Raw genomic sequence first — 171,761 nt, forward strand, 5'->3', positions numbered from 1 at the left:
GTCCCGGACCCGATCCGGGACGACGGGAACTGGCTTCAGTGTGCCGCGCCCCAGCTCAGGCCGGAGCCGATCTCGACGCCCAGCGGCACGTCCAGCGACACCGATGGCTCGGCCGCGCCCGCCATGACCGCGCGGATCACCTCGGATGCGGCCGCCACGTCGGCTTCGGGCAGTTCGAACACGAGTTCGTCGTGTACCTGCAGCAACATGCGGACATGGCCGAGACCCGCCGCTTCGAGCGCCGGGTTCATGCGGACCATGGCGCGCTTGATGATGTCGGCGCTGGTGCCCTGGATCGGCGCGTTGATCGCCGCGCGCTCGCTGCCCTGACGCTCGGCGCCGTTCTTCGAGGTGATGCGCGGGAACCAGGTCTTGCGGCCGAACAGCGTCTCCGAATAGCCGCGCTCGCGCACCTGTTCGAGCGTGTGGACGATGTAGCGCTGGATGCCCGGGAAACGCTCGAAATAACGATCGATCATCGCCTGCGCCTCGTCGGCCTCGGTACCGAGACGCCCGGCGAGGCCCCAGCGCGAGATGCCGTAGAGAATTGCGAAGTTGATCGTCTTGGCGCGTCCGCGCGTATCTCGGTCCACCGTGCCGAACATCTCCATCGCCGTGCGCGAGTGGATATCCTCGCCCTGCGCGAAGGCTTCCTTCAGGCTCGGCACGTCGGCCATGTGCGCGGCAAGGCGCAGTTCGATCTGCGAATAGTCCGCGGCGAGCAGGACGTGGCCCGGCTCGGCCACGAAGCAGTCGCGGATCTGGCGGCCGATCTCGGTGCGGATCGGGATGTTCTGGAGGTTCGGATCGGTGGAAGACAGGCGCCCGGTCTGCGCGCCGACAAGGCTGTAGCTGGTGTGGACACGCCCGGTCTTCGGGTTGATCGCCGCCTGAAGCGCCTCGGTATAAGTGGAGCGCAGCTTGGACAGCTGGCGCCATTCCAGCACCTTGGTCGCCACTTCCGCGCCTTGCGAGGCGAGGCCTTCCAGCACCGACTGGTCGGTGGAATACTGGCCGCTCTTGCCCTTCTTGCCGCCCTTGTAGCCAAGCTTCTCGAACAGGATATCGCCCAGCTGCTTGGGGCTGCCGATGGTGAATTCCTGCCCGACCTTGCCATGGATCTCGCCTTCCAGCGCGCCGATGGCCTCGGCGAACTGGCTGGAGAGCCCGGCCAGCTTCTCCCGGTCCACCTTGATGCCGTGACGCTCCATCTGGGCCACCACGGGGATCAGCGGACGGTCCACGCGCTCGTAGATGCGCGTGCCGCCCTCATCGGACAGGCGCGGCTTGAGCAGCTTGTGCAGCCGCCAGGTGACGTCGGCATCCTCGGCCGCATAAGGCGTGGCCCGGTCGAGCGGGACTTCGCCGAAGGGGATCGCCTTCTTGCCGGTGCCGCAAACGTCCTTGAACGCCATCGTCTTGTGCGAAAGGTGGCGCTCGGACAGTTCGTCCATGCCGTGACCGCCGCCGATACCCTCGATCTGGCGGCCCGCGTCGAGACAGAAGCTGACGATCATGGTATCGTCCACCGGCGCCACGTCTATGCCGTGGCGAGCCAGGACGTTGAGGTCGTACTTGATGTTCTGGCCGACCTTGAGAACCGCATCGCTTTCCAGCAGCGGCTTGAGCAGCGCCAGCGCGGTCTGAAGCGGCACCTGCTGCGGCTTCTCGGCGAACATGTCGGTGCCGCCGTGGCCCAGCGGAATGTAGCAGGCATCGTTCGGCCCGAGCGCGAGGCTGATGCCGGCAAGGTCCGCCTTCATCGCATCCAGCATCGAGGTCTCGGTGTCGACCGCCACCACGTGGGCGGCGTGCGCCCGCGCCACCCAGCGCTCCAGCGCCTCGACCGTCTGCACGCATTCGTAGGCGGCATAGTCCACCGCCGGCCATTCCGGCAGCGGCTGACGCGCAGCGCCTTCGCCGGGACCGCTACCCGCGGTGACGGGCTTCGCCGGATGAAGCTGCGTTGCCCGTTCCGGGCTGCCATTGCCCGCGCCAAGGCGCTTGAGCAGGCTGGTGAAGCCGTGCTTGCCGAGGAAATCGGCGAGCGGCTGCGGCGGGATCGCGTCCAGCTTGAAATCCTCCAGCGCCATCGGCAGCGTGCAGTCTTCCTTCAGCGTGACCAGCACCTTGGACAGGCGCGCCTGCTCGGCCTGTTCGATCAGGCGTTCCTGCAGCTTGGACTTCTTCATCGACGGCGCGGCGGCGAGCGCGGATTCGAGATCCCCATAGTCCTGGATCAGCTTGGACGCGGTCTTGGGGCCGACGCCGAAAACGCCGGGCACGTTATCGACAGAGTCGCCCATCAGCGCCAGCACGTCGCCCACCTTCTCGGGCGGAACGCCGAACTTCTCGACCACTTCGGGAATGTCGATCCGCTGGTTCTTCATCGTGTCCAGCATGTCTACGCAGCCGCCGCCGATGCCGCATTTGCCGACGAGCTGCATCAGGTCCTTGTCCGAGGACACGATCGTCACGTCCCAGCCCTGCGCGGTGGCGGCGCGGGCGTAGGAGGCGATGAGGTCGTCCGCCTCGAAGCCCGCTTCCTCGATGCAGGGGAGCGAGAACGCGCGTGTCGCGTCGCGGATCAGCGGGAACTGCGGAACCAGGTCTTCCGGCGGCGGCGGCCGGTTGGCCTTGTAGTCCTCGTAGATGTCGTTGCGGAACGAATGGCTTCCGGCATCGAGGATCACCGCAAGGTGGGTCGGACCGTCGGCCTTGTTGAGGTCGTCCGCCAGCTTCCACAGCATCGTCGTGTAGCCGTAGACCGCGCCGACCGGCGTCCCTTCGGGGTTCGTCAGGGGCGGCAGGCGGTGATAGGCGCGGAAGATATAGGCCGAGCCGTCGACGAGATAGAGATGCTGCTTGGAATCCATGGCATGATCCGTAGCAGCGTGGGCACCAGCCGTCAGCAGCCCAGTGCGACGAGACGGGTGAAATCGCCGGGAACAAATTCGCTCCACCGCCGTTTGCCCGCGACTGCTTGAAACGCATTTGCGACCGGCTTAGTTTCGCTCCCCACGGGGCGAAGCCGCCCGCATCTGCGCGGATGGGCTCACGGGGTTTGTCTTTTCAGCAAACGAGGGAATACCGAAATTATGCGCAAGATCGTTATCGTCGCCACTGCCGCCGCCGCGGCCCTGTCGCTCGCCGCCTGCTCGGAAAAGACGCAGGACGCCGCCTCCGACACCGCAACCTCGGCCGCGAGCGACTTCTCGGAAGCCGCCGAAGACGTGGGTGACACCGTCAACGATCTCGGCGCCAAGGCCTCCGATGCCGCCGACGATACCAAGGACGCCGCCAAGGACGCCCTGAAGCAGGCCGAAAAGACCACGGACGATATCGCCGCAGACGCCGAAAAGGCCGCTGCCGACGTGACCGACGCCGAAGGCCAGCCGCACGACACCCCGCAGCACTGAGCCGCCGGGCAGACAACGAAAAAGGCGCGGGGACAGTGTCTCCGGCGCCTTTTTTTCATGCCCCCCGGTTTTTCATGCCCCCCGGTCAGCGCGCGGCGGTGCGATAACCCGGAGCTTCGGCCAGATAGCCGTTGTAGATGGTGCGGGCGATGCTGGCGATACGTGCTTCGCGGTTCGGGCGCGTGCCCTGCCCGGTAACGTAGATCGCCACGGCATAAGCGTGGCCGTCCGCCGTTTCTATGATGCCGATATCGCTGGACGTGTTGTTGAGCGAACCCGTCTTGTGCGAAACCGAGACTTCCGCCGGCAATCCGGCACGAATGCGGCGCTTGCCGGTCACGCAGCGGCTCATCGCGCCCAGCAGCACATCGCGGCCCTGCTGGCTCATCCACTTGCCCTGGTAGATTCCCGATAGCAGCTGGACCACGGCGATCGGGGTGGCACTGTCGCGCTTGTCCACCACCTTGGCCGGATCGATGGCGCCATCGTCACGCACCAGCGTCGCGATGTCGCGGTCGATGTGCCAGTCGTCGATACCCGTGCGGCGCACCCAGGCGTTTACCGCCGAAGGCCCGCCCACCACCTTGAGCAGGGCATCGGTGGCGTAGTTGTTGGAGCGGGTGATCATCAGCTCGATAAGCTGGCGCGCGCTCATGTAGGTTCCGGCCCGGACCGGCGCCACCGCGCTGGAAAACGGCGCGGAAGGCACCGGCACCATCAGCGGAAATTCGCTGGAAAGCGTCCACTTGCCCTTGTCCACGCCTTCGAGGAACGTCGCGGCGATGGCGATCTTGCTGGTGCTGGCCATCGGGAAACGCTGGTTCCCCAGCACGTCCACCATGCGGCCGCTGGAAAGGTCCATCGCGGCAACGCCGATACCCCCCTGCGAGCTTCCGCCACGGCGGCCAGTTGCTTGCCGAAATCGCTCGAATAGGTTCGCGGGGCACGCTGTTCGGTGCCGAAGACCGAATCGAACGAATCCTGCACATCGTTGATGGAGCCCGCATGGGCAGGCGCCAAGGAAAACGCGGCGAGCGCCACGGCGGCCGCGGCCTGAAGGAAGCGTCGCGGTGCATTGCCGCTCCGCGAGAGGAGTTTCTCTGCCCCGATCATGCAGATCCCACCCTGTTCTTGTACATGTTCCCGAGAGTTACGCCGAACGAGATAAAACGCCAGCCTCGCGCGACGAAATGCATGACCCATGCGGGCAATTGCTTGGAATCGTAAAATCCTGTCGCTGAGATGAACGAATCCATCCGTTTTGAATCGCAAAACGAAAAAGGGCCGGAAGGATCGCTCCTTCCGGCCCCAATTCGCGTCGGTGACGTGAGCGCTTTAGAAGCCGCCCATGCCGCCCATGCCGCCCATGTCGGGCATTGCCGGCATGGAGGCCTTGTCTTCCGGCTTGTCGCTGATCGCCGCTTCGGTGGTGATCAGCAGGCCGGCGACCGAAGCCGCATCCTGCAGCGCGGTGCGAACGACCTTGGTCGGGTCGATGACGCCGGCGGCCTTCAGGTTTTCGTAGACGTCGGTGGCGGCGTTGAAGCCGATGCCTTCGTCCGACTGGTCGAGCAGCTTGCCTGCGACGACGGCGCCGTCGCTGCCGGCGTTTTCAGCGATCTGCTTGACCGGAGCGCTGATCGCCTTGCGGACGATGTCCACGCCGCGGGTCTGGTCTTCGTTGGCGCCGGTCAGGCCGTCGAGAGCGCGCGTTGCGTAAAGCAGCGCGGTGCCGCCGCCGGGGACGATGCCTTCTTCAACCGCAGCGCGGGTCGCGTGGAGAGCGTCGTCGACGCGGTCCTTGCGTTCCTTCACTTCGACTTCGGTGGCGCCGCCGACCTTGATCACGGCCACGCCGCCAGCAAGCTTGGCCAGACGCTCCTGGAGCTTCTCGCGGTCGTAGTCGCTGGTGGTGACTTCGATCTGGGCGCGGATCTGCTCGACGCGGGCCTTGATTTCGTCATGCGAACCGGCGCCGTCGACGATGACGGTGTTGTCCTTGTCGATGGTGACCTTCTTGGCCTGGCCAAGCATGCCGAGCGTGACGCTCTCAAGCTTGATGCCGAGGTCTTCGGAGATCATTTCGCCGGCGGTCAGGGTCGAGATGTCGCCCAGCATGGCCTTGCGGCGATCGCCGAAGCCCGGTGCCTTGACGGCAGCGATCTTCAGGCCGCCACGCAGCTTGTTGACGACGAGCGTGGCCAGGGCCTCGCCCTCGATGTCTTCGGCGATGATGAGGAGCGGACGGCCCGACTGCACCACAGCTTCCAGGATCGGAAGCAGCGCCTGGAGCGACGACAGCTTCTTTTCGTGGATGAGGATGTACGGGTTTTCGAGCTCGACCGTCATCTTCTCGGGGTTGGTGACGAAGTAGGGCGACAGGTAGCCGCGGTCGAACTGCATGCCTTCGACGACATCGAGTTCGAATTCGAGACCCTTGGCCTCTTCAACGGTGATGACGCCTTCCTTGCCGACCTTTTCCATCGCTTCGGCAATCTTTTCGCCGACTTCGACGTCGCCGTTGGCCGAGATGATGCCGACCTGGGCGATTTCCGAAGAACCGGCAACCGCGGTCGAACGGCTCTTGAGGTTCTCGACGACCTTGAGGACGGCGAGGTCGATGCCGCGCTTCAGGTCCATCGGGTTGATGCCGGCGGCAACCGACTTCATGCCTTCGCGAACGATCGCCTGGGCGAGAACGGTCGCGGTGGTGGTGCCGTCACCGGCCTTGTCGTTGGCCTTCGAGGCCACTTCGCGCAGCATCTGCGCGCCCATGTTCTCGAACTTGTCCTTGAGTTCGATTTCCTTGGCGACCGAAACACCGTCCTTGGTGATGCGGGGAGCGCCGAAGCTCTTCTCGATCACGACGTTGCGGCCCTTGGGGCCCAGGGTCACCTTGACGGCGTTGGCGAGGGTGTCGACGCCGGCGAGAATGCGTTCACGCGCGTCGCGGCCGAACTTTACGTCCTTGGCTGCCATTTTGAATTCCTTATAGAAAATCTGTAAAAATGCAGAAAATCAGAATGCTCAGCCGATAACGCCGAGGATGTCCGATTCCTTCATGATCAGCAGGTCTTCACCGCCGACCTTGACTTCGGTGCCGGACCACTTGCCGAACAGCACGCGGTCGCCGACGGCGACGTCGAGCGGAGTGATGGTGCCGTTTTCGGCGCGGGCGCCGGTGCCGACGGCGACGATTTCGCCTTCAGCCGGCTTTTCCTTGGCGCTGTCGGGGATGATGATGCCACCGGCCGTCTTTTCTTCGGCCTCGACGCGGCGCACGAGAACACGGTCGTGCAGCGGGCGGAAAGTCATGGGATTCTCCCTACGAACTAAAAGGGCAAGAAACTGGATTGGCACTCAAGGTTGGAGAGTGCCAACGGGCGTGGATATGGTTCCCGCCGCAGGCGCCGTCAAGCAGGTCGCCTCCAAAAAATTCTCACCCGGTATGGGCGCGGGATGAGACGAGACGGTTACACCCGGTCGAGATGGAACTCGTCGCGCCAGTGCCAGCGCGCCAGCAGCAGGACCGCGGCCACCGTCAGCCCCACTGCGAGGCCGATCCACACACCCACGCCTTCCAGCCCGGTGTAGAGGCCCAGCACCGCCGAAGTGGCGAAGCCTGCCGCCCAGTATCCGAACAGGGCGATCGCCATCGGCACGCGGGTATCCTGGATGCCGCGCAGCGCGCCTGCCGCCACGGCCTGCAGGCCGTCGGTAAGCTGAAATATCGCCGCCACGAACAGGAAATCGAGCGCAAAGTGCACGAGTACGGCGTTCTGCGGCGCCGTCACGTCGACATAGGCCGAGAGGATGAATCGCGGCGCCAGCAGCATCGTCGAGGCGGAGATGACCATGAAGATCATCGCGACGGTGATCGCCGCCCAGCCCGCCCGGCCCACGCCGCCGCGATTGCCCGCGCCGTAGTGATAGCCGACCCGGATCGTCGCCGCCTGCCCTACGCCGAACGGCACCTGGAACGCGAAGGCGGCGATCTGAAGCGCCACGGTATGCGCGGCCAGTTGCGCCTCGCCGATGCGGCCCATCAGGAAGGCCGCGCCGCTGAACAGGCCGCCCTCGGCGATGAGGGTGGCCGCGATCGGCAGGCCGAGCGCGAGGATCTGGCGCAGTCGCTGCCATTCGGGCCGCCACAGCCGTCCCAGCACATGATAGCGCCGCAACCGCCGATCGGCGCGGATGGCGACGACATAGGCCAGCACCGTCGCGCAGGCGGTGGTGATGCTGGCGATCGCCGAGCCCGTCAGGCCCAGCGCGGGAAAGCCGAAATGGCCGAACACCAGCACGTAGTTCCCTGCTGCGTTCACGGCGATCGCAAGGGCCGTTATCATCGTCGCGAAGATCGGCCGCCCGAGCGCCGAAACGAAAGTGCGCAGGACGTTGGCGATCGTCATCGGCAATACCGCGAGCGACACGACCTTGAGGAACGCCGCCGACAGGACGGAGACTTCGGGGTCCTGCCCGGTCGCCGTCATCAGCAGTTCGCCGAGGTGCGAAAGGGCGATGGCGCCAAGGCTGAACATCGCCGCCACCCACAGCGCCATGCGTGCCGAGCGCCGCACTTCGCGCACGGCATGGCGGCGGCGGCCGATTTCGGCGGCGATCAGCGGCGCCACGGCGCTGGTCACGCCGTTGATCCCCATCATCATCAGCGCAACGATGGCGATGGCAAGGCTGGACGCCGCCAGCGATTGCTGGCCGAGACGGGCCACGAAGATCACGTCGGTGGCAAAGACCGCCATCTGCAGCAGGTTGGCGAGCGCCAGCGGCCCCGCAAGGCGCAGGGTAGCGGCCAGTTCGGCCCGGAAAGTCGAAGGAAGATGATGCGTCGCCATTGTCGGCCCGGCGATAGGCGCTGGAATTGTGGGACGAAAGCACTATTCGCTTCAAGTCTCGATGAATTGCTATAAAATAGAATATTCGAGACCCATGACCTTGAAAAGAAACCGTCCCACAGGAGAGAATGCATGAAGTTCAGGGCCCTCCCCCTTGCCCTTGCGCTGCCACTTGCGGTGCCGCTTGCCATGCTGGGCGGTTGCGGCGGTTCGGGCGGCGAACAGGGCAAGGCCGCGGAACCTGCCGAAGAAACTTCGCCGGCTGCTGCCGTCCCGGCTTCTACATCGGCCCCGGCTTCCGCCTCGGCGCCCACATCCCAGCCTCCTGCGGCCTTCGCGACCTGCCGTTCGTGCCATTCGGTGGAGCCGGGCAAGAACGGGGTCGGCCCCTCGCTGTTCGGCATCGTCGGGACCAGGGCGGGCGACGTTCCGGGCTACAACTTCAGCCCCGCCCTGAAGAACTCCGGCGTGACCTGGGATCGCCAGTCACTCGACACCTGGCTGCAGGGGCCGATGAAGATGGTGCCGGGCACGAAGATGGTGATCGGCGTGCCGAACCCTGAAAAGCGCAAGGAAGTCATCGACTACCTCGAAACCCTGAAGTGACGCCGGCGTCCGGCGTCCACCCGGTTACGATCCGCGACAATTTGCGACGGCGCTCCTGCACGACCCGCTGCTAGGAATGCCCATGGTGCGACATGGGTTTCCAGCAGAAGAAGAACGCATGGACAGACAGGAACGGGAAGGCCTCCACGCCGACCTGACGCGGATCGAGCGCATGAACATCGACCGCCGCCGAATGCTTTCGCTTGGCGCGATGGTCGGTATCGGAGGCGGGGTGGCCGCGCTTGCCGGATGCGCATCCCCGGCAGGCTGGGACGGCCCCGGCGGCCCTCCTCCGCCGGACGGACGGTTCGGACCGCCTCCGGGGGACTTGGGCAGCATGGGTCCGGGCAGCATGGGTCCGGGCAGCATCGGTCCGGGCGGCCATCCCGGCGGACCACCTCCACACATGGACAACGGCCCCGTCGTCACCGCCACCGCGCCGGACGGCAATCGCTGCGTGTCCTTCGCCCCCGAAACGCAGGGCCCCTATCCCGCCGACGGTTCGAACGGCGCGCGCGGGGCGATCTCCAACGTGCTCGGCCAGTCAGGCCTGCGACGGCAGGATATTCGCGGCGATATCGGTGGCGGCCACGACGTGGCGGGCGTTCCGCTCGAACTCACGCTGCGGTTGGTGGACGTCAACACGGGCTGCGCGCCGCTGGCGGGCTATGCCGTATACCTCTGGCACTGCGATCCTGCCGGGCAGTACTCGCTCTACGACCAGCCGGAACGGTCCTGGCTGCGCGGCCTCCAGGTCGCGGACGCCGATGGACTGGTGCGGTTCAGCACGATCGTTCCCGGCTGCTACATGGGCCGCTTCCCGCACATCCATTTCGAAGCCTTCGCAAGCCTGGACGTCGCCACCGCCGGCAAGTTCGCGCGGCTGACCTCCCAGCTCGCGGTGCCCGCCGACGCGTGCGATGCCGCTTACCGGCAGCCTGCCTATACGCGTTCGGTCCGACCCTGGGCGCAATCGCGAGACATCGCGCGCGACATGGTGTTCGGCGACAATGGCGCCGAGCGGCTCAAGGCGATGACGCTGGAAGTGACGGGCTCGGCGCGCGAGGGCTTCAAGGGCCGCGCGCTGATCGGGCTACCGGGATAAATGGAACGGCGCCGCAGGGGGGCGCGGCGCCGTTCCTTCATCCGGCCTTCGCAAAAAAGGGGGGTGCGCGAAGACCGGGAAACCGTTTCGTGTCAGACCTTTCTGCCCGGCAGATCCTGCTGCTGTTCCACCGGCTTCTCGGCCTTGGCGGGGATCGCGCGGTCGCCGGGGCGGGCAGCATCGCATCCGTCGGAGGCCGCCTGCGTCATCTGCGGAGCCGCGCCCGAACCGTCCGAGCTATAGGAAACCGAGCGCGTGCAGCCATTGCCGTCGGTAGACGAGGAGTAATACGTCACATGCATGCCCTGGGGGGTGTCCCCCGCCGTCAGGAGGCGCGGGGTGCCTTGGGCATTGCCGGTGGCGACCGCCTGCTGCTGCATCTGCACGGCATGTTGCTGCATGAGCGCGGCCTGCTGCATCATGGCGTTCATCCGCGCATCCATGATCGCGGAAATCTGCTCCATCTGCGAGAAAGGATCGACCATGGCAGGAATATCGCCGTCCTGCCGTGCGGAGGCTGCCCGGACATCAGCGGGAACGATCTCTACCCGCGGGGCGACATCGCCGGTGTAGCGGACGTGGACCACCGAGCCGTCCGGCGCATCCACCTTCATCGTATGGAGCCCGGCCGTGGCCGCCTCCGCTACTCCCGCCCCGAGGAGGGCAAGCGCAGCGGCACCGAAAAGATACTTCCTCGAAGGCATTCTCATCGTTCGCATGGGGGAATTACTCCTGTGACTCGACCCTTTCGCGAAGCCCGAAGCTGCCTTGGCCAAGCTGAACGCCAGATGACGGAACGGCTCAACCCATGTGTAGCATGGCCACGTCGCACCGCTCGTATCGGGCGCCGTATCGCGCCATGATCCCGGCATCGTGCCGGAAGCCAAGCTTTTCGTAGAGATGGATCGCAGCCTCGCAGCGCTTGTTGGTCAGCAGGTAAAGCGGCTCGGCGCCCATCTCCCGCGCGCGCGCGATCATCGCCGAGAGCAGGAACTCACCCGCCTTCAGGCCCCGCGCAGAGGCGCGAACGCCCATCTTGGTCAGTTCGAAGGCGCGATCCCCGGTCTTCTGCAAGGCGCAGGTTCCGACGATCCCGATTCCCTGTGCCTCCACGAAGAGGATCGTCCCGCCCTGTTCGACGATGCGGGCGCGCGGATTTTCCAGCACCTCGCGATCCGTCGGTTCCAGCGTGAACATCGCCTCGATCCACTCGGCGTTGATATCGTGGAAATCCCGCGCCAGATCATCGCTGAATTCACGGATACGCAGAACCTCCGGCTTCAGCCGTTCATAACGTTCCACCATCGAGGACTGGTCGAGCGCGGTCTCGATCCGGCCCACCAGTTCAAGCAATCGTCCGGTTTCACCCCCGCTCATCTCATCCACCGCAAGGCCAACCCCCGGCCAGACATGCATCTTCACGCGCGCCATCACCGCCCGGCCTTCCGGCGTCAGCGAGAGATGGCGCTGCCTGAGATCGCTGCCCTGCACCGCCTGCACCAGCCCGAGCGCCGCGAGCTGGCCGATCGCGCGCGTGACGCCCGGCTGGCTCGATCCCACGGCCTCGGCCAGTTGCCCCACGGTCAGTTCACGGCCGTCAAGCGCGGTAAGCAGGGGAATCTGCGCAGGCTGCACCGATAGGCCGGTGGCCTGGATGATCTGCGCGGCATCGCCCTGAAGCCGCTCCGCCAGCCGCTTCAGCCGGCTGCCCAGAAGAATCCCGCCCTTGTCGGCGATAGCGTCGATCACAATAAACTCCATATCACGTTATATACTATGTTATGGAGTCATTCGCACAGGTCAAGTGCCCGCGAAAAAAGGGGAGCCGAAGCTCCCCTTCTTCCGCATCCGCACGCCCTGCTCAAAAGCGATAGGATACGCCTGCGCTCAGCACCCACGGGTCGAGATCGTGGCGGGTCTTCAGCGCCAGGTCCCCGTCCTCGTAGAACGACGCGGTTGGCTTCACCCAGTATTTCTTGGCGTCAAGCGAGAGGCCGAGCCCCTTGTCGTTGATCGCGATATCCACGCCTCCCTGAAGCGCGAAACCGAGCTTGTTCGACATCTTCACCTTGTCGACCCCCAGCGCACGGGCCGTTTCTCCCGGCTTCTCGTCGAACACGAAGAACCATGCCGGACCCGCGCCGACATAGGGCTTGAACGGGGTGCCGGTGTCGAGATGCGCCTTGGCGGTTACCGTGGCCGGCAGGATCAGCACATGATCCACCAGCCCCGCTCCGGCAACGTCGCCCGTGCCGCTCACGTGATGCTGGGTGAAGCAGCAGATCGTCTCGACCGAGAAGTTGCGGTTGAAGAAATATTCAACAGCGAGTGTCGGCACCACATTGTCGTTCGCCCTGGTGCCCACCGTATCCAGCGCGGCAAGCGTGCCGCCCAGCGTGGTATCGGTGTCGATCGACTTGATCTTGTCGATCTTGCCATCGGGAAGCACTGCGGTGCCGAGCACCTTGACCTGCCACTTGCCGTCCGGGCTTCCGGCCATGGCCGGGGTGGCGATCGCGGTGGCGGCGGCGAAAGCAGTCGCCGCCAGCATGGTCAGTCTACGCATGATCGGTCTTTCCTGCGCCGCCGGGGCCGCACCGTGCGGGTCCCCCCTCTTGAGCGGCAGCAGCGACCGTTTGGCCGCATCCATCGCCAAGGGAATTGATCGCGCGCAAATTCGGCGAAATTCCGCGATTTTCCTCCGGTTGATCGATCGCAATGACAGCCGCTGCGCGCTGCGCGATCCTGCGTGCATGTGGACCTATCACCCCGATCTGCTCGCGATCCCCGTTCCCCGCTACACCAGCTTCCCGACGGCCGCCGAATTCGACGAGAGCGTCGGCACGCCCGAACTGGTGCAGGCGCTCGAAGGCGTGGACGGCGACGCCTCGCTCTACGTCCACATCCCCTTCTGCGAGAAGATCTGCTGGTACTGCGGGTGCAATACCAGCGCCGCCAACCGCACCGATCGGGTCTCGGGCTATCTCGATGCGCTTCACCGCGAGATCGGCCTCATGGCGGAGCGGCTGCCGGCAAGCGCGCGCATCACGCGCATCTCTTTCGGCGGCGGCAGCCCCAACGGCATCTCGCCAGTGGACTTCGTCCGGCTGGTCGATGCCCTGACCCTGCAGTTCTCCGCCTCGCGCCCGGTCATGTCGATCGAACTCGACCCGCGCACAATGACGGCGGACTGGGCCTCGGTGATCGGCGCGGTCGGCATCAGCCGCGCCAGCCTGGGCGTGCAGACTTTCGCGCCGCCCCTCCAGCAGGCGATCGGCCGTATCCAGCCGTCGTGGATGATCGAGGAGACGGTCGCCCTGCTGCGCCGGGCCGGTATCCTGTCGCTCAATTTCGACCTGATGTACGGATTGCCCGGCCAGACGATGGCACAGCTCGACGATTCGCTGGAGCGCACGGTGGCGCTCGGCGCGGAGCGAATCGCGCTGTTCGGCTACGCGCACGTCCCGCACCTGATCCCTCGCCAGCGGCGGATCGACGCAAGCGCCCTGCCTGACGCCGAGGCTCGGTTCACGATGGCCGCACGAGGCCATGTGAGACTGGTCGAGGCTGGCTACGTTCCCATCGGTTTCGATCACTTCGCCCTGACGGGAGACGCCATCGCGCAGGCCGCGCTTGCCGGGCAGCTGCGCCGCAACTTCCAGGGCTTCACCGAGGACCGCGCGCCGGTCCTGCTCGGCCTCGGCGCTTCGGCGATCAGCGGTTTTCCGGGACTCCTTGCCCAGAACGAGAAGAACACCGGTCGCTATCGCATGATGCTTTCCGAGGAGCAGCTCACAGCCAACCGCGGCATCCGCCGCACTGCCGAGGATCGCAGGCGCAGTGCCGTCATCGAATCGCTGCTGTGCCGGGGGCGGTCGCACATCGATGCGGACCTTCAGTGCGAGGCATGGCCGCGGCTGCTGCCCTATTTCGACGCCGGCCTGTGCGAGCCCGATGGCAATGACCTGGTGATCCTGCCCGGCGGCCTGCCCTACGCCCGCTCGATCGCCGCGCGGTTCGACCCCTATCGCAAGGATTCGCTGCGGCGCTTCAGTTCGGCGGTGTGACGGATTCGCGGGCGCGCGTGTCGAACTCGACGCCGAACAGGTTTCCGTCCGTCCAGCGCACCAGCCCCCACAGTTCCCGCCCGTCCTCCATCACCGCGCACACCACCTCGTTGCGCGGCGGCGGCGCGCCTGCAGCAGCGGCACTGAACCCGTGCGAGGATACGTCGCGCACGATGATATCGATCGCGCGCCCCGCCGAATCGGCCAGCGTGATGTGCGCGCATTGCCCGATCCGGCGTTCGCGGAAGATCGGCGTCGGCTTGAAGCGGCGGGAATCCATGCGGACGCTGAACGGCCGCCGCGAACTAAATTTAAGGGCAGGCTCCGCATTTGACGGCGATCAATGCGATTCGGCGCCGCAGAGGCGATGAAACCCCTGCCGGTCGCGCACCGCCACCCCACACCTTGCGGGCGGTGCGAACCGCTTCTCCCCGACTTCGGGCGGCCCTGCCTTGTTACGGGCCGCCCATTTTTCGTTTGAGCGCGAAAAAACCCGGCCGCACGGACGCTCCGTCGCTCGAAATGCACAACGGGCTCAGATTGTCGCGAAATTTCATCATGTTGATCGTCGGGCGATAGCAAAACCGATCAAGTCGTGCATTTAATCTTCCGCACCCTTTCGGATAAATTCGCACAACCGCGCCTGTAATAAACCCGCCAGATTCTTGCCACAATTTCCGCATTGCAGCGAAGTCCAAAGGGCTGTATTTCAAGAACTTCGCACGAACAGGCAGGGGTGCGCTGCGCTGCGTTGCAATTATGCAAACGCCACTTTTTCAGCATTCCCCCTATGTGAGTATTCACGATGCCCCCGCTGCTGCCGCAAGCCATCCTGTGCAAACTCAATCGCCATCGCCCCGCCCGTGACAAGGTTCACTGGGACGGCCAGCACTATACCGGAACGTGCGAGCACTGCGGAACCGAAGCCCGCCGCGCCAGCCGCGGCGTGTGGCGCAGGGAATGGATGAAATAGACGCTGCGCCGGGCCATCGGCACGATACCGCACAGGCATCGCGCGCAATCGCGCACCGGCCACCGGATCACCCGGCGGGCAGCAAAATCAGCGATTTAGGGAAAATTGGATGCCCCGCGAGGATTCGAACCTCGATAGACGGAATCAGAATCCGTAGTCTTACCATTAGACGACGGGGCAGCTGCCGCGCCCTCTAAGGTGAGGTTTTCTGCGGGTCAAGGCGAAAGTTTTCCACATGGTGCGACGATCAATCGTCGCACGGTGCGACGGCAAGGAAAACCGGGCGATTCGCGACCCATCTTCCAGCAAGAAAAAAGCGGGGCAGATGATCTCTGTCCCGCTTTTTTCTTCTCGGCACCGATGAAGGAAGGATCTCAAATTAGCGATCCTTCCAAACGTAACGTTGGCCATGTTGGGCCGCCGCGAACCCTTGGGCCATCGCGCACCTGTTTGTGCAGAACCACCCACCATTGTGATAGCTCTCGCCATCCCATTCGGTGAACCGGATGATAAAGCCGTCCGGCGATTTCAAGGCTGAGATCACGTAAGGCATGTTGGTGTGCCGGCGGCAATCAGCCAGCGTTTTCAAGTCTGCGTGAACGCGCGACCCGTAATGATGGTTGAAATCGCTCGATGGAGCAATCACCGGAACGTCGGTTGAGCGGCGCGGCACAGGCCTGCCGCATACGATGCAGGCTTTGCGAGGGGCCTTCACTTTACCTGCCTCCGTGCTTCGATGTCTTCAAGGGTGCGCAGGACTGCCGCGATGGCTGCGCAGGCGCGGGGGTGTCCGGCGGCATGTAGGTGTCCGCGATCGTGCGCTTGCCGAGGACGGCGTGGCCGCTGATCGCGAAGATGTTTGATTCGCGCGCGCCCATGTCCTTGAACCACGACATTCCTGAGCGGCGCATGTCGCGCAGCTGGTACTGCTCGAACCCGGCGGCGTCGAGGTGGACGCGGACGCGCGCTGGGCGGTGTGCTCCGGCATCGGCTTGGCCGCATCGTCGGGATGGTGGAACAGCCACTGGCTCTTTTCGAAGCGGGCGGCGATCTGCTCGTGGAGGAACGGCGGCATCGGGGCATCGACCCACTTGCCGGTGGTGCGCCTGGTCTTCTGCGGGAGGAGGCGGAAGCCGCGCACGTCCCCGGCGCGGTCAACCAGATACGGCCGGTCGCGCGGGTCGAGGCCTTCGAAGGTGCGCCATGCGAGGCGGTTCAGTTCGAGCAGGTCGCCGCGGCGCTGGACAGACCAGAACGCGATTTCGAGAAGGAAGGCGCTGTCTTCGTCTCCAGCTTCGCGCGCGATTGCGGCGACGGCCTGAACCTGTTCCCAGGTCATCTTCGTGGTGCGGCTCGGCGGCGTCGGGATGGGAACGCCGGCAGTGGGGTCGCCGGGGATCAGCTTTTGCCCGTCCGGCCCGGCCCAGCGCATCAGCAGGCGCAGGACGCGGAGCATGGCGGCGCACTTGTGCTTGCTGCCGGGATTGCCGCTGTCGTCCTCGCCCAGGAGCGCCTTCTTGAGGTCGCGCACCATGTCCTTGTCGATGTCGAGGATAGGCAGCTTGCCATCATCCGCCCAGAAACGCAGCTGGCGCAGCCGTGAGCGGTATTCCTTCTGGGTCTTGGGGGCCGTGCCCTTGAACTCGTCGCTTGCCTCGTAGGCGTCCACCAGATCGGAAAACAGCCACTTGCGAGGCAGCGCCCTGGTCGCATCAGGGAGGGCGGGCACGGCAATGGCGCCGACACCGCCAATCTTCCAGCCATCCACCTGTTCGTTGATCGCGATCGCGGCGGCGAGGATTTCCAGCGGCGGGTTTTTCCCCGCGCTCTCGCCCAGCTGCTGGTTCTTCCATCCGCCCTTGCGGAGCGCAGGCGAAGGCTTCCAGTTCCAGGCATAGCGCCCGTCCGCGAGCTTGCGGGAATGTAGGTATTTGATGTTAGCCACGGCGCGCCTCCGTGCGCTGGCGGCAGTCTTCCGCCCAGATGGAGAAAGCGGCGAACCAACGTCCCTCGATGCTGCCGGCGGTCACCGGGGTAAGCTGCTCGGCAATATCCATCGCCATGCCGGGGGGCACGTCGCGAGTGAGGCCGATGCGTTCGATAGTGCGGGGGTTGGCTTCCAGCTTGGCCGCCAAGGCATCCTTGCCGTCGCGGGCGAGCAGTTCGCGAAACGCGCGGCGGGCCTCGGCATCGGCACGATTGATGGGCTGGGAGAAGTCGGGTTTAGGCACGGTGTCGGCCTCCTGTTGCCGGGGGGATAAGGGCTTAGGCGTCGTTGGCTGTCAATGCGGACGGCGCTCCGACGAAATCCAGTTGGTTCTGCTCGCAATATCTGCGGAAGGCGGCCTCATGTAACTCGCCCGGATTCATGTCGATGCTGTGGCCTATTGTGCCACCTTTCCAAGATCCCTTGCGGCGACCGACCTCAGAGGAAAAGTGGAGATCCAGCGAGCGCTTGATCTTGTCCGGCCAGAAAAGAGAAAGCCATTTGAACTTGCCTTCACCGCGCTTCCAGTGGCGCTCCTCGATTCGCGTTGTCGCAGTGATCAACTCGCCGTCGTAGTCGCGGAACTCGAACGACGTGGTGGGGCAAGCATCTCGGAGGATCTGCTGAACCGTCCAGTGATTGCGCCATGCGCCTTCACCGATCCTCGCTTTTCGTCCACGCTCGGGAATTGTCGCAAAGTGATCACCGGCTAGGTCGAACACGCTGTGGCGAACGTGGCGCCACGACTTCCATGGCAGGAACCAAACCTTTGACTTGGTAGTGTCGCTGCTGTGGGTCTGAGCGCCGTAATGAAGATGAAGCGCACACTCTACGACAGAAAACCCATATTGGTTACGGTGCTCTTCCCAGTAACCGCCGTTTGGCGATTTTGACCATTCGTAGTGGGAGGTGTCGATCCACTCACGATAGGATTTGATGATCCCCGGCAACGCGACAATGATCGTGTGGCCGAGCGCGCGGAAGCGGATTGTGCTATCGGGGTGCTCTTCCTTCCCCGAAGTCAGCATGATCTCGAAAGGGCGGTAGTGTTTCCCATCCCGGCTATAGGTGAACGGGCCGAAATACTTGTCATTGTCGGACCACCGGGGGCGATAGCGGTGTTTGCCAGAAGGCATTTAACCCTCCTCGGATGATGCCGGGAGCCGCCCGGCGCGGATGTGGTTGCAGGGGTCCATCGCGAAGCCGGCGTAATCTTTGTATCCGGTGCCGTCGCACATGGTGCAGTCGGCCGCTGATGGTTCCGCACGTGCGGCGACGCAGCCGCGGCTCCAGTCTCGATCGAGAGTGGATGCGGGGGCGAGCTCGACGCTTGCGCAGGGGTCGAACTGGATTGCTTCCGCGCGCTTGGCGAGCGTGGCGGCCATCAGTCCAGCCCGAGTGAGCACTTGTAGGTGTCGAGCAGCATTTCCATTTCGCGGCGATCGTCCGGCTTCATTTTCCGGAGGCGCACGAGCTGGCGCATGATCTTCACGTCATAACCGACAGCCTTTGCCTCGTTGTAGACGTCGCGAATATCGTCGCTGATGCCCTTCTTTTCCTCTTCCAGGCGCTCGACGCGTTCGAGTAGCAGGCGCAGGCGATCGTCGGTGGTTTCAGCCATTGGGTTATTACCTCTGTGTCATGGAGCGGAAATTGAGGGAGTCGAAGGCGATGATCGTCACGCCGGGGACGATGCGGCCCGGGCGCTGAACGGTGAGGTGGACTTTGCCGTGCTGGAGAGGCTGAGTTTCGTCCCACTCGTCGACGTAGGCGTCAGCCGAACCGGTAAGGGATTTCGCGATTTGAGATGCGAAGCGGGTCTTGCCGCAGCCCCTCGGGCCATGGACAATGAAGATCTTGCGCATTCAGTAGCTTCCTTCTGCTGGAGGGGCGCCCGGCAGGCGGACGAAGTAATGGGTGATGCGCTTCTGGACCGGGAGGCCGGGGCCGTAGGCGAAGCCGCCCAGTTCACTGTCCCAGCTGGCGCAGTGCGGGGTGCCGTCGTCTGCCCGGAGCGAGAGGAAACGGCCATTGCGCGCACACTCATCTACAGGGACGTAGACACCGCGGGTCACAGCGGCGTCTCGCTCCACTCGATCCCTTCGAGCAGGCGGCCAGCGCAAGCCTTCCCGATCAATCGCGGCCGGGCCTGCCACGTCGCGCTGTCATAGCCTTGTTGAACGGCGAATTCGTAAGGCCGCCAGCAATCCCCGTCCTGGGAGTACAACCAGTCCCAATCACCCCACTGCTTGAAGAAGAAAGGGATTTTTGCTTCGCGGCACTGATCCCGCAGAGAGCGCGCCCAGTCGGGGTGCATGGGCCTTGCGCCTTTTCCGCTTTCGCCGCCGACGACGACCCAATCGAGCCGGACCCGGCCCCCGGTCCAGTAATGTAGGCGCGCGCATTTGGGGCATGGCAGTGCATCGCAGCTGTTGCCGCTGGGATCTTGGCAATAGCCCTTGCAGCCTCGCAGGGCGCGCGGGTGGTCGGTATGAAAACCGCAGGCCGGACAATGGGCCGTCGCCTGCGTCCAGCGGGAGAGGTCGATCGGGCCAAGCAAGGGCTCGCACGACAGCCAGCGCTTGGCAGCGGGGGTTTTCAGCAGATCACCAATACGCTCGTCCGCGCGAGCCTGATCCTCCACGGAAACTCCGAGCCACACGTTCGGCAACGCACGATCGCAGGTGTAAATGAGCTGGGCCTTATCGCTCCCAGTCACCTTGCGCATGGCATCATGCAGGCTGCGCCCGCGCAACATGCCGTTGACGTACTCCCGCATGCGGGCCGATCGTTTCGTGAGAACTTGAAAGGTATGTTGCCGAGCCAGCGCCATGACTGCAAACACGCGGTCAATCCACTCATCGGGCACGCTCTCGTGGAACAGGTCGCCGTGGGCGCAGACAAAGATCATGCGCGGGCGTTTCCAGCGCAATGGCAGGTCGAGCCACTGTTCGTTCAGGCGAACGTCGCCGTTCCAGACCGGTCCCGCCTTGGTGTCGATCGTCAGGCCCTTGCGGCTCGCATGATTCTTCATCCGCGTGCCAGCGAGCTTCATCGCATAGCAGTTGGTGCAGCCCGGCGAGGCGAGGGAGCACCCGGTGATGGGGTTCCACGTCGCTTCGGTCCATTCGATCTTACTGCCGTCAGCCATCGTCGCTCTCGCTGAATTCGTCCGCGAAGCTGGCAGCGTCGTCGGGCGCGGTTTCGTAGGTTTCGAGGTCCGGCAGATCGCCGTCGTCCTCGGGCGTTTCGTAGGTTTCGAGAAAGGCGGGGCGGGCGGCGCGTGGCGCGCTCACCCTTCCCGCTCCACGCGGCGCGCTTCGAGCGCGTCCAGTTCGGCCAGAATGAAGGCGGCGGCGCGAACAAGCAGCTTCGTGGCATTTTCGTGATGACCAAGCTGCGCATGATCGATCCCGCTGCGCAGCTTTTCCGCCGCGAGCCGTGCCAGATGGCCCGGCCGGAGGGACAGGTCCGCTTCGACGGTATGGCCATGTCCGAACTGCGCGTGCCGATCCGCCATCACGGCTTCGATCGAGGCGACAGGCACGCCGCCGAATGTGTGGCGCGCGCCGGCAGCCTTGGCTACCGCCGACGCGCGCTCGCCCTGGTGCGACCCGAGGGCTGGGGAACTGGTGGATGGCACGGCGGAACCGGAGGCTCCTTCCGCCGTGCCGCTCATCCCTGCCGGATTGAGATCTTCCTCGCGAGAGAGCCGTCCGGAAGCAGGGTGATTTTGAAAACTGTCAGTCATGGCCAAAGCACTCCGAGCATGCCGCCGAAGCCCGCGGAAAAAACGAGGGCCGCCGCGTATTTGAAGAGGAAGCGCGCCATTTCGGCGGGGCTTACGGGTGCAGGGCCTCGGTGCCGTGTGCGATCAGTTCCGCAGCCACCGGCACCACGAACAGGCAGAAGACCGCAGCGAGCAGCGAGCCAATGAGGCCGCCTTTCAGGCGGTCCAGCATGGCTTGAGCGTGATCGCCGCGATGCACCTGCATCAGCGGCCGCCTGCGGCAAGCAGCCGCGCCCGGTTCAACAGGTTCGTGCGGGTAGGTGCTGCTGCCGGCAGGGGGCGTTCGCCGACAGCAGCACCCTGCGACGGCGCAATGCCGACGCCGGGGGGTGGAGTGCGCTGGCCATCAAGCCAAGCGTCGAATTCAAGCGCGCACCAACGGCTTTTCGAACCGATCATCGACGGGCCAGCCTGGAGGTGGCCCCGATAACGGCGCGGGTTCTTGGGAAGCGGCATGCCGCACTGCTTGGCCAGATCGCGCAAATAACCGATCTGCGTGCGCGGCTCCCCTGCCAGCGACAGAAGGCGCGAGACTTCGCCGAAAGAATATTCGCGGCGCGCGTTGGCGATCGGCCGGAGCACGGCGCGCGGCGGCATGGCAGGCATCGGGATAATGTTGGCCGAAGCCAGTCTATCCGCGCTGGATGCAGGGAAAGGTACGATAGCGGCGGTCATAGGATTCGCCTCCTTGGCAAGCTGGTAGGCCTAAGGATTTATCCAAACAGACTAATCGCCGCAAGAGAGAATTTATCCATTCTGACTATGACGGATTTTGTTACCCAAAATTGCCCGCAGAAAAACGGCAGACAAAAGAAAACCCCGCAGCCCAGGCGGGCAGCGGGGTTCGCTAGTTAATACTGAATTTCCGGTCAGGCGCGCTTACGCTCCGATTCGGCTTCGATCATTGAAATCACTTCGCCCGAACCACGGAAAACCTGATGGCTATCGCGCAGGGCGTCGAAGGTTTTGCGAAGTGCCACCGGCAAATCCCGATAGGTATCGATAAGCGCCCGCTCTTCAGGGGTCAGCCCACCATCTTCCGGGTTGAGCAAGTCCGCCTTGGCGATGCCAAGCGCCTTGGACAGCTGCTCCATATGATGGTCTTTCATCTCGCGCTCGCCAGTTTCGATCTTGGCGAGGTTGGAGAAGTGAATGCCCGACAATTGGCCCAGCTTTTCCAGTGACAGCTCGGCCTGCTCGCGCAGTTCGCGGATGCGGTTGGGAAACCGCTCAATCTTGGATTTCCTTGCCATAGAGGGGAATATTATAACGGTGGCACTGGCACCGTTAGACGCTGTTTTGACCAAAATTCCCTCCGGGGGCTTGCGTTTAAATTAGTCAGATTGGATAAGTACCGAATGAACCTCGGTGCTCAAAAGGTCAAGGCATGGCGCAGCGCCAATGCCCCAAAGCCCGGCAGTCGGCGCTTTCCGCGCTCTTCGGCCTATCGACGATCACGTGGAGCCGCATTGAACGCGGCGAACGGCGACCACCGCTCGAACAGGCGGTGAAGCTGGAGAGGGCAGGCGTGTGCGAGGCGACCGACTGGTTCGAACCGCCTCAGGCCCTGCCCTTGACCACTGTAGAAACTAAATTGCGCGCGAAACCCGAACCACATGATGAAAACTTTTTAACCAGTGGTGGTTTCGCAAAGGTAACGATGTGAGCGGCCATCGTGAATTCTCCGGCCCCACCGCCGGAGATATTGCCAACCTGTTGCGGCCACACGCAGAAGCGCTGGGCCGGATGATCTTTCCGGCCTCTGTGATGGCGGCGGGGTTCCTGTGCATCGGATCGTTGCACGGCGAGCCCGGCGATTCGTTGAAAATCCAGACGCGCGGGCCAAAACGCGGCACTTGGGCGGATTATGCCACAAGCGACAGCGACCCGAACGGCAAGGGCGACATGCTCAAGCTGTTGCAGCTGACCATCGGCGGTGGGGACATGAAAAAGGCGATTGAGGAAGCCAAGCGCTATCTCAACCTCGACAGCATGGACCCGCGCGCCCTGGAGCGGATGCAACTGGCAGCACGCAAGGCGCAAGAGCGGCAAGAGCGGCAAAAAGCGTCCGAAGATGAAGGCAAGCGCCGGAATGCCGAGGGCCTATGGCACAGCGCGGCCCCGCTGACACCGGGGATGCCGCCCGTTCTTTACCTTGCCGGGCGCGGCATCCTGTTCGGCGCAGATAGCCCGCTGAAACGCCCGCCCGGATCGATCCGCTATCACCATGCGGTCACCCACAAGGAAAGCGGGCAAAAGCTGCCGGCAATGGCGACCTGCTTCATCGGCGCCGACAAGCAGATTAAAGGCGTTCACCTGACGTTTCTGGAATACACCGCAGGCGGTGGCTGGGTGAAGATCCCGGACATGGTGATCGAAGGGAAGCGCACCAAGGTCAGCAAGAAGATTTGGGGGCCGACCTATTGGGGCGCGCATCTGCCGCTCTGGAAGGGGGGACAGAACTGCCCGCTTGCCGACATTCGTGCTGGCACGGCGGTTGAAGGCTCCGAAGGGATCGAGGACGGCCTGTCCTATGCCATGGCAAACCCGCAGGCCCGCGTGATCGCGGGCGGGACGCTGGGCAACCTCGGCCAGATGATCCTGCCACCCCAAGCCGGTGACTTCAACTTTCTTGCGCAGAACGACACCGACCCGAAGCCGATCGAGGCTTTCGAAGCTGCCATGCTCAAGCAGCAGGCGCAGGCAAAGCATCAAAGATCGGATCGCCGGATCGGCGCAAGGCGACCTCCCCAACAATACAAGGACTGGAACGATTGGTTGCAGGGGAAATCCCGGTGATCCCGGACCTGAGCAAGGCCGAGCGAGACCGCTACGTGGCCGCCATGCGGGAACGCCCACGCCCGCAGGCCAGGCGAAACAACCAACCGACGGTGCAGGCTCCGTCGTCAGGCCCCTGCCCTTTCTGCGGCGTTCCCGGCTTCAAGGGTTGCGACCATTTCCTGCCGCTGGGGCCGCGCCCCGTGAACGAGTTTCGAGGAAAACGATAGACAATGACCGGGGGCAAACAATCGAGGCTCGACGAAATGCGGTCCGCGGAAGCGGAACCCGCGCCGGACTTCTTCGGCGCCGAGCAGATGCAGGATTGGGGGCGCAAGCCGCCCCGTCTACCGCAACCCAGCCCGGTGGTCCCGTTGGGAGTGCTGGGGAAATCGCTGATCTTTCTGGATTCCCTGCAACAGATCGTGGTCGAACCACCGCGCAGTTGCAGCAAGGGAGAATTGGCGCTGTGGTTCGGGGATGAATACCTGATCGAGCATTTCCCGTCCTATCCGAAAAACTACAAGGCGGGAGACCCGGTCGAAGACTTCAACCAGACCAAGGCGCAGATGGCGCTCATCAATGACTGCCGGGCGAAAAACATCTTTAATCCGCAAGGCAAAGTGCTGGGACGCGGAGCGCACCGCCCGAAAGCCGACGAAAGCCTCCTGGTTCTCCACCTGGGTCGTTCGGTCCTGATCTCTCGACCTAACGGGAACGTCGAGCGGCATCCGGCGGGCATGGTCCGGATCAGCGGGAAAGACGTGTTCTTCCCCGCAGCCGACAATCTGCCGCCACCTTCCGACCGCGCAGCGACGCGTAGCGAAGGCGAGGAAGTGTTGGAAATGCTCCACAGCTGGAACTGGATTTCCAAGGCGGCACCGCTGTTGATGCTGGGATGGATCGCGCAGGGCTATATTTGCGGTTGGCTGGACTGGCGCGCGCATATCTGGCTGGTAAGTCCTACCGCGTCCGGCAAATCGACCCTGCAGAAACGCATACGTGCGTTGCTGGACGACTGGTGCCTGTCTACCGCTGACGCTTCTGAAGCGGCAATCCGGCAAATCCTGGGCAATGACACGCTGGCCGTGTCGATCGACGAGGCCGAAGCCCACGATAACCCCGAAAAGCTGCAAGCGGTGATGAACCTGATGAAGAAGGGGTCCAGCGGCGACCGCATCCTTCGTGGCTCTCAGGATCATAAGGGCGTCGAATTCACCGCGCAGAGCGCCTTCCTGCTATCCTCCGTGCTTCACGCCCCGTTTCGCGGCGAAGACCGTAACCGTATCGCGCTGCTGGAAATGCGGCCACTGGCCGATGATGCCGAGCCGCTCGACCTTGAACTGGCGAAATGGCGCAGCCTGGGTCGGCGTCTGCATCGGCGCATGGTGGAACAGGCACCGAGATTTGAACGCACGTATACCGCTTACAAGCGGGCTATCAGCGCCCACCGCTACACCGGGCGTTGGCAGGATACGTATGGCACCCTTCTCGCCTGCGCCGACCTGCTGCTCTACGATCTTGCCCCCGATGCGGCTGACGACGCGATGCTGGAACCGGGCATGGTGCGGGTGCAGGAGGCGGTAACATCGATCCTGCCGCTGCTTGCTATGGGCCGATCCGAAGCTCGCACGGATACCGAACGCGTGGTGCAGCATCTTGTCAGCTATCCTTTGCCAGGATCGCACGGCCACGCGCCTGAGCCGGTCGGTGCATGGCTGGAACGCGCGATGCGGACCAAAATCACTCCCGGCCAGTTTGCCACCGAGCCCGCCGAGTACCACGGACCGGACGAAGCGGCACGAAAGCGGCTTATGGCCTACGGTCTGCGCGTGGTGGCCCGTGTGGACAAGGGCAAGGGCAAGTTCGGCATCGAGGACGCCTTGCTGGACGAACAGGGTTGGGAGAGCGGCTATGTTGCCGTGGCCTATGCCACGAACAAGGCGCTGGCCGGATTGTTCGTCGGCACCGAATGGGCAGGCGGTGGCTGGCTCCAGTCACTCAAGAAAATTGACGGTGCCATCGGGGGCCAAAAAGTCCGTTTCAACACCAGCATGCCGGATAACGCACTGCTTGTGCCGCTTTCCGCGTTCCGAGGAGACGAAGGATGAACATTGCAGAATTGGCGAAAGCCGCCGCCGACGCCACCGTTCCCGAGGACGGCGAAGGTTTCTCCCGCGAGAAGTGGTACATCGCCCGCGACTCCGTTCTGTTCGCTGGACAGTCCTTGCTGCCCACCCCGGCCGCCGATGAGGTGGAGGCGGTTGCGAAAGCGATCCACCGGGCGCGCTTCCCCGAGACGTACACCGCCCATGAGGATTACTGGCAGCAGTTGTCCGATAGTGGTCGCGAGAAGTGGTTCCACGTTGCCCGCGCCGCCATCGCCGCACTGCAAGCCCGGAGCGCCGAACCTGTGCAAGATCGGCACGAGTTGGACGCCACCATGCAGACGGCTGACAGGCTCGCTCGGCGCATGGGCGGGCGGTTCGTTCCGCATGCCGCCGAACCTGCGGGCGAGGAGCCGGTGGCATGCTGCAAAGAATGTGGCAGCACCGGGCTTACGTGGTTTGCGCACTCTCGGAACAAGTCGCAGGTCGTTGAGGGCCGGTTGAAGACGAGCGACGTAGAATGCCTGTTCGTCCTCGGATGCGAGGCGTGCTCGGAAACGCTGCGCGTCGCGACTACCGATGAGGTTGCGGCACTACTGAGCACCGGCCCCACCCCGAGCAATCCCCACAGGTTGGTGGAGGCGTTCGTCGCGTCTCTCACGAACAATGGACGCAACCGGGACACCATGCTTTCGATCAATCATGACGAACTGCGCGCTTTGGTGGCCAAGGCTTCCGCCGCGCAAGATCAGGGGGGCGAAAGTTGACCGCACGGAGACGCAACAGGCGGTTGATACCACCGCCAGGAGTTCAACCGCGGGTGCTGTGCCCACATATTGAAGTCCGAAAGTCCACGCCAGAGCAGAGGCAAGCTCAAAAATTCGACGAGCACGAAAGGAAATGGGGCCGCATGATATATCGCGGCATCCGGTCCATTTTCTCGAAACCATGAGCATCCTCGGCCAAGTTATGGGCACCCAGAAGGCGCGCAAACGGAACGACTTCTATCCCACCATCGATCCGCGCGCCGTGCAGGCACTTGCGCGTTTTCTACCGCCCGGCACCGTCTATGCGGAGCCTTGCGCGGGCGCAGGCGACCTTATCGGCTTGCTCGATGCGCTTGGCCTGACATGCGATTGGGCGTTGGAGCTGGAGCCGCAAAGCGAATGCCTGCGCAACCGATGGCCCATCGCACGGGGGAATGCCTTGACCCTTTCGGCCCGCGACGTGGGGGATGCGACGTGCTTCGTGACGAACCCGCCCTGGAACAGACCGATGCTGCATGCCCTGATCCGGCATCTAGCCGCTATCCTGCCGACATGGATGCTGTTCGATGCCAGCTGGAAGCATACCCAGCAAGCGGCGGCGCTTGGCCCGATCTGCACCGATATCGTCAGCGTGGGGCGGCTGAAATGGTTCGCCGGGTCCAAATACGACCCACCCGACGATTGCGCTTGGTATCTGTTTGACGCGCGCCCAGGGCGCGAGGCTGCGGCACCGCGCTTTCACTTTCGACAAGCGCCGGTAGGGGACCGCACGCAGTTGACGTTGATCTAGATGAGATCGCGGGGTTCGGTGCTGGCCGGTGTGCGCGCGACGGCAAGGGTGACGTCAAGCAGGGCCGCAATGTGTTCCGAACGAATTTCAGTCCCCAGCGGGAGACTTTCGAAAAGGGATTTCAGGGCCTCAAGCGCCGCGAGCGAGCGCGTGTGGTTGAGGTCTGCGTCAGGCGGACGCGGATCGGCCCGCACAAAACGGAAATCAGTCATTACCCAGGTCTTCCATTCGGCCCCACCTTGCGGGCTGGTGGCCGGACGTGACGGGTTGGAAGACCGCTAGAGCAACGGCAGGCATACGCCTCCCGACGCGCCCGACCATGGGCGACGTTGCTCTAGAATTCGGGCTTCCATTCCCGGCACCGCGACCCGCGATGCGGGCGCGCCTATGTCATCCTATACCCCGCGATGCAAGGATAACCGGGCACTTCCCGCGATTGCCCATCTGTGGCAGCCTGCCGCCATGCTGGCTGTATCAATAATTTTTGGAGCATTGCTCGGCCTGATCGTGCAGGCCGGGCGCTCGGGTTTCATCCCGGCGTGGGGAGAAGCAGAAGCGCCCGCATGGTTGCAACTTGTGGTAATCTGTCAGGCCCTTGCAATAGCTTACGGCTATGCCGGTTCCTCACGCGGTTTTCTGATTATCGGCCTTTGCGGGCTTGGCGCATATACTCTGGCACGGGCGGTTCTTGCCGCGCTGGTCGAAGTTGTGGCGGCAGTCCGCCATTAAAGCAACGCCGCCTGCGCGGGAGGAACTTCGTCAGGGAACAGGGCGAAAGGATCTATCCCGCGCAATTGCATCCATGCCAGCGCTTTGGCCTCCTGAGCGTCGTATTCAGGCATTTTGCGCGTCTGCCAGCAATCGCGGCCCTCCTCTTGTGCCGCCTCGCCTAGGCGGCGGTCCGTGCGGGCGCGAATCCATTGTTCCGCCTCCCACGGTATCCAGCGCTCCAGCTTGCCGCCCCGCCCTGCCCCGTCCTTGGTTGGCCCGTCGATATAGGCTTCGAGAACACCCCGCGCCCATTCCTCGGGTGTCGTCACCGCGATCGACGTGATGGGGCGGCTGCACGGTTGAAAACTGCGATAGCCGGTGCCGCTGAACGAAAGGTCGCCGGGGCGGTGCCGATCGGCATCGAGGCGCATCGACAGGCCGTTGGTGTCAGCCAGGACATGCATGCCTCTGCATTCGAAACGGAACCTGCTGGGAATGCCCCACATGGGCAAGCGGCTTTCGGCCCTGGCTCGAACGCGCAGGGCCTTCATCAGGCGCTTCGGGCCGCGATTGACCCTGACCCCGAACGAGGTGCCGTTATTTGCCTCGTTGTTCAACAAATCCAACTGCGCCCATAGCTGCGGATCGTATTCGTGATTGCCCGCGCGCTTGGCCTGGTCGTAAGCGTCGAGCAATTGCCAAGCCTCATCCGCGATTTCAGCAAGAGGGCGCGCGCGCGAAACCTTCCATTGGTAGGTGATATGGTCAGGGTCCAGCTTCGCGGACTTTGCGGCCTTCTGTTCCTTGGGTGTGTATCCGCCCTTACGCAGCGCCTCCAGCGACGCGCGCAGGCGATAGAGTGCCCGGAAACGGTGTGTATCGTCCCGCCATTCGAGCGCATCAAAGGTCGCGAGGGCATCCGGCGTCGCCTCGTCGGCCGTCAGCTCGGCTTGTGGCTGGTTAGTTCGGCGGTTTTCATTACAGTCCCAGCACACACCCCGCCCCGTGGGCAGGACAAAACGCCGCGTGTTCGCCATGCCGCGACTGTCCACAAACAGTGCGCGGCAATCGCTGCATTCCGGTTCTGTCACCGTCAGGCACGGATAGCAGATCGTGCCGCCTAGGCCGTCATGGTGCCATAGCGCCTCTGCCTTGCCCTTGGTATTGCAGCGGACGCAAAAGCACGGCGGCGGGGCCATGTAAGGAGGTACGACCGGCGCGAGGGCGGTTCGCATCGGCTGCGCGAATAGGTCGCCCTGGTGTTGCGCGAACAGGTCTAGCTGCGCGGCGCTGCGGCGGGTCATATCAGGGGGGATTTTCACAGGTTCGGCCTCCTATTGCCGTTCGCACCCGCACTTTGGCGGCACAGGAAGCGCGCGGGCCTGACGCCCGCGCGCTCTCCAGTGCCGTCAGTGGTAGGCGGTGAAGTGTTGGGCGGCATAAACAGCCTTGCCGCCGATCCGGGCAAGCGGCTGCTCGAACGTGGCAAGGCGAACGTTATCGATTCGCACGCGGCCGCCTTTAGCTGCGCGGCGCAGCGGCTCCCCAATGTATTTCCCTACGAGGGGCACCGTCTTGCCTTGCTGCCAGTCGGTTTCCTCGATCTCGCGCGCGATCTCGCGAACCTCGACCATCGTCTTGCCGATAAGTGCGGTCACCTCGAACCATTCGCGGTTGGTCTGTTCGTAGCCCCAACAGGTACTGAGCACGTCGCCTACAACAAGGCCACGCCCTTCCGCCTTGCGCTCGGCGGCCCGCTTCGCCTGCCGCTCGGCGTGAGCGGTGCAGGCAGCAAAGAACGATGTGACTTTGCATGCGCGTTCCTCAGCGCTGCGGAAGCGGTAGCGCCAAGCGGGCTTGAGTGCCCGCCCGGTGAAGACGGCGGCGCAGGGCGCGCCATCGGCCTGCTCGTAGATATAAGCCACGGCTGTGCTGTCTTTCGCGAAGACGCCGCGACATTTATGGAAAATCTGCTGGCGGCGCGCTTTGTCAAGCTGTTCGGGGCTCATTACTCAGGCTCCCCGCTTGAGAATGTCGGCGCATTCGAGAAGCTCGACCAACCTGCGCGCCCAGTCCTCGGCTTCGGACTGCTTGCCGCATTGCTTGTACGCGATGGCCTTTGCCAAAGCCTGAGCCACCTTAGAACGATCAACCATGTTTCGGCCTCCTATTGCCGTTTCAGTCGGCCATCCGCCAACTGTTATTTAGTCATATTGGCTAAATAAATGATTTGTCAATATGACTAAATAACATGCCCGGACAGCGCGCCGTCAGGCGCGCGGTGCGTCCGGGCTCACTCTCCCTGACCCTCGCTTTCCTGCCACTTTTCGCCCGCTTGCTCACCTGACATTCGCCTACCGCCCCGCTTACCCGGACCCGTTTTGTGCAAGCAGAGCATAGGCCAAGGGTGGATGCTCGGCATGGGTCCGGGGGCGTTCCGTATGTTCTGGCCCGTTCTGGGCATGGAACGGCAGAACATTAGGTTTTCAGCCGTTTATTGAGGCGTTCCAACTGTTCTATCGATGGGAGAGGTTTTGCGCATGTATGCGCCTATGCGCACACCATACACAGGCGCGAGATAGATAGAACAATCAGAACATGTTCTTTTTATCTTATATTTCAATATGATATCTGTTCCAATGTTCGTTCCGGTAAAGAACAATCGGAACGGACATGGGGAGCCCTTGCGTTCATTTAGTCCATTCGGATAATGACCTAGGCCATGCTCGATGCGCTAGCGCCACACTCGAATATTCTAAGGGTCGGATATCCGGCTCAATGGGTGTTCCGGGGGTGCGACTTCGGCGGGCTGGGGAAATTCGGGCCGCGCGTGGTAGCTGCGGCCGGGCGTCGGAACTGCGATCTTGGCAGGCATGCAGGCGTCGGCGTCCAGGCGGGGAGCGGCAGCGCCCTCCCCGCCTCGAATGTGCAAAATCAATCACTTAGCAGCATCGCCGTCGCGCCCGTCGCACCGATGCCGTCGCACCGCCTGACAGGATCGGCGGTTTTCTGCGCCCTTGATACCGCCCGTCGTCTAATCGCCAGTTTTCAGACAGCCTCGGCCATGGCGCGCATCGCGGCCCATCGGTCGGCCCCGCCGTCGTCGCCGGTCGGGGGGGGTGGCCCCCTTTCGGTTCGCGCGCGCGTCCCCATGGGGGTCGCGCAGGACAGACCCGGATTTTCAAAAAAACCGGCCTTTCGGCCCCCTCGATCACTGGATGCGGATGCACCGGCTTTCAGAGGGCGCGGAAACTTCGACCGTCAGACGTGGGGTCCGGGGTGGCGATGCCTTACGCATACGCGAAACAGCGCTGTGGGCCGCGTGAAGGTGCCAATTATGGAATCGGAGGGGTCCGGGGGCGCAAAGGCGCTCTCGGCTCGTACGATCTTGGCAGGGCTGCGACGCTAGGCGGGGGGCTCGGCTGATGTCAAGCAAGCCGTCTGCACTGATGCAGGTTATGCAGGGCGAAGCAGACGAGCGGGGCGGAAACGAGTTCTTCCCCGAAGCCAGCCAGCTTGACCTTCTGCGCGATGAACGCGGGAATTTGCCTGCGGATGCCTTGCGGCAAATCCGGGCGCAACAAGGACGTGGCAGACCGCGCGGTGCCCGCAACAAGCGCAGCGAGAAAATCGCGAAGTGGTTCATCGCTCAATATGGTGACCCGCTGGTGGCGCTTGGCGAGATCATGAACACCCCTATCGACGTGATCTACGAGCAGATGATCCTTGCTCAAGGCGGCGAGGCGAAGGGGAAGCGGGTGACGGGACGGGACGCCATGGAATTTCGTAAATCCGCTATTCTTGACGTGCTGCCATACATTCACGGCAAGCAGCCCATCGCAGTAGATTTCAACGGCAAAGCGGATGCGGTGATCTTTATTCCGGGCCTTAACGCGCCCGCCGGCTTCACGCGCGATCAGTTGACCGACGCGACAGAAAAGCTTGGCATTGAGGCCATTGAAGCGGCGGGCATTCGCTTGGACGACGGCACACTGTTGCCCGATCCCAGCAAGTGGGCACACGCCGACGACGACGATGATTGATTTTTCATCGATCGACGACCTTGACCGCACTGGCGAGGCCGAAGCGCTTACGATGGTTCCCGTGGGGCCGGTCGCGCACCGGTTCGTTCATGACCAATCCTACATGCGGACCATCATGGGGCCGTTCGGATCGGCTAAGACTACGACGACCTTCCAAGCGATTATCATGGCTGGGCTTTGGCAGCATACCGCGCCGGACGGGATGAAGTATTCGCGTGGCTGCATCACGCGACCGACCTACGGCCAGCTTCAAGATACTGTCATGAAGGACTGGTTCGCGTGGTTTCCCAAGACGCGAGACAACTGGAATGGCGATCGCCTGGAGCACACGGTTACGCTGGACATTCCCGGCATCGCCAAGCTGAACATACAGGTGTTGTTTCGGGCCTGTGAGGACCGGGTAAAAGCGGAACAGATTTTCAAGGGAATGCAGCTTACATGGCTGTGGCCCAACGAAATCGACACGCAAGATCCCAGCGTTCTGGAATTCGGCTTGCCCCGCCTCGGGCGATATCCACCTGCGGCAAAGGGCGGCTGTGCCTGGTACGGCATGTTCGCAGACATGAACGCGCCGGACGTAGACAATTACACTTACGACTTGCTCGTCAACAAGAACATGGGGCTACCGCAAGCGGTCGAAGACGCCCTGCGCGAAAAGCTTGGACCGAATTTCCGGATTGCATTCCACCGTCAGCCCGGAGGCCTGGACCCGGATGCCGAAAACCTCATGAACCTTCCTGAAGGTTATTATGAGCGTTTGATGGTGGGCAAGACGACCAATTGGATTCGTCGATTCGTTCACAACCAATTCGGCGCCGTGCGGAACGGACAGCCTGTTTACGAAGAATTCAACGACGAGATTCACACGGCGAAAGAGGACCTGAAGGCTCTGGACGGTGTGTCGGTTGGCCTGGCTGTGGACGGCGGTTCGACCCCTGCTGCGATGTTCGGCCAGAAGGATGACATGGGGCGCATCCGGTGGTTGGCCGAGGTCGTGGTTTTTGCGCCGGGGTCGGAGCATTCGCTGGAACAGATGGACGCCGAGTCCTTTGGCGAGCTTTGCGGTGAATTCTGGCTCGAAAACTACGGAAAGCATGACTTCGCAGGCGCTTGGGGCGATCCCGCGGCTTGGTACGGTGTTGAGGACAAGCACAGCTGGGTTACGCTGTTCTGGAGCGCGTTTAAGAAGAAAGTTGGCCGCGGGGCGGTGCGCTGGAAGTTGAAGCCCGCCCCGATGCAGCATGAGAACCGCTTGCCGGAAAGACTCAAGGCCGTGCGCGATCCGCTGAAAAAGATGATCGGCGGGCAACCTGCTTTCCAACTTTCGCCGACCTGCAAGGTGACACGCCGGGGTTTCAACAACGGCTACGTCATTACGCGTGTGCAATTGTCGAATGGCGGGGGACGCTGGGCTGACAAGCCGCTCAAGAACGACTTTTCGCACATTCACGATGCCGGTCAGTATCTGAACCTCGGTCTGACCAAGGTTGGAGCCGTCGATGATGACGGCCAGCCCAAATCGAAAGCCGCCAAGCGGCGGACGCCCGGCGGCGGCAAGGTCAATCATGGCGGCAGCGCGTTCGCGCCGAAACGTTGAAAATGGAGGTCACATAATGGGTGCGGTGGGGAAGATGCTGCTTTCGCCAATCGGGGCGATGGCCGGTCTGTTCAACAAACCGAAAATCGATGTGCCAGCAGCACAGCCGCAGGCGATCGACCGATCGAGTTCGGTCGTTCTGGAGGCGGTAGCGAGCCGGCGCGGTTCCCTTGCGAACAAGCGGACGGGATCGCTCGGGGCTGAGGCTTCCGGTGGCAAGAAGACTTCGCTGGGCGGCTGATCGCCCCGCGTTGCGAAGGAAGGAACGCAGCATGGATACAAAAATCAGCGACTTGCTGAAGGTGAACGTCGATGACGGCATTGCCGCTTTCAGCACCCTCAGCGATGACGAGCTTGCGGCTTTTGCTGCCGCTGAGGCGGCAGCGACAAATCGCAAGAGCCTGCTCAAGGCCATAGCGACCGAACAGGAAGCACGCGCCCACACGGCGAAGGAACAGAAAATCATTGCGCTGGCCGCCGATGCCGGTGTTCGCGTCTTTACCGATGCAGATGTTCGCGCGCTGATCGAAGAAACGAAGATGGAGCAGAACGAGCGCATCGCCGCGCTGGAAATCAAGCTGGCAGATGCCGAGGCCGGTACGACGGCGCAGGAGGTAGCGGCGCAGCCCCGCAAGCTGGCGGTAATCGGCAATGCGGAAGGCCCCTGCCTGCGTATCGCGTTCACCGGGAGCGACGATATGACCATTCAGGAGCTGCCCGAACTGGAATTCCAGAGAGGCGCGTTCAAGTTCGATCATTCGCGCCGGGTGGTATCGCTGGAGCAGCCGATCGTCTTCCCGATCGCGGTTCGCCGGACCGAAATCACGAAGGCATGGCTCGTGGGCAAGAACGGCGACGCTGCTGCGGTATGTGAATTCATCAGCCCGCTTGCGGTGGGCGGCGGTACGCGCGCGAAGATCAATGCCGGCCACCTGTCGTTCAGCGAACCGAAGGTCGACATGCTTGCCAGCGCCGCGAATGCGATCCTTGCCGTTACCGGCGGCGACACGATCGAAGACTGATCTAGGCGGGAAGGCCGGGCGGATGATTACTCCTGAAAGCGTGAAAGCAAATCAGGCGCGAATGGAAACGTTACGCGCCAATCATGACAGCAAATGGAGTGAGATCGCCCGCCTGGTCTACCCGGAAATGAACCGGTTCTATGGCGGGACGATGGCCGGTTGGGCGCAGATGGGCGGCCGGGTTGATGCTGAAATGCACAATCCCTATGCCGCTCAGGCGTTCGAGGATGGTGTTTCGCTGTTCGAGGGTTTCGTCATGCCGCGAGGCCAGCGGTGGCAGAAACTGGCGCTCGACGCCGAATTGATGAAGTCTGTCCGGGTCCAGCAGTGGGTCGAGAAGAAAGAATTGCGGCTGTTCCAGCTGCGAAACGACCCCGAAAGCGGCTTTGTAGGCGCGGTCCACGAAAGCGCCATGAGCCTTTATGCGTTCGCGGCGCAATCCATGTGGATCGACATTCGCCGTAGCCCGGTGACGGGCCGCAAGGTCGGGCTGAGCTACGAAAGCGAATTCGTGGGCGAACAGTTCGTGGAATGGGATGCCTCGGGCACGCCTTTCCGCCTGCACAGGAAGTTCGCCCTCACGGCAGAGCAAGCCTTCCTCAAATGGGGGCGCAATACGCCGGCCCCTGTGATGAAGGCGATGGGCCAGGACAAGAACAAGGATGGCGAGTTCGAGTTCATCCACGTGATCGAGCCGAACACGCAATATGATCCCGAACGCATCGATCATCATGGGAAGCCATGGGCGGCGGCCTATTACCTATGCGGCGGGAACCATGAGATATTCCTCCGCGGCGGGTATCATTCCAAGCCCCGAATCTTCTCCACGTTCACACGTGGACTTCGCAACAGTTGGGGTTTCAGCCCCACGATGCGCATACTGCCGCAAATCCGCCTGTTGCAGGAAATCACGCAGCACCGCGTATTCGGGGCGGAACTGCGGTTGCTCCCGCCCTTCCTTGCAACCGATGATGAGCTGGACGGCGCCATTCTGGAAATGCGGGCCCTGGGCGTAACGTTCGGCGGGCTTGACGATCGCGGCAACCCGAAGATGAAAACATTCTTCGATGCTTCGGATTCACGCGATGCCGAACTGCTGGCGCAGGAAGCTTGCGCGATCATCGACAAGGGTTACGGCCGCGACCTGTTGCAGATCACGCGCGAGCAGAAGACGCATATCACTGCGACCCGGACCGAAGAAGAAAAGGTCGAAAAAGGTGTGCTCCTAGCTCCGCTGGCCCGGCAAGAAGCCGAGTGGCTTGCGCCGATGACCGTGCGCGAACTTGCCCTGATGGGGGAGATGGGCGATTTCGACGATGCCCCCGGCGAAGTGATCGAATATTTCGAGGCCGAGGGCGAATTCAGCTGGCGCTACGATAACGAACTGACGCGCATGATGCAGGCGCAGGATACCACCGCCTATCTGTCTCTTGCCCAGCAGGTTGGGTTGCTGGCGCAGTTTGACAATACCGTAGTGGAGGATTTTCGCCGGGAATACCCAATGGCGAAGGTGCTGGACGTGCTGGGGCAAAACGCCGGCGTACCTGCGGCAATGCGCGCTACTGAAGAGGAAAAGCAGGCCTACGACACCCGCAAGGCGCAGGAGGCCCAACAGCAGGCGCTTCTGGCAGCGCTGCCCGCCGTAAGCGATACGATCAAGAATGTTTCGGGGGTAGCCAGCAATGGCGCTTGACCGGGAAATTGAAATGATCGCGGAGCGTCAAAAATCCGTCACCGCGCGCGCGCAGGCCATGGCCCGCATCATTTTGCGAGCGAAAACGGTGCGGGCCTATCGCAGGCTTTTCCTAAAAGATGGCCAGCTGTCCCCAGAGGCCGTCCTTGTTCTGGCCGATCTTTCCCGTGCGGCGGGGATGGGCAAAGCGGTAAGCGGTGCCAACGGGGAAGAACTGAATTTCCGCGAGGGACGGCGCACCATGATGCTGCACCTCTTCGCGCGCCTGGACGCGCAATCTCTTGAAAAACTGGCCCAACGCATAAGGGAGGCAAACGCCGATGACCACGCAGACGACTGAAGAAACCCCGACGCCGCCCCCTTCGCCCTCGGCTGCGCCGGAATGGATGGGTTCGCTGGGTGACGAAACGCTCCGCACCAGCGAAACGCTTTCCCGCTACAAGTCGGTGGACGATCTGGCGAAGGGCCATATCGAAACCATGTCCTGGGCGCGCGGACGCATCCCGATTCCAGCGGCCGACGATGCCAAGGGTCGCGAAGACTTCATCGGCAAGGTTCGTCCCGAGAAGTGGGAGAATTATGAGGTTGCCGTGCCGGAAGGTTCGAACACCGACCGGGCCGATGCCTTCAAGCAAAAGGCCCATCAGCTGGGCCTCCTTCCATGGCAGGCTAAGGAACTGTCCGACTGGAGCAATGGGTTCGAGGCCGATGCGGTTTCGAAAATGACGCAGACGGCACGAGATGAGCTGACGACGCGCGAAATCAACATCGGCCCGGCAGGTTACCAGCGAACGAACGAGGCGATCGCCAGCATGTTCAATCAGGTCGAAGGGCTTGAGGGGTTCGATTCCGATCAGGTAATGCGCGGCATGGAAAGTGCGTTCGGAGCCGGTCAGACGTGGGATTTCCTGCGCTGGGTGGCATCGAAGACCGGCGAACTCGACAAGGTTGACGGTGGCGCCATCGACCTTGCTCTTGGCAATCTGAAAGGCCCGGCGGCGCAGGCGGAAATCAATCGCCTGATGAAGGATAGCGAATTCATGGAGAAGGCGAAGCAGCCCGGTTCGCCTGAAAGCAAACGCTGGAAGGACCTCAATCTAGCTGCCTCCAAGGCTTGACAGATTTAGTCATTTAGGAGAAATATCACTGCATCCTCTGGACAGGATGCAGTGATGGCCGAGCGGGGGAACGGCCCAGTTTTTTCCCCCAACCTTCCGGCTTTCCCTGCGTGCAGGCCCCGGATGCTGTGAGCGAAAGTCGCTCCGTTTACCCGGTACGGCTACCGGCAGGCCGGCCCGCGATCTGGATCGCGCCTCCCCGTCCGAAGCAATCGAACCCGTTTGTTTTTGGACATGGAGGCTAAAGTGTCCGATACCGATGTAACGAAGCATCGCAATACCACCTTCAGCAACAACGTCACCTATACCCTGAGCGAAGAACCTGGCATTCATGCCGTCCTCTGCGGTTCCAGCGATGACTACGAAGGGAACGCGAAGGCCCGCATCACCAATCGTTTCGACGATATCGAGATGCAGGAAAAGGGGTCGCGGGGCGGCGATACCAACAATACCGAAATGGGCAGTGCGGTCCGCTACATCAAGCCGGGCCGCCTGAATACTGTCGCGCCGCTGGCCGATCTGGAAGACTTCCAGGAAACCATGGTCGACCTCGGGTCGCCATTGGTTAGGGGCGTAGCCAAGGCCGGCAAGAAATATCATGACGATATGTGCTTCCGCGGCTTCTTCGGCAACGGCTATGAGGGCGAAGGCGGCGACGATATCGTGCCGTTCAAGCCTTCGAACGTGATCGAATCGGGCGGCGTTGGCCTTGTTCTTCCGAAGCTGCTGGCCGCCCGCGAACTTGCCCGCAAGCGCCACGCGCCGTTCTCCACGGAGCCGCCGATCATCATCCTTCAGGCGGAAGACGAAACCGAACTCCTCAAGATCGAAGAGTACAAGAATTCGCGCTACAGCGGCAAAACACCGCTGGTCGGCGCGGAAATCGTTCCCTTCATGGGCTTCCGCTTCATTCCCTTCCAGGCAGACCGGAAAAGCCTTCCGACCTCCTATGCCAATTTCTTCGCCAACGGCGGGGCGAAGCGGCGTCTGCCGATGATCTTTCCGAGCGGTATGCACCGCGGCAGGTGGGTCGAGTTCATGGGCAAGATCAGCGAGCGTCCCGACAAGGATTACGCGATGCAGTATTGGGGCGCGGCGCGCTCTGCCTGCGTCCGCACTGACGAAGACCTCGCCTTTATCATCGAAACCGAATGACCGCTTGGGCGGGGGGCTTCGCCTCTCGCCCTTCGCCATGGCGAGCGTGGCACCTGACGCCCGCTACCAATCCGAGGAGTATCCAGAATGGCCGACATCTACGGCACTGCTCACAGCGGCACCGATCCGCTACACCGCCCCTCCGGCATCGTGGTGGACGCGGGGGTTCGCCGTTTCCGCAACACGATCAACCTTGCCACCGAAGGCGGTGCCACGACGAATTCGATCATCGCTGCCAAGGTTCGCGAGGGCTGCGCCATCCACGAAGTGCGCATGCACTCGACCGTGGCGCTGACCGCTGTGGACTTCACGATCGGCACCGATGACGATCCCGACAAATATGGCGCAGCGCAGGCCGGACCTGCTGCCGGTGCAAGCAAGACCTTCCAGGTTCCCGTGGCCCAGCTGGCCGCCGATGGCCTGACCGAACCCGATCTGGTGAAGTTCTTCCCCAGCGCGGCCCTTCCCGCTGCCGGCACGATCGTAACCGAAATCTTCGCCAGCAAGCGCTGAGGATGTCTCCGGGGGCGGCCGTACCGCCGCCCCCCGCCTTGCGGCGCGTCGGGGTCCAGAACGGATTGTTTCGACGGACAGGGATTGGAGAAACACCCGGCGCGCCGCCTCTTTCATGAAAGCCGATCATGCCCACGCAGTTGAGCCAAACCGGCATCGTCAACGCCGCCGCCGCGCTGCTGGGTTCAAGTGAGCGGATCACAAGCCTGGATGGTCGGAACAAGCTGGCGGTGTGCGCCGCTGCCCATTGGGGCGTCACGATCAGAACGTTGCTGGTGGACCATCCATGGAACTTCGGCATCAAGCGCGCGAAACTGAACGCAGGCCCGCCTCCCGCTTGGGGTTTTGAGCGCACATTTGCGCTACCGGCAGATTGCCTGCGCCTGCTTCCCTCCCGCCTCGTGGATGGTCGAGAGTTCTTCTATGACGGCGAAGTTGAAGACGGCAAAATTCTGACGAACGCTTCTGCCCCGCTGGCCGTTCGCTACATCGCTTCCGCCACGATCGACAACGTCCAGGCTTGGCTACCCACTTTCGCCAAGGCGGCCACTTATGCGCTGGCCGAGGATATGGCGGAAGATTTGACCGGTGCGTCTGGCCTGTCCGAGCAGCAATCGCAAAAGTTCGAATACTGGCTGAAACGAGCCCGCCGGGTTGATGGGCTGGAGAGCCAGCGCGGGAACAGCGCGCCTATCGCATCGCGCAGCCGTTGGCTGAGCAGCATGCGCACCCCCTTCAACCCCTACTCGGACTGAACCATATGTCTCGCGTCACGCCTGCGCAGGTGAGCTTCAACGGTGGGGAATTGTCCAAGCGGCTGCAAGCGCGAACCGATCAGGCCATCTACTCCATTGCCCTTGCCGAAATGGTTGGGTTTTCACCCATGGTCGAGGGTGTCTCCGAAGCGATGCCGGGGACGATCCATGTGGCACCGCTAGCCGGCCCGTTTCGTTTCGTGGAATTCGAGTTTTCAACCACGCAGGGCCATGTGCTCGCGTTTGCCGACGGCAAGGTTACGATCTTCACGAACGACGCGCTGCTGACTGAAATCGAAAGCCCATACACCTGGGCAGAGGTACAGGAGCTTTCGTTCTTTCCATCTTTCGATGTTCTGTACTGCTTTCGGCGGGGCTCGCGCCCGCGCATGCTATTTCGCGACGGGGCTGAAACCTTCGGGTTCGAGGAATACGTTTTCACAGACGGCCCCTTCGAGAAAACCAACAAGGACGAGAGCAAGACCGTTTCCGTGTCCGGGATCTCGGGCGCGATCACCATGGAGGCGTCCCACGATATTTTCGCTGCGACCGATGTGGGCGGGCTGTTCCGCATCGAGGCCGAGGACCTGGGCGATATCACCGCATGGGAACCATATACTACCGTTGTGATGGGCCAATATCTGAACGCCAACGACCGCGTTTATCGCGTCGTGGGTGGTAATCCCGACGACGACAACAAAATCCGCACCGGCACGCTCACCCCTGTTCATACTGAAGGCGTGGAGTGGGACGGCATTGCCAGCGGTGTTGACGTAAACGACAAGCCCGCGGGCGGCGTCCAGCTGGAATATATCCACGACAAATGGGGCGTCGTTCGCATTACCGCTTTCACGAACAGTATGTCGGTTAAAGCCGAAGTATTGCGAAGACTGCCCTTCTCGGCCGGGGCCAGCGGGGGAAGCTATTCGTACATTGGAGGCTATTGGAAAGCGACCTACTTCGATTACGAGCCGCCCACGATTTCGGCGAGCTATGCCTATGGCACCTACCGTTGGAGTTTCGGTTCGTTCAGCGATACGCGAGGCTGGCCCTCCTGCGGAACCATATGGGCCGAGCGCCTTTGCCTTGGCCTCGACTCCTCCATTTTCGGCGGTGTGTCCGGCGACCTCGACAGTTTTGCCGAACGCAACGAACTGGGGGAAGTGAGCGACGACATGGCGTTCGTTGCCATTGTGCAGGATGCGAATCCGGTTCGGCACATGGTAGCCGATGAGCAACTGCTGGCGATCACGGCGAAGGGCGTCCACGCGCTGACCCCTGCGAGCCAGGCCAAGGGCGTTGCGCCCGGAAACATTCAGTCGCGAAAGCAGAACGATGCAGGCATAGGTGATGCGGCAGCTGTCGAACTGAACTCGCGCACGATCTACATAGATCGATCGGGGTCGCGGATTTACGAAACCGATCTGGACCCTGCGCGTCAGGTCGAGCAGGAACTCGACCTGACGCGGTATGCTCGCCATTTCGGCGCGCCGGGCTTTATCGAGCTGGCATCACAGCAGCACCCGTTCAATCACTTGTGGGCCGTCATGGGTGATGGACGGTTGGCGGTGGCGGCCTATCTGCCTGAAGAACAGGTGCTGGGCTTTGCATGGCGGCCTCTTGCCGAGGGGATCGTGGCGAGGACCATCTGCGCCATTACAGATCCGGCGGGGAAGTTCGATCAGGTGTGGATCGGCGTAGAGTACGCTGGAAGCTGGCACGTGTTGCGCATGGCGCCGTGGCGCATGGCCGGTGAGAGTGAAGACACGCCGTGCATGGTCGATATGGCTGCGTTGTACGAAGGCGACCCGAAGGACGCATTCACCCATCCTGTAATCAGAAATGCCGGGCTGCACGTCGTTTCAGATGGCGCTTTCTATCCCGTTGACGCCAATGCGATCGGTGGTTTCACGCTGCCCGAGGCAGGCGCGAAAGTGTGGGCTGGCCTGTCCTACGACGCCTGGATGGAATCGCTCAACTTTGAGGCGGGCGGCGACAATGGCGCGGCACGCGGCCGCAAGGCCCGGTTCGGCAAAGGCTGGGTCGAAGTGCTTGACGCCCGCGGCCTGGCATTCGGTGTACCCGGCGATCTGGAGGCCTTGGAGGAACTGCGGGGCGATAGCGTGACCGACGAAGGTTATGCTGCCGTCTCCGGTTTCCGGCTGCGCGATGCCATGGGCGATCACACCCGCTACCCGCGCCTTCGCATCGAGCGTGTTGCGCCGTTTCAGGCCACCATTGCCGCTTGGGGCGGCGAACTCAACATGGAGAAGCTTTGATGGAAGCCCGGCTCTTTCAGCCAGAGGATTTGCTCCAGCTGAGACCGCAAAATTCCCAGCTACTCGATATTCCCGAAGACAAGCGACTGGAATACGGGTGGCAGCTGACGGAAGGCAGCGCTTTCACGATATGGGATGAAACGCCCGAAGGCGTGCGGCCGATTTTCTGCGGCGGCGCGCACCGCCGACACGCCCATTATGCGATGTTGTGGGGGCTGTTCTCGATCTATCGCCCCAAGGTGCCGGCGCATTTGACCCGATCGACCCGCAAGTTCGTATCCCGCCTTCGCGAAAGGCGGGTCGAGGCACAGGCTTCCGCCGACAATGCAGCAGCTTGCGGGTGGGTGAGGCTGATCGGCCTGACTGAGGAAGCCAGACTGCGAGGAGCGATGCCTGATGGCACCGACATGGTTATTTTCGTGAAAAAGGGGATGGATTGATGGGGGCGGCACTCCCGATCGCGGCCATTGCCATGACGGCGGCGAGTTCAGTGATGGGCGGCATCCAAGAGGGAAGCAGCCTCCGCGCCGAAGCAAGGTCCGACGCGGAAAATGGACGGCTTTCGTTGAAGGCCGGAGAGCAGGAGGCAATGGATACGCTCCGTCAGGCCCGGTTCGAGCAAGGTGGGGCAGCGGTACAGATGGCGAGTTCCGGACTGTTGTTCGGCGGATCGATCGGAACCGTGCTATCCGACAGTGCCCTCCAGGCAGAAATGGACATTGATCGTATCCGGGACCGGTCGCCGCCGAAGCGAACAATTATTACGCCAATGCCGCACAGAAGCGGAAAGCTGCCAGGGGCGCAGTGCTTGGCGGCCTTTTCAATGCTGTAACCAGTGCGGTTGGCGGCGCGGCCAACTTGCAGAGCAAGGGGCAACAATCCGCTCAGGCGACCAAGGAACGTACAACGACGTTGGGGGCGGCTCGCTGATGGCATCACAGGGATATCGTGCGCAGCTGCCGTCCAGCGTTGTCCGCCGTGTGGTTCAGCGACAGCCCGGCGTGGGCGAGGCCATCACCAAGGGCATCGGCCAGCTGGGCGCAACCCTTTCGGGCGTGGCCGATTTGCAGGCAGAGACGCAGGAGCGCATCGCCGCGAGCGAGCACCGGATAGCGCAGGTCGAACAGCAGAGGCGGCGTGGGCAGGCCGTGGCCGACGGCATGGGCCGGATGGCCGAAGTCGAACTGCAAATTGACGCACGGCTACAGGAAATGCGTGATAGCGCGCCTGCCGGTGCCCCCGGTTATGCGGCCCAGGCGGAGGAGCTTTATCGCCAAAGCTGGCAGGAATTCCGCGAGACATTGGGAAATGACCCGGAAGTCCAGCAGCATTTCGCGTCCATGGGCGCGCGCTGGATCGGAGGCGGCGTCCAGCAAGGTAGGGATTACGAGCGCCAGCAGCGCGTCAAGGCGGTAGGCGATCAGTTCGAAAAGTCACTCGACCTGCAATCGAGCAAACTGTTTTCGGAACCCACCGTCGACAACATGGAGGCCATGCTTTCGGATTACGACACCGCAATCAACATGCAGGTGATCGACGGCAACTCTAAGGACATTATGCGCCAGCAAGTACGGCAGAAGCTGGTGGGATCGCTTCTTGAGGGCACCCTTGCCAAGGGCAATTACGATGCGATTGACACGGCACTGAAAAGCGGCGCCTTCGATAGCTGGATTGGCGGGGGCGAGGCAAAAGCGCGCTGGACCGCACGCGTCGAAACCGCGCGCGATGTATCCGTTCGCGAAGCCAAGGTTGCGGCCAACGAGACGAAACGCGCCGCGATCGACGGGTTGGAGACAATCGAAGCACGTATCGAATCCGGCGAGACGGTGCCACAGGCCGAAATCGAAAAGGCATTGGGCGTTGCGAAGGCTGCGAAGGTCGAAGAGGCCCGCCTCATCAAATATGCGACTGCGGGGGAACGGTCGATGCGTGCACGCTTTGCCCGCAACCTTTCAACCCCCGAACTGGATAGGCAGATTGCCGGTCTAGCCAGCAAACGGGCGGCAGGTTCCGCGACCGACGTTGAAATCCAGACATTGAATGCTTTGGACCATGAAGCCGACGATCGCGCATCGAAAGGGGCGGACACCGTTTCCACCTTATGGAAGGGCTCCGATCCGGAGCGCCTGGCCGCTGTCCAGCAGCTTCATGCTATGCCGCCAAGCGAGCGTTGGCGGATCGCCGGAAAGGTCGGCGGGACCATCGGCGTGCTTGCGACCATGCAGCCAAAGAACGCGCAGACGGCCTTGCGTGGAGGGGCCATTCGAAAGGACAGGCCCGACGCATACATGCCGATGAAGGACGGCAAGGCGGACCCGAAGCAGGCCCGCGACGCGTTCAATCGCTTTGTCGGTGCCGGTATCATGAATGCCATGGGCGGTGATTACGATAAGGTTCTGAACACGGCTCTCGACCTGTTCGTAGGCAGTCAGGCCGATAGCGGGAATTCCGGAGCTTGGGGGGAAGGCGCTTTTCAGGAGGCCATCCGAGTTGTTTTTGGCCAGACCTTGCGGCGCGACGGTACCAAACAGGGCGGCATTGGCGCAATCAGAGGGCGAATGGTCGAATTGCCCGCCGGTTGGACTGCTGCCGAATTTGACCGCGGACTATCCAGAATGACCTTCCCGCGTGCGGTCTACGGTGACGGGTCGCCTGCCAACAAGGCGGACGTTCTCGCCAATTATCGTCTCGTCGTGGATAATGTGACCGATGACGGCCGGGTCCAGTACCGCTTCGAAGACGCGCGTGGCCGATCTCTCATGCGTGATGACGGCCAGAATTACCGCGTTGTCGTGAATCGCAGCCCTGCGGGAGAGAACTGATGCCCGCACCGGTTTCAAATAGCGCCCGAAGCGCCGGGCGCGTTGCGGTATCCGAAGCTGCCCCGCCGCCCGATCCCGGCTTCCTTGAAGGGTTTGGCGCGGCCTTTACCTCGGCCCGCAACGATCAGCCCGGCCGCATCCGCGACGCGCAGGTCGAGGCATACGCACCACTCATGATTGCCTTGGACAAGATGGGCGTGAACAGTTCGCAGTTCATTTTGCCGGTACGATCCGGACCGCAGCTGAATTTTGACGGCATATGGTCCCAAGTGGATGAAGTGCGCCGACGCGATCCTGCTGCTTTCAAAGATGTGCCGCGCACCCAAGCCGAGTTCGAAACGCAGTGGCGCAACAACTTTCGCGAGCGCGCGGAAAAGACGGAAGCGATTGCCGCACGCGCCGGCTTCGGAACGAGACTGGCGGGCGGGTTCGCTGCTTCTTTCACCGACCCCATCAATGTCGCCACGCTTCCTCTCGGCGGCGTTGGAAAGTCCATGCTGATGCGAGTGGCAACGGAGGCGCTGGTGAACGGCGCTATTGAAGCCGCCAGCCAGCCTTTCATCAATATCGAGCGCCAAGGCCAAGGCCGCCGAGAAATGACCGGCGAGCAAATGGCGATCAACGTCGCATCTGCCGCTGCATTTGGCGGTGCCGTGCGCGGGGGCATCGAGGGCGCTCCTGCTCTTGGCCGACAAATCGGCCGCGCAGCAGATGCCGGCCACGGGGCGCTTGGCCGCGTGATGGAAGCCAATCGCGACCGCGTGCCGCAGGCCCTCCGGGATCGTTGGGACGCGCATCTGTTGGCGAAGGCCAATCCGCTGGACGATCCTGTGCTTCTTTCCGATCTTTCAGAGGCACTTATCGGGCAGGCGAACCTTTCCGATCTGGAGCGTTCGGCGATTGTAGTTCTGCGCCGCGAGGGATCAGCCGATGCGGGTAACCCATTCATGCAGAACGGTGCAGGAACCGACCTGCACGATGCCCTCATGGACGAGGCCCTGAAATCGGCCTTCTCAGCGAACCCGATGGCGACGAGCCGGACTGCAATAGCAATGGCAGCCCGCAGCGCGGGGCAGACCCGGGAAGCTGGTTCGAGCTTCATGCGAAAGGTGCGCGGTGCGGAAAGCGATGGCGATGATGCAGCGGCAAACCCGCGATCGAGCGCACGGGGACGCTATCAGTTCACGAACGGAACATGGCTGCGATACTACACAAGGCGTTACGGTGACGGGGGGCTGAGCAAGTCAGAAATCCTTGCCAAGAAGGGTGACGGTAACCTTCAGGAAGTGCTCATGCGCGACCTGACCGCCGATAACGCCGCCATTCTGGCGCGCGCGGGCCACGCCGCCAACGACGGAAATCTATATCTTGCGCATTTCGCTGGACCCGAGGGCGCCACAAAGCTGCTCGATGCGGACGCCGATCTACCGGCATCCCGCGTGCTTGAGCCCAAGGCTATCAAGGCTAATCCCTTCCTTCGCGATATGAAAGTTCGGGACGTGATTGCATGGGCCCATCGCAAAATGGGCACGAGCGCGGGTGATGCCGGAGTTCGAGTGCGCTCCGATATCGCCAGCGACACGGAAACCGCCGCCCTGCAATCCTCTTTGGATGAGGCACTTGGCCGTGCCGCCAACCTAGCGGAAGAACACCGCCGCGCTGCACTGGGCGAAGACGATCCGCTGGCTTCCGCTCTCGATGCCAGTGCAGCACCGATCGAGCGCCTGGACATGCCGGAAAGCTCTGCCGCGCCGCTGGAGGCCCGCAGTCTGGACGCCGATGCTCCGCGCGCGGAAGTGCTTGCGGTGCTGCCGCAGCTGCGTGACGTGATCGCAGGCAGGCAAAGCCTGAACAAGGTAGAGGCGCTGGCTAAAGACCTTGGTGTTTCGGAACCCGACTTGCGCGCGGCGATGGGCGAGATGGTCCGGGAGGGCCGAGTTTCCATCAACCGGAAGACAGGCCACTTCATGCGCAAGCCTCGCGCGCCGGACGGGCCTGAGGACGTGCTAGAATTTATCGCCCGCAATGGCGGCATTCGGGATGACGAAGGCCATTCGCTTGGCCTGCGTGGCATTTCCGAGCGGGAACGGCGCGAACTGCATCCCGCCGCCATCAAGAATGTGAAGCGCAAGCGTGAAGGCGGCGGCAAACGGGACTGGCAGCGAATGACCCGCCGGAACGGTGTTTTGCTTCGGCATGAAGGCCGATCCGTCGATGCCATTGGTGAAATCCTTTGGGAGAGCGGATATCTTCGCGGGGCAGAAAGTGAGCGTCCGACAACACGCGAGGTGCTCGAATATCTCGATCAGCGTATCAATAGCGGAGAAGCTGCCTACCCGGTGGGCGAAATGCCAGCGCCGCGAACCGATGGGGCTGACGTGCCGGACCCGTGGACGATTTCCCACGTCGATCCCTTTGGGTTCGAACGCACGCCTGCCGAAATTCAGAGGCTCACGCTTGAACGCGATGACGCGCGCGCCGCGCTGATTGATCTCGGCTTCGCGGAAAACGCATTCGACCCGGTCGCCCTGGGCGACGTGCTGCACAATCTGTCCTTCACCGACGCCAAGCTGCCGATCGCAGACCGTCTTGTACACGCGGTCAACATGATGGCGGACGACGTGCAGGCGAACGCCTTTGCACACAGCCAGGATATGGATTATGATTGGATCGATTATGATTGGCCCTCTTCCCCACGATCCGACGCTGATGGCGAAAGCCGCGCAGCAGCGCCTGATTTCTCAGGACGAGAGCCTGTCGCCGGAGCTTCGACAGAAAGCGACGTTCGCGGCGAACTTCTTCGAGAAGGTGAAAGCACGGCAGGCGAGCAACTCGCCCGACTGACGCCCGCAGAGCGCACACCGTTTCTCGATCCTGACAGCCCGGCAACGCATGCCCAGGCTGACAGCCTTCTTCATGATGCCCGCGCGGCCGAGGAAGCCGCTTCCGCCTTCCGGGATATCTGGAAAGACAAGGGATTTCAGAAAGCCCTCAAAGACATCGGCGATGTGGCCCATCGCGAAAGCCCGGTGGCAGCTGACCACGTGGCCGGTTGGCGAGCTGCCGAAACCGGCGATATGACTCGCTTCCGCGCCCTCGTCGGAGAAATTTCCGCAAGCACCAGCTATATTCCGCATGGGTTCAACCCTCGGCAGAGCTACCTCGAATCCTTCTACGCGAGGGTAACAGGGAAGCCGACAGAAGTTCGCGCGATCGGGGGCGTTCGGGTCAACAAGGCTGGGAAGCGGGTTATCGACGCGAACCAGGCGCTTCGCGAACTTGAGGCGCTGGATGCTGACCATGCCGCGGCAAGGGGCATACCGGATGAGAGCGGGCAACTAGACTTTGCGGCTCCGACGCGGGCGCAGGCCCGTACTGCACTGGAAATGCAGGGGCAAGGACGCGCCAAGTCGCGATCGCCACAAAAGGCACCCGGCAGCGATGGCGGCCTTTTCGACGTGCATGCGCATGATGCCACGTTCCGCTTCACTGACGACGGCGAGGAGGCTTCCTTGCGCGAAATTCTGGATGGGTTCGATGCCGAATCCGCCGAACTCAAGAACATCAGGGATTGCTTGTAATGGCTTTGGGAACCTGTCTCACCGATCTGCATGCCAAGGGCGTCATCACCGACGCGCGCTATGAGCAGCTGCGCCCGGTCTACGACGAACTCGTGCTCCAGTTCGAAGGCCGATATGGCCGTGATGCCGCAGAGTCCATGGCCACGGAAAAAGCATTGGAATGGGCCGAGGCCGACGCCATGGATCGCAAGCGTCAGGTTCTTTTGCAGGCCAAGCAGCAAGCGGAATGGCTGGCCGATGTTCGGCGCCAGAGCGGCGATGGCCCCATTTCCCGGCGGGTGGCCGAAGACAAAATCGTCGACATGGATAACCACCGCCGCGCGATCCGTCAGCAGGCGTTGCAAATGATGAATGGTTTGCTTGCCAAGCATCGGCGCGATCTGACTGGCAGGGTGCGCAAGCCGGAAGAACTGGCGGATACCCTGTCGGAAGTTTTCGGTAAAGAAACAGGGAATCTCAACGCGCGTGAGATCGCGGATGCATGGCGGCAAACCACGGAATGGCTGCGCAGCCGATTCAACGCCGCGGGCGGCCGGATTGGTAAGCTTGATAGCTGGAACCTTCCGCAGAACCATGACATGCGCGCCATCCGCGATGCCGGTTTCGGGGCTTGGCGCGACTTTCTGTTGCGAGGCGGACCGGACGGGCGCGGGCTGCTTGATCGGGCGAACATGATCGACAGGGATACTGCCCTGCCATTCACCGATGCGAAGCTGGAAATCCTCCTGCGGGACATGTGGCAAGCCATCGCGACCGATGGCTGGAGCCGGAACAATCCGGGCGCGATCAATGTAGGCGCAACAGCCAACCGGCGTGCCGATCCGCGCTTCCTCCACTTTGACAGCGCGGAGTCTTGGACCTCCTATTCGCAACAGTTCGGCGGCGGTGGGTCGCCCTTCGACGCGATGCTCAGCCACATCGAGGGCATGTCCATGGACATCGCTGCCATGGAGAGGATGGGGCCGAATCCCAGCGCCACCTTGCGCTGGCAGCAAGGCTGGCTGATGAAGAGCACCGAAGAGACGTTAATTACGGGCAAGGCCGGGAAGAGGGCGACTGATAACGCGCGCGCCGGGGTAGAAACCCTGCAAAATCTCTATGACGAATACACCGGGGCCAACAATCGACCAGTGCGCCGTCGCTTGGCACTAGGCTTCTCGATATTCCGGGCACATCAGGTTGCGGCCAAGCTGGGCGGCGCGGCACTATCGATCGGCGGCGATTTCGGCACGATGTTCCATACCTCACGGTTCAATGGAATTCCCGCAACAAAGGTCATGTCGCGCTATGCCTCGATGCTCAACCCGGCGAACTCGTCTGATCGCGGTCAGGCAGCGCGGCATGTTCTCATGGCCGACCAATGGTCCGAGGGACACGCCGCGATGTGGCGAACCACGGGAGAGGAAATTGCGCATGAGAACATGCGCCGGTTATCGAGCGGCATCCTTCGGCTTTCCGGGCTTTCGGCACATACCGATATCGCGAGGCAGGCCTTCGGCATGGAGATGGTTGCCCATCTGACCCACATGCGAGAGCGCAGCTTTGGCAATTTGGACGAAAATTCCGGTCGATGTTGCAGCGCTACGGCGTAGGGGAAGCCCGCTGGGAGAAGCTGCGGGCCATACAGCCGGATAGTTACAAGGGTACCGACTGGCTGTATCCTGAAACCGTATCGAAAGCGGGCGATGGAGCGCTTGCCGACGACCTCATGCGAATGATCGTGACAGAGGCCGACTATGCCGTTCCGGTCCCGGATCTTCGAACGCGGGCAGCGATCGGTTCAACGATGCGTAAGGGCACATGGATTGGAGAAATCGGCCGCTCCGCATTTTTGTTCAAAGGCTTTCCGCTGACGATGCTGAACATGCACGGACGCCGCATGCTCGACCAGGGCGGCGGCGGCGCGGCAGGCCTTGCCGCAGCGGTCGCATGGCGCTTCGGGCTTTCATTGCTCGCAATGACGACGATCGGCGGCGCGCTGTCCTTGCAGGTCAAGGAAATTGCGAAGGGCCGCGACCCCTTGCCGATGAACTCGTTAAAGTTCTGGGGATCGGCACTTGCCCAAGGGGGCGGCCTGGGCATCATCGGTGACTTCCTCTATTCCATGCAAGATCGGTTCGGGGGAGGAGCCGCCAGAAGCCTTGTCGGTCCCGGTGGGCAATTCCTCGACAACACGGCAGGCGCTGTCGTGCGCAATACCAGCGCCGCCATGGATGACGATCCGGAAACCAAGACCCAGTGGAAAAAGGATGCAGCACGGGTTGCCCTGTCCGAAACGCCAGGGATTTCGCTTTGGTATGCCCGTCTGCTTCTGGATAGGAGTTTCGGTGATATGTTGACGGAGTGGTCATATGGCGAAGATGTCGACGATCATTATCGCCGCCTTGACCAATACGCCGAGGATCGCGGTACCCGGTATTTCGCCGCGCCGGGTGCCGGCATTGGCGGTATGCGCGCGCCAAACCTCGGAAATGCTTGGAGCAGTGCGGAGGAGTCTGTCGCGCCCCAATAGTTGACCGTATTATCCATATGGACTAATTGCTGCCTTAACGCTGGCTCCATCCCTGTCCGCCTGCGCCGCGCCTCCGTGCGCGCCGCAATTGGGTGTAGACATGGCAGTCGGCAGCGAAGTTACTGAACACACTTTCTCGCCTGGGTCGGCCATGGCACCGGAAGCTCTGACGGGATTGATCTTCTATGATCCCGTTGAGCTGGTCGTCGAGCACTGGCCCTACGGTGCCGAGGCAGGGACGGTCCTGTATCTCGACCAAGACTACACTATTTCCGGCGATTGGGCGTCAGGCACGGCCAGCATCACCCCCCGCGCCGTCTATCCGCTGGGTGCAGAATGGCGCATCCGCCGCGAAGGGCTGATCCGACAGCCCGAGGTTCTGCCTAAAATTTCGCCACTTTCGTCCAAGGATGTGGAGCGCGGACTAGATCGCCCCATCCTCCGTTTGCAGGAACACGCACGCGAAATCATGCGCACATGGCGATCGCCGCGCGGGGAGAATGGCCTCGACCTTCCGGGCGTCGGCAAGCGCGCACTCAAGGCCCTGTTTTTCGACAGTGAAGGCAATGCCGACCCTATTTCTATCGACGATTTCTCCGAACCTGCGCGCGCCGCCGCAGATAGGGCCGAGACGATCGCGAACGGGTTGCAGATTACAACGACGTTTAAGGATGCTCTCTTCGGCAGCAAAATAGCTCTGGCTGCTGTGACGACCCCGACACCCGGACAATCGGCAGTCGTCACCGATCCGGCCAAAGGCGGCAATTTCCGCTTCTCATCCATCGACCGTTCGGCCGAGGTTGCGCTTGATCCTGACGGCGGACTCTTCTTCCCCCCTTCGGGAGGGAACGGCTCTGCCGGTGCCTGGGAGCGATCGTTCGGCACTACCGTCATGGCGGAATGGTTTGGCTGCGTCGGCGACGGCTTGACCGACGATCAGCCCGCATTTCAACGGCTCGTAAACACCATGGCCGCCCTTTACCCTAAGGGTTTCACGGTTTCTGCCGCGCTGAACAAGCTGTTTCGTTTCGGTGCAGTCGTCCGCCTTCCCAGCGGCGCGCGAATCGAAAGTATCAATTTCACGAACGCCGGAACGAACAACTTCTTCGAAGTCGTCGGCGGACTGACGGCACCAACTGCTTTCACAGAATTCGTCACGGATATTGCAATCGCAGGCTGCAATTTCTTCTGCGATGTATCCAACACGTCGAACGTTCTGCGAGCAAGAAACTTCAAGCGGTTGCGGCTGCAAAATAACATCTTCCAGAATTGCAGCCTTTCCAGCTTCGGACATGCGGCCGAGGATCTCGGGCTATACAAGATTGCCAATGGCTCCGCGGATTCTTCGGGCCTCCCCGGCTCCGGTACAGACCCGGCGATTGTGGCTGGCTTCTCCACCGGGCCGGATTTCGACGATCTCAATTCCGACTGCACCATTTCTGGCAATGTGGGCAACAGCGGCCGGTACAACGGCAGTCTCGCCCGCCTCGAATTCATCAAAAATGTGACGATCACGAACAACATCGGCATCGGGTGTAAGATTTCTTGGTGGGGAGGCGGCGCAAGCGCAGCCGAAGGCGGCGAACTGTGGATGAAGCGCCGTGTCCGCAATGTGACGATCACGAACAATTATCTGAGCCGCGCCAATGGCTGCATCAATGGAAATAATTCGGACGGAATGACTATCGCAGACAATATCTGCGAGGATTCCATGGATACGTGCCTTGACCTTGAAGGGTGTTTTAATTGCTCTGTTACGGGCAATTTCGTTCGCGACGCGGGCAACTTCTGCACATCGATATTCTACGCGTCGATGAACAACGTCTTCGCAAACAACACGCTTCTACAGACGAAAAGAGCCAAAAACCTCGGATCGTTCCTGAATACGACGGGATACACAAGCGCAGGCACTTGCACGTCAAGCGCAGGAACCAACGGACGGGTTAGGCTGACCTTCGCCGCTTCGCATGGCTTTTCGGATGACCAGATGATCGCCCCTGGCACAAAGTCAGGCAACATGGGCGCCGCGCTCTCCGGTTGGTATCCGATCCTGATCTTGGATGCGACGACCTTAGAGCTGGTCGGAACCGAAGATATCGGGACCATGACCGGCGCCGTTTCGAATGTTCGTTACCAGCGCGGCAACATCATGTTTCAGTCGAACCTTGCGACGTTCGATGCTGCGGACGAGGCCGATCGTGTCCTCTGGCAAGGTAATACCTGCATCTACGAAGGCACCCATAACCTTGCGACCATCAACGGCGACACAGCGATGCGCACGATGATGGTGAGCGGAAATCACCTTCGCAACGTGCGCATCGTCGACGTGAGCCTCGACAGCAAATCGGTGATTCAGGGCAACTATCTGGAATTTGACAGTCAGCCGGTTTGGGCCACCGCAAACGTTGCACTGCTCCAATCGACCGGCCGCATAATCGACAACACCCTCAAGGTATTGCCGAAGTGCGTTCTGCCTGCCGGCACTGTCGGCATCGCGACCTATCAGGTCGTGTCCAGCGGAACATGGGGCGAGATGCGGGGCAATTCCGTAGAGGACTGGCCGAGCCAGCTGACGGCAGACATGGGCTATCAATACCGCGTCGATGCTTCGAACCCGTGCGGCCTCATGATTATCGATAACGTGTTTGACACGGTTCTCGACATGAATGCGTCGAAGGGCAGCATTCGCATCGTTTACGAAGGCAACCGCAGCAAGAACAAGTCCCTGCCGGTGGCCCGTCCCGCCGTCGCTTCGATCGGAACCCTTGGCGGCCTTGTGCGCGGTACGAAGATCGAAAGCGGCGTTGCGTTGTCCGCGGGCGGCGTTTTTGCACAAGTCGCTCTCAACGATGGCTGGGATACCAGCAATGCCTGGGTCGCCGGCATGAATGTGGCTGTGGGCGACATGCTATATAGCGGAAGCAGCGTCTATCGCGCCACCGCAGCCGGGGTTGCCGGGGCGACCGCGCCGACGGGTACCGGAACCGCAGTCTCAGACGGGACGCTGACATACCGGTATATCACCGCGAAAGTTGTGTGGGGTGCGCTTAGCCTGGCCGCCCCTTCCGCAGTGAGTAGCGCGGCGACCGGTGCAATCACCCCCGATATTTCGACGGCAGGCACCTTCGTTCGGACTGCGCTTAGCGGCGGGATCGCGATCAATGCTCCCACCGGGACGCCCTTCGACGGTCAGCCTATTCGCTTCCGACTCAAGGACAACGCAACCGCCAGAGCACTGGCATGGAATGCGATTTATCGAGCGATCGGGGTCGCCCTGCCCGGTACGACGACAGCCTCGAAAACGACCTACGTCGCGGGTTCCTACAACGCCGCCGATGCGCGTTGGGACATCACTTCCGTTCAGACCGAGGCGTGACGTCCACGCCAATCAACAGGGGGAAACACTATGCCCATACCCAAATATCAAAGTCTGGATGAACTCAGAGACGAGTTCGCGCAGGCCGCCGACGAAATCGGCACGACTTCCCTGTACGCCCGGCCAGCTTCGGAGGGAGAGCGCGAAATCGCGGACTATCCGGTTTACGCCGCCAATCGGGAATTCCGCTGGCTGCTTTCACAGCAGCAGGTCGAAGAAATCTTGGCCTCCAATGATCCGCCCGAGTTGGCGGCGCTGCTGACGGTGCTCTCATGATCCGCTTTCCGTTCAACGTACCCGAGGGGGTCAAGCAGCTGCTCGACGCTCTCTCAATCACCGCATTGCTTGGGAGTCTCATGAGTTTGCTGCCTGCCATCGCCTCCATTCTGACGATCCTTTGGACGGCTATCCGCATCTACGAGACGCCGACCATCCAGCGGCTCGTAAACCGGCGGGAGGAAGAACTTTGAGGGCGTTCGTCTCAGGCATTCGGAGCCGCCTTATCGAGGATTGGCGGCTTTGGTGGCGCTATTGGTCCGTCCGCCTCAACGCGATCGGACTGGCCATCCTAACGGGTTGCCAGCTCATTTCCGACGCGTGGAGCACGATGCCTCCAGACCTGCGCGCGGCACTGCCCTACGCCCGCGATGTATCCATCCTGCTTTTTGCAGCCGGGATCGTCGCGCGGCTTGTCCAGCAACCCAATCTGACGGAGAGAAAAAATGGACGCGGATAAGCGGCCCCCGCTGACGCTACCGAAAAAAGGATCTTTAGCCGCGGTGGTTGGCATATCCGCGGCTGCAATGCTGCTTCGTCTCGTGCCGGAAGAAGAAAGCGGCCGAACGGTTGCGGTACAGATTGAGCCAGATGGCAAGGCGCAAGTCATTCACATATCGGGCAGGCAATACCTGACCGCTTATCTGGATATTGCCGGCGTGGGTACCGCCTGCGATGGGATTACCTCCTTCCAGGGGATGCCCATCCGGAAGGGTCAAGTCTTCGACGAAACGCAATGCGCCGCCATGCTCGAACGGGAACTGGTGAAGCACGCCGAAGGTGTGATGCGCTGCACGCCGTTCAACACTGGGACGCAACCCTACCAAATCACGGCGGCAGTATCTTTCGCCTACAATGTGGGCGTTGGCAGCTGGTGCGGCAGCACAGCGGCGAAACGCTTCAAGGCAGGCGATATCACCGGTATGTGCGACTGGCTTCTTCCTTGGAATAAAGCCCGCGTCAAAGGGGTATTGCAACCTGTTACCGGGCTTTCGAAGCGCCGCAATCGGGAACGCCAATATTGCCTTACCGGTACCGGGCCCACTTTCACGCCCACAACGCTAAATGCTCGTTTACAGGCGTTTCGCTGATGCCGCGCGTCACCCTGTCCATCGCGCGGCTGTTGCGATCGAATCAGCAGTTGGCGATCGCCAACGCTGGCAAGGCTGCGGCTGAAACCGCAAAAGTTGCCGAAGAAACGCAAAGCCTGATTGATTTGACGCTGGGCCTGGACGTTGACGGGACGCGACAATCGATAGCCAGCATCGAGCGACGGCTAGATCAGCTGGAGGAACCATAACCATGGCTTGGTTGGTATCCGGTCTGATCCACGCAGGGCTTGCTCAGGCCCAAGCGAAGCGTTTTGCACCGTGGGTAGCGCTCGCCCTCTTCTTTGCCCTCCTAGGCCTCTCCGTGGTCATTTTCAGGCTGTGGGATTTTCAGGACGATAAGGAGGCCATCACGGTCGACAGAAACGCTGCCCGTGCAGAATTTCAGGAGCGTCAAATCAACGCCGAGCGTGCTGCCGGCGCTGCGAAGGTGGAGCGCGATCGCGCCGCTGCCGCGAAGCAAGACAAGTTGGAGGATAAAATCGATGATGCGCGGGCACATGGCGGCACTGCTGCTGACGACGTGTGGAATAACGGCTTGTGGGATTGAACCCAAACGCATCGAAACGGCCCAGACCGATCGTGCGACCCTCGACCAATGCCCCCGATCCGTCACATCACCCGGCGCCTTGCCGACAAGACAAACGATCTTGTTGGCGGATGGCCGTCAGGCAATCGAAGTCTCCGAAGCTGACGCCCGTGAGAACATGATTCTTTCCGGCGCGCTCGTGTTCAAGCGCGCGTGGACGGACTGCCGTAGCGTCGTGATCTATGTCGAAGAGAGAGATGCCAAGCTGGCAAAATGACCGGTGCGACGCTAGGGGCGAAATCAACCAAAGTCGCACAACATTTTCTATATAAGTTCTTGAAAATGCTGGATTGCCCGAAAACTTACCATTAGACGACGGGGCATCGGGAGGCGCCCCTCTAGTCGGGGTCGTGATTCGCGTCAAGCCACCTTTTTGCAGTCAGGGTTGCCCCTTTGCCCGGGGGGCGTTAGCATCGCGTCAGGTATCCGCCGCTGGCGGTAAGATTTTATTCGAACGAGATTACATATCATGGCGGAGCAAGATCCGCCGGCAGCAAGAGTCGATGTGTCGGGCCGCCCGGGAAGGCGGCGCAAGGCGAGGAAGGGCAAGTCACGCTCCTCCGGACCCGGCACGGCCAAGGCGCGCCCTCCGGGCAGCGCCGCCGAGGCAGGCGGAGCGCCGCGCGAAGAAACGAATTCCGACGCGCAGTCGTCACCCCGCCAGTCGCAATCGCGGCCGGGAAGTCCGCGTCAGAAAGGTTCGCGAAAATCCTCGTCTCGCCGGGGCAAGAGCGGGCGCGCGCCCGTTGCCCGCGCCAAGGCGGCCGGAACCGCGTCCAGCCCCGCACCGGAACTCCAGATCGAACCGGCCGCCGCCGCCGATCCGAAACCCGCCATCGCCCGTTTCTCCCCGGTCGCGCCGGGGCAATCGCTGCGGACGCCGTACCGGCAATCCTATGCGGCGATCGACCTCGGCACCAACAACTGCCGGCTGCTGATCGCGCGTCCTTCGGGCGAGAATTTCACGGTGATCGACGCGTTCAGCCGCGTCGTGCGGCTGGGTGAAGGCCTGGCCCAGTCCGGGCGACTGTCCGAAGCGGCGATGGACCGCACGCTGGCGGCATTGCGCGTCTGCGCCGACAAGTTGATGCGGCGCAACGTCTATCTCGCCCGTTCGGTGGCCACCGAAGCCTGCCGCCGTGCGGAGAACGGGCCGGAATTCATCGAACGCGTGCGGCAGGAAACCGGCATCGCGCTCGACATCATCAGCGCCCGCGAGGAAGCGCGGCTGGCCGTGCTCGGCTGCCACGTCCTGCTGGAGGAAGGTTTCGGCCCGGCGATGATTTTCGATATCGGCGGCGGTTCCACCGAACTCGTCCTGATCGAAAGCACCGGGACCGTGCCCCGCATCCTCGATTGGCAATCGGTGCCCTGGGGCGTGGTCTCGCTCACCGAAAGCTGCGGCCCTGAAGGCACCACGCTGGAAGAGCGCCTGGAACGCTACCGGATCATGCACGGCCTCGTGTCCGACAGTTTCGCCGACTTCGCCAAGCGCGTCTCCCCGGCGCGCGAAGGCGCTGCGCAGACCGGCCCGCTGCGCCTGCTCGGCACCAGCGGCACGGTAACCACGCTCGCCAGCCTGCACCTCGAACTGCCGCAGTATGACCGCCGCATGGTCGACGGGCTGATCGTTCCCGCCGAATCGATGCGCGAGATCAGCTCGCGGCTTTCCTCGATGTCGATCGAGGAACGGCGCGAGGTGAACTGCATCGGCCGGGAGCGCGCCGATCTCGTGGTCGCCGGCTGCGCGATCCTCGAATCGATTCTCGACCTCTGGCCCGCCGCCCGCCTCGGGGTGGCCGATCGCGGTATCCGCGAAGGCATCCTGCGCAGCCTCATCGCTTCGCATTCGGCCAGCAAGACCCTGGCTCCCGCCGGGCACTCACACCAATTGGAGAACCGGCCATGAGCCGTTCCGGACGCGACCCCAACGAGCGGCTTCGCACCGCCAAGAAGCGCACGACCAGCTCTGCGCGCTGGCTCACGCGCCAGATCAACGATCCTTACGTCAAGCAGGCCAAGGCCGACGGCTATCGCAGCCGTGCCGCGTACAAGCTGCTGGAGCTCGACGAGAAGTTCGACCTGTTCAAGGGCGTGACCCGCGCGGTCGACCTGGGCATCGCGCCGGGCGGATGGAGCCAGGTGCTGCGCCTGAAATGCCCCAAGGCCAAAGTCGTGGGCATCGACCTGCTGCCTACCGACCCGATCGAGGGCGTGACCATCTTCGAGATGGACTTCATGGCCGACGAAGCCCCCGCCGCGCTGGAAGGCGCGCTGGAAGGCGCGCCCGACCTCGTGCTTTCGGACATGGCCGCCAATACCGTGGGCCACAAGCAGACCGATCACTTGCGCACCATGGGCCTGGTCGAGACGGCCGCCGACTTCGCGATCCAGTATCTGGCGCCCGGCGGCACGTTCGTTGCCAAGGTCTTCGCGGGCGGCACCGATACCGAACTGCTCGGCATCCTGAAAAAGCGCTTCACCAGCGTGAAGCATGCCAAGCCGCCCGCCAGCCGCAAGGGTTCGTCCGAGTGGTACGTGATCGCCAAGGGCTTCAAGGGGCCTGCGGACACGCCTGAATGACGCGCTACGTGGTCCTGCCCGGCATCGGCGGTTCGGGCGCGGAGCACTGGCAGTCACACTGGGAGCGCGCAGACTCCCGAATGCACCGCTTTGCGCCGGAAAGCTGGGATGCGCCCCGCCTCGACCAGTGGATCGAAGCGCTCGACCACGCGGTGTCTCGCGCGGCGGAGCCTCCGGTACTGGTTGCGCACAGCCTCTCGTGCCTGCTGGTGGCGCACTGGAGCCGCCGGTCCAGCCTGACGGTGCGCGGCGCCTTCCTGGTGGCGCTGCCGGACCCGCAAGGCCCGTCGTTCCCCGCCGAGGCTGCCGGTTTCGCCGATCCGCCGGAAGCGCCCCTGCGTTTTCCCGGCCTGCTGATCGCCAGTTCCAACGATCCTTACGGCACGCTCGAACATGCCCGGCTGAGGGCGGGCCAATGGAGCTGTCCGCTGATGGAGGCAGGCGATCTCGGCCATATCAATGCCGCCAGCGCGCTTGGCGACTGGGCCTGGGGCCGCGCGGAACTCGATCGCTTCGAGGCGGGCCTCGCGAGATAACGAAAACGTCCGCAAGGCGACTCGGTGACGCCCGCGGACCGCTTTCTGCCGGCCTGAGCCGGAATGACTTACTGCGCGGGGGCTTCGCTTGCCTCGGCAGCCGGAGCCGCAGCACCTTCCGCGGGAGCGCGGCGGCATCGGCCGCCGGGGCCGCACCGGCAGCGGGCGCTGCGGGCAGCGGCAGGTTCGAACCCTGCGCGTTGAGATAGGCGATCACGTTGGCGCGGTCTTCACCCTTGGGCAGACCTGCAAACGTCATCTTGGTGCCGGGCGCGAAAGCCTTCGGGCTCTTCAGCCATTCGTTCAGCTTGTCGAAGTCCCACTTGCCGCCCACGCCCTTGAGCGCATCGGAGAAGGCGAACCCGGCCACGCCCTGACCGATGCCTTCACCGACCACGCCGTAAAGGTTGGGACCGATGCCGTTGGCACCGCCCTGGTTGATCGTGTGGCAGGAGGCGCACTTGGCAAAAGTGGCCTGTCCCTTGGCGGGATCGGCGCTGGCAAGGAGCGTTGCGATCGGGGCTTCGCCGCCGGCTTCGCTTTCCTGTTCCACACCTTCGATGGCATAACCCATCGTTTCGGGACGATGCGGCTTGTCCGCACGGAAGTAATGAGCGCTGACGCTGGTCAGACCGAGACCGACGATACCGGCGAACAAAGCCCAGCCGGCAATGGTGTTGAAACGATCATCCATTTGTTGTTTGCCCTTGCCCCACGGGTGGAGTTTTTTCTCATCCTCTTTGGCCTCAGGCTCTAGAGTTGCCAGCAGGTTAGTGCAAGAGCCATTGCGGACATCGCCTTTGCGGCTTAATCGCGCGGGCGCTATGCATTCCTATCCCGAACCCGCTCTCGACCTTGTCGCCCGCATGACCGAGGCCGCCGTGGCCGATCCCGCCCGCGCGGTAGCGCTTCAGGGAGCGCCCGGCTGCAACTCCCACCGCGCGGCGCTCGAACACGATCCGCAGTGCCTGCCGCTGCCGTGTTTTTCATTCGAGGACGCGCTCGATGCGGTGAAGGACGGGCGCGCGGACCGGGCGATCATCCCGATCGAGAACTCTCAGCACGGCCGCGTGGCGGACATTCACTTCCTGCTCCCCGAAAGCGGCCTGTCGATCGTCGGCGAGCATTTCATGAGAATCGAACATGCGCTGATGGCGCTGGGCGACGGACCGTTCTCGGCCGCCTACAGCCACCCGCAGGGCCTTGGCCAGTCGCGCCGTTACTTGCGTGAACGGGGCATCGTGCCGATGGCCTATGCCGATACCGCAGGGGCCGCCGCCTTCGTGCGCGAACAGGGCGACATGGCCGCCTGCGCCATCGCGCCCAAGCTCGCCGCCGAACTTTACGACCTCAAGATCGTCGAGGAAAACGTCGAGGACGCGGCGGACAACACCACGCGCTTCGTCGTGCTTGCCCGCGAACCGCTCGATCCCTTCGCGCTGAAGGGCGAGAAGGCGATGACCACTTTCATCTTCGAAGTGAAGAACATCGCCGCCGCGCTCTACAAGGCGCTCGGCGGATTCGCGACCAACGGCGTCAACATGACCAAGCTGGAGAGCTACCAGATCGGCGCCAGCTTCGCGGCGACGACGTTCTATGCCGATATCGAGGGCGCCCCCGGAGAGCCGCGCATCGACATGGCGCTCCAGGAACTGGCATTCCACTGCAAGTATGTCCGCCCGCTCGGCACTTACCGGCAGGCGCGTGCGCGGGGATAAGTCATCTAATTTCCACAACGGGTTGCACAGCTGATACCCCCATGCCAATCATCGCCGGGTATGGCTGGTGGGGGTCAGATGGCGGGTACGACCGCAAGCCGCGACGCGGCGAGCGACTGGGAAGCCGTGCGCAGCGTCGGCGATATCCAGTTCGCGCCGCTTGCCCGGGTCAAGCCTCCCGCAAACCCGCAAATTCCGGACTGGCTGCGCAAGCTGGGCGAAGTGCTCGAAAGCATCTTCGCACCGATCGGCAAGCTGCTGGGCATGTCGTGGCCGGTATTCGAGAAAGTGCTTATCGCCTTGGCGATCGTGCTCGTTCTCTTCGTGCTCTGGCGCATCTTCCACCCGCTGATCGAAACCTGGCTTAGCCGTCCCGCCGAAGCGCCCGAGGAAAGCTGGGCTCCCGCTGAAGCGGAGGCGCTGGCGCTGCTTGGCGATGCCGACCGCCTCGCCGCCGAGGGCCGCTTTGCCGCCGCGGTCCACTTGCTGCTGAAACGCAGCGTCGGCCAGATTCGCGACGCCCGGCCGGATTGGCTGCACCCGGCCACCACCGCCCGCGAAATATCCGCCTTGCCGATGCTCCCGCCAAACGGGCGCGAGACGTTCGCCACCATCGCCGCGCGCGTCGAACGCAGCCGCTTCGCCTTGCGCGATCTCGACCAGGATGACTGGAACGCCGCGCGCGAGGCCTATGCCCGTTTCGCCAAAGTGGAACTGCGCGCATGAGCGGGAAGAACGCCCCCGTAGCCGTAGGCGCCAACCCGTTCTCGCGCTGGGCGGTCCTGGGAATCGTTGTCGTGGGCGCCGCACTCTTCGTGGCCCTTCTGTGGATGATCGCCACCGGCGCGGGCTTCGAATCCGGCAACGACGGAAAGGCCCATGCCGAAGGACGCGGCCTCAACGGCTATGCCGCGCTGGCCGGCTATCTGGACAGACGCGGCTATGCCGTGACGCTCGGCAAGAGCCGTGGCGGTCTCGACAAGCCGGGCCTGCTGGTGCTCACCCCGCCCGCACAGGCCGACGGCAAGGAAATCAACCGGATCGTGGCAGCCCGGCGCTATGTCGGCCCCACTCTCGTCATCACGCCCAAATGGCTGGCCTTGCCGGCCGACAGCCGCCAGAAAGGCGCGAAGCGCGGTTGGGTGAACCTGCAGGGCATCGCGCCCCCGCGCTGGGAAGGTTTCCTCGACGAACTCTCGGCCCAGGTCTCGCCGATGACAGCGGCGGGCTGGCAGGGGGCAGGCCTTTCCGGCAAATTGCCGCGAACACGGTTCGTCATGTCCGGCGCTGGCACGGGCCTGGTGCGGCTGATCCATGCGGACGAAACACAGACGCTGGCCGGGTTCATGGATGACGGCGGAACCTACCCCCGCCTTGAGGCCATGGCCCAGGACCGCGTGCTCTATTCCGGTGAAGAGGAAGACCTCTATCCGCTGGTGATCGTGTTCGAGCCGGACCTGCTGGACAACTACGGCATGGCCCGCTTCGAAAATGCCCGGCTGGCCGAAGCCCTCGTCGGCGCGATGGAGGTGAAACCCGGCGATCCGATCACGTTCGACATGACGCTCAACGGCTTCGGCCGTTCACGGAACCTGCTCACGCTGGCCTTCACCCCGCCCTTCCTCGCCGCCACGCTCTGCCTGCTGATGGCCGCGCTGATCCTGGGCTGGCGTGCCTTCCTGCACTTCGGACCGCCGCTCGCCGCCGAACGGGCGATCGCCTTCGGCAAGCGCGCGCTGGTCGCCAATTCCGCAGGACTGGTGCGCCGCTCGCGCCGCCTGCACCTGATCGGCGCCCCTTACGCGGACCGCAGCCGTGAACGCCTGATGCGCGCCCTCGCCCTTCCCCGCTCGATGCCGGGCGAAGAAGCCGACGCCGCGATCGACCGCGCGCTGGCCTCTCGCAAGGCCGATGCCGAACCCTTTTCCGCGATTTCCGCCCGCCTCCGGCGCGCGCGGAAACCGCACGATCTCGTCAAGGCGGCGCGCGATCTCCACGCGCTCGAAAGGATGCTGACCCGATGACCGATGCCCCCAGTCTCGACCTCGCCGATGTCGCCGCGCTCGCCGGGGATATCCGCGAACAGATCGCCAAGGCGGTGGTCGGGCAGGCCGAAACCGTCGAACACCTGCTGATCGCTCTCCTCGCACGCGGGCACGTGCTGCTGGAAGGCCCTCCGGGAACCGCCAAGACCTTCCTCGCGCAGTGCTTCGCCGCCACGCTGGGGCTGGACTTCGGCCGCATCCAGTTCACCCCGGACCTGATGCCGGGCGATATCCTCGGCTCGAACCTGTTCAATTTCCAGACCAGCCAGTTCACCCTGACGCACGGGCCGATCTTCTGCGACCTGCTGCTCGCGGACGAGATCAACCGCACGCCGCCCAAGACGCAGGCCGCCCTGCTCGAAGCGATGCAGGAGCGCCGCGTCACGCTTGATGGCACCCCCCATGCCCTGCCCGCGCAGTTCATGGTCGTGGCCACGCAGAACCCGATCGAGAACCAGGGCGTCTATCCGCTGCCCGAAGCCCAGCTCGACCGCTTCCTGTTCAAGCTGAACGTGAGCTACCCCAGCTTCGAGGAAGAGCTGCGGATCGTCTCGCGCTTCGGCGAGAATCGCGGTGCGCCCAGTCCGGCCGAATGCGGCGTGGAAGCGGTGGCGAGCACGGCCATCCTCGAAGCCGCCTCGCGCACCGTCGCGGCGGTGACGCTGGCCGACAGCGTGACCGACTATGTCGTGCGGCTCGTTCGCGCCACTCGCGAAAGCCCGGACCTTGCCAGCGGCGCCAGCCCGCGTGCGGCCGTCCTGCTGGCCGGTGCGGCCCGTGCCCGTGCCGCGCTTGACGGGCGGGACTACGTGGTGCCGGACGATGTGAAGGCACTCGCCACCGCCGTGCTGCGCCACCGCCTCCTGCTCAGCCCCGCCGCCGAGATCGAAGGCAAGCAGGTCGAGGCGCTCGTCGCCCAGCTTGTCGAACAGACCGAGGCGCCGCGCTGAACCGATGAGCCTGCGCTCCGCCCCTCTCGTCCCGACCGCACGCGCCGCCGTGCTGCTGGCGCTCGCCGCGCCGGTGGCGCTGGTGATCGGCGCGACGCGGCCCGAGGCCTGGGTCGTGGCGCCGGCCTTCGGCCTCGCGGTGCTGGTGCTCATCCTGATCGACGGCCTGCTCGCCGGCGGGATGGAAGACCTGCGGGTCTCGGCCCCCGGCGATATCGAAGTGGGCAAGGACGCGCACTTCACCGCCGAGGCGGATCTTCCGCGCCGCGCCGCGCGGGCCGAACTCGCGCTCGAATGCGATCCCCGCCTCGCGCCGGGCGGCCGCGCCGCGTTTCCGCTGGAGCGGCCGGTTCCGGCCGGAAAGGCCCCCTGGAAAGGCACTTTCGCATTCCGCCCTTCGCGGCGCGGCACCGGCCGGATTTCCACGGCCTGGCTGCGCTGGACCGGGCCGCTCGGCCTTGGCGCACGGCAATTCCGGGGCGCGGTCGGCAAGGACGTGCGCGTCTGGCCCAACATCGAGGCCGTGCGCTCGCCCGCCTTGCAGACTTTCCTGAAGGACGCGCAGTTCGGCCTGATCGCCCGCCGCATCCGGGGCGAAGGCACGCAGTTCGAATCGCTGGCGGAATACCAGCCGGGCATGGACCGCCGCCGGATCGACTGGAAAAGCTCGGCCCGTCACGTCCATCTCTATGCCAAGGAGTACGAGACCGAGCGCAACAACCAGATCGTCTTCGCCTTCGATTGCGGCCAGGCGATGTGCGAGCCGATCCAGGGCATGCCCCGGCTCGACCGCGCGGTCTCGGCCGCGCTGGCCGCCGCTTATGTCGCACTGAAGGGCGGAGACCGCGTCTCGCTGTTCGGCTTTGCATCGCGCCCCGAAGTGGCGACGCCCTTCGTTGCCGCCTCGCGCGATTTCCACCGCCTCCAGCGGGCGGCCGCCGGCCTCGAATATCGGTCGGAAGAGCCCAACTTCACGCTCGCGCTGGCGACGCTGGCTTCACGGCTGCAACGTCGTTCGCTGATCGTGGTATTCTCCGAATTCGCAGATCCCACCAGCGCGCAGCTCATGATCGAATCGATTGGCCGCCTCGTCTCCCGCCATGTCGTGCTGTTCGTGACCATGGCCGATGACGAACTGGAAGCCATCTCCGATGCCCCGCCCGAGGATATGGAAGTGCTGTCGATGGCGGTCTCCGCCGATACCCTGCTGCGCCAGCGCGCGCTGGTCACGCGGCGGCTCCAGCAACTCGGCGTCGATGTGCTCGAGGCGCCCTGGCACACGATCGGCACGCGGCTGATCGACGCCTATCTGGAAATCAAGCGATCGGGAGCGATCGGATGAACGCCGCCACCCTTCTTCCCGACAACGCCATCTTCGCTCTCGAAAGCGCGGCGCTCCGGTCCGACCGCTTCCGGCTGGAGCGCGAGTCCGACTGGCAGCGGCTGGAGGCGATCGTCACCCGCATGGAAAAAGGCCGTTTGCGCCGCCTTTCCGACGAAGACCTGCTGGCGCTGCCCGGCCTTTACCGCACGGTGGCTTCAAGCCTTTCCATCGCGCGCGAAACCTCGCTCGATGCCGCCACGCTGGCTTACCTCGAAGCGCTGGTGCAGCGCGCGTGGTTCGTCGTCTACGGTCCGCGCAGTTCGCTATGGGATTGGCTGCGCGGCTTTCTCGGCGGCGGGTGGAGCGCCGCCGTGCGGGCGATCTGGATCGATGTGCTCGTGGCCCTGGCGGTCATGATCGCGGGCGCGGCCGTGGGCTGGCTGCTCGTCTCGCACGATGCCGACTGGTACCAGATCCTCGTGGGCGACATGGCGGGCAATCGCGTTCCCGGCGCCACGCCGGAAGCGCTCCGACAGACGATCTTCGGCGATACCGACCAGCCGGGGATGAGCGTGTTCGCCGCCCAGCTTTTCAGCAACAACGCACAAGTCTCGATCCTCGCCTTCGCGCTGGGCTTCGCCTTCGGCATACCCTCGCTGCTGCTGCTGGTGCAGAATCTGGCCTCGCTGGGAGCGATGCTGTGGCTCTACAACAGTGCGGGGCTGCTGGTCGACTTCGCCGGATGGCTGGCCATCCACGGCACCACCGAGCTTTTCGCGATCCTGCTGGCGGGCGCCGCGGGCCTGCACATCGGACGCGCCATCGCCTTTCCGGGCAATCGGCCGATCCTCCAGGCCACGGCCGAAGCGGGCCGCCGTGCCGCGCTGGTCATGACCGGCGTGGTGCTGATGCTGATCGTCGCCGCCCTGCTGGAAGGCTTCGCGCGCCAGCTCATCGACCAGACGTTCGGCCGCTTCGTCGTCGGCGGCTTCATGCTGGCGCTGTGGAGCGCCTATTTCTTCGCCTTCCGCGGCAATCGGGGCAAGGTCCGCGCGGCATGAACGCATCCGCGACCCGCACCCGTTTCACGCACCGGCGATCCTCCCGTGAACGCATGCTGGTGACGCCGGAAGGCATAACGGTGCCGGTCACCGTTGCCAGCCGGGGTTCGCGGGCCGGCGCGCTGATCCTCGATCTCGTCATCATCGCCGTACTGATCGCGGCCACGACGGCCGCGCTGATCTTCATTGCCGGCGGCATGACCGCGTTCGACCGCCAGCTCGAATCGAATAACGCGCTGGGCCATGCCCTGCAGTTCCTGGTGATCGTCTGGATCGTCATCATGTTCCTGTTCCGGAACGCCTATTTCCTGTTCTTCGAGCTGGGTCCGCGCGGGGCAACACCGGGCAAGCGCCTGGCCGGCATGAGGATCGCCGCGCGCGATGGCGGGCGGTTGACCGCGGAAATGGTGATCGCCCGTAACCTGCTGCGCGATATCGAACTGTTCCTGCCGGTGATCTTCATCATGCAGGCCGGGGTGGAAAGCAGCATGGGCTGGTTCGCCGCCGCCGGGTGGTTCGCCCTGTTCCTGCTGTTCCCCCTGTTCAACCGCGACGCACTGCGCGCCGGGGACGTGATCGCCGGCACCTGGGTCCTCGAACGGCCGCGCCGCAAGCTCGAGGCGGCGCTATCGGTCGGACTGGAGGCCGCGCCGAACCCTCCCATGGCCCGCGGCGACGAAGACTTTCCTGCCGTTGCCACGCGCCGCGCCTACCGCTTCGAGGACGCGGAACTGGCGGTTTACGGCGAATTCGAGCTTCAGGCACTCGAACGGGTGCTGCGCGAGAATCGCCAGCAGTCGATGGAAAGCGTGTACCAGACGATCGCGCAGAAAATCGGCCGGAACGATGGCTGGAACGATGAGCGCGCCTTCCTCGAAGCCTATTACACCCAGTTGCGCGCCCGACTGGAAGCGGGCATGCGCATGGGCCGCCGCAAGGCTGACAAGTTCTCCGGAGCGCCCGAATGACTCTCCATTTCACCATCGTCGAGGATGACCTGACCGGGCACGAGGTGCTCGGCCTGCTTCAGCTCCATCTCGATGAAATGCACCAGTGGTCGCCGCCCGAAAGCGTGCACGCCATGCCCGCCGAACGCCTGCGCCAGCCGGACGTGACGTTCTTCTCGGCATGGGACGGCGAGCGCCTGGCCGGATGCGGGGCGATCAAGCATCTCGGCGAGGGGCACGGCGAGCTGAAGTCGATGCGCGCCGCGCCCGATTATCGGGGCCGGGGCGCCGGCAAGGCGATCCTGCTGCGCCTTCTCGACGAAGCCCGGGCGCGCGGCTATGCGCGCGTCAGCCTGGAAACCGGGCGCCCCGAACCCTTCCACGCCGCGCACGGCCTCTACCGCGCCAACGGCTTCACCGAATGCGAACCTTTCGGAGGCTACCGCCCCGATCCGTTCTCGATCTGCATGACCAAGGAACTGTGATGAACCTGCGCCCCGCCACCGCCGAGGATGCCGCCGCACTCGCCGATCTCGGCAGGCGCAGCTTCGTGGTGAAGTTCGGGCACATGTACACGCCCGAGGATCTCGCCAATTTCCTGGAGGATTCGCACAGCGAGGCGAAAGTCGCCAAGGAGATCGCCGATCCCGGGATGCGTATCATGCTGGCGGTCGAGGAAGACCGGCTACTGGGCTATTGCAAGATGGTGCTGGACTGCGGCTGGCCCGAACATGCGCGCGGCGGCGCGGTCATCGAACTCAAGCAGCTCTATACCGATCCCGAGGCCACCGGGCGGGGCATCGGCGCCAGCCTGATGGACTGGGCGCTCGACCTCGCGCGGGAACGCGCCGCCGACGAAGTGCAGCTCTCCGTATGGAGCGGCAACGAGGGCGCGCAGAAGTTCTATGCCCGCTACGGCTTCGGCAAGGTTGCCGACATCCACTTCATGGTCGGCGAGCAGCGCGACGAGGAATTCCTGTTCGCCCGCATGATGTGAGGGCCGGCGCGCTTCAAAGCCACTTGAGCCGGCGCGCCACCATGATCTCCGCCGCAAAGATGCACAGGCACATCAGGACGATGATCCAGAACCCGTGAGAGCCCGGCGCGGCCAGCGGGATGTCACCCACGTTGATGCCCAGCAGCCCGGTGATGAAGCTGAGCGGCAGGAAGATTCCGGCCACGATCGTCAGCAGGTACTGCGTCTTCTGCGTATTGGCGGCGGCACGGGCGCGGATATCGTCCTGCAAGACCACGGCGCTTTCCTTGCTGATGTCGAGATCGTCGAGATGGCGGCGCAGCCGGGCGATGGTCTCGGCGATCTCGCGCCGGTCGTGCTCCTCGAACCAGGCAGGCGCGCTGTTGGCGATGCTGGTCAGTGCCTCGTGCTGGGGGGACATGTGCCGCTTGAGCGCCAGGCAGTTGCGGCGAACCGCCACGATCTTGTCCAGCATCTCCCCGGTATCGTTGCCGATCGTCTCGTCTTCCAGCTCGTCGATCATGTCGTTCATGTCGATGATCGAGTGGCTCATGCGGTCGATCATGTGCTCGGTCAGCGCGGTGACGAGCGCGCCGGCATCGTTCGGCCCCATCCCGCTGTCGATCTCGTTGCAGACGATGCGCGGGGTCTGGAGCGGCAGGCGGCGCAGGGTGACGACGCGGACGCCATCGCTCCAGAGCTGCATGGAGACCATGTCCTCCGGCTCCGCGCCCGGATTGAAGTTGATGCCGCGCAAGGTGGCGACCAGCGAATGGCCCTCGCGGAACGCACGCGGCCGGGTGGCGTCGCTGGTGAGCAGTTCGGCGGTCGGCTCGGTCAGTTCCAGCCAGTCTTCCAGCCATTCCTGCACGCCCAGGTGCGTGCGCAGCAGGTGAATCCACAGCACCGGTTCGGCGGCAGTGGGATGCCAGCGCTGCACTTCGTCCCAGTCGATCGGCCGGCCTCCGCCTTCGCCATCGAGCACGCGGCCGAACAGCAGGGGCAGGTGCGCGCCGCTGTCATCGTTCAGGACTTCTTCCTTCATGCCCGCCCTGATGCCCGAAATCCCTGGGCCGCAAAAGGCCCAGGCGATATCCGCCGCGAAACCGGTGGCAAGCCCATCTGCCCCCGGTCCTGCATCGAAAGCCGAAAGGCTTATCGCCGCCCGCGCAATCGTGCTTCAAACCACGCCCGCAAGCGCCTATAGGGGGCGCCATGTCTTCCATACGTCCCTGGCGCGATATCGAACGCCGCAAGAGCCGCCAGATCATGGTCGGCAATGTACCCGTCGGCGGCGATGCCCCGATCACGGTGCAGACCATGACCAACACCCTGACCTCCGACGCCGGGGCGACGATCGACCAGATCCGCCGCTGCGAGGATGCCGGGGCCGATCTCATCCGCGTCTCCTGCCCCGATGTGGAAAGCACGGCAGCGATGCGCGAAATCGTGCGAGCGTCCCGCGTTCCGCTGATCGCGGACATCCATTTCCACTACAAGCGCGCCCTTGAAGCGGCAGATGCCGGCGCCGCGTGCCTGCGCATCAACCCTGGCAACATCGGCTCGTCCGACCGCGTGGCCGAAGTGGTGCGTGCCGCCAAGGCCAACGGCTGCGCGATCCGCATCGGCGTGAATGCGGGCAGCCTCGAAAAGGACCTGCTGGAAAAATACGGCGAGCCCTGCCCCGAAGCGCTGGTCGAATCGGCGCTCGACCATATCAAGCTGCTTCAGGACCACGATTTCCACGAGTACAAGGTGGCGGTGAAGGCCAGCGACGTGTTCCTCGCCGTGGCCGCCTATCAAGGGCTTGCCGACGCGGTGGACTGCCCGCTGCACCTTGGCATCACCGAGGCGGGCGGGCTGATCGGCGGCACCGTGAAATCCTCGATCGGCATGGGCATGCTGCTCTGGTCCGGGATTGGCGACACCCTGCGCGTCTCGCTTTCGGCCGAGCCGGAAGAGGAAGTCCGCGTCGGCTTCGAGATGCTCAAGGCGCTGGGCCTGCGCACGCGCGGCGTGCGCGTCGTCTCCTGCCCGTCGTGCGCCCGCCAGGGGTTCGACGTGATCCGCACGGTGGAGGCGCTGGAAGACCGTCTCCAGCACATCAAGACGCCGATCTCGCTGTCCGTGCTCGGCTGCGTGGTGAACGGCCCGGGCGAAGCGCGCGAGACCGACATCGGCCTCACCGGCGGCGGCAACGGCAAGCACATGGTCTATCTCTCGGGCGTGACCGACCACGTCGTGCAGTCCGAGGAAATGCTCGACCACATCGTGAGGCTGGTGGAAGCCAAGGCTGCCGAGATCGAAGCTGCCAACGCGGCCGAGGCTCAGGCGGCGGAGTAAGCCCGCATTGTCGCGCTCCCAGGGGGCGCGACAACCTGCATCAACGGTGCCGGATCAGGCGCCCAGCCCCGAGAACCCGGACCAGACCACGAAAGTGGCCATGGCAATGATCGAGGCCATGACGGCCGGGACGAGTTTCGATTCGGGGCTGCTCATAACCTGTCCATGCCTTGCCAAAGTGCTTTGCCTGAGCGGGATGGCGCCTTTCTAGCGACGCCGGCGCGGCGGGGCCATGTCGCAGGTCGGACGGATTCCGCGCCCCGTCGAACACAGCGCCCCGCTCTGCGTCCGCGCGCGCCTTCTTGCGTCTTGCCGTATCCCCAGCCCCCGCGTTATCCAGTGGCCGCGACTACAAAAGGGGGAAATCTTGAAATCAAAGGCTTCGGCGGCCCTGCTGCTGGCGACCGCGCTCGTCTGCACGACGACCGCAACGGCTCAGACGGCGCTCGATGCGGGCAGCATCGCACCGCCGGCTCCGACGATCAACGACACCAGGGACAAGGGACCTGCCGATCCGCTGTCCGTCCTTCCCGAGGATGTGAAGAAATACGGCTCGCTCTATCTGCGGTGCGACGGCCAACCCAACAACATCACCGGCGCGGAAAGCTTTGCGCGGCTTCTGGGCGCGGTCACGCTACTGGCCCTGTTCGCCCCTCCGCCCGAGGCTGGCAATCCCTCGAAGCGGCTGCTTGCCGAACGCGGCGTGGCGGCCTGCAGCAAGCTGCTCGACGATCCCAAAGAGGAAACCAACGGCCTGCGCCGCCTGCCGCTGATCCTGGCCCGGGCAGTCCACCAGTTCGAAGCCAAGGACTACAAGGCGGCCCTTGCCGATGTCACCAAGGCGCGGGGAGAGGCGCAGGCGCTGGGGCTGATCGGCAATTCCTACTTCGACCGTTCGATGGGGCTTTCCTTCAACCTCCTCGAATCCCAGGCCCTGCTGCGCCTGGGTCAACCTGCCGAGGCCCGTCAGGTCAGCCTGCGCAACGCGCTGGCCATGCCTTACAGCTTCTACGCCGGCATTTCGACGCGGCCCTATAGCTCCTTCCAGCGCAGCATGAGCACCGAGGAAGAGCAGTACTACCGCAACATGAGCCGGATTTCCGCGTTTTCGGCGTGGCCCTGGCTGACCGTCTTGACGAAGTGGGACGCTTCTCCGAAGCTGCCGTGCTGCGCGACGAGACGATCGGCTTCCTCACGGAACTCGACGGCGATACACAGCGTTCCTGGCCACTCGCCAACGCCGCCATCTCCCATGCACTGGCCGGAAACTGGGCATTGGCGGCCGAACGGGCGAAGAAGGCCCGCGAAAACATGGACGCCCTGATAGCCAAGGGAAAACCGGAGGAGAACCAGTCGGCCATCGTCGAGCGTCTCGACCTCTACGATATCCTGCTGCTCGCCCATGACGGCAAGGTCGACGACGCCCGCCGCAATTTCGCAGCCCGCTCGCAATGGCTCTCGCCCAGCTTCGGCGCCCTTCTGGCCACCAATGCCATGCTCAGGAAGGATGCAAAGCCCGAACAGCTCTTCGGATCGCTGGCCCAGACTCCCGAGCAGATCTGGGCCTGCGAGAGAAGAACGAGATGGCCAAGCTGCTCGAAACGGACGGCAACAACCGGACGCTGTTCACCTACATCCTGCCTTACGCGCAGATCAAGGACTACGAGCGCCTCAGCAAGGACGTCTGGAACGCGCAGAAATCGAAACTGATCGCCAAGGAGCCGATCAGGAATTCGAAGTTCTACGTGGTCAATATCTGGTCCGATGCGATGACCCAGCCCGAAGCCTTGCTGCTCCACAGCGCGCTTCTGGCCAAGGCCAGGGGGTTCAGCGGCTTCATCTACCTCTCCCTGCCCAACCGTCCGCAAAGCGGCATCGTCCGCTTCGGCAATCCCGGCGATGCCGGGATGATGTCCGGCAGTTATCTCGATGCCGATGCCGTCATCGCCGACTTGCGCAAGGTCATTCCCTCGCCCGAGGAACTGGCGGCGCGGCGCAAGACCGCCTGACCCCGGACAGACCGACCAGCAAAAAGCCCCGCCGGAGCGATCCAGCGGGGGCTTTTAGTTTGCCTGTGTGGCGGGAGGGGAGAGGCTTACGCCTCGCCGCCCTCCTCGTCGCCCTTGATCAGGTAATCGCCGGCATCGGCATCCAGACCATGGGTTTCACCTTCGACCGCAGCGAGAGGATCGTTGCCGATCGCAGCTTCCGGGCCCTGGGCCAGTTCGGCTGCATGCTCTTCTTCCGCCGTGTTGGCGGCGATCAGGGCTTCCTGCATGCGACGGTAGGACGCACGCAGCGCGAGGTCGCGGCTGGTAGCCGCCACGCGGACGCGGTTCATGCCGGCACCGGTACCCGCCGGGATGAGGCGGCCGACGATGACGTTTTCCTTGAGGCCGATGAGCGAGTCCTTCTTGCCCTCGACAGCCGCCTGCGTGAGCACGCGGGTGGTCTCCTGGAACGACGCCGCCGAGATGAACGAGCGGGTCTGGAGCGACGCCTTGGTGATGCCGAGAAGCACCGGCTTGCCTTCCGCGGGCATCTTGCCCTCGGGAAGCTTGCTGTTGATCTCGAACATTTCCTCGTAGTCGACCTGTTCGCCCGGCAGCAGGGTGGTGTCGCCACCGGCCGTGATCTCGACCTTCTGCAGCATCTGACGAACGATCGTCTCGATGTGCTTGTCGTTGATCTTCACGCCCTGCAAGCGGTAGACTTCCTGGATTTCCGCAACGAGATATTCTGCCAGAGCCTCGACGCCGAGGACTTCCAGAATGTCGTGCGGATCGGGCGAACCGGAGATCAGGTTGTCGCCCTTCTTCACGAAGTCGCCTTCCTGAACGTCGATCACGCGGCTCTTCGGGATCAGGTACTCGATCGGTTCACCCTCTTCCGGGATGATCGCGATCTTGCGCTTGGCCTTGTAGTCACGCACGAACTCGATGCGGCCCGACACCTTGGCGATGATCGAGTTGTCCTTCGGCTTGCGGGCCTCGAACAGTTCGGCAACGCGCGGCAGACCGCCGGTGATGTCGCGGGTCTTGGCGGCTTCGCGCGAAGCACGGGCGATGATGTCGCCGGCTTCGACGGTCTGGCCATCCTCGACCGAGAGGGTGGTGCCCGGCGCCATCATGTAGCGCGCGGTTTCACCCGACGAATCGTCCAGAAGAGTGATGCGCGGACGCAGGTCTTCCTTCTTCTTCGCGGTGCGCGACGAACGGTCTTCGGTGACGACGCGGCTGGTCATACCGGTTGCATCGTCGACGTGCTCGGTCAGGGTGCGGGTATCCAGGAGGTCCTGATACTTCACCACGCCCGAGGTTTCGGTGATGATCGGCAGCGAGAACGGATCCCACTCTGCCAGGCGTTCGCCTTCCTTCACCGAAGCGCCGTTGGTGTGGAGCAGCACCGTACCGTAAGGCACGCGGTGCATGGCGCGCTCGCGGCCTTCGCTGTCATAGACCACGATTTCGCCGTTACGGGCGAGCGACAGGCGACGACCGCGCTTGTCGACGATCGTCGGGATATCGCGATACTCGACCTTACCGTCGCACATCGATTCCAGGTGGCTGGTTTCGTTGAGCTGGGCGCGCGCCGATGTGGAAGGTACGCATGGTGAGCTGCGTGCCCGGTTCACCGATCGACTGCGCGGCGATGACGCCGACAGCTTCACCGATGTTGACCGGAGTACCACGCGCCAGGTCACGGCCGTAGCACTTGCCGCAGACGCCCTGCTGGGCTTCGCAGACCAGCGGCGAACGGATGCGGGCAGCCTGCAGGCCGGTCGCCTCGATCGCAGCCACTGCGGCTTCGTCGAGGAGCTGGCCCTTGGCGGCAACGACATTGCCTTCCTTGTCGACGATGTCCTCGGCCAGGGTACGGCCCAGGATACGCTCGGCGAGCGAGGCGATGGTGGAACCGCCCTGCACGATCGAACGCATTTCCAGCGCGCGCTCGGTACCGCAATCCTCGATCACGACGACGCAGTCCTGCGACACGTCGACCAGACGGCGGGTCAGGTAACCCGAGTTCGCCGTCTTCAGTGCCGTGTCGGCCAGACCCTTACGGGCGCCGTGGGTCGAGTTGAAGTATTCAAGAACGGTCAGACCTTCCTTGAAGTTCGAGATGATCGGCGTTTCGATGATCTCGCCCGACGGCTTGGCCATGAGGCCGCGCATACCGCCAAGCTGCTTCATCTGCGCCGGGCTACCACGCGCACCGGAGTGGCTCATCATGTAGATCGAGTTGATCTGGGCCATGCGGCCCGTCTCGGGATCGATCGGCTGGGCCTTCAGCTCTTCCATCATGGCGTTCGCCACCTGGTCGCCGCAACGGCTCCAGGCGTCGATCACCTTGTTGTACTTTTCCTGCTGGGTGATGAGGCCGTCCTGGTACTGCTGCTCGTAATCGGCCACCAGTTCCTTGGTCTCGCCCACGAGCGCTTCCTTCGAATCCGGGATGATCATGTCATCCTTGCCGAAGGAGATGCCCGCCTTGAACGCGTTGCGGAAGCCGAGCGACATGATCGCGTCGGCAAACAGCACCGTGTCCTTCTGGCCGGTGTGACGGTAGACCTGATCGATGACGTCACCGATTTCCTTCTTGGTCAGAAGGCGGTTGACGACGTCGAAGGGCACCGTGTGCGACTTCGGCAGGCATTCGCCCAGCAGCATGCGGCCCGGAGTGGTCTCGAAGCGCTTCATGTACTGACCGCCGTTCTCGTCGGTCTGCGGCACGCGGGCCTCGATCTTCGAGTGCAGCGTCACGGCGCCGACGTGAAGTGCCTGGTGCACTTCGGCCATGTCCGCGAACTTCATGCCTTCGCCCGGCTCGCCGGTGCGGTCCATCGACAGGTAGTACAGGCCGAGAACCATGTCCTGCGAAGGAACGATGATCGGCTTGCCGTTCGCCGGCGACAGGATGTTGTTGGTGGACATCATCAGCACGCGCGCTTCAAGCTGGGCTTCCAGCGAGAGCGGCACGTGGACAGCCATCTGGTCACCGTCGAAGTCGGCGTTGAAGGCCGAGCAGACGAGCGGGTGCAGCTGGATCGCCTTGCCTTCGATCAGCACGGGCTCGAAGGCCTGAATGCCGAGACGGTGGAGCGTGGGCGCGCGGTTCAGCATGACCGGGTGCTCGCGAATGACTTCGTCGAGGATGTCCCAGACTTCCTTGCGCTCCTTCTCGACCCACTTCTTGGCCTGCTTCAGGGTCATCGAAAGACCCTTGGCGTCCAGACGGGCGTAGATGAACGGCTTGAACAGCTCGAGCGCCATCTTCTTGGGGAGACCGCACTGGTGCAGCTTGAGTTCCGGGCCGGTCACGATGACCGAACGGCCCGAATAGTCGACGCGCTTGCCGAGAAGGTTCTGACGGAAGCGGCCCTGCTTGCCCTTGAGCATGTCGGACAGCGACTTCAGCGGACGCTTGTTGGCGCCGGTGATGACGCGGCCGCGGCGGCCGTTGTCGAACAGGGCGTCAACGGCTTCCTGGAGCATGCGCTTTTCGTTGCGGACGATGATGTCCGGCGCGCGCAGCTCGATCAGGCGCTTCAGGCGGTTGTTGCGGTTGATGACGCGGCGATAGAGGTCGTTGAGGTCCGACGTCGCGAAGCGGCCGCCGTCCAGCGGCACCAGCGGACGCAGTTCCGGCGGGATGACCGGCACGACCTCAAGGATCATCCACTCGGGACGGTTGCCCGAATCGATGAACGATTCCACGACCTTGAGGCGCTTGATGATCTTCTTGGGCTTGAGTTCCGACTTGGTCGTCTCAAGTTCCTGGAGAAGGTCCGCACGCTCTTGCTCGAGGTCGAGATTGATGAGCATGTGCTTCACCGCCTCGGCGCCGATACCGGCCGAGAAGGCGTCTTCGCCATACTCGTCCTGCGCGTCGAGCATCTCGTCTTCGGTGAGGAGCTGGTACTTCTCGAGCGGGGTCAGGCCCGGCTCGATGACGATGTAGCTCTCGAAGTAGAGGACGCGCTCAAGCTGCTTGAGCTGCATGTCGAGCAGCAGGCCGATGCGCGACGGCAGCGACTTGAGGAACCAGATGTGCGCAACCGGCGCGGCCAGTTCGATGTGGCCCATGCGCTCGCGGCGCACCTTGGTCACGGTGACTTCGACGCCGCACTTTTCGCAGACGACGCCCTTGTACTTCATGCGCTTGTACTTGCCGCAAAGGCATTCGTAGTCCTTCACGGGACCGAAGATGCGGGCGCAGAAGAGGCCGTCACGCTCAGGCTTGAACGTACGGTAGTTGATGGTTTCCGGCTTCTTGATTTCGCCGAAGGACCAGGAGCGGATGCGCTCGGGGCTCGCCAGACCGATCTGGATCTGGTCGAACGTCTCGGGCTTCGCCATCTGGTTCGTGAACTTGGACAGGTCGTTCATAGTTTCAGTCCCTCTGGAGGGTAAATTCTCTGGGCGCGGGGCAGGCAGGGCGGAGCGCGAAGGCTCCGCCCGATCCCGTTATTCCGCCGCGATCGCCACGCCGTCGTCGTCGGTATCGATCGACGAGAGTTCGACGTTGAGACCCAGCGAGCGCATTTCCTTGACGAGCACGTTGAAGCTCTCGGGAATGCCGGCCTCGAAGGTGTCGTCGCCCTTGACGATCGCTTCGTAGACCTTGGTGCGGCCGACAACGTCGTCCGACTTAACCGTGAGCATTTCCTGCAGAGTGTACGCCGCGCCGTAGGCCTGGAGAGCCCAGACCTCCATTTCACCGAAGCGCTGGCCACCGAACTGCGCCTTACCGCCCAGCGGCTGCTGGGTGACGAGCGAGTAGGGGCCGATCGAACGCGCGTGGATCTTGTCGTCGACAAGGTGGTGCAGCTTGAGCACGTACTTGCAGCCGACAGTGACCTTGCGGTCGAAGCGGTCGCCGGTGCGGCCGTCGTACAGGTCCACCTGGCCCGACTCGTCGAGACCGGCGAGACGCAGCATGTCGGTGACATCCTTCTCGACCGCGCCGTCGAACACCGGCGAACCCATCGGCACGCCCAGACGGACGGCACCGGCGAACTCGACGATCTGCTCGTCAGTGCGCGCGTCGATCTCCGCGGTGTAGTTGTCGCCGTAGACTTCCTTGAGCAGCTCGCGAACCGCTTCGGGCGGCTGGCCGGCTTCCGGGTTCGGATTGGCTGCACGCCAATCGTCCAGAGCCGCGCCGATGCGCTTGCCGAGGCCGCGGGCGGCCCAGCCAAGGTGCGTCTCGAAGATCTGACCGACATTCATGCGCGAAGGCACGCCCAGCGGGTTCAGCACGAAGTCGACAGGCGTACCGTCCTCGAGGAAGGGCATGTCTTCCAGCGGCAGGATGCGGCTGATGATACCCTTGTTACCGTGACGGCCGGCCATCTTGTCGCCCGGCTGAAGCTTGCGCTTCACGGCCACGAAGACCTTGACCATCTTGAGCACGCCGGGCGCGAGTTCGTCACCGCGTTCCAGCTTCTCCTTGCGGTCCTCGAACTTCTCCTGGATCGCCTTGACGGTGAGGTCGTACTGGGTCTTCACCGCTTCGAGCTGCGACTGCATGTGATCGTCCGCAACCGCGAACTTCCACCATTCGTGACGCTCGACCTCGTCCAGCACCTCGTCGGTGATGTCCACGCCCTTCTTGATGCCCTTGGGCGCCGAAGCGGCGACCTGGCCGAGGAGCATGTCCTTCAGACGGTTGTAGGTGGCGCGGTTGAGGATCGCACGTTCGTCCTCGCGGTCCTTGGCGAGGCGTTCGATTTCCTCGTTCTGGATCGCGCGGGTACGGTCGTCGACCTCGATGCCGTGGCGGTTGAAGACGCGCACGTCGACGATCGTTCCCGAAACGCCCGGCGGCAGACGCAGCGAGGTGTCGCGGACGTCCGAAGCCTTTTCACCGAAGATGGCGCGCAGGAGCTTTTCTTCCGGCGTCATCGGGCTTTCGCCCTTCGGCGTGATCTTGCCGACCAGGATGTCACCCGGGTGCACTTCGGCGCCGATGTAGACGATGCCCGCTTCGTCGAGGTTGCGCAGGGCTTCCTCGCCGACGTTCGGGATGTCGCGGGTGATGTCTTCCGGACCCAGCTTGGTGTCGCGGGCCATAACCTCGAACTCGTCGATGTGGATCGAGGTGAAGACGTCTTCCTTCACGATCCGCTCGGAGATGAGGATGGAGTCTTCGTAGTTGTAGCCGTTCCAGGGCATGAACGCGACGAGCACGTTGCGGCCCAGCGCCAGTTCGCCGAACTCGGTCGACGGACCGTCGGCGATGGTATCGCCGGCCTGGACCACTTCGCCCACCTTCACCAGCGGACGCTGGTTGATGCAGGTCGACTGGTTCGAGCGTTCGAACTTCTGCAGGCGGTAGATGTCGACGCCCGACTTGCCGGGTTCGATATCGCCCGAGGCGCGGATGACGATACGGGTGGCATCGACCTGGTCGACGATACCGGCGCGCAGCGCCGAGATCGCGGCGCCCGAATCGCGCGCCACCGTCTCTTCCATGCCGGTGCCGACGAACGGAGCGTCCGCCTTCACGAGCGGCACGGCCTGACGCTGCATGTTCGAGCCCATGAGTGCGCGGTTGGCGTCGTCGTTTTCCAGGAACGGAATGAGCGAGGCGGCCACCGAGACGAGCTGCTTGGGCGAAACGTCCATCAGCGTGATCTGATCGCGCGGGCTCATCACGAATTCGCCGTTCTGGCGAGCCGAGACGAGTTCCTCGACGAAGGAGCCGTCCGCGTTCAGTCCGGCCGAAGCCTGCGCGACGGTGTGCTTCTGCTCTTCCATGGCCGAGAGGTAGACGACCTCGCCCGACACATGACCGTCCACCACGCGGCGATACGGCGTTTCGATGAAGCCGTACTTGTTGACGCGGGCGAAGGTCGAGAGCGAGTTGATCAGACCGATGTTCGGGCCTTCCGGCGTTTCAATCGGGCAGATACGGCCATAGTGGGTCGGGTGAACGTCGCGGACTTCGAAGCCGGCGCGCTCACGGGTAAGACCACCCGGGCCCAAGGCCGAAACGCGGCGCTTGTGGGTGACTTCCGACAGCGGGTTGGTCTGGTCCATGAACTGCGAGAGCTGCGAGGAACCGAAGAACTCGCGAACGGCGGCCACGGCGGGCTTGGCGTTGATGAGATCGTTCGGCATGACCGTCGACACGTCGACAGACGACATGCGCTCCTTCACGGCGCGCTCCATGCGGAGCAGGCCGACGCGGTACTGGTTTTCCAGCAGCTCGCCCACCGAACGCACGCGGCGGTTGCCGAGGTTGTCGATGTCGTCGATTTCGCCCTTGCCGTCCTTGAGGCCGACCAGTTCCTTTACGACCGCGAGAATGTCGTCGGTGCGCAGGGTGGTGACAGTATCCTCGACTTCGAGGCCGAGACGCATGTTCAGCTTGACGCGGCCCACGGCCGAGAGGTCGTAGCGATCGGCGTCGAAGAACAGGCCGGCGAAGAGAGCTTCGGCGGTTTCCTTCGTCGGCGGTTCGCCCGGACGCATGACCTTGTAGATCGCTTCCAGACCCATGTCGCGGTTTTCGGCCTTGTCGGCCTTCATCGTGTTGCGGATCCAGGGACCCGTGTTCACGTCGTCAATGTCGAGCAGGTCGATCTGGTCGATGCCCGCGCGGTCGAGCGCTTCGAGGTTCTCCGGCGACACTTCGTCACCGGCCTCGATGTAGATGCGGCCGGTCGACTCGTCGATCAGGTCCTTGGCCGAATAGCGGCCGAAGATTTCCTCGGTCGGGATGAGGAGTTCCTCAAGACCGTCCTTCTGCGCCTTGTTGGCGGCACGCGGGCTGATCTTCTGGCCGGCCGCGAACACGACTTCGCCCGACTTGGCGTCGACGATGTCGAAGGCGGGCTTGGCGCCGCGCCATGCTTCGGGCTGGTAAGGCAGCTGCCAGCCGCCCGAGCCACGCTTCCAGGTCACGGTCTGGTAGAAATAGTCGAGGATCTGCTCGCTATCGAGGCCGAGGCTGTAAAGCAGCGCGGTGACCGGCAGCTTGCGCTTGCGGTCGATACGCACGTTCACGATGTCCTTGGCGTCGAACTCGAAGTCGAGCCACGAACCACGGTAGGGGATCACGCGGGCAGCGAAGAGGAACTTGCCCGAGGAGTGGGTCTTGCCGCGGTCATGGTCGAACAGGACGCCCGGCGAACGGTGCATCTGCGAGACGATGACGCGCTCGGTGCCGTTGATGAAGAAGGTGCCGTTTTCCGTCATCAGGGGCATGTCGCCCATGTAGACGTCCTGCTCCTTGATATCGAGGACCGAGCGGGTCTCGGTCTCGGCGTCCACTTCGAACACGATGAGGCGCAGCGTGACCTTCATCGGGGCCGCATAAGTGATGCCGCGCTGGCGGCACTCGGTCACGTCGTACTTCGGCTCTTCCAGCTCGTAGTGGACGAAGTCGAGTTCGCTGGTGCCGGCGAAGTCGCGGATCGGGAAGACCGAACGCAGGGTCTTTTCGAGGCCCGAGACGTAGCCCGTCGCCGGGTTCGAGCGCAGGAACTGTTCGTAGCTCTCGCGCTGGACCTCGATGAGGTTCGGCATCTGGACGACTTCGTGGATGTCGCCAAAGATCTTGCGGATCCGCTTCTTGACGGAGCGGCGGTTATCGACGGGCTTGGTGGCCATGACCTGGTCTTTGCCTCTTCGCTTCTGAGGGCCGATTCGAAAGGACCGGCCCGAGTAATTTCGTCTTCGCGAGGACGTCTTGTCCGCTTATCCGAAACACCAAAAGGCCGCACGGCACGCGCGGAAACCCTGAGGTTTTACCGATGCGGCCAGCAGCCTTCTGCGTCAGATGAACTCGTTCCGCTTCCTTCCCGGGCATGTCCCCGCGCATGGACATGCCTTGCTCGAAGCGATCGAGCTAGGGCGTCATATAGGAGTGCGGGACCATGGTGTCAAACCCCGCCTCGCCCCGAAAACAGATGACGGGCCGACAAGGCCATTGCCGCAACCAATCAAGGCAGCGGCGACAGGTGCCAAAATCGTGAACGCCAAATGAACAACGCGTTTTCCTTTTGAAATGTTATTTATTAGGAAAAAATCATGCATGAGTATCAGCGCACACAACCCAGCAATTCGTCGTCCTATTTGCTTCGTTTCGCCGCGAATTCACAAGTTGTCGGGTAACTTCGTCGCATTTCCCGCATTGGACATGCATGGAAAAAGCTCACGCCCCCCGCTCGCATGTCGCGCTTACGGCGATTGCCGCCGTCCTCGCGTTCACTTCCGCCCCTGCCTTCGCGCAGGAAGCGGTATCACCGCCACTGCGACGCAGCCGCTCCGACAATTGCCGTGCCGGCGGAGCCAGCGCCCCCGCCGTCCGCCGTACCTTCGGCCGTGACGACGCTTGTCCTGCCGGATCTGGGCTCGGAACCGGCGGCAGACACCCCCGCTCCGCCGGCCGTAGAGGCGGCCACGCCAGTCCCTGTCGCCGCTGTTCCTGTCGCCGCCCCGGCTGAACAGGCGGCCCCGGCTCGCGAGCCGACAACCAGACAGGCCCGCACGACGAGCGCCGCCACCGCAGTCACCCGTTCGCCGCCCGAACCCACCCGCGTTCCCACCGCATCCGATGCCGGAACCGCGCGGGACGGCGCCCTGGCACAAGGGGACGCGGCGCCGGCTCCGGCCACGAGAGGCGATGTCCCGGCCACTCCTCCGCCCGCAGCCGCGCCGCAAGCCGCGAATGACAGCCCCGCCTCGGATCGCCTGCCGGTGGAAGGCATCGTCGGTCTGCTCGCCGCGCTCGGCGTGGCCGGCGCCGGGATCGCGCTCATGACCCTGCGCCGCAGGCAGGACCGGATCGAGCCGGACTACGCCAGCCCCGACTACACCAGCCCGGACTACGCCGACGAGATCGAGGCCTATCCCGCCACGGCAGTGCATCCGCGAGGCGCGGAGATTGCGCCGCCCGCCGCCACCGCCATCCCCGCCGCGCAAGGCCCGGTTCCGCTTGGCGAGGACCGTCAGGCCCTGCTCGAAACCATGGTGGCCGCGCCGCCCGACGCCGCAAACCCGTTCACCTCGCACAAGGCCCGGATGCGCCGCGCGCGGCTGATCCTGCAACACCGCGAGCACCTGCAGACCCAGGGCAAGCCTTTCGACTGGCGCACCTACAGGCCCACGACCAAGCCCTCCCCACCCTCCAGGGCCGAACAACAAGAACCGGTCGACGCCTGACGCCGACTCCGCCGTAACCCCTGCGCGGCGGACCGGTCCCAATGCGGGGCGATTCCCTCGGGAGTCGCCCCGCTTTTCCGTGTCTCCGCCAGCAGCGCCGCCCAGCCTTGCCCCGCAAGCGGTCGCGGAAGACGGATTTCTCGAAATACAATCAGTCACATATTGTTTTTCGATATTACCGATTGACGATAAGGCGAATCGCGCTTATTGAATATCGATATCAAGCATATCGGAGAACGAACATGACCCTCTCGAACACCTCATCGGCTTCACGCCCTCTCGCCGTTGTCTTGGCCGCGGTCCTCATGGCCGCCTTCTGGCTTCCCACCGTTTCCACGCCCGCCGAAGCCGCCGCCACCGCCGGAAACGACGTGATCGTGCTCGCGGCGCCGATCACCCCGGCGCTGATGTAATTTCGCGAACCACAGAACGAACAACCAGGGGGACCCGGACAATGCCTTCCACCATGAACTCGATCACCCGCGATCCGCTGCTCGCCATCGCCAAGGGCCTGCTGTGGTTCCTGATGGCCACGATGGCCATCGCCGTCGCCGCCTGCCTCGTGGCCATCCCGCTGCTGCTGTTCTTCCAGAACGACATCTCGGTCGAACTTGCGCGGGAGATGCCGCTCGTCACGCCGCAGTTCTTCTGGGCGGTCAGCGGTATCCTGGTCTTTGCCGCGATCCTGTGCGGCGTCCTGTTCCGGATCTTCCAGTTGCTCAAGCGCATCGTCGGCACCGTGGGCGAGGGCGACCCCTTCGTGCCGGACAATGCCCAGCGGCTCACGCAGATGGCATGGCTCAGCCTCGTGGTGCAGCTCATCGGCCTGCCGCTTTCCGGGCTCGGCGCGTGGGTCAACCGGATCGGCGAAGGCCATACCGATCTCGAGGGCATGGGCGGAATCTCGGGCAACGGCCTGCTGCTGATGCTGATCCTGTTCATTCTGGCTCGCGTGTTCCGCAAGGGCTCGGAAATGCGCGCCGAACTGGAAGGGACCGTATGATGGCCGAAGACGGCAACGAAGGAGGCAATATCGTGGTCAAGCTCGACGACCTGCTCTACGCCCGCCGCATGACGCTGACCGAACTGGCGGAACGCATCGGCATCACCCTGGCCAACCTCTCGATCCTCAAGACCGGCAAGGCCAAGGCGATCCGCTTCTCCACGCTGGAGGCGATCTGCCGGGAACTGGACTGCCAGCCTGGCGACCTGCTGGGATATGGCGCGCCGGAAACGCCGGAACCGGAAGCCCAGCCGGACTGACCCAGCCGGACTGACCCTGCAAACCGAGATTACTTGACTCCGGGCGCGCTTTCCTTCAGAGGCGCGCTCGAACCGTTGGGCCCCGGCCCATCGTTCATCCGTCCGAGACAGTTGGTGCCCTCGATCTGCGAGAGCTTAATTTCCAGCCTAGACGGGGAACAGGAAATTTTCCGGCCCTCGCTCCTTTTCGAAGCGTGGTGCCATATTCGGGCTTCGGCACGAAGAACTCCTTCCCCATCGCAAACGGACCCGCCCGAAGTGCATCAGCGCTTCGGACAAACGTAGCCGGCCGTGCGGGATGCAAGTCCCAAGCGGTCACATGTGAAGGAGTAAGGCATGGATCGTTCGCAGAAAGCCGATTCGGTCGCCACTCTCAACGCGGTCTTCAACGAGGTCGGCGTGGTGGTCATCACCCGCAACCTCGGCATGTCGGTGGCTCAGTCCACCGCCCTGCGCGGCAAGATTCGTGATGCGGGCGCGACTTACAAGGTTGCGAAGAACAGTCTTGCCAAGCTTGCCATCGCGGACACCGACTATGTCGGTATCGGCGACTTCCTCAACGGCCCGACGGCTATCGCGACTTCGGTCGACCCCGTCGCGGCTGCCAAGGCCGTCGTCGAATTCGCCAAGACGACCGACAAGATCGAGATCGTCGGCGGCGCGATGGGTTCGCAGGTTCTGAACGCCGATGGTGTCAAGGCTCTCGCCTCGATGCCCTCGCTCGACGAACTGCGCGCCAAGCTCATCGGCCTCGTTCAGCTCCGGCGACCAAGATCGCCCAGCTTCAGACCGCTCCGGCGGCCAAGCTGGCGCGCGTCTTCGCTGCCTACGCCGACAAGGCTGCTTGAGCTCAAGCCCCGAGCGATTTTTCGTAAGATCGCGAAGGGCCAAGCCTAAGCAATTCTATTCGTTTCGATTTATCCCGGTGGATCGCATCCTGCACCCCGGGACCACAGATCAGGAGTTATTATCATGGCCGATATCGCCAAGCTTGTTGAAGAACTGTCGCAGCTGACCGTCCTCGAGGCCGCTGACCTCGCCAAGGCTCTCGAAAAAGCATGGGGCGTTTCCGCCGCTGCTGCCGTTGCCGTGGCTGCTGCCCCGGCCGGCGAAGCCGCTGCCGCTGAAGAGCAGACCGAATTCGACGTCATCCTCACCGGCGACGGTGGCAAGAAGATCCAGGTCATCAAGGAAGTCCGCGCCATCACCGGTCTGGGCCTCGCTGAAGCCAAGGCTCTCGTTGAAGGCGCTCCCAAGGCCGTCAAGGAAGGCGTCAACAAGGCTGAAGCCGAAGACATCAAGAAGAAGATCGAAGAAGCCGGCGGCACCGTCGAGCTCAAGTAATCTTCTTCTCGGGTTCTTCCGAGCAGAAAAAGGAAGGGCGGCCTCTCGGGGCCGCCCTTTTTTTGTCCTGTCCGGGCTGGCGAAGGGGCCGGTACGGCGCCTTCCGGTATGCTCAGCCGGCCTCGGCCACCAGCGCCTCGTAATCGAGGATCGTCACCTCCCGGCGGGAAGGCAGGTCGATCACGCGGTCGTTCTTGAGCCGGGTGAACTGGCGGCTCACCGTCTCGATGGTCAGGCCGAGCACGTCGGCGATCTGCTGGCGGGAGAACGGCAGCGTCACGCGGCGCTGGCCCGGTTCTTCGAAGTTCCACGTGCAACCCGGCACCTCGAGCCGCTCCGCCATCTCGATCAGGAAGCTCGCCAGCTTTTCGGAGGCGGACTTGCGACCCAGCAGCAGCATCCAGCGGCGCGTGCGGTCAAGCTCGGCCAGCGTACGCTCCAGCAGCTTGTGCTCCAGCGCCGGATGTTCGCGCGCAAAGGCATCGAAATCGCGGCGGGAGAACACGCAGACCTTCGCCTCGGTCAGCGCCGTGGCCCCGTGGCCGCTGGTGCCGCCGAAGGGCCGGCCGATGAAGTCGGACGGATAGACCACGCCGACGATCTGCTCCCGCCCGTCCTCGGTGTTGGTGGACAGCTTGAGCACGCCGTCGATCACGTTCGCGACGAGAACCGAATCCTCGCCTTCCCAGATCAGCGATTCGCCGGGCTGGATCGTGCGGGTGCGCCCGATGGCGTTGAGCGCTTCGAGCTCCTTCGCATCGAGGGATGAACAGATCGCCCGGTTCCGAACGACACACAGGTCACAGTTGGACATGGCCCTGCGATAACAGCCACTTCCCCGTGCCTCAAGTGCAGGCGCACCCGCGCGATGATGGCCTGCACCGTTTCAGGTAACGGCCGGCTCCAGCAGGCGCATGGTGCCGGCATCGGCGTCGATTTCCACCGGCAGGCCTACCGGCACGCTGACCTGCGCGGCGATGTGGCCGATCTGGAGCCCCTGGAAGGCAGGCACCCGAAGCCCGGAGAACTGGCGGTCGAGCACTTCGTAGATCGTGAAATTGGAATAGCCGCCATCCGGGTTCTGGCAGCCGGTGCACTGGCCGACGACCACGCCCGCCACTTTGTCGAACATCCCCGCCAGGGAGAGCTGGGTGAGCATGCGGTCGATCCGGTACTCGGATTCGTTGGTGTCCTCGATGAACAGCACCGCGCCGGTGAAGTCGGGCAGGTAGGGCGTGCCCACCAGCGCCGAAAGCACGGTGAGGTTGCCGCCCAGCAGCCGCCCCCGTGCCTTGCCGCCGTGGAACGTGCGCAGATCCTTGCCCCGCCCCGCGAGGTTCGCGCCCGCGCCCTGCGGCACCTGCCAGGTCGGCGTGGCCCCTTCGAAAGCCAGCGCATGGAACGATTCCCAGGCCGCAGGCGGCCAGGAGGCGGCAGCATTGGGGCCGTGGATCGAAGCCACGCCGGTTCGCGCGGCGAAAGCGAGATGCAGGGCGGTATTGTCGCTGAAGCCCGCGAACAGCTTGGGACTGGCGGCGATCCGGTCAAAATCGAGCAGCGGCAGGAGCCGGGCACACCCCCAGCCGCCCGCGACCGACATGATTCCCCGCACCTTGGGATCGGCGAACATGGCCATGAGATCGCCCGCCCGCGCCGCGTCGGACCCCGCAAGGTAGCCTTCCCGCTCAAGCACATGCGGCGCCGCCTTCGGCTCCAGCCCCATGGCGCGCACGGTGCTCATGATCGAATCGAGCCCGAACCGGTCCCCCACGAACCGCGCCGGAGCGACGAGGCCCAGCACGTCGCCCTCGCGCAGGCGCGGCGGTTTCACCAGCTTGCGCAGGGGCGCGGAAATCGCCGGAAGCGCGGGAAATGCGGCAACGGCCGCCGCCGCGCCAAGGCCCGCCAGAGCGGAGCGCCGCGTAAGTTTCTGGTTCGACATGAATCCAGGCTAGGCGAGCGCAAGGCTTGCGTGCAACCGTATCTTACTTAAATCCTTATATCTCGACGCCGCGCCTCCCAGCGGCCATGGAATGCAGATGACCGAAAAAGAAGACAAGAAAGTCACCAACCGCCGCTTCTACAAGGCGGAGCAGGAAGCCACCTTCGCCGATGCGCAGGAAGGCACCATCCAGACCCAGAACCCGGCCTACCGCCTCGCCTTCCAGGACACCGAGTTCCTGCTGCGCGACGAACTGCGCCCGGTTCGCTTCCAGCTCGAACTGCTCAAGACCGAGATGCTGCTGGAAGAAGCCAATATCGGCTCGACCATGGTGATGTACGGCTCCGCCCGCATCCCCTCGCCCGACCAGTGCGACGAAGTGCTTGCCCGCGCCAAGACCGATCAGGAAAAGAAGGTCGCCGAACGCCTCGTCGCCAAGGCGAAGTACTACGAGGAAGCCCGCAAGCTTGCCCGCCTCGCCAGCCAGTGCTCGGTGGTGGAAAAGGGCATGCGCCAGTTCGTGGTCTGCTCGGGCGGCGGCCCCTCGATCATGGAAGCGGCCAACCGCGGCGCGCGCGAAGTGGGCGCGGAGACGCTGGGCCTCAACATCGTGCTCCCGCACGAGCAGGCGCCCAATCCCTACGTGACGCCGCGCCTGTCCTTCCAGTTCCACTACTTCGCGCTGCGCAAGATGCACTTCCTGCTGCGCGCCCGCGCGGTGGCGGTGTTCCCCGGCGGCTTCGGCACGTTCGACGAGTTCTTCGAACTGCTGACCCTGATCCAGACCGGCAAGATGAAGCCGCTGCCGATCCTGCTCTACGGCCGGGAGTTCTGGGAACGCGTCGTCAACTTCGAGGCGCTGGCCGAGGAAGGCGTGATCAATGCCGCCGACCTCAAGCTGTTCCACTGGTGCGAAACCGCCGACGAAGGCTGGAACGTGGTCCAGAAGTTCTACGATCTGGACTGCTGCTGAAGCATCCGGCGGGCAGCCCCCCGGGTCTGCCCGCTACCCCCTGACGTGATGCCCGAGCGGGCCGTGCCCTGCACCGAAACCGGGGGCATTGAGCAGGGCGGCGCGCACATAGTCGCGGGCGCTGACGATCGCCGCTTCCAGCCCTGCCCCCTGCCCCATGAAGGTCGCGATGGCGCTGGAAAAGGTGCAGCCGGTGCCGTGCGTATGGCGCGTCTCGATGCGCGATGCCGTCCACGAAAGCGGCAGTTCGCCGGGCCGCAGCAGCCTGTCCTCCACGATCGGACCTTCGGCATCGCCGCCCTTGGCGATATAGGACACGCCCCGCGCAGCCATCGCCCTGTCACCGCCCAGCGCCGCCAGTTCGGGCACGTTCGGCGTGGTCAGCGTGGCCAGCGCCATGAGCCGCTCGAACGCCTCGATCGTGGCCGCATCGGCAAGAACGGAGCCGCTCGTCGAGATCATCACCGGATCGAATACCACCGGCACGTTCAGCGCTTCCAGCCGCTCCGCCACGACATGGGCGATCTCGGGGCTGCCGAGCATGCCGACCTTCACTGCATCCACGCCGATGTCGCCAAGGCAGGCGTCGATCTGCGCCGCCACCATCTCGGGCGAGAGCGCCACCACGTCCGTCACCCCGCAGGTATTCTGCGCGGTGATCGCGGTGATCGCGGTCATGGCATAGCCGCCGAGCATCACGATGGTCTTGATATCGGCCTGGATACCGGCACCGCCGGAACTGTCGGAACCGGCGATGGAGAGAATGCGGGGCGGTGTGATCATGGCGCTCCCTTGCCGCCTGGCGGGAGCGGTGTCGAGAGAAGAGAAAGGGCGCAGTCGCGGGGGATGCTCCCCTGCCTTTCCTTTTCTACCCCTTGAACCTGCGCTCCTTCGAAGGCGGCGCGGAATCGAAGTGCCGCTTCGCCCGCGTCGGCCGGTCGAGCAGTTCGCCGCCGCAATTGGGGCAAAGCTCGTCGAGATCGTCCGCGCATTCCGCGCAGTAAGTGCATTCGAAGCTGCAGATGAACGCGCCGGGGGCATCGGCCGGAAGGTCGGTGCCGCAGCGTTCGCAGTCAGGGCGCATTTCAAGCATTCAAGATCTCCCGCTCATCCCGAGCTTGTCGAAGGGTCAGGCGGCGGCCTTTTCCACCGCGGCGCAGATAGCGGCCACGGCGGCCTCCACTTGCCCGGCATCGTCGCCTTCCGCCATCACGCGAATCAGCGGCTCGGTGCCCGAGGCGCGGATGACAAGCGCCCGCTGCCGTTGAGCGAGGCTTCGGCATCGGCGATCGCGCTCTTCACGCTGGCGGCTTCCAGCGGCTGCGCCCGAGAAGCGCACATTGCGCAGAAGCTGCGGCACCGGGTCGAACAGGTGGAGCAGTTCGCTCGCCCGCTTGCCCGACTGGACTAGCGCGGCCAACACCTGGAGCGCGGCCACGGTGCCATCGCCCGTGGTGGCGTGATCGAGCAGGATCATGTGGCCCGACTGTTCGCCGCCCAGGTTGAAACCACCCGCGCGCATGCGTTCGAGGACGTGGCGGTCGCCCACCTTGGTGCGTTCGAGGGTCAGCCCCTGCCCTTGCAGATAGCGTTCGAGGCCGAGGTTCGACATGACGGTTGCCACCACGCCGCCGCCGCGCAGGGCGCCGCGCGCGGCCAGCTGGGTGCCGATCAGCGCCATGATCTGGTCGCCGTCCACGGTCTTGCCCTTCTCGTCCACCACGATCAGGCGGTCGGCGTCGCCATCGAGCGCGATGCCGATATCGGCGCCCGAAGAGACCACGGTTTCCTGAAGCAGTTCGACATGGGTGGAACCGCACTTGGCGTTGATGTTGCGGCCATTGGGCGTCACGCCCACGGCGACCACTTCGGCGCCCAGTTCCCAGAACGCCGACGGGGCGACCTGATAGGCCGCGCCGTTTGCGCAATCGACCGCGATCTTCAGCCCGTCCAACCGCACGGCCTCCGGCAGCGAGCGCTTGACCGCGTGGATGTAGCGGCCGCGCGCATCGTCGATACGGCGGGCCCGGCCGATGTCTTCCGATGCGGCGAGCGGGATTTCCTGACCGAGCATGGCCTCGATCGCCAGTTCGTCCTCGTCGGAAAGCTTGAAGCCGTCCGGGCCGAACAGCTTGATGCCGTTGTCCTCGTAAGGGTTATGGCTGGCCGAGATCATCACGCCCACATCGGCGCGCAGTTCACGGGTGAGCAGGGCGACCGCCGGGGTCGGCATCGGCCCCAGCAGGACCACGTCCATGCCCACGCTGGTAAAGCCCGCGACCATCGCGTTTTCCAGCATGTAGCCGGAAAGGCGCGTGTCCTTGCCGATCACCACGCGGTGCCGGTGCGTGCCGCGCAGGAACCGGGTGCCGGCCGCCTGGCCGACCTTCATGGCAATGGCGGCGGTCATCGCGCCGTGGTTGGTGCGACCGCGGATACCGTCGGTGCCGAAGAACTGTCTGCTCATGACCTGCCCCTTGGAGACTCTTTCGTTAACGCCGAATGACGTGCGCACCCCGGCCTTCGCCGCTCCCTCAAGCGCGCTCTGTAACCGCAGCGAGGGCAAATTGCCATCGGGCGCGCCGCCGCTTATGAGAAAGCAAGACTTCAGGCCGCATTTTCCCAGGAGCCCGATGACTTCCCCGAACCCCACGCCACCTCGAACGGGCACCTCCCGCATTCCCGAGATTCGGGTGCCCGGAATGCTGACGCTGGCCGGCCTCGTCGCCGGACTGGTGCTGGGGCTGGTTCTGGCAGGCGATCCGCGCGCGCGCCGGTGCTCGGGATCGCCGGGCCGATCGGCACGCTCTGGCTGCAGGGCCTGCAGATGACGATCCTGCCGCTGGTCGCGGGGCTGCTGTTCAGCGGCATCGTGGAAACCATCGCCGCCGCGCAGGCAGGCGCCCTGGCGCGGCGGGCGCTGGGCATGATCGTGGGCTTCCTTGCCTTCAGCGCCGTGCTGGGCGCGGTGGCCATGCCGCTGCTGCTGGACCTGTTCCCGATTCCCTCCGGCGTGCGGTTCGCCCACGGCGAGGAACCCGCCAAAGTGCCCGGCATCGCCGATTTCCTGTCCTCCCTTATGCCGGAGAACGTGGTCTCCGCCGCCGCGGCCGACGCCATGCTGCCGGTGATCGTCTTCGTCACGCTCTTCGCCATCGCCTCCACCAGACTGGCCGAGGAGCCGCGCCGCGCGCTGGCGGTGCTGTTCGAAGGCGTGGCGGGCGCGATGATGGTGGTGATCGGCTGGGTGCTCGCGCTGGCGCCGATCGGCGTCTTCGCGCTGGGCTTCGGGCTCGGCGTGAGAAGCGGCGGCGCGGCGCTGGGGGCGCTGGCGCATTACATCGTGCTGGTGGTGGCGGTGGGCGCCGTGGTGCTACCGGCAGGCTACCTGATCGCGGTCTTCGGCGGACGGCGCCGCCTGCCTGCTTTCGCCGCTGCCGTGCTGCCCGCGCAAGTCGTGGCGATCTCCACCCAGTCCTCCATGGCAACCCTGCCGGCCATGCTCGCCGCCAGCCGCAAGCTGGGGGTTTCCGGCACGACGGCGGAGTTCGTCCTGCCCCTTGCCGTAACCCTGTTCCGCGCGACCGGACCGGCGATGAACATGGCCGTGGCGGTCTATGCCGCGAAGCTGGCGGGCATGGAGCTGACCACCGGGGCGCTGGCGGCAGGCGCGCTTGTCGCTTTCGTCACGACGTTCGGCACCGTCTCGCTGCCGGGCACGATCAGCTTCGTCTCGACCATCGGGCCGATCGCGGCCGCCATGGGCGTGCCGCTCTGGCCGCTGGGCGTGCTGGTGGCGGTGGAAGTCCTGCCCGACCTGATGCGAACCCTCGGCAATGTGACGATGGACGTGGCCATAACCACGGCGGCCGACCGCAATGCCCCGGCGCAGGAGCGCGAAGCGGCCCCGGAAACGCTGCACTGAACGACAGAGGCGCTCAGGCCTCCAGCTCGATGTCCCAGTAGAGCCAGTCGCGCCAGGTTTCGTGGAGATAGTTAGGCGGGAAGGCCCGGCCGCGTTCGAGGAGTTGCCAGCTCGTCGGCCGGATCGGCGCCACCAGCGGCGGCATGTTCGCCTGCTTCGGCGTGCGGCCACCCTTCCTGAGATTGCACGGCGCGCAGGCGGTGAGGATGTTTTCCCAGCTCGTCCGCCCGCCGAGGCGGCGCGGGACCACGTGATCGAACGTAAGGTGCTGGGGAGAGCCGCAATACTGGCAGCTGAAGCGATCGCGCAGGAACAGGTTGAAGCGGGTGAAAGCGGGAAATTCGGACGGCTTCACATATTGGCGAAGCGCGATGACCGAGGGGATCTGCATCGACCAGCTGGGGCTGTGGACCACCCGGTCGTAGCTGGAGATGATGTCCACCCTTTCCAGGACGATCGCCTTGATCGCGGTCTGCCAGGGCCAGAGACTGAGGGGGTAGTAGGAAAGCGGCGTGTAGTCCGCATTGAGCACCAGGGCAGGACAGTCGGAAAGACTTCGGGAGGGGTCATCCTCCGCGCTGCGGAACCGGGCCGCGCGCTCGATCAGCTCCGACTTGAGCATGGCCTCCTGTCGCAGGCCCTGATTGCGGTTTCATGGCAACGCATGTTTTTCTTTGCAGCATCTACGCGAGTCGCCGTCAAGCCGGGACCGGGGTGGCCCCATACAACAATCCACAGGTTCACCACAAGAATTCCACAAGCACCCCACAGGCGCTCCACACCCTGAAGACAGGATATACCGATTTTATCCACGCCCTTACCCCCACGCCGGGCGCGAGATGACGGCCGCCGGCGCGGGCTTTTCCGCAAGAGCGGGCGCGGCGTACCGGGTTCGGGCCTCCGAAGGCTTCCCCGGACGGCTTCCTCCATGCCCTCTTTGCGACAAACGGCGGCGCGGCTAGGACGCGGGCGAGATGATCCGCACCCGCTTCGCCCCCAGCCCCAACGGCCCGCTGCACCTCGGCCATGCCTTTGCGGCAGTGACGGCGCACGACCTTGCCCGCACGCGCGGCGGCGAATTCCTGCTGCGGATCGAGGATATCGACGGCGAACGCAGCCGCCCGCAGTTCGTCGAGGAATTCTTTCGCGACCTCGAATGGCTCGGTCTCGCCTGGGATGGGGAGGCGCGCTTCCAGTCGCACCGGCTGGCGCGATACACGCAGGCCGGGGAGCGGCTGAAGGCCATGGGCCTGCTCTATCCCTGCCGCTGCACCCGCGCCGAAATCGCCGCTGCCGCCACGCGGATGGGGCCTGACGGTCCGGTCTATCCCGGAACCTGCCGCCACCGGCAGGCCAAGGCGGAAGGCGCGGCCTGGCGGCTGGACGTGGCCCGCGCGCTGGAGATCGCCGGCCCGCTCGAATGGACCGACGAACAGGCCGGCACCCTGCCCGCCACGCCGGAGATATTCGGGGACGTGGTGCTGCTGAGGAAGGATCTTCCCGCCAGCTACCACCTCGCCGCCACGCTGGACGATGCGGCGGACGGCATCACGCTCGTCACGCGCGGGATGGACCTGTTCCCGGCAAGCCACGTGCACCGGCTGCTGCAGGCCCTGCTCGGCCTGCCCGTGCCGGTCTGGCATCATCACCCCCTGCTGGTGGAATCCGATGGTCGCAAGCTGGCCAAGCGGCGCGGATCGCCCTCGCTCGGCGACCGGCGCCGCGCGGGAGGGGATGGCAAGGCCATCGCCGAGGCGCTTCGCCGGCGCCAGTTCCCTGCTGGCATTTCGCTTTCGGCGGGCGTAGACCATCCGGCATGAGCACCATTCTCATCCCCATCATCATCCTGCTGATGATCATGGTCGTCGTCACCCTCGTGCGCGGCATCGTCGCCTTCATGCAGGGCGCCAAGGAAGACCTAAACCGCGATCCCGCCGCAACCGGGCCCTCCGCGAACCAGCTTCTCCAGAACAAGATGATGTTCAACCGCATCAAGTACCAGGCGGCGGCGGTGCTGGTCTGCGCCATCCTGCTGGCAATGGCCCGCTGACCTTTTCGATGAGCATGGCGGCAGCGCCGCCAAAAATTCGCCCCCGGCGGATTCTCGAAGGACTCTCACTTGGTAAAGCTCAACAAGATCTACACCCGCACGGGTGACGACGGCACCACGGGCCTCGTCGACGGTTCGCGGCTGCCCAAGCACGCCGCCCGCATGGAGGCGATCGGCGCGGTGGACGAGGCGAACTGCGCCATCGGCCTGGCCGTCTGCGCGCTGGGCGAAACCCCGCATGCCGCGATCCTCACGCGTATCCAGAACGACCTGTTCGACCTTGGCGCCGACCTCGCGACCCCCGGGGACGATTTCGCGCCCGGCGAGATGACCCTGCGAGTCGTGCCCTCGCAAGTCACCTGGCTCGAAGGAGAGATCGACGCGATCAACGCCCATCTCCAGCCGCTCAGGAGCTTCATCCTGCCCGGCGGCAGCGAAGCCGCCGCCCGCGTCCACATCGCCCGCGCCTCCGCCCGCAAGGCGGAGCGTGCCGCCGTCGCCATGGCCGCCGAAGTACCTGCCAATCCGGCCGCGCTCGGCTATCTCAACCGGCTCAGCGACTATCTCTTCGTCCTCGCCCGGGCGGTGAATGCCAATGGGGCCGACGACGTCCTATGGGTGCCGGGCCAGAACCGCTAGACACCTTTTCCGTCACCGGATCAGCAGAGGAGTTTGGCAGTGCGTAAAGTCGGAATCATCGGCGCGGGCATCATGGGCTCGGGCATCGCCCAGACCGTGGCCGGAAAGGGCATGGACGTGATCCTGTCCGATATCTCGATCGAAAACGCCGAGAAGGGCAAGGCCGGCATCGCCAGGGGCCTCGCCCGGCTGGTGGCCAAGGAAAAGATCGCCCAGGCCGACGTCGACGCGCTGCTGCCCCGCATCGCCACGGCGGGCGATTATTCCGCCATGGGCGACTGCGACCTCATCATCGAGGCCGCGACCGAGCGGGAGGATATTAAGCTGAAGATCTTCGCCGCCGTGGGCGAAGTTCTGGGCGCCGATGCCATCCTCGCCTCCAACACCAGTTCGATCCCGATCACCCGCATGGCCGCCGCCTCGCCCGACGCCGCGCGGTTCTGCGGGTTGCACTTCTTCAACCCGGTGCCGGTCATGGGCCTGGTGGAAGTGATCCCCGGCCTTGCCACCTCGCCGGAAACCACCGCGCGCATGAAGGCCTTCGGCGAAGCGCTCGGCAAGACCGTGGTGCTGGCGGGCGACGCGCCGGGCTTCGTGGTCAACCGCATCCTCTGCCCGCTGCTCAACGAGGCGATCTTCGTGCTGGGCGAAGGGCTGGCCTCGGTCGAGGATATCGACGCGGGCATGCGGCTTGGCGCCAATCACCCGATGGGCCCACTGACGCTGGCGGATTTCGTGGGCCTCGATACCCTTTACGAGATCATGAAGGTGTTCCTGGCGACCACCGGCGATCCCAAGTACCGCCCTGCCCCGCTGCTGCAGAAGTATGTCGAGGCCGGCTGGTACGGCCGCAAGACGGGCCGCGGCTTCTACGATTATTCGGGCGAGGTTCCCGTTCCCACGCGCTGAACCGGCGATCCCGGAGCGAAGGGGGCGGCAGCGCTGTCCCCATACTGGCGTCTCATTCCACCTTGCTCAGGCGGCGCGGCCGAAATTGTCCACGCCGCCTGAGGAACCGGCCACTCCGCCTGACCGTTACTTCGGCAAAGGAGACCCGAGATGAGCGAACGCCCCGACGACCGCGCCCCCGAAACGGTCAACCCCGAGCAGGAAGACGAAGACACCCAGGCCCAGACCTTCGCCGAGGAGGCGCAAGGTCGCGGCTCTGAAAGCTTCGGGCTGGAAGACAGCGAGAAAGTGAAGGGCGGCATCGCCGACGAGGACGACATCGAGGATCTCGTCGATCACATGAAGCAGATGGATTCGAGCGGCGTGATCGACATGTCCGCCTATCGCGGCGAAGAGACGATGGATGATCTCGAAGACCGCTACGGCAAGGAAAACGCCGCCGACGAGGATTTCGCGGACGACGATAGCTGACTAGCCGGGCCCAGCGTCCCTGGCCCAGGGGTTCTTGTGCGAGGGCTTCGCGGCGGCTTTGGCCGCAGTGTCGCCCTGCCCCTGATCGTCGGGCGACGGCACCGAGCAATAGGCGGTCAGCAGGACACTGGCCGACCAGAACAGCGCCTGCCAGCGGCTCTTGAACACATTCCTGATCTTGGGCCCGAACATGCGCGCAGGCTAGCGCAGGCTGGTTAAGACTCCGTGCCTGCCTCTCGCTTGAGATCGTAGAGGATTTCCAGCGCATCGCGCGGGCTCAGGGCATCGATATCCATGTCGCGCAGCTTGTCGCGCAGGGCGTCGCACTGTTCCTCGTGCGCGTCCTGCGCCGCGGCGAACAGGGGCAGGTCGCCAAGCCCCGCCGCGAGGCCGCCGGTTTCCGCGCGGCCCTTCTCCAGCTTTTCCAGCACCGACTTGGCCCTGCTGATGACCTTGGGCGGCACCCCGGCAAGGCGCGCCACGGCAAGGCCGTAGCTGCGATCCGCCGGACCTTCGGCCAGTTCGTGCAGCAGCACCAGATCGCCCTTCCACTCCCGCGCGCGGACGTGATGCAGCGAAAGCGCCTCGCAGGTTTCGCCGAGCCGCGCCATCTCGTGATAGTGCGTCGCGAAGAGGCAGCGGCAACGGTTGGTTTCGTGAACGGCTTCCGCCACGGCCCAGGCCAGCGCAAGCCCGTCGTAAGTCGAAGTGCCGCGCCCCACTTCATCGAGGATGACGAAGCTGCGGTCGGTCGCCTGCGCGAGGATGGCGGCGGTCTCCACCATCTCGACCATGAAGGTCGAGCGCCCGCGCGCAAGATTGTCGGACGCACCAACGCGGCTGAACAGGCGGTCCACCATGCCGATCCGCGCCGATTTGGCCGGTACGAAACCGCCCGCCTGCGCCAGCAGCACGATCAGCGCGTTCTGGCGCAGGAAGGTGGACTTACCGCCCATGTTGGGGCCGCCGATCAGCCAGAGCCGGTCATGGCTGGCGAGCCGGCAGTCGTTGGCGACGAAGCGCTCGCCCTGCACTTTCAGCGCGGCCTCGACCACCGGATGGCGGCCGCCTTCGATGTCCAGCGAGATGCCGTCCACGACCACGGGCCGCGTCCATCCACCTTCGGCGGCGCGCTCGGCCTGTCCCGCCGCCACGTCGATACGGGCGAGCGCGGCGGCGGTGCGGGCGATGGCATGGCGCGCGGCCACGGCCTGCGCCACCAGTCCCTCGAAATGCGCTTCCTCGGCGGCGAGCGCATGGGCGCCCGCCTCGGTGATGCGGCTGGCTTCCTCATGCAGGGCCAGCGCATTGAAGCGCATGGCACCCGCCATGGTCTGGCGGTGCGAGAAGCCGCTGTCCGGCTCCAGCAGCTTGTCGGCATGGCGCTGCGGCACTTCGATGAAGTAGCCGAGCACGTTGTTGTGCTTGATCTTGAGCGCGGCCACGCCGGTCTGCTCGCGGTACTTCGCCTCCAGCGCGGCGATGGCGCGGCGGGCATTGCCCGAAGTGACGCGCAGTTCGTCAAGGGCGGCATCGTAGCCGCTGGCGATATAGCCGCCCTGTCCGCGCTCGGTCGGCGGGGTTTCCACCAGCGCCCGCCCGAAGTGATCGACCAGCGCCGCGTGCCCGCCGAGGTCCGGCATCAGCCGGTCCAGCAGCACCGGCAACCCTACCATGGGCGCCAGCCGCTCGCCGATCCGGCGCGCACCGGAAAGACCGTCGCGAAGCTGGCCCAGATCGCGCGGACTGCCACGGCCCGCCACCACGCGGCCCAGCGCGCGGCCAACGTCCGGCAGCGCCCGCAGCGCCGCGCGCATGTCTTCGCGCAGCAGGGCGTCGTCGTGCAGCCATTCGACCAGTTCCAGCCGCTCGGCAATCGCATGGCGATCGGTCAGCGGGGCGGAGAGGTCCTCGGCGAGCTGGCGCGCACCGGCGCCCGTCACGCAGCGGTCGATCGCCTCGACAAGGCTGCCCTTGCGGCCGCCTTGCGAGGATTCGAGGATTTCGAGACTGGCGCGCGTCGCCTCGTCCATCGCCAGCGCCGCGTCCCCGCTGCGCGCCTCGGGCGGCAGCAGCAGCGGCAGCTTGCCCCGGCCGACATGGTCGAGATAGGCGATCAGCCCGCCCGCCGCCGCCAGCATGGCGCGGGTGAACGTGCCAAAGCCGTCAAGCGTGGCGACGCCGTGGACCAGCTTCAGCCGCTCGTCCCCGCCATCGGAGGAGAACTCGTGGCCCGAACGCGGGATCGCGCCGTCGGGCGCCAGTTCCCAGCCTTCGGGCACGACCAGTTCGCGTGCCCCCAGCCGCGCCAGCGCCGCGCCCAGCCGGTCGGGCGGGCACTCTTCCAGTTCCATGCGCCCGGTGGAAATGTCGCAGGCCGCCACCCCCACCACGCCGCGCAGTTCGCAGGCCGCCGCCAGCACGTTGGCCCGGCGCGGTTCGAGCAGCGATTCCTCGGTCAGCGTGCCCGCGGTGACGAAGCGCACGATATCGCGCGTGACCAGAGCCTTGGAGCCGCCGCGCTTCTTCGCCTCGGCCGGGGTTTCGGTCTGCTCGGCTATCGCCACGCGGCAACCTGCCTTGATCAGGCGGGCAAGGTAGCCCTCCGCGGCATGGACCGGCACGCCGCACATCGGGATCGGCTGGCCGCCGTGCTCGCCCCGCGTGGTAAGTGCAATGTCGAGAACCTGGCTTGCGGTTTTCGCATCCTCGAAGAACAGCTCGAAGAAATCGCCCATTCGGTAGAACAACAGGCAATCCCCCGCCACCTCGCGCAAGGCAAGGTACTGGGCCATCATCGGGGTCGTGCCCGTCTTCTCCGGAATACCGCTCATGGCCCAGAGCGTTAGCCCTGTGGTTCCCCTGTTGTGAAGCGTGTCTGGCGTGCCTTTCCCCTATCGCGTGGCGAGAACATTCGTTAGGGCCGCTTCCAAATCGGGAGAAATCGCTTGTCCGACAAAGCCAAGATCCAGTTCACCGAGCGCGAAGCGCTGTTCTATCACAACACGATCCGCCCCGGTAAGATCGAGATCATTGCGTCGAAGCCCATGGCCACGCAACGCGACCTCAGCCTTGCCTATTCCCCCGGCGTGGCCGTTCCGGTCCAGGCGATCGCCGACGATCCCGCCACCGCCTACGACTATACCGCCAAGGGCAACCTCGTTGCGGTGATCTCGAACGGCACCGCGATCCTGGGCATGGGCAACCTCGGCGCGCTGGCGTCGAAGCCGGTGATGGAAGGCAAGGCCGTGCTGTTCAAGCGCTTCGCCGACGTCGATTCCATCGACATCGAGCTGGCCAGCGAGGATACCGACGCCCTGATCGAGGCCATCGCCATGATGGAGCCGAGCTTCGGCGGCATCAACCTCGAGGATATCAAGGCACCCGAATGCTTCATCATCGAGCAGGCCCTGCGCGAACGGATGAACATCCCGGTCATGCACGACGACCAGCACGGCACCGCGATCATCGCCGCCGCCGGCCTGATCAACGCCTGCCTCATCACCGGGCGTGACCTCAAGGACGTGAAGGTCGTGGTCAACGGCGCCGGCGCCTCGGCGCTGGCCTGCACCGCGCTTATCAAGTCGATCGGCGTGCGCCACGAGAACGTGACCGTCTGCGACCGTACCGGCGTGATCTATCGCGGCCGCGAGACCGGCATGGATCAGTGGAAGAGCGCGCACGCGATCGACACGCCGCACCGCACCCTGGAAGAGGCGCTGGTCGGCGCCGACGTGTTCCTCGGCCTTTCCGCCGCCGGTGCGCTCAAGCCCGAATACGTGAAGAAGATGGCCGAACAGCCGATCATCTTCGCGATGGCCAACCCCGATCCCGAGATCACCCCGCCCGATGCCAAGGCCGTGCGCCCCCGATGCGATCGTGGCCACCGGCCTTCGGACTATCCGAACCAGGTGAACAACGTGCTCGGCTTCCCCTTCATCTTCCGCGGCGCGCTGGACGTCCATGCCACCGCGATCAACGAAGAGATGAAGATCGCCGCCGCCAACGCCATCGCCGAACTGGCCCGCGAACAGGTCCACGAAGACGTGGCCGCCGCTTACGGCGGTGAAACCCAGCAGTTCGGGCGCGACTATATCATCCCCGCGCCGTTCGACCCGCGCCTGATGGAAGTCGTACCGATGGCGGTCGCCCGCGCGGCGATGGAATCCGGCGTCGCCGGTCGCCCGATCGAGGACTTCGAAGCCTACCGCGACCAGCTCAAGGCGCGGCTCAACCCGACGACCTCGGTGCTCACCCGCGTCTACGAGCAGGTCCGCGCCAATCCCAAGCGCGTGATCTTCGCCGAAGCGGACAACGAAGTGGTCCTGCGTGCAGCGATCCAGTACCGCGACTTCGGCTACGGCGAGCCCGTGCTGGTCGGCCGCACCCAGGTCATCCTCGACAAGATGGCCGAACTGGGCGTGCCCAACCCCGAAAGCTACCACATCGAGAATTCGATGGTGTCCGAGCACGTCGGCCCGATGGTGGAGATGCTCTACGAGCGCCTGAAGCGCCGCGGCTTCCTCCAGCGCGACGTGCAGCGCATGGTCAATACCGACCGCAACATCTTCGCCTCCGGCCTGCTCAAGCTGGGCGTGGGCGATGCGCTCATCACCGGCATGACCCGCCCCTTCGCGCAGACCATGAAGGAAGTGCGCCGCGTGCTGGACCCGGCAACGGGCAAGCTGGCGTTCGGCATCCACATGCTGGTGGGCAAGAACCACACCGTGTTCATGGCCGATACCACCATCAACGAACGCCCGAACGCCGAACAGCTCGCGGTGATCGCCAAGGAAACTGCCGCCGTCGCCCGCCGCCTGGGCCACGAACCGCGCGTCGCCTTCCTCAGCTACTCGACCTTCGGCAATCCCTCCGGCAAGTGGCTGGAGCAGACCCGCGAAGCCATCCGCATCCTCGACGAGGAAAAGCCGGACTTCGAATACGAAGGCGAAATGGCGCCTGACGCCGCGCTCAACCCCAAGATCATGGCGCTTTATCCGTTCAGCCGCCTGTCGGCTCCGGCGAACGTGCTGATCATGCCGGGCCTGCAGTCCGCCAATATCTCGGCCAAGCTGCTCAAGGAAATCGGCGGCACGACGTCGATCGGCCCGATGCTGCTGGGCGCGGAAAAGCCGGTGCAGATCGTGCCGATGACCGCGCTGGCGCGACGTGCTGACGCTGGCCGTGCTCGCGGCGGCCGGTATCGCCGGATAACATCGAAAAAGGGGCGCCCGGATCATGTCCGGACGCCCCTTTTTTCCCAGAGATGCCGCCGTCCCGGACCTGATCCGGGGCGGCGTTTCTTTTGGGCCTGACGCTTACTTGCGCCGATAGCGGAAATACCAGACCTCGTGCCCGTAGACGGTGCGCGCCTTGTTCTCGTAGCGCGTCTCCGGCCAGCCGCCCGGACGGACCTGGAAGTCCTGCGGTTTCTCGCAAAGCCACTCGAACTGGTCGGTATGGCGCTGCATCACCATCAGCGCGTGGCGCACGTAGACCGCGTGGTCCGTGCCGAAACGGAACTCGCCGCCGGGCTTCAGCTTGGCCGCGAACATGTCCACCGGGCCATCGTTCATCATGCGCCGCTTGGCATGGCGCGCCTTGGGCCAGGGGTCCGGGTGCAGCAGGTAGAGGAACGAGAGCGAACCGTCGGGAATGCGCGAAAGCACTTCCAGCGCATCGCCGTGATGAATGCGCACATTGCCGAGCGGCGTGCTGGCGCCGTTGTCTCCGGCAACATGGGTGAGCGCCTGGGCGACACCGTTGATGAAGGGTTCGGCGCCGATGAAGCCGTGGTTGGGCAGCATGTCCGCCCGGCCCGCCATATGTTCGCCGCCGCCGAAGCCGATCTCGAAATGCATCGGGCGATCGTCGCCGAACAGCAGGTCGGAGGTGACCGGACCTTCGAGGGGAACCGCGATTCGCGGGAGCAGGTTGTCGACCAGCGCCTGCTGGCCAGCGCGCAGGGGCTTGCCCTTGGCGCGGCCGTAGAGGCGGTTGAGCGTGGTCGGATCGCCGGGTTTGTGAGCCGTCATGGCGCGGGGCACTGGCACCGTTGCCCGGCAAGGTCAACGTGGGACCCGCCGCTACGGCCCCACTCGCGCCGATTTCCCGGCGACGGAGACGGAACCGGGCCTGTTCTCAGCCCCCTTCGCCGCGCGAAGAGGGAACCTGAAGGCCGCAAGCCTCGAAAGCGAAACGGCCCGCCCCCGGAAGGGCAGGCCGCTTTGTTCCCGCATCAGTTACGCACGCGCCCCTATGTTTAGAGGCGGGTCGGTTCAGGCGACGTCCTGAAGCTCGTCCGGGTCGCGCAGCACATAGCCGCGGCCCCAGACCGTCTCGATGTAGTTGGCGCCGCCGCAGGCATGGGCCAGCTTCTTGCGCAGCTTGCAGATGAAGACGTCGATGATCTTGAGTTCGGGTTCGTCCATGCCGCCGTAAAGGTGGTTGAGGAACATTTCCTTGGTCAGCGTGGTGCCCTTGCGCAGCGAGAGCAGCTCCAGCATGGCATATTCCTTGCCGGTCAGATGCACGCGGGCGCTGTCGACCTCGACGGTCTTGGCGTCGAGGTTGACGACCAGCTTGCCGGTGCGGATGACCGACTGCGAATGGCCCTTCGAGCGGCGAACCACGGCGTGAATGCGCGCGATCAGTTCTTCGCGGTGGAAGGGCTTGGTCACATAGTCGTCGGCGCCGAAGCCGAACGAGCGGACCTTCGAATCCATTTCCGAGATGCCCGAAAGGATCAGCACCGGCGTCTGCACCTTGGCGACGCGCAGCTTCTTGAGCACGTCATAGCCGTGCATGTCGGGCAGGTTGAGGTCGAGCAGGATGATGTCGTAATCGTAGAGCTTGCCGAGATCGAGGCCTTCTTCGCCCAGATCCGTCGAATAGACGTTGAAGCCTTCGGCCGTCAGCATGAGCTCGATAGCCCGCGCGGTGGTCGGTTCATCCTCGATCAGCAGCACTCGCATCGGAATTCCCTTTCGCCCCCGTCCTCTCGGCGCAAACCCCAGCCGGAACGGACATTTCCCTGTATTAACCATAGGACCAATGAAGGTTAAAGGTTAATTTGCCGTAAATGGCGAAGCCCGGGACTTTTCAGAGCGATAGGAAACCGTCGCGCGTTAGGATTAAATTTTCTCAAGGAGCACGGCCGGTCCCGATCCGGCGCCTGTGCCGACCGGCTGCCCCCCTGGGCGGCGTGGCAGCCTGCACCCGCATCTCTGGTGCCTTCAGGTGTCGTTCTGGTACGGTTGTGTCGATCCGCTTCAGGTAGCTCCAGAAGCCGCATTGCAGGCCGATCAGCATCAGGATGAAGGGCTGGAAAGCGATGCCAACGAACAGCGATCCGATCAGGTAGACCACTTGCGCAAGCTGGAGCGCGATCGCCAGCGGCGCCACCCAGGCCTCGTCGGCACCGGTGCGTTTCCTCCAGCGGCGGCGGATCATCTCCATCTGCACCAGCCCGGTCAGTTGCAGCAGTATCCACAGGAAGAACCCCGGAAAACCCTGCTCTCCCAGCATTTCGAAATAGCTCGAATGGAAGGCGCGCCCCTGCTCGACGACCGGCGTTCGCGTGACCGTCGTGCTGTTGCCCACCGTCTGCACGGAGACCGTATCGTAAGCCACCCTGCTCGCCATGCTGACCACGAAGCCGCCGCCCAGCGGATTGTGCTTCGCATAGTCCCAGGTCCAGCTCCACACCCCGAGACGGGTACCGGCGGACTGGTCGGACTGGTGGTTCTCGATCGTCCCCATGCGCGCCAGGAAAGAGGCCGGCAGGAACGGCAAGGCGACCATGACGGCCAGCGCCATTCCCCCCGCGATCAGCACCTTGTGCCGGGCCGTTCGCAAGTAGAACAGGCATAGCACGCCCAGGCACACCAGCCCCGTCCGGGCCTGGGTTCCCACCGGAATCAGGGCACATGCAAAGATCAGCGCCGCCGCGAAAACACGCACGCGCCAGTCTGGCGGGAAGACCGTCCCGTACTTCGCCAGCCACAGGATGATGGGAATGATGGCGATCGCCACGCAGGAAAGGATCGACCCTTCGTAGAGCCCGGTGTTGTTGTCCACGAAGATCCGCAAAGTGCCGTAGCCGCTGCCGCCAAGCGCGGTTTTCAGCCCTCCGTCGACGATCAGCGCGGCGGCGGACAGCACCATGACCAGCGCCACCGCCTCTATCCGCAACCGCGTTCGCAAGGTGAAAGGCAGGAAGATCGCGAAGACCAGCGCCTTCCAGACCCAGGCCCATTTCTCCTGCGCCTCCACCGGATAAACGGCCCGAAGCGTGCTTACCGCACAATAGAACAACAGCAGCGCCAGCAGGATCTGGCGCCCGGTAATGCGCGAATCGCGCTTGTCGTCAAACAGAACCCAGCCGAGAAAGGCTGCGGCAAAGGCCATGAGCGAGACCGGAAAATGCGCCAGTATCCCCCAGGAAATGACCTGCGGCGACACGATGTCGACATAGAGATAGCACAGCACCCAGAGAAACGGACGTTTGAGCCCCAGCAGGAGAAACCCGAGGAGAAAGCCGCTCAGCGCAAGATCAATCATCGCCTGCCGCCTCTTGCGTGCCGCTCGAATCCGGGCTTCCGGCCCGGTCGTCCGCGCCGCCCCACTGCATCCCGCGGCGGACGATGCGGCGGCTTTTCTCCGCCCCGCCCTCCACGTCCAGTTCCGGCCGCCACAGCAGGCGCCAGGCGGCAAGCGCCAGCAGAGCGTGGCTCACGGCAAGGGCAAGGATGTCGACCATCGCTGCCGGGCCTAGCAGTACGGAGTTGACGCGGCGTTAAGCCTTGCAGGCATAGGAATTGCGACCATGACCCGTGTTCTCCACGTCCTTGACCATTCGCTGCCGATGCACAGCGGCTACACCTTCCGGACCCGCGCGATCCTCAAGGCACAGGAAGCGATGGGCTTCGAGGTGCGCGGCGTGACAGGCCTGCGCCATACAGCGACTGGCCCCGATGTCGAGGAGGCGGACGGCCTCGTCTTCCACCGCACCCGTGGAAGTGCAAGCGGGCCCGCCGGGCTGCGCGAATGGCGCGAGATCGGGCTTTTCGCGCAGACCATCGAACAGGTGGTGCGCGAATGGCGCCCCGACGTGATCCACGCCCATTCCCCCTCGCTCAGCGGCGCCGCGCGTCGCGCGTCGCGCGCCGGCACGGCATCCCGCTGGTCTATGAAATCCGCGCATTCTGGGAGGATGCCGCCGTCGGCAACGGTACCGGCGCCGAGGGTTCGCTGAAATACCGGCTGACCCGCGCCCTCGAAAACCGGGTCGTCGCCCGCGCCGATGCGATCGTGACGATCTGCGACGGCCTGCGCGCCGATCTCATCGCCCGGGGCGTTCCCACCGCGAAGATCACGAAAATGCCAAACGGCGTCGATCTGGAACTGTTCGGTACGCCGCCCGCGCGCGACAGGGCGCTGGCAGAGGAACTGGGCTTCGAAACCGATGGCCGCGCCTGCCCGGTGATCGGTTTCATCGGCAGTTTCTACGACTATGAAGGGGCTGACGACCTGATCGCCGCCATGCCGCTGCTGCTGGAGAGACAACCTGACGCGCGGCTGCTCATGGTCGGCGGCGGCCCGCGCGAGGAGGCGCTGCGCGCTCAGGCGCTGGCCTCCCCGGCGGCGAAGGCAATCCGCTTCATCGGCCGGGTGCCTCACCATGAAGTCGAGCGCTATTACGCCCTGGCCGACATCATGGCCTATCCGCGCAAGAAAAGCCGCCTCACGGACCTCGTCACCCCGCTCAAGCCGCTCGAGGCCATGGCGCAGGGCAAGCTTGTCGCGGCCAGCGATGTCGGCGGGCACCGCGAACTGGTGGACCACGGCGTGACCGGCACCCTGTTCGCGCCTGACGATCCGGCTGCCTGCGCGGCCGCTCTGGCGGGGTTGCTCGCACACCGCGAATCGTGGGAAGCCTGTCGCGAGGCCGGGCGCCGACATGTCCGGGAACGGCACGACTGGGCCGCCAATGCCCGTCGTTATCGAGACGTTTACCAAATGGTGGCACCTCTCGATGCTGAAAAAGGACTGGGAACCGCTGCCTGACCAGGCGGAATTCCGCAATTCCAACGTGAGAAACGGGGTACGATTCGTGGCGAAAGCAGAGAACAGGAAGCCCGCCGTGGCCCAGCCGATCAGCCGTCACCCCCTGTTTCCCGCGATCGTCGCCTTGTGGTTTGCCGCCCTCTTCGGCCTCGGGTCGATCATGGTGAGCCCGGCACTGCTGGAACGCATTGTCGGCGCTACCGGGCTGGGCAAGGTGCTCCCGATGGCCACGCCGCCGCTGGGCAACACCGCCCGCATCCTCTTCGCACTCGCCATGACCGGGCTCGGCGGACTTGTCGGCCTCGTGGCCGGCCGCCGGGTCGCCCAGACCACCGAGGCACAGCCCGCTCGCATGCCTTTCGCCGGCTTCGAGACAGCGGAAAGCGCGGAAGAGGCCGATCCCGCACCGCAGGCAAACCAGCCACGCCGCCGCCGCGCATTCGCGCTGGTGGCCGAGGAACAGCCGGCCGAAGCGCTCGAAACACGGCCCGAAGGCGAGGAAGCCCCCCAGATCCTCAACTTGTCGGAGCTCGACATCGACGGGATCGTGACCACGCAGCTTCCCGCTTCAACGGCTTCGGAGGCCCCCGCTTTCGAGGACGGACCCAGTTTCGCGCCGATCGCGGCAGCGCCGGACGCCGCTCCTGCATGGACGGTTCCCGGCCAGTTCCCGGCAGAAGAGACAGGTGAGAGCCGGGAAGAAAGCGACGATCGCTCCGAAGCTCCGTTCGGCCGCGTTCCCGAATGGCTTGAGCCTCGCCAGGAAATCCACAGCTTCTCACCGGCTGCATGGGCGCACGAAGACAAGACCGAGGCCGAGGCCGAAGACGGGCCGGAAATGGAACCCGCGCCTTCCACGCCGGCGCCGGAAGCGCTGAACAACCGGTTGTTCGAAGCCTATGCGAACAAGGTTTCCGAACCCGCCGAGGCGAGCACACCCGCTCCGGGATTCGCGGCTTCCGCCCCGCCGGCGGCCGAATCAGACGCGGCCGCAACCCTGCCCGAAGCGGACACGGAGAGCGCGCGGAATGCCGCGGAACGAATCGCGGCAGCCGAACTGGAAACACTGTCGCAGGTCGAACTGCTCGAACGCCTCGCCCTTGCGATGGAAGAACAGCGCCGCAAGCGCAGCGCCGTGACGCCCTCCTCGTCGGCGTTCGTCGGGCAGCCCGCGCCTCAACCGCTGTTCGCGCCCGATGCACCCGCAAGTTCGCCGGAACTCCCGACGGCAACCGAAGCCTCGGTCACGACGGCGAAAACCATCGCATTCCCTGCCCCGCCTTTCGCAGAACCGCCATTCACCGAAACCCTGCGCTCGCCTTTGCCGCGCCTTGCTTCGGTCGCCCCATTCGCATTGCCCGTGCATCAGGCGCCCGGTGAAAGCGAGGACGGACCTTCCGCAATTTCCCGCATCCCGGCGGCCCTGCGCCCGGTGGGGCTCGATTCGTTCGGAAATGACGACGATGCCCTGCCCGGCTACCTTCCGCCGCGCCATATCAGCCTCGCCGCCGCGCCGGTTTCCCTCGGCATCGCGCATGCCGTTGCAGTGGAAATCGGGCCTGACGCGTTCGAAGCCGGGGACGAAGAAGAGGAAGATGCCGGCCGATATGCCGAATTCGACGCTCTCTCGCAGAACTTCGCCTATGACGAGAAGCCCGAGGACGACGAGGAAGAGGCCGTTCTCGAACAGGGCTACTCGTCCCTGCTGAACCTTTCCCGTCAGGCCCCGCGGCAGAATTTCGTTCATTTCGATGAAAGCATGCTTCCGGCGGATGCCGAAGAGAGCGGCATGACGCAGGCATCGCCCGATCGGCCGTTCGATCCGCCAGCCCGGCCGGATCCTACCGAAACCGAAAAGGCACTGCGCGCCGCACTCGCCACCCTCCAGCGGATGAGCGGCGCCGCCTGACGCCCCGGCAAATCGACGTCACATCTCTGCAAAAACCCGGTCCGGCGCAACCGTTCCGGGTTTTTGCATAACAAAATTCCCTTTTTTACCGTGCACACGCACTAAATCCTGCGCGACCCCCTGCCTTCGCCATTGCAAAAAACGTCTCGTAATCGTCATGGGGGCGCTTGGGACCCCATGACGCGTATCGGCGTCGCACGATTCGTGCGCGCCGAGGCGGAGCATGGAAGGCAACCCGACAAAAAATGACAGGATGGGTTTTATCGATGGGATTTCCTAAGCCCCAGGCCTTTATGATGCGCGTAACGAACACGACTCCTGTGGTGTGGGCTTCGTAGCCCATATCAAAGGCCAGAAAACACATGCGATCATTACTCAGGCACTGGAAATCCTTAAAAACATTGACCACCGCGGTGCGGTGGGCGCCGACCCGCTGCTGGGTGACGGCGCAGGAATCCTGACCCAGCTTCCCGATACGCTGTTCCGCAGTTGGGCCGCCGCCACCGGCGTCGAGCTGCCGCAGGCGGGCGACTATGCCGTCGCCATGTGCTTCCTCCCGCAGGACGAAGCCAGCCGCGACCTCATCACGCAGACCTTCGAGAAGTTCATCGCCAAGGAAGGCCAGCACCTGATCGGCTGGCGCGACGTGCCCGTCACGCTTGACGGCCTCGGCAAGACCGTCATCAACTCGATGCCGGTGATCCGCCAGTGCTTCGTCGGCCGCGGCGACAACTGCGCCGACCAGGACGCGTTCGAGCGCAAGATCCTGGCGATCCGCAAGCAGACGCAGAACCCGCTCGAAGCGATGGCTAAGAAGCATAACCTGCCCGGTCTGACCGAGCTGTACATGCCCAGCTTCTCCAGCCGCACGATCGTCTACAAGGGCCTGCTGCTGGCAACCCAGGTCGGCTCGTTCTACGACGATCTGCGCAATCCCGAGTTCGTCTCGGCGCTCGGCCTCGTGCACCAGCGCTTCTCGACCAACACCTTCCCGAGCTGGAAGCTGGCGCACCCGTTCCGCTTCATGGCCCACAACGGCGAAATCAACACGGTTCGCGGCAACGTGAACTGGATGAACGCCCGCCGCCGCACCATGGAATCGGAGCTGCTCGGCGCCGACCTCGATAAGATGTGGCCGCTGATCCCGCACGGACAGTCGGACACCGCCTGCCTCGACAACGCTTTCGAGTTGCTGCTCGCGGGCGGCTATTCGCTCAGCCACGCGATGATGATGCTGATCCCGGAAGCATGGGCGGGCAATCCGCTGATGACGGCGGAACGGCGCGCGTTCTACGAGTATCACGCCGCCCTGATGGAGCCGTGGGACGGCCCGGCCGCCGTGGCCTTCACCGACGGCCGCCAGATCGGCGCCACGCTCGACCGTAACGGCCTGCGCCCCGCGCGCTTCCTCGTCACCGACGACGATATCTGCGTCATGGCGTCGGAATCCGGCGTGCTTCCGATCAAGGAAGACAACATCGTCCGCAAGTGGCGCCTCCAGCCCGGCAGGATGCTCCTGATCGACTTCGATCAGGGCCGCATCATCGAGGACGAGGAAATCAAGACCCAGCTCGCCGCCGCCGAGCCCTATGAAAAGTGGCTCGACCAGGCGCAGTACAAGCTGGCGGACCTCGACGTGATCGAGCCCGAGCTGGCCGAGCTGCCCGCGCCCACCGGCACCCTGCTCGATCGCCAGCAGGTGTTCGGCTATACCCAGGAAGACGTGACCCGCTTCCTGGAGCCGATGGCCGTCGCCGCCGACGATCCGCTCGGCTCGATGGGCACCGACACGCCGATCCCGGTGCTGTCGAACAAGGCCCGCCTGCTTTACGACTACTTCAAGCAGAACTTCGCGCAGGTCACCAACCCGCCGATCGACCCGATCCGCGAGGAACTGGTCATGAGCCTCGTCTCGATGATCGGCCCGCGCCCGAACCTGCTCGGCCATGACGCCGGCAGCCACAAGCGCCTCGAAGTCAGCCAGCCGATCCTGACCGACCTTGGCCTCGCCAAGATCCGCTCGGTGGAAGCCGCGCTTGACGGCGCCTTCCGCACCGCCACCATCGACATGACCTGGGACGCCAAGAGCGGCGCCGCGGGCCTCGAAATGGCGATCAAGGAAATGTGCTGGGCCGCGACCGAAGCGGTGCTGGCGGACAAGAACATCCTCGTCCTGTCCGACCGCGCCCAGGGCCCGGACCGCATCCCGATGCCGGCGCTGCTGGCAACCGCCGCCGTCCACCACCACCTCGTCCGCCAGGGCCTGCGCATGCAGACCGGCCTCGTCGTGGAAACCGGCGAAGCGCGTGAAGTCCACCACTTCTGCGCGCTGGCGGGCTTCGGCGCCGAAGCCATCAACCCCTACCTCGCCTTCGAGACCATCGAAGCGGTGCGCGTTCGCAAGAACCTGCCGGTAACGGCGGAGCAGGCGGCGAAGAACTACGTCTACGCCATCGGCAAGGGCATCCGTAAGGTCATGTCCAAGATGGGCATCTCGACCTACCAGTCATATTGCGGCGCCCAGATCTTCGATGCTGTCGGCCTCTCGACCGCCTTCGTTGAGAAGTACTTCACCGGAACCGCGACCTCGATCGAGGGTGCCGGTCTCGCAGAGATCGCGCAGGAAGCCGTGCGCCGCCACGATGCGGCCTATGGCGATAATCCGATCTACGCGAACATGCTCGATGTCGGCGGCATCTACGGTTCGCGCGTGCGCGGCGAGGAACATGCCTGGACGTCCGAGAACATCGGCGCGCTCCAGCACGCCGTGCGCGGCAACATCCCCGCCAAGTACGAGGAATTCGCCCGCACCATCAACGACCAGTCGACCCGGATGCTGACCATCCGCGGATTGATGGAATTCGTGCCCGGTCAGGCGATCCACATCTCCGAAGTGGAACCTGCCAGCGAAATCGTGAAGCGCTTCGCCACCGGCGCGATGAGCTACGGTTCGATCTCCTGGGAGGCGCACACCACGCTGGCGCTGGCGATGAACCGCATCGGCGGCAAGTCGAACACCGGTGAAGGCGGCGAGGACCCCTCGCGCTTCACGCCCCTGCCCAATGGCGATACCATGCGTTCGTCGATCAAGCAGGTTGCTTCGGGCCGCTTCGGCGTGACCACCGAATACCTCGTCAATGCCGACGACATCCAGATCAAGATGGCCCAGGGCGCCAAGCCCGGCGAAGGCGGCCAGCTGCCGGGCGACAAGGTCGACAAGACCATCGGCGCGACCCGTCACTCGACGCCCGGCGTCGGCCTGATCTCGCCGCCGCCGCACCACGACATCTACTCGATCGAAGACATCGCGCAGCTCATTCACGATCTCAAGAACGTGAACCCGACCAGCCGTGTCTCGGTCAAGCTGGTGTCGGAAGTCGGCGTGGGCACCGTTGCGGCAGGCGTGTCCAAGGCCCGCGCGGACCACATCACGATCTCGGGCTACGAAGGCGGCACCGGCGCTTCGCCGCTGACCTCGCTGACTCACGCGGGTTCGCCCTGGGAAATCGGCCTGGCCGAGACCCAGCAGACCCTGCTGCTCAACAACCTGCGCAGCCGCGTGGTGGTTCAGGCCGACGGCGGCCTGCGCACCGGCCGTGACGTTGCCGTGGCAGCTCTGCTTGGCGCGGAGGAGTTCGGCTTCGCCACTGCCCCGCTGATCGCCGCCGGCTGCATCATGATGCGCAAGTGCCACCTCAACACCTGCCCCGTCGGCGTCGCCACCCAGGACCCCGTCCTGCGAGCCCGCTTCACCGGCCAGCCCGAGCATGTGGTCAACTACTTCTTCTTCGTCGCCGAGGAACTGCGCGCGATCATGGCCGAACTCGGCTTCCGCACGATCGCGGAAATGGTCGGCCGCGTCGACAAGCTCGACATGAAGAAGGCAGTCCAGCACTGGAAGGCCAAGGGCGTCGATCTGTCCAAGGTGCTTTACCAGGCACCGCTGGGCGACAGCCCCTCGCTGGGCTGGAGTGAAGCGCAGGACCACGGCCTCGAAAACGCGCTGGACAATGCCCTGATCGCAGGTGCGGCCGATGCATTGGAAAACCGTCAGGCCGTTCGCATCGAAAAGAGCGTCATCAACGTCAACCGCACGGTCGGCGCGATGCTCTCGGGCGAAGTGGCCCGTCGCTACGGCCATGACGGCCTGCCCGACAATACCATCAACGTGAAGCTCACCGGCGTTGCCGGCCAGAGCTTCGCCGCCTGGCTTGCCCACGGCGTCACGCTCGACCTGACCGGCGATGCCAACGACTATGTCGGCAAGGGCCTGTCCGGCGGCCGCGTGATCGTGCGCCAGCCCGGCCATGTCGATCGCGATCCGACCAAGAACATCATCGTCGGCAATACCGTGCTTTACGGCGCGATTTCCGGCGAGGCGTTCTTCAACGGTGTCGGCGGCGAACGTTTCGCGGTCCGCAACTCGGGCGCGATCGCGGTCGTCGAAGGCTGCGGCGATCACGGCTGCGAATACATGACCGGCGGTGTTGTTACCGTGCTGGGCAAGACCGGCCGCAACTTCGCGGCGGGCATGTCGGGCGGCATCGCCTACGTCTACGACGAGGACGGCGAGTTCGATAAGCTGGTGAACCCGGCGATGGTCGATCTCATCCGGATCTCGGCCGAAGCCGACGAGGAAGAGGGAACGGGCCGGCCGCAACAGCGCACCGTCTCGGTCCGCGACCTCGGCATGGGCGACATGCTGCGCCACGATGCGGAGCGCCTGCGCATCCTGCTCGAACGCCACCACCTGCACACCGGCTCGAAAAGAGCCCGCGCGCTGCTCGACGACTGGTCGAACACGCTGGGCAAGTTCGTCAAGGTGATGCCGCGCGACTACGCAAAGGCTCTGCGCCAGCAGGAGGCCGAGCGCCTCGAAGCCGCTTCGGTCGCAGCAGAATAAGATCGGGAATTAGTAAGATGGGCAAGGAAACCGGCTTCCTCGAACTGGACCGCCAGGACCGCACTTATGGCGATGCCAAGGAGCGCCTCAAGAACTACAACGAGTTCGTCGTCCCGCTCGCGCCGCAGGCGCTGAAGGACCAGGCATCGCGCTGCATGAACTGCGGCGTGCCGCACTGCCATACCGGTTGTCCGGTCAACAATATCATCCCGGACTGGAACCACCTGGTTTACGAGGACGACTTCCGCAACGCGCTGGAAGTCCTCCACTCGACCAACAACTTCCCCGAGTTCACCGGCCGCATCTGCCCCGCTCCGTGCGAGGCGGCCTGCACGCTGAACATCGTGGACCAGCCTGTCACCATCAAGTCGATCGAATGCGCGATCGTCGACAAGGGCTGGCAGGAAGGCTGGATCACGCCGAAGCCTGCCGCGAAGAAGACCGGCAAGTCAGTGGCCGTCGTCGGCTCCGGGCCGGCAGGCATGGCCTGCGCACAGCAGCTCGCCCGCGCCGGCCACTCGGTCACCGTGTTCGAGAAGAGCGACCGCGTCGGTGGCCTGCTTCGCTACGGCATCCCCGACTTCAAGATGGAAAAGCACCTCATCAACCGTCGTCTCGTGCAGATGATGGCGGAAGGCGTGGAATTCCGGACATCCACCGAAGTCGGCGTGACGGTATCGGTCGCCTCGCTGAAGGAAAACTTCGACCTCGTGGTCTTCTCCGGCGGTGCCGAAGATCCCCGCCCGCTGAACATTCCGGGCTTCGAACTGCCCGGCGTACGCTTCGCGATGGAGTTCCTGACCCAGCAGAACAAGCGCAACGCGGGTGACGACGAATTGCGCGCCGCCCCGCGCGGCACGCTGTCGGCTACCGGCAAGCACGTCATCGTCATCGGCGGCGGCGACACCGGCTCCGACTGCGTAGGCACCTCGAACCGCCAGGGTGCGGCTTCGGTCACCCAGCTCGAAATCATGCCCAAGCCGCCGCTTCACGAGAACAAGGCGATGTCCTGGCCGAACTGGCCGCTCAAGCTGCGTACTTCGTCGAGCCACGAAGAAGGCGTCGAGCGTGACTGGGCCGTGCTGACCAAGCGCGTCATCGGCGACAACGACGTCCGCGCCCTCGAATGCGTCCGCGTCGAGTGGAAGGACGGCAAGATGCAGGAAGTCGAAGGCAGCGAGTTCACGCTCGAAGCCGACCTCATCCTGCTCGCCATGGGCTTCGTCGGTCCGCGCAAGGCCGGCATGCTCGACCAGTCGGGCGTCGAACTGGACGCACGCGGCAACGTCAAGGCCACCATGGCCGACTACCGCACCAGTGATCCGGCAATCTATGCCTGCGGCGACATGCGTCGCGGCCAGTCGCTGGTCGTCTGGGCCATCCGCGAAGGTCGCCAGTGCGCCCGCGCGGTGGACGAGGCGCTCATGGGCGTTTCCGAACTGCCGCGCTGAAACGTTACACGTGGAACGAACAGGAAGGGCGTCCGGCAGCGGGCGCCCTTTTCGTTTGAACTGAGGATTCCGACGCGGCAGCGATTTCTGGCGCATCCGCGTTGACCTCGCGAACACGCTCCGGGAGTTTGGCAGGCGAATGGGAGAATGACCTGATGCTGCTAGAAATCGCAGAGATAGAAGTCCGCCCCGGCGCGGAGGAAGCCTTTTCCGCCGCCATGCGCGAGGTCGGGCTGGAACAACTCTCCGCCTGCGAAGGCGTTGTTTCGATCCGTTTCGGCCGAGGTGTGGAAAACCCGTCGAAGTTCACGTTCAACGTCGTGTGGACCTCGATGGAAGCGCACGATTCCGCTCGCAAGCTCGACAGCTTCGGCCGCTTCCGCGCTGCCTTTGGCGATCTGGGCGTGGGCGGCACAATGAGCCATTACGTCATGGACGAAGCCATTCCAGGCCGGGCTGCCTGACCCTCTTCTCCCGAACGTGATCCAGGGCGCCAGGTGGCAAACCTACCAGTCGATTCGCCCACGCCCGTTCGCTTCGAGAAACGCATTCGCCTTGCTGAAATGCCGGCACCCGAAAAATCCCGCGTAAGCCGAGAGCGGGCTGGGATGCGGTGCCGTCAGCACCAGGTGATGGCTCGAAGCGAGCCCCGGCACCCGCATCGCCTTCTTCCTGGCGTGATTACCCCAGAGCAGGAACACGCAAGGATCCTCCTTGGCCGCAACCGCCGCGACCGCGGCATCGGTGATCGCTTCCCAGCCCTTGTTCTGGTGCGATCCTGCCCGCCCCTCTTCGACCGTCAGCGCATTGTTGAGCAGAAGTACGCCTTGCCGGGCCCAGTGTTCGAGGTTGCCGTGTCCCGGCGCGGCGACGCCGCAATCGGTGGCCAGTTCCTTGTACATGTTCACCAGCGAAGGCGGGACCCGCACGCCATGGGCGACGGAAAAGGCCAGCCCATGTGCCTGCCCCGCGCCATGGTAGGGATCCTGCCCCAGGATGACGACGCGCACTTCGTCGAGCGGTGTCAGTTCCAGGGCGCTGAGAGGCTTCCGCGCGGTGGGAAAATCCGTTTCCCTGATGCTTCCTCGGCGTTCAGCCATCCGCCGAGCTGGCGCGATTCGGGGGAATCCAGCACAGGGCCGAGCGCAGATTGCCACGATGGCGGCACGCTCTGCATGGCTACTGAAGTTTCCATTCGCGCCATACTCCCGATTTGTCGGCGGTAACCGGCATCCCGGACCATCCGCCCATTGCCTAACGCAGGCCCAGTCCCTAAGCATTTCCGGACCATGGCTGTCTATCTCCACGAAGAAGATCTCCCCGAGGGCGTGCTTGCGCCGGGACCCGTCGCTGTCGACACTGAAACGATGGGTTTGATCACCCCGCGCGACCGCCTCTGCGTGGTCCAGATTTCCGACGGAAAAGGCGACGAGCATCTCGTCCGCTTCGCGCCCGGCAGCGACTTTGCCGCGCCGAACCTGAAGGCGGTGCTGGCCGATCCCTCGCGGTTGAAACTCTATCACTTCGCCCGCTTCGACCTCGCTGCGATCGAACATTACCTCGGCGTCACGGCCGCGCCGGTGTTCTGCACCAAGATCGCCAGCAAGCTGGTGCGCACGTATACCGATCGCCACGGTCTGAAAGACCTCGTGCGCGAACTTCTGGGCAAGGAAGTATCGAAGCAGCAGCAGTCGAGCGACTGGGGTGCGGCTGAGCTCACCGATGCGCAGAAGGACTATGCCGCCTCGGACGTGCGCTATCTGCACGCCATGCATGAGATTCTGGTCGTGCGGCTTGCACGAGAGAACCGTACCGAAATCGCGCAGGCCTGCTTCGACTTCCTGCCCGCCCGCGCCCGGCTCGATCTTGCAGGCTGGCCCAACCACGATATCTTCAGCCACGAAGCCGCCTGATCGGGAGCGCAACCAGCGATGTCGGTCGAAGCCAACCAGGTCCGTAACCGCCGCCGGCACTTCGCCGCGCCCGGCGGTTCGCACGATCGCATGGTGGCATTTCTGTCCAAGGCCCTGCCTGCGGGCATCGGCCTGGTTGCCGCCGTCATGATCCTGGTTCCGCTCTCCCCTCGCGGTGAGATCAGCTTCCTGCTGGACCGCAACAAGGTCGATACGACCGGGGAGCGGATCGCCGTGTCCAACGCCGCTTATCGAGGCCAGGACAATCTGGGCCGCGATTTCGTGGTGACCGCCGGCACCGCCGTCCAGCGATCGCCTGAAATTCCGATCGTCGAAATGCAGCAACTTGTCGCCAAGATGAGCATGCGCGATGGCCCGGCAGATATCGTCGCGCCGCGCGGCGCCTACAATTTCGACAACGATACGATGGCGGTGGACGGCCCGGTGAACTTCAAGGCCGCCGATGGCTACACCATGACCACCAGCAAGGTCGACGTCGACATCAAGAACAAGACCGCGGTCGCTTCCGGCGGCGTTCAGGGCACCATGCCCTCCGGTCCGTTCAAGGCCGATGCCATGCACGCCGACCTCGAAAACCGCACCGTAACGCTTGAAGGCAATGCCCGGATGCGCATAACGCCCGGCAAGCTGAGGATACCCCAATGACGCCCCGCCCCCGCCTTCTTCGTATCGCCATTGCCGCGCCCGTGATCGGGCTTGCCCTGTTCGCCGCTGGCCAGCAGCTTGGTGCGCAGGGGATTTCCGGCCACAACTCCGATGCACCCGTCGATTTCGGGGCCGATCGGATCGAACTTCAGGACAAGCAGGGCCGCGTCGTGCTGACCGGCAATGTCGATATCACCCAGGCCGATCTGCGCCTGCGTGCGGCGCGAACCGTGATGGATTACACTGCGGGAAATCAGGTCCAGCGCATCACCGCCAGCGGTAACGTCGTCGTCACCCGCCAGGACCAGATCGCCACCGGCGATACCGCGATCTACGACTTCAACCAGCGCATCATCACGATGGTCGGCAACGCCACGCTCAAGCGCGGCAGCGGCGATACGCTTCGCGGCGGCCGGTTCGTGATGGATCTCAAGAGCGGCGTCTCTTCAGCCTCCGGCGGACGTGTGCAGGGCACCTTCAACGTCCCCAAGAAGAAAAACTGACCGATTCCGGTAGTTTCCTGAAGGCGTACTGCCGAAAGAATTTTCCTACACCCCTCGTAATGCGTATCTGGATTCGGGCCTTCCTCATTGAAAGGAGCCCCGATGAGCAATCCCATAGCAGTTCCCGCAGGTTATGCCCCGGCTTTCGCGATCGGATTTTCCGACGAAGCCGGAGCTTTTGCGACGGTCCGTAACACCTCTCCACTGCCTGTAAGCGTCGCTGCCGGTGACCCGCTCCTCGTGCGGAACGTGGCGGCAGCGGCTGCCAATGCGCTGTCCGGCTCGACATCCCAGTCCATCGTTGCCGGGCCCTTCGTTCCCTCCTTGTCGCGCCCCGTAGTCCTAGCGCTCTCCGGCACGTGGAGCGGCACGGTCAGTCTGCGCCGATCGACGGACGGCGGCGCGACGCGCAACGCCGTGACCGTTGCCGGCACGCCGTGGGCGACGTTCTCCGCCAATGCCTGCGAACAGGTGTGGACCGAGGAAGAGAATGGAGCCGCGCTCTATCTCGACATAACCCTCGCCTCGGGCACCCTCGTCTATCGCCTCGCACAGTAACCACGGCACGATCAGGAGATCTCATCATGAGCATGGACGTCGTCGCTCGCGGACTGGCCGCAAGGATCGGAAAAACAACCCAGCGCATATCGCTCGACCGCAACGAACTGGCCAGCCTGTCCGAGCGTCAGCGCGCCTATCTGGCCGAAGGAGGACGGGAGGGCAGCTTCACCTGGCGCAATGGGGACATGTCCGCAAAGGTGCAGGCAGACCCTAATCGCGGTATCTACGTGCCTCCCGGCGAAACGCCGAGTGGAGCGCTTGGGGCTTGGGAACGCACGCCCGGCCCCGTGGCCATGATCGAATGGTTCGGCTGCCGGGGGGACGGCGTGACCGACAATTCGGCACTGCTGCAGCAAGCCGTAGATACCATGCACGCACTTTATCCCGAGGGCTTCACGCTCACGGCCGAGAAGGGCCGCAAGTTCAGGCTCGTGAAGGCGATCGCGCTCACTCCGAAGTGCACGATCTCGGGCATCCATCTGGTTAACGCAGGCGATGCGAACTTCTTCAACGTCAACCAGAATGTCAGCGCGGCAGAAGCGTTCAGTTCCTTCTACGAACACATCCGCATCGAAAACTGCGCATTCGAGGGCGACGTTTCCAATGTCGGCATTGCGTTGTTCGCGGCCAATATTCGTTTCCTCTGGTTCGTCGGAAACCGACTGGTGAACACGGGCGGGGTATCCATTACCCACGGTGCCGACATTCGCGGCCTATACAAGTCGGCAAACGGCGTGGCCGGCGACGAAGGTGTCGGCGTCGATCCCGCCGTGACGGCAGGCTTCTCGTCCGGGCCGGATTTCGGCGACCTTTCCTCGAACATCGTCATCGCCAACAATTACGGCGATAGCGGCCGGTACAACGCGTCGCTCGTACGGCTTGAATTCGTCAAGGACGTGGCGATTACCGGCAACGTATTTCGAGGCGGCAAGGTCTCATGGTGGGGCGGCGGTGCACCGAGTGCGGAAGGCGGTGAAGTCTGGATGGCGCGTCGGGTGCGCAACGTCCAGATTACGGGCAACTACCTGTGCCGAACGAACGGCGCCATCTACGGCAACAACGGCGACGGCATGACCATCACCGGCAATGTCGTGGAAGATGTGCTCGATACAGCTTTGGACCTGGAGGGCTGCTTCAACTGCACCGTAACGGGCAACTTCGTCCGCAATGCGGGCAATTTCTGCACTTCCATCTTCTACGCCTCGCTCAACAACGTCTTCGCAAACAACGTCCTGATCCAAACCAAACGGGCGAAAAACATCGCCGCAATCTTCAACCAGACCGGATACATGAGCAGCGTGACCGTCGCTTCCAGCGCGGCACCGATGGCCGGGTTCGATTGGTGACGGCAGCCAGCCATGGCTTCGGTAGCGATCAGCTTGTCAACATCCGAACCAAGAGCGGCGCTGTGGGAACGGCGCTGACACAAGCCTATTACGGCATCGTCGTCATCGATGAAGTCACTGTCGAACTGGTCGGGACCGAAGGTATCGGTAGCCTCGAAGGAACCGTCAGTTCCATTCGCTATCAACGCGGCAACACCTTCTTCGACACCAAGCTTGCCGGCTTCGACACTCTGGACGATGCGGACCGCGTTCTGTGGACGGGAAATACCTGCATCTACGAAGGCGATCATGACCTCGGCTGGATCAAGGGCGACACCGCCATGCGATCGATGGTCGTGTCGAACAATGTCCTGCGCAACGTGGGCATCCTCGATGCCAGCATCGGCAACAAGTCCATCGTTCAGGGCAACCTGCTGGAGTTCGACTCCGCACCGCTCGCAACTTCCGCAGCCAAGCGCCTGATCCAGTCGACCGGGCGGATCATCGACAATACCCTGAAGACTTTGCCGGGTTGCTCGCTCCCGGCCGGATCGGTCGGCATCGCTTCCTATTGCTACGCCAATTCGGGAGCATGGTCGGAGCTTCGGGGCAACCGTGTGGAAGATCTGGCCTCCGCGATCACCTATCACCTCGGCTACGAATACCAAAACGGTTCCAACTACAGCAACGTCATGGTGGCGGACAACGTCTTCGACACGATCACGGATCTCACGCCCAGCAAGGGGCGCGTCCGCGTCTTCTATAGCGGCAATCGCAGCACGGGAATCACCCAGTCGCTCCCGATTCCGGCAACATCATCCATCGGCTCCCTGGGGGGCATATGCCGGGGGACCAGGCTTGAATCGGGCGCCACAATGGCTTTGGGCGGCGTGATCGCCCGGGTCGCGCTTGACCATGGCTGGGATACCAACCTCGCTTGGGCGGGCACCACGGCTTATGTGATCGGGGATATCCGCTATGTCGGAACCAGCGTCTATCGCTGCACGATCGCCGGCACTTCTGCAACCGGCAGCGGTCCCAGCGGCACGGGCACGGCCATAACAGACGGAACCGCGACCTGGACCTACATCGCTCCGCTGGTGACCTGGGCCCCGATCGCCACATGTTCTCCCGACGTGGCCAGCAGCGCGGCATCGGGAACCATCACGCCCGATCTTTCGGCTGCATCGAGCTTCATTCGCACAGCCCTGACCGCAGCCCTGACCATCAATGCCCCGACCGGCTCGCCATTCGACGGGCAAGTGATCCGGTTCCGTCTCAAGGATAACGGGACTACCCGCGCTGTAGCCTGGAACGCCATCTATCGTGCCATCGGTGCGGCTCTTCCCATCGCGACGACTGCCGGAAAGACGACTTACGCGACGGCCATCTATAATGCCGCCGACCTGAAATGGGATGTCACCGCGGTGCAGACCGAAGCCTGAGCGGAAAAGGAGGTGCTCGAAACGCTTCGGGCACCTCCGAAAGCCGGAACCGAAGGCTGGCAGCAATCAGAATGCGCGATCGTGCACCAGAACACGAAGGGTGAGGAACATGATCTGCAAGTCGCGCATGATGGTCCAGCCTTCGAGATATTCGAGATCGGACTGAAGGCGATTCACCAGATCGGATTCGTGATCGGTGGCCCCGCGGTAGCCGCGAATTTGCGCCAGCCCGCTCAGGCCGGGCTTCAGGCTGTGACGCTGCCAGTACCGCAGGTCGATTTCCCAGAACAGCTTCTCACCCGCCAGCGAACCCGTGGCATGCGGTCGGGGCCCGACAAGACTCATGTCGCCCAACAGAACGTTGAACAACTGGGGCAGTTCGTCGATGCTGGTCTTGCGGATGAAGCGACCAACTGCGGTAATCCGCTGGTCCTGCTTCGATGCCGAGACACTGCCGTCGCTGTCGCACAAGGTCTGCGTCATGCTGCGGAACTTGTACATGTTGAAGAACCGGTTGCCGCGGCCCATCCGGCGCTGGACGAAGAACACCGGTCCTCCATCCTGAAGCTTAACCGCGATCGCCACGACCAGCAGCAAGGGCGACAAGGCGAGGATCGCCGCGCCCGAGAAGGCTACGTCGAAGATCCGCTTGATCGCGCGCTCCCGCAGTCCCAGCGGTCCTGCCGAAACCAGCAGCAGACCATGCTTTCCAGCGACGCGGGCACCTTGCGCACCGAGGCGTACCACTTCATCGTCCAGCACTTCGCCGTCGACATTCGCCCCCTTGAGGATCATCGCCCATTCCATGCGCCGGTCCGCGGGGCAGCTGACGATAACCCTGTCGATATTGCGAAGCACCAGGCCGACACGGTCGAGCGAATGCGGGTCCTTGAGATTGGGACGGATCCCCATGGCGGCAGCAGATACCCGAATGGTGCCGGGAATCCGCAGTTGCGGACCGCCATCGTCGATCACCAGTTCGTTGATGACGTTGGTACCGCAGCGCCATGTCACGAAACTGCGCAGTTGCAGGCGCGTCCAGGCGATCAGCGCCATCGCGCAGATGACGCCGCTGCTGAAGGCTCCGCGAGAGAGTTCTGCCGAGGATTTCATCAGGAACTGCACGAACACGACCACGACAACTGCCACAACCATCGACATTTCCGCACGGAAAATGCCGCGCCAGCCATCGCGCAGCGCGTCGGTAGAATAAGCGGCATTGTATAACGCCAGGGTCAGGAAGATGGGGAGCAGTACCTGACCATAGACGAGCGACATCTGTGCGCCCTGGTCAGTGTCATACAGAAGGCCGGCGACGGCAAAGCCTGTGATAAGCGCAACGATATCGCCCAGAAGCAGGGCGACGTAGCATTGCAGACGTCGACGCTCCAGCGAAGGCGCAACAAGGAGTTCGTCAGCCTCGGAACGCTGTATCGCTTCAGGCGAAATGGCGAATGGTGCATTCATTCGTTCAACGCTCCTGATTGCCGAACTCACGCCCATAGGCTCCCTGTCCAGTACCTGTCGCGATGCCAGGGGCATAATGCCCGATGTTGCAGCGCAATAGGTATTTGCCCTTATGAACACCACCACGTGTGTGGAAAGTAAATTCAGTTAAGCTGTTCTATTTATCCGGTGTTTAACATCCAAACACGCAATTCGTGCGATTTCGACCAATCCTTCCGACAAGAACAGCTCTGCGTCCTGGCTGTTCCCAAGCAGCGATTGGTGCAACGCAATAAGTCGGGCAACGAGCCTTTCCAGCCGATTCCCCCGCCAAATCCTGAGTTGAGCGCCAAGGGCCGCCTTGTCTTTCCAGAAAATCCGGCGGGCAGCGGTCTCCGAATCGATCAGCCCCGCTATATCGCCACTGCGCCCGAGTCGCGCGTTGAGCGCGGCCAACTGCGCTGTCCTGCGCTCAAAGGCCAGGAGCAGGCCCACGGGATTGATCCCCTGGTCCCGCATTCTCTTGAGTTCCGGACCAATCGCCTCACGTCGCCCACCCAGCACGGCATCGACCAGGGGTCCGAAGTCATCGTCCTCCGTAGAGGCTCCAACCGCATCGAGGTCGGCTGCCGTCACCGGTCGCGGCGTTTCCGGGCCTGCGTCGAGATAGAGCGCCAGCTTCGTCACTTCGGAGCGGGCAAGGCGAGTATCCAGACCCGATGCGCGCGCAATCCTTTCCGCAAGGTCGCTGCCCATCTTGAGCCCGGCCCCGTTGGCCATGGTCCGTACCGCGCTTGTCGCAGCGCCGAGATCGGGCGGATAGAACATGGCCACCAGCCCATCCGGCCTTGCCGCAAGCAGCTTGGCCGTTCGCGACTTGTCGGTCGCCCCGGTCGCAACGATCAGCACCGGACAGGCATCGACCTCGTTCTCGATCAAGATCTGTACGGCATCATGCGCCTCGTCGCCTTGCGCACGCACCCAGATGTGGCGCGAAGTACCTCCGAACAGCGAATTTGAACGCGCCTCGTCGCCGAGCCTTACCGGGTCCTTGCGAAGATCGGAGCCCGCCATCTCGACACGCTCGCCAGGATCGGGGAGGAGCGAGACGATCCGGGCGGCAGCGTCGCTTGCCCCGGCCTCATCCGGTCCGCAAAAGAAGAAGACCCGCGCCTGCTGAGCAGCGCGGGTCGCAAGACCACCGAAATCCTTCTGGGTCGCCTTCATCTTTCCGCAGCCCGCATTACCGGATTACTGCTTCGTATCGCCGCGCAAGCGCAGCGCGACGGTCGTGACGATACGGCTTGCAACATCCTTCGACATGTTTTCGAGCGCGGTCTGCTCGGCCGCGATCGTTGCATAGTCCGAAGAAACCACGTCGATCCCCGCATCCGAACCTGCCGTGGCGTCCAGCACGATCTCGTTGCTAGACAGGTCAACAAGCTGGTAGCGCGCGCGCAGGGTGCGCCGTTCACGGCCGATAGTGTCGTCCGAGAGAAGGGCGAAGCCTTCAAGCTTATCGTCAAGACGCACGTCGAGGCGATAGCGCGGTGAGGCGTCCGACTTGTCGGAGCCAAGCTGATCGACCAGCGCATTGCGCACCAGCCAGCCTGCACGCCCCTCGATCGCGGCGACCTGTACGCCTGTGAGACCCCGCGCCACCGCACCGCTGCCCCCGCCCGAATACATCGGCTGGAGGCCGCAGCCGGTCAGCGTCACCGCTCCGAGGAGGACGGGTCCGACAAGGCGCAGGAAACGCTTCACGCGACGAGATTGACCAGGCGGTCGGGAACGACGATCACTTTCCTCACCTCGGCTCCATCCAGCGCACGCTGCACTTTCTCGCTGGCAAGGGCAAGCGCTTCAAGTTCTTCCTTCGAAGTGCCCTTGGCCACGGTCAGGGTATCGCGCAGCTTGCCCTTCACCTGGACGGCGACAGTCACTTCGTCCTCGACCAGCAGCGCCGGATCGACATCAGGCCATGAAGCCTGCGAGACGAGGCCTTCCCCGAAGGTTTCGAAAGCTTCTTCGGCGAGGTGCGGCATCATCGGCGAGACGAGCAGCAGAACCGTGCGGATCGCGTTCGAGCGGCTGGCCGAAGGGGCCGCCTTCTCGACCGCGCCGGTCAGTTCGTAGATGCGCGCCACGGCCTTGTTGAAGCCCAGCGATTCGATGTCCGAAGCCACCGCAGCCACCGTCTGGTGAGCCTTGCGGTCGATGGCCTTGTCCTCGCCCGTCACCGAAGCGTCGTACTGCGCGAACAGACGCCAGAGGCGCTGGACGAAGCGGCCGCAGCCCTCGATGCCGGCTTCCGACCACGGCAGGTCGCGCTCCGGCGGGCTGTCGGACAGCATGAACCAGCGGATCGCGTCGGCGCCGTAAGTCGCGACGATCTCGTCGGGGTCGACGACGTTCTTCTTCGACTTCGACATCTTGATGACGCGGCCGACTTCGACGGCGGCACCGTCAGCCTTCAGCGTCGCACCGTCCGAGGTCCGGTCGATCTCGCCGGGCGAGAAGTAGATCGGCTGACCGTTGGCATCGTTGATCCGGAAGTAGGTCTCGTGCGTGACCATGCCCTGCGTGAACAGGCTGGCGAAGGGTTCCTTCACCTCGACCTTGCCGATGCGGGCCAGCGCGCGCGTCCAGAAACGCGCGTAGAGCAAGTGCAGGATCGCATGCTCGATACCGCCGATGTACTGCTCCACCGGCAGCCATTCAGCAATCTTGGCCGGATCGAAGGGCTTGTCGTCAGGCTGGCTGGCGAAGCGCAGGAAGTACCACGAAGAGTCGACGAACGTGTCGAGCGTGTCGGTTTCGCGGCGCGCGGCGTGGCCGCACTGCGGGCAATCGACATGCTTCCAGGTCGGGTGGCGAACGAGCGGGTTGCCGGGGGTCGAGAAATCGACGTCCTCGGGCAGCGTGACCGGCAGGTGCTTCTTGGGCACCGGTACCACGCCGCAAACCTCGCAGTGGATGAACGGGATCGGCGTGCCCCAATAGCGCTGGCGCGAGACGCCCCAGTCGCGCAGGCGCCACACGGTCTTGCCCTCACCCCAGCCTTCGGCTTCGGCGCGCGCGATGACGGCGGCCTTGGCGTCCTTCACGGCCATGCCGTTGAGGAAATCGGAGTGGACGCAGACGCCGTCACCGGCCTCGGACTCGCCGTCGAACGGCTTGTCGGCATCGGCCTCGCTCGCCGCCACGACCCGCAAGATCGGCAAGCCGTACTTGGTGGCGAATTCGAAGTCGCGCTGGTCGTGCCCGGGAACGGCCATGACCGCGCCGGTGCCGTAGTCCATCAGCACGAAGTTGGCGATGTAGACCGGCAGGTCGGCGCCCGTGAACGGATGCCTGGCCTTGATGCCGGTATCGAAGCCCAGCTTCTCGGCAGTTTCCAGCTCGGCCGCGGTGGTGCCGCCCTGCTTGCACAGCGCGATGAATTCCTCGACCTCGGGACGACCCTGCGCAACCGCCTGCGCGATCGGGTGATCGGCGGCGACGGCGACGAAGCTGGCACCGAAGATCGTGTCCGGACGGGTCGAGTAGACTTCCACCGAACCGATGCCGCCGACTTCGGCAGTCAGGTCGAACTTGAACTGCAGGCCCTGGCTCTTGCCGATCCAGTTCTCCTGCATCGTGCGGACCTTCTCGGGCCACTTGTCGAGCGTGGAGAGACCGTCCAGCAGTTCGTCGGCGAAGTCGGTGATCTTGAGGAACCACTGGGAGAGCTTGCGCTTCTCCACCAGCGCGCCCGAGCGCCAGCCGCGCCCGTCGATCACCTGTTCATTGGCGAGCACGGTCATGTCAACCGGATCCCAGTTCACCGCCGATTCCTTGCGGTAAACCAGATCGTTTGCGTAGAGATCGAGGAACAGCGCCTGCTCGTGGCCGTAGTATTCCGGCTCGCAGGTGGCGATCTCGCGGCTCCAGTCGAGCGCAAAGCCCAGGCGCTTCAACTGCGCCTTCATGTTGGCGATGTTCTCGCGCGTCCAGCCGCCGGGGTGGACGCCCTTTTCCATGGCCGCGTTCTCGGCGGGCATGCCGAACGCGTCCCAGCCCATCGGGTGGAGCACTTCATGGCCGGTCATACGCTTGTAGCGCGCCAGCACGTCGCCCATCGTGTAATTGCGCACGTGGCCGATATGGATGCGCCCCGAGGGATAGGGGAACATCTCAAGCACGAAGCTGCGCGGCTTCGACGAGGTATCGTCCGCCTTGAAGCACTGCGCGTCGTCCCACGCAGCCTGCCAGCGCGTGTCCGCCTGAGCCGGATCGAACCGCTCGGTCATCTTAATCGAGTCTCCTGCGGGCATATTCCCGCAATTTCGCGGCACCGGCCGGTGCCGCGTATGAAAAAACTAATCAGCCGCCGATCGAATTGCGGCGAAGGTCACGCGCGCGGGTGAGGATGATGTCCTCAAGCTTCTGCACCGTTGCAGCCTGAACCGGCGCCGGCGCCCAGACGCCGTTGGTCGAGACTTCGCGCTGGCCAGTCACGCGCAGGGCGTCGGCACGCAGGTCCTTGTCGAGGATCATCACCGTGATCTTGACGCGCTCGTTGGGTTCCTTGGGATTGGTGTACCAATCGGTGACGATGACGCCGCCGGCGCTGTCCGACTGGAGCAGCGGCATGAACGAGAGCGAATCGAGGCTGGCGCGCCACAGGTAGCTGTTCACGCCGATCGTCGTCACCGCCGAAGGGGCGATCGAGGACTGGACCTGCTTCCTGCCACCGCCGCAACCGGCCAGCGCAAGCGCCGCGACGGCGCAAAAGCCCGCAGTCGCCAGCGATCGAGCGGAGAGAAGGCCGGTATGGGTGCTGCCTGTCATCGTAATTCCCAGTTCCTGTCTTGGCGCGTTCGCCGGACTTCCGGTAAACCTGCCGTGAAACGCCTCTATAGCCGCCGTTGCCCGGGCGGCAAGTGCGGCTGCATCAGCTTGCCGCCATAACGGGTGCAAGGCTAAACGCATGCTGAACGCCCCTCTCCCATCCGCGATCAGGCTGTGTTAAGTTGCAAGCCTGAAAGATCGCGGAATGGTGGAACGCCGATCCCGCAACAGGATCGTGAACCGGCGAGATGGAAAGGCAAGGCGGGAATTTCGCAATGGAAGCCGAAGCAACACGCGCGTCGAAAGGCGGAATGAAGACCGGCCTCTTGCTGGCCTGCTGCGTGACCGTGCTTGCCCTTCCCAGCGCCGTTCTTGCGTTCACCACCAATTTCAAGACTGCGCAGACGGAGAAATCGGTCGATTCGCTCGATCCGGAGACCTCTCCAGAAAACCTGTCGCGCGCCATCGCCATGCGCTCTCTTGCCAAAGGTCAACCGTTTCCCTTCACTCCGGCAGCACCTCCGGGCCGCCTCGAACGCGCGGTTACGGTTGCCGTTCGCTTCGATCCGGAAGCGGCGAAGGCGATTATCGTGCGTAATCGCCTTCAGATCGCTCGCACGACAAGGATGTCGGGCCCCTTCGCATAGCTCCCAACGCCTTCAATCTCGGCGTGGCGCGCGGCTATCAGAACTTCGCCCCCGAAACGGCGCCGCAAGCCTTGGGCAAGGGGCTTTCCGATGCGCCAGAGTTGAAGAAATTCAGCCTTCAGGCCGGAACGGCCGACCAGAAGGAATCGCGCTTCAGCCCCCGAATCTCGATCGATGAAAAGCATGTGGCAGGTCGCGCCCCTCGCACGTTCTCGGGTGAAGCGGGCGAAGTCGATCTGGGGGGCGCCTACCGCGTCACCGAGAATCTCGATGTCACTGCCGGCCTGCGTTATTCGCAAGAGCGGGAACGCCTTGTTCCCCTCACCGATGGCCGCCAGGACAGTCAGGCAGTTTACGTAGGAACCCAATTCAGGTTCTGATCCGTGCAGCCATAATTGCACTTCTCTCAATCAATTCGCCGCAAATAAGCTCCGAGAGCGATGGGCTTCGGCTTGCCCTGCGCGGCTGGTTTCCATAGCACTGCAGGTGGTGGATGCTTCACTAAAAGGCGAAAGGCTTTCTATGGCGCGCGTTGCTATCGTTACCGGTGGGACCAGGGGTATCGGGGAGGCTGTTTCACTGGCCCTCCAGGAACGGGGTCACACCGTAGTTGCAAATTACGCAGGCAATGAAGAGAAGGCAAAGGCCTTTACGGAACGGACCGGAATCCCTGCCTACCGATGGGACGTCGGCGACCACGAAGCCACGCTTGAGGGCGTGGCAAGGGTGACCGAAGAAGTCGGTCCCGTGGACATCGTCATCAACAACGCGGGCATCACCCGTGACGGCGTGCTTCACAAGATGACCTTCGACGACTGGAACGAAGTCATGCGAATCAATCTTGGCGGTTGCTTCAACATGGCCAAGGCCACGTTTTCCGGAATGCGGGATCGCGGCTGGGGTCGCATCGTCAATATCGGCTCGATCAACGGCCAGGCCGGACAATATGGCCAGGTGAACTACGCCGCAGCCAAATCCGGCATCCATGGCTTCACGAAGGCCCTTGCGCAGGAAGGCGCCAAGTACGGCGTCACCGTCAACGCCATCGCGCCCGGCTACATCGACACGGACATGGTGGCAGCCGTTCCCGCACCGGTCCTTGAGAAGATCGTGGCGAAGATTCCAGTCGGCCGCCTCGGCAGCGCTTACGAAATCGCTCGCGGCTGCGCGTTCCTCTGCTCGGAAAATGCAGCTTTCGTGACGGGATCGACGTTGAGCATCAACGGCGGCCAACACATGTATTGAGGCATTACGCGTATCAGGCGGGGGCCCGGCCGTCGCCTGATACGCAACTATCCCCGATGCGGTCCGAACAGGATCACTGCCGCCCCGACTAGGCAAAGCGCGGCGCCTCCCATATCCCAGCGATCCGGCTTCACACCTTCCGCCAGCCAGAGCCACAGCAGCGCGGAGGCTATGTAGATTCCGCCGTAAGCCGCATAGGCACGCCCGGCATGATCGCTTTCGACCAGCGTCAGCAGCCAGGCGAAGATCGCCAGCGACATGCAGCCGGGAATGAGCCAGAGCGGCGACTTTCCCATGCGCAACCAGGCCCAGAAGGCAAAGCACCCGCCGATCTCGGCAAGCGCCGCACCGACATAGATCAGGACTGACAGCACGGCCTGCGTGCCCTCAGCCGAACGCCTGCCTGAGCCACGTGACCAGTTCAGCAAGGTCCGGGCCTTCCAGCGAAACCGCATGTCCCAGGTCGGGAACCTTGGGCCAGCCACAGTCGACGAACTCCCGCCCCTTCCATTCGCGGGTACCTTCGTAACGCGGGATCACATGGAAATGGACGTGAGGGTCCACCATCATCAACATGAGGTAGTTTATTCGGGCATAGGAAACCGCCTTGCCCAACGCGCTTTCGATCGCGGCGGTCACGATCTTCAGGTCGGCATGTGCTTCGGCGGCGAGATCACCGAACGCGGTGGCCTCCGACTTCGCCGCCAGTACCAGCGAACCCAGCGTCGGCTGGGCAGGCCTTGCCAGCACCACCCAGTGATCGAATTCGGCGACGAGCGTGGCCGGATAGCCGAACTTTTCCATCGTCCCGTTCATTACCGACGCTCCTTCAGGTTTCCGCCAACCACGAGGTGATCTGGCCGCCCCGCGCCCGAACGATCCAGGCCTGCACCAGGCGCACGGCATGAACGAGGCAGGAAATCGCGGTCCACCACGCCACGGCGATCAGGCCAAGATCCGGTCGCGCGAACAGCATGGCGACGAACAGGATCACCATGTTGGGGTTGCGACGGGCCGTGATGAGCCGGAACCGGCTATCGAACTTACGCCAGACGTGAATGTGCATCAGGCCGTTCTGCCTCATGAACACGCCTTCGATCAGGCGCTGAACAACGTATCCGCCCTGGATCGCTCCCTGCACCCACCAGAAGGTAGTCGTATCGTAGGCCAGGCCCCAGGTAGCGAGGCCGGTTGCCCAGAACCACCACCAGAACGGTGGATGGACGAGATCCATGCCATGGTCCGCAACATTACCCCATTCCGAAGACGTGATCGTGCAGCGGGCCAGTTTGCCGTCAACGGTGTCCAGAACCATGAACACGAGGCCCAGCGCCATTCCGAGCCAATAGTGCCCGTAGGCGAAGAGGAAAGTCGCGGCCACGCAGAACACCGCGCCGACGGCGGTGACCATGTTCGGCGTGATGTGCAGCTTCGCGCAGACACGCGTCAGTACCAGGGCCCATTCCGGCCAGAGGTATTTGGTCAGTACATCGGTGACGCCCTTGTAGGCCCCGAAGTAGCTGGCCCTTTCGATCGGACGCACGGTCTCAGCGTCAAGCGCCATGAGAAACGGCGTCTCGCGCTTGCGAAGCTGCTTGTTCTCCACGGTGGGGCCACTCTCGAAGGCAACCACATCGAGTCCCGATGGATCGCCAAGCGGAGTACCCGATCTCATCGCCTCCGCGACTCGGGAGGCCTGATCTGCATCCGCCGCATGAGCTAGCGCGGGGACACCGCCGAGCGTGAGCACCATGCGGGGGCGCGTGGTGATGTATTTGAACCACGCCGGATCCCACGCAAAAGCGGCGTTCGAAAGAACCGCAGGGCCGGCAGGAACGGCAGAGCCGGGAACCAGTCCGTTCGCGCGCGCGATGCGCGCGACGCGCTCGGCCATCGTAAGACCCCAGAGCTGAACGGGGTTTTCGCCGATATTGACGACGAGGGGGGGAGTGTCATTTTCGACCATGGACCGGCCGTAATATGTCACGCCTCCACTGGCAATCTTGCGAGTTGCACAGAACGCGCAGGAAATTGAGGGTCTTGCAAGTGGCGCCAATCCGCCATAGAACTGTAACCTTAATGTGTCAGTTGATGTTTCCTGATGATTTTTCGGCTCGGGATGCCTACATAGGCCCCCGTGTACGGAACCATTTACGAATTCGAAACGCTGCCGACATCCGGTGAGCATGACGGCCGGCGCAAATCGGCCAGCCTGGCGCGTTCAGCCCAGCGGGGCCGCGCTGTGCCTCTCGTAGGTATCATCCGCAATCCTCGCAGCCACCGCAACAAGGGCCACGCGCCCGAGATGGCGGACTGTTCCAACATCCTTACGGAAACACCGCGCACCCGCACGGATCTCTACGGCGTGCTCGAAAGCTTCGCCCGCCGAGGGATCGACTATCTCGTGGTGGACGGCGGAGACGGAACGGTGCGCGACGTTCTGACCTGCGGCGCAGATATCTTCGGTGAGGAATGGCCGACCTTCATCGTCCTTCCCAAGGGAAAGACAAATGCGCTCGCCATCGATCTTGGCCTACCTAACCAATGGTCGCTCGCCGAAGCTCTCGCCGCGGCGCACAAGGGCAACAAGCTGACCCGCCGTCCCCTGCGGATTTCCTCGAGGGATGACAGCAACGGTTGCATTCAGGGCTTCATCCTCGGCACCGGGGCATTCGCGCTCGCCACCGAGGCTGGCCAGGAAGCGCACCGCCGGGGCGCGTTCAACAGCTTTGCGGTTGGCCTGACTGTCCTTTGGGGCATCATCCAGACCCTGTTCGGCCGTGCCGGCAACCCATGGCGTTCCTGCACGCCCACCCGTCTGGTGAACCGCCACACCGGCCGCGACCTGCCTTATCAAGGACCCGGCCGTTCGGACGAGCGCTTCATGGCCGTCGCAACGACGTTCGAGCGTTTCCCGCTCGGCGCCCGCCCCTTCGGCAGCGACGTGGCCCCGGGCATGAAGCTGGGTGTTATCGACTGGCCGGTGCGCTGGGTCATTGCCCTGCTTCCGGCGGTTCTGTTCGGGTTCTGGGGCAAGTTTCTTGAACGGCGCGGCGTTCATCGTTTCTGCGCCAGTGCCGTCGATCTTGAACTGGACGGCTCCTTCATCCTCGATGGCGAAGCGTTCCCGGGCGGCGATTACGTGCTTGAGGAAGGCCCGCAACTGACGTTCGTGGTCCCCTGAAAACGGTTTTCCGGCGCTTGATTTCCGGGCGCCGCTGCCCGAGCATGACGTCATGACCGAAGATCTCGAAGGACGCGTCCGCAAGGCCATCCAGCGCCCGATCGAACCCGAAATCCGCGCCTTCGCGCAGCGCTTGGCCCTTGCAGCAGGCAACGCCGTGGCGGTGCTGTTCTACGGCTCCAACCTGCGCACAGGCTCGCTTGAAGGCGTTCTGGATTTCTACGTCCTCACCGAAGGCCCCCAGATCGAGAAGATCTGGCCTCGCGTCAGCTATCATGAGTGGACGTTCGAAGGCATTCCGCTGCGCGCCAAGGTCGCGACCATGACTCTGGAAACCTTCCGCGCCGCTGCCGCCGGCGAACTGCTCGACACCACCATATGGGCCCGCTTCGTCCAGCCCTGCGGCCTGGCCTGGCTGCGCGACGAAGCCGCAATCGGCCCCGTTGCCGAAGCGGTCTCCGGCGCCGCCCGCACTGCAACCCGGCTTGCGGTTTCTCTGGGACCGGAAGCGGGAACGGCGGAAGACTATTGGCGGGCGCTGTTCAGGGCGACATACGCGGCCGAATTCCGCGTAGAAAAGGCCGGGCGGGAGGATTCGATCCTCGCCGTCAATCGCGAGCATTTCGACGGCCTGCTCCCCCTGGCGCTGGCCGCCGACGGCATCGCTTTCACCCGGGAACCCAAGGGAACGATCCGCCCTGCCCTTGCGGCGCGGGAGCGTAACCGTGCTCTGAACTGGTGGAAACGCCGCCAGCGTCTCGGCAAGCCTTACAACGTGCTCCGCCTGCTCAAGGCATCCACGACGTTCGACGGTGCGGCCCGCTACGCCGCGTGGAAGATCGAACGCCACACGGGCGTACCTGTCACCATAACCCCCTGGCGCGAACGCCATCCGGTTCTCGCGGCTCCCGGCGTGTTATGGCACGTATGGCGCACAAAGAAGGCAATGGAGCGCAAACCGGCATGAAGCCCGCCGCGCTCATCCTCGCAGGTTCTCGCCCCGGCGCGCCCGATCCTGTCGCCGCGTCCGAGGGCGTCAGCCACAAGGCGCTGGTCGAACTGGAAGGCCAGCCGATGCTCGCCCATGTCGCCCATGCGCTCCGTGATGCCGGGATCGAGCGTGTGGCCGTCATCGCCAACGATCCTGCCGTCGTGGCGCTGGCGCAAATGTTGAATTGCGAGGTAATCCCTGCCGAAGCCGGGCCAAGCGCAAGCGTCGCCGCCGGTTTTGTACGGCTGGGTGCGCCGATGCTCATCACCACGGCGGATCACGCCCTGCTGCGCGGGGAATGGGTCAGCGACTTCCTTCTCGACACGCCCGAAGATGCCGATGTCGCCGTCCTGCTCGCCCGGCGTCAGGCGATCGAGGCCGCCATGCCCGGTTCCCGGCGGACATATCTGCGCTTCGCAGACGGGCACTGGTCGGGCTGCAACGTGTTCCTGCTCAACTCAAAGCGCGCCGAAAGCGCGATAGAGACCTGGAAACTGGTGGAGGCGGACCGCAAACGCCCCTGGCGCATAGCCGCCCGCCTCGGCCTCGGCATGTTGCTGAGCTATGCGCTGGGCAGACTGACCCTCGCAGCCGCCCTCGGCAGCCTGGGCACGAAGATCGGCATAAGGGCCAGCCTGGTGGCAGCGCGTGACGGGCTGGCCGCAGTCGATGTGGACAAGCCCTCCGACCTGGTCGACGCGCGCGGAATACTGGCGCAGCGACGAGAGACCGGGGGCCAGTCCTGATCCGTTACATGTAGCGCATCTGGATGCGGATCGATTTCACTTCCTTGCCGTCCACCGGCACGCCGACCTTGGTATAGCTGGGCTTGCCGAGGTTGAAGATGTTGATCGACGGATTGTTGGACATGGCGCCGCCATCAGTGCTGATATCGGTCGAACCATTGCCATTGACGTCATGGCGGACCGCGATTCCATAAGATCCCGCAGCGGAAACCGGCACGCAGAACGTCATCGATCCCGCCTTTGCCGGAACCTCGATACGCTTCAGCCACTTGCCCTTGGAAAGCCATTCGGCCGAAGTCGCCCGGTAGGATTGCACCCTCAGCTTCCCCTGAGAGGACTTGATGCCATCCACCGTCACCATGATCGACGGTCCGCCACCGGCTCGGCACTGGCTCATGTCGTTGCGGATTTCGTCGCGGTACTGCGCGGCAGCAGGAGCGGATACCGCCAGGGCGGCCAAACCGGCCGCGGCCAGCAGCACGCCCGAACGCCTGTTCATTGGGAAGGGGGCCTTGGGGAACGTCACACTCATCTCCGGTTCCATAACGCTCTGCGCAGCACGCACGGCCTGGCTGAAGCGCGCGCAACTGCGTGATTTTTCTGGCGCCGCACTGCCATCGAGGCCGTGAATGCACTCTGAATTGGCAGTTCACAATGGCTCAATCACGTGCCGGTTCCCCGGTGCGGCCGGCTGCTCACCCGCCGCCACCTGGTGGATTTACGGGCGACCTCCATATGGCGTGTGGAAAACGGCCAGTGGGGCGCTTGTACCCCCCAGATGTGGTGGCCTATCCTTCACATCGAGGAGTACCGTTTTCCACCATGACCACGCCGCTGATCTCGCCCTCCATCCTGTCCGCCGACTTCGCCCGCCTGGGTGAGGAAGTTCGCGCGATCGACGAAGCCGGCGCGGACTGGATCCACGTCGATGTCATGGATGGTCACTTCGTGCCGAACATCACCATCGGTCCTGCCGTGGTGAAGGCCCTGCGCCCCCATTCGGCCAAGGTGTTCGACGTGCACCTGATGATCTCTCCGGTCGACAGCTACCTCGAAGCCTTCGCGGAAGCGGGTGCCGACTACATCACCGTCCATCCCGAGGCCGGACCGCACGTTCACCGCACGGTGCAGACGATCCACAATCTCGGCAAGAAGGCCGGCATTTCGCTCAATCCCGCGACGCCCGCCAAGATGCTCGACTATCTGATCGACGACATCGACCTGGTCCTGATCATGAGCGTAAACCCGGGCTTCGGCGGCCAGAGCTTCATCTCCAGCCAGCTTCGCAAGATCGAGGCCGTGCGCAAGATGATCGACAAGTCCGGCCGCGACATTCGCCTCGAGGTGGACGGCGGCGTCGATGCCAGGACCGCACCGCTTTGCGTTTCGGCAGGCGCCGACGTGCTCGTCGCCGGTTCGCCACTTTCCGCGGCGGACCTACGCAATATGCCGCGAACATTCGCGCCCTGAAGGGACTCGCCTGACGGGGACGGACTGAAACAGTGACCCCAGACACCCATCCGGGTTCCCGCGCGGGAACCTGGGGGGACTTCGGGCCATTTCCCCGATGGGCGGGAGCTAGGCCCGGATGGACCGGAGCGAGGAGGGTGTCTTGAACCAGAATGTGAGCGGATCAACCGCCCTGGACCGGCAGGAGCCGGACATCACCGGTATCTCCGCATTCGCAGCCGATGAATCCGATCTCCTGTCGCCCCGCACGGTCGGCGGCGAGGCGAAAGTCGAAGTTGCGCACATTGAAAGTGGCCGCGCTCTCGCGCTTGCCGACTTCTCGCCCCCCTCCGTCGGCCCCGGCGAACGCCTTATCCGTTTTGCCTACCGACTCGGCATTCCCGGCTCGATGCTCTCGGCGCCCATGGGCAAGAAGGCACGCACCCGCCTCCTCGCCACCGTCAACAATACGCTTCCCGGCCATGTCGCCGCGGGCACCGCACTGCGCGCCGGTCACTTCCTGATTCACGGCGCCAAGACACCGATCGCGCAAGTCGACTATGCCGGTGCCGCCCGCGTCACCCCGCCGCTCGAACGCGTGGTTCACAGCTTTTCCTGGCTCACCGACCTTGAAGCCTGCGCCCCCCGTGAGCAAGGCACGGCCGTAGCCGAGCGCATCCTTACCGCCTGGCTCCAGGCCAACCCCAAGCCCCCCGGCAAACCCGGCAAGGGCCCCGCCTGGGCCGTCGGCAATACCGGCGCCCGCCTGATGAACTGGCTGGCGCACGCGCCACTGATTCTTTCGGGCGAAAAGGCCCTGCGCAACCGCACGCTGGCGCATATCTCGGATACCGCGCGCTGGCTCGATCGCCACGTCCACAATGCAGAGGACGGCCTTGCCGAAGTGGCAGGCTGGTCCGCCATCGTCGCGGCGGGGCTGCTCCTGCCCGATGGACGGCCGCGCCGGCTCTATGGCGAAGCCGGGCTGGTCAAGTCGCTCGGCGAACTGATGGGCGACGACGGCGGCGTGCTTTCCCGCAGCCCGGTTGCGCAAATGGAAGCCATCGCGCTGCTCGTCCGCCTGCGCAACTGCTATCACGCAACCCGCCGGGACGCGCCCAAGGCGGTCGAGCGCGTCATCGAAATGCTGATCCCCCCGCTGCTGGCCCTGACTCATGGCGATGGATCGCTGGGCTCCTGGCAGGGCGGCTGGGCTGTCGACGGGGATGACGTGAACGCCCTCGTTCGCGCCACCGGCGTCCGGACCCGTCCGCTGCGCGACGTGAGGCAGTGGGGCTATCAACGCGTGCTCGCCCACAAGTCCATCCTCCAGTTTGACACCGCGCCGCCACCGTTGCCCGCACACGCCCGCCACGGCTGCGCCTCGACCCTGGCTTTCGAAATGTCTCACGGCGGGCACCGCCTGATCGTGAATTGCGGGGGTTCCGCCAGTGGCGGCGGACTGGTGCCGGTCCGGCTCGAACAAGGCCTCCGTGCGACTGCGGCGCATTCCACGCTCACTTTGGACGACGCCAATTCCACGGCCGTGCTCATCAACGGCGCGATCGGATCGGGTGTCAGCGAGGTCGATGTCGACCGCAAGACGCTCGTGCAAGAAAACGGCGGCAACGCCACCCGCCTCGAGGCCAGCCACAATGGCTACGAGGCTCGCTACGGCCTCACTCACCGCCGCATCCTGATCCTGCGTGACGACGGCACCGAACTGCGCGGCGAAGATCTGCTCCTGCCCGCCAATCGCAAGGGCAAGCGCGGCAAGGTCGGCTTCGCGATCCGCTTCCATCTGGGCTCACGAGTAGAAGTGGGGCTGACGGCGGACGGACAGGGAGCTGGCCTCGCCTTGCCTGACGGCAGCTACTGGCAATTCCGCAGCGCCGCCGGCGAAGTCACCGTCGAGGATTCGCTATGGGTCGACGGCCAGGGCCGCCCGCAGGCAACGCAGCAGCTCGTGATTCAGGGCATGGTTTCCCGCGGCGGCGGGAATTTCGGGTGGCTTCTCAAGAAAATGGGGTGATTTTGTCCATGGCACGCCACGGGTTGTGCCTTAGCCACCTTGCAGGCTCGGCTCTGCCGACCTAGAGGGCGCGCAAATCCTTTGCCCGCCCCATTCGCGAGAGGCCCTTCAATGACCGATATCGTCCCGATCCGCCGCGCACTGCTTTCGGTTTCCGACAAGGCCGGCCTCGCCGACCTCGGCAAGGCGCTTGCCGCGCGCGGCGTGGAGCTGGTTTCGACCGGCGGCACCGCCAAGGCGCTGCGCGATGCCGGGCTCGAGGTGAAGGACATTTCGGATCTCACCAATTTCCCCGAAATGATGGACGGCCGCGTCAAGACGCTGCACCCCAAGGTCCACGGCGGCCTGCTGGCCGTGCGCGACAACCCGGAACACGCCAAGGCCATGGCCATCACGAGATCGGCGCGATCGACCTCGTGATCGTCAATCTCTACCCCTTCGAAGCGACCGTGGCCAAGGGTGCCGACCGTGACGAAGTGATCGAGAACATCGACATCGGCGGCCCATCGATGGTCCGCTCCGCTGCGAAGAACCATGCTTTCGTCGCCATCGTCACCGATCCCAAGGACTATGCCGGCCTGCTCTCCGAGTTGGAGACCACCGATGGCGGCACCACGCTGGCCTTCCGCAAACTGCTGGCGGCGCGCGCCTTCGCGCAGACCGCGCTTACGATTCGATGATCTCTCAGTGGTTCGCCTTCGCCGACCAGGGCCTTGAGTTCCCCGAGATGATCAGCGTCAACGGCCGTCTTTCGACCGAACTGCGCTACGGCGAGAATCCGCACCAGAAGGCCGCGCTCTACACCCCGGTCGGTCCTTTCACCAAGGGTCTGGCCCAGAGCGAGCAGGTGCAGGGCAAGGAACTGTCCTACAACAACTACAACGATGCCGACGCCGCCTTCGAGCTGGCTGCCGAGTTCAAGGGCCAGCAGCCCGCCGTGGTCATCGTCAAGCATGCCAACCCCTGCGGCGTCGCTCAGGGCGAAACCCTGCTCGATGCCTGGCAGGGTGCGCTGGCCTGCGACGACGTTTCGGCCTTCGGTGGCATCGTTGCGGTGAACACCACGCTCGACGGCGCCACGGCGGAAGCGATCTGCCAAATCTTCACCGAAGTCGTCGTCGCACCTGACGCCGACGAGGAAGCCCGCGCCTTCTTCGCCAAGAAGAAGAACCTGCGCCTGCTGCTCACCGGCGAACTGCCCGATCCGCGCCGCGCCGGCCTGCTCGTGCGTCAGATGACCGGCGGCCTGCTGGTGCAGAACCGCGACAACGGAGCCATTGGCCTCGACGATCTCAAGGTCGTGACCAAGCGCGCGCCGACCGAGCAGGAACTGAAGGACTGCCTGTTCGCCTGGACCGTGGCCCGTCACGTCAAGTCCAACGCGATCGTCTATGCCAAGGACGGCATCACCGCCGGCATCGGTGCAGGCCAGATGAACCGCCGCGATTCCTCGCGCATCGCCGCGATGAAGGCCGCGGAAGCCGCCGAGAAGTTCGGCTGGGCCCAGGCACGCACGGCGGGTTCGGCTGTGGCGTCGGACGCCTTCTTCCCCTTCGCGGACGGATTGCTGGCCGCTGCCGAGGCGGGCGCCACCGCCGTGATCCAGCCGGGCGGCTCGATCCGCGATGACGAAGTCATTGCCGCGGCTGACGAAGCGGGTCTGGCGATGGTCTTCACCGGCATGCGCCACTTCAAGCACTGAGGGACCGAAACGGCAGGAAGGCGAGGAGGTTACCCTCGCCTTCCTTGCCTGCCTGTAGGAAACTGCGCGGCGCAGCGCGCTCAGGTACCACACCCGGACATTGACCGAATTGTGACGGTTCCCGCCCTTCGTCGCGGCAGGATCACAACTCATCGCAGAATGGGTCGCGGTTCGTCGCCATTCACTGGACGTCAAGGCGATTCGCGCCAAGTGAGCGCCACGCAATCGTACCACAACCATATGAGCTGATTTTCGTCATGGGACTCTTCAAGGCCGACTTTTACCGCTTCTTCGCTCTCGGCTTTGCCGGTGGTGCGCTGCTGGTGCTCGGCGTGATGGGGATTGGCGGACATTCGCTGACCAGCGGGATCGTGCCTCCGGCCGAAGCCGCAGCGCCCGCACGCTGATCGCACGGGCCGGGCGCCCTACCGGCACCTTTCAATTGCACGCGGCAAGGCCAGTGCCCATATGGGGCGCATGGCTAATGCGCATCATCATCACGAACACTCGGGCGACAACCTGATCGAGGCTGCCCGCGCGGCTCTCATCGAATCGGGCGAGCAGTGGACCGAGATGCGTGCGGACGTCTTCGGCGCACTGGCGGAACGTGAACGCCCCGCCTCCGCCTACGATCTGGCGGAGAGCGTATCCGCCCTGCGCGGCAAGCGTGTGGCGCCGAACAGCGTTTACCGCATTCTCGATCTTTTCGTGCGCACCAACCTTGCCCGCCGCGTGGAAAGTGCCAACGCCTATCTGGCCAACAGCCACCCCGGCTGCCAGCATGACTGCATCTTCCTGATCTGCGATGTCTGCGGTCAGGCCGTTCACATCGACGATGACAAGCTGACCGGCGCGCTTATCGCGGCGGCGAAGCAGGCCGGCTTTGCGGGCGTGCGCCCGGTTGTCGAACTGCGCGGCACCTGCGCGGCCTGCAGCTGAAAGCCTTACCGAAATTCGGTTAAGCTGAGGATATTCCCGTCAGGATCGGAGAACCACGCCACCAGTGCTGTTCCGTCCGGCGCTGTCCAGATGCCGTCGGCGTCCTGCCCGAAGCCTTCATAGACGTTGAATTCCACACCCCTTCCCCGCAAGGAGCCGACCGCCGTGCGAATGTCGGACACCGTCCATCCCAGCACCGTATGCTGCGTCGGTACATGGCCGGCATGACTGGTCAGCCGCATCGCCCCGCCGCCAGCCAAGGCGAAAGCAAGCGCGAATTCGTCTTCCGCGATAACGCGCAGTTCCAGCACGTTTTCATAGAAGACTCGGGCGCTTGCCCGGTCGCGGGTCATCACGAAGGCCACTGGCGATGCTTCGGAAAGTCGCAACATATGGACTGCTCCCACGTTTTTCCTGTCATTTCGGGTGCTACCGGCATATTGCCGGTCGCTTAATTCGACACCAGAACACGTAAAGTGTACAAGCAGACCATGACAGCCAACCCGGCAACGCCGCTCCTCGATACCGTCGATACGCCTGACGATCTTCGCAAGCTCAAGCCTGCGGACCTGAGACAGCTGGCCGACGAACTTCGCACCGAGATGATCTCAGCCGTCGGACAGACCGGCGGACACCTCGGCTCCGGCCTTGGCGTGGTAGAGCTGACCGTGGCGATCCACTACGTGTTCGACACGCCGACCGACCGGCTGATCTGGGACGTGGGCCACCAGGCCTACCCGCACAAGATCCTGACCGGCCGCCGCGACCGCATTCGTACACTGCGCCAGGGCGGCGGGCTTTCCGGTTTCACCAAGCGTTCGGAAAGCGAATACGACCCGTTCGGCACGGCTCACAGTTCCACCTCGATCTCAGCCGCGCTCGGTTTTGCGGTCGCCAACAAGATTAAGGGGACGCCCGGCCGGGGCATCGCCGTTATCGGTGACGGCGCGATGAGCGCGGGCATGGCCTATGAGGCGATGAACAACGCCGCAGAAGCTGGAAACCGACTGATCGTTGTCCTCAACGACAACGACATGTCGATCGCGCCGCCGGTCGGCGGGCTTTCCGCCTATCTTGCGCGCCTCGTCTCTTCGGGCCGATTCCTCGGCCTGCGCGATCTCGCCCGCAAGTTCGCACGCCGCCTGCCCGCCCCCTCCACGCCGCCGCCCGCAAGACGGACGAGTTCGCGCGCGGCATGGCCATGGGCGGCACCCTGTTCGAAGAACTGGGCTTCTATTACGTCGGCCCGATCGACGGCCACGACCTCGACGCATTGGTCCCCGTGCTGGAAAACGTGCGGGATGCCGCCGAAGGCCCGATCCTCGTCCATGTCGTGACCCAGAAGGGCAAGGGCTACGCCCCCGCCGAGGAAGCGGCTGACAAGTACCACGGCGTGCAGAAGTTCAACGTCGTCACGGCGAACAGGCCAAGGCTCCTGCCGGCCCGCCGAGCTATACGGGCGTCTTCGCCAAGGCACTGGTCGCCGAGGCGGAAAAGGACAACCGCATCTGCGCGATTACCGCTGCCATGCCCTCGGGCACGGGGCTCGACAAGTTCGAGCAGAAATTCCCGAATCGCAGCTTCGACGTCGGCATTGCCGAACAACATGCGGTCACTTTCGCGGCGGGCCTCGCGGCTCAGGGCATGCGCCCGTTCTGCGCGATCTACTCGACCTTCCTCCAGCGCGCCTTCGATCAGGTCGTCCATGACGTCGCGATCCAGAACCTGCCCGTGCGCTTCGCGATCGACCGCGCCGGCCTCGTCGGCGCCGACGGTGCAACTCATGCCGGCTCGTTCGACGTGACCTACCTTGCCACACTGCCGAACATGGTGGTCATGGCCGCTGCCGACGAAGCGGAACTGGTCCACATGGTCCACACCGCCGCACAGTACGACGCCGGCCCAATCGCCTTCCGCTATCCACGCGGCAACGGCGTGGGCGTGGACTTGCCGGAAACGCCGCAGCTTCTCGAAATCGGCAAGGGCCGTATCGTCCGCGAAGGCACCAAGGTAGCCCTGCTCTCGCTTGGCACCCGCCTCGGCGAAGCGCTCAAGGCTGCAGACGTGCTGGAAACCAAGGGACTGTCGACCACCGTTGCCGACTTGCGTTTCGCCAAGCCGCTCGACACCGATCTGATCCGCAAGCTCATGGTGAGCCATGAGGTCGTCATCACCGTCGAGGAGGGCGCCATCGGTGGCCTTGGCGCACATGTTCTCACCATGGCGAGCGACGAAGGCCTGACCGACGCCGGGCTCAAGATCCGCACCATGCGCCTGCCGGATATCTTCCAGGATCAGGACAAGCCCGAGACCCAGTACGACGAAGCTGGCCTCAATGCACCGCAGATCGTCGATACCGTACTCAAGGCCCTGCGCCACAACAGCGCCGGCGTGAACGAAGCACGGGCCTGACGCGGCGGTCGCCCGAAGGTCATTCACGCCCGCTGGAACAGGCCGGTGAAGGTTCCCCTGCTGGTCGGTGCGGTTGCCGTGTCCGGCCTCTATCTCGCGGTCGTTCTCGCGCTTTACCTGGGGCAGCACGCGATCATCTATCCCGCACCGCGCGGACCGGCATCAATTCCCTCGGGTTTCGAGAAAGTCACGCTCCACACGGCTGACGGCCTCGCCCTCACCGCCGCCTGGCGCCCTGCAAAGTCGGGCCGCCACACCGTGCTGTTCTTCCATGGCAACGGCGACAGTCTCCCCGGCGCTGCCGCCGTCACCGAAGGCCTTGTGAAAGCCGGCTACGGTGTGCTTCTTGCCGACTATCGCGGCTATGCGGACAATCCGGGCAAACCGACCGAAGAGGGGCTCGCGCTGGACGCGGAAGCGGCGCTGGACTTTGCAAACCGCAGAGGCATTGCCGCCAACCGGATCGTGCTGATGGGCGCTTCACTGGGAACGGGCGTCGCGGCGGAACTGGCCACGAAGCACTCTCCTGCGGCGCTGGTGCTGATATCGCCCTTCACCAGCCTGCCGGATGTCGCGGCCGCAGCAGTTCCCTGGGCTCCGGTGCGCCGACTGATGCTGGACCGCTTCGACAGTCGCACGGCGATTGCCCGGGTCAAGGCCCCGATCCTTGTCCTCCACGCCGCCGACGACCGGGTGATCCCTCTGGCTCAAGGCGAAGCGCTCGCACAGGCCGCGCCCCACGCCAGATTCATCCGCTTCGAGCAGGGCGGCCACCAAATCCAGTTCGCCCGGCCCACGCAAACGCCATCGTCGGATGGCTGAAGGGCCAGGATATCTAGGTCGTAAACCTAGGACCAAGGGCCGTGCCCCCTGTCCTGCAAGGCGCTCGCGACGAAGCGGCCTGTGCAGAGACGATATTCCGAAGGTCTGGGGCTCTCCCCCAGACCTTCGGATTTACTTCACCAATCGTAGGCCTTCGGCAGGTACGTCCGATCCAGGCTCTTGTACCGCTGCTTCAGACGGCTCTGATGATTATCGAGCGGCTGCTTTACGCCATCGATATAGACTTCGACCGGTGCCGAGGAGAGTTCCAGCGGGTCGCCGTCCCAGATGACGACATCCCCGGCCGCGCCCGGTGCCAGAACGCCTTCCTTGCCGCCCATACCGCTGATTTCGGCAGGAATGGAGGTAATGGCGGCCAGCGCCTCACCCCAGGTCAATCCCACCGCGCCCGGCAGCTTGTTCAGAGCCACGAGGTTTCCGGCCTGCTGCGGCGCATAGCGTGGCTGATTGCTGCCCGCGAACATGCCGATGGCAACCTTGACGCCCGCCTTTTTCATCCGGCCGACGTTCGACTGGGTCGCCGCGAGACTTTCGAAGCTGGCCGGAAGATCCCGCAGCGGCATGGTGATCACCGGCACCTTTGCGGCCGCGATGGCACCGGCCACGAGCCAGCCTTCCGTGGCCCCCACGAGCACGAGGTTCAGCTTGGGAAACTCGGTCTTGAGCGCCAGCACGCTGCGGATGTCTGCCGCACGTTCGACCCCGACATAGAGCGGCTGGCGGCCGTCCAGTACCGGTGCAAGCGCTACCGCATCGGCACGGGTGAGCAGCGCATCGCTGCTACGCCCGGCATTGGGTGCGGCAACCACTTCGCGCGCCTCACGCAAGGCGTTGCGCAGCGCGACATGCGCTGCCACGCGGCTACCACCGGCCAGCCGGGCTCCGGCTTCCCCCAGCTCCACGAACTGGAAAGCCCGGGATGCGTTGACCGTATCGGGACCGGTTCCGAGGCCGATCAGCGCGCCCTGTCCCGCAAAGATCGAGCCCCCGTTGAAGGGGGGCCACGCTGGCGCGCGTAACGCCGCCTTCGCGGCTGATCGCGATATGCTCGCTGGAAGGGTTTATCGCCGGCGCAACATCGAGCGCGGCATTGAAGGGGGACTTGTCCGCTTCCGTGTCATTGCTGTTCGACACCGCTTCGACATCCCAGAGACCGAGGTCGGTCACGGCGGAGAACAAGCCCGGCGTCACCCACTTTCCGGTTCCGTCCACGCTCCGGATACCCGCCGGCACGGCGGCTCCGGCTCCCGCGGCAACGACCTTGCCGCCCCGCACGATCACGGTGCCATGCTCGATCGGCGCGCTGCCGTCACCGGTGGCGACCGTGGCATTGGTGATCGCGAAATCCTGTGCGGAGGCCGCAGCGGGCAGCGCTACCGCCGCAAGGGCGGCGATGATGATGGCACGGCGGCTCATTTCACGTCTCCTTCGCCGGGCTGTCCCAATTCGAAATCGCTTACCGGACGACGCTTTGCGTCCAGGGCATCGAACATCAGGGCCCCGTCGATCCAGACCTTCTCGGGTCGCGAGTAGACCGAGAGCGGGTTGCCGTTCCACAACACCACGTCGGCCATCTTGCCCGCTTCGAGGCTGCCGGTCTTCTCGCCGATGCCCATGGTCTTGGCGGCATTGTAGGTGAACCAGCCGATGACCTTGGCATCGGGAATGTCGATGCCGATGCGGCGACCGTCGGCCTGGGCCTTGGCGGCTTCTTGGTTGAGGCGCTGGATGCCGTTCTCGTCGTCCGAGTGAATCACCACGCAAGTCCCCGCATTGGCGAGCAGCGCGGCGTTTTCGGGAATGCCGTCGTAGGCTTCCATCTTGAAGCCGTACCAATCGGCCCAGACGGCGACGCAAATGCCATTCTCGCGAAGGAGATCGGCGATCTTGTAGGCTTCCACCGCGTGGTGGACGCCGTGACCTTGTAGCCCATTTCCTTGGACATATCGATCACCTGCGCCATCTCGTCCGCGCGGTAGCAGTGATTCTGGACGAGGATTTCGCCCTTGAGCACGCCTTCCAGCGTGTCCTTGCCGAGATCGCGTTCGGAATGATCGCCGTCCATGTACTGGCGTGCGTCGATCCACGCCTGACGGTCGACCGAGAAGTTGCCCATGCGGGTCGAGGGCTTCTGCCCCTTCTCGCCATAGACGCGCTTGGGGTTTTCGCCGCAGGCCATTTTCAGCGAATAGGGCGCACCGGGGAACTTCATGCCCTGCACGGTAATGCTCGGCACGTTCTTCAGGGTAACCGCACGGCCGCCGATGAGATTGCCGGAGCCTGGCAATATCTGGAGGCTGGTAACGCCGCCGTTGGCCAGGGCGCGGGTGAAGCCGGGGTCCTGCGGCCAGACCGAGTGCTCCGCCCAGACGTCGGGCGTCGTCGGGCTGGTCATCTCGTTACCGTCCGCCAGCGCGTCGACGCCGGGCGAGGGATAGACGCCGAGATGCGAATGGATGTCGATCACGCCGGGAGTCACGAACTTGCCGGTGCCATCGATGCGGGTGTAGCCGTCCGGGATCGCCATGTCGGCGCCTCCCACGGCCTGCAACTTGCCATCCCGGAACAGCACGACACCATCGTCGATCCGCCCGCCGCGCCCGTCATAGACGGTTGCCCCGACGAGCGCCGTAGCCGTTCCCGGATAGGACCTGTAAGTTGACGGATAAGGATCCGCGACGACCTCGGCCGCTTTCTTTTCCTGCTTCTTGGCATCCACGCTCTGAGCGCTCAGGGCCAGCCCCGCGCTCAGGACAAGCGTGGAAGACCAGCGCCGCAATCCCGGCGATACCCTCATGTCAGTTTCCCCTGTTCAAATGCGATCCGCGAAGAACTCTGGGTTCTCCGGGCCGGTTTTATGTCAGTGAGGTTTGGTTTCCGGGTGGTACCCGGCTTCCTGCGCCTCGAGCCCCAGTTCGCTCTGGCCGGCGAGATCGCGGTCGATATTGCGATCCTCCAGCGTATCGAGGTGCATCCAGCGCTTCACCAGCGGCGAAAGCGCCAGCACGACGACGGCGACGCCGATCGTCGACCAGCCGATCGTGGAATAGATGCCCAGCGTGACTTCCTTGTTCATCACGCCGCTTTCGCCGCCGGTGGCTTCACCGATCTTGCCCGCCACGAAGTTGCCCACGGCGGTCATGTAGAACCATGCCCCCATGATGAAACTGCCGAGGTGCAGCGGCGAAAGGCGGGTCATGGCCGAAAGACCCACGGGCGAAAGACAGAGTTCGCCGGTAGTGTGCAGCGCGTAGATCAGGAATACGAACAGCACCGAGGTCATCGCCGCCGGATCGCCGCTGCCTGCGCCCCATACGAAGACGAGGAAGCCAAGACCGACCTGGATCAGCGCAAGGCCGAACTTGGCGGGTGCCGAGGGCTCAATGCCCTTCTTGCCCAGGTACTGCCACAGCGCCGCGAAGATCGGGCCGAACAGCACGATGTAGATCGGGTTGATCGACTGGAAGAGGCTGGTCGGCACCCCGCCGCGGTCCACGAACTTGTCCGTATAAAGGCTCAGCGAACCGCCGGCCTGCTCGAACAGGCCCCAGAAGATCGGGTTCAGCGCGATCAGGAACAGGATCGCGAACATACGCTCACGCGGCTCCTTCGGCAGCTTGAACGCTTCGTAAAGCGTATAGCCGAGCATCGCGATACCCGAGACGACCAGCAGCGACTGGATCACGCTGACATACTGGATCAGAAACCAGATCACCGCAACCGAGCCGATACCGATGCCGTAGAGTGTGAGTTCACCCTTCTTCGCCAGCGGCTTGGGCGGCTCGCCTCGTCCCTTCAGCGCCGGACGGCCCGCCACGAAGATCAGAAGGCCCAGCAGCATGCCGATGCCTGCCAGACCGAAGCCCCACGACCAGCCGATCGTCTCGCCGAGGTAGCCGACCAGGATCGTACCCAGCGCAGCGCCGGTGTTCACGCCCATGTAGAAGATCGTGTAAGCCGAATCTCGACGAGAATCGGTCATCTTGTAGAGCTGCCCGACGATCACTGAGATGTTCGCCTTGAGGAAGCCCGAACCGACGATGATCAGCGCCAGCGCCAGCCAGAACACGTTGATCGCCGGGTCCGCCTGCTTGATCGCCGGATCGGCCACGCCGTGCATGCCCTCATAGGCCATGAACAGGTGACCGACAGCCAACACGATACCGCCGAACAGCACGGCCTTGCGCTGGCCAAGATAACGGTCTGCCAGATAGCCGCCGAGCACCGGGGTGATGTAGACGAGGCTGGTATAGGCGCCGTAGATCAGGTTCGCGCTGCCATCGTTGAACAGCCAGAACTTGGTCAGGTAGAGGATCAGCAGCGCGCGCATGCCGTAGTAGGAGAACCGCTCCCACATCTCGGCGTAGAACAGCACGAAGAGGCCGCGCGGGTGGCCAACGAATTCCTCGCTCTTGCGGGTGGCGATGACGCCGCCGATGGCGAGTACGGCGAAGAGCAGAATGGCGCCGATCGCGGCAATCCAGTCTCCCTCGTTCCAGGTTGCTATATCCTTCATGCGCCCTTCTTTTGTCCTGTCGCCCGGAAAGCTAGCCGGAGAGCTTGAAAGCGGGGAAGTTAGCGGCCAAATCGGCGGTGTAAATGGGCCCCTGCCCGGTGGATTGCCGCTTACCGGCGTCCGGCTGAGCAGGATTTCACTACCTCTGGTGAGCCATTGCGCGAAATGAACCGCAATGGCATTTTCTATGGCTGGCGGACCCGTGTCGCGCGAAATATTATGATTCGCCAATGACCTCGGGATTTTTCCGAACGGCATATTTTTAGGGAAGCACGCGATGATCAGATCCGAATTGCTGCTCGCTTTGGCCAAGGAGAATCCCGAGTTGCGCGCCGAGGATGTCGAACGCGCCGTGGATACGTTTTTCGACGAGATCGCCCAGCGGCTCGCCGATGGGGGCCGCATCGAACTGCGCGGCTTCGGCGCCTTCTCCACGCGGAATCGGCAGGGCCGCACCGGCCGCAACCCCCGCACGGGCGAAAGCGTGGACGTTCCGGAAAAGCGGGTTCCCTATTTCAAACCCGGCAAGGAAATGCGCGCACGCCTCAACGTGGAGTGACGTGATCGCCGGAACGGGGCAGGAACCGGCATAAATCCGGTTCCCCGGTTGCCCCACCGCGCGCGATCTGCCAGATCGCGTCCAATTCTACGCGTGCGGACGTGGCGGAATGGTAGACGCAGGGGACTTAAAATCCCTTTGGGTATCCCAGTGCGGGTTCGAGTCCCGCCGTCCGTACCATTTTCATCACACGCACTCTTTGTACTACAGGCAGGTTCGGTCAGCCGCCCGACTTTCGCAGGAACAGGCGGCGCTTGCCGATTTTCGGCGCGCTTCTGGCAGGGCCGGACTTCATGACCCGCGATCGAAACAGGCGCGCGCCTCCGCGTACCAGAAGAACCACCCAGGCCGCCTGCCATCCGATCGCCAGGACATGTGGCAGGATCGCGGGATCCCTTGCTCCGCGGGCAAGCATTGCAAAGGGCGAACTAAACGGGAAGAGCACTGCCGCGATCTCGATCGCGCTGCCCGGCTGCGTCATGGCGAAGCTCGCGAAGAAGAACACCATGAGCTGCGCCATCGTCACCGGCATCGAGAGCGTCTGCACCTCGCGCACTGTCGTCGCCATCGAACCGATCGACAGGAACACCGACCCCAGCAGCATGTAGGCCATGGCGAAGTAGATAACGCCAAGGCAAACGAGTAACGGCCAGCCGACCGCCGGTTCAGGCATCCGGTCCAGCGAAACACCACCCGCAGCGTAGAGCAAGCCACCCGCCGCCGCCCAGGTTGCGATCCCCACCAGCGAAACCGCGAGCATGGCGAAGAGCTTGCCGAGGAACACCGCATCCATCGGGATCGCGGCCGCCAGAACCTCGATGATCTTGTTGCCCTTTTCCTCGACAAGGTTGGACAGGACCATGCCCGCCAGCATCATCGTCAGGAGGAACAGCAGCGTCTGCGCGCCTTGCGCGGTGGCGAAACGTCCCTGCCGCTCTGTCGCGCTGCTGCTGGCGACAGGCTTGAGCGCGACGACCGGATAAGCAAGCCTACGCCCCGAACGCGCCTGTTCCGACAGCATCGAGACCGGACCGCGCCAGGCCTCGATCAGTCCCGCCGGACCGGTCAGAACCGGCTTGTCCAGCGAACCCGACACGATGGCGGCGACATTCTCCCGCCGGGAGACGAGCGCCTGCGCGGCATCGTAAGTCTCGCCTTGCGCCAGACTGCGGACAAGCTTGATCCTGGGAAGCGCGTCATCGAGCGAAGGCCCCAGTTCCCTGCGCGCGCGCTCCACGGCCCTGGCATCGTCCGCCTGCATCGCCACGCCAAGGACCGGGCGTTCCTGGCTCTGGTCCACCCTCGAACCAAGGCTCCCGGCCAATACCGCAATGATGACCGGGAACAGAGGCCCCAGCAGAAAGAAGAAGAAACTGCGGCTGAAAAGGATTGCCGTGAAGTCTCGCCGGGCAACGACCCAGGCTGCGGCAAGGACCGAAAGACGGCCCATGCGAAAATCCTTGCTCATCGCTGCGCCCCCTCCTGCTCCAAACCCGCATCGAGAGCCTTGGCGGCAGCCTCCCCGGCGATGGCTACGAAAGCGTCATGCAATCCGGCACGTTCGATCGAGAGCGAAAGGATGCCGGCGTTGCCTTCGACCAGGGCACGCAGGAGCGGTTCGGCGCCGCCTTCCGGCAGCGAGAAACTCCAGAGACGGCCTTCGCGCCGCGCATCCTCCGGCAGGGCCGTGCGCCATGGGCCGTCCTGTTCCCGCGTTTCAAGGCGGACCTGCTGGGGAATCCGGTCGCGGGCGACGTCAACCGGGCCTGCAAACGGCACTTTTCCGCCAGCGATGATAGCCACTTCGTCGCAAAGACGCTCGGCATGGGCGATGACGTGAGTGGAGAAGATCACTGTCGTCCCGCCTTCCGCGAGTTGGCGGATCATCCGCTCCAGCTTGCCCTGGTTGAGCGCGTCGAGACCGGAGAATGGTTCGTCGAAGATGACGAGGCGGGGCTGGTGCACGAGTGTTCCGAGGATTTGCACCTGCTGCGCCATCCCCTTGGAAAGCTGACGAATTTGCCGGTCCGCTGCATAGCCGAGGCCATGTTGTTCAAGCAGTTCGTGCGCGCGCCTGCGCCCTTCCCCGAGCGGCAGGCCTCGCAGGGCGCCGAGAAAGGCAATCGCTTCGGTGGCCTTCATCGCCGGGTAGAGCCCGCGCTCCTCGGGCAGGTAGCCAATCGCATGGGCCATGTCATGGGGACGCTCGGAGCCCAGAATTCTGCGCATTCCGGCATCCGGATCGATGATTCCCAGCAGCATTCGCAGGGTCGTGGTCTTGCCCGCCCCATTGGGACCTAGAATGCCGTAAACGGCACCTACAGGCACCTGAAGGTCGACACCGTCGACCGCGGCGAAACCATCGAAGCGCTTTACGAGCCCTTTCGCCTCGATCGCGAGGGAGTGCCCTTCCAAGTTGCTGGCCAAGGACCAATCTCCTACTGCGACATTCATGCGAAGCCCCTTCCTGACCGTGTCTATGAACCGGAGAGTCCGCAAGCTTGGTTAACGATGCTCTGAATGTCCTGACCCGCGATCTCGAGGCGCAAGCCCGGGAGCTGGGGTTCTGCGCTTTCGGCATCGCGCCGGCGGAAGAGGATGCGGATCGGGCTGCGCGGCTCGATTCGTGGCTGGCCGAAGGCATGCATGGTTCGATGGAGTGGATGGCGGATCGCGCGCATCATCGCCGCTCGCCGCAAGGACTCTGGCCCGAGGCCCGGCGCGTGATCGCGCTGGGCATGAGCTATGCCCCCGCCGCCGATCCGCTGCTGCTTGCCGAAACGCCGGAGGTGGGCCGTATCTCGGTCTATGCCCAGGGCGCCGATTATCACGACTGGGTGAAGAAGGCGCTCAAGAACCTTGCCCGGTGGCTGGTCTTCGAGGCCGACAAGCGCGGGCTGGGGCCGGCCGGCGTGAAAGTCTTCACCGATACCGCCCCGGTCATGGAAAAGCCGCTGGCCGCCGCCGCCGGGCTGGGCTGGCAGGGCAAGCACACCAACATGGTCAGCCGCGATCACGGATCCTGGCTGTTCCTCGGCGAAATCTACACGACGCTGGACCTGCCGCTTTCCGCACCCGGCCCCGATCGCTGCGGATCGTGCAGCGCCTGTCAGGATGCCTGCCCGACCGCTGCGTTCCCTTCACCCTATCGCCTCGATGCCCGCCGCTGTGTCAGCTACCTCACCATCGAGCACAAGGGGCCGATCCCGGAGGAGTTCCGCGAGGCGCTGGGCAACCGCATCTACGGCTGCGACGATTGTCTGGCCGTCTGTCCGTGGAACAAGTTCGCCGAGACGGCCAGCCGTCTCAAGGCGTTCCTGCCCCGCGCCGAGCTCACCGCACCGGCGCTGGCGGACCTGCTGACGCTGGACGATGCGGGCTTCCGCAAGCTGTTCTCGGGCTCTCCGATCAAGCGCATCGGCCGCGACCGCTTCGTGCGCAACTGCCTCTACGCGGCGGGGAACAGCGGCAACCCGGCCCTGATGGCGCAAGTGGCGCCTCTGCTGGGCGACCCCGATCCGGCCGTGTCCGAAGCCGCGCACTGGGCGGCACGGCGATTGGGAACTCCCCACCGGCCGGCGGCGGGGAGGTTCCCGAAATCAGAGCAGTTCCTTGAGCGGCTTTTCCTTGTCGGCCAGCGCCGCGAGATCGGGCTTCGCACCGGCTTCCACCAATTTGCGCCCCTGGACGTAGTCCTTGACCATGTTCACGCAGTCTAGCGCGAGAACCTTGCCTTCCTTGAGGTAGACTACCGAGAAGCTGCGATCCTCGGGATTGCCGCGAATCACCGTCTGGTCGAAGCCGAGGTTGATGCCGGCCGTCTGCAGGCGCAGGTCGTACTGGTTGGACCAGAACCACGGGAAGGCCTTGTACGGCTTCTCGTCGCCGCAGATCGCCTTGGCCACGCAGGTCGCCATGTCATTGGCATTCTGCACCGATTCCACCCGCATCACCGCGCCGCCCGCAAAGTCGCAGGCGAAAGCGGCACAATCGCCGATGGCATAGATATCGGGCAGCGACGTGCGGCAGTATTCGTCCACATCGACGCCATTGGCGCCCGCTGCGCCCGCCAGGATCAGCGGACCGACCGCCGGAACGATGCCGATGCCCACGATCACCGCCTCGGCGGGAAGCACCGCGCCATCGGCAAGCTGCACGCCGGTGACCTTGTGGCCATCCCCCACGAGGCATTCGACGGCGACACCGGTGCGCAGGTCCACGCCGTGGTCGCGGTGTTCCTTCTGGTAGAATTCCGAGAGCGGCTCTCCGGCAACGCGGGCGAGGACGCGCGGCAGCGCTTCCAGCAGCGTGACCGAAAGGCCCATCTTCGAGAGCACGGCCGCCGCTTCAAGCCCGATATAGCCCCCGCCGATCACGACCACGTTCTTCGTGCCCGCATCGACTTCGGCCATCAGCGTATCGCAGTCCTCGCGGGTGCGCACCGCATGGACGCCGGCGAGGTCCGCGCCCGAGCACGAAAGCCGGCGCGGATCGCCGCCCGTGGCCCAGACCAGCTTGCCATATCCGTAAGTCTCGCCGTTCGACAGCGTGAGTTCCCGCGCCGCGGCATCGACCTTGGTCACTTCGGTGCCGAGCTTGAAGGTGATTTCCTTTTCGGCCCAGAAGGTCGGCGGGCGGATGTACAGCCGGTCGAACGTCTTCTCGCGCGCGAAGTACTCCTTGGAGAGCGGCGGACGCTCGTAAGGATGCTCCGGCTCGCGGCCGATGACGGTGATGGTCCCCTCGAAACCGTTCTGGCGAAGGGCGATAGCGCATTGCGCACCGCCGTGCCCGGCTCCCACGATAACAACGTCTGCCTTGCTCATGGGCGGTGGGGTTCGGGCAATTTTGCCGTGCGGTCAATGCCCCTTGGCGAAATTGAATTTCCCGTCCCGGCATCTCGCGTTTGCGGATGATACGCCGCGAACGTATCGGACGGCGGCAGGTCTTCCGCCGATCCGCGCCGTCCGATCCCTGCCCCGAAGCGCTCTCGAATGCCTCGCGCGGGAATTGGGCGCCGCGCCGGCAATTCGAACCGGCAAGATATCGTCCGGGGAGTTATCGACGGGCAGCGTCTCGGGGGAAGCGCCCTCCCCGCCCCGGCATCGGGCCGGATATGTGGGCGGGCGGAGCATTCTCCCGCCCGCTGGTTTCATTCCGGCGTGGCAAACCAGATCACGTGCTTCGGCCCCTTGCCGTTGCTGCGCGCGGGCACCTTCAGTTCTTCCACCTTGAAGCCGGCGCGTTCCAGCCGGCGCGTGAAGGCGGGATCCGGCCCGGCGGACCAGATCGCCAGCACGCCGTCGGGCGTCAGCGCATTGCGCGCCGCCCGCAGCCCGGTCTTCGAATAGATCTGGTTGTTGTCCTCGCGCACCAGCCCATCGGGGCCGTTGTCGACATCGAGCAGGATCGCATCGTAGTCCGCCCGTGCCGCGTCGATGACATGGGCGACATCGCCCATCACCAGGTTGACGCGGGGATTGTCCAGACAGCCCTGCGCCAGTTCGGCCATCGGCCCACGCGCCCATTCGATGATCTCGGGCACCAGTTCGACCACGGTCAGCTTCGAATCCTCGGGCAGGGTGCGGAGCGCCGCGCGCAAGGTGAAGCCCATGCCGTAGCCGCCGATCAGCATGTGCGGGCGCTTGGTGATGCCCTTGATGCGATCCCAGGACATGGTGGCGAGCGCTTCCTCGCTGCCCCACTTGCGCGAGGACATAAGCTCGTTGTGCCCAAGCACGATCATGAAGTCCTGATCGTGCTTGTAGAGTTCGAGCTTCTCCCCGTCAGGAATCCACGCGGTGTCGATGAGTTCGCGCTTGATCATGCTGATGTCTTTCCGGGATGGCGCAAGTGAAGGATGGGATAGGGACGGCCGTCCGCGTCGCGCTCGGATCGGCCGGTGCGCTGGAAACCGCGCGATTCGTAGAAGGGCAAGGCATTATCGGCCTGTTCGTTGGCATCGACGCGGGCCTGCGGCTCCAGCATCAGGGCATGGGCGACCAGCGCGGAGCCGAAGCCCTGCCCGTGGACCGCCGGATCGACGAAGAGGGCTTCGATCGATCCGCCTGCGAAGACCATGAAGCCTTGCGCCGTGCCGCCTGCATCCTCGCGATCCACAAGGGGACCGCCGGGAGCATCTGTTCGACCTGCACGGCGATCTCGGCCTTGTGCTGTGCCGACAGGAAGCCGTGCGTGGCCTCCACCGCCGCGCGCCAGATGGCGAAGGCGCGCGGGGCGTCGTCGGAAGTGCCCGGCCGGATCATCGGCGCCACATCGTCAGCGCAAGTCGGGCGCGGTGGCCTCGGCCTTGAGCATGGCGATGGCATCGTCGAGGGTCATGACCTTCTGGTGCTCGGCCCCCAGCGTGCGGATGGCGACGGTGCCTTCCTCGGCCTCGCGCTTGCCGACCACGACCAGATGCGGGACCTTCTTCAGAGAGTGGTCGCGCACCTTGTAGTTGATCTTCTCATTGCGCACGTCGGTCTCCACGCGCACGCCTGCGGCCCTGAGCTTCTGCGAAACTTCCTGCGCATAGCTGTCCGCGTCGGAGACGATCGTGGTCACCACGGCCTGAACCGGGGCGAGCCAGACCGGCAGCTTGCCGGCGAAGTGCTCGATCAGGATGCCGATGAAGCGCTCGTACGAACCGAAGATCGCGCGGTGCAGCATGACCGGGCGGTGCTTCTCGCCGTCCTCGCCGATGTAGTGCGCGTCAAGGCGTTCGGGCAGCATGCGGTCGGACTGGATCGTGCCGACCTGCCAGGTGCGGCCGATCGCGTCGGTCAGGTGCCATTCCAGCTTGGGCGCATAAAACGCGCCTTCGCCGGGCAGTTCTTCCCAGCCGTATTCCTCGGTGGCCAGACCCGCGCGCACGACGGCGTCGCGCAGTTCGGCCTCGGCCTTGTCCCACTGCTCCTCGGTGCCGATGCGGTTGTCCGGACGCAGGGCCAGCTTGATCGAGTAAGTGAAGCCGAAGTCCTTGTAGACGCGGTCCGCCATCTCGCAGAAGGCCTGCACTTCGCCGACGATCTGGTCTTCGCGGCAGAAGATGTGGCCATCGTCCTGCGTGAACTGGCGCACGCGCATCAACCCGTGCAGCGCGCCGTGCGGCTCGTTACGGTGGCAGCAGCCGTTCTCGACGATGCGCAGCGGCAGGTCGCGGTAGGACTTGATGCCCTGCTTGAAGATCAGGACGTGCGCCGGGCAGTTCATGGGCTTCAGGGCCATCCACTGCGCGTCGTCCGAGATGATCGGGCCGTCATCCTCGGTATTGGGCACTTCGTCGGGGATGACGAACATGTTCTCGCGGTACTTGCCCCAGTGGCCCGAGGCTTCCCACTGCCGCGCGTCCATGACCTGCGGCGTCTTCACTTCCTTGCAATCAGCCTGGCTGATCGCGCGGCGCATGTAATCCTCAAGCGCGCGATAGATCACGTAGCCCTTGGGGTGCCAGAACACCGAACCGTGCGCTTCGGCCTGGAGGTGGAACAGGTCCATCTCGTTGCCCAGCTTGCGGTGGTCGCGCTTGGCGGCTTCTTCAAGGCGCGTAAGGTGCGCGGCAAGCTGCTTCTTGTTCAGCCAGCCGGTGCCGTAGATGCGCGAAAGCATCGCGTTCTTCTGGTCGCCGCGCCAATAGGCGCCCGAAACGCGCGTCAGCTTGAAGGCCGCCGGATCCAGCTTGCCGGTCGAGGGCAGGTGCGGGCCGCGGCACATGTCCAGCCAGTCCTCGCCGGACCAGTAGACGGTCAGCGGCTCGTCGCCCGGAAGTTCGGCGGCCCATTCGGCCTTGAAATTCTCACCCTGCTGCTTCCAGCGGCTGATCAGCGTTTCGCGGTCCCAGACCTCGCGGCGCAGCGGCTTGTTGGCGGCGATGATCTTGCGCATCTCGGCCTCGATGGCCGGAAGGTCGTCATCGGTGAACGGCCCGCGCTCCGGGTTCGGGGCGAAGTCGTAGTAGAAACCATCGTCCGTCGAAGGGCCGAAGGTGATCTGCGTGCCGGGGAACAGCGCCTGCACCGCTTCGGCCAGGACGTGCGCGAAGTCGTGACGGGCGAGGTCCAGCGCCTCCTCCTCGTCGCGGCTGGTTACCAGCGCAAGCTGGGCATCGCCGGTGAAGGGCAGGCTCAGGTCCACCAGCTCGCCGTCGATCTTCGCGGCAAGCGCGGCCTTGGCGAGGCCGGGACCGATGGCGGCGGCGACATCGGCCGGGGTGGAGCCCTGCGGCATCTCGCGGACCGAACCGTCGGGCAGGCTGATCTTGAACATCTCGGACATCGAACTCGTCTTTCCCGTTTCCGGCGCGCTGAATTTCCCTGGCCCAATGGCACAGAGGCGCGCGCGGGTGAAGCTCTGGCGCCGCTATTTTGGCGAATTCGGGAGAGTGACGCCGCTCGCCCGAACCCCGGGCGACGGTGGCAGCGCGATCAGGCCGCGACCAACCGCCCCCGGGAGCGCCGGGTGGTAGTAGTGGTCGTGCCAGTGATCGAGGCGGTGCGCAGTTGCGTCACGCGCCCATGTAGCGACACCGCCCGGAAAAGTCACCCCGTGTTCGGATCCGACCTCGATGTAAAGCACGCTTGACTCCGACGCTCGAAATGACAATGATACTTTACACGTTGTAATGCTTCCTTGACCATTCTTGCCAAGAGGAGAATCCGGACATGGGTTCGTCACAACAGGCCCACCGCCGCTACATGTTGCGCTTCCTTCCCATCACCGCGGCCTATGTGGGCGGGATCGCGCTGGCGAGTGCGCTGATTCCCGATCACGCCCCGGCCGATGCGCGGACCATCGCGATTTCCATCCTTCCCGGACTGGCCGTGATTGGCTGGCTCTGGGCGATGGGCCGCCTGCTGGTGGAACTGGAGGACGAATATCTGCGCATGCTCGAAGTGCGCAAATTCCTGGTCGCCACGGGAATGACGCTGGCGGCGACCAGCATGTGGGGCATTCTCGAACTCTATTCACCCGAAGTGCCCCGCCTGCCGGTGTTCTTCGTGATGCCGATCTGGTGCGCGGGACTGGCGGTCGGCGCCCTGTTCAACCGCCTCACTTTCGGCGGGATCGGCGGCGACACCGACAAGACCGCGACCTCGGGAACGGGCCGTTCGTGAACAATCGCCTGAAAGTGCTGCGTGCCGAGCGCGGATGGAGCCAGCAGGACCTTGCCGAACGGCTGGAAGTCAGCCGGCAGAGCGTCAACGCCATCGAAACCGGCAAGTACGACCCCTCGCTGCCTCTGGCATTTCGCATTGCCGAGGTTTTTGCTATGACGATCGAGGAAATTTTCCTGAAGGGGTGAAGGATGTCGGGGCGGTTTGGCAGGATCGGGGCCGGTGTGGCATTGGCGCTCGCGCTCGCCGTCGGCCTCACGCTGCTTCACGACAGCGCTTCGGGCCACCGCAAGGCGGAAAGCGCGGAAGCCTCGACAGGCACGGTGATCGTGCGGGTGATCGCGCCCGCCCTGCTCTGATCGCTTAGTGGATCGTCGGCTTCCGCCGCGACCATGCGATCCGCTCCACCGCCGCCGCCACCAGCCAGCCCACGGTCATGCAGACGAACGGCATGACCGGGTAATGGAAGCGTGACTGGCCCGAGAACACCAGGCAGATCAGCGTCGGATAGAGCGCGACACCGTAAGGCAGCAACCACCAGCCCGCCCAGCGCATCCGCTCATGCAGGCGCCGCACCGTCATGACCACGAAGGCCAGCACGAACCCCAGCATGAGCAGGGCGTAGTAGCCCTGATTGAAGTAGCGCACCGCGCGGTAGGCGATCTCGAACCGGGAATAGCCGGGCGCGCCGCCCTGATAGGCCCATTCCGCCTCGCCATCGGGAAGCCAGAGACGCATCAGCTTCCGGGGCGCCAGCGCCAGAAACTTTCCGGGATTCTCCCTGATCCACGCCGCGCCGAGTCTTCCCGCCTCGGCATCGCGGGATACTTCATCAAGATCGCCGCGCGCCATCAGCCGCTTCACCACCGGCGCATCGGGCGAATAGTCGCCGGTGGCGGTATCGTGGTTCCCGGTGAGCAGGGTATAGCCGCCATTGGTCGACACCGCGACCCAGTGGCCCAGTTCCGCGCGATTGCGGAGCGACCACGGCAACACCACCAGCCCCGCCACGGCGACGACGATCGCCCCCTCTGCCAGAAGGCCGGGAAGCCGCTGCCAGACATGGCGGGCACGCAGCCAGTCGATCGCGAACAGCAGCGGAACCACCACCAGCGTCTGCGCCTTCACCAGAGTGGCAAAGCCGAAGACCAGCCCGGCTCCGACCAACTGCCAGCGAGTGGTCCGCACGATCACCGTCCAGCAACCGACAAGCAGCAGCATCGTGTAGAACACCTCGGTCAGGGCCAGGGGCACATAGCCGATCGCATTGGGATAGACCGCGAGAAGCAGCAGCCCGCCGCGCGCCGCCGCTTCGTTGGCGAACAGGTGGCGGCCGAGCGCCAGCGTCACCGCCCCGATCATCATCGCCGAAGCGAGATTGAACAGACCCAGCGTAACCTGCGAGATGCCGAACTGGTGGAACGCCACGGAAAGCGCGAGCGGCCAGCCCGAAGGCCAGAACGCCGTGGGAATGCCGTTTTCCGCATATCCCTGCCCGGTGGCGAGGCTGGCCGCGCGGCCAAAGTACCAGGCGGCATCGGAAGTGGGCGCCACGTCGATCAGCAGCACCGCCACCCGCAGCGCGAAATAGAGCGCCCAGATCGCCAGCAGCACCGAACGTTCGGTGGCGAACCATTCGAGACGCATCGCAAGACGGCTGGGACGCGTGGGGAAGTCGAGAATCTGCGCGGACATTCGGGGGGCGACTTCCTGTTTCAGGCGCTTTGACACTGCCTTATGCCGCGAACCGCGAACGGGGCAACCGGAACTCTTGCAATCATCGGCACTTGTCCTGAAAGCGCTCACCCCCCAGATGAGCCGCCATGACCGACACGCGTTATCTGGAGCTGCCCGACGGGCGCCGCATCGCCCACCGCTTCACTCCCGGCACCGGACCCACGATCGTGTTCCTGCCCGGCTACATGTCGGACATGGCCGGCAGCAAGGCCACGGCAGTATTCGAAGCGGCCCGGGCGGGCGGACGGCCCTGCCTCCTGCTCGATTATTCCGGCTGCGGCGACAGTCCCGGCGATTTTGCCGATGGCACGCTCACCCGCTGGCGGGACGAAGTGCTTGCGGTGATCGAGGCGGCCGGGCTGGGGCAGGTCGTGCTGGTAGGTTCCTCGATGGGCGGCTGGCTCATGCTGATGGTCGCCGAGGCGCTGGCCGCATCCGGGCCGGACAAGGTCAGGGGCCTGATCGGCATCGCCGCCGCCCCCGACTTCACCGAATGGGGCATCGCCCAGATGGACAAGAACGTTCTCGCGGATGGCGAAACGATCTGGGAAGACAATCCCTACGGCCCCGAACCCACGCCGACTCACCCCGGCTTCTGGGCTGACGGACAGGCCAACCTCATGCTGGAAAAGGAAATCGCCTTCGACGGCCCGGTCCGCCTGCTGCACGGCCAGCGGGACGAGGAAGTGCCGTGGGAGATTTCCGTGCGCCTGTCCGAACGCCTGCGTTCAGCCGATGTGCAGGTCTCGCTCATCAAGGACGGTGACCACCGCCTCTCGCGCGAGTCCGACATCCACCTGCTGCTGCGCACGGTTGCCGAACTGATCCTCGCCCGCGATCCGGCGGCCTGATCTAAGGACCGTCCCCCCATGCCCTTCCTTCTTCCCCTCATGCTGATGCAGTCCACTCTCGATGCGGGCGGCATTTCCAGCCCTTACGCCTCGGCGCTCCCGCGCGAAATCGTCGAGAAGAAGGAAGATCAGGAGCGCAAGCGACGCTCCGAATCCGCCCAGTTCTCCGGCCCGCTCCCGCTGCGGGCGGAGAACGGCTGCCTGCTCGCGGTGGAGGCCGATCCCGAACGATCCGCTGATATCGCCCGCAAGGCGCTTTCCAGCGCCCAAGGCCGCGAACGCGTGCGCGCCGGGCTCTGCCTCGGCGTTGCGCTTGCCGACCTCAACCGCTGGGACGAAGCGCGCGCCGCCTTCACCCAGGCCCGCGACATCGCCGATCCCGGCGATCATCTCAGCCGTGCGCGGCTAGGCGCGATGGCAGGCAATGCCGCGCTGGCGGACGGCAAGGCTGGAGAAGCGCTCATGCTGCTCGGCCCGGCAGCCGCCGAGGCGAAGACCGCCAATGACGGCTCGCTCGGCGGTTCGATCGCGCTGGACCGGGCCCGCGCGCTGGTTTCGGTCGGCCAGAACGACGAAGCCGCTGCCGCCCTCACCGACGCGCGCACCGCGGATCCCGACAATGCGCAGGCCTGGCGGCTTTCCGCCACGCTTTCGCGCCGCCAGAACAAGCTGATCGAAGCCCAGACCCAGATCGAGAAAGCCGCGCAGCTTGCCCCGCAAGACCCCGAGATCGGCCTTGAAGCCGGTGTCGTCGCCGTCATGGCGGGTCGCGACGAAGCCGCGCGCCGTAGCTGGAACTCGGTGCTCACCATGAGCCCCGAAAGCCCTTACGCCGCCACCGCCAAGGAATACCTCAGCCAGCTGGGGCCAGAAGGAACATCAAAGCCATGATCCCGCTTTCCGTCCTCGATCTCGTCTCCGTGCGCGAAGGCGGCACTGTCGCCGAAGCGCTCGCCATTTCCGCCCGCACCGCGCAGGCTGCCGAAAAGGCCGGCTATGCGCGCTACTGGGTGGCGGAACACCACGGGATGGACGGGATCGCGGGCGGCGCCACTTCGGTCGTGCTCGCGCACATCGGCGCGGCGACATCGACGATTCGCATCGGTGCGGGCGGCATCATGCTGCCCAACCACACTCCCTATGTGATCGCCGAGCAGTTCGGCACGCTGGCGGCGCTGTTCCCCGGCCGCGTGGACCTGGGCCTCGGCCGGGCAGCGGGTGCGGACGGCCGCCTTGCCAATGCCCTGCGCAAGGACATCCACGGCGCGTCGGAACGCTTTCCCCAGGACGTGGTGGAGCTTCAGGCCCGTTTCGCCGGACAGGCGGTGGGCGGGGTCTCCTCGCCGCAGGCGGACGGGGCGGACGTTGAGATGTGGCTCCTCGGCTCCAGCCTGTTCGGTGCCCAGCTCGCTGCCATGCTCGGCCTGCCCTACGCCTTCGCCTCGCACTTTGCCCCCGCCATGCTCGACGAGGCGGCGCGCATCTACCGCGAGCGGTTCCAGCCCGGCAAGGTGCTGGACAAGCCTCACTTCATGGCCGCCATCAACGTGGTTGCCGCGGACAGCGACGAGGAAGCCCGCTACCTCGCCTCCTCCACCGACCAGAGCTTCGTCGCGCTGCGCACGGGAACGCCGGGACGCCTGCCCCCGCCGATCCGCAACTATCGCGAAGACCTGCCCGGCCCGGCCAAGGCCATGCTCGAACAGGTCCGCTCGGTCAGCGCCATCGGCACGCCGGCGCGGGTTCGGGATGAGATGCACGCCTTCATCGAGCGCACCGGCGCCGACGAACTGATCGTGTCCGGCGCGATCTTCGACCCCGATGCGCAGATCCGGTCCCTGGAACTGACGATGGACGCTTTCGAGACGGCCGGAGCGTAATCACCTTGCGGAATATCCGGGGGTAATCTCCCGGATATTCGCCGCGACCTTCCGGAATGCGCGCACGCCGCCCGGGCGGCGTGGTTATCCGTTTTGCTTCAGGCGCTCCAGCCAGGCCTGCGCCTGCTTCGGCTCTCCCACCGCGTCTGCCCGGACCGGGCCGCGCGCGGCGAGGAATTCCTGATGGAGCGCGAAGCATTCCATGTCGAGCTGTTCGCGAAGATCGTCGATCTCGTCTGCCAGCTCATTGAGCGCATCGACCATCGACGCCGCCTTGGCCCGGCCGCTTGTCCTTGTTGTGGTCGAACAGGCCCCCATTGCCCCGCGGCGGTGACACGCAGCGCATCGACGAGCGCGGCGCGATATTCGATTTCGAGATCGGCACGGCGGTTGTCCATGCGTTCGAGGCGGTCTGCTTTGGCCATGGCTATGCTCCTAGGCTTCCATGGCGGAAGGTCAACGCATCACCACAGGATACCCTGCTTGTCGGGCGTGATCGGCGCCGGCGCTTCCTCGCCGATCGACTGGAGAAGGTCGATCTCGATGGTGCGGCACATGGCGTTCAGCGGCAGATCGTGCACGGTATTGGCGAAAGGATCAACCAGGTCGTCGCCGATGGCCAACACCGCAAGGAACATGATTCCCGCAATCGTCGAGCCGAGCGGCGTGGCCACGCCCAGCGTCTCGACCAGTCCGATCGGCAGCAGGATGCAGAACATGTGCGTGAAGACGATCGGGAAGAATCGGTACTGATAGGGCAGTGGCGTGTTCTTCAGCCGCTCCATCCCGCCCTGCGCATTGGCGATATCGACCAGCACGGCTTCCATCTGCGCCTGCTGGATCGTGTCGATCCAGCCCTTCTGGCGCGCTTCATCGATTCGGCGGCCAGTCTCGTCGAGAATGCCGTTGGCGGTATTGGCCCGTTCCAGCGAGGCATCGGCATCCCCGCGCGAAAGCATGCGCAGCACTTCCGCATCGGGCTTGATGCGGCGAAGCTGGCAGCGCAGCGCGTTGACGTAGGCAATCTGGCGCAGGACGATGCGGCGCTTCAGTTCGGCCGCGTCCGGATCGGGCATGAAGTTGCGCGCGGCGCGCGCGATGTTGCGGCTCGCATTGATCATCAGCCCCCACAACCCGCGACCTTCCCACCATCGCTGGTAAGCCGAATTGCTCCGGAAGCCGAGGAACAGCGCCAGCGCCGAACCGAACAGTGTCACCGGCAGCTCGGGCGCATGGAACGGCAACACGAAGTAGGTCACCGTGACGATGACGTCCCAGACGAACAGCAATGTCAGCGGTTTCCAGATCTCGCGGAATATCTGGACGGGTTGCAGCGAAGGTGTGACGATCATCGCTTGGCGGAATCCCCTCCTTGGGCCGAGGCATGTGAAAGCGCGACCGAGGTTCCCGAAACCGGCCTCAGGGTGAACCAGTCAGCCCTGTCGATCGCCACGAGAAATCCGAGCACGCCCAGCCCGAACAGCAATAGCAGAAAATTCCCGATGAGCGATTGGCGAAGGCGAGCCCGCTCGGCGTCAGTCATATGGCGCATGGTGAATCTCCTTTTCCAGTCACCGCGAGAGGTAAACTGGGGAAGGATGATTTCGATTGCATCGACCATTCGTGACAATGTTTTGCTGCAACGCAGCAGGCACGATGTGCGGTGCAGCAGAAACGGCGAGCCGTAAATCTGCGCGAAAAATGTTCTGAAACGGAAGGGAAATCCTTTGCCGCGCGGTACCCCCGGCGGCGCATCGCCCCGTCAGAAGGGGAGCGAAGCCTTGGCGAGAATGAGCGCGAGTGCGCATCCGCACACAAGAATACCGCGCAGAGCGCCCGCCTGCGTGAGGTTCGAAGCCTTCAGGCCCTGGGGCCGAAGACCATGAGCGCTGAGCGCAAGTGCGACGATACGTGCCATGAACGCCGTCATGGCCCGTGAGGCGTTGCAAATCGGTTAAATCGGGTGGTTTTCGTGCCGGTAACTTCTTTCTACCGGCACGTGGGACTCCGTCCGGCCCTGAGCCGGACGGAACACCCGGTCAGCGGGAAGGCATCTGCTGGCTGGAGCAGTGGAACGACCCGCCGCCCGCCAGCACGGCGTCCGCCATGACGCCCACGGTATCGCGGTCCGGGAACAACGCGGCGATCGCGGCGACGCCCTCGTCGTCGTGCTCGGTACGATAGACCGGCACGACCACCAGCTTCGAGGTGATCGCGAAGTTCATGTAGCTGGCCGGTTCGATCCGCCCGTCACTTTCGACGCGTCCCGGCGAAGGAACCTCGCGCACCGTCACGCCCATTGCCTCGGCGCGGGCCTTGGCATCGGCGTAGATCCCGGCATTCGGGTCGTTCGGTCCCGTCGCACGCGGCAGGGCCAGGACATTCGGCGCCACGAAGCGGGCGAGATTGTCGACATGGCCGTCAGTGTGGTCGTTGATCAGACCATCGCCCAGCCACAGCACCCGGTCATAGCCCAGATCGCGCTTCAGGCGCATTTCCAGATCGGCACGGGTGAGGTGCGGATTGCGATTGGGGTTGAGCAGGCACTGCTCTGTCGTGGCGACAAGCCCGGTGCCATCACCGTCGAGCGCGCCGCCCTCCAGGATCCAGTCCGACGTCTCCACCTCCAGCCCGGCATCGCGAGCCAGTTCGGCGCCGATCTCCTGGTCGCCGTCCATCAGGTACTTGCCGCCCCAGCCATTGAAGCCGAAGCGCATCGCCTTGAGCGCCCGGTTTCCGTCGGCCACGACCAGCGGCCCGGTATCGCGCAGCCAGACGTCGCCATAACGGCGCACTTCCAGCGAGACTTTCGACGAGACCAGCGAAGCCGCCCGCGCACGGTTGGCCTCGTCACGCACGACAAGGCGTACTTCCTGTCCCGATTCGGCGACGGCAGAGGCGAATTCGGCCATCTGCACTTGCGCGGCTTCGAGGAAACCCGGCCATTCGACGGGATCGTGCGGAAATCCGATCCAGATCCAGTCCTGCGGATGCCATTCAGGGGGAAGGGCGAACGTCACGGGGCAACCTCCTTCAGCCGCGGCGCAAGGCTTGTGCCGCGGGAACGGCCGAGCCGATAGAAGAGCGCCGGCCCTGGGGCAATCCCGCAATCATCGGGCCGAAGAGCATGCTGCAATGATCGTCTGATGCTTGCCCTTGGCGACAGTGCCGGGCAGGAAGCCGGGATGGATGCCGAAATGCAAGCAGACTGGGCCGGCGCGATCGCCCGCGCCCGCGCCCACGCCCCCTATCTCTCCAGCGCGCTAGGCCGCCTGCCCGCCCTGACCGAACTGCTCGCTGCGGGACAAGGCGAGGCCGCGCTCGACTGGGCGCGTGCCGCCGGTGAAGGCGCTCCCAGCGTCGGCGCGGCCCTGAGGCGCGAAAAGCAGGCCATGGCTCTTGCCCTCGCGATCGGCGACCTTGCCGGGGCCTTCCCCCTGCTCACGGTGACGGGCGAACTGTCCGCCCTGGCCGACCGCGCGCTCGACGCCGCCATTGCCGAGGGCATCCGCCGCCGCGTGCCCGATGCCGAGCCTGCGGGCTTCCTTGCCCTGGCGCTCGGCAAGCATGGTGCCCGCGAACTCAACTACAGCTCTGACATCGATCCGATCCTGCTGTTCGATCCGCAGCTCCTCCCCCGCCGTGACCGCGACGAGCCCGGTGAAGCCGCCCAGCGCGTGGCCCGCGCCGTGGTCGAAACGCTCGCCGGGGTAACCGAGGAAGGCTACGTCTTCCGAACCGACTTGCGATTGCGCCCGGCGTCCGAAGTCAGCCCGCTGGCGATCTCGATAAATGGCGCCCTCACTCACTACGAATCCTCCGCCCTCGCCTGGGAGCGCGCAGCCTTCATTCGCGCCCGCGCCTGCTCGGGCGACATTGCGGCGGGCGAGGCATTCCTTGCCGCCATCCGCTCGTTTGTCTGGCGCAAGAGCCTCGACTTCGGCGCCATTGCCGAAATCGGCCGCCTAACCGCACAGATCCGCGCCAATACCCGCGGAAGTGTCACCGTCGGCCCCGGCTTCGATCTCAAGAAAGGGCGCGGCGGCATTCGCGAGGTCGAATTCTACGCCCAGACTCACCAGCTCATCCACGGCGGCCGCAACCCCGCGCTGCGCCTGCGCGGCACCCGCGCAACACTGGACGCGCTGGCCGAAGCCGGGCTCGTCCCGCCCGAGGATGCGCGTCTGCTTGGCGAAAGCTACGATCGGCTCCGCACCGTCGAGCACCGCTTGCAGATGATGCAGGACCAGCAGACCCATTCCCTGCCGACCAGGCCCGAACTGCTGGACGAAGTCGCCCGTCTGGACGGCCTGCCGGACGGCGCCGCCCTGATTGCCGAGCTGACCGGAATCACCGAAGCCGTCGGCGAGCGTTACGATGCGCTGGTCATGGCCAATATGCCCAGCGGGCCTGCAATCGCGATTGCCACGCCTCCGCAGGAAGACCTGCGCGACGAACTGATGCATCTGGGGTTTGCCGATCCCGACGCCATGGTCGTCCGGATCGAAGGCTGGCTTTCGGGCCGGATGCGGGCCCTGCGCAGCGACGCGGCACGGCTTGCCTTCGAAGCGATTCGCCCGAACCTGCTTGCCGCCCTGGCCGCGGCACCCGAGCCGGAGCGGGCCATGGCGCGCTGGGAACAGCTCCTCAACAACCTGCCCACGGCGATCAACCTGTTCCGCCTGCTCGAAGCACGCCCGGCCCTGATCGAGCGGCTGGCGCGAATCCTCAGCCTCGCTCCCCCGCTCGCCGATTCGCTTGCCCGGCGTGCTGACCTGCTTGACCCCCTGATCGACGCAAGCGCCTTCGACCTGCCCGGCACCCTGCCCGAACTGATCGCCGAGTTCTCTCGCTTCGAACCCGGCGACGATTACGAACGCAAGCTCAATACGGTCCGCCGCAAGGTCGGGGATCGCCGCTTTGCCCTGGGCGTGCAACTGATCGAAGGCGTGAACGACCCGCTGGACATCGGCCATGCCCTCGGCCGGATCGCCGAGGCCGCGCTCGTGGTTCTGACCGACGCGGCGGTTACGGAATTCCGGGACGTTCATGGCAGCGTGCCCGGTAGCGAACTCGTTGTACTGGGCCTTGGCCGAATGGGCGGCGGCGTGCTCACACACGCCTCCGACCTCGATCTAATCTATCTTTTCACCGGCGATTTCTCGCAGGAATCGGATGGACGGCGGCCGCTCGGCGCCACGCTCTACTACAACCGCCTGTCCCAGCGGGTGACGGCCGCGCTCTCCGTGCAAACCGCCGAAGGCGCGCTTTACGAAGTGGACACAAGGCTGCGTCCCTCCGGCGAGCAGGGCCCGCCCGCCGCCAGCCTCGACAGTTTCGCCCGCTACCAGCAGGAGCAGGCATGGACCTGGGAACACATGGCGCTCTGCCGCGCCCGTCCGCTCCGCGGCTCGCGCGAAGCTCGCGGCAAACTGGGCACGATCATCCGCGATGTGCTCACCGCTCCCCGCGATCCGGCCCGGCTGCGCACCGATGTACTGGAAATGCGCACCCGCATGGCCGGCCACAAGCCGCCGAAAGGCCCGCTCGACGTCAAGCTGATGCGCGGCGGGCTGGTGGACCTGGAATTCCTTGTCCACTTCACCCAGTTGCGCAGCGGGGAAGGTCTCGATGCCGACCTGGGCGAGGCGGTCCGCCTGCTGGCTGCAAAAGGGCTGCTTCCGGCAAGCCTTGAGCCTGCGCATGACGTGCTGACGCGCCTGCTTGTCGCCGCCCGCCTGCTCGCCCCCGATTCACTGAAACCTGTGGATGCCGCCTGCATGGCGCTGGTGCGCGCATGTGGCTATGGCGACTGGCAAGACCTCGAGAACAGCCTGGCCCGGGCCCGCGCGCAAGTTGCCGCGGCCTGGCAACAGGCCTTCGACGAAACACTGGAGACCACCCCATGAACACTCCTGCACCCGGAAACTTCGGCACCGGCGACACCTTTCCCGATATCGCGCTCGAAACGCCGGAAGGCGGCACCGTGAAAGTCTCGGACTTCGCGGGCAGGAAGCTGGTCGTGTTCTTCTATCCCAAGGACAGCACCCCCGGCTGCACCACGGAAAACATCGATTTCTCGGCCCTGAAGGACCAGTTCGATGCGGCCGGAACCGCACTCCTCGGGGTGAGCAAGGACTCCGCCAAAAGGCACCAGAACTTCATTGCCAAGCACGATCTCAAGGCGCCGCTCGCCACTGACGCCGAGGAAAACGGACTCTCCGACGCGCTCGGCATCTGGACCGAAAAGCAGAACTACGGCCGCACTTACATGGGCATGGTCCGCACCACCTACCTGATCGGCGCCGACGGCAAGATCGCCCGCGTGTGGGACAAGGTGAAGGTCAAGGATCACGCACAGCAGGTACTGGAGGCCGCGAAGGCGCTCTGATGACCGGTTCCGTTGCGGCAGCCATCCGCGAAGCGCTGCTCGAATGTAATCCCTGGGCCAAGGCCATGGCCACGCGCAAGGTCGCGCGCGACTGGCGGCTCGGGAAACTCTCCTTCGCGTTCGACGTGGGAATGCCCGACCTTTCCGGACGGCCCGATGCGCCCGAACTGCTGCCCCCGAACCGCATGCCCAAACGCGGCAAGGGCGGGTCCGAGCGCGGCCGGATCGCCCTGTGGCATGCGCTGGCCCATATCGAATTCGTCGCGATCGACCTTGCACTGGACATGGCAGGGCGCTTCGGCGGGGAGATGGACGAGGGGTTCGTAAGCGATTTCCTGTCGGTCGCGGCGGACGAGGCGATGCATTTCGCCCTGCTCGATCGCCATCTGCGAACACTCGGCAGCCGTTACGGCGCGCTGCCGCCCACGATGGCCTCTGGGAAGCAGCGCATGGAACCCGTCACGACGTGGCTGCCCGCCTCGCAGTGGTTCCGATGGTGCTGGAAGCGCGCGGTCTCGATGTGACCCCGGCCACTCTCGAACGCGTCCGGGCTAACGGCGACGAACGCGGCGCGCGCATCCTCGAGCGAATCCTTGACGACGAAATCCGGCACGTCCGGTTCGGCGCAATTCATTTCGCCGAGGTCGCCAAACGGTTGGACGAGGACCGGGACAGCCTCTGGAAATCCTTGGTTTCCCGCCACTTTGGAGGGGCCGTTAAGCCACCGTTCAACGACTCGGCGCGTCTCGCTGCCGGTTTATCGCGGGATCTATATGCCGGACTTGCCTGATCTAATCCGTTCGGCATAACTCCAATTCGCGAGACGGCGGGGGGTTCCGACCATCTCCAAAACTTAGGGTTTGCGCGGCGTACCTTCGGTTCGCCTGCTTAGAACAAGCGTCGTGGCTTCGCAGCACGCGGCGGATAACAAGGTATTGCGAGTGGTCGTAACGAAATTCTTCGCCAAGTTCCGCGCAGTGACCGGTGCCGTCGCCGTCGCAGGTTCCCTAGTCGCCGCTCACCCGGCGATGGCCAACAGCAGCGCTGCCGCTGCCGATATCTCCGCCCCGCTTCGTGCCTCGCAGGCCGCGAACCAGTCGGCCGGCGGCGGTGAGGACGAGCAGTTCCGCAACCTTTTCAGCTCCTGGCAGAACTTCGAGGAAACCGGCCTCGCTTCCGCCAAGGCCAAGCCCGCCATTCCTGGCGCGGCCAAGCTCAGCGCAGTCTCGATCCCTTCGCGTACTCCGCTTGAAGGCCTCAAGCTGACCAGCAGCTTCGGCATGCGCAACCACCCGATCCTCGGCGCCGCCGCGCCCACAAGGGCATCGATCTCGGCGCCCCGATCGGCACTCCCATTTACGCTACCGCTGATGGCGTCGTCGGCAAGGCAGCCTGGTTCGGCGGTTACGGCCTGTTCGTTTCGCTCGAACACGGCGGAGACCTCGAAACCCGTTACGGTCACATGTCGCGCCTCAACGTTGCCGAAGGCCAGATGGTCCACAAGGGCGACGTGATCGGCTTCGTCGGCACCACCGGCAACTCTACCGGCCCGCACCTGCATTACGAAGTCCGCGTTGACGGCGAAGCGGTCAATCCGATCCCCTACATGCAGGGCGATCGCATGGCTGCCGCCGAAACCGACGCCCAGGGCGGCTGAGGCAAAAGTTCCAGGTCGGCCAGGGACCGCGCAAAGACGGACCGGCCATCAAAGATTTGGAGAGGAGGGAAGAGGCGGTCGCAAGGCCGCCTTTTCTTATGGGCGCGCGAGCATCAGCTATTCGCGGCCCAGCCTGAAACAGGCCGTTGCAAGCGGCGCTCCCGGAACAGGGCTCCGTGTACGATAGATTGCAGAGTTCCGGTCCCTCAAGGGCTGCCCTTCGGCCAGAGCCTGTGCTGAGCCGGGGTCGACGATCGTTACATATAGATCGCTCAGATCGGCCCCGCCGAAGCGGACGTTGGTACAGGCCTTTCCTGGCAATGCAAGGCGCCGGACTTCGCTTCCATCCGGACGGAGGCAGCGAAGCTCACCCGAAGCAAAGCCGGTGATCCAGAGATTGCCTTCTGCATCCAGTGCCATCCCGTCGCAATCCGGCATGTCCAGAAGCGTGATCGGTTCGCCCAGGCTCCCGCCCTTTTCGATCGGGAAAGCCCTGACGGCCGCAAAACTCTCGTTGAAATAGAGAAAAGAGCCATCGGCGCTGACACTCAGGCCGTTCGCAAACGCCAGCCCGCCACGTACTTGAGAGAGCACGCACTCGCTCGAAAGGTGCTGGATGGATGAAGGTGCCGGTCGCCTGCCGGCGAGGATCGCGGCAAGATCGATCGTGCCGAAATATATGCCGCCAGCCCCATCCGAGCGCATCTCGTTCACACCGGCCAGTCCATCGACGAGATTACCGAAGGCATGTGTTGCAGGGTGAACCCATTGGATACCCCCGCCACCACTCACCAGCAGGCTGCCATCCTCGTTCAACAACAGCCCGCCGACCATGGAGCGCTCAGGCAGCAAGATCCGATCCCCTCCAACCTTCCGCACACCGCCTTCCACGACATCGGTAAACCAGACATCCTCGCCGTCAACGAGGAGGGCTTCGAGATAGAATCCCGTAGCGAGGCATTCGAACTCGATCCCGGCTCCCAAGCGACTTCCTTTCCCAAAGCGCATCATGGCGACGCGTTTCGAGATTGATCATATCGGAGTTTGTGAGGGTTTGCGCGCTATGCTGGTGGGTAGCGCGTGTGCGATGCCGCCGTACATCATTGGTTGCGGGGGTAGGATTTGAACCTACGACCTTCAGGTTATGAGCCTGACGAGCTACCGGGCTGCTCCACCCCGCGTCACCGATGGTTTTGCGTTTTTCAAACGCGAAGAGGGCCGCTGGGGCCCTCTTTGAGGGCTTTTGGGCCCTTTGTCATTGTGATGGGTTTTTTT

At 64.2% G+C, this 171,761-nt stretch carries 156 protein-coding genes, 3 tRNA genes and 13 pseudogenes; 100 read left to right on the top strand and 72 right to left on the bottom strand.

The annotated features are described in order from the left end of the window. Positions 1 to 35: 35 nt before the first annotated feature. A complete protein-coding gene (gene polA, locus ADT71_RS23845; RefSeq protein ID WP_054440916.1) occupies positions 36 to 2,876 on the bottom strand; it encodes a DNA polymerase I in 2,841 nt (946 codons plus the stop codon). Between the two features lie 222 nt (positions 2,877 to 3,098). Between polA and ADT71_RS23850 the strand changes: the two genes are divergently transcribed. After that, positions 3,099 to 3,419, top strand: coding sequence for a hypothetical protein (locus tag ADT71_RS23850; RefSeq protein ID WP_054440919.1), 321 nt, complete (start codon positions 3,099 to 3,101; stop codon positions 3,417 to 3,419). Positions 3,420 to 3,504: 85 nt separating this feature from the next. Here the strand turns inward: ADT71_RS23850 and ADT71_RS23855 are convergent, their stop codons facing one another. The 4 genes from ADT71_RS23855 to ADT71_RS23870 form a co-directional block, all read right to left on the bottom strand. Further along, the gene (locus ADT71_RS23855) at positions 3,505 to 4,281 is read right to left on the bottom strand and encodes a serine hydrolase (protein ID WP_231636154.1); all 777 of its coding nucleotides are present in this window, start codon (positions 4,279 to 4,281) and stop codon (positions 3,505 to 3,507) included. A gap of 473 nt (positions 4,282 to 4,754) precedes the next feature. Further along, the gene (gene groL, locus ADT71_RS23860; protein WP_054440921.1) at positions 4,755 to 6,398 is read right to left on the bottom strand and encodes a chaperonin GroEL; all 1,644 of its coding nucleotides are present in this window, start codon (positions 6,396 to 6,398) and stop codon (positions 4,755 to 4,757) included. A 48-nt stretch (positions 6,399 to 6,446) separates the two neighbouring features. Beyond that, a complete protein-coding gene (gene groES / locus ADT71_RS23865; RefSeq protein WP_054440923.1) occupies positions 6,447 to 6,734 on the bottom strand; it encodes a co-chaperone GroES in 288 nt (95 codons plus the stop codon). A 158-nt stretch (positions 6,735 to 6,892) separates the two neighbouring features. Further along, on the bottom strand, positions 6,893 to 8,272 hold the full coding sequence (locus tag ADT71_RS23870; RefSeq protein ID WP_054440925.1) for an MATE family efflux transporter: 1,380 nt from the start codon (positions 8,270 to 8,272) through the stop codon (positions 6,893 to 6,895). Positions 8,273 to 8,404: 132 nt separating this feature from the next. Between ADT71_RS23870 and ADT71_RS23875 the strand changes: the two genes are divergently transcribed. Beyond that, positions 8,405 to 8,878, top strand: a complete 474-nt coding sequence (locus tag ADT71_RS23875; RefSeq protein ID WP_054440927.1) for a cytochrome c family protein — start codon at positions 8,405 to 8,407, stop codon at positions 8,876 to 8,878. A 118-nt stretch (positions 8,879 to 8,996) separates the two neighbouring features. Continuing rightward, positions 8,997 to 9,983 carry a hypothetical protein gene (locus ADT71_RS23880; RefSeq protein WP_054440928.1) on the top strand — a complete coding sequence of 329 codons (987 nt, stop codon included), beginning with the start codon at positions 8,997 to 8,999 and terminating at the stop codon, positions 9,981 to 9,983. Between the two features lie 92 nt (positions 9,984 to 10,075). On the opposite strand, the gene ADT71_RS23885 is transcribed toward ADT71_RS23880, so the two are convergent. From ADT71_RS23885 to ADT71_RS23895, 3 genes are all read right to left on the bottom strand, one after another. Then, a complete protein-coding gene (locus tag ADT71_RS23885) occupies positions 10,076 to 10,687 on the bottom strand; it encodes a hypothetical protein (protein WP_231636155.1) in 612 nt (203 codons plus the stop codon). 97 nt (positions 10,688 to 10,784) lie between these two features. Further along, on the bottom strand, positions 10,785 to 11,732 hold the full coding sequence (locus ADT71_RS23890) for a bifunctional helix-turn-helix transcriptional regulator/GNAT family N-acetyltransferase (protein WP_231636156.1): 948 nt from the start codon (positions 11,730 to 11,732) through the stop codon (positions 10,785 to 10,787). A 112-nt stretch (positions 11,733 to 11,844) separates the two neighbouring features. Next, positions 11,845 to 12,549: an OmpW family protein gene (locus tag ADT71_RS23895; protein WP_054441156.1), complete on the bottom strand. Its 705-nt coding sequence runs from the start codon at positions 12,547 to 12,549 to the stop codon at positions 11,845 to 11,847. Between the two features lie 187 nt (positions 12,550 to 12,736). On the opposite strand from ADT71_RS23895, the gene ADT71_RS23900 reads away from it, so the two are divergent. Then, positions 12,737 to 14,050 (top strand): radical SAM protein, encoded by a 1,314-nt coding sequence (locus ADT71_RS23900; RefSeq protein WP_054441157.1) that lies wholly within the window; start codon positions 12,737 to 12,739, stop codon positions 14,048 to 14,050. Here the strand turns inward: ADT71_RS23900 and ADT71_RS23905 are convergent. The 15 genes from ADT71_RS23905 to ADT71_RS23965 all read right to left on the bottom strand — a co-directional run bounded on the left by ADT71_RS23905 (position 14,034) and on the right by ADT71_RS23965 (position 22,053). Next, positions 14,034 to 14,330, bottom strand: coding sequence for a hypothetical protein (locus ADT71_RS23905; protein ID WP_054440931.1), 297 nt, complete (start codon positions 14,328 to 14,330; stop codon positions 14,034 to 14,036). The two genes, ADT71_RS23900 and ADT71_RS23905, sit on opposite strands and share 17 nt — an antisense overlap. Before the next feature lie 799 nt (positions 14,331 to 15,129). Then, positions 15,130 to 15,203 (bottom strand) — tRNA-Gln (locus tag ADT71_RS23910). A gap of 562 nt (positions 15,204 to 15,765) precedes the next feature. Continuing rightward, positions 15,766 to 16,968, bottom strand: coding sequence for a hypothetical protein (locus ADT71_RS23915; RefSeq protein ID WP_054440932.1), 1,203 nt, complete (start codon positions 16,966 to 16,968; stop codon positions 15,766 to 15,768). Then, positions 16,961 to 17,254: a hypothetical protein gene (locus ADT71_RS23920; RefSeq protein WP_054440934.1), complete on the bottom strand. Its 294-nt coding sequence runs from the start codon at positions 17,252 to 17,254 to the stop codon at positions 16,961 to 16,963. Before ADT71_RS23920 ends, ADT71_RS23915 begins: the two co-directional genes overlap by 8 nt. A 34-nt stretch (positions 17,255 to 17,288) precedes the next feature. After that, positions 17,289 to 18,146 (bottom strand): hypothetical protein, encoded by an 858-nt coding sequence (locus tag ADT71_RS23925; RefSeq protein WP_054440937.1) that lies wholly within the window; start codon positions 18,144 to 18,146, stop codon positions 17,289 to 17,291. Continuing rightward, complete coding sequence (locus ADT71_RS23930; protein ID WP_054440939.1) at positions 18,147 to 18,395, bottom strand: hypothetical protein; 249 nt, start codon at positions 18,393 to 18,395, stop codon at positions 18,147 to 18,149. It lies immediately after the preceding gene. Further along, positions 18,395 to 18,631 (bottom strand): DUF2312 domain-containing protein, encoded by a 237-nt coding sequence (locus tag ADT71_RS23935; protein WP_054440941.1) that lies wholly within the window; start codon positions 18,629 to 18,631, stop codon positions 18,395 to 18,397. Before ADT71_RS23935 ends, ADT71_RS23930 begins: the two co-directional genes overlap by 1 nt. A gap of 7 nt (positions 18,632 to 18,638) precedes the next feature. After that, positions 18,639 to 18,875 carry a hypothetical protein gene (locus ADT71_RS23940; RefSeq protein WP_054440943.1) on the bottom strand — a complete coding sequence of 79 codons (237 nt, stop codon included), beginning with the start codon at positions 18,873 to 18,875 and terminating at the stop codon, positions 18,639 to 18,641. Then, on the bottom strand, positions 18,876 to 19,085 hold the full coding sequence (locus ADT71_RS23945; RefSeq protein ID WP_054440944.1) for a hypothetical protein: 210 nt from the start codon (positions 19,083 to 19,085) through the stop codon (positions 18,876 to 18,878). Next, positions 19,082 to 20,161 (bottom strand): DUF5131 family protein, encoded by a 1,080-nt coding sequence (locus tag ADT71_RS23950; protein WP_054440946.1) that lies wholly within the window; start codon positions 20,159 to 20,161, stop codon positions 19,082 to 19,084. Before ADT71_RS23950 ends, ADT71_RS23945 begins: the two co-directional genes overlap by 4 nt. Beyond that, complete coding sequence (locus ADT71_RS31650) at positions 20,154 to 20,306, bottom strand: hypothetical protein (protein WP_156336783.1); 153 nt, start codon at positions 20,304 to 20,306, stop codon at positions 20,154 to 20,156. Before ADT71_RS31650 ends, ADT71_RS23950 begins: the two co-directional genes overlap by 8 nt. Beyond that, positions 20,303 to 20,761, bottom strand: a complete 459-nt coding sequence (locus tag ADT71_RS23955) for a hypothetical protein (protein WP_132469390.1) — start codon at positions 20,759 to 20,761, stop codon at positions 20,303 to 20,305. The genes ADT71_RS31650 and ADT71_RS23955 overlap by 4 nt, the downstream gene beginning before the upstream one ends. Positions 20,762 to 20,852: 91 nt before the next feature. Beyond that, complete coding sequence (locus ADT71_RS31655; protein WP_156336786.1) at positions 20,853 to 21,005, bottom strand: hypothetical protein; 153 nt, start codon at positions 21,003 to 21,005, stop codon at positions 20,853 to 20,855. Beyond that, on the bottom strand, positions 21,005 to 21,475 hold the full coding sequence (locus tag ADT71_RS23960; protein WP_132469389.1) for a hypothetical protein: 471 nt from the start codon (positions 21,473 to 21,475) through the stop codon (positions 21,005 to 21,007). The genes ADT71_RS31655 and ADT71_RS23960 overlap by 1 nt, the downstream gene beginning before the upstream one ends. A 194-nt stretch (positions 21,476 to 21,669) precedes the next feature. After that, positions 21,670 to 22,053 (bottom strand): helix-turn-helix domain-containing protein, encoded by a 384-nt coding sequence (locus tag ADT71_RS23965; protein WP_054440951.1) that lies wholly within the window; start codon positions 22,051 to 22,053, stop codon positions 21,670 to 21,672. Between the two features lie 134 nt (positions 22,054 to 22,187). Between ADT71_RS23965 and ADT71_RS23970 the strand changes: the two genes are divergently transcribed. The 5 genes from ADT71_RS23970 to ADT71_RS23990 all read left to right on the top strand — a co-directional run bounded on the left by ADT71_RS23970 (position 22,188) and on the right by ADT71_RS23990 (position 27,243). After that, positions 22,188 to 22,466, top strand: a complete 279-nt coding sequence (locus ADT71_RS23970; RefSeq protein WP_054440953.1) for a helix-turn-helix transcriptional regulator — start codon at positions 22,188 to 22,190, stop codon at positions 22,464 to 22,466. An 80-nt stretch (positions 22,467 to 22,546) separates the two neighbouring features. Continuing rightward, the gene (locus tag ADT71_RS23975) at positions 22,547 to 23,599 is read left to right on the top strand and encodes a hypothetical protein (RefSeq protein ID WP_156336789.1); all 1,053 of its coding nucleotides are present in this window, start codon (positions 22,547 to 22,549) and stop codon (positions 23,597 to 23,599) included. Between the two features lie 212 nt (positions 23,600 to 23,811). Further along, the gene (locus ADT71_RS23980) at positions 23,812 to 25,689 is read left to right on the top strand and encodes a hypothetical protein (protein WP_054440957.1); all 1,878 of its coding nucleotides are present in this window, start codon (positions 23,812 to 23,814) and stop codon (positions 25,687 to 25,689) included. Beyond that, positions 25,686 to 26,453: a hypothetical protein gene (locus ADT71_RS23985; RefSeq protein WP_054440959.1), complete on the top strand. Its 768-nt coding sequence runs from the start codon at positions 25,686 to 25,688 to the stop codon at positions 26,451 to 26,453. Before ADT71_RS23980 ends, ADT71_RS23985 begins: the two co-directional genes overlap by 4 nt. 181 nt (positions 26,454 to 26,634) lie before the next feature. Then, on the top strand, positions 26,635 to 27,243 hold the full coding sequence (locus ADT71_RS23990; protein ID WP_132469387.1) for a class I SAM-dependent methyltransferase: 609 nt from the start codon (positions 26,635 to 26,637) through the stop codon (positions 27,241 to 27,243). Here the strand turns inward: ADT71_RS23990 and ADT71_RS23995 are convergent. Next, positions 27,240 to 27,455, bottom strand: coding sequence for a hypothetical protein (locus ADT71_RS23995; protein WP_054440962.1), 216 nt, complete (start codon positions 27,453 to 27,455; stop codon positions 27,240 to 27,242). The genes ADT71_RS23990 and ADT71_RS23995 overlap by 4 nt on opposite strands. 175 nt (positions 27,456 to 27,630) lie before the next feature. Here ADT71_RS23995 and ADT71_RS24000 point away from each other — a divergent pair, with 175 nt between their 5' ends. Next, positions 27,631 to 27,972: a hypothetical protein gene (locus ADT71_RS24000; protein WP_132469386.1), complete on the top strand. Its 342-nt coding sequence runs from the start codon at positions 27,631 to 27,633 to the stop codon at positions 27,970 to 27,972. On the opposite strand, the gene ADT71_RS24005 is transcribed toward ADT71_RS24000, so the two are convergent. The 3 genes from ADT71_RS24005 to ADT71_RS31660 all read right to left on the bottom strand — a co-directional run bounded on the left by ADT71_RS24005 (position 27,969) and on the right by ADT71_RS31660 (position 30,110). After that, on the bottom strand, positions 27,969 to 29,258 hold the full coding sequence (locus ADT71_RS24005) for a hypothetical protein (protein ID WP_054440966.1): 1,290 nt from the start codon (positions 29,256 to 29,258) through the stop codon (positions 27,969 to 27,971). The two genes, ADT71_RS24000 and ADT71_RS24005, sit on opposite strands and share 4 nt — an antisense overlap. A 105-nt stretch (positions 29,259 to 29,363) precedes the next feature. Further along, positions 29,364 to 29,963, bottom strand: a complete 600-nt coding sequence (locus tag ADT71_RS24010; RefSeq protein WP_054440968.1) for a hypothetical protein — start codon at positions 29,961 to 29,963, stop codon at positions 29,364 to 29,366. A gap of 3 nt (positions 29,964 to 29,966) precedes the next feature. Continuing rightward, positions 29,967 to 30,110, bottom strand: coding sequence for a hypothetical protein (locus tag ADT71_RS31660; RefSeq protein ID WP_156336791.1), 144 nt, complete (start codon positions 30,108 to 30,110; stop codon positions 29,967 to 29,969). Between the two features lie 1,269 nt (positions 30,111 to 31,379). Between ADT71_RS31660 and ADT71_RS24015 the strand changes: the two genes are divergently transcribed. From ADT71_RS24015 to ADT71_RS24080, 14 genes are all read left to right on the top strand, one after another. Beyond that, positions 31,380 to 31,997: a hypothetical protein gene (locus ADT71_RS24015; protein ID WP_132469385.1), complete on the top strand. Its 618-nt coding sequence runs from the start codon at positions 31,380 to 31,382 to the stop codon at positions 31,995 to 31,997. Next, the gene (locus ADT71_RS24020; RefSeq protein ID WP_054440972.1) at positions 31,990 to 33,594 is read left to right on the top strand and encodes a hypothetical protein; all 1,605 of its coding nucleotides are present in this window, start codon (positions 31,990 to 31,992) and stop codon (positions 33,592 to 33,594) included. Before ADT71_RS24015 ends, ADT71_RS24020 begins: the two co-directional genes overlap by 8 nt. A 16-nt stretch (positions 33,595 to 33,610) precedes the next feature. After that, positions 33,611 to 33,835 carry a hypothetical protein gene (locus ADT71_RS24025; RefSeq protein ID WP_054440974.1) on the top strand — a complete coding sequence of 75 codons (225 nt, stop codon included), beginning with the start codon at positions 33,611 to 33,613 and terminating at the stop codon, positions 33,833 to 33,835. Between the two features lie 31 nt (positions 33,836 to 33,866). Further along, positions 33,867 to 34,616, top strand: coding sequence for a hypothetical protein (locus tag ADT71_RS24030; protein ID WP_054440976.1), 750 nt, complete (start codon positions 33,867 to 33,869; stop codon positions 34,614 to 34,616). A 22-nt stretch (positions 34,617 to 34,638) separates the two neighbouring features. Next, positions 34,639 to 36,309, top strand: coding sequence for a portal protein (locus ADT71_RS24035; protein ID WP_197283113.1), 1,671 nt, complete (start codon positions 34,639 to 34,641; stop codon positions 36,307 to 36,309). Beyond that, complete coding sequence (locus ADT71_RS24040) at positions 36,299 to 36,649, top strand: hypothetical protein (RefSeq protein ID WP_054440980.1); 351 nt, start codon at positions 36,299 to 36,301, stop codon at positions 36,647 to 36,649. Before ADT71_RS24035 ends, ADT71_RS24040 begins: the two co-directional genes overlap by 11 nt. Continuing rightward, positions 36,630 to 37,427: a hypothetical protein gene (locus ADT71_RS24045; RefSeq protein ID WP_132469384.1), complete on the top strand. Its 798-nt coding sequence runs from the start codon at positions 36,630 to 36,632 to the stop codon at positions 37,425 to 37,427. The genes ADT71_RS24040 and ADT71_RS24045 overlap by 20 nt, the downstream gene beginning before the upstream one ends. A gap of 246 nt (positions 37,428 to 37,673) precedes the next feature. Continuing rightward, entirely contained in the window at positions 37,674 to 38,582 is a 909-nt protein-coding gene (locus ADT71_RS24050; protein ID WP_054440983.1) for a phage capsid protein, read from the top strand. Between the two features lie 87 nt (positions 38,583 to 38,669). Beyond that, positions 38,670 to 39,095 carry a hypothetical protein gene (locus tag ADT71_RS24055; protein ID WP_054440984.1) on the top strand — a complete coding sequence of 142 codons (426 nt, stop codon included), beginning with the start codon at positions 38,670 to 38,672 and terminating at the stop codon, positions 39,093 to 39,095. Between the two features lie 128 nt (positions 39,096 to 39,223). After that, on the top strand, positions 39,224 to 39,850 hold the full coding sequence (locus ADT71_RS24060; protein ID WP_054440986.1) for a hypothetical protein: 627 nt from the start codon (positions 39,224 to 39,226) through the stop codon (positions 39,848 to 39,850). 5 nt (positions 39,851 to 39,855) lie between these two features. Then, positions 39,856 to 42,129, top strand: a complete 2,274-nt coding sequence (locus tag ADT71_RS24065) for a hypothetical protein (RefSeq protein ID WP_054440988.1) — start codon at positions 39,856 to 39,858, stop codon at positions 42,127 to 42,129. Next, complete coding sequence (locus tag ADT71_RS24070; protein WP_054440990.1) at positions 42,129 to 42,569, top strand: hypothetical protein; 441 nt, start codon at positions 42,129 to 42,131, stop codon at positions 42,567 to 42,569. Before ADT71_RS24065 ends, ADT71_RS24070 begins: the two co-directional genes overlap by 1 nt. Further along, the gene (locus tag ADT71_RS24075; RefSeq protein ID WP_054440993.1) at positions 42,569 to 42,961 is read left to right on the top strand and encodes a hypothetical protein; all 393 of its coding nucleotides are present in this window, start codon (positions 42,569 to 42,571) and stop codon (positions 42,959 to 42,961) included. Before ADT71_RS24070 ends, ADT71_RS24075 begins: the two co-directional genes overlap by 1 nt. Positions 42,962 to 43,130: 169 nt before the next feature. After that, a complete protein-coding gene (locus tag ADT71_RS24080; RefSeq protein WP_156336794.1) occupies positions 43,131 to 44,951 on the top strand; it encodes a hypothetical protein in 1,821 nt (606 codons plus the stop codon). 14 nt (positions 44,952 to 44,965) lie between these two features. Here the strand turns inward: ADT71_RS24080 and ADT71_RS31665 are convergent, their stop codons facing one another. Next, a complete protein-coding gene (locus ADT71_RS31665) occupies positions 44,966 to 45,673 on the bottom strand; it encodes a hypothetical protein (protein ID WP_231636157.1) in 708 nt (235 codons plus the stop codon). A 1,074-nt stretch (positions 45,674 to 46,747) separates the two neighbouring features. Between ADT71_RS31665 and ADT71_RS31670 the strand changes: the two genes are divergently transcribed. From ADT71_RS31670 to ADT71_RS24145, 13 genes are all read left to right on the top strand, one after another. Further along, positions 46,748 to 48,532 carry a hypothetical protein gene (locus tag ADT71_RS31670; RefSeq protein ID WP_156336797.1) on the top strand — a complete coding sequence of 595 codons (1,785 nt, stop codon included), beginning with the start codon at positions 46,748 to 46,750 and terminating at the stop codon, positions 48,530 to 48,532. Next, positions 48,532 to 50,124: a hypothetical protein gene (locus tag ADT71_RS24090; RefSeq protein ID WP_054440999.1), complete on the top strand. Its 1,593-nt coding sequence runs from the start codon at positions 48,532 to 48,534 to the stop codon at positions 50,122 to 50,124. Before ADT71_RS31670 ends, ADT71_RS24090 begins: the two co-directional genes overlap by 1 nt. Further along, complete coding sequence (locus ADT71_RS24095; RefSeq protein ID WP_054441001.1) at positions 50,103 to 51,044, top strand: hypothetical protein; 942 nt, start codon at positions 50,103 to 50,105, stop codon at positions 51,042 to 51,044. Before ADT71_RS24090 ends, ADT71_RS24095 begins: the two co-directional genes overlap by 22 nt. A gap of 100 nt (positions 51,045 to 51,144) precedes the next feature. Continuing rightward, entirely contained in the window at positions 51,145 to 54,420 is a 3,276-nt protein-coding gene (locus ADT71_RS24100) for a right-handed parallel beta-helix repeat-containing protein (protein WP_054441003.1), read from the top strand. A 30-nt stretch (positions 54,421 to 54,450) separates the two neighbouring features. After that, the gene (locus ADT71_RS24105) at positions 54,451 to 54,696 is read left to right on the top strand and encodes a hypothetical protein (RefSeq protein ID WP_054441005.1); all 246 of its coding nucleotides are present in this window, start codon (positions 54,451 to 54,453) and stop codon (positions 54,694 to 54,696) included. Beyond that, positions 54,693 to 54,890, top strand: coding sequence for a hypothetical protein (locus ADT71_RS24110; RefSeq protein WP_054441007.1), 198 nt, complete (start codon positions 54,693 to 54,695; stop codon positions 54,888 to 54,890). The genes ADT71_RS24105 and ADT71_RS24110 overlap by 4 nt, the downstream gene beginning before the upstream one ends. Positions 54,891 to 55,142: 252 nt before the next feature. After that, positions 55,143 to 55,787 carry a lysozyme gene (locus tag ADT71_RS30705; protein ID WP_082370527.1) on the top strand — a complete coding sequence of 215 codons (645 nt, stop codon included), beginning with the start codon at positions 55,143 to 55,145 and terminating at the stop codon, positions 55,785 to 55,787. Further along, the gene (locus tag ADT71_RS24125; RefSeq protein ID WP_054441011.1) at positions 55,787 to 55,996 is read left to right on the top strand and encodes a hypothetical protein; all 210 of its coding nucleotides are present in this window, start codon (positions 55,787 to 55,789) and stop codon (positions 55,994 to 55,996) included. The genes ADT71_RS30705 and ADT71_RS24125 overlap by 1 nt, the downstream gene beginning before the upstream one ends. 2 nt (positions 55,997 to 55,998) lie before the next feature. Continuing rightward, positions 55,999 to 56,355: a hypothetical protein gene (locus tag ADT71_RS24130; RefSeq protein ID WP_054441013.1), complete on the top strand. Its 357-nt coding sequence runs from the start codon at positions 55,999 to 56,001 to the stop codon at positions 56,353 to 56,355. A 103-nt stretch (positions 56,356 to 56,458) separates the two neighbouring features. Further along, on the top strand, positions 56,459 to 56,611 hold the full coding sequence (locus tag ADT71_RS31675) for a hypothetical protein (RefSeq protein WP_231636158.1): 153 nt from the start codon (positions 56,459 to 56,461) through the stop codon (positions 56,609 to 56,611). Positions 56,612 to 56,863: 252 nt separating this feature from the next. Continuing rightward, the gene (locus ADT71_RS24135; RefSeq protein ID WP_054441014.1) at positions 56,864 to 58,303 is read left to right on the top strand and encodes a Ppx/GppA phosphatase family protein; all 1,440 of its coding nucleotides are present in this window, start codon (positions 56,864 to 56,866) and stop codon (positions 58,301 to 58,303) included. Next, positions 58,300 to 58,977 carry an RlmE family RNA methyltransferase gene (locus tag ADT71_RS24140; RefSeq protein ID WP_054441016.1) on the top strand — a complete coding sequence of 226 codons (678 nt, stop codon included), beginning with the start codon at positions 58,300 to 58,302 and terminating at the stop codon, positions 58,975 to 58,977. The genes ADT71_RS24135 and ADT71_RS24140 overlap by 4 nt, the downstream gene beginning before the upstream one ends. Continuing rightward, on the top strand, positions 58,974 to 59,513 hold the full coding sequence (locus ADT71_RS24145) for an alpha/beta hydrolase (protein WP_054441018.1): 540 nt from the start codon (positions 58,974 to 58,976) through the stop codon (positions 59,511 to 59,513). Before ADT71_RS24140 ends, ADT71_RS24145 begins: the two co-directional genes overlap by 4 nt. A gap of 68 nt (positions 59,514 to 59,581) precedes the next feature. On the opposite strand, the pseudogene ADT71_RS24150 reads toward ADT71_RS24145, so the two are convergent. After that, positions 59,582 to 60,207, bottom strand: a pseudogene (locus tag ADT71_RS24150) (cytochrome c family protein). A 130-nt stretch (positions 60,208 to 60,337) separates the two neighbouring features. Here ADT71_RS24150 and ADT71_RS24155 point away from each other — a divergent pair. The 9 genes from ADT71_RS24155 (at position 60,338) to ADT71_RS24195 (ending at position 68,555) form a co-directional block, all read left to right on the top strand. Next, positions 60,338 to 61,231, top strand: coding sequence for a prephenate dehydratase (locus ADT71_RS24155; protein WP_054441021.1), 894 nt, complete (start codon positions 60,338 to 60,340; stop codon positions 61,229 to 61,231). Positions 61,232 to 61,309: 78 nt separating this feature from the next. Beyond that, positions 61,310 to 61,957 carry a hypothetical protein gene (locus ADT71_RS24160; protein WP_231636159.1) on the top strand — a complete coding sequence of 216 codons (648 nt, stop codon included), beginning with the start codon at positions 61,310 to 61,312 and terminating at the stop codon, positions 61,955 to 61,957. Beyond that, positions 61,954 to 63,255, top strand: a complete 1,302-nt coding sequence (locus ADT71_RS24165; protein WP_054441025.1) for a hypothetical protein — start codon at positions 61,954 to 61,956, stop codon at positions 63,253 to 63,255. Before ADT71_RS24160 ends, ADT71_RS24165 begins: the two co-directional genes overlap by 4 nt. Further along, a complete protein-coding gene (locus ADT71_RS24170) occupies positions 63,252 to 64,226 on the top strand; it encodes a MoxR family ATPase (RefSeq protein WP_054441027.1) in 975 nt (324 codons plus the stop codon). The genes ADT71_RS24165 and ADT71_RS24170 overlap by 4 nt, the downstream gene beginning before the upstream one ends. 4 nt (positions 64,227 to 64,230) lie before the next feature. Then, positions 64,231 to 65,568, top strand: coding sequence for a DUF58 domain-containing protein (locus tag ADT71_RS24175; RefSeq protein WP_054441029.1), 1,338 nt, complete (start codon positions 64,231 to 64,233; stop codon positions 65,566 to 65,568). Next, positions 65,565 to 66,611 (top strand): stage II sporulation protein M, encoded by a 1,047-nt coding sequence (locus ADT71_RS24180; RefSeq protein ID WP_054441031.1) that lies wholly within the window; start codon positions 65,565 to 65,567, stop codon positions 66,609 to 66,611. Before ADT71_RS24175 ends, ADT71_RS24180 begins: the two co-directional genes overlap by 4 nt. Next, the gene (locus tag ADT71_RS24185; RefSeq protein ID WP_054441033.1) at positions 66,608 to 67,579 is read left to right on the top strand and encodes an RDD family protein; all 972 of its coding nucleotides are present in this window, start codon (positions 66,608 to 66,610) and stop codon (positions 67,577 to 67,579) included. The genes ADT71_RS24180 and ADT71_RS24185 overlap by 4 nt, the downstream gene beginning before the upstream one ends. Beyond that, complete coding sequence (locus ADT71_RS24190; protein WP_054441034.1) at positions 67,576 to 68,043, top strand: GNAT family N-acetyltransferase; 468 nt, start codon at positions 67,576 to 67,578, stop codon at positions 68,041 to 68,043. Before ADT71_RS24185 ends, ADT71_RS24190 begins: the two co-directional genes overlap by 4 nt. Then, the gene (locus ADT71_RS24195) at positions 68,043 to 68,555 is read left to right on the top strand and encodes a GNAT family N-acetyltransferase (protein WP_054441036.1); all 513 of its coding nucleotides are present in this window, start codon (positions 68,043 to 68,045) and stop codon (positions 68,553 to 68,555) included. Before ADT71_RS24190 ends, ADT71_RS24195 begins: the two co-directional genes overlap by 1 nt. A 13-nt stretch (positions 68,556 to 68,568) precedes the next feature. Here ADT71_RS24195 and ADT71_RS24200 read toward each other — a convergent pair whose 3' ends face one another. Continuing rightward, positions 68,569 to 69,579, bottom strand: coding sequence for a CorA family divalent cation transporter (locus ADT71_RS24200; protein ID WP_054441038.1), 1,011 nt, complete (start codon positions 69,577 to 69,579; stop codon positions 68,569 to 68,571). Between the two features lie 170 nt (positions 69,580 to 69,749). On the opposite strand from ADT71_RS24200, the gene ispG reads away from it, so the two are divergent. The 3 genes from ispG to ADT71_RS24215 all read left to right on the top strand — a co-directional run bounded on the left by ispG (position 69,750) and on the right by ADT71_RS24215 (position 72,886). After that, positions 69,750 to 70,877, top strand: a complete 1,128-nt coding sequence (gene ispG, locus ADT71_RS24205) for a flavodoxin-dependent (E)-4-hydroxy-3-methylbut-2-enyl-diphosphate synthase (protein WP_054441040.1) — start codon at positions 69,750 to 69,752, stop codon at positions 70,875 to 70,877. Positions 70,878 to 71,244: 367 nt separating this feature from the next. Continuing rightward, positions 71,245 to 72,201: a hypothetical protein gene (locus ADT71_RS24210; protein WP_054441042.1), complete on the top strand. Its 957-nt coding sequence runs from the start codon at positions 71,245 to 71,247 to the stop codon at positions 72,199 to 72,201. A 259-nt stretch (positions 72,202 to 72,460) separates the two neighbouring features. Next, positions 72,461 to 72,886 carry a hypothetical protein gene (locus tag ADT71_RS24215; protein WP_054441044.1) on the top strand — a complete coding sequence of 142 codons (426 nt, stop codon included), beginning with the start codon at positions 72,461 to 72,463 and terminating at the stop codon, positions 72,884 to 72,886. A gap of 86 nt (positions 72,887 to 72,972) precedes the next feature. On the opposite strand, the pseudogene rpoC reads toward ADT71_RS24215, so the two are convergent. Next, positions 72,973 to 77,266 (bottom strand): annotated as a pseudogene (rpoC, locus tag ADT71_RS24220) (DNA-directed RNA polymerase subunit beta'). A gap of 78 nt (positions 77,267 to 77,344) precedes the next feature. Continuing rightward, complete coding sequence (rpoB, locus tag ADT71_RS24225) at positions 77,345 to 81,496, bottom strand: DNA-directed RNA polymerase subunit beta (RefSeq protein WP_054441046.1); 4,152 nt, start codon at positions 81,494 to 81,496, stop codon at positions 77,345 to 77,347. Between the two features lie 714 nt (positions 81,497 to 82,210). Here rpoB and ADT71_RS24230 point away from each other — a divergent pair. The 6 genes and pseudogenes from ADT71_RS24230 to rplL all read left to right on the top strand — a co-directional run bounded on the left by ADT71_RS24230 (position 82,211) and on the right by rplL (position 85,657). Further along, a complete protein-coding gene (locus ADT71_RS24230; protein WP_054441048.1) occupies positions 82,211 to 83,050 on the top strand; it encodes a hypothetical protein in 840 nt (279 codons plus the stop codon). A gap of 242 nt (positions 83,051 to 83,292) precedes the next feature. Continuing rightward, the gene (locus ADT71_RS31680; RefSeq protein WP_156336802.1) at positions 83,293 to 83,463 is read left to right on the top strand and encodes a hypothetical protein; all 171 of its coding nucleotides are present in this window, start codon (positions 83,293 to 83,295) and stop codon (positions 83,461 to 83,463) included. A 41-nt stretch (positions 83,464 to 83,504) separates the two neighbouring features. Beyond that, the gene (locus ADT71_RS24235) at positions 83,505 to 84,053 is read left to right on the top strand and encodes a DUF2975 domain-containing protein (protein ID WP_231636160.1); all 549 of its coding nucleotides are present in this window, start codon (positions 83,505 to 83,507) and stop codon (positions 84,051 to 84,053) included. After that, positions 84,053 to 84,313 (top strand): helix-turn-helix transcriptional regulator, encoded by a 261-nt coding sequence (locus tag ADT71_RS24240; RefSeq protein ID WP_054441052.1) that lies wholly within the window; start codon positions 84,053 to 84,055, stop codon positions 84,311 to 84,313. The genes ADT71_RS24235 and ADT71_RS24240 overlap by 1 nt, the downstream gene beginning before the upstream one ends. A gap of 336 nt (positions 84,314 to 84,649) precedes the next feature. Continuing rightward, positions 84,650 to 85,161: pseudogene (rplJ, locus tag ADT71_RS24245) on the top strand (50S ribosomal protein L10). A gap of 124 nt (positions 85,162 to 85,285) precedes the next feature. After that, a complete protein-coding gene (gene rplL / locus ADT71_RS24250; RefSeq protein WP_054441054.1) occupies positions 85,286 to 85,657 on the top strand; it encodes a 50S ribosomal protein L7/L12 in 372 nt (123 codons plus the stop codon). Between the two features lie 112 nt (positions 85,658 to 85,769). On the opposite strand, the gene ADT71_RS24255 is transcribed toward rplL, so the two are convergent. Next, entirely contained in the window at positions 85,770 to 86,471 is a 702-nt protein-coding gene (locus ADT71_RS24255; RefSeq protein WP_054441056.1) for a Crp/Fnr family transcriptional regulator, read from the bottom strand. A gap of 72 nt (positions 86,472 to 86,543) precedes the next feature. Beyond that, on the bottom strand, positions 86,544 to 87,599 hold the full coding sequence (locus ADT71_RS24260; protein WP_054441057.1) for an LD-carboxypeptidase: 1,056 nt from the start codon (positions 87,597 to 87,599) through the stop codon (positions 86,544 to 86,546). Positions 87,600 to 87,696: 97 nt separating this feature from the next. On the opposite strand from ADT71_RS24260, the gene ADT71_RS24265 reads away from it, so the two are divergent. Beyond that, positions 87,697 to 88,572 carry a TIGR00730 family Rossman fold protein gene (locus ADT71_RS24265; RefSeq protein WP_054441159.1) on the top strand — a complete coding sequence of 292 codons (876 nt, stop codon included), beginning with the start codon at positions 87,697 to 87,699 and terminating at the stop codon, positions 88,570 to 88,572. Positions 88,573 to 88,605: 33 nt separating this feature from the next. Here ADT71_RS24265 and thiD read toward each other — a convergent pair whose 3' ends face one another. The 3 genes from thiD to glmM all read right to left on the bottom strand — a co-directional run bounded on the left by thiD (position 88,606) and on the right by glmM (position 91,039). After that, positions 88,606 to 89,355: a bifunctional hydroxymethylpyrimidine kinase/phosphomethylpyrimidine kinase gene (thiD, locus tag ADT71_RS24270; RefSeq protein WP_054441059.1), complete on the bottom strand. Its 750-nt coding sequence runs from the start codon at positions 89,353 to 89,355 to the stop codon at positions 88,606 to 88,608. An 85-nt stretch (positions 89,356 to 89,440) separates the two neighbouring features. Next, positions 89,441 to 89,665 carry a DUF1272 domain-containing protein gene (locus ADT71_RS24275; protein WP_054441061.1) on the bottom strand — a complete coding sequence of 75 codons (225 nt, stop codon included), beginning with the start codon at positions 89,663 to 89,665 and terminating at the stop codon, positions 89,441 to 89,443. Between the two features lie 36 nt (positions 89,666 to 89,701). After that, positions 89,702 to 91,039 (bottom strand): phosphoglucosamine mutase, encoded by a 1,338-nt coding sequence (glmM, locus tag ADT71_RS24280; RefSeq protein ID WP_231636161.1) that lies wholly within the window; start codon positions 91,037 to 91,039, stop codon positions 89,702 to 89,704. A gap of 309 nt (positions 91,040 to 91,348) precedes the next feature. Between glmM and ADT71_RS24285 the strand changes: the two genes are divergently transcribed. Continuing rightward, complete coding sequence (locus ADT71_RS24285; protein ID WP_369818332.1) at positions 91,349 to 92,497, top strand: dicarboxylate/amino acid:cation symporter; 1,149 nt, start codon at positions 91,349 to 91,351, stop codon at positions 92,495 to 92,497. A gap of 13 nt (positions 92,498 to 92,510) precedes the next feature. Here the strand turns inward: ADT71_RS24285 and ADT71_RS24290 are convergent, their stop codons facing one another. Further along, a complete protein-coding gene (locus ADT71_RS24290) occupies positions 92,511 to 93,119 on the bottom strand; it encodes an HNH endonuclease (protein ID WP_054441063.1) in 609 nt (202 codons plus the stop codon). 352 nt (positions 93,120 to 93,471) lie between these two features. On the opposite strand from ADT71_RS24290, the gene gluQRS reads away from it, so the two are divergent. The 5 genes from gluQRS to ADT71_RS24315 all read left to right on the top strand — a co-directional run bounded on the left by gluQRS (position 93,472) and on the right by ADT71_RS24315 (position 96,566). Continuing rightward, positions 93,472 to 94,317: a tRNA glutamyl-Q(34) synthetase GluQRS gene (gluQRS, locus tag ADT71_RS24295; protein ID WP_054441065.1), complete on the top strand. Its 846-nt coding sequence runs from the start codon at positions 93,472 to 93,474 to the stop codon at positions 94,315 to 94,317. Further along, complete coding sequence (locus tag ADT71_RS24300) at positions 94,314 to 94,547, top strand: HIG1 domain-containing protein (protein WP_054441067.1); 234 nt, start codon at positions 94,314 to 94,316, stop codon at positions 94,545 to 94,547. Before gluQRS ends, ADT71_RS24300 begins: the two co-directional genes overlap by 4 nt. Before the next feature lie 69 nt (positions 94,548 to 94,616). Then, positions 94,617 to 95,186, top strand: a complete 570-nt coding sequence (locus ADT71_RS24305) for a cob(I)yrinic acid a,c-diamide adenosyltransferase (RefSeq protein WP_054441069.1) — start codon at positions 94,617 to 94,619, stop codon at positions 95,184 to 95,186. A 39-nt stretch (positions 95,187 to 95,225) separates the two neighbouring features. Further along, complete coding sequence (locus ADT71_RS24310; RefSeq protein WP_082370528.1) at positions 95,226 to 96,095, top strand: 3-hydroxyacyl-CoA dehydrogenase family protein; 870 nt, start codon at positions 95,226 to 95,228, stop codon at positions 96,093 to 96,095. A gap of 150 nt (positions 96,096 to 96,245) precedes the next feature. Continuing rightward, the gene (locus ADT71_RS24315) at positions 96,246 to 96,566 is read left to right on the top strand and encodes a hypothetical protein (RefSeq protein ID WP_054441071.1); all 321 of its coding nucleotides are present in this window, start codon (positions 96,246 to 96,248) and stop codon (positions 96,564 to 96,566) included. On the opposite strand, the gene ADT71_RS24320 is transcribed toward ADT71_RS24315, so the two are convergent. Both ADT71_RS24320 and mutS read right to left on the bottom strand, forming a co-directional pair. Then, complete coding sequence (locus ADT71_RS24320) at positions 96,567 to 96,734, bottom strand: hypothetical protein (RefSeq protein ID WP_231636162.1); 168 nt, start codon at positions 96,732 to 96,734, stop codon at positions 96,567 to 96,569. 47 nt (positions 96,735 to 96,781) lie between these two features. Next, positions 96,782 to 99,364, bottom strand: a complete 2,583-nt coding sequence (gene mutS, locus ADT71_RS24325; RefSeq protein ID WP_054441073.1) for a DNA mismatch repair protein MutS — start codon at positions 99,362 to 99,364, stop codon at positions 96,782 to 96,784. Between the two features lie 150 nt (positions 99,365 to 99,514). Here mutS and ADT71_RS24330 point away from each other — a divergent pair, with 150 nt between their 5' ends. Further along, positions 99,515 to 101,881, top strand: a complete 2,367-nt coding sequence (locus tag ADT71_RS24330) for an NADP-dependent malic enzyme (RefSeq protein ID WP_369818333.1) — start codon at positions 99,515 to 99,517, stop codon at positions 101,879 to 101,881. Between the two features lie 3 nt (positions 101,882 to 101,884). On the opposite strand, the gene ADT71_RS24335 is transcribed toward ADT71_RS24330, so the two are convergent. From ADT71_RS24335 to ADT71_RS24350, 4 genes are all read right to left on the bottom strand, one after another. Beyond that, entirely contained in the window at positions 101,885 to 102,601 is a 717-nt protein-coding gene (locus ADT71_RS24335; RefSeq protein WP_054441075.1) for a tRNA (guanosine(46)-N(7))-methyltransferase TrmB, read from the bottom strand. Between the two features lie 243 nt (positions 102,602 to 102,844). Beyond that, positions 102,845 to 103,540 carry a response regulator transcription factor CtrA gene (ctrA, locus tag ADT71_RS24340; protein ID WP_054441077.1) on the bottom strand — a complete coding sequence of 232 codons (696 nt, stop codon included), beginning with the start codon at positions 103,538 to 103,540 and terminating at the stop codon, positions 102,845 to 102,847. A 169-nt stretch (positions 103,541 to 103,709) separates the two neighbouring features. Next, a complete protein-coding gene (locus ADT71_RS24345; protein ID WP_054441078.1) occupies positions 103,710 to 105,128 on the bottom strand; it encodes a putative O-glycosylation ligase, exosortase A system-associated in 1,419 nt (472 codons plus the stop codon). Then, the gene (locus ADT71_RS24350) at positions 105,121 to 105,327 is read right to left on the bottom strand and encodes a hypothetical protein (protein WP_054441080.1); all 207 of its coding nucleotides are present in this window, start codon (positions 105,325 to 105,327) and stop codon (positions 105,121 to 105,123) included. The genes ADT71_RS24345 and ADT71_RS24350 overlap by 8 nt, the downstream gene beginning before the upstream one ends. Positions 105,328 to 105,393: 66 nt before the next feature. Here ADT71_RS24350 and ADT71_RS24355 point away from each other — a divergent pair. From ADT71_RS24355 to ADT71_RS24375, 5 genes and pseudogenes are all read left to right on the top strand, one after another. Then, positions 105,394 to 106,634, top strand: a pseudogene (locus ADT71_RS24355) (TIGR04063 family PEP-CTERM/XrtA system glycosyltransferase). Beyond that, positions 106,558 to 108,543, top strand: coding sequence for a hypothetical protein (locus tag ADT71_RS24360; protein ID WP_156336805.1), 1,986 nt, complete (start codon positions 106,558 to 106,560; stop codon positions 108,541 to 108,543). Before ADT71_RS24355 ends, ADT71_RS24360 begins: the two are co-directional and overlap by 77 nt. 325 nt (positions 108,544 to 108,868) lie before the next feature. Continuing rightward, complete coding sequence (gltB, locus tag ADT71_RS24365; protein ID WP_054441084.1) at positions 108,869 to 113,446, top strand: glutamate synthase large subunit; 4,578 nt, start codon at positions 108,869 to 108,871, stop codon at positions 113,444 to 113,446. 17 nt (positions 113,447 to 113,463) lie between these two features. Next, complete coding sequence (locus ADT71_RS24370; protein ID WP_054441086.1) at positions 113,464 to 114,897, top strand: glutamate synthase subunit beta; 1,434 nt, start codon at positions 113,464 to 113,466, stop codon at positions 114,895 to 114,897. A gap of 155 nt (positions 114,898 to 115,052) precedes the next feature. Beyond that, positions 115,053 to 115,361: a putative quinol monooxygenase gene (locus ADT71_RS24375; RefSeq protein ID WP_054441162.1), complete on the top strand. Its 309-nt coding sequence runs from the start codon at positions 115,053 to 115,055 to the stop codon at positions 115,359 to 115,361. Positions 115,362 to 115,403: 42 nt separating this feature from the next. Here ADT71_RS24375 and ung read toward each other — a convergent pair. Continuing rightward, a pseudogene (gene ung, locus ADT71_RS24380) lies at positions 115,404 to 116,074 on the bottom strand (uracil-DNA glycosylase). A 112-nt stretch (positions 116,075 to 116,186) separates the two neighbouring features. Between ung and ADT71_RS24385 the strand changes: the two are divergent. The 6 genes from ADT71_RS24385 to ADT71_RS24410 all read left to right on the top strand — a co-directional run bounded on the left by ADT71_RS24385 (position 116,187) and on the right by ADT71_RS24410 (position 121,310). Then, positions 116,187 to 116,810, top strand: coding sequence for a ribonuclease D (locus ADT71_RS24385; RefSeq protein WP_054441088.1), 624 nt, complete (start codon positions 116,187 to 116,189; stop codon positions 116,808 to 116,810). A gap of 18 nt (positions 116,811 to 116,828) precedes the next feature. After that, positions 116,829 to 117,476 carry an LPS export ABC transporter periplasmic protein LptC gene (gene lptC, locus ADT71_RS24390; RefSeq protein WP_054441090.1) on the top strand — a complete coding sequence of 216 codons (648 nt, stop codon included), beginning with the start codon at positions 116,829 to 116,831 and terminating at the stop codon, positions 117,474 to 117,476. Beyond that, positions 117,473 to 117,979, top strand: coding sequence for an LptA/OstA family protein (locus ADT71_RS24395; protein ID WP_054441093.1), 507 nt, complete (start codon positions 117,473 to 117,475; stop codon positions 117,977 to 117,979). Before lptC ends, ADT71_RS24395 begins: the two co-directional genes overlap by 4 nt. 102 nt (positions 117,980 to 118,081) lie before the next feature. Continuing rightward, positions 118,082 to 118,537 carry a hypothetical protein gene (locus ADT71_RS24400; RefSeq protein WP_054441095.1) on the top strand — a complete coding sequence of 152 codons (456 nt, stop codon included), beginning with the start codon at positions 118,082 to 118,084 and terminating at the stop codon, positions 118,535 to 118,537. A 26-nt stretch (positions 118,538 to 118,563) separates the two neighbouring features. Beyond that, positions 118,564 to 119,886 carry a right-handed parallel beta-helix repeat-containing protein gene (locus ADT71_RS24405; protein WP_054441097.1) on the top strand — a complete coding sequence of 441 codons (1,323 nt, stop codon included), beginning with the start codon at positions 118,564 to 118,566 and terminating at the stop codon, positions 119,884 to 119,886. Beyond that, positions 119,883 to 121,310, top strand: coding sequence for a hypothetical protein (locus tag ADT71_RS24410; RefSeq protein ID WP_054441099.1), 1,428 nt, complete (start codon positions 119,883 to 119,885; stop codon positions 121,308 to 121,310). The genes ADT71_RS24405 and ADT71_RS24410 overlap by 4 nt, the downstream gene beginning before the upstream one ends. A 66-nt stretch (positions 121,311 to 121,376) precedes the next feature. On the opposite strand, the gene ADT71_RS24415 is transcribed toward ADT71_RS24410, so the two are convergent. The 5 genes from ADT71_RS24415 to ADT71_RS24435 all read right to left on the bottom strand — a co-directional run bounded on the left by ADT71_RS24415 (position 121,377) and on the right by ADT71_RS24435 (position 127,589). Further along, positions 121,377 to 122,777 (bottom strand): sugar transferase, encoded by a 1,401-nt coding sequence (locus ADT71_RS24415; protein ID WP_054441101.1) that lies wholly within the window; start codon positions 122,775 to 122,777, stop codon positions 121,377 to 121,379. 147 nt (positions 122,778 to 122,924) lie between these two features. After that, positions 122,925 to 123,983, bottom strand: a complete 1,059-nt coding sequence (gene holA, locus ADT71_RS24420) for a DNA polymerase III subunit delta (protein WP_054441103.1) — start codon at positions 123,981 to 123,983, stop codon at positions 122,925 to 122,927. A 24-nt stretch (positions 123,984 to 124,007) separates the two neighbouring features. Then, positions 124,008 to 124,445, bottom strand: a complete 438-nt coding sequence (gene lptE / locus ADT71_RS24425) for an LPS assembly lipoprotein LptE (protein ID WP_165913267.1) — start codon at positions 124,443 to 124,445, stop codon at positions 124,008 to 124,010. Between the two features lie 71 nt (positions 124,446 to 124,516). Continuing rightward, on the bottom strand, positions 124,517 to 127,048 hold the full coding sequence (leuS, locus tag ADT71_RS24430) for a leucine--tRNA ligase (RefSeq protein WP_054441106.1): 2,532 nt from the start codon (positions 127,046 to 127,048) through the stop codon (positions 124,517 to 124,519). 73 nt (positions 127,049 to 127,121) lie between these two features. Then, positions 127,122 to 127,589: a DUF3576 domain-containing protein gene (locus tag ADT71_RS24435; protein WP_054441108.1), complete on the bottom strand. Its 468-nt coding sequence runs from the start codon at positions 127,587 to 127,589 to the stop codon at positions 127,122 to 127,124. Positions 127,590 to 127,930: 341 nt separating this feature from the next. Between ADT71_RS24435 and ADT71_RS34425 the strand changes: the two genes are divergently transcribed. The 3 genes from ADT71_RS34425 to phbB all read left to right on the top strand — a co-directional run bounded on the left by ADT71_RS34425 (position 127,931) and on the right by phbB (position 129,481). Next, positions 127,931 to 128,236, top strand: coding sequence for a hypothetical protein (locus ADT71_RS34425; protein ID WP_231636163.1), 306 nt, complete (start codon positions 127,931 to 127,933; stop codon positions 128,234 to 128,236). A gap of 23 nt (positions 128,237 to 128,259) precedes the next feature. Continuing rightward, the gene (locus ADT71_RS34430) at positions 128,260 to 128,616 is read left to right on the top strand and encodes a hypothetical protein (protein ID WP_231636164.1); all 357 of its coding nucleotides are present in this window, start codon (positions 128,260 to 128,262) and stop codon (positions 128,614 to 128,616) included. Between the two features lie 142 nt (positions 128,617 to 128,758). Beyond that, positions 128,759 to 129,481 (top strand): acetoacetyl-CoA reductase, encoded by a 723-nt coding sequence (gene phbB / locus ADT71_RS24445; RefSeq protein WP_054441110.1) that lies wholly within the window; start codon positions 128,759 to 128,761, stop codon positions 129,479 to 129,481. Between the two features lie 47 nt (positions 129,482 to 129,528). Here phbB and ADT71_RS24450 read toward each other — a convergent pair whose 3' ends face one another. From ADT71_RS24450 to ADT71_RS24460, 3 genes are read right to left on the bottom strand one after another with little or no spacing between them, the layout of a single operon-like run. Continuing rightward, the gene (locus ADT71_RS24450; RefSeq protein ID WP_054441112.1) at positions 129,529 to 129,855 is read right to left on the bottom strand and encodes a YnfA family protein; all 327 of its coding nucleotides are present in this window, start codon (positions 129,853 to 129,855) and stop codon (positions 129,529 to 129,531) included. A gap of 13 nt (positions 129,856 to 129,868) precedes the next feature. After that, entirely contained in the window at positions 129,869 to 130,297 is a 429-nt protein-coding gene (locus tag ADT71_RS24455; RefSeq protein WP_054441115.1) for an HIT family protein, read from the bottom strand. 13 nt (positions 130,298 to 130,310) lie between these two features. Next, positions 130,311 to 131,447 carry a CDP-alcohol phosphatidyltransferase family protein gene (locus tag ADT71_RS24460; RefSeq protein ID WP_054441117.1) on the bottom strand — a complete coding sequence of 379 codons (1,137 nt, stop codon included), beginning with the start codon at positions 131,445 to 131,447 and terminating at the stop codon, positions 130,311 to 130,313. 171 nt (positions 131,448 to 131,618) lie between these two features. Between ADT71_RS24460 and ADT71_RS24465 the strand changes: the two genes are divergently transcribed. The 3 genes from ADT71_RS24465 to ADT71_RS24475 are packed head-to-tail and all read left to right on the top strand — an operon-like array spanning position 131,619 to position 134,402. Next, positions 131,619 to 132,665 (top strand): diacylglycerol kinase family protein, encoded by a 1,047-nt coding sequence (locus tag ADT71_RS24465; protein WP_054441119.1) that lies wholly within the window; start codon positions 131,619 to 131,621, stop codon positions 132,663 to 132,665. A 52-nt stretch (positions 132,666 to 132,717) separates the two neighbouring features. Further along, entirely contained in the window at positions 132,718 to 133,632 is a 915-nt protein-coding gene (locus tag ADT71_RS24470) for a hypothetical protein (protein WP_054441120.1), read from the top strand. Further along, positions 133,629 to 134,402 (top strand): nucleotidyltransferase family protein, encoded by a 774-nt coding sequence (locus ADT71_RS24475; protein WP_054441123.1) that lies wholly within the window; start codon positions 133,629 to 133,631, stop codon positions 134,400 to 134,402. The genes ADT71_RS24470 and ADT71_RS24475 overlap by 4 nt, the downstream gene beginning before the upstream one ends. A gap of 4 nt (positions 134,403 to 134,406) precedes the next feature. Here ADT71_RS24475 and ADT71_RS24480 read toward each other — a convergent pair whose 3' ends face one another. Next, positions 134,407 to 134,901, bottom strand: a complete 495-nt coding sequence (locus ADT71_RS24480; protein WP_054441125.1) for a DUF2141 domain-containing protein — start codon at positions 134,899 to 134,901, stop codon at positions 134,407 to 134,409. Between the two features lie 323 nt (positions 134,902 to 135,224). Between ADT71_RS24480 and rpe the strand changes: the two are divergent. The 5 genes and pseudogenes from rpe to ADT71_RS24500 all read left to right on the top strand — a co-directional run bounded on the left by rpe (position 135,225) and on the right by ADT71_RS24500 (position 140,524). Beyond that, positions 135,225 to 135,886, top strand: a pseudogene (rpe, locus tag ADT71_RS24485) (ribulose-phosphate 3-epimerase). A 128-nt stretch (positions 135,887 to 136,014) separates the two neighbouring features. After that, a complete protein-coding gene (locus tag ADT71_RS24490; RefSeq protein ID WP_369818334.1) occupies positions 136,015 to 137,883 on the top strand; it encodes a heparinase II/III family protein in 1,869 nt (622 codons plus the stop codon). A gap of 111 nt (positions 137,884 to 137,994) precedes the next feature. Beyond that, positions 137,995 to 139,585, top strand: a pseudogene (gene purH / locus ADT71_RS24495) (bifunctional phosphoribosylaminoimidazolecarboxamide formyltransferase/IMP cyclohydrolase). Between the two features lie 257 nt (positions 139,586 to 139,842). After that, positions 139,843 to 139,992, top strand: coding sequence for a hypothetical protein (locus ADT71_RS32400; RefSeq protein WP_165913263.1), 150 nt, complete (start codon positions 139,843 to 139,845; stop codon positions 139,990 to 139,992). Between the two features lie 70 nt (positions 139,993 to 140,062). Further along, on the top strand, positions 140,063 to 140,524 hold the full coding sequence (locus ADT71_RS24500; RefSeq protein ID WP_054441163.1) for a Fur family transcriptional regulator: 462 nt from the start codon (positions 140,063 to 140,065) through the stop codon (positions 140,522 to 140,524). A 5-nt stretch (positions 140,525 to 140,529) separates the two neighbouring features. Here the strand turns inward: ADT71_RS24500 and ADT71_RS24505 are convergent, their stop codons facing one another. Then, positions 140,530 to 140,889, bottom strand: a complete 360-nt coding sequence (locus ADT71_RS24505; protein WP_197283114.1) for a VOC family protein — start codon at positions 140,887 to 140,889, stop codon at positions 140,530 to 140,532. Positions 140,890 to 141,015: 126 nt separating this feature from the next. On the opposite strand from ADT71_RS24505, the pseudogene dxs reads away from it, so the two are divergent. Both dxs and ADT71_RS24515 read left to right on the top strand, forming a co-directional pair. Next, a pseudogene (gene dxs, locus ADT71_RS24510) lies at positions 141,016 to 142,936 on the top strand (1-deoxy-D-xylulose-5-phosphate synthase). A 45-nt stretch (positions 142,937 to 142,981) separates the two neighbouring features. Next, positions 142,982 to 143,758: an alpha/beta hydrolase gene (locus tag ADT71_RS24515; protein WP_054441130.1), complete on the top strand. Its 777-nt coding sequence runs from the start codon at positions 142,982 to 142,984 to the stop codon at positions 143,756 to 143,758. Between the two features lie 137 nt (positions 143,759 to 143,895). Here the strand turns inward: ADT71_RS24515 and ADT71_RS24520 are convergent. From ADT71_RS24520 to ADT71_RS24530, 3 genes and pseudogenes are all read right to left on the bottom strand, one after another. Then, positions 143,896 to 145,195 (bottom strand): annotated as a pseudogene (locus tag ADT71_RS24520) (amidohydrolase family protein). Further along, a pseudogene (locus tag ADT71_RS24525) lies at positions 145,192 to 146,576 on the bottom strand (amidohydrolase). Before ADT71_RS24525 ends, ADT71_RS24520 begins: the two co-directional pseudogenes overlap by 4 nt. Positions 146,577 to 146,639: 63 nt before the next feature. Then, positions 146,640 to 148,295, bottom strand: coding sequence for a peptide MFS transporter (locus tag ADT71_RS24530; protein WP_054441132.1), 1,656 nt, complete (start codon positions 148,293 to 148,295; stop codon positions 146,640 to 146,642). 277 nt (positions 148,296 to 148,572) lie between these two features. Here ADT71_RS24530 and ADT71_RS24535 point away from each other — a divergent pair, with 277 nt between their 5' ends. After that, a complete protein-coding gene (locus ADT71_RS24535; protein WP_054441134.1) occupies positions 148,573 to 148,854 on the top strand; it encodes an integration host factor subunit beta in 282 nt (93 codons plus the stop codon). A gap of 95 nt (positions 148,855 to 148,949) precedes the next feature. Next, positions 148,950 to 149,034 (top strand) — tRNA-Leu (locus ADT71_RS24540). Between the two features lie 40 nt (positions 149,035 to 149,074). Here the strand turns inward: ADT71_RS24540 and ADT71_RS24545 are convergent. Together ADT71_RS24545 and ADT71_RS24550 are read right to left on the bottom strand one after the other, a co-directional pair. Beyond that, a complete protein-coding gene (locus ADT71_RS24545) occupies positions 149,075 to 150,322 on the bottom strand; it encodes an ABC transporter permease (RefSeq protein ID WP_054441136.1) in 1,248 nt (415 codons plus the stop codon). Further along, positions 150,319 to 151,308: an ABC transporter ATP-binding protein gene (locus ADT71_RS24550; RefSeq protein WP_054441138.1), complete on the bottom strand. Its 990-nt coding sequence runs from the start codon at positions 151,306 to 151,308 to the stop codon at positions 150,319 to 150,321. Before ADT71_RS24550 ends, ADT71_RS24545 begins: the two co-directional genes overlap by 4 nt. A 47-nt stretch (positions 151,309 to 151,355) precedes the next feature. Here ADT71_RS24550 and queG point away from each other — a divergent pair, with 47 nt between their 5' ends. Continuing rightward, positions 151,356 to 152,573 carry a tRNA epoxyqueuosine(34) reductase QueG gene (gene queG / locus ADT71_RS30710; RefSeq protein ID WP_156336808.1) on the top strand — a complete coding sequence of 406 codons (1,218 nt, stop codon included), beginning with the start codon at positions 151,356 to 151,358 and terminating at the stop codon, positions 152,571 to 152,573. On the opposite strand, the gene ADT71_RS24555 is transcribed toward queG, so the two are convergent. The 4 genes from ADT71_RS24555 to thrS all read right to left on the bottom strand — a co-directional run bounded on the left by ADT71_RS24555 (position 152,454) and on the right by thrS (position 157,131). Next, entirely contained in the window at positions 152,454 to 153,680 is a 1,227-nt protein-coding gene (locus ADT71_RS24555; RefSeq protein WP_054441140.1) for an NAD(P)/FAD-dependent oxidoreductase, read from the bottom strand. The two genes, queG and ADT71_RS24555, sit on opposite strands and share 120 nt — an antisense overlap. Before the next feature lie 326 nt (positions 153,681 to 154,006). After that, positions 154,007 to 154,681 (bottom strand): spermidine synthase, encoded by a 675-nt coding sequence (locus ADT71_RS24560; protein ID WP_054441142.1) that lies wholly within the window; start codon positions 154,679 to 154,681, stop codon positions 154,007 to 154,009. Continuing rightward, on the bottom strand, positions 154,678 to 154,974 hold the full coding sequence (locus ADT71_RS24565; RefSeq protein ID WP_231636165.1) for a GNAT family N-acetyltransferase: 297 nt from the start codon (positions 154,972 to 154,974) through the stop codon (positions 154,678 to 154,680). The genes ADT71_RS24560 and ADT71_RS24565 overlap by 4 nt, the downstream gene beginning before the upstream one ends. A 159-nt stretch (positions 154,975 to 155,133) precedes the next feature. Then, complete coding sequence (gene thrS, locus ADT71_RS24570; RefSeq protein ID WP_054441143.1) at positions 155,134 to 157,131, bottom strand: threonine--tRNA ligase; 1,998 nt, start codon at positions 157,129 to 157,131, stop codon at positions 155,134 to 155,136. A 386-nt stretch (positions 157,132 to 157,517) separates the two neighbouring features. On the opposite strand from thrS, the gene ADT71_RS24575 reads away from it, so the two are divergent. The 3 genes from ADT71_RS24575 to ADT71_RS31685 are packed head-to-tail and all read left to right on the top strand — an operon-like array spanning position 157,518 to position 158,329. Next, positions 157,518 to 157,970 (top strand): hypothetical protein, encoded by a 453-nt coding sequence (locus tag ADT71_RS24575; RefSeq protein ID WP_054441144.1) that lies wholly within the window; start codon positions 157,518 to 157,520, stop codon positions 157,968 to 157,970. After that, entirely contained in the window at positions 157,967 to 158,158 is a 192-nt protein-coding gene (locus ADT71_RS24580; protein ID WP_054441145.1) for a helix-turn-helix transcriptional regulator, read from the top strand. The genes ADT71_RS24575 and ADT71_RS24580 overlap by 4 nt, the downstream gene beginning before the upstream one ends. A gap of 3 nt (positions 158,159 to 158,161) precedes the next feature. Next, positions 158,162 to 158,329 (top strand): hypothetical protein, encoded by a 168-nt coding sequence (locus ADT71_RS31685; RefSeq protein WP_156336813.1) that lies wholly within the window; start codon positions 158,162 to 158,164, stop codon positions 158,327 to 158,329. A gap of 4 nt (positions 158,330 to 158,333) precedes the next feature. On the opposite strand, the gene ADT71_RS24585 is transcribed toward ADT71_RS31685, so the two are convergent. Further along, positions 158,334 to 159,665, bottom strand: a complete 1,332-nt coding sequence (locus ADT71_RS24585; RefSeq protein WP_054441146.1) for a glycosyl transferase — start codon at positions 159,663 to 159,665, stop codon at positions 158,334 to 158,336. Between the two features lie 128 nt (positions 159,666 to 159,793). On the opposite strand from ADT71_RS24585, the gene ADT71_RS24590 reads away from it, so the two are divergent. Genes ADT71_RS24590 through ADT71_RS24600 form a run of 3 tightly spaced genes read left to right on the top strand, consistent with a single transcriptional unit; the run spans position 159,794 to position 162,438 of the window. After that, positions 159,794 to 160,558, top strand: coding sequence for an alpha/beta fold hydrolase (locus ADT71_RS24590; RefSeq protein WP_054441147.1), 765 nt, complete (start codon positions 159,794 to 159,796; stop codon positions 160,556 to 160,558). An 18-nt stretch (positions 160,559 to 160,576) separates the two neighbouring features. Further along, positions 160,577 to 161,449, top strand: a complete 873-nt coding sequence (locus ADT71_RS24595) for a tetratricopeptide repeat protein (RefSeq protein WP_054441148.1) — start codon at positions 160,577 to 160,579, stop codon at positions 161,447 to 161,449. Next, the gene (locus ADT71_RS24600; protein WP_054441149.1) at positions 161,446 to 162,438 is read left to right on the top strand and encodes an LLM class flavin-dependent oxidoreductase; all 993 of its coding nucleotides are present in this window, start codon (positions 161,446 to 161,448) and stop codon (positions 162,436 to 162,438) included. Before ADT71_RS24595 ends, ADT71_RS24600 begins: the two co-directional genes overlap by 4 nt. 84 nt (positions 162,439 to 162,522) lie before the next feature. Here the strand turns inward: ADT71_RS24600 and ADT71_RS24605 are convergent. The 5 genes and pseudogenes from ADT71_RS24605 to ADT71_RS24620 form a co-directional block, all read right to left on the bottom strand. Beyond that, positions 162,523 to 162,863, bottom strand: a pseudogene (locus ADT71_RS24605) (hypothetical protein). 39 nt (positions 162,864 to 162,902) lie between these two features. Then, positions 162,903 to 163,790, bottom strand: coding sequence for a bestrophin family protein (locus tag ADT71_RS24610; protein ID WP_054441151.1), 888 nt, complete (start codon positions 163,788 to 163,790; stop codon positions 162,903 to 162,905). Continuing rightward, positions 163,787 to 164,059: a hypothetical protein gene (locus ADT71_RS24615; RefSeq protein ID WP_231636166.1), complete on the bottom strand. Its 273-nt coding sequence runs from the start codon at positions 164,057 to 164,059 to the stop codon at positions 163,787 to 163,789. The genes ADT71_RS24610 and ADT71_RS24615 overlap by 4 nt, the downstream gene beginning before the upstream one ends. A 141-nt stretch (positions 164,060 to 164,200) precedes the next feature. Then, complete coding sequence (locus tag ADT71_RS31690; protein ID WP_156336816.1) at positions 164,201 to 164,356, bottom strand: hypothetical protein; 156 nt, start codon at positions 164,354 to 164,356, stop codon at positions 164,201 to 164,203. Between the two features lie 121 nt (positions 164,357 to 164,477). Beyond that, positions 164,478 to 165,458 carry an agmatine deiminase family protein gene (locus tag ADT71_RS24620; protein ID WP_054441152.1) on the bottom strand — a complete coding sequence of 327 codons (981 nt, stop codon included), beginning with the start codon at positions 165,456 to 165,458 and terminating at the stop codon, positions 164,478 to 164,480. Positions 165,459 to 165,635: 177 nt separating this feature from the next. Here ADT71_RS24620 and ADT71_RS24625 point away from each other — a divergent pair, with 177 nt between their 5' ends. The 4 genes and pseudogenes from ADT71_RS24625 (at position 165,636) to ADT71_RS24640 (ending at position 170,486) form a co-directional block, all read left to right on the top strand. Continuing rightward, complete coding sequence (locus ADT71_RS24625) at positions 165,636 to 168,347, top strand: bifunctional [glutamine synthetase] adenylyltransferase/[glutamine synthetase]-adenylyl-L-tyrosine phosphorylase (RefSeq protein WP_054441165.1); 2,712 nt, start codon at positions 165,636 to 165,638, stop codon at positions 168,345 to 168,347. Then, the gene (locus tag ADT71_RS24630) at positions 168,344 to 168,829 is read left to right on the top strand and encodes a peroxiredoxin (protein ID WP_054441153.1); all 486 of its coding nucleotides are present in this window, start codon (positions 168,344 to 168,346) and stop codon (positions 168,827 to 168,829) included. The genes ADT71_RS24625 and ADT71_RS24630 overlap by 4 nt, the downstream gene beginning before the upstream one ends. After that, positions 168,829 to 169,619 (top strand): annotated as a pseudogene (locus tag ADT71_RS24635) (ferritin-like domain-containing protein). The gene ADT71_RS24630 and the pseudogene ADT71_RS24635 overlap by 1 nt, the downstream one beginning before the upstream one ends. A 238-nt stretch (positions 169,620 to 169,857) precedes the next feature. Beyond that, a pseudogene (locus ADT71_RS24640) lies at positions 169,858 to 170,486 on the top strand (M23 family metallopeptidase). A 117-nt stretch (positions 170,487 to 170,603) separates the two neighbouring features. Here ADT71_RS24640 and ADT71_RS24645 read toward each other — a convergent pair. Together ADT71_RS24645 and ADT71_RS24650 are read right to left on the bottom strand one after the other, a co-directional pair. Further along, a complete protein-coding gene (locus ADT71_RS24645) occupies positions 170,604 to 171,470 on the bottom strand; it encodes an SMP-30/gluconolactonase/LRE family protein (protein WP_054441154.1) in 867 nt (288 codons plus the stop codon). A gap of 120 nt (positions 171,471 to 171,590) precedes the next feature. Next, a tRNA-Met gene (locus ADT71_RS24650) sits at positions 171,591 to 171,667 on the bottom strand. Positions 171,668 to 171,761 lie beyond the last annotated feature (94 nt).

Source organism: Novosphingobium sp. ST904 (assembly GCF_001298105.1).
In the GTDB taxonomy this organism is placed as follows: Bacteria; Pseudomonadota; Alphaproteobacteria; order Sphingomonadales; family Sphingomonadaceae; genus Novosphingobium.

Excerpts from the sequence above, each read along its gene's own strand:
- ADT71_RS24470 (WP_054441120.1), top strand. The coding sequence starts at position 132,718 with ATGACCGAAGATCTCGAAGGACGCGTCCGCAAGGCCATCCAGCGCCCG.
- ADT71_RS23990 (WP_132469387.1), top strand. The coding sequence starts at position 26,635 with ATGAGCATCCTCGGCCAAGTTATGGGCACCCAGAAGGCGCGCAAACGG.
- ADT71_RS24435 (WP_054441108.1), bottom strand. The coding sequence starts at position 127,589 with ATGACAGGCAGCACCCATACCGGCCTTCTCTCCGCTCGATCGCTGGCG.
- ADT71_RS24585 (WP_054441146.1), bottom strand. The coding sequence starts at position 159,665 with ATGTCCGCGCAGATTCTCGACTTCCCCACGCGTCCCAGCCGTCTTGCG.
- ADT71_RS24315 (WP_054441071.1), top strand. The coding sequence starts at position 96,246 with ATGAGCGAACGCCCCGACGACCGCGCCCCCGAAACGGTCAACCCCGAG.
- ADT71_RS23850 (WP_054440919.1), top strand. The coding sequence starts at position 3,099 with ATGCGCAAGATCGTTATCGTCGCCACTGCCGCCGCCGCGGCCCTGTCG.
- ADT71_RS24200 (WP_054441038.1), bottom strand. The coding sequence starts at position 69,579 with ATGAAGGAAGAAGTCCTGAACGATGACAGCGGCGCGCACCTGCCCCTG.
- ADT71_RS24005 (WP_054440966.1), bottom strand. The coding sequence starts at position 29,258 with ATGACCCGCCGCAGCGCCGCGCAGCTAGACCTGTTCGCGCAACACCAG.
- ADT71_RS24040 (WP_054440980.1), top strand. The coding sequence starts at position 36,299 with ATGGCGCTTGACCGGGAAATTGAAATGATCGCGGAGCGTCAAAAATCC.
- mutS (WP_054441073.1), bottom strand. The coding sequence starts at position 99,364 with ATGATGGCCCAGTACCTTGCCTTGCGCGAGGTGGCGGGGGATTGCCTG.
- ADT71_RS24455 (WP_054441115.1), bottom strand. The coding sequence starts at position 130,297 with ATGAACGGGACGATGGAAAAGTTCGGCTATCCGGCCACGCTCGTCGCC.
- ADT71_RS23975 (WP_156336789.1), top strand. The coding sequence starts at position 22,547 with ATGATCTTTCCGGCCTCTGTGATGGCGGCGGGGTTCCTGTGCATCGGA.
- ADT71_RS31685 (WP_156336813.1), top strand. The coding sequence starts at position 158,162 with ATGTCGGGGCGGTTTGGCAGGATCGGGGCCGGTGTGGCATTGGCGCTC.
- ADT71_RS23995 (WP_054440962.1), bottom strand. The coding sequence starts at position 27,455 with ATGACTGATTTCCGTTTTGTGCGGGCCGATCCGCGTCCGCCTGACGCA.
- lptC (WP_054441090.1), top strand. The coding sequence starts at position 116,829 with ATGTCGGTCGAAGCCAACCAGGTCCGTAACCGCCGCCGGCACTTCGCC.
- polA (WP_054440916.1), bottom strand. The coding sequence starts at position 2,876 with ATGGATTCCAAGCAGCATCTCTATCTCGTCGACGGCTCGGCCTATATC.
- glmM (WP_231636161.1), bottom strand. The coding sequence starts at position 91,039 with ATGAGCAGACAGTTCTTCGGCACCGACGGTATCCGCGGTCGCACCAAC.
- ADT71_RS23935 (WP_054440941.1), bottom strand. The coding sequence starts at position 18,631 with ATGGCTGAAACCACCGACGATCGCCTGCGCCTGCTACTCGAACGCGTC.
- ADT71_RS24260 (WP_054441057.1), bottom strand. The coding sequence starts at position 87,599 with ATGTCGAACCAGAAACTTACGCGGCGCTCCGCTCTGGCGGGCCTTGGC.
- ADT71_RS23870 (WP_054440925.1), bottom strand. The coding sequence starts at position 8,272 with ATGGCGACGCATCATCTTCCTTCGACTTTCCGGGCCGAACTGGCCGCT.
- leuS (WP_054441106.1), bottom strand. The coding sequence starts at position 127,048 with ATGACCGAGCGGTTCGATCCGGCTCAGGCGGACACGCGCTGGCAGGCT.
- ADT71_RS24375 (WP_054441162.1), top strand. The coding sequence starts at position 115,053 with ATGCTGCTAGAAATCGCAGAGATAGAAGTCCGCCCCGGCGCGGAGGAA.
- ADT71_RS24595 (WP_054441148.1), top strand. The coding sequence starts at position 160,577 with ATGCCCTTCCTTCTTCCCCTCATGCTGATGCAGTCCACTCTCGATGCG.
- ADT71_RS24060 (WP_054440986.1), top strand. The coding sequence starts at position 39,224 with ATGCCCACGCAGTTGAGCCAAACCGGCATCGTCAACGCCGCCGCCGCG.
- ADT71_RS24530 (WP_054441132.1), bottom strand. The coding sequence starts at position 148,295 with ATGAAGGATATAGCAACCTGGAACGAGGGAGACTGGATTGCCGCGATC.
- ADT71_RS24480 (WP_054441125.1), bottom strand. The coding sequence starts at position 134,901 with ATGAACAGGCGTTCGGGCGTGCTGCTGGCCGCGGCCGGTTTGGCCGCC.
- ADT71_RS23900 (WP_054441157.1), top strand. The coding sequence starts at position 12,737 with ATGTGGACCTATCACCCCGATCTGCTCGCGATCCCCGTTCCCCGCTAC.
- ADT71_RS24015 (WP_132469385.1), top strand. The coding sequence starts at position 31,380 with ATGTCAAGCAAGCCGTCTGCACTGATGCAGGTTATGCAGGGCGAAGCA.
- ADT71_RS24235 (WP_231636160.1), top strand. The coding sequence starts at position 83,505 with ATGCCTTCCACCATGAACTCGATCACCCGCGATCCGCTGCTCGCCATC.
- ADT71_RS24030 (WP_054440976.1), top strand. The coding sequence starts at position 33,867 with ATGGATACAAAAATCAGCGACTTGCTGAAGGTGAACGTCGATGACGGC.
- ADT71_RS24010 (WP_054440968.1), bottom strand. The coding sequence starts at position 29,963 with ATGAGCCCCGAACAGCTTGACAAAGCGCGCCGCCAGCAGATTTTCCAT.
- ADT71_RS24135 (WP_054441014.1), top strand. The coding sequence starts at position 56,864 with ATGGCGGAGCAAGATCCGCCGGCAGCAAGAGTCGATGTGTCGGGCCGC.
- ADT71_RS24110 (WP_054441007.1), top strand. The coding sequence starts at position 54,693 with ATGATCCGCTTTCCGTTCAACGTACCCGAGGGGGTCAAGCAGCTGCTC.
- ADT71_RS23895 (WP_054441156.1), bottom strand. The coding sequence starts at position 12,549 with ATGCGTAGACTGACCATGCTGGCGGCGACTGCTTTCGCCGCCGCCACC.
- ADT71_RS23980 (WP_054440957.1), top strand. The coding sequence starts at position 23,812 with ATGACCGGGGGCAAACAATCGAGGCTCGACGAAATGCGGTCCGCGGAA.
- ADT71_RS24400 (WP_054441095.1), top strand. The coding sequence starts at position 118,082 with ATGAGCAATCCCATAGCAGTTCCCGCAGGTTATGCCCCGGCTTTCGCG.
- lptE (WP_165913267.1), bottom strand. The coding sequence starts at position 124,445 with ATGTATTCGGGCGGGGGCAGCGGTGCGGTGGCGCGGGGTCTCACAGGC.
- ADT71_RS24290 (WP_054441063.1), bottom strand. The coding sequence starts at position 93,119 with ATGCTCAAGTCGGAGCTGATCGAGCGCGCGGCCCGGTTCCGCAGCGCG.
- ADT71_RS23905 (WP_054440931.1), bottom strand. The coding sequence starts at position 14,330 with ATGGATTCCCGCCGCTTCAAGCCGACGCCGATCTTCCGCGAACGCCGG.
- holA (WP_054441103.1), bottom strand. The coding sequence starts at position 123,983 with ATGAAGGCGACCCAGAAGGATTTCGGTGGTCTTGCGACCCGCGCTGCT.
- ADT71_RS24615 (WP_231636166.1), bottom strand. The coding sequence starts at position 164,059 with ATGGTCGATGCAATCGAAATCATCCTTCCCCAGTTTACCTCTCGCGGT.
- ADT71_RS24535 (WP_054441134.1), top strand. The coding sequence starts at position 148,573 with ATGATCAGATCCGAATTGCTGCTCGCTTTGGCCAAGGAGAATCCCGAG.
- ADT71_RS31660 (WP_156336791.1), bottom strand. The coding sequence starts at position 30,110 with ATGGTTGATCGTTCTAAGGTGGCTCAGGCTTTGGCAAAGGCCATCGCG.
- ADT71_RS24550 (WP_054441138.1), bottom strand. The coding sequence starts at position 151,308 with ATGAATGTCGCAGTAGGAGATTGGTCCTTGGCCAGCAACTTGGAAGGG.
- ADT71_RS24460 (WP_054441117.1), bottom strand. The coding sequence starts at position 131,447 with ATGGTCGAAAATGACACTCCCCCCCTCGTCGTCAATATCGGCGAAAAC.
- ADT71_RS24025 (WP_054440974.1), top strand. The coding sequence starts at position 33,611 with ATGGGTGCGGTGGGGAAGATGCTGCTTTCGCCAATCGGGGCGATGGCC.
- groL (WP_054440921.1), bottom strand. The coding sequence starts at position 6,398 with ATGGCAGCCAAGGACGTAAAGTTCGGCCGCGACGCGCGTGAACGCATT.
- ADT71_RS24405 (WP_054441097.1), top strand. The coding sequence starts at position 118,564 with ATGAGCATGGACGTCGTCGCTCGCGGACTGGCCGCAAGGATCGGAAAA.
- ADT71_RS23950 (WP_054440946.1), bottom strand. The coding sequence starts at position 20,161 with ATGGCTGACGGCAGTAAGATCGAATGGACCGAAGCGACGTGGAACCCC.
- ADT71_RS30705 (WP_082370527.1), top strand. The coding sequence starts at position 55,143 with ATGGACGCGGATAAGCGGCCCCCGCTGACGCTACCGAAAAAAGGATCT.
- ADT71_RS24475 (WP_054441123.1), top strand. The coding sequence starts at position 133,629 with ATGAAGCCCGCCGCGCTCATCCTCGCAGGTTCTCGCCCCGGCGCGCCC.
- thrS (WP_054441143.1), bottom strand. The coding sequence starts at position 157,131 with ATGTCCGAGATGTTCAAGATCAGCCTGCCCGACGGTTCGGTCCGCGAG.
- ADT71_RS23940 (WP_054440943.1), bottom strand. The coding sequence starts at position 18,875 with ATGCGCAAGATCTTCATTGTCCATGGCCCGAGGGGCTGCGGCAAGACC.
- ADT71_RS24180 (WP_054441031.1), top strand. The coding sequence starts at position 65,565 with ATGAACGCCGCCACCCTTCTTCCCGACAACGCCATCTTCGCTCTCGAA.
- ADT71_RS24555 (WP_054441140.1), bottom strand. The coding sequence starts at position 153,680 with ATGAGCAAGGCAGACGTTGTTATCGTGGGAGCCGGGCACGGCGGTGCG.
- ADT71_RS24395 (WP_054441093.1), top strand. The coding sequence starts at position 117,473 with ATGACGCCCCGCCCCCGCCTTCTTCGTATCGCCATTGCCGCGCCCGTG.
- ADT71_RS23965 (WP_054440951.1), bottom strand. The coding sequence starts at position 22,053 with ATGGCAAGGAAATCCAAGATTGAGCGGTTTCCCAACCGCATCCGCGAA.
- ADT71_RS24195 (WP_054441036.1), top strand. The coding sequence starts at position 68,043 with ATGAACCTGCGCCCCGCCACCGCCGAGGATGCCGCCGCACTCGCCGAT.
- ADT71_RS24300 (WP_054441067.1), top strand. The coding sequence starts at position 94,314 with ATGAGCACCATTCTCATCCCCATCATCATCCTGCTGATGATCATGGTC.
- ADT71_RS24105 (WP_054441005.1), top strand. The coding sequence starts at position 54,451 with ATGCCCATACCCAAATATCAAAGTCTGGATGAACTCAGAGACGAGTTC.
- ADT71_RS24170 (WP_054441027.1), top strand. The coding sequence starts at position 63,252 with ATGACCGATGCCCCCAGTCTCGACCTCGCCGATGTCGCCGCGCTCGCC.
- ADT71_RS31690 (WP_156336816.1), bottom strand. The coding sequence starts at position 164,356 with ATGGCACGTATCGTCGCACTTGCGCTCAGCGCTCATGGTCTTCGGCCC.
- ADT71_RS31655 (WP_156336786.1), bottom strand. The coding sequence starts at position 21,005 with ATGCAGGTGCATCGCGGCGATCACGCTCAAGCCATGCTGGACCGCCTG.
- ADT71_RS24545 (WP_054441136.1), bottom strand. The coding sequence starts at position 150,322 with ATGAGCAAGGATTTTCGCATGGGCCGTCTTTCGGTCCTTGCCGCAGCC.
- ADT71_RS24185 (WP_054441033.1), top strand. The coding sequence starts at position 66,608 with ATGAACGCATCCGCGACCCGCACCCGTTTCACGCACCGGCGATCCTCC.
- ADT71_RS24130 (WP_054441013.1), top strand. The coding sequence starts at position 55,999 with ATGGCTTGGTTGGTATCCGGTCTGATCCACGCAGGGCTTGCTCAGGCC.
- ADT71_RS23880 (WP_054440928.1), top strand. The coding sequence starts at position 8,997 with ATGGACAGACAGGAACGGGAAGGCCTCCACGCCGACCTGACGCGGATC.
- ADT71_RS24140 (WP_054441016.1), top strand. The coding sequence starts at position 58,300 with ATGAGCCGTTCCGGACGCGACCCCAACGAGCGGCTTCGCACCGCCAAG.
- ADT71_RS23875 (WP_054440927.1), top strand. The coding sequence starts at position 8,405 with ATGAAGTTCAGGGCCCTCCCCCTTGCCCTTGCGCTGCCACTTGCGGTG.
- ADT71_RS23855 (WP_231636154.1), bottom strand. The coding sequence starts at position 4,281 with ATGGACCTTTCCAGCGGCCGCATGGTGGACGTGCTGGGGAACCAGCGT.
- ADT71_RS24385 (WP_054441088.1), top strand. The coding sequence starts at position 116,187 with ATGGCTGTCTATCTCCACGAAGAAGATCTCCCCGAGGGCGTGCTTGCG.
- ADT71_RS24345 (WP_054441078.1), bottom strand. The coding sequence starts at position 105,128 with ATGATTGATCTTGCGCTGAGCGGCTTTCTCCTCGGGTTTCTCCTGCTG.
- ADT71_RS24155 (WP_054441021.1), top strand. The coding sequence starts at position 60,338 with ATGCATTCCTATCCCGAACCCGCTCTCGACCTTGTCGCCCGCATGACC.
- gluQRS (WP_054441065.1), top strand. The coding sequence starts at position 93,472 with ATGATCCGCACCCGCTTCGCCCCCAGCCCCAACGGCCCGCTGCACCTC.
- ctrA (WP_054441077.1), bottom strand. The coding sequence starts at position 103,540 with ATGCGAGTGCTGCTGATCGAGGATGAACCGACCACCGCGCGGGCTATC.
- ADT71_RS24160 (WP_231636159.1), top strand. The coding sequence starts at position 61,310 with ATGGCGGGTACGACCGCAAGCCGCGACGCGGCGAGCGACTGGGAAGCC.
- ADT71_RS24035 (WP_197283113.1), top strand. The coding sequence starts at position 34,639 with ATGATTACTCCTGAAAGCGTGAAAGCAAATCAGGCGCGAATGGAAACG.
- ADT71_RS23930 (WP_054440939.1), bottom strand. The coding sequence starts at position 18,395 with ATGGCCGCCACGCTCGCCAAGCGCGCGGAAGCAATCCAGTTCGACCCC.
- ADT71_RS24275 (WP_054441061.1), bottom strand. The coding sequence starts at position 89,665 with ATGCTTGAAATGCGCCCTGACTGCGAACGCTGCGGCACCGACCTTCCG.
- ADT71_RS24610 (WP_054441151.1), bottom strand. The coding sequence starts at position 163,790 with ATGATCGTCACACCTTCGCTGCAACCCGTCCAGATATTCCGCGAGATC.
- ADT71_RS24590 (WP_054441147.1), top strand. The coding sequence starts at position 159,794 with ATGACCGACACGCGTTATCTGGAGCTGCCCGACGGGCGCCGCATCGCC.
- ADT71_RS24055 (WP_054440984.1), top strand. The coding sequence starts at position 38,670 with ATGGCCGACATCTACGGCACTGCTCACAGCGGCACCGATCCGCTACAC.
- ADT71_RS24630 (WP_054441153.1), top strand. The coding sequence starts at position 168,344 with ATGAACACTCCTGCACCCGGAAACTTCGGCACCGGCGACACCTTTCCC.
- ADT71_RS24350 (WP_054441080.1), bottom strand. The coding sequence starts at position 105,327 with ATGGTCGACATCCTTGCCCTTGCCGTGAGCCACGCTCTGCTGGCGCTT.
- ADT71_RS24020 (WP_054440972.1), top strand. The coding sequence starts at position 31,990 with ATGATTGATTTTTCATCGATCGACGACCTTGACCGCACTGGCGAGGCC.
- ispG (WP_054441040.1), top strand. The coding sequence starts at position 69,750 with ATGTCTTCCATACGTCCCTGGCGCGATATCGAACGCCGCAAGAGCCGC.
- rplL (WP_054441054.1), top strand. The coding sequence starts at position 85,286 with ATGGCCGATATCGCCAAGCTTGTTGAAGAACTGTCGCAGCTGACCGTC.
- ADT71_RS24175 (WP_054441029.1), top strand. The coding sequence starts at position 64,231 with ATGAGCCTGCGCTCCGCCCCTCTCGTCCCGACCGCACGCGCCGCCGTG.
- ADT71_RS24090 (WP_054440999.1), top strand. The coding sequence starts at position 48,532 with ATGGCTTTGGGAACCTGTCTCACCGATCTGCATGCCAAGGGCGTCATC.
- ADT71_RS24575 (WP_054441144.1), top strand. The coding sequence starts at position 157,518 with ATGGGTTCGTCACAACAGGCCCACCGCCGCTACATGTTGCGCTTCCTT.
- ADT71_RS23960 (WP_132469389.1), bottom strand. The coding sequence starts at position 21,475 with ATGACCGCCGCTATCGTACCTTTCCCTGCATCCAGCGCGGATAGACTG.
- ADT71_RS24600 (WP_054441149.1), top strand. The coding sequence starts at position 161,446 with ATGATCCCGCTTTCCGTCCTCGATCTCGTCTCCGTGCGCGAAGGCGGC.
- groES (WP_054440923.1), bottom strand. The coding sequence starts at position 6,734 with ATGACTTTCCGCCCGCTGCACGACCGTGTTCTCGTGCGCCGCGTCGAG.
- ADT71_RS24415 (WP_054441101.1), bottom strand. The coding sequence starts at position 122,777 with ATGAATGCACCATTCGCCATTTCGCCTGAAGCGATACAGCGTTCCGAG.
- ADT71_RS24255 (WP_054441056.1), bottom strand. The coding sequence starts at position 86,471 with ATGTCCAACTGTGACCTGTGTGTCGTTCGGAACCGGGCGATCTGTTCA.
- ADT71_RS23925 (WP_054440937.1), bottom strand. The coding sequence starts at position 18,146 with ATGCCTTCTGGCAAACACCGCTATCGCCCCCGGTGGTCCGACAATGAC.
- ADT71_RS24100 (WP_054441003.1), top strand. The coding sequence starts at position 51,145 with ATGGCAGTCGGCAGCGAAGTTACTGAACACACTTTCTCGCCTGGGTCG.
- ADT71_RS31680 (WP_156336802.1), top strand. The coding sequence starts at position 83,293 with ATGACCCTCTCGAACACCTCATCGGCTTCACGCCCTCTCGCCGTTGTC.
- ADT71_RS24125 (WP_054441011.1), top strand. The coding sequence starts at position 55,787 with ATGCCGCGCGTCACCCTGTCCATCGCGCGGCTGTTGCGATCGAATCAG.
- ADT71_RS24370 (WP_054441086.1), top strand. The coding sequence starts at position 113,464 with ATGGGCAAGGAAACCGGCTTCCTCGAACTGGACCGCCAGGACCGCACT.
- ADT71_RS32400 (WP_165913263.1), top strand. The coding sequence starts at position 139,843 with ATGGGACTCTTCAAGGCCGACTTTTACCGCTTCTTCGCTCTCGGCTTT.
- ADT71_RS24045 (WP_132469384.1), top strand. The coding sequence starts at position 36,630 with ATGACCACGCAGACGACTGAAGAAACCCCGACGCCGCCCCCTTCGCCC.
- ADT71_RS24165 (WP_054441025.1), top strand. The coding sequence starts at position 61,954 with ATGAGCGGGAAGAACGCCCCCGTAGCCGTAGGCGCCAACCCGTTCTCG.
- rpoB (WP_054441046.1), bottom strand. The coding sequence starts at position 81,496 with ATGGCCACCAAGCCCGTCGATAACCGCCGCTCCGTCAAGAAGCGGATC.
- ADT71_RS24075 (WP_054440993.1), top strand. The coding sequence starts at position 42,569 with ATGGGGGCGGCACTCCCGATCGCGGCCATTGCCATGACGGCGGCGAGT.
- ADT71_RS24065 (WP_054440988.1), top strand. The coding sequence starts at position 39,856 with ATGTCTCGCGTCACGCCTGCGCAGGTGAGCTTCAACGGTGGGGAATTG.
- ADT71_RS24000 (WP_132469386.1), top strand. The coding sequence starts at position 27,631 with ATGTCATCCTATACCCCGCGATGCAAGGATAACCGGGCACTTCCCGCG.
- thiD (WP_054441059.1), bottom strand. The coding sequence starts at position 89,355 with ATGATCACACCGCCCCGCATTCTCTCCATCGCCGGTTCCGACAGTTCC.
- ADT71_RS24240 (WP_054441052.1), top strand. The coding sequence starts at position 84,053 with ATGGCCGAAGACGGCAACGAAGGAGGCAATATCGTGGTCAAGCTCGAC.
- ADT71_RS24625 (WP_054441165.1), top strand. The coding sequence starts at position 165,636 with ATGCAAGCAGACTGGGCCGGCGCGATCGCCCGCGCCCGCGCCCACGCC.
- ADT71_RS24335 (WP_054441075.1), bottom strand. The coding sequence starts at position 102,601 with ATGACGGCTCACAAACCCGGCGATCCGACCACGCTCAACCGCCTCTAC.
- ADT71_RS23885 (WP_231636155.1), bottom strand. The coding sequence starts at position 10,687 with ATGCCTTCGAGGAAGTATCTTTTCGGTGCCGCTGCGCTTGCCCTCCTC.
- ADT71_RS24265 (WP_054441159.1), top strand. The coding sequence starts at position 87,697 with ATGACCGAAAAAGAAGACAAGAAAGTCACCAACCGCCGCTTCTACAAG.
- ADT71_RS23985 (WP_054440959.1), top strand. The coding sequence starts at position 25,686 with ATGAACATTGCAGAATTGGCGAAAGCCGCCGCCGACGCCACCGTTCCC.
- ADT71_RS23970 (WP_054440953.1), top strand. The coding sequence starts at position 22,188 with ATGGCGCAGCGCCAATGCCCCAAAGCCCGGCAGTCGGCGCTTTCCGCG.
- ADT71_RS24560 (WP_054441142.1), bottom strand. The coding sequence starts at position 154,681 with ATGATCAAGCGCGAACTCATCGACACCGCGTGGATTCCTGACGGGGAG.
- ADT71_RS24215 (WP_054441044.1), top strand. The coding sequence starts at position 72,461 with ATGGCCAAGCTGCTCGAAACGGACGGCAACAACCGGACGCTGTTCACC.
- ADT71_RS24095 (WP_054441001.1), top strand. The coding sequence starts at position 50,103 with ATGTTGCAGCGCTACGGCGTAGGGGAAGCCCGCTGGGAGAAGCTGCGG.
- ADT71_RS24070 (WP_054440990.1), top strand. The coding sequence starts at position 42,129 with ATGGAAGCCCGGCTCTTTCAGCCAGAGGATTTGCTCCAGCTGAGACCG.
- ADT71_RS23955 (WP_132469390.1), bottom strand. The coding sequence starts at position 20,761 with ATGACTGACAGTTTTCAAAATCACCCTGCTTCCGGACGGCTCTCTCGC.
- phbB (WP_054441110.1), top strand. The coding sequence starts at position 128,759 with ATGGCGCGCGTTGCTATCGTTACCGGTGGGACCAGGGGTATCGGGGAG.
- ADT71_RS24145 (WP_054441018.1), top strand. The coding sequence starts at position 58,974 with ATGACGCGCTACGTGGTCCTGCCCGGCATCGGCGGTTCGGGCGCGGAG.
- ADT71_RS24190 (WP_054441034.1), top strand. The coding sequence starts at position 67,576 with ATGACTCTCCATTTCACCATCGTCGAGGATGACCTGACCGGGCACGAG.
- ADT71_RS24360 (WP_156336805.1), top strand. The coding sequence starts at position 106,558 with ATGCCCGTCGTTATCGAGACGTTTACCAAATGGTGGCACCTCTCGATG.
- ADT71_RS24500 (WP_054441163.1), top strand. The coding sequence starts at position 140,063 with ATGGCTAATGCGCATCATCATCACGAACACTCGGGCGACAACCTGATC.